General features: G+C 62.2%; 217 protein-coding genes, 7 tRNA genes, 5 rRNA genes and 1 other annotated feature (1 of these 230 cut by a window edge). Of the genes, 54 read left to right on the top strand and 175 right to left on the bottom strand.

The window, feature by feature from the left end:
* Positions 1-877, top strand: partial view of a M20 aminoacylase family protein gene (locus tag M1D44_RS01145; RefSeq protein WP_316854196.1) — the 3' portion only. Its footprint begins 314 nt before the window's first position; the window shows 877 of its 1,191 coding nt (coding positions 315-1,191); the start codon falls outside the window, past its left edge; its stop codon occupies positions 875-877.
* Positions 878-1,016: 139 nt separating this feature from the next.
* On the opposite strand, the gene rrf (M1D44_RS01140) is transcribed toward M1D44_RS01145, so the two are convergent.
* The 6 genes from rrf (M1D44_RS01140) to M1D44_RS01115 all read right to left on the bottom strand — a co-directional run bounded on the left by rrf (M1D44_RS01140) (position 1,017) and on the right by M1D44_RS01115 (position 7,571).
* Positions 1,017-1,129 (bottom strand): 5S ribosomal RNA (gene rrf / locus M1D44_RS01140).
* Positions 1,130-1,246: 117 nt separating this feature from the next.
* A 23S ribosomal RNA gene (locus tag M1D44_RS01135) occupies positions 1,247-4,125 on the bottom strand.
* Positions 4,126-4,395: 270 nt separating this feature from the next.
* A tRNA-Ala gene (locus tag M1D44_RS01130) sits at positions 4,396-4,471 on the bottom strand.
* Between the two features lie 36 nt (positions 4,472-4,507).
* Positions 4,508-4,584: transfer RNA gene (locus M1D44_RS01125), tRNA-Ile, on the bottom strand.
* A gap of 60 nt (positions 4,585-4,644) precedes the next feature.
* A 16S ribosomal RNA gene (locus M1D44_RS01120) occupies positions 4,645-6,182 on the bottom strand.
* The 16S, 23S and 5S rRNA genes sit together here with 2 tRNA genes alongside, the layout of an rRNA operon.
* Before the next feature lie 612 nt (positions 6,183-6,794).
* On the bottom strand, positions 6,795-7,571 hold the full coding sequence (locus M1D44_RS01115; protein ID WP_316854377.1) for an enoyl-CoA hydratase: 777 nt from the start codon (positions 7,569-7,571) through the stop codon (positions 6,795-6,797).
* Between the two features lie 83 nt (positions 7,572-7,654).
* On the opposite strand from M1D44_RS01115, the gene paaG reads away from it, so the two are divergent.
* The 3 genes from paaG (at position 7,655) to paaK (ending at position 10,297) form a co-directional block, all read left to right on the top strand.
* Positions 7,655-8,443, top strand: coding sequence for a 2-(1,2-epoxy-1,2-dihydrophenyl)acetyl-CoA isomerase PaaG (gene paaG, locus M1D44_RS01110; RefSeq protein WP_316854376.1), 789 nt, complete (start codon positions 7,655-7,657; stop codon positions 8,441-8,443).
* Between the two features lie 10 nt (positions 8,444-8,453).
* On the top strand, positions 8,454-8,915 hold the full coding sequence (gene paaI, locus M1D44_RS01105; RefSeq protein WP_316854375.1) for a hydroxyphenylacetyl-CoA thioesterase PaaI: 462 nt from the start codon (positions 8,454-8,456) through the stop codon (positions 8,913-8,915).
* A gap of 77 nt (positions 8,916-8,992) precedes the next feature.
* The gene (paaK, locus tag M1D44_RS01100; protein WP_112183533.1) at positions 8,993-10,297 is read left to right on the top strand and encodes a phenylacetate--CoA ligase PaaK; all 1,305 of its coding nucleotides are present in this window, start codon (positions 8,993-8,995) and stop codon (positions 10,295-10,297) included.
* 9 nt (positions 10,298-10,306) lie between these two features.
* On the opposite strand, the gene mltA is transcribed toward paaK, so the two are convergent.
* Positions 10,307-11,461, bottom strand: a complete 1,155-nt coding sequence (gene mltA / locus M1D44_RS01095; protein WP_316684593.1) for a murein transglycosylase A — start codon at positions 11,459-11,461, stop codon at positions 10,307-10,309.
* 74 nt (positions 11,462-11,535) lie between these two features.
* On the opposite strand from mltA, the gene M1D44_RS01090 reads away from it, so the two are divergent.
* A complete protein-coding gene (locus tag M1D44_RS01090) occupies positions 11,536-11,769 on the top strand; it encodes a hypothetical protein (RefSeq protein ID WP_024977768.1) in 234 nt (77 codons plus the stop codon).
* 7 nt (positions 11,770-11,776) lie between these two features.
* On the opposite strand, the gene apaG is transcribed toward M1D44_RS01090, so the two are convergent.
* Positions 11,777-12,151 (bottom strand): Co2+/Mg2+ efflux protein ApaG, encoded by a 375-nt coding sequence (apaG, locus tag M1D44_RS01085; RefSeq protein ID WP_024977769.1) that lies wholly within the window; start codon positions 12,149-12,151, stop codon positions 11,777-11,779.
* Positions 12,152-12,282: 131 nt separating this feature from the next.
* Between apaG and rpe the strand changes: the two genes are divergently transcribed.
* The 9 genes from rpe to M1D44_RS01040 all read left to right on the top strand — a co-directional run bounded on the left by rpe (position 12,283) and on the right by M1D44_RS01040 (position 19,994).
* Complete coding sequence (rpe, locus tag M1D44_RS01080) at positions 12,283-13,008, top strand: ribulose-phosphate 3-epimerase (protein WP_024977770.1); 726 nt, start codon at positions 12,283-12,285, stop codon at positions 13,006-13,008.
* Entirely contained in the window at positions 13,005-13,736 is a 732-nt protein-coding gene (locus M1D44_RS01075; RefSeq protein ID WP_316854374.1) for a phosphoglycolate phosphatase, read from the top strand. Before rpe ends, M1D44_RS01075 begins: the two co-directional genes overlap by 4 nt.
* A 401-nt stretch (positions 13,737-14,137) precedes the next feature.
* Positions 14,138-15,670, top strand: coding sequence for an anthranilate synthase component I (gene trpE / locus M1D44_RS01070; protein WP_024977772.1), 1,533 nt, complete (start codon positions 14,138-14,140; stop codon positions 15,668-15,670).
* 16 nt (positions 15,671-15,686) lie between these two features.
* A complete protein-coding gene (locus M1D44_RS01065) occupies positions 15,687-16,256 on the top strand; it encodes an aminodeoxychorismate/anthranilate synthase component II (protein ID WP_024977773.1) in 570 nt (189 codons plus the stop codon).
* Positions 16,253-16,687: a lysozyme inhibitor LprI family protein gene (locus M1D44_RS01060; RefSeq protein ID WP_428984243.1), complete on the top strand. Its 435-nt coding sequence runs from the start codon at positions 16,253-16,255 to the stop codon at positions 16,685-16,687. Before M1D44_RS01065 ends, M1D44_RS01060 begins: the two co-directional genes overlap by 4 nt.
* A 13-nt stretch (positions 16,688-16,700) precedes the next feature.
* Complete coding sequence (trpD, locus tag M1D44_RS01055) at positions 16,701-17,738, top strand: anthranilate phosphoribosyltransferase (protein WP_024977775.1); 1,038 nt, start codon at positions 16,701-16,703, stop codon at positions 17,736-17,738.
* A gap of 1 nt (position 17,739) precedes the next feature.
* The gene (gene trpC, locus M1D44_RS01050) at positions 17,740-18,543 is read left to right on the top strand and encodes an indole-3-glycerol phosphate synthase TrpC (RefSeq protein ID WP_316684589.1); all 804 of its coding nucleotides are present in this window, start codon (positions 17,740-17,742) and stop codon (positions 18,541-18,543) included.
* Between the two features lie 3 nt (positions 18,544-18,546).
* Entirely contained in the window at positions 18,547-19,206 is a 660-nt protein-coding gene (locus tag M1D44_RS01045) for a CYTH domain-containing protein (RefSeq protein ID WP_316854373.1), read from the top strand.
* Positions 19,203-19,994 (top strand): uracil-DNA glycosylase, encoded by a 792-nt coding sequence (locus tag M1D44_RS01040; RefSeq protein WP_316854372.1) that lies wholly within the window; start codon positions 19,203-19,205, stop codon positions 19,992-19,994. The genes M1D44_RS01045 and M1D44_RS01040 overlap by 4 nt, the downstream gene beginning before the upstream one ends.
* Before the next feature lie 12 nt (positions 19,995-20,006).
* Here the strand turns inward: M1D44_RS01040 and M1D44_RS01035 are convergent, their stop codons facing one another.
* From M1D44_RS01035 to M1D44_RS01010, 6 genes are all read right to left on the bottom strand, one after another.
* Positions 20,007-22,223, bottom strand: coding sequence for an FUSC family protein (locus M1D44_RS01035; RefSeq protein ID WP_112183518.1), 2,217 nt, complete (start codon positions 22,221-22,223; stop codon positions 20,007-20,009).
* An 18-nt stretch (positions 22,224-22,241) separates the two neighbouring features.
* Complete coding sequence (locus M1D44_RS01030) at positions 22,242-24,098, bottom strand: M61 family metallopeptidase (RefSeq protein WP_316854379.1); 1,857 nt, start codon at positions 24,096-24,098, stop codon at positions 22,242-22,244.
* 67 nt (positions 24,099-24,165) lie between these two features.
* Positions 24,166-25,182, bottom strand: coding sequence for an acrylyl-CoA reductase (NADPH) (gene acuI / locus M1D44_RS01025; RefSeq protein WP_316684587.1), 1,017 nt, complete (start codon positions 25,180-25,182; stop codon positions 24,166-24,168).
* 78 nt (positions 25,183-25,260) lie between these two features.
* On the bottom strand, positions 25,261-26,007 hold the full coding sequence (locus M1D44_RS01020) for a DsbC family protein (RefSeq protein ID WP_024977782.1): 747 nt from the start codon (positions 26,005-26,007) through the stop codon (positions 25,261-25,263).
* A gap of 46 nt (positions 26,008-26,053) precedes the next feature.
* Positions 26,054-27,349, bottom strand: coding sequence for a UbiH/UbiF family hydroxylase (locus M1D44_RS01015; protein WP_316684586.1), 1,296 nt, complete (start codon positions 27,347-27,349; stop codon positions 26,054-26,056).
* 140 nt (positions 27,350-27,489) lie between these two features.
* A complete protein-coding gene (locus M1D44_RS01010; protein ID WP_316684598.1) occupies positions 27,490-27,846 on the bottom strand; it encodes a hypothetical protein in 357 nt (118 codons plus the stop codon).
* Between M1D44_RS01010 and M1D44_RS01005 the strand changes: the two genes are divergently transcribed.
* The 3 genes from M1D44_RS01005 to M1D44_RS00995 are packed head-to-tail and all read left to right on the top strand — an operon-like array spanning position 27,791 to position 28,952.
* Positions 27,791-28,105, top strand: coding sequence for a hypothetical protein (locus M1D44_RS01005; protein WP_316854378.1), 315 nt, complete (start codon positions 27,791-27,793; stop codon positions 28,103-28,105). The genes M1D44_RS01010 and M1D44_RS01005 overlap by 56 nt on opposite strands.
* A 10-nt stretch (positions 28,106-28,115) precedes the next feature.
* Positions 28,116-28,454 carry a hypothetical protein gene (locus M1D44_RS01000; RefSeq protein ID WP_024977785.1) on the top strand — a complete coding sequence of 113 codons (339 nt, stop codon included), beginning with the start codon at positions 28,116-28,118 and terminating at the stop codon, positions 28,452-28,454.
* Positions 28,455-28,478: 24 nt separating this feature from the next.
* Positions 28,479-28,952 carry a lytic transglycosylase domain-containing protein gene (locus M1D44_RS00995; RefSeq protein WP_316854370.1) on the top strand — a complete coding sequence of 158 codons (474 nt, stop codon included), beginning with the start codon at positions 28,479-28,481 and terminating at the stop codon, positions 28,950-28,952.
* A 31-nt stretch (positions 28,953-28,983) separates the two neighbouring features.
* Here M1D44_RS00995 and M1D44_RS00990 read toward each other — a convergent pair whose 3' ends face one another.
* Positions 28,984-29,361: a flagellar protein FliT gene (locus tag M1D44_RS00990; protein WP_316684585.1), complete on the bottom strand. Its 378-nt coding sequence runs from the start codon at positions 29,359-29,361 to the stop codon at positions 28,984-28,986.
* Between the two features lie 412 nt (positions 29,362-29,773).
* Here M1D44_RS00990 and M1D44_RS00985 point away from each other — a divergent pair, with 412 nt between their 5' ends.
* From M1D44_RS00985 to M1D44_RS00965, 5 genes are all read left to right on the top strand, one after another.
* A complete protein-coding gene (locus M1D44_RS00985) occupies positions 29,774-30,667 on the top strand; it encodes a DMT family transporter (protein ID WP_112183505.1) in 894 nt (297 codons plus the stop codon).
* Between the two features lie 118 nt (positions 30,668-30,785).
* Positions 30,786-31,880 carry a redox-regulated ATPase YchF gene (gene ychF / locus M1D44_RS00980; protein ID WP_024977789.1) on the top strand — a complete coding sequence of 365 codons (1,095 nt, stop codon included), beginning with the start codon at positions 30,786-30,788 and terminating at the stop codon, positions 31,878-31,880.
* Between the two features lie 339 nt (positions 31,881-32,219).
* Positions 32,220-34,508 carry an ATP-binding protein gene (locus M1D44_RS00975; RefSeq protein ID WP_439004691.1) on the top strand — a complete coding sequence of 763 codons (2,289 nt, stop codon included), beginning with the start codon at positions 32,220-32,222 and terminating at the stop codon, positions 34,506-34,508.
* A gap of 26 nt (positions 34,509-34,534) precedes the next feature.
* Complete coding sequence (locus M1D44_RS00970; RefSeq protein WP_024972795.1) at positions 34,535-35,002, top strand: response regulator; 468 nt, start codon at positions 34,535-34,537, stop codon at positions 35,000-35,002.
* Between the two features lie 26 nt (positions 35,003-35,028).
* The gene (locus tag M1D44_RS00965; protein WP_316854368.1) at positions 35,029-36,987 is read left to right on the top strand and encodes a hybrid sensor histidine kinase/response regulator; all 1,959 of its coding nucleotides are present in this window, start codon (positions 35,029-35,031) and stop codon (positions 36,985-36,987) included.
* Between the two features lie 31 nt (positions 36,988-37,018).
* Here M1D44_RS00965 and M1D44_RS00960 read toward each other — a convergent pair whose 3' ends face one another.
* Positions 37,019-37,261, bottom strand: coding sequence for a GlsB/YeaQ/YmgE family stress response membrane protein (locus M1D44_RS00960; RefSeq protein ID WP_316854367.1), 243 nt, complete (start codon positions 37,259-37,261; stop codon positions 37,019-37,021).
* Between the two features lie 222 nt (positions 37,262-37,483).
* Here M1D44_RS00960 and hemA point away from each other — a divergent pair, with 222 nt between their 5' ends.
* The 6 genes from hemA (at position 37,484) to M1D44_RS00930 (ending at position 42,556) form a co-directional block, all read left to right on the top strand.
* Entirely contained in the window at positions 37,484-38,791 is a 1,308-nt protein-coding gene (gene hemA / locus M1D44_RS00955) for a glutamyl-tRNA reductase (RefSeq protein WP_316854366.1), read from the top strand.
* Positions 38,792-38,899: 108 nt separating this feature from the next.
* Positions 38,900-39,982: a peptide chain release factor 1 gene (prfA, locus tag M1D44_RS00950; protein ID WP_012436504.1), complete on the top strand. Its 1,083-nt coding sequence runs from the start codon at positions 38,900-38,902 to the stop codon at positions 39,980-39,982.
* 182 nt (positions 39,983-40,164) lie between these two features.
* Complete coding sequence (locus tag M1D44_RS00945; RefSeq protein WP_024977794.1) at positions 40,165-40,533, top strand: hypothetical protein; 369 nt, start codon at positions 40,165-40,167, stop codon at positions 40,531-40,533.
* Positions 40,534-40,630: 97 nt separating this feature from the next.
* Positions 40,631-41,533, top strand: coding sequence for a peptide chain release factor N(5)-glutamine methyltransferase (gene prmC, locus M1D44_RS00940; RefSeq protein WP_316854365.1), 903 nt, complete (start codon positions 40,631-40,633; stop codon positions 41,531-41,533).
* 68 nt (positions 41,534-41,601) lie between these two features.
* Positions 41,602-41,913 carry a Grx4 family monothiol glutaredoxin gene (gene grxD, locus M1D44_RS00935; RefSeq protein WP_024977796.1) on the top strand — a complete coding sequence of 104 codons (312 nt, stop codon included), beginning with the start codon at positions 41,602-41,604 and terminating at the stop codon, positions 41,911-41,913.
* 19 nt (positions 41,914-41,932) lie between these two features.
* The gene (locus M1D44_RS00930; protein ID WP_316854364.1) at positions 41,933-42,556 is read left to right on the top strand and encodes a UbiX family flavin prenyltransferase; all 624 of its coding nucleotides are present in this window, start codon (positions 41,933-41,935) and stop codon (positions 42,554-42,556) included.
* A gap of 22 nt (positions 42,557-42,578) precedes the next feature.
* Here M1D44_RS00930 and M1D44_RS00925 read toward each other — a convergent pair whose 3' ends face one another.
* Together M1D44_RS00925 and M1D44_RS00920 are read right to left on the bottom strand one after the other, a co-directional pair.
* Complete coding sequence (locus tag M1D44_RS00925) at positions 42,579-42,749, bottom strand: hypothetical protein (protein ID WP_024977798.1); 171 nt, start codon at positions 42,747-42,749, stop codon at positions 42,579-42,581.
* 121 nt (positions 42,750-42,870) lie between these two features.
* Positions 42,871-43,611: a hypothetical protein gene (locus M1D44_RS00920; protein WP_024977799.1), complete on the bottom strand. Its 741-nt coding sequence runs from the start codon at positions 43,609-43,611 to the stop codon at positions 42,871-42,873.
* Positions 43,612-43,944: 333 nt separating this feature from the next.
* On the opposite strand from M1D44_RS00920, the gene M1D44_RS00915 reads away from it, so the two are divergent.
* From M1D44_RS00915 to M1D44_RS00895, 5 genes are all read left to right on the top strand, one after another.
* Positions 43,945-45,507, top strand: coding sequence for a glucan biosynthesis protein G (locus M1D44_RS00915; RefSeq protein ID WP_024977800.1), 1,563 nt, complete (start codon positions 43,945-43,947; stop codon positions 45,505-45,507).
* Positions 45,480-48,068, top strand: a complete 2,589-nt coding sequence (mdoH, locus tag M1D44_RS00910; protein ID WP_316854363.1) for a glucans biosynthesis glucosyltransferase MdoH — start codon at positions 45,480-45,482, stop codon at positions 48,066-48,068. Before M1D44_RS00915 ends, mdoH begins: the two co-directional genes overlap by 28 nt.
* Positions 48,069-48,257: 189 nt before the next feature.
* The gene (locus tag M1D44_RS00905) at positions 48,258-48,566 is read left to right on the top strand and encodes a hypothetical protein (RefSeq protein WP_024977802.1); all 309 of its coding nucleotides are present in this window, start codon (positions 48,258-48,260) and stop codon (positions 48,564-48,566) included.
* A 176-nt stretch (positions 48,567-48,742) separates the two neighbouring features.
* Positions 48,743-49,231: an aminoacyl-tRNA deacylase gene (locus M1D44_RS00900; protein ID WP_024977803.1), complete on the top strand. Its 489-nt coding sequence runs from the start codon at positions 48,743-48,745 to the stop codon at positions 49,229-49,231.
* Positions 49,232-49,241: 10 nt separating this feature from the next.
* Positions 49,242-49,475: a CDGSH iron-sulfur domain-containing protein gene (locus M1D44_RS00895; protein WP_024977804.1), complete on the top strand. Its 234-nt coding sequence runs from the start codon at positions 49,242-49,244 to the stop codon at positions 49,473-49,475.
* A 36-nt stretch (positions 49,476-49,511) separates the two neighbouring features.
* Here the strand turns inward: M1D44_RS00895 and ettA are convergent, their stop codons facing one another.
* From ettA to M1D44_RS00855, 8 genes are all read right to left on the bottom strand, one after another.
* Positions 49,512-51,179, bottom strand: a complete 1,668-nt coding sequence (gene ettA / locus M1D44_RS00890; protein WP_024977805.1) for an energy-dependent translational throttle protein EttA — start codon at positions 51,177-51,179, stop codon at positions 49,512-49,514.
* 150 nt (positions 51,180-51,329) lie between these two features.
* Positions 51,330-51,698 carry a cytochrome o ubiquinol oxidase subunit IV gene (locus tag M1D44_RS00885; RefSeq protein ID WP_024977806.1) on the bottom strand — a complete coding sequence of 123 codons (369 nt, stop codon included), beginning with the start codon at positions 51,696-51,698 and terminating at the stop codon, positions 51,330-51,332.
* Positions 51,699-52,340 carry a cytochrome o ubiquinol oxidase subunit III gene (cyoC, locus tag M1D44_RS00880; protein ID WP_024977807.1) on the bottom strand — a complete coding sequence of 214 codons (642 nt, stop codon included), beginning with the start codon at positions 52,338-52,340 and terminating at the stop codon, positions 51,699-51,701.
* A gap of 3 nt (positions 52,341-52,343) precedes the next feature.
* The gene (cyoB, locus tag M1D44_RS00875; RefSeq protein ID WP_024977808.1) at positions 52,344-54,323 is read right to left on the bottom strand and encodes a cytochrome o ubiquinol oxidase subunit I; all 1,980 of its coding nucleotides are present in this window, start codon (positions 54,321-54,323) and stop codon (positions 52,344-52,346) included.
* A 9-nt stretch (positions 54,324-54,332) separates the two neighbouring features.
* Positions 54,333-55,319, bottom strand: coding sequence for a ubiquinol oxidase subunit II (gene cyoA, locus M1D44_RS00870; protein WP_080693692.1), 987 nt, complete (start codon positions 55,317-55,319; stop codon positions 54,333-54,335).
* Between the two features lie 629 nt (positions 55,320-55,948).
* On the bottom strand, positions 55,949-57,592 hold the full coding sequence (locus tag M1D44_RS00865; RefSeq protein WP_316854362.1) for an Nramp family divalent metal transporter: 1,644 nt from the start codon (positions 57,590-57,592) through the stop codon (positions 55,949-55,951).
* A gap of 30 nt (positions 57,593-57,622) precedes the next feature.
* The gene (locus tag M1D44_RS00860) at positions 57,623-57,829 is read right to left on the bottom strand and encodes a hypothetical protein (protein WP_316854361.1); all 207 of its coding nucleotides are present in this window, start codon (positions 57,827-57,829) and stop codon (positions 57,623-57,625) included.
* Positions 57,830-58,049: 220 nt separating this feature from the next.
* Complete coding sequence (locus M1D44_RS00855) at positions 58,050-59,462, bottom strand: carbohydrate porin (RefSeq protein WP_439004692.1); 1,413 nt, start codon at positions 59,460-59,462, stop codon at positions 58,050-58,052.
* Between the two features lie 573 nt (positions 59,463-60,035).
* Between M1D44_RS00855 and M1D44_RS00850 the strand changes: the two genes are divergently transcribed.
* The gene (locus M1D44_RS00850; RefSeq protein ID WP_428984679.1) at positions 60,036-60,260 is read left to right on the top strand and encodes a hypothetical protein; all 225 of its coding nucleotides are present in this window, start codon (positions 60,036-60,038) and stop codon (positions 60,258-60,260) included.
* Between the two features lie 292 nt (positions 60,261-60,552).
* Here M1D44_RS00850 and M1D44_RS00845 read toward each other — a convergent pair whose 3' ends face one another.
* The 17 genes from M1D44_RS00845 to M1D44_RS00765 all read right to left on the bottom strand — a co-directional run bounded on the left by M1D44_RS00845 (position 60,553) and on the right by M1D44_RS00765 (position 82,341).
* On the bottom strand, positions 60,553-62,238 hold the full coding sequence (locus M1D44_RS00845) for a hypothetical protein (protein WP_439004693.1): 1,686 nt from the start codon (positions 62,236-62,238) through the stop codon (positions 60,553-60,555).
* Positions 62,235-62,477 carry a hypothetical protein gene (locus tag M1D44_RS00840; protein ID WP_439004694.1) on the bottom strand — a complete coding sequence of 81 codons (243 nt, stop codon included), beginning with the start codon at positions 62,475-62,477 and terminating at the stop codon, positions 62,235-62,237. The genes M1D44_RS00845 and M1D44_RS00840 overlap by 4 nt, the downstream gene beginning before the upstream one ends.
* A gap of 36 nt (positions 62,478-62,513) precedes the next feature.
* Positions 62,514-63,479, bottom strand: coding sequence for a PD-(D/E)XK motif protein (locus M1D44_RS00835; RefSeq protein WP_439004695.1), 966 nt, complete (start codon positions 63,477-63,479; stop codon positions 62,514-62,516).
* A complete protein-coding gene (locus tag M1D44_RS00830; RefSeq protein WP_439004696.1) occupies positions 63,479-65,740 on the bottom strand; it encodes a Z1 domain-containing protein in 2,262 nt (753 codons plus the stop codon). The genes M1D44_RS00835 and M1D44_RS00830 overlap by 1 nt, the downstream gene beginning before the upstream one ends.
* A complete protein-coding gene (locus tag M1D44_RS00825) occupies positions 65,682-67,280 on the bottom strand; it encodes an ATP-binding protein (RefSeq protein ID WP_439004697.1) in 1,599 nt (532 codons plus the stop codon). Before M1D44_RS00825 ends, M1D44_RS00830 begins: the two co-directional genes overlap by 59 nt.
* A gap of 59 nt (positions 67,281-67,339) precedes the next feature.
* Positions 67,340-68,689 carry a DNA (cytosine-5-)-methyltransferase gene (gene dcm, locus M1D44_RS00820; protein ID WP_439004698.1) on the bottom strand — a complete coding sequence of 450 codons (1,350 nt, stop codon included), beginning with the start codon at positions 68,687-68,689 and terminating at the stop codon, positions 67,340-67,342.
* 274 nt (positions 68,690-68,963) lie between these two features.
* Positions 68,964-70,319 (bottom strand): hypothetical protein, encoded by a 1,356-nt coding sequence (locus M1D44_RS00815; RefSeq protein WP_439004736.1) that lies wholly within the window; start codon positions 70,317-70,319, stop codon positions 68,964-68,966.
* Between the two features lie 300 nt (positions 70,320-70,619).
* Positions 70,620-71,708, bottom strand: a complete 1,089-nt coding sequence (locus M1D44_RS00810) for a PoNe immunity protein domain-containing protein (protein ID WP_439004700.1) — start codon at positions 71,706-71,708, stop codon at positions 70,620-70,622.
* Positions 71,709-71,724: 16 nt separating this feature from the next.
* Entirely contained in the window at positions 71,725-73,455 is a 1,731-nt protein-coding gene (locus M1D44_RS00805; RefSeq protein WP_439004701.1) for a hypothetical protein, read from the bottom strand.
* Positions 73,452-76,265, bottom strand: a complete 2,814-nt coding sequence (locus M1D44_RS00800) for a type VI secretion system Vgr family protein (RefSeq protein ID WP_439004702.1) — start codon at positions 76,263-76,265, stop codon at positions 73,452-73,454. The genes M1D44_RS00805 and M1D44_RS00800 overlap by 4 nt, the downstream gene beginning before the upstream one ends.
* Positions 76,266-77,033: 768 nt before the next feature.
* Positions 77,034-77,204 (bottom strand): hypothetical protein, encoded by a 171-nt coding sequence (locus M1D44_RS00795; RefSeq protein WP_439004703.1) that lies wholly within the window; start codon positions 77,202-77,204, stop codon positions 77,034-77,036.
* Positions 77,205-77,219: 15 nt separating this feature from the next.
* A complete protein-coding gene (locus M1D44_RS00790) occupies positions 77,220-77,606 on the bottom strand; it encodes a hypothetical protein (RefSeq protein WP_439004704.1) in 387 nt (128 codons plus the stop codon).
* A 65-nt stretch (positions 77,607-77,671) separates the two neighbouring features.
* Entirely contained in the window at positions 77,672-77,992 is a 321-nt protein-coding gene (locus M1D44_RS00785) for a hypothetical protein (protein WP_439004705.1), read from the bottom strand.
* 79 nt (positions 77,993-78,071) lie between these two features.
* Positions 78,072-78,290, bottom strand: coding sequence for a hypothetical protein (locus M1D44_RS00780; RefSeq protein WP_439004706.1), 219 nt, complete (start codon positions 78,288-78,290; stop codon positions 78,072-78,074).
* 526 nt (positions 78,291-78,816) lie between these two features.
* The gene (locus tag M1D44_RS00775; protein WP_439004707.1) at positions 78,817-79,950 is read right to left on the bottom strand and encodes a toxin-antitoxin system YwqK family antitoxin; all 1,134 of its coding nucleotides are present in this window, start codon (positions 79,948-79,950) and stop codon (positions 78,817-78,819) included.
* A gap of 90 nt (positions 79,951-80,040) precedes the next feature.
* Positions 80,041-81,717, bottom strand: a complete 1,677-nt coding sequence (locus tag M1D44_RS00770) for a hypothetical protein (protein WP_439004708.1) — start codon at positions 81,715-81,717, stop codon at positions 80,041-80,043.
* A gap of 246 nt (positions 81,718-81,963) precedes the next feature.
* Complete coding sequence (locus M1D44_RS00765; RefSeq protein ID WP_439004709.1) at positions 81,964-82,341, bottom strand: hypothetical protein; 378 nt, start codon at positions 82,339-82,341, stop codon at positions 81,964-81,966.
* Between the two features lie 66 nt (positions 82,342-82,407).
* On the opposite strand from M1D44_RS00765, the gene M1D44_RS00760 reads away from it, so the two are divergent.
* Positions 82,408-82,665 carry a helix-turn-helix domain-containing protein gene (locus M1D44_RS00760; RefSeq protein WP_439004710.1) on the top strand — a complete coding sequence of 86 codons (258 nt, stop codon included), beginning with the start codon at positions 82,408-82,410 and terminating at the stop codon, positions 82,663-82,665.
* A 3-nt stretch (positions 82,666-82,668) separates the two neighbouring features.
* On the opposite strand, the gene M1D44_RS00755 is transcribed toward M1D44_RS00760, so the two are convergent.
* A complete protein-coding gene (locus M1D44_RS00755) occupies positions 82,669-82,800 on the bottom strand; it encodes a hypothetical protein (RefSeq protein WP_461241610.1) in 132 nt (43 codons plus the stop codon).
* Between the two features lie 429 nt (positions 82,801-83,229).
* A complete protein-coding gene (locus M1D44_RS00750) occupies positions 83,230-83,958 on the bottom strand; it encodes a glycine zipper 2TM domain-containing protein (protein ID WP_439004712.1) in 729 nt (242 codons plus the stop codon).
* A 391-nt stretch (positions 83,959-84,349) separates the two neighbouring features.
* Between M1D44_RS00750 and M1D44_RS00745 the strand changes: the two genes are divergently transcribed.
* A complete protein-coding gene (locus M1D44_RS00745) occupies positions 84,350-84,949 on the top strand; it encodes a DUF4145 domain-containing protein (RefSeq protein ID WP_439004713.1) in 600 nt (199 codons plus the stop codon).
* A 215-nt stretch (positions 84,950-85,164) separates the two neighbouring features.
* Here M1D44_RS00745 and M1D44_RS00740 read toward each other — a convergent pair whose 3' ends face one another.
* From M1D44_RS00740 to M1D44_RS00715, 6 genes are all read right to left on the bottom strand, one after another.
* Entirely contained in the window at positions 85,165-85,410 is a 246-nt protein-coding gene (locus tag M1D44_RS00740) for a hypothetical protein (RefSeq protein ID WP_439004714.1), read from the bottom strand.
* A gap of 61 nt (positions 85,411-85,471) precedes the next feature.
* Positions 85,472-86,458, bottom strand: coding sequence for a hypothetical protein (locus M1D44_RS00735; protein ID WP_439004715.1), 987 nt, complete (start codon positions 86,456-86,458; stop codon positions 85,472-85,474).
* The gene (locus tag M1D44_RS00730) at positions 86,455-87,378 is read right to left on the bottom strand and encodes a recombination directionality factor (protein WP_439004716.1); all 924 of its coding nucleotides are present in this window, start codon (positions 87,376-87,378) and stop codon (positions 86,455-86,457) included. Before M1D44_RS00730 ends, M1D44_RS00735 begins: the two co-directional genes overlap by 4 nt.
* A 13-nt stretch (positions 87,379-87,391) precedes the next feature.
* Complete coding sequence (locus M1D44_RS00725) at positions 87,392-88,390, bottom strand: YqaJ viral recombinase family nuclease (protein WP_439004717.1); 999 nt, start codon at positions 88,388-88,390, stop codon at positions 87,392-87,394.
* A gap of 79 nt (positions 88,391-88,469) precedes the next feature.
* A complete protein-coding gene (locus tag M1D44_RS00720; RefSeq protein ID WP_439004718.1) occupies positions 88,470-89,441 on the bottom strand; it encodes a DUF932 domain-containing protein in 972 nt (323 codons plus the stop codon).
* Between the two features lie 89 nt (positions 89,442-89,530).
* The gene (locus M1D44_RS00715) at positions 89,531-89,998 is read right to left on the bottom strand and encodes a hypothetical protein (protein ID WP_439004719.1); all 468 of its coding nucleotides are present in this window, start codon (positions 89,996-89,998) and stop codon (positions 89,531-89,533) included.
* Between the two features lie 385 nt (positions 89,999-90,383).
* On the opposite strand from M1D44_RS00715, the gene M1D44_RS00710 reads away from it, so the two are divergent.
* The 4 genes from M1D44_RS00710 to M1D44_RS00695 all read left to right on the top strand — a co-directional run bounded on the left by M1D44_RS00710 (position 90,384) and on the right by M1D44_RS00695 (position 93,436).
* Positions 90,384-91,618, top strand: a protein-coding gene (locus tag M1D44_RS00710) for an IS3 family transposase (RefSeq protein ID WP_439004720.1) whose coding sequence is annotated in 2 segments (ribosomal slippage) — positions 90,384-90,666 and positions 90,666-91,618 — 1,236 coding nt in all. Because the reading frame shifts where the segments join, the coding sequence is not laid out codon by codon here.
* Positions 90,662-90,778, top strand: a sequence feature (AL1L pseudoknot). (Overlaps the previous gene by 117 nt.)
* A gap of 187 nt (positions 91,619-91,805) precedes the next feature.
* Positions 91,806-92,216, top strand: a complete 411-nt coding sequence (locus tag M1D44_RS00705) for an HU family DNA-binding protein (protein WP_439004721.1) — start codon at positions 91,806-91,808, stop codon at positions 92,214-92,216.
* A gap of 363 nt (positions 92,217-92,579) precedes the next feature.
* On the top strand, positions 92,580-93,098 hold the full coding sequence (locus M1D44_RS00700; RefSeq protein ID WP_439004722.1) for a hypothetical protein: 519 nt from the start codon (positions 92,580-92,582) through the stop codon (positions 93,096-93,098).
* A 50-nt stretch (positions 93,099-93,148) separates the two neighbouring features.
* On the top strand, positions 93,149-93,436 hold the full coding sequence (locus tag M1D44_RS00695) for an H-NS histone family protein (protein ID WP_439004723.1): 288 nt from the start codon (positions 93,149-93,151) through the stop codon (positions 93,434-93,436).
* Between the two features lie 125 nt (positions 93,437-93,561).
* Here M1D44_RS00695 and M1D44_RS00690 read toward each other — a convergent pair whose 3' ends face one another.
* The 17 genes from M1D44_RS00690 to petA form a co-directional block, all read right to left on the bottom strand.
* Entirely contained in the window at positions 93,562-93,936 is a 375-nt protein-coding gene (locus tag M1D44_RS00690; protein ID WP_439004724.1) for a PHA-granule associated protein 4, read from the bottom strand.
* An 81-nt stretch (positions 93,937-94,017) separates the two neighbouring features.
* Entirely contained in the window at positions 94,018-94,635 is a 618-nt protein-coding gene (locus tag M1D44_RS00685; RefSeq protein WP_439004725.1) for a hypothetical protein, read from the bottom strand.
* Between the two features lie 520 nt (positions 94,636-95,155).
* Entirely contained in the window at positions 95,156-95,548 is a 393-nt protein-coding gene (locus M1D44_RS00680) for a hypothetical protein (RefSeq protein ID WP_439004726.1), read from the bottom strand.
* Between the two features lie 150 nt (positions 95,549-95,698).
* Positions 95,699-96,418, bottom strand: coding sequence for a hypothetical protein (locus M1D44_RS00675; protein WP_439004727.1), 720 nt, complete (start codon positions 96,416-96,418; stop codon positions 95,699-95,701).
* An 86-nt stretch (positions 96,419-96,504) separates the two neighbouring features.
* Complete coding sequence (locus tag M1D44_RS00670) at positions 96,505-97,683, bottom strand: hypothetical protein (protein WP_439004728.1); 1,179 nt, start codon at positions 97,681-97,683, stop codon at positions 96,505-96,507.
* 706 nt (positions 97,684-98,389) lie between these two features.
* Positions 98,390-99,547 (bottom strand): YagK/YfjJ domain-containing protein, encoded by a 1,158-nt coding sequence (locus M1D44_RS00665; protein ID WP_439004729.1) that lies wholly within the window; start codon positions 99,545-99,547, stop codon positions 98,390-98,392.
* 10 nt (positions 99,548-99,557) lie between these two features.
* Entirely contained in the window at positions 99,558-100,727 is a 1,170-nt protein-coding gene (locus M1D44_RS00660; RefSeq protein WP_461241609.1) for a hypothetical protein, read from the bottom strand.
* A gap of 121 nt (positions 100,728-100,848) precedes the next feature.
* Entirely contained in the window at positions 100,849-102,603 is a 1,755-nt protein-coding gene (locus tag M1D44_RS00655; RefSeq protein WP_439004730.1) for a DUF3987 domain-containing protein, read from the bottom strand.
* A 139-nt stretch (positions 102,604-102,742) separates the two neighbouring features.
* Complete coding sequence (locus tag M1D44_RS00650; RefSeq protein WP_439004731.1) at positions 102,743-102,955, bottom strand: helix-turn-helix transcriptional regulator; 213 nt, start codon at positions 102,953-102,955, stop codon at positions 102,743-102,745.
* 420 nt (positions 102,956-103,375) lie between these two features.
* On the bottom strand, positions 103,376-104,323 hold the full coding sequence (locus M1D44_RS00645; RefSeq protein ID WP_439004732.1) for a hypothetical protein: 948 nt from the start codon (positions 104,321-104,323) through the stop codon (positions 103,376-103,378).
* 126 nt (positions 104,324-104,449) lie between these two features.
* On the bottom strand, positions 104,450-105,664 hold the full coding sequence (locus tag M1D44_RS00640; RefSeq protein ID WP_439004733.1) for a tyrosine-type recombinase/integrase: 1,215 nt from the start codon (positions 105,662-105,664) through the stop codon (positions 104,450-104,452).
* A gap of 191 nt (positions 105,665-105,855) precedes the next feature.
* Positions 105,856-105,931, bottom strand: a tRNA-Thr gene (locus M1D44_RS00635).
* Between the two features lie 29 nt (positions 105,932-105,960).
* Positions 105,961-106,458 (bottom strand): ClpXP protease specificity-enhancing factor, encoded by a 498-nt coding sequence (locus M1D44_RS00630; protein WP_024977814.1) that lies wholly within the window; start codon positions 106,456-106,458, stop codon positions 105,961-105,963.
* A 70-nt stretch (positions 106,459-106,528) separates the two neighbouring features.
* Positions 106,529-107,140 (bottom strand): glutathione S-transferase N-terminal domain-containing protein, encoded by a 612-nt coding sequence (locus tag M1D44_RS00625; protein ID WP_004634649.1) that lies wholly within the window; start codon positions 107,138-107,140, stop codon positions 106,529-106,531.
* A 150-nt stretch (positions 107,141-107,290) separates the two neighbouring features.
* Positions 107,291-108,034, bottom strand: coding sequence for a cytochrome c1 (locus tag M1D44_RS00620; protein WP_024977815.1), 744 nt, complete (start codon positions 108,032-108,034; stop codon positions 107,291-107,293).
* 37 nt (positions 108,035-108,071) lie between these two features.
* A complete protein-coding gene (locus M1D44_RS00615) occupies positions 108,072-109,475 on the bottom strand; it encodes a cytochrome b (protein ID WP_024977816.1) in 1,404 nt (467 codons plus the stop codon).
* Positions 109,475-110,083: a ubiquinol-cytochrome c reductase iron-sulfur subunit gene (gene petA, locus M1D44_RS00610; protein WP_024977817.1), complete on the bottom strand. Its 609-nt coding sequence runs from the start codon at positions 110,081-110,083 to the stop codon at positions 109,475-109,477. Before petA ends, M1D44_RS00615 begins: the two co-directional genes overlap by 1 nt.
* Before the next feature lie 245 nt (positions 110,084-110,328).
* On the opposite strand from petA, the gene mscL reads away from it, so the two are divergent.
* Positions 110,329-110,757, top strand: coding sequence for a large conductance mechanosensitive channel protein MscL (gene mscL, locus M1D44_RS00605; protein ID WP_024977818.1), 429 nt, complete (start codon positions 110,329-110,331; stop codon positions 110,755-110,757).
* A 12-nt stretch (positions 110,758-110,769) separates the two neighbouring features.
* On the opposite strand, the gene M1D44_RS00600 is transcribed toward mscL, so the two are convergent.
* Positions 110,770-111,516 carry a Nif3-like dinuclear metal center hexameric protein gene (locus tag M1D44_RS00600; protein WP_112183477.1) on the bottom strand — a complete coding sequence of 249 codons (747 nt, stop codon included), beginning with the start codon at positions 111,514-111,516 and terminating at the stop codon, positions 110,770-110,772.
* A gap of 19 nt (positions 111,517-111,535) precedes the next feature.
* Here M1D44_RS00600 and M1D44_RS00595 point away from each other — a divergent pair, with 19 nt between their 5' ends.
* Positions 111,536-112,750 (top strand): Do family serine endopeptidase, encoded by a 1,215-nt coding sequence (locus tag M1D44_RS00595; RefSeq protein ID WP_024977820.1) that lies wholly within the window; start codon positions 111,536-111,538, stop codon positions 112,748-112,750.
* A 430-nt stretch (positions 112,751-113,180) separates the two neighbouring features.
* Here M1D44_RS00595 and M1D44_RS00590 read toward each other — a convergent pair whose 3' ends face one another.
* Entirely contained in the window at positions 113,181-114,287 is a 1,107-nt protein-coding gene (locus M1D44_RS00590; RefSeq protein ID WP_024977821.1) for a porin, read from the bottom strand.
* A gap of 333 nt (positions 114,288-114,620) precedes the next feature.
* The gene (locus M1D44_RS00585) at positions 114,621-115,760 is read right to left on the bottom strand and encodes an extracellular solute-binding protein (RefSeq protein WP_024977822.1); all 1,140 of its coding nucleotides are present in this window, start codon (positions 115,758-115,760) and stop codon (positions 114,621-114,623) included.
* Between the two features lie 107 nt (positions 115,761-115,867).
* Between M1D44_RS00585 and M1D44_RS00580 the strand changes: the two genes are divergently transcribed.
* The 5 genes from M1D44_RS00580 to M1D44_RS00560 all read left to right on the top strand — a co-directional run bounded on the left by M1D44_RS00580 (position 115,868) and on the right by M1D44_RS00560 (position 122,301).
* The gene (locus M1D44_RS00580; protein ID WP_112183473.1) at positions 115,868-116,569 is read left to right on the top strand and encodes a response regulator; all 702 of its coding nucleotides are present in this window, start codon (positions 115,868-115,870) and stop codon (positions 116,567-116,569) included.
* Positions 116,566-118,095 (top strand): sensor histidine kinase, encoded by a 1,530-nt coding sequence (locus M1D44_RS00575; RefSeq protein WP_112183471.1) that lies wholly within the window; start codon positions 116,566-116,568, stop codon positions 118,093-118,095. Before M1D44_RS00580 ends, M1D44_RS00575 begins: the two co-directional genes overlap by 4 nt.
* A gap of 122 nt (positions 118,096-118,217) precedes the next feature.
* Positions 118,218-119,324 (top strand): ABC transporter substrate-binding protein, encoded by a 1,107-nt coding sequence (locus tag M1D44_RS00570; RefSeq protein WP_024977825.1) that lies wholly within the window; start codon positions 118,218-118,220, stop codon positions 119,322-119,324.
* An 87-nt stretch (positions 119,325-119,411) separates the two neighbouring features.
* Positions 119,412-121,223, top strand: a complete 1,812-nt coding sequence (locus tag M1D44_RS00565) for an ABC transporter permease (RefSeq protein ID WP_024977826.1) — start codon at positions 119,412-119,414, stop codon at positions 121,221-121,223.
* On the top strand, positions 121,216-122,301 hold the full coding sequence (locus tag M1D44_RS00560; RefSeq protein WP_316854357.1) for an ABC transporter ATP-binding protein: 1,086 nt from the start codon (positions 121,216-121,218) through the stop codon (positions 122,299-122,301). The genes M1D44_RS00565 and M1D44_RS00560 overlap by 8 nt, the downstream gene beginning before the upstream one ends.
* Before the next feature lie 85 nt (positions 122,302-122,386).
* Here the strand turns inward: M1D44_RS00560 and tatC are convergent, their stop codons facing one another.
* From tatC to M1D44_RS00420, 28 genes are all read right to left on the bottom strand, one after another.
* Complete coding sequence (tatC, locus tag M1D44_RS00555; RefSeq protein WP_316854356.1) at positions 122,387-123,190, bottom strand: twin-arginine translocase subunit TatC; 804 nt, start codon at positions 123,188-123,190, stop codon at positions 122,387-122,389.
* A 61-nt stretch (positions 123,191-123,251) separates the two neighbouring features.
* Entirely contained in the window at positions 123,252-123,764 is a 513-nt protein-coding gene (tatB, locus tag M1D44_RS00550; RefSeq protein ID WP_024977829.1) for a Sec-independent protein translocase protein TatB, read from the bottom strand.
* Between the two features lie 20 nt (positions 123,765-123,784).
* Entirely contained in the window at positions 123,785-124,042 is a 258-nt protein-coding gene (gene tatA / locus M1D44_RS00545) for a Sec-independent protein translocase subunit TatA (protein WP_009241947.1), read from the bottom strand.
* 62 nt (positions 124,043-124,104) lie between these two features.
* A complete protein-coding gene (locus M1D44_RS00540; RefSeq protein WP_024977830.1) occupies positions 124,105-124,479 on the bottom strand; it encodes a DUF4870 family protein in 375 nt (124 codons plus the stop codon).
* A gap of 31 nt (positions 124,480-124,510) precedes the next feature.
* Positions 124,511-124,885 carry a phosphoribosyl-ATP diphosphatase gene (locus M1D44_RS00535; protein ID WP_024977831.1) on the bottom strand — a complete coding sequence of 125 codons (375 nt, stop codon included), beginning with the start codon at positions 124,883-124,885 and terminating at the stop codon, positions 124,511-124,513.
* Positions 124,878-125,300 (bottom strand): phosphoribosyl-AMP cyclohydrolase, encoded by a 423-nt coding sequence (gene hisI, locus M1D44_RS00530; RefSeq protein WP_024977832.1) that lies wholly within the window; start codon positions 125,298-125,300, stop codon positions 124,878-124,880. The genes M1D44_RS00535 and hisI overlap by 8 nt, the downstream gene beginning before the upstream one ends.
* Positions 125,297-126,073: an imidazole glycerol phosphate synthase subunit HisF gene (hisF, locus tag M1D44_RS00525; protein WP_037032054.1), complete on the bottom strand. Its 777-nt coding sequence runs from the start codon at positions 126,071-126,073 to the stop codon at positions 125,297-125,299. The genes hisI and hisF overlap by 4 nt, the downstream gene beginning before the upstream one ends.
* 47 nt (positions 126,074-126,120) lie before the next feature.
* Complete coding sequence (hisA, locus tag M1D44_RS00520; RefSeq protein WP_024977834.1) at positions 126,121-126,864, bottom strand: 1-(5-phosphoribosyl)-5-[(5-phosphoribosylamino)methylideneamino]imidazole-4-carboxamide isomerase; 744 nt, start codon at positions 126,862-126,864, stop codon at positions 126,121-126,123.
* 76 nt (positions 126,865-126,940) lie between these two features.
* Positions 126,941-127,594 carry an imidazole glycerol phosphate synthase subunit HisH gene (hisH, locus tag M1D44_RS00515; RefSeq protein WP_024977835.1) on the bottom strand — a complete coding sequence of 218 codons (654 nt, stop codon included), beginning with the start codon at positions 127,592-127,594 and terminating at the stop codon, positions 126,941-126,943.
* Between the two features lie 8 nt (positions 127,595-127,602).
* Complete coding sequence (locus M1D44_RS00510; protein ID WP_024977836.1) at positions 127,603-128,226, bottom strand: MarC family protein; 624 nt, start codon at positions 128,224-128,226, stop codon at positions 127,603-127,605.
* Positions 128,227-128,281: 55 nt separating this feature from the next.
* Positions 128,282-128,872 (bottom strand): imidazoleglycerol-phosphate dehydratase HisB, encoded by a 591-nt coding sequence (gene hisB, locus M1D44_RS00505; protein WP_024977837.1) that lies wholly within the window; start codon positions 128,870-128,872, stop codon positions 128,282-128,284.
* A complete protein-coding gene (hisC, locus tag M1D44_RS00500; protein WP_316854355.1) occupies positions 128,869-129,993 on the bottom strand; it encodes a histidinol-phosphate transaminase in 1,125 nt (374 codons plus the stop codon). The genes hisB and hisC overlap by 4 nt, the downstream gene beginning before the upstream one ends.
* A gap of 16 nt (positions 129,994-130,009) precedes the next feature.
* Complete coding sequence (gene hisD, locus M1D44_RS00495; protein ID WP_316854354.1) at positions 130,010-131,338, bottom strand: histidinol dehydrogenase; 1,329 nt, start codon at positions 131,336-131,338, stop codon at positions 130,010-130,012.
* Positions 131,335-132,024, bottom strand: a complete 690-nt coding sequence (hisG, locus tag M1D44_RS00490; protein WP_316684571.1) for an ATP phosphoribosyltransferase — start codon at positions 132,022-132,024, stop codon at positions 131,335-131,337. Before hisG ends, hisD begins: the two co-directional genes overlap by 4 nt.
* A gap of 19 nt (positions 132,025-132,043) precedes the next feature.
* The gene (gene murA / locus M1D44_RS00485) at positions 132,044-133,309 is read right to left on the bottom strand and encodes a UDP-N-acetylglucosamine 1-carboxyvinyltransferase (RefSeq protein WP_112183461.1); all 1,266 of its coding nucleotides are present in this window, start codon (positions 133,307-133,309) and stop codon (positions 132,044-132,046) included.
* A gap of 98 nt (positions 133,310-133,407) precedes the next feature.
* The gene (locus tag M1D44_RS00480; protein ID WP_024542178.1) at positions 133,408-133,644 is read right to left on the bottom strand and encodes a BolA family protein; all 237 of its coding nucleotides are present in this window, start codon (positions 133,642-133,644) and stop codon (positions 133,408-133,410) included.
* A 174-nt stretch (positions 133,645-133,818) separates the two neighbouring features.
* Positions 133,819-134,607 (bottom strand): ABC transporter permease, encoded by a 789-nt coding sequence (locus M1D44_RS00475; protein WP_316684570.1) that lies wholly within the window; start codon positions 134,605-134,607, stop codon positions 133,819-133,821.
* Positions 134,604-135,569, bottom strand: a complete 966-nt coding sequence (locus M1D44_RS00470; RefSeq protein WP_316684569.1) for an ABC transporter ATP-binding protein — start codon at positions 135,567-135,569, stop codon at positions 134,604-134,606. The genes M1D44_RS00475 and M1D44_RS00470 overlap by 4 nt, the downstream gene beginning before the upstream one ends.
* A 250-nt stretch (positions 135,570-135,819) precedes the next feature.
* The gene (locus tag M1D44_RS00465; RefSeq protein WP_024977844.1) at positions 135,820-136,131 is read right to left on the bottom strand and encodes an STAS domain-containing protein; all 312 of its coding nucleotides are present in this window, start codon (positions 136,129-136,131) and stop codon (positions 135,820-135,822) included.
* 74 nt (positions 136,132-136,205) lie between these two features.
* The gene (locus M1D44_RS00460) at positions 136,206-136,841 is read right to left on the bottom strand and encodes an MlaC/ttg2D family ABC transporter substrate-binding protein (protein ID WP_024977845.1); all 636 of its coding nucleotides are present in this window, start codon (positions 136,839-136,841) and stop codon (positions 136,206-136,208) included.
* Between the two features lie 152 nt (positions 136,842-136,993).
* Complete coding sequence (locus tag M1D44_RS00455; protein WP_112183455.1) at positions 136,994-137,797, bottom strand: MlaA family lipoprotein; 804 nt, start codon at positions 137,795-137,797, stop codon at positions 136,994-136,996.
* A 3-nt stretch (positions 137,798-137,800) separates the two neighbouring features.
* Positions 137,801-138,322, bottom strand: a complete 522-nt coding sequence (mlaD, locus tag M1D44_RS00450; protein WP_024977847.1) for an outer membrane lipid asymmetry maintenance protein MlaD — start codon at positions 138,320-138,322, stop codon at positions 137,801-137,803.
* 37 nt (positions 138,323-138,359) lie between these two features.
* Complete coding sequence (gene mlaE / locus M1D44_RS00445) at positions 138,360-139,127, bottom strand: lipid asymmetry maintenance ABC transporter permease subunit MlaE (RefSeq protein WP_112183451.1); 768 nt, start codon at positions 139,125-139,127, stop codon at positions 138,360-138,362.
* Positions 139,124-139,957, bottom strand: coding sequence for an ABC transporter ATP-binding protein (locus M1D44_RS00440; RefSeq protein WP_024977849.1), 834 nt, complete (start codon positions 139,955-139,957; stop codon positions 139,124-139,126). The genes mlaE and M1D44_RS00440 overlap by 4 nt, the downstream gene beginning before the upstream one ends.
* A gap of 268 nt (positions 139,958-140,225) precedes the next feature.
* Positions 140,226-141,275 (bottom strand): Bug family tripartite tricarboxylate transporter substrate binding protein, encoded by a 1,050-nt coding sequence (locus M1D44_RS00435; RefSeq protein ID WP_428984677.1) that lies wholly within the window; start codon positions 141,273-141,275, stop codon positions 140,226-140,228.
* A 179-nt stretch (positions 141,276-141,454) separates the two neighbouring features.
* Positions 141,455-142,918: a glutamate synthase subunit beta gene (locus tag M1D44_RS00430; RefSeq protein ID WP_024977851.1), complete on the bottom strand. Its 1,464-nt coding sequence runs from the start codon at positions 142,916-142,918 to the stop codon at positions 141,455-141,457.
* 141 nt (positions 142,919-143,059) lie between these two features.
* On the bottom strand, positions 143,060-147,772 hold the full coding sequence (locus M1D44_RS00425; RefSeq protein WP_316684567.1) for a glutamate synthase-related protein: 4,713 nt from the start codon (positions 147,770-147,772) through the stop codon (positions 143,060-143,062).
* A 264-nt stretch (positions 147,773-148,036) separates the two neighbouring features.
* Positions 148,037-148,762: a transposase gene (locus M1D44_RS00420; RefSeq protein ID WP_316854337.1), complete on the bottom strand. Its 726-nt coding sequence runs from the start codon at positions 148,760-148,762 to the stop codon at positions 148,037-148,039.
* Between the two features lie 249 nt (positions 148,763-149,011).
* Between M1D44_RS00420 and M1D44_RS00415 the strand changes: the two genes are divergently transcribed.
* A complete protein-coding gene (locus M1D44_RS00415) occupies positions 149,012-149,686 on the top strand; it encodes an OmpW/AlkL family protein (protein WP_024977854.1) in 675 nt (224 codons plus the stop codon).
* A 219-nt stretch (positions 149,687-149,905) separates the two neighbouring features.
* On the opposite strand, the gene M1D44_RS00410 is transcribed toward M1D44_RS00415, so the two are convergent.
* The 8 genes from M1D44_RS00410 to pilM form a co-directional block, all read right to left on the bottom strand.
* A complete protein-coding gene (locus M1D44_RS00410) occupies positions 149,906-151,072 on the bottom strand; it encodes a deoxyguanosinetriphosphate triphosphohydrolase (protein ID WP_112183447.1) in 1,167 nt (388 codons plus the stop codon).
* 19 nt (positions 151,073-151,091) lie between these two features.
* Positions 151,092-152,198, bottom strand: a complete 1,107-nt coding sequence (aroB, locus tag M1D44_RS00405) for a 3-dehydroquinate synthase (protein WP_316854338.1) — start codon at positions 152,196-152,198, stop codon at positions 151,092-151,094.
* On the bottom strand, positions 152,195-152,767 hold the full coding sequence (locus M1D44_RS00400; protein WP_204360012.1) for a shikimate kinase: 573 nt from the start codon (positions 152,765-152,767) through the stop codon (positions 152,195-152,197). Before M1D44_RS00400 ends, aroB begins: the two co-directional genes overlap by 4 nt.
* A gap of 138 nt (positions 152,768-152,905) precedes the next feature.
* Entirely contained in the window at positions 152,906-155,065 is a 2,160-nt protein-coding gene (gene pilQ / locus M1D44_RS00395) for a temperature dependent type IV pilus secretin PilQ (protein ID WP_316684594.1), read from the bottom strand.
* 2 nt (positions 155,066-155,067) lie between these two features.
* The gene (locus tag M1D44_RS00390; RefSeq protein ID WP_024977859.1) at positions 155,068-155,613 is read right to left on the bottom strand and encodes a pilus assembly protein PilP; all 546 of its coding nucleotides are present in this window, start codon (positions 155,611-155,613) and stop codon (positions 155,068-155,070) included.
* Positions 155,610-156,269, bottom strand: a complete 660-nt coding sequence (locus tag M1D44_RS00385) for a type IV pilus inner membrane component PilO (protein ID WP_024977860.1) — start codon at positions 156,267-156,269, stop codon at positions 155,610-155,612. The genes M1D44_RS00390 and M1D44_RS00385 overlap by 4 nt, the downstream gene beginning before the upstream one ends.
* Positions 156,270-156,271: 2 nt before the next feature.
* Positions 156,272-156,904, bottom strand: coding sequence for a PilN domain-containing protein (locus M1D44_RS00380; protein ID WP_024977861.1), 633 nt, complete (start codon positions 156,902-156,904; stop codon positions 156,272-156,274).
* A gap of 10 nt (positions 156,905-156,914) precedes the next feature.
* Entirely contained in the window at positions 156,915-157,985 is a 1,071-nt protein-coding gene (gene pilM, locus M1D44_RS00375; RefSeq protein WP_024977862.1) for a type IV pilus biogenesis protein PilM, read from the bottom strand.
* A gap of 452 nt (positions 157,986-158,437) precedes the next feature.
* Between pilM and M1D44_RS00370 the strand changes: the two genes are divergently transcribed.
* Positions 158,438-160,852: a penicillin-binding protein 1A gene (locus M1D44_RS00370; protein WP_024977863.1), complete on the top strand. Its 2,415-nt coding sequence runs from the start codon at positions 158,438-158,440 to the stop codon at positions 160,850-160,852.
* A gap of 67 nt (positions 160,853-160,919) precedes the next feature.
* On the opposite strand, the gene cyaY is transcribed toward M1D44_RS00370, so the two are convergent.
* Positions 160,920-161,264 carry an iron donor protein CyaY gene (gene cyaY / locus M1D44_RS00365; RefSeq protein ID WP_024977864.1) on the bottom strand — a complete coding sequence of 115 codons (345 nt, stop codon included), beginning with the start codon at positions 161,262-161,264 and terminating at the stop codon, positions 160,920-160,922.
* A 138-nt stretch (positions 161,265-161,402) separates the two neighbouring features.
* On the opposite strand from cyaY, the gene lptM reads away from it, so the two are divergent.
* Together lptM and lysA are read left to right on the top strand one after the other, a co-directional pair.
* Positions 161,403-161,636: an LPS translocon maturation chaperone LptM gene (gene lptM, locus M1D44_RS00360; protein WP_004634541.1), complete on the top strand. Its 234-nt coding sequence runs from the start codon at positions 161,403-161,405 to the stop codon at positions 161,634-161,636.
* A 65-nt stretch (positions 161,637-161,701) separates the two neighbouring features.
* Positions 161,702-162,961 carry a diaminopimelate decarboxylase gene (lysA, locus tag M1D44_RS00355; RefSeq protein ID WP_316854340.1) on the top strand — a complete coding sequence of 420 codons (1,260 nt, stop codon included), beginning with the start codon at positions 161,702-161,704 and terminating at the stop codon, positions 162,959-162,961.
* A 62-nt stretch (positions 162,962-163,023) separates the two neighbouring features.
* On the opposite strand, the gene msrQ is transcribed toward lysA, so the two are convergent.
* The 8 genes from msrQ to M1D44_RS00315 all read right to left on the bottom strand — a co-directional run bounded on the left by msrQ (position 163,024) and on the right by M1D44_RS00315 (position 170,970).
* A complete protein-coding gene (msrQ, locus tag M1D44_RS00350; protein ID WP_316854341.1) occupies positions 163,024-163,680 on the bottom strand; it encodes a protein-methionine-sulfoxide reductase heme-binding subunit MsrQ in 657 nt (218 codons plus the stop codon).
* 7 nt (positions 163,681-163,687) lie between these two features.
* Positions 163,688-164,683 (bottom strand): protein-methionine-sulfoxide reductase catalytic subunit MsrP, encoded by a 996-nt coding sequence (msrP, locus tag M1D44_RS00345; RefSeq protein WP_316854342.1) that lies wholly within the window; start codon positions 164,681-164,683, stop codon positions 163,688-163,690.
* Positions 164,684-164,776: 93 nt separating this feature from the next.
* Positions 164,777-165,637 carry an anti-sigma factor family protein gene (locus M1D44_RS00340; protein ID WP_316854343.1) on the bottom strand — a complete coding sequence of 287 codons (861 nt, stop codon included), beginning with the start codon at positions 165,635-165,637 and terminating at the stop codon, positions 164,777-164,779.
* An 8-nt stretch (positions 165,638-165,645) separates the two neighbouring features.
* Positions 165,646-166,218, bottom strand: a complete 573-nt coding sequence (locus M1D44_RS00335; protein ID WP_316854344.1) for an RNA polymerase sigma factor — start codon at positions 166,216-166,218, stop codon at positions 165,646-165,648.
* A gap of 25 nt (positions 166,219-166,243) precedes the next feature.
* Entirely contained in the window at positions 166,244-166,690 is a 447-nt protein-coding gene (locus M1D44_RS00330) for a COG4315 family predicted lipoprotein (protein WP_439004734.1), read from the bottom strand.
* A gap of 108 nt (positions 166,691-166,798) precedes the next feature.
* Positions 166,799-167,986 (bottom strand): c-type cytochrome biogenesis protein CcsB, encoded by a 1,188-nt coding sequence (gene ccsB / locus M1D44_RS00325; protein WP_024977871.1) that lies wholly within the window; start codon positions 167,984-167,986, stop codon positions 166,799-166,801.
* 7 nt (positions 167,987-167,993) lie between these two features.
* Entirely contained in the window at positions 167,994-170,198 is a 2,205-nt protein-coding gene (locus M1D44_RS00320) for a cytochrome c biogenesis protein ResB (protein ID WP_316854346.1), read from the bottom strand.
* Between the two features lie 112 nt (positions 170,199-170,310).
* Complete coding sequence (locus tag M1D44_RS00315; RefSeq protein ID WP_024977873.1) at positions 170,311-170,970, bottom strand: c-type cytochrome; 660 nt, start codon at positions 170,968-170,970, stop codon at positions 170,311-170,313.
* A 256-nt stretch (positions 170,971-171,226) separates the two neighbouring features.
* Here M1D44_RS00315 and yihA point away from each other — a divergent pair, with 256 nt between their 5' ends.
* Positions 171,227-171,928 (top strand): ribosome biogenesis GTP-binding protein YihA/YsxC, encoded by a 702-nt coding sequence (yihA, locus tag M1D44_RS00310; protein ID WP_024977874.1) that lies wholly within the window; start codon positions 171,227-171,229, stop codon positions 171,926-171,928.
* A gap of 150 nt (positions 171,929-172,078) precedes the next feature.
* The gene (gene hemB, locus M1D44_RS00305) at positions 172,079-173,074 is read left to right on the top strand and encodes a porphobilinogen synthase (RefSeq protein ID WP_024977875.1); all 996 of its coding nucleotides are present in this window, start codon (positions 172,079-172,081) and stop codon (positions 173,072-173,074) included.
* Here the strand turns inward: hemB and dsbD are convergent, their stop codons facing one another.
* The 36 genes from dsbD to M1D44_RS00125 all read right to left on the bottom strand — a co-directional run bounded on the left by dsbD (position 173,075) and on the right by M1D44_RS00125 (position 196,564).
* Complete coding sequence (gene dsbD / locus M1D44_RS00300) at positions 173,075-174,907, bottom strand: protein-disulfide reductase DsbD (protein ID WP_316854347.1); 1,833 nt, start codon at positions 174,905-174,907, stop codon at positions 173,075-173,077.
* Positions 174,908-174,925: 18 nt separating this feature from the next.
* Positions 174,926-175,264 carry a divalent-cation tolerance protein CutA gene (gene cutA / locus M1D44_RS00295; RefSeq protein WP_024977877.1) on the bottom strand — a complete coding sequence of 113 codons (339 nt, stop codon included), beginning with the start codon at positions 175,262-175,264 and terminating at the stop codon, positions 174,926-174,928.
* Between the two features lie 158 nt (positions 175,265-175,422).
* Positions 175,423-175,821, bottom strand: coding sequence for a 50S ribosomal protein L17 (gene rplQ / locus M1D44_RS00290; RefSeq protein ID WP_024977878.1), 399 nt, complete (start codon positions 175,819-175,821; stop codon positions 175,423-175,425).
* A gap of 154 nt (positions 175,822-175,975) precedes the next feature.
* Positions 175,976-176,956, bottom strand: a complete 981-nt coding sequence (locus M1D44_RS00285; RefSeq protein ID WP_004634508.1) for a DNA-directed RNA polymerase subunit alpha — start codon at positions 176,954-176,956, stop codon at positions 175,976-175,978.
* A 238-nt stretch (positions 176,957-177,194) separates the two neighbouring features.
* Positions 177,195-177,818 carry a 30S ribosomal protein S4 gene (gene rpsD, locus M1D44_RS00280; RefSeq protein ID WP_024977879.1) on the bottom strand — a complete coding sequence of 208 codons (624 nt, stop codon included), beginning with the start codon at positions 177,816-177,818 and terminating at the stop codon, positions 177,195-177,197.
* 203 nt (positions 177,819-178,021) lie between these two features.
* Positions 178,022-178,423 (bottom strand): 30S ribosomal protein S11, encoded by a 402-nt coding sequence (gene rpsK / locus M1D44_RS00275; protein ID WP_003264143.1) that lies wholly within the window; start codon positions 178,421-178,423, stop codon positions 178,022-178,024.
* A gap of 24 nt (positions 178,424-178,447) precedes the next feature.
* Positions 178,448-178,813: a 30S ribosomal protein S13 gene (gene rpsM, locus M1D44_RS00270; protein ID WP_004634501.1), complete on the bottom strand. Its 366-nt coding sequence runs from the start codon at positions 178,811-178,813 to the stop codon at positions 178,448-178,450.
* A gap of 21 nt (positions 178,814-178,834) precedes the next feature.
* Positions 178,835-178,951 (bottom strand): 50S ribosomal protein L36, encoded by a 117-nt coding sequence (gene rpmJ, locus M1D44_RS00265; RefSeq protein WP_003264141.1) that lies wholly within the window; start codon positions 178,949-178,951, stop codon positions 178,835-178,837.
* A gap of 30 nt (positions 178,952-178,981) precedes the next feature.
* Positions 178,982-179,200, bottom strand: coding sequence for a translation initiation factor IF-1 (gene infA, locus M1D44_RS00260; protein ID WP_003264140.1), 219 nt, complete (start codon positions 179,198-179,200; stop codon positions 178,982-178,984).
* Positions 179,201-179,226: 26 nt separating this feature from the next.
* Positions 179,227-180,549 (bottom strand): preprotein translocase subunit SecY, encoded by a 1,323-nt coding sequence (gene secY / locus M1D44_RS00255; RefSeq protein WP_009277656.1) that lies wholly within the window; start codon positions 180,547-180,549, stop codon positions 179,227-179,229.
* A gap of 57 nt (positions 180,550-180,606) precedes the next feature.
* Positions 180,607-181,038, bottom strand: coding sequence for a 50S ribosomal protein L15 (gene rplO / locus M1D44_RS00250; protein WP_024977880.1), 432 nt, complete (start codon positions 181,036-181,038; stop codon positions 180,607-180,609).
* A gap of 18 nt (positions 181,039-181,056) precedes the next feature.
* Positions 181,057-181,239, bottom strand: a complete 183-nt coding sequence (rpmD, locus tag M1D44_RS00245) for a 50S ribosomal protein L30 (protein ID WP_003264137.1) — start codon at positions 181,237-181,239, stop codon at positions 181,057-181,059.
* A gap of 22 nt (positions 181,240-181,261) precedes the next feature.
* The gene (gene rpsE / locus M1D44_RS00240) at positions 181,262-181,780 is read right to left on the bottom strand and encodes a 30S ribosomal protein S5 (RefSeq protein ID WP_004634493.1); all 519 of its coding nucleotides are present in this window, start codon (positions 181,778-181,780) and stop codon (positions 181,262-181,264) included.
* Positions 181,781-181,801: 21 nt separating this feature from the next.
* The gene (gene rplR, locus M1D44_RS00235) at positions 181,802-182,158 is read right to left on the bottom strand and encodes a 50S ribosomal protein L18 (RefSeq protein WP_004634492.1); all 357 of its coding nucleotides are present in this window, start codon (positions 182,156-182,158) and stop codon (positions 181,802-181,804) included.
* An 11-nt stretch (positions 182,159-182,169) separates the two neighbouring features.
* Positions 182,170-182,703, bottom strand: coding sequence for a 50S ribosomal protein L6 (gene rplF, locus M1D44_RS00230; protein ID WP_024977881.1), 534 nt, complete (start codon positions 182,701-182,703; stop codon positions 182,170-182,172).
* A 12-nt stretch (positions 182,704-182,715) separates the two neighbouring features.
* Positions 182,716-183,111: a 30S ribosomal protein S8 gene (gene rpsH, locus M1D44_RS00225; protein WP_004634489.1), complete on the bottom strand. Its 396-nt coding sequence runs from the start codon at positions 183,109-183,111 to the stop codon at positions 182,716-182,718.
* 27 nt (positions 183,112-183,138) lie between these two features.
* Positions 183,139-183,444 (bottom strand): 30S ribosomal protein S14, encoded by a 306-nt coding sequence (rpsN, locus tag M1D44_RS00220; protein WP_004634486.1) that lies wholly within the window; start codon positions 183,442-183,444, stop codon positions 183,139-183,141.
* Between the two features lie 9 nt (positions 183,445-183,453).
* Positions 183,454-183,996, bottom strand: coding sequence for a 50S ribosomal protein L5 (rplE, locus tag M1D44_RS00215; protein ID WP_009241894.1), 543 nt, complete (start codon positions 183,994-183,996; stop codon positions 183,454-183,456).
* 26 nt (positions 183,997-184,022) lie between these two features.
* Complete coding sequence (rplX, locus tag M1D44_RS00210; protein ID WP_009241893.1) at positions 184,023-184,331, bottom strand: 50S ribosomal protein L24; 309 nt, start codon at positions 184,329-184,331, stop codon at positions 184,023-184,025.
* An 11-nt stretch (positions 184,332-184,342) separates the two neighbouring features.
* Positions 184,343-184,711 (bottom strand): 50S ribosomal protein L14, encoded by a 369-nt coding sequence (gene rplN, locus M1D44_RS00205; protein ID WP_003264129.1) that lies wholly within the window; start codon positions 184,709-184,711, stop codon positions 184,343-184,345.
* Between the two features lie 267 nt (positions 184,712-184,978).
* Positions 184,979-185,248: a 30S ribosomal protein S17 gene (rpsQ, locus tag M1D44_RS00200; protein WP_004634482.1), complete on the bottom strand. Its 270-nt coding sequence runs from the start codon at positions 185,246-185,248 to the stop codon at positions 184,979-184,981.
* The gene (rpmC, locus tag M1D44_RS00195; protein ID WP_004634481.1) at positions 185,245-185,439 is read right to left on the bottom strand and encodes a 50S ribosomal protein L29; all 195 of its coding nucleotides are present in this window, start codon (positions 185,437-185,439) and stop codon (positions 185,245-185,247) included. Before rpmC ends, rpsQ begins: the two co-directional genes overlap by 4 nt.
* Positions 185,440-185,451: 12 nt before the next feature.
* Positions 185,452-185,868, bottom strand: a complete 417-nt coding sequence (gene rplP, locus M1D44_RS00190) for a 50S ribosomal protein L16 (protein ID WP_003264123.1) — start codon at positions 185,866-185,868, stop codon at positions 185,452-185,454.
* A gap of 2 nt (positions 185,869-185,870) precedes the next feature.
* On the bottom strand, positions 185,871-186,659 hold the full coding sequence (rpsC, locus tag M1D44_RS00185) for a 30S ribosomal protein S3 (RefSeq protein WP_316854348.1): 789 nt from the start codon (positions 186,657-186,659) through the stop codon (positions 185,871-185,873).
* Between the two features lie 9 nt (positions 186,660-186,668).
* Positions 186,669-186,998, bottom strand: coding sequence for a 50S ribosomal protein L22 (gene rplV, locus M1D44_RS00180; protein WP_004634479.1), 330 nt, complete (start codon positions 186,996-186,998; stop codon positions 186,669-186,671).
* Positions 186,999-187,007: 9 nt separating this feature from the next.
* Positions 187,008-187,283 (bottom strand): 30S ribosomal protein S19, encoded by a 276-nt coding sequence (rpsS, locus tag M1D44_RS00175; RefSeq protein ID WP_004634478.1) that lies wholly within the window; start codon positions 187,281-187,283, stop codon positions 187,008-187,010.
* Between the two features lie 21 nt (positions 187,284-187,304).
* On the bottom strand, positions 187,305-188,135 hold the full coding sequence (gene rplB / locus M1D44_RS00170) for a 50S ribosomal protein L2 (protein ID WP_004634477.1): 831 nt from the start codon (positions 188,133-188,135) through the stop codon (positions 187,305-187,307).
* A 2-nt stretch (positions 188,136-188,137) separates the two neighbouring features.
* On the bottom strand, positions 188,138-188,452 hold the full coding sequence (rplW, locus tag M1D44_RS00165) for a 50S ribosomal protein L23 (protein WP_004634476.1): 315 nt from the start codon (positions 188,450-188,452) through the stop codon (positions 188,138-188,140).
* Positions 188,449-189,069: a 50S ribosomal protein L4 gene (gene rplD, locus M1D44_RS00160; RefSeq protein WP_024977882.1), complete on the bottom strand. Its 621-nt coding sequence runs from the start codon at positions 189,067-189,069 to the stop codon at positions 188,449-188,451. The genes rplW and rplD overlap by 4 nt, the downstream gene beginning before the upstream one ends.
* 11 nt (positions 189,070-189,080) lie before the next feature.
* Positions 189,081-189,734, bottom strand: coding sequence for a 50S ribosomal protein L3 (gene rplC, locus M1D44_RS00155; protein WP_024977883.1), 654 nt, complete (start codon positions 189,732-189,734; stop codon positions 189,081-189,083).
* Positions 189,735-190,020: 286 nt separating this feature from the next.
* Complete coding sequence (rpsJ, locus tag M1D44_RS00150) at positions 190,021-190,332, bottom strand: 30S ribosomal protein S10 (protein WP_004634473.1); 312 nt, start codon at positions 190,330-190,332, stop codon at positions 190,021-190,023.
* A gap of 106 nt (positions 190,333-190,438) precedes the next feature.
* Complete coding sequence (gene tuf / locus M1D44_RS00145; protein WP_024977884.1) at positions 190,439-191,647, bottom strand: elongation factor Tu; 1,209 nt, start codon at positions 191,645-191,647, stop codon at positions 190,439-190,441.
* Positions 191,648-191,730: 83 nt separating this feature from the next.
* A complete protein-coding gene (gene fusA / locus M1D44_RS00140) occupies positions 191,731-193,857 on the bottom strand; it encodes an elongation factor G (protein ID WP_024977885.1) in 2,127 nt (708 codons plus the stop codon).
* Positions 193,858-193,971: 114 nt separating this feature from the next.
* Complete coding sequence (gene rpsG / locus M1D44_RS00135) at positions 193,972-194,442, bottom strand: 30S ribosomal protein S7 (protein ID WP_004634470.1); 471 nt, start codon at positions 194,440-194,442, stop codon at positions 193,972-193,974.
* A 186-nt stretch (positions 194,443-194,628) separates the two neighbouring features.
* Entirely contained in the window at positions 194,629-195,006 is a 378-nt protein-coding gene (gene rpsL, locus M1D44_RS00130; protein WP_003265519.1) for a 30S ribosomal protein S12, read from the bottom strand.
* A 298-nt stretch (positions 195,007-195,304) separates the two neighbouring features.
* Entirely contained in the window at positions 195,305-196,564 is a 1,260-nt protein-coding gene (locus M1D44_RS00125; protein ID WP_112186828.1) for an MFS transporter, read from the bottom strand.
* A 99-nt stretch (positions 196,565-196,663) separates the two neighbouring features.
* On the opposite strand from M1D44_RS00125, the gene M1D44_RS00120 reads away from it, so the two are divergent.
* Positions 196,664-197,584: a LysR family transcriptional regulator gene (locus tag M1D44_RS00120; RefSeq protein ID WP_024977887.1), complete on the top strand. Its 921-nt coding sequence runs from the start codon at positions 196,664-196,666 to the stop codon at positions 197,582-197,584.
* Here M1D44_RS00120 and recQ read toward each other — a convergent pair.
* From recQ to M1D44_RS00005, 23 genes are all read right to left on the bottom strand, one after another.
* Complete coding sequence (recQ, locus tag M1D44_RS00115; protein WP_112186826.1) at positions 197,581-199,494, bottom strand: DNA helicase RecQ; 1,914 nt, start codon at positions 199,492-199,494, stop codon at positions 197,581-197,583. The genes M1D44_RS00120 and recQ overlap by 4 nt on opposite strands.
* A 112-nt stretch (positions 199,495-199,606) precedes the next feature.
* A complete protein-coding gene (locus M1D44_RS00110; protein ID WP_024977889.1) occupies positions 199,607-200,197 on the bottom strand; it encodes a class I SAM-dependent methyltransferase in 591 nt (196 codons plus the stop codon).
* A 22-nt stretch (positions 200,198-200,219) separates the two neighbouring features.
* Positions 200,220-201,062, bottom strand: coding sequence for a YfaP family protein (locus M1D44_RS00105; protein ID WP_316854349.1), 843 nt, complete (start codon positions 201,060-201,062; stop codon positions 200,220-200,222).
* A 10-nt stretch (positions 201,063-201,072) separates the two neighbouring features.
* A complete protein-coding gene (locus M1D44_RS00100; RefSeq protein WP_239498028.1) occupies positions 201,073-201,864 on the bottom strand; it encodes a YfaP family protein in 792 nt (263 codons plus the stop codon).
* 8 nt (positions 201,865-201,872) lie between these two features.
* Positions 201,873-203,603: a DUF2300 domain-containing protein gene (locus M1D44_RS00095; protein WP_316854350.1), complete on the bottom strand. Its 1,731-nt coding sequence runs from the start codon at positions 203,601-203,603 to the stop codon at positions 201,873-201,875.
* 7 nt (positions 203,604-203,610) lie between these two features.
* Positions 203,611-208,395 (bottom strand): alpha-2-macroglobulin family protein, encoded by a 4,785-nt coding sequence (locus tag M1D44_RS00090; RefSeq protein WP_316854351.1) that lies wholly within the window; start codon positions 208,393-208,395, stop codon positions 203,611-203,613.
* A gap of 8 nt (positions 208,396-208,403) precedes the next feature.
* Positions 208,404-209,108: a DUF1175 domain-containing protein gene (locus tag M1D44_RS00085; RefSeq protein ID WP_024977894.1), complete on the bottom strand. Its 705-nt coding sequence runs from the start codon at positions 209,106-209,108 to the stop codon at positions 208,404-208,406.
* Positions 209,105-210,958, bottom strand: a complete 1,854-nt coding sequence (locus tag M1D44_RS00080) for a DUF2138 domain-containing protein (RefSeq protein WP_316854352.1) — start codon at positions 210,956-210,958, stop codon at positions 209,105-209,107. Before M1D44_RS00080 ends, M1D44_RS00085 begins: the two co-directional genes overlap by 4 nt.
* Positions 210,959-211,219: 261 nt before the next feature.
* Positions 211,220-215,449 (bottom strand): DNA-directed RNA polymerase subunit beta', encoded by a 4,230-nt coding sequence (gene rpoC, locus M1D44_RS00075; protein ID WP_024977896.1) that lies wholly within the window; start codon positions 215,447-215,449, stop codon positions 211,220-211,222.
* A 127-nt stretch (positions 215,450-215,576) separates the two neighbouring features.
* On the bottom strand, positions 215,577-219,683 hold the full coding sequence (gene rpoB / locus M1D44_RS00070; protein ID WP_024977897.1) for a DNA-directed RNA polymerase subunit beta: 4,107 nt from the start codon (positions 219,681-219,683) through the stop codon (positions 215,577-215,579).
* 450 nt (positions 219,684-220,133) lie between these two features.
* A complete protein-coding gene (gene rplL, locus M1D44_RS00065) occupies positions 220,134-220,508 on the bottom strand; it encodes a 50S ribosomal protein L7/L12 (protein ID WP_004634456.1) in 375 nt (124 codons plus the stop codon).
* A 63-nt stretch (positions 220,509-220,571) separates the two neighbouring features.
* Entirely contained in the window at positions 220,572-221,078 is a 507-nt protein-coding gene (gene rplJ, locus M1D44_RS00060) for a 50S ribosomal protein L10 (protein WP_004634455.1), read from the bottom strand.
* Positions 221,079-221,454: 376 nt separating this feature from the next.
* Positions 221,455-222,150: a 50S ribosomal protein L1 gene (gene rplA / locus M1D44_RS00055; RefSeq protein WP_045202996.1), complete on the bottom strand. Its 696-nt coding sequence runs from the start codon at positions 222,148-222,150 to the stop codon at positions 221,455-221,457.
* 2 nt (positions 222,151-222,152) lie between these two features.
* Positions 222,153-222,584, bottom strand: a complete 432-nt coding sequence (gene rplK / locus M1D44_RS00050) for a 50S ribosomal protein L11 (RefSeq protein ID WP_004634453.1) — start codon at positions 222,582-222,584, stop codon at positions 222,153-222,155.
* 175 nt (positions 222,585-222,759) lie between these two features.
* Positions 222,760-223,344: a transcription termination/antitermination protein NusG gene (nusG, locus tag M1D44_RS00045; RefSeq protein WP_024977900.1), complete on the bottom strand. Its 585-nt coding sequence runs from the start codon at positions 223,342-223,344 to the stop codon at positions 222,760-222,762.
* 12 nt (positions 223,345-223,356) lie between these two features.
* The gene (gene secE, locus M1D44_RS00040; protein WP_024977901.1) at positions 223,357-223,737 is read right to left on the bottom strand and encodes a preprotein translocase subunit SecE; all 381 of its coding nucleotides are present in this window, start codon (positions 223,735-223,737) and stop codon (positions 223,357-223,359) included.
* 59 nt (positions 223,738-223,796) lie between these two features.
* A tRNA-Trp gene (locus M1D44_RS00035) sits at positions 223,797-223,872 on the bottom strand.
* 89 nt (positions 223,873-223,961) lie between these two features.
* On the bottom strand, positions 223,962-225,152 hold the full coding sequence (gene tuf / locus M1D44_RS00030) for an elongation factor Tu (RefSeq protein WP_004634449.1): 1,191 nt from the start codon (positions 225,150-225,152) through the stop codon (positions 223,962-223,964).
* 43 nt (positions 225,153-225,195) lie between these two features.
* Positions 225,196-225,270: transfer RNA gene (locus M1D44_RS00025), tRNA-Thr, on the bottom strand.
* A gap of 19 nt (positions 225,271-225,289) precedes the next feature.
* Positions 225,290-225,363, bottom strand: a tRNA-Gly gene (locus tag M1D44_RS00020).
* 56 nt (positions 225,364-225,419) lie between these two features.
* A tRNA-Tyr gene (locus M1D44_RS00015) sits at positions 225,420-225,505 on the bottom strand.
* 561 nt (positions 225,506-226,066) lie between these two features.
* Positions 226,067-226,179 (bottom strand): 5S ribosomal RNA (gene rrf, locus M1D44_RS00010).
* A gap of 117 nt (positions 226,180-226,296) precedes the next feature.
* Positions 226,297-228,991 (bottom strand): 23S ribosomal RNA (locus M1D44_RS00005).

Genomic DNA, 228,991 nt, shown 5'->3' with positions numbered 1-228,991 from the left:
CACGGCAATGCTGCTCGGCGCTGCACATTACCTGTCCAAGCACCGCAATTTCAGCGGCACCGCAAACCTGATCTTCCAACCCGCCGAAGAAGGCGGCGGCGGCGCACGCGAGATGATCAAGGACGGCCTGTTCGATCGCTTCCCGTGCGACGCCGTCTTTGGCTTGCACAACTGGCCGGGCGTGCCGGTCGGCGCATTCGGCACACGCGCCGGCGCGCTAATGGCATCGAGCAACGAGTTCCGCATCACGATCAAGGGAAAGGGCGCGCACGCCGCGCTACCGCACAACGGCAACGATCCGGTGTTTGTCGGGGCTCAGGTGGTATCGGCACTGCAAGGCATCATCACGCGCAACAAGCGCCCGATCGACACCGCAGTCCTCTCCGTCACACAGTTCCATGCCGGTGACGCGACCAACATCATTCCGAACGAAGCTTGGATAGGCGGCACGGTACGCACCTTCTCCACCGAAGTCCTCGACTTGATCGAGCGCCGCATGGAAGAAGTCTCTAGGGGCATCGCCGCCGCATACGATTGCACGATCGACTTCGTCTTCCACCGCAACTACCCCCCGACTGTGAACACGGAAAATGAAACGCAGTTTGCGGCGGCTGTGATGCGAGAGCTGGTGGGCGCAGATAACGTGGAAGCCAATATCGATCCGACCATGGGCGCCGAAGATTTCTCGTTCATGCTGATCGAGAAGCCTGGCTGCTTCGCCTTCATTGGCAACGGCGACGGCGACCACCGCGAGCAAGGCCACGGTCTGGGCCCGTGTATGCTGCACAATCCAAGCTACGACTTCAATGACGAGTTGCTGCCGCTGGGCGCGACATATTGGGTTCGCCTAGTCGAGAAATTCTTGGCACGTAACTAATAAGCCCGCTGGGGTGACCGAAAAAGCCTCCGTTCGGAGGCTTTTTGCTTTGGGGTGAAGCTGGTACGAAAGAAGCGGATGGGCCGCGCAAAGGCAAACACCCCAGCTCTAAGGTAGAGCTGGGGTGTTGTATGGGAGAGCCTGGCGATGACCTACTTTCACACGGGAATCCGCACTATCATCGGCGCGGAGTCGTTTCACGGTCCTGTTCGGGATGGGAAGGGGTGGTACCGACTCGCTATGGTCACCAGGCTATGACTTGTCGTCACGTTGACGAGGTCAACGGGACCAATATGGGAATGTAGATTTTGGGTTGTGAGTTGTGTGTATCAGGCACAAGGCGGACCCAGCCGGAAACATACCGGTTATAGGATCAAGCCGCACGGGCAATTAGTACTGGTTAGCTGAACGCATTACTGCGCTTCCACACCCAGCCTATCAACGTCCTGGTCTCGAACGACCCTTCAGGGAGATCAAGTCTCCAGGGAATCCTCATCTTCAGGCAAGTTTCCCGCTTAGATGCTTTCAGCGGTTATCTCTTCCGTACATAGCTACCCTGCGATGCCTCTGGCGAGACAACAGGTACACCAGCGGTACGTCCACTCCGGTCCTCTCGTACTAGGAGCAGCCCCCGTCAAGATTCCAACGCCCACGGCAGATAGGGACCAAACTGTCTCACGACGTTTTAAACCCAGCTCACGTACCTCTTTAAATGGCGAACAGCCATACCCTTGGGACCGGCTACAGCCCCAGGATGAGATGAGCCGACATCGAGGTGCCAAACACCGCCGTCGATATGAACTCTTGGGCGGTATCAGCCTGTTATCCCCAGAGTACCTTTTATCCGTTGAGCGATGGCCCTTCCATACAGAACCACCGGATCACTATGTCCTGCTTTCGCACCTGCTCGACTTGTCGGTCTCGCAGTTAAGCACGCTTTTGCCATTGCACTTTAGGTACGATGTCCGACCGTACCAAGCGTACCTTCGAACTCCTCCGTTACACTTTGGGAGGAGACCGCCCCAGTCAAACTGCCTACCATGCACTGTCCCCGACCCGGATTCACGGGCCAAGGTTAGAACCTCAAACAAACCAGGGTGGTATTTCAAGGTCGGCTCCACCGAAACTAGCGTCCCGGTTTCAAAGCCTCCCACCTATCCTACACAGATCGGTTCAAAGTCCAATGCAAAGCTACAGTAAAGGTTCATGGGGTCTTTCCGTCTAGCCGCGGGGAGATTGCATCATCACAAACACTTCAACTTCGCTGAGTCTCGGGAGGAGACAGTGTGGCCATCGTTACGCCATTCGTGCAGGTCGGAACTTACCCGACAAGGAATTTCGCTACCTTAGGACCGTTATAGTTACGGCCGCCGTTTACCGGGACTTCAATCAAGAGCTTGCACCCCATCATTTAATCTTCCGGCACCGGGCAGGCGTCACACCCTATACGTCCACTTTCGTGTTTGCAGAGTGCTGTGTTTTTATTAAACAGTCGCAGCCACCATTTTATTGCAACCCCTTCGTCCTTCTGGCGCGAGCCAGTCAAACTACAAGGGCGTACCTTATCCCGAAGTTACGGTACCAATTTGCCGAGTTCCTTCTCCCGAGTTCTCTCAAGCGCCTTAGAATACTCATCTCGCCCACCTGTGTCGGTTTGCGGTACGGTCTCGTATGACTGAAGCTTAGAGGCTTTTCTTGGAACCACTTCCAATTGCTTCGCGACCTAAAGTCGCTCGCCCCACACCCTTGAATCACGCACCCGGATTTGCCTAAGTGCCATCTCCAATGTAGGGACCGGGACATCCAACACCCGGACAACCTTCCGCGATCCGTCCCCCCATCGCATCATACGACGGTGCAGGAATATTAACCTGCTTCCCATCAGCTACGCATCTCTGCCTCGCCTTAGGGGCCGACTCACCCTACGCCGATGAACGTTGCGTAGGAAACCTTGGGCTTACGGCGAGGGGGCCTTTCACCCCCTTTATCGCTACTCATGTCAGCATTCGCACTTCTGATACCTCCAGCATCCTTTACAAGACACCTTCACAGGCTTACAGAACGCTCTCCTACCATGCACTTACGTGCATCCGCAGCTTCGGTATATTGCTTAGCCCCGTTACATCTTCCGCGCAGGACGACTCGATCAGTGAGCTATTACGCTTTCTTTAAAGGGTGGCTGCTTCTAAGCCAACCTCCTGACTGTTTTAGCCTTCCCACTTCGTTTCCCACTTAGCAATATTTAGGGACCTTAGCTGGCGGTCTGGGTTGTTTCCCTCTTGACACCGGACGTTAGCACCCGATGTCTGTCTCCCGTGATTGCACTCTTCGGTATTCGGAGTTTGCTATGGCGGGGTAATCAGCAATAGACCCCCCAACCATGACAGTGCTCTACCCCCGAAGGTGAGACACGAGGCACTACCTAAATAGTTTTCGGAGAGAACCAGCTATTTCCAAGTTTGTTTAGCCTTTCACCCCTATCCACAGCTCATCCCCTAACTTTTCAACGTTAGTGGGTTCGGTCCTCCAGTACGTGTTACCGCACCTTCAACCTGGCCATGGATAGATCACTTGGTTTCGGGTCTACACCCAGCGACTGAACGCCCTATTCGGACTCGCTTTCGCTACGCCTTCCCTAATCGGTTAAGCTTGCCACTGAATGTAAGTCGCTGACCCATTATACAAAAGGTACGCCGTCACCCGTTTCCAGGCTCCGACTGTTTGTATGCATGCGGTTTCAGGATCTATTTCACTCCCCTCCCGGGGTTCTTTTCGCCTTTCCCTCACGGTACTGGTTCACTATCGGTCGATTACGAGTATTTAGCCTTGGAGGATGGTCCCCCCATCTTCAGACAGGATTTCACGTGTCCCGCCCTACTTGTCGTACACCTAGTTCCACAATACTGTTTTCGCATACGGGGCTATCACCCACTATGGCCGGACTTTCCATTCCGCTTTGCTAACAATACTGCTAAAGAGTACAAGGCTGATCCCATTTCGCTCGCCACTACTTTGGGAATCTCGGTTGATTTCTGTTCCTGCAGCTACTTAGATGTTTCAGTTCACTGCGTTCGCTTCCCTTGCCTATGTATTCAGCAAGGGATGACCCATTCGGGCCGGGTTTCCCCATTCGGATATCTGCGGATCAAAGCTTGTTTGCCAGCTCCCCGCAGCTTTTCGCAGGCTACTACGTCCTTCATCGCCTGTAATCGCCAAGGCATCCACCACATGCACTTATTCGCTTGACCCTATAACGAGTATGTCTCGATATAGGCTGAGTTCTCGCGTTGTGCCGTATTCCAAGACAATCTTTCGATTGCTCTGGTAATACTGGTTGATACAATCACAACCCAGTGTCGCGTTTTGAATGTGCGTCTCATCAACGCACCGCGACACCTTTACTACATTCCATATTGTTAAAGAACAGCCGAGTTATCACTCGTCTTGGCTAAGCCAAACGCAAACACCGCATTCATCGACTTCTCTGTCGATGCTTGCGTTTGGCAACCAAAAGGTATTGGTGGAGGATGACGGGATCGAACCGACGACCCCCTGCTTGCAAAGCAGGTGCTCTCCCAGCTGAGCTAATCCCCCAGTCACGGCAGAGAACAACTTCCACCGTCCGTAACTTGGTGGGTCTGGTAGGACTTGAACCTACGACCCCCGCCTTATCAAGACGGTGCTCTAACCACCTGAGCTACAGACCCTTGGCTGTAACATCAAACAAACCGATAAGTGTGGACGCCTAACGTCGGATGCACGCTCTTAAAGGAGGTGATCCAGCCGCACCTTCCGATACGGCTACCTTGTTACGACTTCACCCCAGTCATGAACCCTACCGTGGTAATCGCCCTCCTTGCGGTTAGGCTAACTACTTCTGGTAAAGCCCACTCCCATGGTGTGACGGGCGGTGTGTACAAGACCCGGGAACGTATTCACCGCGGCATGCTGATCCGCGATTACTAGCGATTCCAGCTTCACGTAGTCGAGTTGCAGACTACGATCCGGACTACGATGCATTTTCTGGGATTAGCTCCACCTCGCGGCTTGGCAACCCTCTGTATGCACCATTGTATGACGTGTGAAGCCCTACCCATAAGGGCCATGAGGACTTGACGTCATCCCCACCTTCCTCCGGTTTGTCACCGGCAGTCTCTCTAGAGTGCCCTTTCGTAGCAACTAGAGACAAGGGTTGCGCTCGTTGCGGGACTTAACCCAACATCTCACGACACGAGCTGACGACAGCCATGCAGCACCTGTGTCCACTTTCTCTTTCGAGCACCTAATGCATCTCTGCTTCGTTAGTGGCATGTCAAGGGTAGGTAAGGTTTTTCGCGTTGCATCGAATTAATCCACATCATCCACCGCTTGTGCGGGTCCCCGTCAATTCCTTTGAGTTTTAATCTTGCGACCGTACTCCCCAGGCGGTCAACTTCACGCGTTAGCTACGTTACTAAGGAAATGAATCCCCAACAACTAGTTGACATCGTTTAGGGCGTGGACTACCAGGGTATCTAATCCTGTTTGCTCCCCACGCTTTCGTGCATGAGCGTCAGTGTTATCCCAGGGGGCTGCCTTCGCCATCGGTATTCCTCCACATCTCTACGCATTTCACTGCTACACGTGGAATTCTACCCCCCTCTGACACACTCTAGCCGTGCAGTCACCAATGCAATTCCCAAGTTAAGCTCGGGGATTTCACATCGGTCTTGCACAACCGCCTGCGCACGCTTTACGCCCAGTAATTCCGATTAACGCTTGGACCCTACGTATTACCGCGGCTGCTGGCACGTAGTTAGCCGGTCCTTATTCTTCCGGTACCGTCATCGACCCCAGGTATTAACCAGAGCCATTTCTTTCCGGACAAAAGTGCTTTACAACCCGAAGGCCTTCTTCACACACGCGGCATTGCTGGATCAGGCTTTCGCCCATTGTCCAAAATTCCCCACTGCTGCCTCCCGTAGGAGTCTGGGCCGTGTCTCAGTCCCAGTGTGGCTGATCGTCCTCTCAGACCAGCTACTGATCGTCGCCTTGGTGGGCCTTTACCCCACCAACTAGCTAATCAGACATCGGCCGCTCCTATAGCATGAGGCCTTGCGGTCCCCCACTTTCACCCTCAGGTCGTATGCGGTATTAGCTAATCTTTCGACTAGTTATCCCCCACTACAGGGCACGTTCCGATGTATTACTCACCCGTTCGCCACTCGCCATCAATCTAGCAAGCTAGATCATGCTGCCGTTCGACTTGCATGTGTAAGGCATGCCGCCAGCGTTCAATCTGAGCCAGGATCAAACTCTTCAGTTCAATCTGCTGTTTTTCGCTCTTTACGAGCGGTCGCTCACTCTCAGAATCTGACTTGAACTTTCGTTCAAACCTTACTTCTGTGCGAGCACTTCATTACTTGTTAGCTAGCGGATCGAAATCCGCCGCATCCAGTATTAAGCGCCCACACTTATCGGCTGTTTGCTTGTTAAAGAACTTCGCGATCAACTTTGTTCACCGCGTCGCTGCGTTGTCTGCAGCAGAGAAACGAGATTATGCAGAGCTTTTTCGTCGCTGTCAACAACTCGTCGAAGAATTTTTATCATCAACTCGCCACCAACCACTCCTGAATTTCCAGCCAATCGCCAACCACACAATCGACCGCAAACTCGCCCCACTCCTGCTTCTCCACCACCCAACTCCACCGCCTCAACCTGCGTTTCGGCGCTGTGTTTTGCAGCGAGGGGCGAACTATAGGCGGGTTCCTGGAGGTTGGCAACACCTTTGTCATTACGGGTTGATGACGAGTTCGTGAAGAATCGCCGCCAGCCCCGTCTGCGCCTAGGATTGCGGCCGCAAAGCACGCGCAAACGAGGCCGTGAATACTCGAGGTTGTTACTCGGGTATTCCCGAGATCACTCCGCTAAGCACTGCTTATTGGTGCTTGAACGCCGGTGCGCGCTTCTCGACGAAGGCGCGCATGCCCTCTTTCTGGTCTTCCGTGGCGAATGTGGAGTGGAACAGGCGGCGCTCAAGATGTACGCCTTCGCTGAGCGAGGTCTCGTAGGCCGCGTTGATCGACTCTTTGATCATCATGACCGTGGGCAGCGAGAACCCGGCAATGGTTTCTGCGGCTTGGATGGCTTCGTCGAGCAGCTTGTCTGCGGGGATGACGCGGGAGACCAAGCCGGCGCGCTCAGCTTCTTCAGCGCCCATCATGCGGGCGGTCAAGCAAAGATCCATGGCCTTGGCCTTGGAGACGGCGCGCGGCAGGCGCTGCGTGCCGCCGGCGCCGGGCATGGTGCCGAGCTTGATTTCTGGCTGGCCGAACTTGGCGGTGTCGGCGGCAAGGATGATGTCGCACATCATGGCCAGTTCACAGCCGCCGCCCAGCGCGTAGCCGGCCACTGCGGCAATCACCGGCTTGCGGATGCGGCGGATGGTTTCCCAGTTGCGCGTGATGTATTCGTTCTTATAGACCGTGGCGAAGTCGTATGCAGCCATGGCGCCAATATCCGCGCCCGCGGCGAACGCCTTTTCACTGCCGGTGATGACGATGGCACCGATGTTGGCATCGGCATCGAAGGTGAGCAGCGCGGCGCCAAGCTCATCCATGAGCGCATCGTTGAGGGCATTGAGCGCCTTCGGGCGATTGAGCGTAATAAGACCGACGCGACCGCGCGTTTCAACCAGAATGTTTTCGTAGGACATGGAAGCTCCAGTTGGAATGGATGTAATATTAGCCGACCAACCGGTCGGTTAATCAATAAACCGATGACCGAGGAGGAGACAAGATGACTAGCCCGACCATTCTGCTTGACTGGCATGAACGCGTGGCAACCATCACGCTAAACCGGCCCGATCAGCTCAACAGCTTCACGGCCGGCATGCACCAGGAACTGCGCGACGCGCTGGACAAGGTGGAGCGCCAGCGGGCCCGCGCGCTGATCCTGACCGGAGCGGGGCGCGGTTTCTGCGCGGGGCAGGATATCTCCGAACTCAATGTCACGCCCGGTCAGATGACCGACCTGGGTCAGCTCATCGACGAACAATTCAACCCGCTGGTGCGCCGACTGCGTGCCATGCCCCTGCCAGTGATTGCCGCTGTGAACGGCGTGGCCGCGGGCGCGGGCGCGAATCTGGCGCTGGCCTGCGACATCGTGATGGCTGCCGAGAATGCGTGCTTCCTACAAGCCTTCGTGAAAATCGGGCTGTTGCCGGATTCGGGCGGGACGTGGTTCCTGCCGCAACGCATCGGTGTGGCGCGGGCGATGGGGCTGGCGATGCTTGGCGAGAAGCTGGACGCAAAGACAGCGCTCGCCTGGGGCCTGATCTGGGGCGTTTATCACGATGCCAAGATCCTGATGACCGAAGTGAATTGCATGGCCGACCACTTGGCCAAGCAGCCGACGCGGGCGCTGGCCGCCATCAAGCGTGCGATGCATGCGGCGCCCACCCAGTCGCTCGACGCCCAGTTGGATCTGGAACGCGACCTGCAGCGCGAACTCGGCAACTCTCATGATTACGCTGAGGGCGTCGACGCTTTCCTCAACAAGCGCGTGGCGCATTTCACCGGCGAATAGAGGAATCTGCATGACCGAGACCACCCTCCACGATGCGCAGGTCCTGGCCGAGGCCGCCTGCAAGAGCATGTTTGACGCCGATGCCTGCACCCGCTGGCTTGGCATGCACGTGGAGGCGGTCGGGCCCGGCTATGCCCGCTTATCCATGACCGTGCGGCCGGAATTCCTGAATGGCCATCGCACGTGTCATGGCGGACTGATCTTCACGCTGGCCGATTCTGCCTTCGCGTTTGCCTGCAACAGCCACAATCACAACACGGTGGCGGCTGGGTGCAGCGTCGAATTTCTGCGGCCGGCGCATGGCGGCGATGTGCTCGTCGCCGAGGCAACCGAGCAGGTTTTGTCCGGCCGGCATGGCGTGTACGACGTTCGTGTCTCCAACCAAGCCGGTGAGGTGGTCGCCATGTTTCGCGGCAAGTCCGCACAGATTCGCGGCCACGTCATTCCCGTCTCCGACAGCAGCGAGGCCTAGCCGCACCATCGTTATAAAGATCCGAGATCGCGCCACCACAAGAGGACGCCGCACGACGGCATCCCGAGGAGACCCGCATGCGCCCCCGCTCGACCGACCTGCCGCTCGATCCAATCGAGACCGCCAGCCGTGACGCCATCCAGGCGTTGCAGCTTGAACGCCTGAAGCGCAGCTTGGCGCACGCGTATGAGAACGTGCCGGCCTACCGGGCCAAATTCGACGCGGCGGGCGTGCATCCGTCGGATTTGCGGTCGCTTGCCGATCTGGCGAGGTTTCCATTCACGACCAAGGCGGATTTGCGCGACAACTATCCGTTCGGCATGTTTGCGGTGCCACAGGATCGGATTGCGCGTATCCACGCGTCGTCGGGCACGACGGGCAAACCCACGGTCGTCGGCTACACGCTGGCGGATATCGATACGTGGGCCGGGTTGGTGGCGCGCTCGATTCGGGCGGCGGGAGCACGGCGCGGCGACAAGGTCCACGTGAGCTACGGCTACGGGCTTTTCACCGGCGGCTTAGGCGCGCATTACGGCGTGGAGCGCGCTGGGCTGACGGCCATCCCATTCGGTGGGGGGCAGACCGAGCGGCAAGTGCAGTTGATCGTCGATTTTCAGCCGCAGATCATCATGGTCACGCCCAGCTATATGCTGGCAATTGCTGACGAGTTCGAGCGGCAAGGCATGGACCCGGCCACGTCCAGCCTGCAGATCGGCATCTTCGGTGCCGAGCCATGGACGCCCGAGATGCGCAGCGCCATCGAAGCGCGCATGGGGCTTTCAGCGGTCGATATCTATGGCCTATCGGAAGTGATGGGGCCAGGCGTGGCCAGCGAATGCGCCGAGACCAAGGACGGCCCAACCATCTGGGAAGACCACTTTTATCCGGAGATCATCGATCCGGACACGGGCGAGGTGCTGCCTGACGGCGAGTTCGGCGAACTGGTGTTCACCTCGCTGACCAAGGAAGCGATGCCCGTGGTGCGCTATCGCACCCGCGATCTGACGCGTCTATTGCCGGGCACGGCGCGTCCGGGCTTCCGTCGCATGGAGAAAATCACCGGCCGCTGCGACGACATGATGATCGTGCGCGGCGTGAACGTGTTCCCCTCGCAGATCGAGGAATTGATCCTGAAGCACGCGGCGCTGTCCCCGCACTATCAATGCGTGCTCGGCAAGGAAGGACCGCTGGATACGCTGACGGTGCGGATCGAGGCGGCGCTGGGTGCGCCGGCTGACGCAGCCCAATCGGCGGGCCGCCAACTGGCGCACGACATCAAATCGTTGATTGGCGTGACAGCGGCGATCGAGACGTTGGCCAGCGGCGGGATCGAGCGCTCGGTCGGCAAGGCGCGCCGCGTGGTGGACTTGCGACGGGGTTAGTCCCTCTCTTTAGCGGGCGGCGACGCCGACGCTGCCACCCTTCGGCACGAGCACCCAAAGGCGGCCCGCCTGCTTCATGCGCCCGGCCAGGTCGCCCGCGGCATCGCCATGGCCGAAGTAGTAATCGGCACGGACGGCGCCGCGAATGGCTGAACCCACGTCCTGCGCAAAAACGAGTTTCTGGATGGGATCGGTCGACAGCGGCTTGGTGGTCGACAGAAACACCGGGGAGCCCAGCGGAATGTAAGTCGGATCTACTGCAATCGAACGCTCGTCGGTGAGTGGCACGCCGAGCTTGCCGATCGGGCCGCCCGTGTTGCCCGGCGTCTCTGCAAAGAACACGTAGCGCGGGTTGATGTTGAGCATCTCCTCGACGCGGCCCGGATTGGCGCGTGCCCAGGCCTTGATTCCCTGCATGGTCGCCTGCACCGGTGTGATTTCACCCATGTCGAGCAGCCAACGCGCGAACGAGCGGAACGGCTGGTTGTTGGTCCCGCCCACGCCAAGGCGCATGATGCCGCCCTCTTCCAACTGAACCTGGCCCGAACCCTGGATCTGCAGGAACGCTGCTTCGACCGGGTCGTCCACCCAGACAATCTCTTGACCCTGGAGCGCCGGACTGCGGATCAATTGCGCGCGGGCCGGCAGGGTCTTGCCGCGCCACGCAGCGGGCATGCGGTACAGCGGCGTCTGATAGGCCCCGTGGCGGGTGCGCGAGCCGCGCAGCAGCGGTTCGTAGTAGCCGGTGATGAGGCCACTGTCGGTGCCGTCGTCCTTCACGACCCGATACGGCGTGAAGTTGTCTTCAAAGAAAACGCGCATGGCAATCGGATCGCCGGCATCCACCATCAGGCCGGCCGTGCACACACGCGACCAATCGGCGCGACGCTTCATTGCCTGGCAGTTCGATTGCAGTGCGGGCCAGGCGGAGGCGAGGTCATCGACAGTCCAGCCGGACACATCAGCCCAGGTGGCGGGAGCCAGATGGCCGCCGAGCGTGCCGGTGGGCGCCTGCGGCGCTTCGACGCGCGGCGGCGGCCCGCTCGTGCAAGCTGCCAGCATTGCGGCGACCAGTGCCGCGGCCAGGGAACCCATCCGCGCAGCCCATCGGCGGTGCAGGGAGTTGCCGGCTCGTGTCAATGCGTCCAAGGTTGCTGCTGTCATGCGTGTTCCATCCTGTCCGGTGCGGCCCCGGGCTTGGCTACAATGCCTCGCACCCGAGCTTCCCGCCGTCGACCATGAGCGAATTCTTTGAAAACCATCCGATGATGCTGTTCGGCCTGGAGGCCGGCGTGGCGCTGTTCCTGCTGATCTTCATCGTGATCTGGACGATGTCGGGCGCCAAGAAGCATCCGCGCCCACTGCGTGCGCCGCCCGAACACCCGTCGCGCCATAGCGATGCCGCCAAGCCTTCGGAATCGACCGCCGCCGCCCCGAAAGATTCGCAAGCGGCCAAATCCGACGCGCCCTGATTCCCGATCAGTGCAGCATGCGCGGCATCACCAGCGCAAATTCGGGGATGGGCGCCTCGAAGCGGTGACCGTCTTCAGCCACGCAGAAGTATTCTCCGCGCATCGTGCCCACGGGTGTCTTGATGGTCGCCCAGCTCGTGTATTCGAAAGACTCGCCCGGCGGCAGCAGCGGCTGGTGGCCAACCACGCCCAGGCCGTTCACTTCCTGCACCTGCTCGTCGGCGTCGGTGATCACCCAGTGGCGGGAAATGAGCTGGCTCGGCACGTCACCGGTGTTGCGGATGGTGATGGTGTAGGCGAAGGCGTAGCTGCCCTGTTCCGGCTCGGATTGCTCCGGCAGATAGCGCGTCCGGACCTGGACGGTGAATTCGTAGCTCGGCATGTCGATCCACAATCAGAATTGGCGCCCATTGTGCGGCATGGCTGTGGCAGCGGCAAGGCGCTGGCAGACGGCCGATCCGGCTAAAATGGCGGCCTCCTTTGCGCATCTGCGCGCCTTATCCGTCTCCCATCATGTCCGCAGCCATCGATCCGTCCGGTTTCCGCATTGCCCCGTCCATCCTGTCCGCCGACTTCGCCCGCCTTGGCGAAGAAGTGCGCCGCGTGCTCGAATCGGGCGCCGACTGGATCCATTTCGACGTGATGGACAACCACTACGTGCCGAACCTGACCGTCGGGCCGCTGGTCTGCGAGGCAATTCGCCCGCACGCGCAAAAGGACGGCAAGCCGGTGCCGATCGACGTGCACCTGATGGTCAGCCCGGTCGATCGCATCATCCCGGACTTTGCCAAGGCCGGCGCTGACCTGATCACGTTTCACCCGGAAGCTTCGGAGCACATCGACCGTTCGCTGGCGCTGATCCGCGACAACGGCTGCAAGGCTGGCCTGGTCTTCAACCCGGCCACGCCGCTGCACTATCTGGATCATGTGATGGATCGCCTGGACATGGTGCTCATCATGTCGGTCAACCCGGGCTTTGGCGGCCAATCGTTCATTCCGGAAGCGCTGAACAAGCTGCGCACCGTTCGTCAGAAGCTCGACGCATACCAAGACAAGACCGGCCGCAAGATCCTGCTTGAGATTGACGGTGGCGTGAAGGCAGACAACATCGCCGAGATTGCCAAAGCCGGCGCCGACACCTTCGTCGCGGGTTCGGCGGTGTTCGGCAAGCCGGATGCAGATGGCGGCTACCGTGGCACCGTGGGTGCGCTGCGCCAAGCGCTGGCCCCCCTGGCATGACGACGGGCGTGCTACCCGCCGGCGCTGTTCGCGCTGTCATCATCGACCTGGACGGGACGATGGTGGACACCGCGGGCGACTTCCACGCCGCCATCAATGCGATGTTGGAGGCGCTTGGCGCCACGCCGGACATGCCGACCGAGGAAGTCGTCGGCTACGTCGGCAAGGGCTCGGAAAACCTCGTGCGGCGCGTGCTCGATGCGCGCTTGCCACCGGCTCAGGCCAACAGCCGCTTTGCGGAAGGGCTAGAGGCGTACCAGCGCGCCTACATCGCCATCAATGGTCAACACGTGAACGTCTATGAAGGCGTGCGCGAAGGGCTGGCTGCACTGCGCGACATGGGCATCGCTCTCGCGTGCGTGACGAACAAGCCACACGATTTCACGCAGCCGCTTCTGGCGCAGCTCGGTCTGAACACGTATTTCGACCTCGTCTACCCGGGTGACGCCTTCCAGTATCGCAAGCCCGATCCGTACCCCATGCTGCGGGTGGCGGAGGCGTTTGGCGTGACCCCGACTGAAATCGTGGCCATTGGTGACTCGGAAAACGACGCTCGCGCGGCCCGCGCGGCCGGCATGCGCGTGCTGGCGGTGCCGTATGGCTACAACCACGGCCAGCCTATACAGCACGCAGGAGCCGATGCTATAGTCGACACACTTTTTGCGGCAGCTGAGTTGATCCGGCCCTATGCAGAGCCACACAATACCGTCTCTGCCGCTTCCAACTGACGATCCATGTTCCTGAATCGCAAACGCGTCGACGCTGGTGGTGACCGGGGGGCCTGGCCCTGGCGGCCCTGGCACGCCCTCGTCCGGGCGTAAGCGTTTGCACGGCTGCTGATCGTTCTTCCTCGGTTTCGGCACTCTGGCGCGTCACGAGCGCGCCGCCCAAACCACCCCCGCATCTCCTGCCCCAAACGCTGACCGCCCGCCGGTCTTCCGCTGGCCCGCTTTCGGCTGCGGACGACCCTTGCAGGATCGCACGGTCGCTTTTACGACGTTCGCGCGTTCCCATCCCTGATGTTCTGCTAACGTTCCGACGGCATCATTGACGCTCTTGCGTTTGCCGTGGAGCGAACGCATGCCGGTGGGTGCGCAACCGCCCGCCTGGCGAATCGACCTGACCGCTCATGACCGAACTCGAATTCAAATCGCTGGCCGACCAGGGCTACAACCGCATTCCGCTGATTGCCGAGGCTCTGGCCGACCTGGAGACGCCGCTGTCGCTGTATCTGAAGCTGGCGCAATCACACGACCGCGGTACGCATACGTTCCTGCTGGAATCGGTGGTGGGCGGCGAGCGCTTTGGGCGTTACTCCTTCATCGGCCTGCACGCGCACACGCTGCTGCGCGTCAAGGGCAACCACACCGAGGTGGTGACCGACGGCAAGGTGGTGGAAACGCACGACGGCAATCCGCTGGACTTCATCGCCGCGTTCGAGCGCCGCCAGAAAGTGGCGCTGCGCCCGGGCCTACCCCGCTTCTGCGGCGGCCTGGCTGGTTATTTCGGCTACGACGCCGTGCGCTTCATCGAGCCGCGCCTGGCCGAAACCGCCCCGCCCGATGATCTGCAATTGCCCGACATCCAGCTCATGCTGTGCGAAGAGCTGGCCGTGATCGACAACCTGTCGGGCAAGCTCTACCTCATCGTCTACGCCGATCCGTCCAAGCCCGAGGCCTATTCACGCGCCAAGCAGCGCCTGCGCGCGTTGCGCACGAAGCTGCACCAGCCGGTGGATGTGCCGGTGACGTCGCCGTCGGTGCGCACCGACACCATTCGCGAGTTCGACAAGGCCGACTACATCACCGCCGTGCTCAAGGCCAAGGAATACATCGCCGCCGGCGACATGATGCAGGTGCAGATCGGCCAACGCCTGGTCAAGCCGTTCCGCGACGCACCGCTGTCGCTGTACCGCGCGCTGCGCTCGCTGAACCCGTCGCCGTACATGTACTTCTACAACTTCGGCGACATGCAGATCGTCGGGGCATCGCCGGAGATCCTGGTGCGCCAGGAAGAACGTCGTGTGCCGGCTGCTGAAAACAACGGCAACGGCGCCGACGAATCCGCCCGCATCGTCACCATCCGCCCGCTGGCCGGCACGCGCCCGCGCGGCAGCACGCCCGAGCGCGATGCGGAACTCGCCACCGAGCTCCTCAACGACCCGAAGGAAATCGCCGAGCACGTCATGCTGATCGACCTGGCGCGCAACGACATCGGCCGCATTGCCGAAATCGGCTCCGTCAAGGTGACGGACCAGATGGTCATCGAGAAGTATTCGCACGTGCAGCACATCGTCAGTTCCGTCGAGGGCCGCCTGAAGCCCGGCATGACCAACATGGACGTGCTGCGCGCGACCTTCCCGGCCGGCACACTCTCGGGTGCACCCAAAGTGCGGGCGATGGAGATCATCGACGAGCTGGAGCCGGTCAAGCGCGGCATCTACGGCGGCGCGGTGGGCTATCTCTCGTTCTCGGGTGAGATGGATCTGGCTATCGCCATTCGCACCGGCATCATCAAGGACGGCAATCTCTACGTGCAGGCCGCCGCCGGCGTGGTGGCCGATTCGGACCCGGATGCCGAATGGAGGGAAACCGAACACAAGGCGCGCGCCGTGCTGCGTGCCGCCGAGCAAGTGCAAGACGGCCTCGACGCCGATTTCTGAGGTCAAGGAGAACACCATGCTGCTGATGCTCGACAACTACGACTCCTTTACCTACAACATCGTCCAGTACTTTGGCGAACTCGGCCAGGACGTGCGCACGTTCCGCAACGACGAGATCACGATCGAAGAGATCGAAAAGCTGAACCCCGAGCGCATCTGCCTGTCGCCCGGCCCGTGCACGCCGACGGAAGCCGGCATCCTGGTTCCAGCCCTCAAGCACTTTGCAGGGCGCGTGCCCATCCTGGGCGTATGCCTGGGGCACCAGGCCATCGCAGATGCGTTTGGCGGACGAGTCATCCGCGCACAGAAGGTGATGCACGGCAAGGTCAGCACCATCGAAAACACCGGCGTGGGCGTGTTCGCCAACCTACCGAGGCATTTCAAGGTGACGCGCTATCACTCGCTGGCGATCGAGCGCGAAACGCTGCCGGACTGCCTGGAAATCACCGCCTGGACGGAAGACGGTGAAATCATGGGCGTGCGCCACAAGACGCTGCCCGTCGAAGGTGTGCAATTCCACCCGGAATCGATCCTGTCTGAACACGGCCATGCACTGCTTGGCAATTTCCTGAAGGAACGCGTCTGATGCGCCGCGCGTGCGCGGTCGTGGCCGCATTGATGGCAAGCCTGCCGGCAATGGCCAGTACGCTGGAAGCCTGCCGCGCGGCCCAGTCTGAAGCCGGCGGCGTCGCTCAATGCGTGCAAGGCGCACGCAAGGCAGCGCTGGCCGAACTGGCGACCGCGGAGTCCGCCCGCCGCAACGACCTGCGCGCACGCATGAACCTGCGCGGCGGCATTGATCGGGGCGCCGCCATGGCCTTTGACCGCACCGTGCGCGCACACCAACTCTATCGACAGGCCGAATGCGACCTGGAACGCCGCTTGGCTCGCAACACGCCCGATGCCGACCTGGCCGAAGCCGCGTGCGAGGCCGACCTGTCGCGTGAGCGCATCGGCGCCTTGCGCGACGTCGCACAGCCGGCCACCCCGGCTGCGGCTCCGGCAGCGCCCAACTGAATACGGAACGATCATGTCCATCACCCCGCAAGAAGCGCTCGTTCGCTGTATCGAGCACCGCGAAATCTTCCACGACGAGATGCTGCATCTGATGCGGCTCATCATGCGCGGCGAGATGTCGCCAGTCATGGCGGCCGCCCTCACCATGGGGCTGCGCGTCAAAAAAGAGACCATCGGCGAAATCGCGGCCGCTGCCACCGTCATGCGCGAATTCGCCACCAAGGTCGATGTGCCCGCTGAGGTGTCCGATCACTTCGTCGACATCGTCGGCACGGGCGGCGACGGCGCCAACACTTTCAACATCTCGACCGCCTCGATGTTCGTGGCGGCGGCGGCTGGCGCACGCATCGCCAAGCATGGCGGGCGCGGCGTCAGCTCCAAGTCCGGCAGCGCCGATGTGCTCGAAGCGCTGGGCGTCAACATCATGCTCACGCCCGAGCAGGTGGCCGAATCGATCGAGACGGCAGGCATCGGTTTCATGTTTGCGCCCAATCACCACCCCGCCATGAAGAACGTCGCCCCCATCCGCAAGGAACTGGGCGTGCGCACGATCTTCAACATCCTCGGGCCTCTGACCAACCCGGCCGGCGCGCCGAACATCCTGATGGGCGTGTTCCACCCGGATTTGGTCGGCATTCAGGTGCGTGTGATGCAGCGCCTGGGCGCGAAACACGCCGTGGTCGTCTACGGCAAGGACGGCATGGACGAGGTATCGCTGGGTGCCGCCACGCTCGTCGGGGAACTCAAGGACGGCGTGGTGACCGAATACGAAATCCATCCCGAGGACTACGGCATGCAGATGGTCTCCAACCGCAGCCTGAAAGTGGCCGATGCGGAGGAGTCCAAAGCCATGCTGATCGACGCGCTGGAAAACAAGCCCGGCACCCCGCGCGAAATCGTGTCGCTCAACGCGGGTGCAGCGCTGTACGCAGCCAACATCGCCGGCTCGATCGGCGATGGCATGAAGCTGGCGCGCGAGGCGATCGCCTCGGGCGCAGCGCGTGCCAAGCTCGACGAGCTCGTGCGCGTCACCAACCAGTTCAAAGCCTGATATGTCCGACATCCTGCAGAAAATCCTGGCCGTGAAGGCCGAAGAAGTGGCCGCCGCGCGCAAGCACCGTGACCTCACGAGTGTGCGCGCAGAGGCCGAGGCCAACCGCACGGACAGCGCCCTCGGCCCCCGCGGCTTTGCCAAGGCGATGCGCGAGAAGATCGCCGCCGGCCACGCCGCCGTCATCGCCGAGGTGAAAAAGGCGTCACCGTCCAAGGGCGTACTGCGCCCGGACTTCCAGCCCGCCGACATCGCCCGCAGCTATGCCGAGCACGGCGCCGCCTGCCTGTCGGTGCTGACCGACGAGCAATTCTTCCAGGGCCACGCCGACTATCTGCGCGAAGCCCGCGCCGCCTGCGCGCTGCCCGCACTGCGCAAGGACTTCCTGGTCGATCTGTACCAGGTGTACGAGGCGCGCTCGTGGGGCGCAGATTGCATCCTGCTGATCGTTGCTGCGCTGGATCAGGGCCTGATGGTCGAACTCGAAGCGTGCGCGCTCGAACTCGGCCTGGACGTGCTGGTGGAAGTGCACGACGGCCATGAGCTGGACCGCGCGCTGCGCCTGCAAACGCCGCTGGTGGGCGTGAACAACCGCAACCTGCGCACGTTCGAAACCTCGCTCGACACCACGCTCGACCTGCTCAAGCACATGCCGGACGATCGCATCGTCGTGACGGAATCCGGCATCCTCACGCCGGACGACGTGCGCAAGATGCGCGCCGCCGCCGTCAACGCGTTCCTCGTCGGCGAAGCCTTCATGCGCGCCGAAGACCCGGGCGCCGAACTCGCCCGCCTGTTTGCCTGATCGATGGCCCGCGAGATTGAACTGAAGCTGGCCGTATCGGCCGGCGCGCACGACACCCTGGTCGGGTGGCTGGACGCCCATGCGCAGGCGGCCGGCTCGGTGGAATTGGGAAACGTCTACTACGACACGGCCGACCAGGCGCTGGCACGCAACCGTGCCGCGCTGCGCGTGCGCCGTCAGGGCAGCCAATGGCTGCAAACGCTGAAGACCGCAGCAGTGAGTACGTCCGGTTTGAGCGCCCGCCACGAATGGGAGGTGCCGCTACAGAACGATGCGCTGTCCGTCGATGCCTTCGTCGCCAACAACGCCGCTGAGGCTGCTGATTATGTTCGGCCACACGCGGCTGCGCTCGCCCCGCTGTTCCGCACCGATTTCACGCGCCGCCTGTGGCATGTGCGTGCCGAGGGCGGCGAGATCGAGATTGCACTGGACGCCGGCGCCATCCTCATCCCCGGCACGCAAGCACGCGAGCCGATCGACGAACTCGAACTGGAGTGGAAGCCGACAGCCGGCAGCGCGCTCAGCGAAGACGCAATTGCCGAGCGACTACGTGCCTGGACCGAGACGCTGCACGCCGCTGTGACCGGACTCATGCCGCTGGACATCAGCAAGGCGCAACGCGGCTACCAGTTGCGCGCAAAAACCATCGGAGGCCAAGCGTGACGCGACGCGCCGATCCGGCGCAAGCCGCCCTCTTCGACGAACCCGCAGCAGACACGACCGCCGTGAGTTTCACCCCGCTGGCCCAGCAGTTCGACGCCCTGCCCGCCGATTGGAAGGCGCTCCTCACGCCTTGCATCGCGCAGACCAACTGGCCAGAGTTGTGCGCCTTTGTTGATGGCGAGCGGGCGGCGGGCAAGCCGATTTTTCCGACGGATGTCTTCCGCGCGTTGCACCTGACATCGGTGGACGATGTGCGCGTCGTCATCCTCGGTCAGGATCCGTATCACGGCACGGGCACCGTCGATGGCCGCGAGATTCCGCAGGCGCATGGACTGGCGTTTTCGGTGCCGGCCGGCGTGCGCGTGCCGCCGAGCCTGCGCAACATCTACAAGGAAATCGAAGCCGAATTCGGCGGGAAGCTTCCCAACACTTCGGGCAACCTGGAGGGCTGGTCACGGCAAGGTGTGCTGTTGCTCAACACCGTCCTCACCGTTGAACAAGGCCAAGCCGCCAGCCACGCCAAGCGCGGCTGGGAACGCATCACCGATTGCCTGCTGGAGCAGCTCGCGCGCGTCGGCCACAAGCGCGTGTTCATGCTGTGGGGCAGCCACGCGCAAGCCAAGCGCGCGCTGCTGTCGGACGGGCATCTGGTACTGGAGGCGCCGCACCCGTCGCCGCTATCAGCGCATCGCGGGTTTCTGGGGTGCGGGCATTTCAAGACGGCCAATGATTGGCTAGCGGCGCAAGACCAGCCAGCAATTGATTGGTTGAAGCCGCAGGTGGACTGAGGTGCGGGCCGTCTAATCCCTCGACGCCCGCAGTGCCCGCCCCAGCGCTCCACAACGCAGCGCGATCTTGGCCGTGTCGGCCCGCAGCGCCTGCAGGCGCCGCTCCAGCAAGTGCATCGCCGATAGCGAATCCGATTCTGCTGCCGCATCAACCATGCGGGAACGGGCGGATTTATCGGCGAAATCCGCAGCGCCCAATTCTTGCGTATCGCGCGGACGCACGCCCCAACCGCCTTCATGCACAGCCTGGTCGAAACGCTCCTTGGCGCGCGCCAGGCTTTCGAGCGCGGCCTCTGCCGTTTGCTCGACCAGCGCGCGGGTGTCGGCCTCGTCCAGTTCCTGCGCGCGCTGACGCATCAAGATGCGCACCGCCGCCACATGGGCGGCCACCAGGTAGTTCTGAACGATGAAGCGGTTCAGGTTGTCGACGGCGCGGTGGCGGCTCTTGGGCTCGTCCAGCATGCGCGCAAAGGCTGAGATCAGCCCCGTGAGCGATTCCATGTACTGCTTGCGCTGCACACGATAGGCAAAGTCATCCTTGAGCGTGCCGAGCAGCAGCTCGCGCGCGGCTTCAATAAAGCGCCGGTTGGTGCGCAGCACGTCGTCCACCAGCTTGGGCAGGTTGCGATATTCCCAGGCTGGCAGCACATAGCTGAAGGCGGTGGCGATGGCGGCCCCGATCAGCGTATCGACCAGCCGTTCACCAATGGCGCCCTTGCTGCCCGGCAGCAGCAGGTTGATCTGGATAAGCACCTGCACGCACGCCGCAATGGCCGTGTAGCGGTAGCGCACGGTGACGAACGCCGCGCTGGCCGCTGTCGACAGGTACAGCACGCCCATCAGGATCCACGTCGAATGGGTGAAGCGCAGAATCACGGCCGCGATCACGCAGCCGATGAGCGTGCCGAGCACACGATCGAAATTGCGCTGGCGCGTCATGCTAAACGTCGGCTTGAGGATCACGACAATGGTCAGCAACACCCAGTAGCCGTGCGACGCATAAGGCAGGTGGTCGGCAATCCACAACCCGGCGGCCACCGCCATCGAGATGCGCAGCGCAAAGCGCAACACCGGAGACCGCCACGTCAGTTCTTCCAGCACCAGCCGCAGTTCGTATTTCTGGCGTGTGAGGAACGGCGTCATGTCCGGGCGCAGCAGCACCTGCGACGGTTCGACCTGCGTGTCGGTGGCGGCATGCAACTGCGCCATCAGGCGGATCGCGCCGCGCACCGTGGCCACCGATTCCTCCAGCGCAGCGATGGCTTCGATGGGCACACCATGGTGGTTTCGCTGTAGATCAAGCAGCGCAGCCTCGATGGCGGCCATCTCGTAGTCGTACGACATCGGCGTGGGCGATGGCCGATCACGCCCGACGGCATAGGCGACGCCTTCGATGTCCAGGCGCATGCGCTCGATCAGCTCGCGCAGCAGACGCAGCACCTCGGCATCGGCCAGCCATTGGCGCAGCACGGTGTAATCGGTGTTGGACGACAGCAGGTACTCATAAATGTCGAGCATCCGCATGTGGATCTGCACGAGGCGCCCGTCGCTGGAGGTACGGTTATCGCGGAAGACAAAATCGCGTGCCACCTGCTGCTTGTCGGCCACCGAAATCTGCTGGCGCACGAGCGCATTGAACTGCTCGTCGAAATCCTTGGATGCGTCGTAAAAGCCGGCTTTGCATTCCACGTACACGGCCAGTTCGTACAGGCATTCGGCCAGCACCTGCTCTTTGATGCGCCGCCGCTGGCCCCATGCCACCGCCATCGCAAAGGCCATGTAGCCGATGGCGCCGAGGAAGAACTGCAGGGTGTGTTCCACCGCTTCGCGGAAAGCGAATTCTTCGGTAAAGGTGAGCGTCATGACGAACAGCGCCGCAAACTGCAGCGGCATCGTCTTGTTGCCGTACGCCACCATGAGCCCCGCCAGGAAGCTCACCACCACGATCACCACCGGCAGGATCGCGTACGGCGTCACCACCGCCACGAGAAAGGTGACGGCGGTCGTCAGCAGCACGCACGCCATCATCTCGTTGAACTTGTGCCGCAGCGGGCTGGGCAAATCCATGAGGCTCGTGCACAGCGCGCCGATCGACACCACCATCGCGCCCTGCAAGTCCATCACCAGCAGTGCGAGCAGCGTCAGGCCGATCACGCCCGTGGCAGTGCGGATGCCGCGCGAGACGTAATGGCTGTAGAGAAAGGTGCGTGGATCGTGGACGTAATCCATCGGAGCAGGCGGCGCGCGTCAGGCCGACTTGCCGCGCGCCACCTTGCGCGCTGCCGCCCGCTTGCCCAGCCACGCCGAACGCAGCGGCGAAGGCTCGGTGGCCAGCGCCAGCGTGAACTGCGGCGTGGTATCGGCGGCGAGCGTCACGTTCAGCGTCATCAGTTCGTCGCGGCGGAACACGTGTACCGGCACGGTATCGCCGGCGCGATGGCGCGTGAGCGTCTTGTCGAGCTGGCCCGCCGGCACACGCAGGCCGTCCACTGCAACGATCAGATCGCCGGCGGACAAACCACCGCGCTGCGCCGGGCTGCCGTCGAAGACCTGCTGCAGCTTGACGAAGCCGTTCTCGGCGGCGGTCTTGACGCCCAGCGCGAGCGCCGTATCGGCGGCCTTGCGCGTGGCGCTCACGCCCATCGCCTTGAAGAGCGCGGGCAGCGGCGGGTCCTCACGGCCTTCGCTCAACTGGCGCACCAGCGTGCGCAGGCGTACACCGGTGGTTTCTTCCATCAGGCTGATCAGTCCGGCTTCGGTCACGCCGCGCTGCGTGTGACCGGCGGCATAGAAATCGCGGCCGTACGTCACCCACAGGGCGCGCATCACGTCGTCGAGCGAACGTTCGCCGTGGGTCTGCGTGCGGATCGTGAGGTCGAGCGCCAGCGCCACCAGGGAGCCCTTGGTGTAGTAGCTGACGATGGCGTTGGGTGCGTTTTCGTCCTGGCGGTAGTACTTCGTCCACGCATCGAACGAGCTTTCGGCCACGCTCTGCTTCAGGCGGCCGCTGCCGCGCAGCACGCCATTCCACGTCTTGCCGAGCATCTCCAGATACTGCGCTTCAGAGATCAGGCCCGAGCGCACCAGCATCAGGTCGTCGTAGTAGCTGGTGAACCCTTCAAACAGCCACAGCAGCGGTGTGTGGACCTCGCGGTCGAGCGCGTATGGCACGAAGGTGGCCGGCTTGATGCGCTTGACGTTCCAGGTGTGGAAATACTCGTGGCTGACAAGGCCAAGGAAGGTGCGATAGCCCTCGGTGGTCTCATCGCGGCCGGTCACGGGCAGGTCGTTGCGCGCGCACATCAATGCGGTGCTGGCGCGATGTTCCAGGCCGCCGTAGCCGTCGGTGGTAACCATCGTCATGAAGACGTAGCGGCGGTTGCTGTCGAGGAACGGCGCCGTAGCGGTGTGCGGCTCGAACAGGCGGATCTGCGCTTCGCAGATGCGCTTGAAGTCGCGGGCAATGCGTTCCAGATCGAGATTCGGCACGCGGCCGGTAAAGACGGCGTCGTGCTGCGCGCCGCAGGCCTCGAACGACACCAGCTCGAACGTGCCCATCTCGACCGGGTGGTCGATCAGTTCGTCGTAGTCCGCCGCTTCGTACCAGCCGAAGCCGTAGCGCTTGGCGCCAGCCTTGCCCTGGACGCGGCCAGTGGCCTCGCGCAGCGCGGTGGCCACGCGCCAGCCCCGGTAGCCGTCTCCGGCGGGCGGCTGGATATCGACCAGGCAACGCTGGTCATCCGCGCCTTCCACACGCAGGAATACCGACGTGCCGTTGAAGAAGCCGTGCGTGGCGTCCAGATGCGCGGCGCGCACTGACAAGTCCCACGCATAGACGTCGTATGAAACCGTCAGCGGCCCGCTGCACGGGGCGGCCCACCACGTGTGCTTGTCAACCTTGGTCAGGCGCACCGGCCTGTCAGCCGACGATGCCTCGATCCGCACGATGTTGCGTGCGAACTCGCGGATCATGTAGCTGCCCGGAATCCACGCCGGCAGCGAAAAGCGCTGGCCTTGGCTGTCAGGCGCGTCAACCGTGACGGTGACGGTGAAAACGTGCGCCTCGGGCGCGGCGGGGGCGATGGTGTAGCGGATCGGCTTCATGGCGGACATTGTAGCGTTGCCGTCCCATGCTGCCGAAGGCAAATCGTCCGCAAACCGGCCTGCCAGCCTATCGGTTGACGTCGACCACGACGCGCCCACGCATCTTGCCGGCCATGATGTCGTGTGCAGCGTCAATGGCCTCCGAGAGCGACACTTCGCGCGTGATGGCAGCCAGGCGATCGGGCAGCAGATCGGCGGCCAGGCGCTGCCACGCGGTCTGGCGCAACGCACGCGGTGCCATCACGCTGTCGATCCCGTACAGCGTTACGCCGCGGAGGATGAACGGCGCGACGGTCGCCGGAAAATCCATTCCCTGCGCAAGCCCGCACGCCGTGACGACACCGCCGTAGCGCACTTGTGCGCACGCGTTGACCAGCGTGTGCGAGCCTACCGAATCGACCACCGCGGCCCAGCGCTCCTTCTGCAGTGGCTTGCCAGGGGCGGAAAGCTCGGCGCGGTCGATCACTTCTGCTGCACCCAGCGCCTGCAGGAAATCGGCCTCGCTCGTCTTGCCGGTGGACGCCACCACGCGGTAACCCAGTTTGCCGAGCAGCGCGATGGCGATCGAGCCCACGCCGCCCGACGCGCCGGTCACCAGCACCTCGCCGTCGCCCGGTTTCACGCCGGCGCGCTCCAGCGCCAGCACGGACAGCATCGCCGTGTAGCCTGCCGTGCCGATCGCCATGGCCTGCCGCGCATCAAGCCCCGCCGGCAATGCCACCAGCCAATCGCCGGAAAGCCGCGCCCGCTGCGCAAGGCAACCCCAGTGCGCCTCGCCGACGCCCCAGCCGTTGAGCACGACCGAATCGCCCGTCCTCCAGTCCGGGTGCGAGGAATCGAGCACCACTCCCGCGCCGTCGATACCGGCCACCATTGGCCATTTGCGCACGACGGGGCCCTTACCGGTGATGGCCAGGCCGTCCTTGTAATTGATGGTCGACCAGTCCACGCGAATCAGCACGTCGCCAGCGGTCACGTCGTTGGCAAGCGCTTCGGGCGTGGACAACGCCGCGTCATCGAGGTCGACGATGTGGGCCAGCGGCCCGCCATCCTGCTTTTCCAGCATCAGCGCGCGAAACGACATGCCAAGTCTCCGAGGGTGAGGTGAATGCAAGCGCCCAAAGAAAAAGCGCCGGATCTACCGGCGCTTCCTTCGTGCGAATTAAGACTTCTTGAGCGCGGCGAACTTGCGCTCCAGCGTGGCCGCATCGATCAGGCCAGGGGCACGGGTGCCATCCGGGAAGATGATGGCCGGCGTGCCGGTCACGTTGAGCTGCTGGCCAAGCTTCAGGTTGGCTTCGAGCGGTGTGTCGCAGGTACCGGCGCCGCCCGGGGCGGTCTTGGCGGTCATCCAGTCGCGCCAGGCCTTGGCGCGGTCAGCCGAACACCAGATCTGCTTGGCCTTGGTGTTCGAGTCTTCCGACAGGATCGGGAACAGGAAGGTGTAGACCGTGATGTTGTCGACCTGCGTGAGCATCTGCTCCAGCTTGTGGCAGTAAGGGCAGTTCGGATCGGAGAACACGGCGATCTTGCGTGCGCCGTTGCCCTTGACCCATTTCACAGCGCGGTCCAGCGGCAAGTCGGACCACTTCACGCGATTCAGCTCAGCCAGGTGCTCTTGCGTGAGGTTGGTAGCGGTCTGCGTATCAAGCAGGTCGCCGTTGAGCACGTAGCGGCCGGTGGCGTCGCTGTAGACGACCTGGCTGCCGAGGTTGATTTCGTACAGGCCAGCCAGCGGCGACTTGGTGACGCTTTTGATCTCCACGTTCGGGCCCAGGGCCTTCTGTACCGTGGCCTTGACCTTGTCCAATGCGGGCTCGGCAGCACCGGCGCTCAACACATAGCCCGCGCCAATGGCTGCCACGGCCACCGCAGAGGCGATGGCCGCCACCCGAATACGAAACGACATAACGACTCCTGGAACCCCGAAAAACCACAAACCCACTGAGACTGTCTCAGCCGAGTGCGTGCTTGATCAACAAGCGTTTGATAAATGGTGTCATACCCACCATGCGCATCCCCGCGTTGCGTACCGTACGGGGCAGCGCGCCCGGCAGGGCGAACAGTTTGTGCAGACCATCGGTGGCGGCCGTGAGCGAAAGCAGGTCTTCGCGGCGGGCGCGCTCGTAACGGCGCAGCAACCTCAGATCGCCATGATCGCGCATGGTTTCACGTTCCGCCATCACCCGGCCAATTTCGGACACATCCCTAAGCCCGAGGTTCATGCCCTGCCCGGCCAGCGGATGAATCACATGGGCTGCATCGCCCACCAGCGCCACACGCGGCGCGACCGCCCGGCTGGCGTGTTGCAGCACGAGCGGGAAGCCCTGCGCAGGCGTGATGTTCGATAGGCGTCCAAAGCGTGCGGCGATGGCGCCACCGGCCGCGGCTTCCACGGCGCGGCACAGCGCCTCCGGCGACAGCGCGAGCAGCTCGCGGGCGTGGTCTTCGCTGGCGGACCACACCATCGACACGCGCCGATCTGGCAACGGCAGCATCGCGAGGATCTCGCCGCGCAACGGGGCGGTGTCATCCGCCGCGGCGGCCTGCTCGGCGGATGCACCGAGGAACCATTGCCACGCGGTGTCCTGATGCCAGCGCTCGGCCTGGAAGTTGGCGACCACGCCAAGCTGCCGATACGGCTTCGCTTCAGCCTGGATGCCGGCCTGCTGGCGCACCCACGAATTCTTGCCGTCGGCGCCGATCACGCATTCCGCGCGGATCGTCTGCCCGTCGGCCAGCGTCAGCCGCACGGCATCGGCTTCCATTTCGAAGCCGGTGGCGGCGTGCGGGAAGGTCTGCACCGTGTGGGCGAAGCGCAGTGCGGTTTCCAGTGCGCGCTCGACCAGCGACGATTCAGCAATCCACGCCAGTTGCGGCGTGCCGGCTGCGTAGGCGGAAAAATGCAGGTCGGGGTGGGCGTGCTCGCCGCGTGCGGCAGCGTCGTCGCCGAAGATCCGCATGTCGTGCACAGGCTGCACGCGCGTCATGTCGAGCGCCGGCCAGATGCGCAACTGCTCCAGCAGCGCCTGGGAGCTGGACGAGAACGCGTAGACACGCGCATCCCAGGCATCCGGCCCCGACGGTGCGGAGGCTGGCGCGGGCGGCGCGATATGCGCAATGCGCAAGCCGATCTGCGCCAGCCGCAGCGCACAGGCGCGCCCGACGATGCCGCCGCCCACCACGGCCAAGTGGTAAGGCGCTGCCTCTTTGGGCGCAGCCTTGGAAGAGGAAAACGCGGGTGTATTCATGGTGCGCCGATTATAGCGGCGGGGGGTGTTCCAGCCTTGTGGCCGCGCAAAAGTGTCACGGCCGACACTTTGCGCCGTGGCATCCCGGCTCGGTGTTTACGCGCACCACCGGTCTGGCAAGACGTTCGCATCACCCCCGCCTATTGCAGCGTACCGCGCATATTCATCGGCTTGATATGGCGTTTGCGCCGCATATGTGCCAAACACGTCGCCTGCACACAAACCCGCAATGTGATGCCGTTTTCACCTTGGATCGACCCCTCAAGCCATCCATCGGGATGGACGATAAAAGCCGGGTAATTCGACGTTTTGACGGGCGCGGCCGGCCGATACAGTGCGGGTCCGATCCACGCATTCCTCATCGCCATGTGGACTTTTTCCGAACGCTCCGCCGCATCGCTGAGGCTGGCCGCGCTGCTGGCACTGGCCGGCTGCGCGCAAATGCCTGCCCAGACGCCGCCCCCGGTGGCCCGCACCGCGCCCACGGGCGAAGTCATGACCTTCGCCATCCCGCCCGATGCACTGGGCGCGCATGACCCGCAACTGACCGCCGTGCTGACCAAGGCCGGCGCGTTGGCCGCAGCGCAGAAACGCCCGGCGACGATCCAGGTAGCCGCGCTGGCGCAGGATTTCCGTTATCTGAACCAGGCGCTGTGGAACGGCGTGCCCGCGCAGCGCGCCGGCTACGTCCGCCTGGAAAACCTGACCGTCAGCGCCAGCCAGCCCTACAGCGTGACGATCCGCACGCAGGATTAAGAGGACCGTCATGCGTATGCACCATCTGCTTTTCCCGCTCACCGTTGGCCTGTTGGCGATACCGGCCGCATCGACCCTTGCCGCACCGCCCGACGCATTGATGCCGGCGACGGCCGCAGCGCCCGACCGCGTCTATCCGCCCCTGCCCTCGCTGGCGATGCTACCGCCCGGCGGCGGTGCCGAAATCGAAGCCGCGCCCGCCGTACACACGCGCGGCGGCAAGCGCAAGGTTGTGACCACGCAGTGGCGCAAGGCGACCGAGCCGGTGCCGCGCATGGTGGTGTCGGAGGCATCGCATACGTATCTGGCCGGTATCGAGCGGCAGCTTGAAGTGGCCCTGCAGAAGTAACCAACGATCGCCGTCGGAGCCGTCATGCCCCTCGCCCGCCCTCTTCGCTTGAACTGCAGCCGCCTTGGCGCGGCGCTTGTGCTGGCCGCCTCCAGCGTTGCTGCGCACGCCGCCTCGGGCGATTGCTTCGAGCAGGCCGGCGCCTATCAGGGCGTCAACCCGACGGTGCTGCGCGCGATCGTGTGGTTTGAATCGAAGGGCGATGCGGGCGCTGTCCACCGCAACGCCGATGGCTCGGTCGACATCGGCCAGGCGCAGATCAACTCGATCCACTTCAGTACGCTGGCCCGCTACGGCGTGCCGCGCCGTGCGCTGACCGACGCCTGCGTCAACGTGTTCGTGGCGGCATGGCTGCTCAAGCAAAAGATGGTTCGCCATGGAAACACGTGGCGGGCCATCGGCGCGTATCACTCGGAAACGCCTCTCCACCGCGATGCCTATGCGCGCAGCATCCAGCGGGTGCTGATGTCGTGGGGAGAATTGCGGGCCGACCGCTGAATCGGGTCCGGCCTCCGAACCGCTCTGCCGCTCAGTAATACGAGACGGCGGCGTACGCCTGACGTGCGCCAATGGCACGGCGCTCGCCGCTCACCAAGCGCATCAGTTCATCCTGACGCGGGCAGACCAGCGCACGCACACGGGCGTCGTTGGCCAGAATGCGCATCATCAGGTCGCGCTTGCGTTGCGCTTCTTCGTGCGACAAGGCCGGGCGCAGGCCGTGGCCCAGGCGCTCCATGTGGGCCGCGCATTCGCGCTCAAGCAAGCTCACTTCGTCCCAATCGCCGCGTTCGGCAGCATCCACCATGTCTTCGGACAGGCTCGCGATGGCCTCGTAGCAGGCAAACAGGCCGGCGCTGTCGGAAACCGTATGGATCGGGCGGGCGGCGGTGGCGACGGTCCAGGACATGCTGTGCTCCAGAATCAAACGTGTTGTTTGCGGGAAGCCAGTGCAATAGGCATGCCCGGCGGGCCGCAGCCGTCTCCAGCTCGCGCGGAAACGGCGCTCAAGCCTTTGCCGGCCTGGCCTCGCAGGATACGGAGGGCATCTGGTGGCAGGCATCGCGGGCCCGAAAAGCCGCCGCCTCAAGCGAAGTTGTTACGTTTCTGGAACGTAACGCGTAACAGGGCCCGTAACGCCGTCACCCCGCTCGCCCATGCAGCCGGGAGGCGCCTTGTCTGACCGAAGGCGCCTTCTAGAATGAGGACATCGCGCCGCTCCCGCGCGGTCTGTCGCCCGAAGAATTGGACACGTGAATCACGTCGACATTCCCTGGCCAGGCATCTCTGGCGCGCCGATTGCCCATCGCATGAGAACTCACATGGACCAGACGAACGACGGGCACCCCGCCCTGCGCACGGTACTGCTCACCAGCATCACCATGGTGGCGTTCGCGTCGAACTCGTTGCTGTGCCGGCTGGCGTTGCAGCACGCTGCCATCGACGCGGCGAGCTTTTCCAGCATCCGGTTGGTGTCGGGCGCCGTCGTGCTGGCCGTCCTTGCGCGGGCGAGCGCGGGGCGGGCGCCGCCAGCGCGTGCTGATTGGGCTGCCGCGACGATGTTGTTCCTCTACGTCGCGTTCTTCTCGTTTGCGTATCTGACGCTGAGCGCAGGCACCGGCGCGCTGATTCTGTTTGGCGCGGTGCAGCTCACCATGCTGGCGGCTGGCCTGCGTGCCGGCGAACGGTTCGAGGCCCTTGGTTGGGCGGGTTTTGCGCTGGCGGCAGGTGGGCTCGTCTATCTCGTATCGCCCGGCGTGACAGCGCCGACGCCGCTGGGTGCCGCGTTGATGACGGTGGCGGGCATCGCCTGGGGCGTGTATTCCCTGCGCGGGCGCGGGCTCGACAATCCGCTGGCTGCCACTGCCGGCAACTTCCTGCGCGCCGCGCCCATGGCGCTTGCGCTGAGCCTGTTGCTGTATGGCCGCGCACACGCCAGCCCGGCCGGTATCCTGCTCGCGCTCGCCTCCGGCGCGCTCACTTCGGGCATCGGCTATGTGATCTGGTACGCCGCGCTCAAAGGGCTGTCGGCGATCCGTGCGGCGGCGGTGCAACTGTCGGTGCCGCCCATTGCGGCGTTCGGCGCGGTGCTGTTCCTGGCGGAGCCGCTGACACCGCGTCTGGCTGCCGCCTCCGCCGCCATCCTCGGCGGCATTGCCCTGGTGCTGGCCAGCCGCACGCAGCGCAAGCGCGCCGAAGCGGCATCCCAGGGCTAGACGCCATCCGGAGCGGTTACAATCACGCCTTTCCGTGAACGACGCGCACAGCCCGGATTCCGCTGTGCTGCCGCCTCCCCCGCGTCACGCAACCCCTTGATTTAGAGCCTTTTTCACCATGAGCCTCCAATGCGGCATCGTTGGTCTGCCGAACGTCGGCAAGTCGACCCTGTTCAATGCCCTGACCAAAGCCGGCATCGCTGCCGAGAACTACCCGTTCTGCACGATCGAGCCCAACGTAGGCGTGGTGGAAGTGCCGGACGTCCGCCTGCAAGCGCTGGCCGACATCGTCAAGCCCGAGCGGGTGCTGCCGGCGGTGGTCGAGTTCGTCGACATTGCGGGCCTGGTGGCGGGCGCCTCCAAGGGTGAAGGCCTGGGCAACCAGTTCCTGGCCAACATCCGCGAGACAGATGCCATCACGCACGTGGTGCGCTGTTTCGAAGATGAAAACGTGATCCACGTCGCAGGCAAGGTCGACCCGATCGCCGACATCGAGGTCATCAACACCGAACTGGCCCTCGCTGACCTGGCCACGGTTGAAAAGGCACTGCAGCGCTACACCAAGGCCGCCAAGTCGGGCAACGACAAGGAAGCCGCCAAGCTGGTCGCGGTGCTGGAAAAAGCACAGAAGGTGCTGGACGAAGCCAAACCCGTGCGTGGCCTGAACCTGACCGACGACGAGTGGGCAACCATCAAGCCGCTGTGCCTGATTACCGCCAAGCCGACCATGTACGTCGCCAACGTGCGCGAAGACGGCTTCGAGAACAACCCGCACCTGGACGCCGTGCGCAACTACGCCGCGCAGACGAATTCGCCGGTGGTGGCCGTCTGCGCTGCCATCGAAGCCGAAATCGCGGATCTGGATGACGCTGACAAGGCTGAATTCCTGGCCGACATCGGCATGGACGAACCCGGCCTGAACCGCGTGATCCGCGCGGCCTTCAAGTTGCTCGGCCTGCAAACCTACTTCACCGCCGGCGTGAAGGAAGTGCGCGCCTGGACGATCCACATCGGCGACACGGCCCCGCGCGCCGCTGCGGCCATCCACACCGACTTCGAACGCGGCTTCATCCGCGCCCAGACGATTTCGTACGATGATTTCATCCAGTTCAAGGGTGAACAAGGCGCCAAGGAAGCTGGCAAGATGCGCGCCGAAGGCAAGGAATACATCGTCAAGGACGGCGATGTGCTGCACTTCCTGTTCAACGTCTGATCAGCACAAGCACAACGAAAAAGCCCCGCAGTAATTGCGGGGCTTTTTTCATGGGGACGCGAGTATGCAAGCCTGGGTAACAGGCCCGCCCGGGTACCGTCCAGCCTTGTAACGTTGAGGCGGCCCAGCATCACTTTTTTACATGCGGGAAGGACCGATGACGCGGCTTCAGTGCTCCACCGGGCGCATCGTCATGCCGTTTTCGCGTGTCGGGCACGTCGCTTGCGTAGCGCACAGCGGATACGCTGAACCCCGGCAGGCCGCTTCCGCCCGGGGCAGCCCGCCGCCCCCGCCAGGCATTCAGCCAAGGCCTTCGGGGCGGCGCACTCGCCCAACGCCATGAGTTCGCAATCGCCTCCGCCCTTGTCCGTAGTTGACGACATCGACGCCTCGCCCGGCATCGGCAGCCACGCTGCCATCCAGTCGCGCGGGGTGTTGCTGTGCCTGTCCGAACCCGATTTACGCATCCACCAGGCGAGTGAAAACCTGCAGGCCGCGCTGGGTACGCCACTGGCCACTGCGCTGCAGGCCCCCGTCGACCGTGTGATCAGCACCGCCGGCCGCAAGTTGCTGGAGCGCGCCCTGGGCACACACAGCATCGACGGCCAACCGCTGTATATCGGCACGCTGCAGACGCCGCACGGCCACGCGCTCGACGCGGTGATGCACCGGCACAAGCGCACTCTGATCTTGGAGCTGGAACCCGCGGTGCATGCGGCCGACGGCGCGTTTGCATCAATGTACCCGCTGGTGCGCACCTTCATCGCCAGCCTGCAAGCCGTCGGCACGGTCGATGCGCTGACGGACCTCGCCGCCCGCGAAGTCCGCCGCCTTACCCGCTTTGGCCGCGTCACGATCTACCGCATTGACCGCGATGGCTCCTTGCAGGCACTGGCCGAAGCGCGCGACAAGGCCTATGACACGCTGGTGGGCACGCACCTGTCGGACGCCGGCATGACGCCCGAACTGCGCAGCCTGTATAGCCACAACCCCTTGCGGCTCGTGGCAGACGTCGACGACACGCCGGTGGGGCTGGTGCCCCCGCTGCATCCGTCCACGGGGCGCACGACTGATCTGACGTACGCTGCCTTGCGCGCGGCGTCCGAGGCGCAGCGCGAAACCATGCGCCGCATGGGCGCGAAGGCCTCGCTCACGCTGGCGCTTACGGTGCGCGGGAACCTGTGGGGCTTGATCGCATGCCACCATGCGACGCCCTGTTCGTTGTCGTTTGAAGTGCGCACGGCATGTGAACACCTCGCACAGATTCTGTCGCTGCAGATCGAAGCGAAGGAAGACCGCGCCGAGATCGCCCACCGGCTGGAACTGCGACGCATCCTGGTGCGCCTGCTGGCCGCGATGGCCGATCGCGACCATTTCCACGAAGGCCTGATCGAACATCCCGCCGATCTGCTGCGCTTTGCCTCGGCCAGCGGCGCCGCCATCGTGCGCCAGGGCGAGTGCGTGCGCATCGGTGCCGCGCCTGACGAAGACAGCATCGTGCGCCTGACCGAATGGCTGGCCAATGAGCACCCCGGCGAGGTCTTCCACACCGACCGCCTGGCCACCACCTATCCGGACGGCGCCGCGCTGCGGCCCCAGGCCAGCGGCGTGCTGGCCGTGCAGGTTTCGCAACTGCATCGCCACTACGTGCTGTGGTTCCGCCCAGAAACTCCCCACACCGTACGCTGGGCGGGGGACGCACCGGACCAGGCCACCGACCACGCAACCGGGCACATGCTCGGTCGCACGCGCCATTGGCAAGAGCAGATCGCGCACACCTCACGCCCGTGGCGCACGAGCGAAGTGGAAACCGCCGCGGAGTTCCGCTACGCCGTGCTCAACATCGTGCTGCGCCGCGCTGAAGAAGCCGCCGAATTGACGAGTGAGCTGCGCCGCGCCAATCACGAGCTGGAAGCGTTCTCGTATTCCGTTTCACATGACTTGCGCGCCCCGCTGCGACACATTGCCGGCTATGCCGAACTGCTCGACGAGATGGAGGGTGAGCACGTCTCGGCGCGCGGGCGGCACTTTCTGCAGACGATCTCGGAGTCGTCGCGCTTTGCGGGCAAGCTGGTCGACGATCTGCTCACCTTCTCGCAGATGGGCCGGGGCGCGCTTCACCTGACCGATGTCGACCTCGCCCAGCTCGTGCGCGGCGTCGTGCGGGACCTGACGTTAGACCAGGGGCGCCGCCATATCGAGTGGAACATCGCCGCGTTGCCCGTGGTGCGCGCCGACCCGGCATTCCTGCAGCTGGCGATGCGCAATCTGCTCTCCAACGCCATCAAATACACGCGTGACCGTGATCCGGCACGCATCCATATCGACGCCGAACAGACCGACGCAGAAACCATCGTGCGCATTGCCGACAACGGCGTGGGTTTCTCGATGGAATACGTGGCCAAGCTGTTCGGCGTGTTCCAGCGGCTGCATCGCATGGACGAGTTCGAGGGCACCGGCATCGGCCTGGCCAATGTGCGGCGCATCATCGATCGCCATGGCGGCCGCACCTGGGCCGAGGGCGAGCTTGACCGCGGCGCGACGTTCTACTTCGCGCTGCCGCGCACGCCCGACCCGCAGGTGGCATCCGGGGCGGGCCAGCGCACACCCATGACTCGCGATGCCTGATCGTTCTTTCCACGTTCATTGTCACCATGCTCAAACCCATCCTGCTCGTCGAAGACAACCCAAACGACCTCGAGCTGACCTTGCTGGCGTTGGAACGCAGCCAGCTTGCCAACGATGTGGTCGTCACCCGAGACGGCGCTGAAGCGCTGGATTACCTGCACGCGCGCAATCTTTACGCGCAACGCGTACCGGGCAACCCGGCCGTGGTGCTGCTCGACTTGAAGCTGCCGAAGGTCGACGGCCTGGAAGTGCTGGCCGAGATTCGCGCCACGCCCGCGCTCAAGAGCCTGCCGGTGGTCATGCTCACCTCGTCGCGCGAAGAAACCGACCTGCTGCGCAGCTACGAGCTGGGCGTCAACGCCTATGTGGTCAAACCGGTGGAGTTCCGTGCGTTTGTCGATGCGATTGCCGACCTGGGCGTGTTCTGGGCGGTGCTCAACGAACCGCCGCCCGGCTCCACCCGGGCGCGCCGCACGTTGCTGCCGGCGAGCTAGCCGCCCCATCCGGAGCATTCGCCCCCATGCCCAATCTGCAACTGCTGCTAGTCGAAGACAATCCGCTCGACGCAGAACTGACGCGCGCACGGCTGGAAACCGCCAACCTACAGGCCGACACCACGCTGGTCGACAACGAGTCCGACTTCATCGCCCAGCTCAGCACACGGACCTTCGACGCCATCCTGGCCGACTACATGCTGCCGCAGTTCACGGGTGCGGAAGCGCTCGACATTGCGCGTCGCATGGCGCCGCAAACGCCGTTCATCTTCGTATCGGGTGCGCTGGGCGAAGAGCACGCGGTGGACATGCTCAAGCGCGGCGCCACCGATTACGTCATCAAGCAGCGCCTGCAGCGCCTGCCCGTGGTGCTGTTGCGCGCGCTGGCCGAAGCCGCCGAACGCCGCCAGCGCATCGCTGCCGAAGCCGCCCTGCGGGAAGCGGAAACGCACTTTCGCCTGCTGATCAACGCGCTCAAGGAGCACGCTGTGCTCTCGCTAGACCCGCAGGGCATCGTGCGCACCTGGAACGCGGCGTCGCGCAGCATTCTCGGCTATGCGCGCGAGGACATCCTCGGCAAGTCGGCCGAGATTCTGTATCCGCAGGCTGCGCGCGAGGCCGGTGAATTCCAGCGCAAGCTCGAACGCGCGCGCCGCGAAGGCAGCCTCACCGACGACCGCTGGATGCTGCGCAAGGACGGCACGCCGTTCTACGCATCGAGCGTGGTCACCGCCATCCACAACGAGACCGGGCAACTGGTCGGCTTCTCCAAGATCATCCGCGACTCCACGGAAGAGCGCATCGCGGCCGACGCCCTGCGCCGTGCAAAGGAAGAAGCCGAGACCGCCAATCACGCCAAGGACCACTTCCTGGCCGTGCTCTCGCACGAACTGCGCACGCCACTCACGCCAATCCTGACCGCCGTGCACCTGCTGGAACTGCGCCAGGATTTGCCGGCGTATGTAGTCGCACAGCTGGAAGTCGTGCGCCGAAATGCCGAGCTGGAAGCGCGCCTGATCGACGACCTGCTCGACATCACCGGCATTGCACGCGGCAAGCTGGCGGTGAGCTTTGCGCTGGTCGATTTGTATCCGCTGCTGGAGAGCACGCTGGAGATGTCGCGCAACGACATGCAGGCCAAGCGGCTGTCGCTCAAGACGCGCTTCGAGGCGGGCCGCAGCCGGCTGTATGCCGACGGCGCACGCATCCAGCAGGTGATCTGGAACCTGGTACGCAACGCCGTCAAGTTCACGCCAGAAGGCGGCGCCATTGAGGTGCGCGTCTGGAACCCGTCGCCCGCCACCGTGGCCGCGGCGGTGAAGGACAACGGCATCGGCATTGAGCTCGACGCACTGCCGCGTATCTTCTCGGCGTTCGAGCAGGCCGATGCATCGATCACGCAGCGCTTTGGCGGGCTGGGCCTAGGCCTGGCGATTGCCTACGCGCTGGTGCAGAAGCATGAAGGCTCGCTGATTGCCGAGAGCGCCGGCCGCCACGAGGGTGCCACATTCACGCTCACTCTGCCCCTGGCCACCGAGATGGTGCAGCTCGAGACACCGCCCTCGCCGCCCTCGCCACGCGCCCAACCGACGCGCGGCCTGCACGTACTGCTGGTGGAAGACAACGCCGATACAGCCGAAGCCATGTCGCAGATGCTGGAAATCCTCGGCCACAGCGTCGCCGTAGCCAATGGCGCCCGCACGGCCATGCAAGCCGCTGAATCTGGCACGTTCGATCTGCTGATCAGCGATATTGGCCTGCCAGACGGCAGCGGCCTGGACGTGGTGCGAGTTTTTGCCGAGCGGCAAGCCGCACCGTCGATTGCGATTACGGGCTACGGCATGGAAGAAGACATCGCCCGCTGCCGCGACGCGGGCTTTACGGATCACCTGACCAAACCCGTGGACTTCAAGCGGCTGGAAACGCTGATGGCCGGCTATCTGGCCGCGCGCGATGCGCGCACTGCCGGCGTGGGCGCGGGCTGAACCGCGCCAGAACGCCGCAGGACACTCGCCCCTAGCGGCGCAACAGGCCCCACGCGGCGGGCAGCAGCATGGCGCCCACTACGGCGGCCGTCCAGGCCATGATCTGCCCATCGGCATAGAGGTGGGCGAACTGGCCGCTGTAGTAACCGAACAACGCACCAATCCCGCCCGTCACCAGCGCAGCCAACCACCCCAGGCGTTTGCCTGCGGGATGCAGCCAATGCGCCGCGACGCCCACCGCCAGCCCGATCCACAGCGGCCCGATCCACCCCATGCCTGTTCTCCGTATTGCCCTTGAGCGATTCAACTGGACGCGTACCTTAGCGCAGGACGCTGCAGAAGGCCACGCTGACCCACCGCGCGGCGCGTGACGAATAACCGACATTCATTCACACACACCACCAGATTTGACCTGGGTCCTGCTCATCCGGGGGCCGGGCGTTATAATCCAGAGTGCTCAAAATTCGTGCCGTCCCCATTTAACCGGCCGCCCCACATGCAGTTGCTGACGCTCGGAATCAACCACCACACTGCGCCGCTTTCCCTGCGCGAGAAGGTGGCGTTTCCGCTCGAGCAGCTCAAGCCCGCGCTGGGCACGCTGCGCCAGCACCTGCCGCACCTCAGAAGCACGGCCGAAGCTGCCATCCTTTCCACCTGTAATCGCACTGAAATCTACTGCGCCACCGACGGCAACTTGCCCGAGCAGACCGCGCACGAGCATGCGATTCGCTGGCTGGCACAGCACCACAACATCGATCCCGGCGAACTCGCGCCCCATGTGTATTCGCTCGGGCAATCGCTCGCGGTGCGCCACGCGTTTCGCGTGGCCAGCGGGCTCGATTCCATGGTGCTGGGTGAGACGCAGATCCTCGGCCAGATGAAAGACGCCGTGCGCACCGCCACCGAAGCGGGCGCCCTGGGCACGTACCTGAATCAGCTATTCCAGCGCACCTTTGCGGTGGCCAAGGAAGTGCGCGGCACGACAGAGATCGGCGCGCATTCCGTGTCGATGGCCGCTGCCGCTGTACGCCTGGCGCAACGCATCTTCGAATCGATCGCCGATCAGCGCGTATTGTTCATCGGCGCCGGTGAGATGATCGAGCTGTGCGCCACGCACTTCGCCGCGCAGACGCCACGCGAGGTGGTGATCGCCAACCGCACGCTGGAACGCGGCGAGAAGCTCGCCGAATCGCTGTCGAACCAGGGCCTGAACGCCCGCGCCGTGCGCCTGGCCGAACTGCCGACCAAGCTCGCTGAGTTCGACATCGTTGTTTCGTGCACCGCCAGCACGCTGCCCATCATCGGCCTGGGAGCCGTGGAGCGCGCCATCAAGCAGCGCCGCCACCGCCCGATGTTCATGGTCGACCTGGCCGTGCCGCGTGACATCGAACCCGAAGTCGCGCGTCTGTCCGACGTATTCCTCTACACCGTGGACGACCTGGGCGCCATCGTGCGCGAAGGCAACGCGCTGCGGCAGGCCGCCGTGGCGCAGGCCGAAGCCATCATCGACACGCGCGTGCTGAACTTCATGCACTGGCTCGATGCGCGCAGCGTGGTGCCCATCATCCGCGATCTGCATACGCAGGCCGAAACGCTGCGCCAGGGTGAACTGGAACGCGCCCAGCGCATGCTTGCGCGCGGCGATGATCCGGCGCTGGTGCTCGAAGCGCTGTCGCAAGCGCTGACCAAGAAATTCCTCCACGGCCCGACGCATGCGCTCAACCACACGCAGGGCGAAGGCCGCGAACAGCTCATCGACCTGCTGCCGGCGTTGTTCCGCCAGTCCAGCCACTCCGAGCGCTAGCGGCCAGCGCATCACACGCGCGCCGCATGTTTTCACTCCGGCACGCAACTTCTGGCGCGGTATCATGCGCCGCCTTCGCTTCCAGCGTTTCCCACCGCGACTGCCCGAATGAAGCCCAGCATGCTGTCCAAGCTCGACCAACTGGCCGAGCGCATCGTCGAAATCAACGCGCTGCTCGCGCGTGAAGACGCCACCGCCAACCTCGACCAATACCGCAAGCTCACGCGCGAGCACGCCGAGCTGGAGCCCGTGGTCGCACAATTTGCCGCGTGGAAGCAGGCCGAGGAAGACATCGCCACCGCGCAGGAACTGGCGGCCGATCCGGACATGAAGGCGTTTGCCGAAGACGAACTCCGCGCCGCGCGTGAGCGCATGGAATCCCTCGAAGGCGAACTGCAACGCCTGCTGCTGCCCAAAGACCCGAACGACCATCGCAACATCTTCGTGGAAATCCGCGCCGGGACGGGCGGCGATGAATCCGCACTCTTTGCCGGCGACTTGCTGCGCATGTACACGCGCTACGCCGAACGGCAGCGCTGGCAAGTCGAGATCGTGAGCGAATCGCCATCAGACCTTGGCGGCTACAAGGAAGTGATTGCGCGGCTGGTGGGCGAAGGCGCGTACTCGCGCCTGAAGTTCGAATCTGGCGGCCACCGCGTGCAGCGCGTGCCGGCCACCGAGGCGCAGGGGCGCATCCATACGTCGGCCTGCACCGTGGCGGTCATGCCGGAAGCCGATGCGCTGGCCGACATCCAGATCAACCCGGCGGATTTGCGCATCGATACATTCCGCGCATCCGGCGCGGGCGGCCAGCACATCAACAAGACGGATTCCGCCGTGCGCATTACCCACTTGCCAACCGGTCTGGTGGTGGAATGCCAGGATGACCGCAGCCAGCACCGCAACAAAGACCGCGCCATGCAAGTCCTGGCTGCGCGCCTGAAGGATCGCCAGGAGCGCGAAGCGCAAGCCAAGGAAGCCAGCGCCCGCAAGAGCCTGATCGGCTCGGGCGATCGCTCCGACCGCATCCGCACGTACAACTTCCCGCAAGGCCGCGTGACCGATCACCGCATCAACCTGACGCTGTACAAGATCGACGCGATCATGGACGGCGACATCGACGAACTTGTGGGCGCATTGGCGGCTGAGCATCAGGCGGAACAACTCGCAGCGCTGGGCGAAGACGCCTGATCGCCCAATCGTTAAAAAAGCGCGCTCTCCGTAACATCCGCTTGCGTTTGATACAGCTTTGCGCGATGGCGCGCCGGCCTCGCGTTCCTATAATCGATCTCGATCACGCCGAGTGCATCGCCGGTCGCATCCGGCAAGCACTCACCAACAAGCGCGGCAACATCACGATTAGGAGAATCGCAATGCGTACCCAACTGCTGGCCATCACTGTCGCCACCTCCCTCGCACTCGGTCTGGCCGCCTGCGGCAAGAAAGACGACGCCACCGACCAAGCCGCCAAGAGCGCGATGGAGCAATCGAAGGACGCCGCCAAACAGGCGCTCGACAACGCCGGCACCGCCGTGAGCAAGGCCGCCGACGCCGCCAAGGTGGAACTTTCACAAGCGGCGTCGGATGCGCAGGTCTCTGCATCGGGCGCGCTGGCCCAGGCCAAGGATGCCGCCAAAACCGCGGCCGACAAGACGGCCGATGCCGCCAAGGTTGCAGCCGACAAAACCGCTGACGCCACAAAGGAAGCGGCCAACAAGGTCAAGGACGCGACCAAGCAATAAACGCTGCTTAACCGCACCGACCCGCTCGCGGGCCCGCGCCACTTCGGCCGGGCCCGTGTTATTTTGTGCGCCCGATCTTCGCTGCTGGCCTGTTGCCGTGTCGTCTGCTCCCGTCATTTCGCCCGAAACCCTGGCTCGCGTGTCCGACGCGCTGGCAGTGCTGTCAGGCGCCGGCTTGCCTGCGCTGGAAGCACGGATGCTGGTCTCGCACGTGACGGGCCTGTCGCGCGTGCAACTCATCACGCAAGACACCTGCGCCATCGACGTAGCCGCGCGCACGCGGATCAGCGAACTCGCCACACGCCGGCTGGCTGGCGAGCCGATGGCCTATCTGCTGGGCGAACGTGAATTCTTCGGCCGCACGTTCAAGGTGACGCCAGCCGTGCTGATTCCGCGGCCCGATACCGAATTGCTGGTCGAACAGGCGCTGGACCGTCTGGAAGAACACGATGCGCCGGCCGTGCTCGACATGGGCACGGGCAGCGGCATCATCGCCATCACGATTGCGCTGGCACGGCGCGACGCGCGCGTATGGGCCACCGATGCCTCCGCCGACGCGCTGGCCGTGGCGATCGACAACGCCGAAGCGCTGGGTGCCACGAACGTCCGGCCTGCGCTGGGCGACTGGTATGGCGCGCTGGCCGAAGCCGATGCGCCGGCCGCCTTCGACTTGATCGCCAGCAACCCGCCCTACATCGCCGCCACCGACGCGCACCTCGACCAGGGCGACCTGCGCTTCGAGCCCGCCAGCGCCCTCACTGACCACGATGACGGCCTGCGCCACCTGCGCAGCATCATCGCAGGGGCGCCTGCGCGGCTCGTCTCCGGGGGATGGCTGCTGGTCGAACACGGCTACGACCAGAGCGAACCCGTGCGTGCACTGTTGAGCGGCGCGGGCTTCGCCAACGTCTTCACGGCGCAAGACCTGGCCGGCCACGACCGCTGTAGCGGCGGGCAATGGCTGGATCAAAACGCCGGTGCGCGTTCCTCGCTAAAATAGACAGGTTTTCCAATGTGGATGTCAGCTCGGACACCCAGCTGCCGCCCCTCACCAAATCGAGTCTCCCCATGAGCACCACACACGAAAAGATCGACCAGATCGTCAAAGGCCACCCCGTCGTCCTCTTCATGAAGGGCACGGCGCAATTCCCGATGTGCGGCTTCTCGGGTCGCGCCATCCAGATCCTGAAGGCCTGCGGCGTAGACCGGCCGCACACCGTCAACGTGCTGGAAGACGATGAAATCCGCCAGGGCATCAAGGACTACGCCAACTGGCCGACCATTCCGCAGCTCTACGTCAAGGGCGAATTCATCGGCGGTTCGGACATCATGATGGAGATGTACCAGAGCGGCGAACTGCAGCCGCTGCTGGCTGCTTGAGCTCCGTTCTCGTTTCAGCGTGACCTCAACCCTGAACGCAGCGACCCAAACGCCACCTGTGCGCCGCATCATCGTGGCCATCACGGGGGCGTCGGGGGCAATCTACGGTGTGCGGCTGCTGCAGGTTCTGCAGGGCCTGCGTGAATCAGCGGGGGTGGAATCGCACCTGCTGATGTCGCCCGCAGGGCTGATGAACGTGCAGCACGAGCTGCACATGGCACGCGAAGAAGTAGAAGCGCTGGCGCTCGTCGTGCATAACGTGCGCGATATCGGGGCGACCATTGCCAGCGGCTCGTTTGCGGCGGAAGCGATGGTGGTGGCGCCCTGCTCGATGAAGACGCTGGCGGCCGTTGCGCACGGCCTGTCGGACAACCTCATTGCCCGCGCGGCCGACGTCACGCTCAAAGAGCGTCGCCGCCTCATTCTGATGGTGCGCGAAACGCCGTTGAATCTGGCGCACCTGCGCAACATGACGGCCGTTACAGAGATGGGCGGAATCGTGTTCCCGCCCGTGCCGGGCTTCTACCAGCGCCCCAAGACGATCGACGACTTGGTCGACCACACGGTCGGGCGCGTGCTGGACCTGCTTGGCTTGCCGCAGACGTTGGCGCCGGGCTGGCCGGGCTGGCGTTCAACGGACTAGACGCAGATCAGCCAACTGCCGATCAGCGGTGGCGGTAATTGAAGTACACCGACGGTCCACCCCAATAACCGCCGTAATAGGCCGGATAAGCCGGTGCGACATAGACCGGCGCAGGGGCCACGGCCACCGGTGCCGGATACACCGCACAACCCCCAAGCGTCGCGGCCAACAAGGCCAGAGCCACGATTTTCATGATTAGCGTCCTTCGGCCCCGCTAGTGGAGCCATGTGGACGTTATAAGCCGAGGCGAGCGACGCCGGCGTCATGCGGGTGTAAGCGGTGTAACCGAAAACTACGAACGTGTGTCCGTAAGCTCACTGCTTAGGCGTCGGTTTGCCTGGAGAGGGCTTGGCCGTCGCGGCGGGTGCCGAAGCCGCCACACCGGACGCAGCAGCCGGCTTGGGCGCATTCGGATCGACTTCCGCACGCATCTGGTCCATGACCGCCCCGGCACGCGGCGCCCAAAGGAATTCCACCGTGCCGTTCTGCGGCTCTTCGGGAATCGCGTACATCGTGATGATGGTCTGATGGCCTGCCCAGCGTGCACGCAGCGAATCGACCGTTTTGCCAGACTTGAGCTTGAGTGGCGCCTTGCCTTCCTGCGCGGGCTTGCCGTAGCGATCGGACAGGGCCTGGAAGACGCGCTGCTCGGTATCGACGCCGCGCGTCGGCACGAACATGCCGGCGATGTTGCCATCCTGGTCAATCAGGAGCACAGCCTGCGGCCCATCCATCAACTCGGGGCGCGATGCCTGAGGCACGCCCAGCGAGCGCGTGCGGCCATGCGATTCAAGCGCGTCGGAGCAATATTCGGCGACATCCTTGCCGCCATTCGCGCGTACGTCTTCGCACGAGGGCAGCTTGCGCAGCGGCTTGCCGAGCGGGAAGGCATCGAGCAGCACCGCTACGTCGCCGGGATCGCGCACTGCCTTAGCTGGTGCTGCAGCCTTGGGAGCCGCCTTGGCTGCAGGTGCGGCAAACGCCCCAGGCGCGAGCAACGAGGTCGAAAAGGCAAGCGCGGCGGTTGCCGTGGCGCGTCGCGTCCAGCAGGTCATGCGAACTCCATGGAGGAAAGAGCCGAGAGTGTGCCACGCGGGAATCGCGGCACACAGGAAAGCGTTCTGACTGCCGGCCGGCGGTGCGCGTTCCCCTCAACCGAACGGCTGACCCACCACAGACCGCCTGATTACACGCCATTTGACGCGGATATCGGCCCGATGCGGCGAGAAACATTATCAAAATGTTGCCGGTTTTGATCTCGGAAAGGTACGGCGGGTAAAATCTTGGCGGCACAGACGAATGACCGGCAGGACCGAAGCGTCACGTTCCTCGGCCCGCCGCATAGACGCGATCTCATTTTGAACATTCCCTCCGCTGTTTCCTCCCGCATGCCGGGGGCCGCTCGCGCGGCACGCACCCGTTCGGTAGCCGGCTATGCGCGGCTGGCCGTGGGCCTGCTGGCGCTGGCTTCGGCGCATGCTGCGCTGGCCTTCGGTTTCAACGATGTGGCCGTACGCGCCAAGCAACTGGCCTCCAAGCCGTACCAGGCGCCCGCCGACACCCTGCCCCGAGAACTACGCGAACTGCGCTACGACCAGTACCGCGAAATTCGCTTCAAGTCCGACCAGGCGTACTGGCGCCGCGACAAGCTGCCGTTCGAACTCGGCTTCTTCCACGAGGGTTCGTACTACGACCAGCCTGTGAAGATCAACGAAGTGTCGCCCGCCGGCGTGCGCGAAATCCGCTTCGATCCGCGCCTGTTCGACTACGGCCCGGTCAAGCTCGACCCGAAGCAGTTGCAGAAGCTCGGCTTCGCCGGCTTCCGCGTGCATTACCCGATGAACACGCCCAAGTACAAGGACGAGGTCATCGTGTTTCTGGGCGCGTCGTACTTCCGCGGCATCGGCAAGGGGCAGGTCTACGGCCTCTCCGCGCGCGGGCTGGCCATCGACACCGCACTCAATTCGGGCGAAGAATTTCCCCGCTTCACCGATTTCTGGATCGAACGCCCTGCCGCCAACGCGAAAGAGCTGACGATCTACGCGCTGCTCAACTCGCGCCGCGCCACGGGTGCCTACCGCTTTGTCATCAAGCCGGGCAGCGACACGGCGGTCGACGTCAAGGCACAGCTGTACATGCGCGAGAACGTGAGCAAGCTGGCCATCGCCCCGCTCACCAGCATGTTCTTCTTTGGCGAGAACCAACCGGCGCCGGCGCTGGATTTCCGCCCCGAAGTGCATGACTCCGACGGCCTGTCGGTGCTTTCCGGCACAGGTGAATGGATCTGGCGTCCGCTGACGAACCCCAAGCGCCTGCTGGTCAGCTCGTTCGGGACGACCAATCCGGGCGGCTTCGGCCTGATGCAGCGTGACCGCGCGTTCTCCAGCTACCAGGAAATCGGCGACCGCTATGAACTGCGCCCGAGCGCGTGGGTCGAGCCTGTCGGCAAATGGGGTGCGGGCCGCGTGGAGCTGGTGCAGATTCCGACGCCAGACGAGACGAACGACAACGTGGTCGCCTACTGGGTGCCCGAAAACCCACCCAAGCCGCATCAGCCGTTCAATCTCGAATACCGCCTGCTGTGGCAGAAAGACGCCGACAAGAAACCGGCGCTGGCATGGGTTACGCAGACGCGCCGCTCGCACGGCTGGACAACCAAGCGCCCCGACGAGCGCAAGCCCGACGATACGATCGCTTTCGTGGTCGACTTTGAAGGCCCCGCGCTGGCGAAGCTCGCGCCGAATGCACCGGTTGAGCCGGTGTTCTCGGCAGATGCCAACGGCAAGATCGAATCGATCTTCGGCCAACCCAACACCGCGACCGGCGGCTGGCGCGTGACCGTGCGCCTCAAGCGGGTCGACGACGATAAACCCGTCGAAATGCGCGGCTACCTGCGCAGCGGCGGCACCGGACTCTCTGAGACGTGGAGCTACCTGTTACCTCCGGGCTGAACGTGACGACAGCCCAGACTGGCGGTGCCGCTGGCACTGCCCCCTCCACCAGCCCTGCCACAGCGCAGTCTGTGGCCGACCATTACCTTGAAGCGCTGCCGCTGGCGGCCGACGCGCGTGCTGCGCTGCTGCGCAACGCGAACATCACGGCCGGCGACGACGATGCGGCAGCGCTCGCCAAGCTGCATCACGCACTGGCCAGGCTGGACCCGGCGCAGACGACCTCCCTCGACGCCGATGCGCCGGCCTACGCTTCTGTAGGCTCGCGTCTGGATGCTGCCTATGGCGCCACGCGCGCCGATGCCACGTCGACGGAGCCCTCTGCCGAGCCCGCGCCGCCGCTTGAGCACGACAGCCAAGGCCGCATCCACCTGGATACCGGGCCTACGCCTGCGCGTCGCTCGATGGTGCCGTGGCCATGGGTGCTGGGGCCGATCTGGCGCACCCGCAAGGCCATCGACCGTTGGATGCACGGCGGCAAGAAGCCGGTGCCGTACGAAGCGCCCGACTCGCCGGACCCGAAGGGCATCTGGCGCTTCGTCGGCTCGCGCCGCCGCCTGACGCTGCTGGCGCTGATGATCGCGCAGACCGTCGCTGCCACGTGGGCGATGAGCACGGTGCTGCCGTACCACGGCGCCGACTGGCTCGAGGCCATCATCATCGTGCTGTTTGCGGTGCTGTTCTGTTGGGTGTCGGCGGGTTTCTGGACAGCCATCACCGGCTTCCTGCTGCTGGCCTTCCACGGCGACCGGTTCGTCATCTCGCGCCGCGCCACGCCCGACGCCACGATTCCCGACGATGCGCGCACGGCCATCGTCATGCCGATCTGCAATGAAGATGTGCAGCGCGTGTTCGCGGGGCTGCGCGCGACGTACGAATCGTTGCAGCGCACGGGGCATCTGGAGCACTTCGACTTCTTCGTGCTATCGGACTCCGGCGACCCGGATATCCGCACCGCAGAAGCCGATGCGTGGCTGCATATCTGCCGCGCGCTCGATGGTTTCGGCCGCATCTTCTACCGTTGGCGCCGCCACCGCGTGAAGCGCAAGAGCGGCAACATCGACGATTTCTGTCGGCGCTGGGGCGGCAAATACCGCTACATGATCGTGCTCGACGCCGACAGCGTGATGAGCGGCGATTGCCTGACGCGCCTCGTGCAGTTGATGGAAGGTGCGCCTAGCGCGGGCATCATCCAGACCGCCCCACGCGCCGCCGGCCGCGACACGCTGTACGCGCGTATCCAGCAGTTCGCCACGCGCGTGTACGGGCCGCTGTTCACCGCCGGCCTGCACTACTGGCAGCTCGGCGAATCGCACTACTGGGGTCACAACGCCATCATCCGGCTGGACCCGTTCATCAAGCACTGTGCGCTGGCGCCGATTCCGGGCAAGGGTTCGCTTTCGGGCGAGATCATGTCGCACGACTTTGTCGAAGCCGCGCTGATGCGCCGCGCCGGCTGGGCCGTGTGGATCGCCTACGACCTGGACGGCAGCTACGAAGAAATGCCGCCCAACCTGCTCGACGAGCTGGGCCGCGACCGCCGCTGGTGCCACGGCAACCTGATGAACTTCCGCCTGTTCGGCGCGCCAGGCTTCCACCGTGTGCACCGCGCGGTGTTCATCACCGGGGTGATGGCCTATCTGTCGGCGCCACTGTGGTTCCTGTTCCTGATCCTGTCGACGGCCCTGCTGGCCAAGCACACGCTGATCGCGCCGGAGTACTTCACGCAGCCGCGCCAGCTCTTCCCGATCTGGCCGGAGTGGCATCCGGAAAAAGCAGCCGCGCTGTTTTCCGCCACCGCCACCGTGCTGTTCCTGCCGAAGATTTTGAGCGTGCTGGTGCTGTGGGCGCAGGGGCCGAAGCGCTTTGGCGGGGCGATCCACCTGGCGTTGTCGATGGCGATTGAGGCGGCGTTCTCGGTGCTGGCCGCGCCGGTGCGCATGCTGTTCCACACGCGCTTCGTGACGGCCGCGTTCCTCGGCTGGAAGGTGCACTGGAAGTCGCCGCCGCGTGAGGACGCGCAAACCCATTGGGGCGACGCCGTACGCCGCCATGGCCTGCACACCGTGATCGGCATCGTCTGGGCTGCGATCGTGTATTGGCTGAACCCGAGCTTCCTGTGGTGGCTTTCGCCAGTCGTGGGCGCGCTGATCGTGTCGATTCCGCTGTCGGTGTTCTCCAGCCGCGTGAGCCTGGGCCGCCGCATGCGGCGCCTGCGCCTGTTCATGATCCCCGAGGAAGTGCGCCCGCCGCGCGAACTCCGCGCCACGCGCAAGCACCTGCGCAATGCGCCCCCGATGCCGGACTTCCGCCAAGCCGTGGTCGACCCCGTCACCAACGCGCTGATGTGCGCGATTGGCACCGCGCGCTTTCCGCACGACCGGCGCCTGATTGCTGTGCGGGAGACACATGTGCGTCACGCACTGGAAGTCGGTCCCGACAAGCTCACGGGCAAGCAGAAGCTGGTGTTGCTGTCGGATCCGTTCGCGCTGTCAGCGCTGCACCTGGCGGTGTGGTCGTCACCTGAACAGCGAACGGCCTGGGAGCCTGCACAGGGCTGAACAAGCCGCCTCACGTGAAATACCGCGCCCCACCAGTGTCTTGCCGGTGGGGCGTTTTACTTCCCGTTACATCCGTAGGATTTGCGTATCACCTGAAGCGCCCGGCGGTTCATAGAATGGCATAACGAACTTGATACACGAAGTCGACGGCACATCAGCCCCGGCCTCGCAACCGTAAGGAGAAGCATCATGAAACGCACACTGCTCGCATTCGTTCTGGGCGGCGCCGCGCTGTGCGCCTCGACGGCGGCGTTGGCCCATGTGGACGTCGGCGTGTCGATCGGCGTGCCTGCGCCGGTGTACGTGGCCCCGGCCCCTGTCTATGCACCGCCGCCCGTGGTGTATCGCCCTGCCCCGGTGTATGCCCCCGCTCCGGTCGTCTATGGCGGCTACTACCGCGACCGCGACGACTGGCGTGAGCGCGAATGGCGCCGTCACGAGTGGCGCGAACGCGAATGGCACCACGATCACGGGTGGCACCGCGGCTGGGACCGCTAACGCCTGACGCCTGATGCCTGACGCGAACAGGAAGCCACATCGGCACACGGGCCGCTCGCACGAGCGGCCCGTTACTTTTGTACGCTCGACTGCCTGCGCAATCCGCAAACCGACCTATGCTGACGTAGCGGCCACTGCAATCCCGCCACCGGTCGCACAGCACACGGGAGGACGCCATGTCGATCTCCAGCACCCTCGACGGCTGCCTGCGCAGCAAGGGCTGCCTGTACGAGGTGATTCGTCATCCGCATACCCACACGAGCACTGAAACCGCGCAATCTGCGCATGTCCCGGGCGACCGTCTGGCCAAGACGCTGCTGCTCGAAGACAAGCTTGGCTATGTCGCGGCCGTGTTGCCATCCACGTATCACCTGCATCTGTCCGAGCTACAAAAGGAATCGGGCCGCTTGGACCTTACGCTGGCCGATGAATCGGAGTTGCGCGAAGTCTTCCGGGACTGCGATGCAGGGGCCGTTCCGCCCGTGGGCATGGCCTACGGCATGCCGACCTACATCGACAGCAGCCTGATGACCCACGGCGACGTCTACTTTGAAGCTGGCGACCACGAAAACGTCGTGCATATGGACATGGACCAGTTCATGGCCTTGATGCGCGACGCCAAGCCCGCTCATTTCGCGTATCGCATGCAGGGCATCCTCTTCTGAGGAGACGGCCATGGCCGACGACGTTGTCATCACGGTCCGCAACAACGGGCCGTATCACATCAAGGGAAGCTTCCGGATCGTCACCCAGGGCGGACGCGAATTACCGGTGGAGGAAGGGCAGGCATGGCTGTGCCGCTGCGGGCACTCGTTGAATAAACCGTTCTGTGACGGCTCGCACAAGCGCGTCGAGTTTGACAGCAACCTCGACGCGCCTGCGCCGGTTGAGGCAGACCGGTCACCGTAAGCGGGAACGCGGGCCGAAAGACCCGCGCGTCCCCGCTTAGCGCGTAACGGGCTTGTAGCGGATACGCTTGGGCTTCGCACCCTCCTCGCCCAGACGCTTCTTCTTGTCGGCTTCGTATTCCTGGTAGTTGCCCGGGAAGAATTCGACGTGCGAATCGCCTTCGAAGGCGATGATGTGCGTGGCGATGCGATCGAGGAACCAGCGATCGTGCGAAATCACCATCACGCAGCCGGCGAATTCGAGCAGCGCATCTTCCAGCGCGCGCAGCGTTTCCACATCGAGGTCGTTCGAAGGTTCATCCAGCAGCAGCACGTTGCCGCCCGAGATGAGCGTCTTGGCCAGATGCAGGCGTCCACGCTCGCCGCCCGACAGCGTGCCGACGTGCTTCTGCTGATCCCCACCCTTGAAGTTGAAGCGGCCGATATAGGCGCGCGATGGCGTCTCATACCGACCCACCGTCAGGATGTCGGACCCGTTCGAAATCTCTTCGAAGACGGTCTTGTCTGCGGACAGCGCGTCGCGGCTCTGGTCAACGTAAGCCAGCTTGACCGTCGGACCGATCTTGATGGTGCCCGAATCCGGTTGCTCCTTGCCCGTGATCATGCGGAACAGCGTCGACTTGCCGGCGCCGTTCGGGCCAATGATGCCGACGATCGCGCCCGGCGGAATCGTAAAGCTCAGGTTGTCGATCAGCAGGCGATCGCCATAGCTCTTGCTGACGTTGGTGAATTCGATCACTTCATTGCCCAGACGCTCGCCGGCCGGGATGAAGATTTCCTGCGTTTCGTTGCGCTTCTGGTATTCCTGGCTGTTCAACTCGTCAAAGCGAGCCAGACGCGCCTTCGACTTGGCCTGACGGCCCTTCGGGTTCTGGCGCACCCATTCCAGTTCTTTCTTCAGCGCCTTCTGGCGGGCCGATTCGCTCGACTCCTCCTGCTTCAGGCGCGTCTCTTTCTGATCGAGCCACGAGCTGTAATTGCCCTTCCAGGGGATACCGTGGCCGCGGTCGAGTTCGAGAATCCACTCGGCGGCGTTATCGAGGAAGTAGCGGTCGTGCGTCACGGCCACCACGGTGCCCGGGAAGCGCGTGAGGAACTGTTCAAGCCAGTCCACCGATTCGGCATCCAGGTGGTTGGTCGGCTCGTCGAGCAGCAGCATGTCGGGGCGCGACAGCAGCAGCTTGCACAGCGCGACACGACGCTTTTCACCGCCCGAGAGGTGCTCGATCTTGGCGTCCCACGGCGGCAGGCGCAGTGCATCGGCGGCAATTTCCAACTGCAATTCCACGTTGTCACCGGCACCAGCGGCGATGATGGCTTCCAGGCGTGCCTGTTCTTCGGCCAGCTTGTCGAAGTCGGCGCCTTCCTCGGCATACGCTGCGTAGATCGCTTCGAGTTGCTTTTGCGCATCCATCACTTCGCCCAGGCCGCTTTCAACCTCTTCACGCACGGTCTTGGCGGGATCGAGCTGCGGCTCCTGCGGCAGATAACCGATGTTCAGGTTGGGCATCGGCGTGGCTTCGCCCTCGATATCCTTGTCGAGGCCGGCCATGATCTTGAGCACGGTCGACTTGCCCGAGCCGTTCAGACCCAGCACGCCGATCTTGGCGCCCGGGAAAAACGACAGCGAGATGTCCTTGAGGATCTGGCGCTTGGGCGGAACGATCTTGCCCACGCGGTTCATGGTGAAAACGTACTGTGACATGGCGGAATTGCGGGGGGAAACGCAGAAATGGGGAACCCGGCGAGTTTAACAAAGCCGGGGCATGGCAAACCCAAGGCTCAAGGCCGCACGAGCAAAAGAAAAAGGCGCCCACCAGGGGCGCCCTTCCGATGCATCGGAGGCCAGGCCTCGTTACATCGTCATCATGTTGGCGTTCATGTTATGCATGACCCACAGCGAGCCGACAATGACGATCGCCAGGATCAGCAGCGTGAACAGGAAGGCCATCACGTTCCAGCGCTGGGCGGACGAGCCGTCCAGGTGCAGGAAATAGATCAGGTGCACGACGATCTGCACAACCGCCAGGGCCATCACCGTCACCAGCACCGTCTGGTGCGAGTAGCCGCCGTCCATCACCATCTTGAACGGAATGGCCGTCAGGATCACCGCCAGCACGAATCCGATCAGGTAGCCCTTGACGGTGGCATGGCCGGCGCCGCCCGCTGCATGGCCGTGGGCATCATCGTGGGCAATGCCCGTCGAAACGTTGGTCTGTTCCATTTACATCGCTCCCAGCAGATACACGACGGTAAACACGCCGATCCACACCACGTCCAAGAAGTGCCAGAACAGGCTCAGGCACGACAGGCGGGTCGATTGGGTCGGGGTCAGCCCTTTGCGGCTGATCTGCCACATCAGGACGATGATCCACAGCATGCCGCTCGCCACGTGCAGGCCGTGCGTACCGACCAGCAGGAAGAACGACGACAGGAACGCGCTGCGGCTCGGGCCCGCGCCTTCTGCAATCAGGTGGTGGAACTCGTTGATTTCCATGCCGACGAACGCGGCGCCCAGCAGCAAGGTGATGCCCAGCCACAGCATCACTTGGTCCTTGCGGCCGTTCTGCAGGCTGATCATCACCATGCCGTAGGTGATGGACGACACCAGCAGGATGCCGGTTTCGATTGCCACATACGACAGATCGAAGAGTTCCTTGCCCGTCGGGCCGCCCGCCGTCGCACCGCGCAGGACGCAGAACGTGGCAAACAGCGACGCGAAGATGATCAAGTCGCTCATCAGGTACACCCAGAAGCCGAAGACCTTGGTGTCTGCGGCATCGTGGTGGTGCGCATGGTCATGCGCGTGGTCGTGGCCCTGCGCGTGACCGTGCGCGGCGTGACCGTCTAGAACATTGGAAGCCATGGTTTAAGCCTGCGAACCGATACGTTGGAAGTAGGCCGACTCGGTCTCGTGAACCTCGTGGGCGGGCACGTAGTAATCGATGTCGTCGTTGTTGCTGCGGAGGATGAAGCTGCCGATCATGCCGACCAGACCCAGCACGGCCATCCACCAGATGTGCCAGATCAGCGCGAAGCCCATCACGATCGAGAACATGCCAATGAAGAAGCCGGCGCCGGTGTTCTTCGGCATGTGGATCTTTTCGTAGCTCGGCGCGACCTGCGTCAGCACTTCACCGCGCGCCTTCATGTCTGCAAAGGCGTCGATGTCATGGATGACCGGCACGCGGGCGAAGTTGTAGTGCGCCGGCGGCGACGACGTCGCCCACTCCAGCGTACGGCCACCCCACGGGTCGCCCGTCAGATCGGCCAGCGCATGACGATTGCGGACGCTCACGAAGATCTGGATGAGCTGCGAAGCGATACCGCAGGCGATGATCGCGGCGCCGATCACGGCGACGATCAGCCACGGTTGCCATGCCGGATTGTCGGTATGGTTCAGACGACGCGTCATGCCCATGAAGCCCAGCACGTACAGCGGCATGAACGCGGTGTAGAAACCCACGAACCAGCACCAGAAAGCGCGCTTGCCCCACTTCTCGTCCAGCTTGAAGCCGAAGGCCTTCGGGAACCAGTACGTGATACCAGCCAGGTAACCGAACACCACGCCACCGATGATGGTGTTGTGGAAGTGAGCGATCAGGAACAGGCTGTTGTGCAGCAGGAAGTCAGCGCCTGGCACGGCCAGCAGCACGCCGGTCATGCCGCCGATCACGAAGGTGATCATGAAGCCGATCGTCCACAGCATCATCGAGTTCAGCTCGACGCGGCCGCGGTACATCGTGAACAGCCAGTTGAAGATCTTCACACCCGTCGGGATCGAGATGATCATCGTCGCGATACCGAAGAACGCGTTGACGTTCGCACCCGAGCCCATGGTGAAGAAGTGGTGCAGCCACACCAGGAACGACAGCACGGTGATGCCGGCGGTCGCCCACACCATCGACGTGTAGCCGAAGAGCTTCTTGCGCGAGAACGTCGAGACGATTTCCGAGAACATGCCGAAGGCCGGCAGGATCAGGATGTACACCTCGGGGTGGCCCCAGATCCAGATCAGGTTCACGTACAGCATGGCGTTACCGCCGCCACCGTTCGTGAAGAAGTGCATGTCCAGGTAGCGGTCGGCACCCAGCAGCGCCAGCGCCACGGTCAGCACCGGGAAGGCGGCCACGATCAGGATGTTGGCGCACAGGGCAGTCCAGGTGAAGATCGGCATGCGCATCAGCGTCATGCCCGGCGCGCGCATCTTGAAGATGGTCGCGACGAAGTTCACGCCGGTCAGCAATGTCCCGAGGCCCGATATCTGCAATGCCCAGATGTAGTAGTCGACCCCCACGCCCGGGCTGTACGCCAGCTCCGACAGCGGCGGGTATGCCAGCCAACCGGTGCGAGCGAATTCACCCACGCCCAGCGACACGTTGATCAGCACCACACCTGCGGCAGCCAGCCAGAACGACAGCGTGTTCAGGAACGGGAATGCCACGTCGCGCGCGCCAATCTGCAGCGGCACGATCAGGTTGATCAAGCCCGTCATCAGCGGCATGGCCATGAAGAAAATCATGATCACGCCGTGCGCGGTGAAGATCTGGTCGTAGTGCTCAGGCGGCAGATAGCCGGCACCGCCGCCCGAGGCGACCGCCAGTTGCGAGCGCATCATGATGGCGTCGGCAAAGCCGCGCAGCAGCATCACGATGGCCAGAATGCAGTACATCACGCCGATCTTCTTGTGATCGACCGAGGTGATCCACTCATTCCAGAGGTAGGTCCACTTCTTGAGATAGGTGATCAGGCCGAACACGCCCGCGCCACCCAACAGAATGGCCGACACCGTCACGACCACGATGGGCTCGTGCAGCGGAATGGCCTCCAGACTCAACTTGCCAAACATCGTCAACTCCTAGGAATTCTTGGCCGCGCTCTTGGGCGCAGGCAGGGCGGACTGCACCGGCAGCGGACGCGTTGCCGCCTCAGCCGTGGCCGTCGTGCAGTTGGCGCCTTCGAGCGCCTCGTCGAGCGTCAGGACCTTGTCCCCTTCGCCCATCTTGTCCATGTATTTGTGCAGGATGCTGTGATACAGCGTCGGGTCGACCGAGGCGTACGCCGCCGGCGGCACCTTCTCGCTCGGCTTGGACAGCTCGGCGTAGCCTTCCTTGGTCAGGTTCTGCGACGACTCACGAACCTGCTTGACCCAGGCGTCGAACTCTTCGTTCGTCATGGCCGTGGCCTTGAACTTCATGCCAGTGAAGCCCGAGCCGCTGTAGTTCGACGACATGCCGTCAAACACACCGGTCTCATTGGCGATCAGGTGCAGCTTGGTCTGCATGCCCGCCATGGCGTACACCTGGCTGCCGAGCTGCGGGATGAAGAACGCGTTCATCACCGTGTCGGACGTGATCTTGAAGTTGATCGGGGTGTTGGCCGGGAACGCGAGCTGATTGACCGTCGCGATCTTCAGTTCCGGATAGATGAACAGCCACTTCCAGTCGAGCGAAACAGCCTCGACCGTGATGGGCTTCACATCCGATTCGATCGGCTTGTACGGATCGAGCGCGTGCGTGGACTTGTAGGTGATCACGCCCAGCACGATGATGATCAGGCAGGGGATCAGCCACACCACAGCCTCGATGGCGTTGGAGTGCGACCAGTCCGGCTCGTAGCGGGCCTTGGTGTTGGACGCGCGGTACTTCCACGCAAACACCAGCGTCAGCACGATCACGGGGATGACCACCAGCAGCATCAGGCCGGTCGCCACTAGGATCAGCGTCTTTTCTTCAGCCGCAATCATCCCCTTCGGGTCCAGGACCGTCAGGTTGCAACCCGCCAGCAGGAGCGGGAGGCTTGCGGCGAGGAGCCGCTTCATATGTGGAACGAGTGTGTTCTTCATGTCTTGCACAATTGCGCCGGCGATGCTTCCGGACATCACGGGAGCCCAGCAGCCCAGACAGCGGCCACAGGCGGAAAAACGCGGGAAATGAGAAAAGATCGAACTACCGGCACCCCGAATACGCCTGGGTGCAGCAGCGGATCTTCGATCACATCGGGCGCCGGTCAGGGAGAAGCTGAACCCAACGCCCTCAGTTGGCGAGGCGGGCTTCGCTCATGTCGGGCACGGGCGAAGTCGAGCGCCGCCGCGTCGCACAAAGCGGCGGACGACAGATCGGGGGCGTTAAAGGTCGGAGCAGGCACTACGTCATGCGCCCGTTGGGGGAGCGCGGTTGGGAGTGGAATGCGGGCGCGATCTTACCGCCAGATGGCGCTCCGGATCGTGCTATGTGCTCAGGCAAATAGAAAACGGCGTCGATTGACAAGTGATGCCCTCGCCGTACGGCTAGGGTTTACGTGGCTTTGCGGGTAAGCAAATCGAAAGTGCATGTTGTTGCACTGCGACAATCAGCCACAGTGGTGCGCACCCGACGTTGCCCCCAGATGTGCGCCCAAATACGGGATCAATGATGAGAACACTTCGCATCTGGGAGGGCCACCGAAGTGACCTTCTCATCCCTCGAGACTGCGTCACTGGCTGATTAGCCCAGCGATCCGCACCAGCACCAGCCCCGCCGCCACTGCAAGGTAACCGCGCAGCACGAACATCCACGTGCGCTTGAGTGGCGTCCAGCGCGCGGGCGTGAGTTGCTCGAGCGGGGGCATCGTCCAGTGGTCACGATCCAGCACGCTCACGCGCTGCGGATGATGCGGCCGATGGGTACGTCGCTCGATACGCCATAGCACGAGCGACATCACCACCGCGATCAGGGTGCCGCCGATCAGGATGGCGCCAATCTCGAATTCGCCAATGCCCGGGAACAGCACCGCGGCAGTAAGGATGACCGACAACATCACCAGCACAGCCACCACACCGCCGGTGAAGATGTTCATCGCGCGGCCGTTCGTCCACGGGCCCAGCACGGCCTTGTCGTTGCATAACAGCAGCAGGAACACTGTCGCACTCGGCAACAGCACCCCGGCCAGGGATTGCACGGCATTGGTCAGCAAACCGAGCGGCACGCCTGGCGTCAACACCAGCCCTGCTGCCAGCAAAGTCAGCCCAAAGTACACGGCGTAGAAGCCCTTGGCCTCCGTCGGCTTGCGATGCAGCGAATGCCGTACGGCAAACACATCGCCAATCGCATACGCGGTCGACAACGACACCGCGCACGCGCCGATGATGCTGGCGTCCAGCAGCGCAATCGCGAACAGCACGCCGGCCCAGCGGCCCGAGTGGCGCTCCAGGCCGTGCGCCGTGCCGAGCGCATCGGTGTAGTTGCCGAACTCGGGCGTGCCGTGGAAGGCCTGGGCACTGAAAGCGATCATCGCCACCGCCCCAGCAATCACGAGGACGATGCCGAGCCACAGATCGGCGCGTTCGTAGCGGATGAAACGCGCGGTGATGCGCTTGTCGATCACGTAGCTTTGCTGGAAGAACAACTGCCACGGCGCCACGGTCGTCCCCACGATGGCAATGATCAGCAACATCACCTCGGCCAGCGGTGCACCCGCTGGCAGCGCCGGTACGAAGAAATCGCGCGCCACCTGCCCCATGGGCGGATGCACCATCACGAACACCGGGATGAGCGTGAGGCTGCCCGCCACCAGCACCAGCGCAAAACGCTCGAAGCGGCGGAAATCTCCGGTGGACGCGGCCAGCATTACCAACGCCGCCGCCGCGCACACACCCCAGTGTCGCGGGATGCCGAGGTACTCGAGCGCCAAACTAATGCCAATGAACTCCGTCACGAGCGTCAGCGCGTTCACCAGGAACAGATCGATGACGGAGAAACTGCCCCAGAACTTGCCGAAGCGCGCAAAGATCAACCGCGCATGGCCAACGCGCGTGACGGCGCCCAGCCGCAGCACCATCTCCTGGTTCACGTACAGCACCGGAATGAGCAGTAATAGCGTCCACAGAAGCGTGGTGCCGTAGTTCTGCCCGGCTTGCGTGTATGTGCCGAAGGCGCCGGCGTCGTTGTCGCCGACCATCACGATCAGACCAGGCCCGAGGATGGCGAGCAGCGTGCGCAAGCGCGCGCGCCAGCTATTGCGGGCGCCCGTATCGTGGTGCGCGATGGTGCCGAGCGCACCGCGAATGTCGCCCACATGGGCATCGTCTAGCGCGGCCTGACGTGGTGGTGCGTCGATGCCCGAAGCGAATTGGGTCATGTCGACCTCCGTTTGTGTGGTGTTGTTGGATTACCAGTACGTGCGCGACAGGCGCACAGCCGCTGCGGCGTAACCGTGGTTGGAAAGTGGCTGGCCGCCGTCACCTGCCCGGCGATTGGAGGCCACCGGTACGGCGTCGGTGCGCTCAGGTGCAGCAGCGCGTGGCTGCACGAACACCGAGCTGAACGGCAGTGCGATCGCCGAGAAACGACGGGCGGGAACATTGAATTTGCGCATGACACACTCCTGGCCGCGTGCACATACGTACGCCACGCAGCGATCGCCACGCGGGACACGCGCGGCGGCATAGTCGGAACGATCAAGGAGCGATGCAGACACCGCTGCCTTGCCGGGGCGGCAAGTCAGCAGCAGGGAACAACCGTGCGGCGGACTCGCCTAGCAGAAAAAAGACGTTCGGTAAGGTCGACTCGGACTGTCCATATGGGTCCTCCTACGGTTAGAACTCGGCGTGGACACGCACGCCCACAAACTTCGCCGGACCGCGATCGCGGTTGTAGCCCGGGTTCTGAATGAGCTGGAAATCCGGGCTGATCGCCAGGGCCTTGGTTATCTGCAAGCTGTAGAACAGTTCCAGCACGCGCTCGGGGCCATAGTTCAAGCCGCCATCGCCAAGGAACGCGCCGCTGCCGCCCGCGGCCAGATAGGCGCGGTGATCCGGCCCCAGCATATTCACCGCGACGGCCACGCCCAGCACATCGCTCGTACGTTGCCAAGCGGCGCCCTTGAGCAATCCGCCAAACGAGACGCTCCGGCCGACTTCGGTAAAGGCGTACGTTTCGGTCTTGTCGTCGGACCAGTTCAGGCGTGCGAACAGGCCGAGGTTGTCGCCGGCTTTCTGTTCGAACGAGACGCCAACGCCCAGCTTTGCGTGCGCCTTGCGCACCAGCCCGACATCGGGCGCTGCACCAATGACCGCGCCCAGCGCCATCGCATCGTCAAACCGGCCCATGCGCGCCTGGTTGCGCCAACCGAGCAACCGCGCCGTGCCTTCCTGACCGAACAGCGTGTAGCGCTTCTCCAGCTCGAGGATGTCGCCGTAGTGCTTGAGGAAACGCGTGTCGAGTGGCAAACCGTTCGATTGCTCCGGCTGCAGGAAACGGCCGGCGCGCACGGCCCAACCGTTCTCGCTATCGATGTACTCAAGCGCCACGCCCCAGTTGTAGCCACGCGCATCGGCGGGGTAGTCGAACGACGGATGCGCCATGAACGACCAGTTCAAGAACTGCGTGCGCGGGTCTTGCGCATAGGACACCGCATCGAACACATCGGGCACGGCAAAGTTGCCGGCAGTCAGCACCACGCGGCGCTTGTCGACGACGTTGGCGAACTGGTTGAAATCGGCGTCGACCTTTTCCGTGCCGCCATCCAGACCCCACGTCTGGCGCAGGAAAGCGCGAGCACGATACAGCGTGGGATTCGTCCCGGCCGTCTTGGCCAGCTCCCCGTTGGGCAAGCCGCCAAGGCCATGCAGCTCAGAAAACGCCACGCCCTGCGCGACCTCCGGGTTGAAATGGAACTCGGCGCCCTTCCACAAGCGCATGCCTAGGTCGAGCGTGGCCGTGAAGGAATAGCTTTTGGCGCGCGCGGCGCCGAGGCTGTTACCGCCGCTGTACGCAGCGTCGAATGCAGGTTTGCGTTGCCACACATAGGTGGTTTGGCCATGGAAACCGAAACGGTCATCCAGTTCGCCGCTGGCGATACGTGGGACGTCATCCGCTGAAGCGGGTACACCCGCCGCATGCGCCATCGACATCACCGACACAACGGCCGCTGCGCCCATCAGCACACGAACCCAAACCAGCGGACGCACCGCCACCCAAACGTACTCCAGCGTCGAAAGAAACAGCATGAGACCTCCCCCGCCCGTTTCTCTGACAGGCGTAGGCGAACGCCGGCCACGCCGCATCATGGCGCGCGCAAACGCACGCAGCCACGCGGCTGTGCCGGATACAACAATCGAATTCAGGAAGTGACTTGCGCAGAGAACCTACGCAAGCGCCACCACCCGCCGTGCAATACGGCTAGGCAGTGGTGAGGCGCGAAGAGGGTGCGCCGAGACTGTCTAGCCGTTCAATGTGCGATCGAGGATCGACTAGAACAACTGTCCATGGAGATGCACTCCGTAGCTATGACGGGGCGCAGAGTAACAAAGTCTCGTTGACGGCGGCAAGCGTTTTCTTGGAGGTGTCGCGAAGCCCATTGCACGGCGGCAACAACCCGATGTGCGGCGCCTCGCAAGTCGGTATCGGTACACTGCAGTCACGATCGAGCGCATCACGTGAGGGTGCTCGCCACAGCGATATCAGACGGAGGTTGTATGACGCGCTTAGCAATGCTGCTCACCACGATTGCCGCAATGGCAGGCATGGCCGGTTGCTCGACGGCAGGCTTAGAACACACCAAGAATGCGGGGGAACCCAAGATGGCCGAGCACACATCGCCTGCCTCCACGTGCCAGACAGCCGCCAGTTCCGATGACGCCTTGATCGGCAAATCCGAACAAGAGGCCACCGCCTTGCTCAGCGGCTGCCTCTGGCGCATCAGCGAGCGCGACGGCAAAGCCCTGCCCGGCACGATGGACTACCGAGAAGAGCGCCGCAATCTGGGCATTCAGGGCGGCAAGGTAATCTGGGTGCGGCGCGGTTGAAGCTCGCAAAGTTGAACGGGCCACCGGACAAAAGAAAACGGCCTCCGCAAGGGAGACCGTTTTCGTGATGCTGGTGCGGCTGCAGGAATGCAATTTATCCCACACATCCTTGATGCACAAGGATTTTCAGAATAGCCCGGCTCTTACATGCCCCCAAATGTGCCCCCAATTTTCGGGAATACTTTGGTTCGATTGCCCACCCGACTTCAACGCCCCAATGGAACCGAGCGCTGCTCACGGCAACACCAGACTGCCAGACAAGACTGTAGCGTGCTGCACCGCGCCGCAAAGACTATGAGCTCATCGAATGCATGCGCGTCGGATTGACGAGCATCAGGATGTCGCCGAGCGGAATGAAAAACGATTCCGGTTCCACCTCGGCTGTCACCCTTTCGACCGATTTTCCAAGCGAAGCTACGAATTCGTCGGCTGAATCGCCAGGCCACCGGGTTCGCTCGCGTAGGAAGTTGCCCCAGTCACACCAGACAGCCCGAGAATCATGGCCATTTGCGGACGTGAAGTGGACATGGTACCTCCCCAGCACGGCGAGGTGAATGGAGAGAGAGGCATCGGTATTGATCGCGAGACGCTCCTTCAAGCCGCTGCCTCCAGCCGCCTCCATCCAGCCCACGACATCAGCGATCCACTTGTTGCTGTCATCAACCAGGCTACTCGCATTGTTTCGACGCACTTTGTCGTCACCCATGAAGGGCTGCTGCCACTTGAGCTGGAAAAGGATGACGCTATTGCAGCTAGTATCGTACGCGACGAAATCAATGTCGGTGATCGTCTTACCATCCCGCTTCAGCTTGACACCATCAAGGCAGTGCCAGCGGGGCGCAGGGAACTGTGCTCGCAGTTCGGCAACCCATCTGCCTTCTCGTCGATTTGCCGCATCAAACCAGTCCTTCTCATATCGCCTGCGCAGCTCTGCCCAGAGAAATAGAAATGGATTGAGTTCCAGACCGTACATCGGGAGCGCCACCAAATGCTGGCTCGTCCTGACTGCCGGAGCGAGCGCTTGTGCTCCACGTTCCAGATGGTCCTTGGCGTTTGCAGGGCTCAACGTCAGGTGGTCCAAAAGTTCCGACACTTCTTGCCGGGAGGCATCGAGAAAATTGGCTACCCCTCCGATCAGCTCTTCGTGAAGCGCCCCGCCCGTCAAGAGATTCCTGACCCCAATGCGTGGATCGTCCGCATTCAGCAGTCCGGCATAGCAAAGCCTCTGCTGCGACATGGCTGAGAGCGCTTCGAGAACAGCCACATATGTCGAATAGGCACGCCCTCCAAAGCGGTCGTCATCTGCCAGCATATCCCTGAAAGACATCCTTCTCAGATACAGGACAGCCCATTCCTTGAAGTAGTCATCGACGCCATCAAAAAGTAGTTCTTCAGGCGACGGACTACCGCGAAGATAGTCGGTCAGACGGGGAAGCATTTCCATGTGGCGAAGTTCCAAAGCAGCCTCCTTGGGACGATCCTCCGCTACCGTCATATCACTGAGCCAGTTCAGCCCTTGAAACCCAACCTGTTCCCGATAGGCTGTGTTGTCTTGTATCGACAGGACAAGCAGCGTCATTCCCTTCAATTTGCGCTTGTCGACCTCACCTTTTAGCGCTCCCGAACGCAGCAAAGTCAGTTGCTTCTCAGCCATCGTCAAGCAGCCCATCCGCCACAGAAACTCATCCGTCTGCGCCGCAGTCGCAGCATTGGATGTGAAGAGTCTGGACGCATCCGCTTTCAACTCGGACGGCAGGACTCGCTTCAAGGCTGCATTGATCGAGTATTTGCGGATGCTCTCCATCCGTAGTCCTGATTCGTCCAATTCCTTCAGTTCCGGAATCAGCTCTCGACAAAAGGCGTAATCGAGGGCACGCAGAGTTTCGAAGGTCAACGCCTCCGAAGGTCTCTCATAGCCGCGTAGGACATACCGTTCGTCCTTGATGGCATCTTGGAGAAGGTGTACCGGGTCTTTCATACCGGAGAAACGATCTTCAAGGACACCAATGCGAACTGATGCTCTTCCAGCATCTGCGGGATATTCTCTCCAGAAAGCGGTAGCCCTGCCTCCATGTTCCTCTCCATGGCAAATCCCGTCAGGTTTGCGCTGGCGATGAAGTAAGTGTGTCGATCAGCGACCGCCACCTCGGCATGTACTCGTCCATCAGAGAAAATTTCGCCTTGATCCCGCCACGTACAAAGGCCAGCATTGGGCACGAGGGCCTTCAGTCGCCTGAACTATGACCGCAACTGCTACGCGAACAGCGCGTCGAGAACGCTTCTCGCACTTCCAGTCAGCGAGGACGTCACGGTCGACAGATCAACTCGAAATCGCACTGCGGTGATGCGCGGGTCGCTCGGTTGTTGGAGTGCAGGAACATCGCCCATGGCATAGATCGTGAGACTACGGGCAGCATACGACGTGTCGAAGGTACGATCCAGCCGCTCCGAGAAGTCATTTCCGAGAGCGGCGGCGATGTTTTCCCACAGCTTTTGACGCAGGTCCGGCTCGCTCGAGATGCTGGCCTCAATCTCGTTGCCCAGGTCGACAACGCCAACACCGCCGCTTTGGGCTTGAAGCAAAACTGAGGCGACGTACCCTGCCCCACCTAATGGCGACCGCAACTGCTCCAGCGCGAATTCGTGCTGACGCAACTCACTGGCCGCCGCCTTCACTTCGAGGCATCCCGAGGGCCAGGAAAAGTCGAAGCGCTCGAACTGGTCCGCGTGCCACGAGCGCAGAGCCTGGGCTACGTTCCCGCTCTTGGCAATCACGAATAGTTCGGCCCACAGGCCAGTCACCTCGCGACTACTCGGACGACTGAGCGCGCGAAATAAGTCCAGCAGCGACTGCACGCAGCGTTGCAGGTCCAAAGTGCCAGCCCCGAACGGCAACTGCTCAACAGCCGCTGCAAGACAGCGGATGAACACTTCATGGAGTTCGGGAACACCGGCGTCGCAGGAAATGACCGCGAACTGGTCCTCAACCGCACTGCCCGCCGCTGTCACTCGACACGTATTGTGGAACTGAACGGAAACATGCTTGAGTTCGATGGCGGGCGAATAGCTCGCAGGACTCGAGTCCTGCAGCAGAAAGACCGGCCCCCCGTCGCTTGCTTTGGTTAGAAAATCAAAACGGGAGCCCGTCAGTCGTACCGCTGAAAAATCGACGGCCGACACTGCATGCGGAAGACCTGCAAACGCTTGGTAAAGATCCATCACTTGCGCTTCTCGACGACCAAGTCCTTTCGAAGGCCTGCGGGGACGTGCAACGCAAACCAAGCTACGTTTTTCACGTCTGCACTCGTTTCGTCACGTTGAACCGTACCGAGGTTAAATCTGCGCAACTGCAGCGTGATACGGCCAGACAAGCAGTAGTCGCGATCATTCAGCGTGCCTGCACTTTGACTGAAGTATTGGTTGATAGGTGCGAACCGGTTCTTGCCGTCCTTGATACCGCGCCCCGCGACGCGTGTGCGGTAGCCCGTCGTAAGCCTGTTCATCAGGAACACGTCGACCTCCAAGCTTGGATGCTTGGCACGCAACTGCGCCAACGCAATCACCATGGCGTTATGCTCTTCGGCATCGTGCGGCTCCTTGACCTCGACTTCAATCATGAAGTCCTTCAGCACATCGGCCAGCGGGATGCCCTCAATGACATCATGAGGTGAGGCCACGGCCCTCTTGATAACAGCAGACGCGTTTTGGCGCTTCGATACCTTTTCCCACTTTGCAACCACACTGTTCAAGAGCTTGCGGTTCTTTTCTGCGGCATCATCATCTCGCTGCAGCACTTGTGGAACAAACCAGCCGTTCACAGGAATTCGGCGCACTCCCAAACCAACCACGTTTGCCCTGGTGGGCTTGAGTGCGGCGGTCAAGATGAAATCGCGCTTCCAGTCCTTGAGCGGCTTGCCACGATTCTTAGCCAACGCCTCTCGAACAAACTCTTCGTGCTCCACGTACTCCCTGAAGGCATTCTGTACGGAGTTCTGTACGAAGACCCGGCATAGGCCCAGGTACTTGGACTTATAGCCAAAGAAGCGCGCACGCTGCTGCAGCGTGTCGGCAGCGGGCGACGTTCCCAAGGGCCTAGGCATGTACGTCACGCACAGACCCTCGACGGTGTATCCCCGGTCTAGCTTTGCTCCCCCAACCAGAATCCAGTATGGAGTCTGCTTCCAGTCAACCTTCTTCTCCGCATCAGGTGTGCCGTTGACCTCGACCACATTGAGTTCGTGGAACACCTCCTCAACCATCTCAGAAATCAAATCAGGAAGGGGCTTGATGTCCGGGTAGGTCTTGGCAAGCGATGCGTACTCGACTGCAAACAGGTCGGCGGCTGCCTTCGGGTTGGTCTCATGGTAATTCTCGACCATGCTACGTAGGCCTTTACGAGCCTTCTCGACCCAGGCCTTGTATACCTTGTGAGATGACGTCGCAATGGCGGGATGAACCATCATCGAGCGATTGCGGTCCTTTCCCTTCATCCCCTTTTCACGGGTCAGCGAGTGCTGCGCAGCCACCAGCAGGAAGTAGCGAAGTGCTTTCAGCAAACTCTTGGGCGGACTTGATACTACGTTCTTCGGAGTTGGGACCTCCCGCACAGGGATGTCGGCGATGAGGTCTGGGGTGCCGAGAAAGAATGCCTTGCCGCCGGTGTAGGCATCGCCTGGCGTCACTAGTTCCGCGAAGTCCGGATTGAGGAAATCGGACTGAGCCAATAGCAGATTCGCTTGAGGCGTCGCCGTGTACTGCAGGTACGAGTGGTGCGGCAAAGCGGCACGGAGCTTGATGATCTTCTTGTAGGTCGTGCTCATCTCCGTGATGGCTGCCAGACCTGCTTTAATGCGCGCCGCTTTGGTGTTCAGGCTGGCCTGATCACTCTCGTCGTCTATGATCAGCGCAGGCACACCGACAAGGTCAATGCCTTTAAGCACCTCGGCCAGCTTCTCGAGGTGCCCGTCATGTTTGAGAACTGTGACGAGCAGTGACTTCTTTGCTGGCTTCTTCTTCCAGGCACCGACTTTGCTCTCAATCTGCCCTTTGGCTGCCTTAGTCGGGTTGGACAGGTGGTACCAGTGGTCACCGCCGTCGTCGATGCCGAGGTCCTTTTTCAACCGATCTTCCGACTGGTCGCGCAAATTGTTCTTCGTGCCTGCCAACACGATGACCAGACCATACCCGTTATCCCGCGCTAGCGCGATGACCGTCTCAAACGACATCGTTTTGCCGCTTTGTACATACCCGACCACTAGGCCAGTCTCCGGCGTGCCCACCTCAGAAGGAGGGAGGCAGCGGCCAAGAATTCGTTGCGCTTCGTGCAACACAGAGTCCGGGCCGACCGTCAAGTCCGTGTAGCTCGGACCATTCGGGTCCTTTGACTTGCTTTCGAGGAATTCTCGCGTGAAGTCGCGCTGTTCAGGCACCCAGCGGAGGGGCGGCTTGATGGCTTTGAGTATCTTGATGGAGGCGGTCATCGCTATTCAGCGCAGCGCGAATCAAGACGCCACGCATCAGATAATTGAATTGGTATAGAACGGCCTCAGGGGCCTCCCCTGTGACGTCTTCTGCTAACACCAGCGAAAGGCAAACCGCTGTAGCGATTCGGAGGAACAGTTCGACGTTCTCGTTGTTGGCTCCGAGAAACTCGCTCGAGAAAGGGTGGGACAGTGCAAGTTCAACGACCAGCCGACGAGTGTCGTCAATATCCCCAGGCAGCGGGTCTTGTTTGGCCAGCGAAACCCAGTCCTCGCGCGCTGGATCAACAGACGTGCGAATGGTGATAACCCAGTCCCAATTCCCGTCGTTGACACACACGGTTCGCTCAGATGCTTGCAACGTGCTAGGTGCAAGCATCTGAGGCAGAGGGAGGGCTTCGGTCGGGTTGGACTTGGCATCCACAAGCAACGGGGCCACGTCCTTCTCGATGTAGTCCGCCACCGCGGCAGTGGCCGCAGCGGCCCGCGCCTCGATGCTCTTCTTTGACGGCAGCGCCCGGTAGTTCTCCGCCTGTGCCAGCAGGTCCAGAGGGGCCACCTCCAACTGCGCCTTAAGATACTCAAGGAAGACGTCTTCGTACTCTTCCCACCGGAAGCCGTCTTTTGTGTGACTAACCTCGAAGCCTTCGACGTGCAACTCGCCAAAGAGACGCTGGTACGGATAGCTGTTGGTCTGCTTGAAGATGAAGCTAGGGCGGTAGGTCTCGTCGTAGCTGCCTTCGATGAGGCGGTCACGCCGGAACAGTGCGAAGCCGGCGAAAGGCGTCGAGCCTGTCTCACGCAACGCCGCAAAACCGGTCACGCGCTGCCCTTTGCCGAAATCTAGTGCGATGTCCTTCCGCCACTCGACAGGGTTGGCGTCAGCCCCCTGAGCAGGCACTCCGGGCGCGATGTACTTCGGCGCATTGAGAATGGGGACTGGGGCGTAGGCCAACGGCTCATTGTTGAACCTCAGCGTCATCCGACCATCTCTGAGGAACACGCGGTAGATGCTCGCCAGATGGTCCTTGATTTTCCCAATCGTGCGGCCTTGTGGGACGTGATGCAGACCGCGCAGGGTGACCACGGTATAGTGAGCCGATGGACTACCGACGTCGCGAGCCTCGGTGTTCAGGCTCTCAATCTTGTTGTCGACGATGTGGCGAATATCGAAATGAATCGTTCGCTCAAGCGCCTCACCGATGGCCTTGGTCCGAACGCTCCACTTTTCAGCAAACCAGCAGGCCGCACTCTTCATGCCCATGCCGAACTCCGACAAACCAGTGCGGTCCGTTGGCACTTGAGCAGCTCGGAAGGCTCGCGGGAAATCTGCCGTGGAGATGCCGGCAGCATTGTCGGACACGACAATGATTCCGGGACCATTGGCGTCAATGCGAACATCCACCTCAAGGCGGAAGTTGGGGCCGTTGATAGCCTCTAGAGCTTCGCGGTTGGCCAAGTAACTCTGCAGCGCGTTGTCGATGAATTCCGCGATAGCAAACCAGGCCTTGTAGTTCAGGTGCCGGAGCACCGAAAGCATCGTGACCTCGGGCCGAATCTCAATCGGTCCCGTGAACTGAGAGTCTGGCGCCGATCTCATCAGGCAGCGACGGCTTCGGATTGGCAGCGGGTGTCGCCGACTTTAGGCTGTGGCTGAACAGCTAGCAGCGCCCGCGCCACCTTCTCTACAACGCTGGAATTCACGGCGTTACCCAATGCTGCGAAGGCCTGGCTGGCGCTCTTGGGAAGCTCCTTGAGCCCATGGAGACTTTGCAGGCGTGCGCATTCAAGCGGCGTCATGTACCGCTTCTGCCAACCGATGATGGGCACCTGCGTGTCCGTCATCGCAATCAGACTCGGAGCGGTGGTACGCCGCTTGACGCGCACACCAGACGCACGAAACTGGATAACGTAGTCCCAGATGTTTCGCTTGCCACCTTTGATGTTCCATTCGAACTTCTGCAGACTCGAGGGGAACTTCAGAATCTTGGGCAACCAGGGGTCAATCCACGACTTGTTGTCTTCGTAGAACTGGCGGTTCTGCCGAATGAAGTTCTGCTTCCACTTTGGGAAGATCAAGTCCGCTGTTCTGGCGTGACTGGGCAAAGCTCCCCACCGCCCGTCAAGTGATTTCAAGGTACCAACCTTGATACCGTGGCTGCCCTTAAAACCCTTCAGGCCATCTACGCCGTAGAACTCCTTCAGCGCATACGGTGTGGTCGTCTCGTATGGGTAGGTAGCCCCCCACTCCATCGACCATAGAGGAAACGACGGCAACTCTACATCCTTCGGGCAAGCCTTCAGAAACTCATTCCAGACTTCTAGGCACTCCTTAACCTGTGCCGAGAGTTGCTTCGCGTCGGAGGGCTTGTCGTCGAGCACGGTGTCAATGTTGGTTTCAGCGCTACTGGTCTCGGGCCACACGAAGCCGTCAAGCGACAGTAAAGAACCCACGATATACACACGCTCACGAATCTGCGGAATGCCAAAATGATGAGGCGACAGCCGCTCCGCACGAATGTTGTAGCCAAGACCGCCTTCGCCAGTGCCCAGAATTTTCTGGATTTCCTCCCAAGTGCGACCCTCGTCATGCTTGAGCAAGTTCGGCACGTTCTCGAGGATAAAGAATGTCGGCTTCTTCTCGTTCAAAATCGCGGCAACGTTGAAGAACAGATTACCCTGCTCCGTGCACTCGAAGCCAAGCTGCTCACCTGCCTTGGAAAAGGGTTGACAAGGAAAACCAGCCGTAAGGACGTCATGGTCCGGAATATCCAAGGGGGGAACTTGGGTGATATCGCCCGCTGGCTTGAGCCCGTGGTTTTTTTCGTAGAGTTCGCGCAGATGCTCTTTCCACTCGGCGGCGAATACACATCGGCCGCCCATGCGAGCGAGCGCTAGGTGAAAGCCACCCAGCCCGGCAAAGAGGTCAACAAATCGGAAAGATTGCATGTCCGGCGCGTGTCGCTATTGGTTCTTCGTGTTGCGAGGACACATAAATGTCGCCTCGTTCGCTCGCCCCAATGAACTGCCGTTCTGCGCCCACCCGGGCATCGAACTAGGCAGAGGGAACTCTTCTTTTGTGCAAATACGGTATTTTAGACGATCCAATCACCAAGCAATGCCTAAGTAACCTTGCCAATAGCCGCAGGTTTCCACAAATGGGGTTTGCCATGAGAAGCGTTCTGCAACCCGTTCACGTGCTTGCTGGCATTTGCGCGCCTCTTCAGAGCCCCAACCGATCCGGCCGCACGATCGTCGGACCAACAAACGCCAGCTTGCGCAGCGACGAATGCGGCCCATGCGGCTGCATCTTGAAATGTGGTCGCCGCCAGTGTCCGCGCACCTCTCGATGCGGCCCATCGCTCGGCACGGCAGACGACAACTCCATGTCCAGAATTGCCGGCCCGACAATATGCCGGTCGTACAGTTGTTCAATTTCGGCCAGTCGTTCGGCGCGCCTGCGCTTGCCCAGCCCGCTGAAACTTCTCGGAGAGTCTGTATAGGCGCGGTCATATACCACCTGCGCATCCCGCACAGTCAAGTACAGCAACATCTTGATCGCATAGTCGAGCACCTGCATCCAATATTCGCGGGCATTCTGCGCATTGGATTCGGCGTCTATCCGACCTTCCTGCGGAACGATTTCCTCCAATAATGACCGGATCGTCCGCTGAGGATCGGCCAACGAAAGCTGCAACACGTTCGCCGAACGGTGTGCGCGCTGCAGATGGTGCGTCCACGCCATGAAGCTCAACCATCCGTGCCGCTGTCCCTCCGTTCCTTGTTCGTGGCGGACGATGGTGATCGCCTCAATCCCTCCGTCATGGTCCCACCACGAGGGGTCGGGAATGATGCACAGCGCGTTTGTTGGCAGTTGGATCAACCCGACTGGTACATCGTCTGCGATGTAGCTTGCATCCAACAGGCGATGCATCGCGGGTGTCGGTTCGTAAAGCGCCCCGTCACTTGCGCTGAACGCCTGCCAAGCAACACTGCGCATCGCGTGCCACACTCCCGATGTGTCGGTGATGGTGGAAAGCGGCCTTCCTGCCCAGGTTCGTATGTATGTCTCGAACTTCTCAAGGAGGTGCGCAATCTCCTCCGTCACCAACAGCCGCGAGAACTCCGTTCCCGAGTGACCAGCAGCCTGCCTGACCTGTTTCCACGCCTCCATAGCACCGCTTGCGCGATACCTGACGGGAATAGGAAGCCTCGCGTAGACGTCATCCTCGCTTCGGATGCTTTTCTCGATCGCTGATTTCAGCAAGGCGAGCACGTTGTCGTGCGGACCCGGGATGGGTTCGATCAGGGGACTGTGCTTGAACCGCTTCGCAAACGACGAGACGAAGGCCTCCTCGTAGCGAACATCGATCCGCATCACACCTTCGGGCAGGATATGCAGGCCGTCACGGCCGCACGCTATCTGTACGCCGTGCGAGACAGACATGCGGAGTCCTGCTGACACCGCAGGCGAGGTCAACCAGTCGACCAATTGAGGGCGAAACAGCGCCCACAACTTGTCGACAATCAGTTCGGCGGCATCATGGTCGGCCGAATCGGCGCTGCCGGTGGCGATCACCAATGTGATACCTGGCACGATGCCGGAACACCGAACCGGCTGCCCATGAAGAACTAGCGAACCGATTGCCGCCGTCCGAAAGATTGTTTCGGTGCTCAGGTGAGCACCGCCCGCCAATCGCGCACGCCCACCCTCTTCTATCCGAACCCCGCCGCCATCCCGCGCACGCCTTGGCATGGCCACGCTAGCCTGGACGGGCGGATCTACACATCGGATGTTCGTCTCCATGCCTCTTTTTCGGGATCTAGTTGCCTGTGTCTTTCCCTCGCCCGCAGTACGCCTCTCCCTCAAAGGGCAACGCTACAACTTCGTATCAGACTGATCGATATCCCATTGCCAGATGGTGCTACCGTAGTCGGAAGCGACCGCCGGCATGACTTCGCCTTGCTTGAAGTGACGACGACTGTTGGTCTTGGCAGGGGTCAACCACCAGCCGGCTTGTGGGCAGGTCTGGCCGGCTTCGCAGCGCAGGTGACTGAGGGCATAGCCATCCAGGCCCAGCGGTATATCGAAGTCGCTAGTGACGCGATCCTCTTCACGCAACTTCCTGCCGTAGGCGACGAGGTCCTTCGGGTAGACCATGTGGTCAATGGTGCTGTCGTCGAGTCCTAGCAGGAAGCAGGTGGCAGCAGCCTCAAAAGCCCAGTAGCCGTAATAGAACGCCTCGTCCTCCTGAATCTTCTTGTGAGCGTCGTACCACCGCGCGCCATCCTGGTAGCGATACCACTGCTTCAGGTAGGACTGAACCTGAGGAATCGCAGCGTCCCGACTCTCTTGGAAGTAGGCTTCGACCAGGGTTGCGTAAGGCTCCTCAAACAGGACCTCCTCTATGTCCTCCTGAGGATCATTGACGTAGTCAAGGATTAGCTGCTCATACAGAGCGTCCCGATGGCGATTGCTAGCCATGGCGGCGATGATGCGTTTGGTTGATCGACCGTCGCGGATCAGAATGGCGATGCTGATCAACTGCAGCGCTTTCTCATACTCAACTATGTTGTCGAAGTCGACGGCACAAACCGTCAAGTCGGTATCGCCCTGCTCCTTGAACTTCTCTTTGAGGAAAAGGCGGTAAGGAACATTGAGCTCGTTCCAACGAACGAATTCGTCGACGATTGATGCGAATTGGCCGGCGAGCGTGTCGATGTCCTTGCCTGCCGTGTACTCAAGCATCCACAAGTAAAACTTCTCCTTGAAGACGGCACCCTGCGCATCGACCAGGTAGTAGGGGTCGAGGTCTCCCCGACGTACGCCTTTGATGCATACATCAATGCCCTCCTGGAGACGGGCATGGACGTTGCGGTACAGGGCGTCATAAAGGAACTTCTGACGGCGCTTGGTGTGAAGATCCTCCGGCTCAGGAAGGAAGGAGGGCGTGTTGTGTCTTGCCATGGATATATGCCAACAGTTACTTAGCGCGTTGGGTGCGAGGCTTTCTTTCCGCAGGTTTTGGCTGACCGCTCACGACGCGTATTTTCTTGGCTTGCTCATACATCATGGTGAGTTCGTCAAGTTCGGCGTAAGTGAACTGATCAGAAAGACCGTGCGCGGGGCGGTGCTTGTCATGCAAGCTCAAATTGTAATAATCGCCACCCGTGAGTGCGATGGCCCCGACGTCGATGCTCACAGCCACGTGCTCCGCTGCACCATCCGCCATGCCCTTTTTCAACACGCCGCCTGGTTTAGGTGTGTAGTCTTTCGGAGGGCTGGTGCTAGGTATCGCGAAGACAACGTACACAAAGCGGTTCTTCGCGTTTCCATCGATCATTGCCGGCAACGTGCTCTCGCGTAGCCACTGCATCGACATCTGCAAGCCCTTCTTTGGCTGCGACAACATGCACCACAACGCGTATTGTCGTTCTGTCAGGTTTGGCGGTGGCTGGAGCTTGGACGATTTTTTGCCATCGGCACGCTCCCGCCAGCTATCAGTTGCCATCCCGAACAGCGCCCCAGCAGACTCGGAAGCCTTCGCCTCAACGAAGTGGAAGACGTTGTTGTCCAGTGACCAAACACCGTCCACGCCATTCTGATTGATACGAACAAGGTGTTCCGGCACCAATTCTGTTGGTGTAGCGTGCTTGTTTTGCTCCGTTACCAATCGCTTGGTGCCTTTCCACTGAGCCCCGGCATGCTTCCCCTCCACCTTTCCATGCGGCCATGCGTCCGGCGCATGCAGGTTCATGTGGTGGTAGTGCGCCATATGCTCGCCGATGAGCCCCTTGTACCGATTGCCGATCGCCTTCCACGATGCACGTGTCACGCGGCTAGCAGTGGTCTGCGGCCCACCACCGGGTTCGACCTGCTGGCGTTTGGTATCCTGCTCATCCTTGTGCTTCGCCTGCTGTTTCTCGGCCGGCGGCGACGTCCGATTGGCTGGTGTCTGCTCCCTGGCAGACGGGTGGGACGATTCTGTCGACCTGCTTGGACGACTCGGTTCATGGCCAGCATGTGCGCCCGCGCTTCTGCTACCGGAAGTGGCCGACGCCGCAGCGACCGCCATTTGGGCGACGCGGTAACCATCTTCGCCGATGAGGTCGGTGACGAACTCCTGCAACGCCTGAATGCCTTGCTGAATGCCCGTATGCAACGGCCCCCGGATCGTCTGGAGGCCCGGACGCAGGTCACGTGCGAGCCCTTGCAGGGAATCCGGTAGCCACCAGTGGGGCTGCTCCAGTTCTCCCAGTAGTTGGTCGCAGCCCATCAGCGCATTGTCCATCTGCTGGATCGCGACTTGGGTGTTGCCGGCCCAATCCAGCGTCCGGATGAAGGTGATGGCTTTGCCTTTAGCCTTGCCAAGCATTCCGCTCACAAAAGCCTCGCCGCGCAGAGCCCCTTTCAGCAGTTTGCGCCCTTTCCACAGCGGCTTGACGATCGTCTTGAAGAGGCTGCCCAGTTCAGGAATACACCCGAAGGCCGCTAGGGCCAAATCAACCCAATCGTCTTTGCCGCAGTTTCGGGCACCCTTGCGCGAGATGCGGTAGATCATCCCGGACATATCGCGCACGTTCAGCACCTGCTGGGCGACCGGGATCAGGGAAATCACACCACCCACGATCATTGCGGCGTTGCTGGGCTCTTCCTCAAAGTCGCCTAACACCAAGTCCTCGCAGAACTTGGTGATATCGTCGATCAGACTCATTGTGAGAGATCCTCCGCTGCACGTGTATCGCCGGCGGCAATGCGCGACTGCCGCTCCACCTCGATTTGCCGCTTGGCTTCAGGCTGGGCTTTCTTGTATTCGTCGGACGTCTCCAGAGGCGGAGCTTTCCAGGGGCGTTCGTCTTCGCCAAACTCTACGTAGTACGGCAGGTTTGGCGTGCCCTCTTCACGGGCAAAGCCATGCTTGTCGAGTTTGCCTTCCCGGACGGTGTTGTCGCTGAACACGATCTTGTACGGCGCACCTTGCACCGGCTCAAGGTCGTCGTATTGATAGTTGAGTTCGACGGCATTGGAAAGCGTAACGCTTCCGACCGGTAGCGCCGGCAACGCGGCAGCCTGCCCACCCGGCCCAACAAGCGGATGCCCTGCCCCCTTTACTGACAACAACCCCGACGTCTCAAACGTAATAGCGTTGCCTTCCAGGCGAATCATCGAATCCCCGCCATGCAGCACGATGTTCTGCTGCGCGAGGATCTCGACCGAATCGGTGGAAGACGTCACTGTGACGGCCTTGTCGGCCAGCACAGCCAGTGCATCGGTATGGGCCTGGATCGACACCGGGCCACCTTCGGCAATGGCACGAATGCCGTTGCGTTGGGCGAACAGGCTAATCCCCTTTGCAGCGGCCGCAGCCACCACGTTGCCCGCCGCCAGATGCCAGTCCGCCTGCGCGGTGCCGTGCAGGTGCCGGCCCGCGTAGATAGTCGTGGTGGCCTGCGAAGCCAGTGCGATGCTTGAGGGTGACTCCGCCACCAGCCAAGGCTGGCCGAAGCGCTCAACCGGCGCCTGGTTCGGCTGGGTCGCATCCTGGCCGTTGACATTGCTTTCGTAACGACCGTCCTGCGCCGGGTCCAGCGCCTGAGTGAGCGAATCAAACACTTCGTTGGCTGCCAGTGGTAGCGCCTGCTGGCTGGAGGCCGCATCGGACAGACGCCGCGCAGTCTTCTGCGCTGCCGTGAGCTGGCCGCGCGCCTCGTGCGCGTCGAGCACAGTGCCAGCCGCCTGAGGCCGTGCCGTGGTCGACAACAGCAGCCCGCCGCCGGCGCGTACCACGGCCCAGGCATCGGTACGCAGCTCCGCGCCGGCGCCGCGCCAGCTTCCGCGCTCGCCACCGGTCGCACCGTGTGACATCACATAGCCTAGGCTGAGTTGGCTGTTGGCAGTGGAGCTGGCCAGCCGCGTGCGCAACTGGCCCGGATGATCGTCGACCACCCACTGGTTGTAGCCATCGCCTCCCAAGCCCTGCGAGTGCCAGCCGGACAAGGCTTGGCCGAGCGGCGCGTCGGCAGCAGGCCAGGGCAACGCATCCTGCTCACTATGGAGCTGCATGGCGGCGATCGGCCTATCTATATCGCCGTCGAGGAATGAGAGCAGTACCTGTGTGCCCGCGCGTGGCAAGTGGTTCGCACCCCAATTGGGGCCAGCGCTCGAAGTGGCAACGCGCACCCAGGCGGTAACTTGGGTGTGGTCACTACTGTCGGGGTCACGAAAAGCGCTCGCGTCCGGTGCACGCAACCATGGGAAGCGAACGAGCACGCGGTGATCGCGGTCGGTGGTGAGCGGTGCGCCATCGTTGGCAACCACCACTGCGGCCTGGCCTTCAGGCGCTGTCGGGCGCTTGCGGTATGCCGACACGATTGGTGCATCAGCCGGCACGGCAACAAATCGGTTGCGATAGCTGCCGGACTCAATGGACGTGGTGCCAAGCAACCGTGCGATGTCAGCGCCCAGGTTGTTGGCCGCCTCGTGCTCGACCTGCAGCGCGACAAACGCGCTGTGATGGCTATCGAAATGCTGCATGAGCGTAAAGCGCTCGCCGGCGCCCAACTGGCGCACGCTACCCTGGCCCTGGTAGCGCAAATAGCCCCCCTCATGCGCCTGCATACGCAGACGCGCAGCGCGATCGGCGCCTTGTGCATCCTTAAATCGATACGGACCGGAAGCCTCGAAGCTCTCCAACGTCGGCAGCTCGCCGCCCGGGTCTTTGGCGGTCGCCTGAGCTGAGGTGGCTGCCAGCGCCTTGTAGTCCCAACCCGCCAAGGTCACGGCATTAGTGCCAACGGTATGGGTCTGCGAGAAGCGCTCGATGGCGTCTTCCTGCTCGGTGGCGTCCACCCGGTGGAAACGGATCTCCGACTGCGCGCACGCGGGTCGTTCGGCATCGTTGTCGAAGATGACCAGACAGTGCCGCGATTGCGTAGCCTTCCCGTCCCCAGATTGGGCCTCGCCCTGCTGATGCTCAAAGCGGTAAGACAAGCCCTCTTCGGCCAGCAGACGTTCGATGAACGCGAAATCGGTTTCGCGGTACTGGGAGCAGGAAGAGCGCTTGGCGCACGGCTGGTTCACGGCCAGGCGGTAATGCGCCAGCGGGTAGTCGGCCAACACATCTTCAATGATCTCTAGCGCCGTCTTGTCCTGGAAGACGAAGCAATCGCTGCGGGTGCGCAAGCGGTCAAACCACGAACCGACTGTCAGCCGATAGCGCGCGAGGCCGCCATCACCTCCGAGCGCTGCGCAGGCCACCACATAGCCGTGCCATGCGCGCCGGTTGCCGTCGGGCAACATCAACCGCAGCGTGATTTCGTCGGCCGCCAGCTTGCCGGTGTCGAGATGAGCTGCAGGGCTCAAGCAGTCGATGTGCAAAGCAAACGGTGCAGACACTGCTTCTTTGGCAGTGAAGCGCTCCACGACCAAGTTATCCGTGGTCAGTGCAGTCTCGATGGTGATCTGGCGCGTATGCTGGCCAAGCAGGCCTGATAGCGCCGACAAGGCAGATTCGGGCAAGTACATCGCTGTAGGACTGTGGCGTTATCGGGGTGTGGGCGGCACGGCAGCGCCCAGCGGCGCTCCAACCAGTGCAGCCGATCGCATTGCGCACCGGCTGCGATACCGCAGGTTCATGAATTCAGGCACGGAGACCACGCTTTCCCCCAACGATGTCGAGTGCCGAGCCATGCATTCCGTTGGCCGGCTAAAAATGTGCGCGGGGATATTAGAGAATTACGGTGCTGCGCACCTCCCTACAAGGAGGGTTTCTCGTTTCGCATTATTTACATCTGCATTAAGCGAGAGCAGGCAAATATCCCCGACGCTACATGCTAGCGCGAGCCGGATACGTCTTCAGTTATGGTTTATTAATGCCCGACTCTGCGAGGAATTCAGTGCTATAGCGAAAATCGCCGAGCCCCATTTGGGTGGAATTCAGCCGTGCCGCGCTGCGACGTGATTTGCCTCATCCGCCGGATTGTCGTAGATCGTTCACATGACGACGAAGGGAGGGACATTCTTGGAACAATCTAGTGTTACGACGTGACACATCGCGGCTCTCTGTCATTTTTCGGTCGAGCCGTCTCATTCTCGGCCGCCAATCTCACCGCGCCGAAGTCCCTGAGAATGGCATCCACTTTCTGGCAAATTTGAGCCGCTGTCGCCGCCATCACTTGGCGCTTGCTCGCTCATCACCGTCAGCAGGCGCTCCAACGGCCCGTGTATCAAGAGCTCTTCGCGGCCGGCATTTTCTTAGCTACCGTGGATAGCACCAGTAACAGAGAACTATCACTACGCTTTCTCGATGTTGATCTGATAGTCGAAGGTTGCGCCGCCTGCTGCACGTCGTGCCTCTGCAAGCGCATCAGCAGCAGCTCGTTCAAGGTCCCCCTCGATGGAAACTGAGTACACATTCGAGAACAAGCCGACACCGTTGCGCGTTACCGTAACTTTGATTTGCATGATGATGCTCTCCGCTTACTTCCTGTTGACGAACTGGACGTAGTAGTTTGGGTGAACCCACCCCAGCGTATCCGGGCGGTGAAACCAAGTCTTGGTTTTTCCATCGCTCATTGCCATCGCGCCGCCGTACCCACTTGCCACTGGCTTGAAATCATCAGCTTCGATGCGAAGACATTGCGGCTCATCACCGGCCCTCATGCCGTTGCAGAGTTCTTGGGCGATCTTTGGAGTCACAGTCACGCCCTTCCTCTGCATATCCTGCAAGGCATTCCAAAAATCGAAAGCGAGGACAGGAGACCTACAGACGTATAGATGCTTGCGGGTGGCATCGTCGGCGTTTGCCGTGGTCGAAATACTGGGGGCAAACAGTGCAGCGCACACGACTCGAATCCAAGCTTTCATATAGCTACCCCTCCCCAAGCCGGTCGGTAACGGAGCGCTAGCGCGCCAGATGTTTTTCTTGCGCGTTAGTGATTACCGTGCCCACCCTCCCAACCTCCCATGGGACCGGGACCAGGAGGACTGTCAGGTGGCGGATTTCCGCCCTCCTGAGTGGTCGGGTCGGTAGCACGATCAACCTTAGGCTCGATCACTAATGGTGACGTCTCATTTGGCTCGCTAAATTCCGGAAACCAGGCCAACGAATAGCGGGTAAACGGATAGCCGCTTTCGTCCTTGCCGGATGCCGCGTCGATCAACACCCAGCCCTCGGCGATCAGTTGATTGGCAGTCTGTTCGTCGTTCGCTCCACGAACCATTTTGGCTCGAGTCAAATCTACGTTTCGCATCACTACTCCGGTTCTTGTTCGCTGACATCCGGTCAGCATCGGGCGCCGTCCTAACTCGCTTTCTCGGCAATTTTTCCTGTCAAACGATCTTAATCGCCCCCCGTTTCACCAAGCTGTCGAAGTCGGCCTCTGTGAAGCCAGCGGTTGATTTGGTGAAGTCGGAGATATAGAAGCCGACACTCAGCCGCAGGCGGTTGCGGAGCTTCTTCTGTTCATCGCGCTCCGCCCTGCGGACCATCCGCAAGAGTTCACGGACACGCTCAGCTTCCGCAAGCGAAAAAATGCTCTTTCCCTTCATGCCGGCTCCTGTCGTGCTTTTTCCGTTGAAACTGGTGGCGACTGTTCGGGCGGAAACTCAATACTGTCTTACGAAAAAAAATCGATGGTCGCACCTGCAAGAGCGAGGATTCCCCCAACGATTGCCGCCTATTTCTACTGTTGTTCTGCCTTCGGCAGCTCGCTTCTCCAACCTCGGAATGTGCTCGAAATCGAGCCTGGTACGAAAGAGAAACGGCGAGTGCTTCTGTCCATCATAAACCGGCCTCCCTGGCGGGAACCCTCGGAAAATCTGACTACTTCTTACCCAATGTGCGTTAGTTCATTGGTGCAATGGCACTCGCGTGCAATCGGAACTAGACCGTAAGCGCGCCCGCCCGTCGCCGGGCCGTACGCACTCCTGAAATTCCTTCTTGAGGTCGCTATGGTCATCCAACTGCGAGGCGAGCAACTCGTGGGCAATGTAGAACAAAAAAAAATGAGGAAGACGCGAGGCTGCCAGCAGGCCAAAAGGCCTGCTGGCATCTGCGCTTGTATAGAGGGACGGCCTAGTTGGTGGGCTGGGCCGTCGTGGATGACGCTGCATCGGTCAGCCCGGCAAGTTCGGGCGCGATCTGCGTGGCTGCGGACGGTGCCGCAGCGCCCGCGTTCAGATTGGGATTTTCCTTGCAGGTGGCGCGCGCAACATCTTCACGAAGAATCATCACGTCTTGTGCGTCTTTGAGACTCCTATCGTTCATCATGTTTGCGATGCAATTCGATAGCGCCGGGCTGTCCGACACCATTGCACCGGCTTTGTAGTCGCGGTCATAGACCAGTCGACCGTCGGGGTCCCAAGCCTTCGCCGCTCCCATCAACTGGCCGTTGACGTACTGACCGTACTGCCTCGGCTTGCCGGTGTCGGGATAGAAAAGCTCTTCCACCCCGTCCTTTGCGCCTCGAACAAACTTCACGTGGTGAATCACCTGCTTGCCGTCCGGCGCGTACTCGAACAACTCGCCATCGAGTTGCCCGTTGGACCAGTTGGCGCGGAGAGTGCGGTTCCCGGTGTTTTCATCGAAGCCCTCCTCTTCCCCGTCAGGAACACCCTTGCTCCAATGCGCAACGCGAACCAGCTTGTGACTGCGTGGGCTGTAGATTTCCTGTTTGCCGTCCGGCTGCCCCTGCGCGAATGACACGCTGTTCAGGATGGTGCGGCCATCCTTTGCGTACAGCTTGAAGTCGCCATTGAGCTTGCCATCGCTAAACGATGTCTCGATCTCGGTGATGTCTGAATTGGGCAGCTTGCACACGACCTTGCCGTCACGCAAGCCGTCATGCGCTTGGAGGTCACACACCGCCTGATAGTTGATGGCACCGTTGTCTTTGACGGCCAGGAGAAAGGCGCGCTGGGCTTTGTCCAAGCCATCGGTGTCTTGAAAAATCTGGCCGTACGGAACGTTCGTCACCTTTCCTGAGAACGGGCTGTTGTCGTTGCCCGCGTAAATTTTTCCGTTGTTGATTTGGGCGTTGCGGAAGTCCAGTGGCTTGCCGCAACCCGTCATCAGCAGCGAGGCGGCAAGCGTGAACAGAACAACCGGATTGGTCAGGGTGCGTTTCATGATCTTGGAAAGTGGGAGATTCGGCGAGTCCCGACGCAATGACAGCGGGAGCGAATCAGGTGGAAACAGGAAGGACAGCAAGATCGCTTGGACCTCACTGCCGTTTGCGAGGGCGAAATACCGGTCAGTGCATCGTCTGCACCGACCGGCCTTGCTTCAAGAGAGGTGCCCTTACGGGTTCAGCGTGATACCAATGGCCTTGGCCGCCGCATGCATCGAAGCGGCGACAAGATCGGATTGCGCCGCGGTGAGCAGCTCGTAGGTTTGGGGTACAGACGCCGGGAACAGGTAGCCCATGGCCGCTTTGCCGGCGATGAGAGCCACAATCAGATTGCCACCGTTGGCGATAGCGCCCTTCACTGTCGGGTTGATATCCAGCGCCGCGGCTGACTTCGGCAGGTTGATCACCATCAGGTTGTTGTTACGCGGATAGATGCTCCACGTACCTTGAACCGGCAGCGACACCTTGCTGTAGTCGCAGCCCGACTTGCCGCTCGCTGCCAACTGCACCACGCCACCCGCTTGGATGCTCAACACAATGCAGGAGCGCGCCTGGACGTTGTACGACACGTCTGCGGACTTACCCACAACCTGCGAGACGTTCGTCAACGACACCAGCGCCGACGGATCACCCAGGGTCAGCACACCGGTGGACGGTGCATTGTCCGGTGTGACAAAGATGCCCGTGTTGTACACGTCAGCGCCGCTCACCCACTCCGGACCCCAGCCACCGGTAGTGACGATGGCCTGGTCGTTGGCGTGTTGGATGGTGGCGTAGACGGCCGTCGAACCCGGAGCAAAAACGCCTCCCATTGCCTGACGGATGGCGTTGGTCGGCGGCACGAGCAGTGCGCTGGACACCGGCTGATTGCTTGCGTCCACCTGCGACAGCGAGATCGTCACAGCGTCATTGGTCAGCAGGTCGGTGGCACTGATCTTGCCGCTGGACGAACTCACCGTGTAACCCGGATGCATCTGATCGCTGGAGAGGAATGCCGACAGCGTGCCGTCAGCCTTCATCACGTAGCCACCGGAAAGCGGCATCACGTACGACAGCGGGTTGCTGAGTCCAGCCCCCGTGATGTAGGAGTCGAATATGCCGACTGGCGCATTGACCCAGCCGCCTTGGTGCAATTGCTGCGGCACCGTGAGCGAGCCGCCGCTCAGGGTGTACGCGTTCCGTACCGGTACGCCGACTGCGTCTTGCAGACCATAGTGCGAGAACGGCGTACCGCCGCTGCCGAGATAGCCTTCAATCGCATAGAGCGGTTGAGCCAGTGCCGTAGCGGGATCAACAGGCGTGCCGTTGGCTGCCGCTTGCTGCGCGACCGACGAAGCCGTCACTGCCGCCGGAGAGCCGGTAGCGATCACGGCATTCAACACGTTGGCCGCAGTCGCGGGGGTCGTGCCGCCGTAGGCCTGCAGCACGCCGACCGTCTGCGAAGCGAGCGTTGCCACTGAAGTGTTGCCACCAGCGATGTAGTCGCCGTTGACATCTGCCCCGCCAGCCAGCGATTGGACGGCGGCCACGGCATCAGCCTGCGACTTGCCTGCCGCTATCTGCGCGACCACCATCGACGTGAGTGGGGTGATGTTCTGGTTGGCCCCCGCCACGATGGCCGACAGCAAGAAACCCTGCTGGAAGGTCGTGTTGGTCGTGGTGTCGACGTTACCAGCCTGGACGACGGCGAGCAGGTGCTTGCCGGTCATGTCTCCGGAAACGTCGAGGGTGTAGGCGCCGTTCACGTCCGTCACCGCTTCCGGCAGTGTCGGGTCGCAGGCACCGTGACCGTTGTCGAAGCAGACCGTCACACCGCTCAAGTAGCCGTCAATGGCGCGTCCCGTCAACTGCTGAGTCGTGGCAACCGGAGCGCTCGGGTTCGATGCCGAGGAACCGCTGTCACCACCACCTCCGCCACAAGCGGCTAGAACGGCAGACAGCGTAGCGCTTAACGCGAGCTTCAAAATCCCTAGGTTTTGATTGGTGTTCAATTTGGATACCCCCTTGCTGTGTTGTGCGAAGTGAATGCCCGTCTCGACAAGAAACCAGATGGGCATTCCTGCGGATGTGTATTGCGTGGCTTGATTGGCCCTTTACATGGAGTGGCCGGCATCCTCCTCGGTCGTTACATGCAGTGCGTCTGCGATTTCCGCGTCCAGCACAGCCAGGCACGCCCGGAAGATCGGCACACCCAGCACACCGCTGCGCTCCAGCGCGATCAGCCGTTTGCGACGCACGTGCGCGGGCTGGTTGGCATCGCCAACCAGCGCCCAGGCTGCGTCGATCAGTGCCTGCCGGGCGGCACGGCGCTGGAGCAGATAGGCCGCGCCAGCGACCGGCCCAATGCACGCGGATGCGAAGACCCAGCCCACAACGGGCAAACCAACGTGATTGGCCCGCAAGCGGCGCATGTCGAGGACGATGCCGAGCGCCGTTACAGCGACACCGGACAGCCAGACGATTTGAAACATGTGAATCTCCGTGAATATAGCGTATACGGATAGAGAATATCGCGTATGTGTATCTAGAATGTTTGCATGACCCATCCGATCCACGACCCTCGCTATCAGCGGATTGCGAAGCTGCTCACCGACCTGCGCAAGCAGCGCGGTTGGCTGCAGCAGGACGTTGCTGATCGGATCGGACGGCCACAAGCCTTTGTGTCCAAGGTTGAGAGCGGCGCTCGCCGCCTGGACGTGGTTGAACTGCTCGATTTCTTGCGGGTGCTGGAAGCTGACCCGCACACCTTCATCGATACCCTTCTGGATAAGCCGATGTCGGCGCTGCCACGCTGAGGGCTAGTAGTCCTCCGGCAGCAGGACGGTCGTCACCGACCGGTCCCATTCCGTCACGACGTACATCTTCTGCCCATTCCCCAGCAGGTAGCTGGACAGCACACGCTGGCCAGTGATGGCTGCGAGGTCGTTCAATGCGAGATCCTCGGTTGAAAGGTCACCCCAGTCGCCTCGGGCGTGGCGGTTCACCAGTTTGAAAATTGACACGTCGGCCGCCGCCAGGGCGGCAATGGCGGCAGGTGTCGCTACCAGTTGCCCGAGTGGCAAGCGTGGTGGAGGCAATGCGGGTAAGGATGGCTCTGTCACGGTGTGCTCCTGAAAAATAGACGAGCGCCGGCCTCCAGCGGAGCCGGATGCAGGGTCGTCGGGATTGGGGAAATGGAAAGAAGAGAAAGCCGGGTAAGAGACCCGGCTTTATGTCGGCAATGCCGTCACGTTAAGGGCATAAAAAAGGCCGCTCCGATTTACTGGAGCGGCCTCATTGCTTGTTTCTGACGCTGCGCTTAACTGAACCGCGTTCGACCCGAGGGCCGGTTTTATGCTGCCTGTGGCAGCGTGCGGCGATCAGCCTGCGGCCAGGCTGCCGTTTTCTACGTGCACGCGGTCCCCCACCTGGAAGCCGGGCGCGGCCTTATACGTGAAGGTGCGAGTAGCGCCGTTGTCCATGCGCACGCTGACGTTATAGGACGTGTCGCGGTGATAGTAATTTTCCGCTTCATGGCCTGCATAACCGCCACCCACCGCGCCGGCCACCGTCGCCAGCGTGCGGCCATTGCCCTTGCCGACCTGGTTGCCCAGCAAGCCACCCACCACAGCACCACCGATCATGCCCAGACCGGTTTCGTTGCCTTGCTGCGTGGCGATCGGCGTGATGGCGGTGACCTGACCAGCATACGGGTTGGCAGCCGGGTGCGGCTGCGCATAGTCGTTGCTCGACGAGGGGTTATGTTCCGCATACGACGGGGCCGGATGATGCACCGCGTGGTGTACCGCGCTCGGCTGCGCCGGATAGGTCGGGGCCGCTTGATTCGGCGCTGCCGTCTGGCCGGGAGCAGCAAGTGCCAGCGGTGCGGAGGCCGATTGCGCGGCGACGTTCGGGTTGGTGCTGCCCTGCATAGCCTTCGAGGTGGGCAATACGCCAGTCATGGCGGCCACCCCCGTTACGCTTGCGATGATCACCGCGACTGCGGCACCGGCCATTAGCGGATGCATGCGGCGCGACTGCGGCATCTGGCCCATCGACGTGCCGGTGTACTGTTGACCTTGGATGTTCGGTTGCTCGTCGTTCATCATCTTCTCCCTAGGCCGTTGAGGTGTTGGCCTTTCGATGGAGAAAGTGTGGTCGATCGATTGGTTGGATACCGTTTTAAATTGTGAGAATCTGTAGCGCGTTATTCCGTTTACAAATCAAAGGGTTGAGCGCCTTTCCCGCAAAGGGCGGAGGCAGGACGATGTTACAAATGGAGGGAGCAGCAGGCAATTCGCGTCTGCGCTGCGCACAAGAAACGATTCATCGCTGATTTCCTAGGAAGCGGTTCCGCTGCGCGTGGGTGTACAAGAGCGGCTCTCAGCTTGACACTCGCGGCCATCTTGCTTTTGATGCATGGCTGTGACTTTGCTAGGCTTCACAGGATGGTCTACGGTAGCCGTTATGCGCCGACATTAGGTATTTGAGGGAGAGCCAATGATCACCGAATGCCCATACTGCGACTCACGCGTCGACTGCGAAGAGAAGGGGCACGTAGACCTCGACCCTGAGCACACTGGCGTTCCCACGAAAGCGGTCCTTTTGCAATGCAAGGTCTGCGGGAGTCCGCTTTTCGGGATCGCAGAGATGATTCAGACTGGACCCACTGACTGGGAATGGGACTCTGCTGAACGTCGCTGGCCAGCGCCCGACAATGAAATCGACTGGTTAATTCCAGAGATTGCTCGCAACTCGTTAATCGAAGCGAAGATCTGCTTCAGGGCCAAGGCATATAGCGCCTGCGCGGTAATGTGTGGGCGAACAATCGAAGGGGTGTGCAAGCATCACGACCCAAAGACGAAGATGCTCGCTGCAGGCCTGAAGAAGCTCAAACAAGATGGTGTGATTGACGAACGCATTTTTCACTGGAGCGAAGCCCTCCGGGAACACCGCAATCTCGGCGCTCACGCCACGACGGAGAAAGTTAAAAAAGACGACGCCAAAGATCTCCTAGACTTTGCGATTGCGATCTGCGAGTACGTCTTCATCCTCAATGAAAAGTTTGCGCGCTTCCAGCAGCGGCAGGCGAAGGTTTGACGGACGGCGTGCAGCCGTCGGTGCGATTCGACGTTGAGCGTCTGATAACGGACACAGAATTTCGTGGCGCCGCTAACCACTGGGGGCCTTCGATCGCCCGGAAGCCGAGCGCTTTTGGACATCCTACCCCCGCAGATAGGCGACGAGCTACAAGAAAAGCCCCGAAGAGTGTCACGCCGATGATTCTCCCGATTGGTACAGCGTGGCAGAACATGTCAGTTCTGTCGAACGAAGTGGGCATCAAGCTTATCCTTAATCTCGCGCGCCACGCCCTGCCAGGCTTCGGCGCCGATCAGCAGATTGCCGTCAAACGCCTTGTGCAGTTCCTCGACGGGTGTGTTGGCGATCTTATCGGACCACTTGGAAAGCGCATCGATCACGAACATCTGCGCCAGGGGTCCGAAGCGCGAGAAGTCCATCAGCTCGCGGACGAATTCGATATTGGTTTTGGGTTTCGGCATAGCCTTGTCCCTATGTCGGGTAGATAAAAGAGAGCCGGGGCCGAAGCCCCGGCATATGACGTCAGGACGAGTCGAGCGCGGCGAGTTGGCGGCGCAGTACTGCCGCACGGGCCTGTGAGACACCCAGGAAACGCCGGATGTCAGCAACGGTCGGGCGGACCTGCCCGGCTGCAACAGCCTGGGCGAGCTGCGTCACGTTAGGATCGGGCTGCTCACCTGGCGGTAACGACGTGACTGGTTCGCTGATCGGCACGTGACTCTCCGCCTCCGCTTCGTGACTCCCGGACTCGGCCGCGTGACTCGCCATGACTGGTGGGTGGTTGACCGTGACCGCTGCCACAGTTGCCGGAACGGTTGGGACTGGCGACCGTGACCGCAGCGTGACCGTCCATAGCAGGCAGGCGACGCCTTCCAGTACAGCAGCGAAGGCCAGCCCCGACAGCAGATCGACGCGAGTAACGGTCGTGCCCAGTAACGCGGCGAGTCGTGCCGTGACTGGATCGGCTACCAGAGCGTCACGCCGCTCCGCCGCTCGAGCATCCGCTGACTGCCGACGCCTTATCTCTCCGGCTTCGGCATCCAGCGCTTCGAGCTTGGCAGTCAGCGTGACGCGACGGGCTTCCAGCGTCGTACAGTTGCCAGTACAGCGCTGTGCATTGGCAGTCGCCAGTCGTGCAGTGACGCCGGCCCGTTCCGCCATGACCGCCGTGAGACTACGACCGGCCGGCGCAGCCTCAGTCACGGCAACCGCAGTAGCCCGCAGTTCCCCTGCGTGGCGCTGGGCAAGCAGGAAGAAACTGGCATGACCGAAACAAGCTGTCGCCATGCAGGCCAGCCACAACATGCCGGCCACCGCACGCACCCGGTACGGCAAGTCCCGCACCAGGGCAGGCAACAGATGTGCGCTCGCCACCAGCACGACCCCGATGGACACCCACGTCAGCCGCTCGGCCAGCGATCCACCGCGCTGCCAGCCGACCAGGACCGACAGGCAGATTGCGGTGCCCGTTGCCCCGATCGACAGCGCCCAGCAGGACAACCGGATCATGCTGCCGTCCCACCCAGCGACGCCGCCCTGCGGTCCAGCTTGTCGCGCAGGGTCGGTGGCTTGGGTTCTCCGGTTGCCCCTGCTTCACCAGAATCAGTGTTGCTGTTGCCGGTCGTCGGGTCGGGAAAGAACTCTTCGGCGACGGCAGCGGCCTCCTCCGGGCTGTCCTCGAACGCGCCGTTGGCAAAGCCAGCCTTGGCGGCGGCGTCCAGAGCCGCCTGATCGAACCCTGCCGCCTTGCGGCGCGCATCCAACTCGCGTGCCTCTGCAATCGTGGCTTCTAGGGTGCTTCCTTCCCGAACCGCTAGATCGACGTAGTAGATCGCAGCCCTGTAGCTCTGCGTGGTCGATTTCCCCCTCAGCACTAGCCTGAGCGACAGGCACGCCAGCAGATTGCCGGACACGGCGCTGAAATACTGAAGCCGCGCAGCCAGCGTGCGGATCGAGTTAAAGCTCGTGGTTCTCAGCACGAACGACCCAAGCTCGTCGTCCGTGTCACCGATACTGACGTTGAGCCGACCGTATGGCTTGCAGCCGCCGGGGCCGCCGAACTGGCACCCTTCCGGTGACGGACAGGGCAGGATGGCAATCCCGCCTTCCTCCAGCCGCTTGCAGCGTTCGCCATTACCGACACAGACAGGCCGCCCGGTTTCCCGATCGAACAGCGTGTATTCGGCGCGCAGGTTCAGGTCGGGATTGTTGAATAGCAGACGTACCGGGATCGAGCGCAGCTTGCCCGGCGTAGCCTTGCGCAACGACTCATTGAGCGGATGCAGCACCCAGCCGTCCCTGTTCTGCACTTGGGTTGTCAGAGTGAATTGGTCGTCCTTTTCTGGCAGGCGCTTTCCGTTCTTCTCGACCACGCGGCCGATGCTGATGCGCCCGATGACAGGTGGGGTAATGGCGAGTCCTTTAAGCATTTTTGACTCCGATTCAGGGATACATGAGGAAGCGGCGCGAGCCGGCTTTGGGGATGGCGTATTGCCCGGCAAGCTCGGGGTGATCGGCGAGCAGCCGTTCTAGGTCAGTGCTGGTGCTGTCCCTGCTGCGCCGGAAGGTGACTTCGCCGGTATCGAACAGCGCCCGTGAGGCGTCACCCATGGCGTACTGGATCGTCTGCTTGAGCTTGGCCGCCGCCACTTCCAGCGCTTCGATCTGCTCGCGCACGGCAACCAGGTCGGCAAAGGTTGCCGATAGCTGCCGGTCGTCCGAGAAATCCACTGTGCCGCCGCTGTCCCTGGGGTACAGACAACGCAGTGCCCGATCGGCGGATTCGGAGCCGTCACCTGGCGGTGGGACATCCCGCTCGACATATCGCCAGAATTCGGCTTCCAGCAGAATCAGCCGCGCGATCAGCTCGTCGTCCCGCTCGATGCGGTACACCGCCAACTGCTGACCACACAGCAGCACAGCCACGTCGGCGGCGCGCTTGCCGGTGACAGCCAACTGGTGTTGGACCTGCAGTTGCACGTATTCCGGCACGCCGTCGTGCCAGTGGCGGGCGCCGAACTCGCCCGCCGTCTTGCACTCCAGGATGTGCACATCGGGCACGCCGACGACTTCCCGGTCCAGGTTCGCGAGCATGAACGGGATGGTGGGATGCCGCAGCACCGCATTGACCTTGCGCACGCGGCGCCCAGTCTGCTGCGTATAGGCAGCCGCCACGATGGGCTCCAGCAGCGTTCCCCAGTAAATCGGCTCCGTGGTGTCGTTGGGGTCGGGTTTCGGTAGCTCAGCATCCCGGCCGGTCTTCTCCAGCCAAAGTTCGAGCTGGCTCTTGTATGGATTCAAGCCAACTGCGGCAGCGGCGTCTGATCCGCCGATGCCGGTTCGACGGACGTCCAGCCAATCAGAGCGGGACAGCTCGGTCGTCTTGACCAGCTTCAACGCCGCGCGCCGGGGTCGGGGCCGGATTGGTTCGAGGGCACTCATACAGCCTCCAGAAAGAAACAAGGCCCGGTGAGCGAACTCGACCGGGCCGGAGGATTGAGAAAGGAAGGAGGGTGAACAGCTACACCACGAGCCGCAGTGCCTCGTCCCACGCGCGCGATTTCAGCGAGTTACCAGCGCCGAACCACGCGGCATCGCGTCGGTGATCGTCGCTGCGCGCCCGACGGTGGTGGTCCACGTACTCAGTGACAGCATTGAGCAAGCCGAACGCTGTGCCGGATGCCGAGGGCAATTGCGCACCCTTGCCGCGCCCGGCATAAAGCTGCTGGACGGCCTTGATCGCCCGTTCGTTGACTGCCACTGCGGCACGGTCGGACGGATTGGTGGTCGGGTAGGTCAGCACACGCCGGAAGAATGCTTCCGCAGCGGAATCAGTAACTTTGCGCTCTGCCAGTGCTTTTGTTCGCGTCATGAAGGCATCCCAGGACGAGACGGCGATACCGAGTTGGCGCTTGACAGCCTGGGCGTCGAACTGACTGCGGTGCGGAACCTTGACAGCACCGCTAGAACTGTCGCCAAGCGCAATTTGCAGGGTGTTGTTACAAACCACTCTGATCGACGTGAATTGCGCCGTTGTCGCCAACGTGCCATCGCAGGCAGTAGCGAGAAGCAAGTAGCCCCGCATCTCGTCCTTGGCTTTGAGTGTGCCGGAGTGCCCGGTCTTCGCGAGCGCCCAAAACTTGCGACCTTCCTTAAGCACGCCGGCCGTTTCCAGTTCGAAGCCGCCGACTTCGGTCAGGTCCCGGTAGAACTCCAGAATTTCGGACGGCTGCACAACTTGATACCGGGCCGATACAACGGCCAAAGGCATCCTCGAATCGCTGCGATAGAGGACTTTCTGCTCAGGAAACGCATGGATCGAGCCTAGGTTCTTGTGACCGGCGGCGACGTAACGCACTTCGGATTCTTCGATGCGCCAGTTCATGCCGGCGCGTTCGGCCCACACTTCGACGGGTTGATTGGGCGCGAGCTTGTTACCGAGGCCGTGCCACGGTTGCTGGCCTACATAGGCCATCGATTGCACGAGATGCATGTTGAGTCCTTGAGTTAAAAAAGGCATAGAGCCCGGCACATGGCCGGGCGATTGGGAAGCAAATCAGGGAAAAGAGAACGGAAGGCTGGTCAGCCCTGCCGGTTGGAGAAGAGCGCGCCGCAGGCTCGACAGCGCCAGTTGAGAAGGACGGTGTTGTCCAGGGTCTGTCCGAGTGCGGCGCCGGTAGCGCAGCCGGCGGCGGCGCCGGCCAGGCCAGCGATGATCGCGCCGGCGATGCCGCCGCACAGCGCGCCGAACGGACCGCCTAGCGAGCCTGCTGCTGCGCCGAGTTCGGCGCCAGAGAGCGAGGCCGCCGCAGCACTGGTGCCGCCTGCTGCCGCGCCGAGCGCACCACCGATGCGGCGAGCAAGATGGCGCGGCTCAGTCCGGAACGATTCACAGGCTGGGCAGGCTGCGCGCAATTCGCCCGTATCGGGCCGGTAGCGAGGCGGTTCAGGATCGTGGGGTGGATGTCTTGCGAATGCATCAGGCGGCGGGTGATGGTACGGCCATTCGTCATCATCGTCAGGCGGAAGCAGTGAACGATGATCACGCATGACACGTCGCCCCCCGTCGGACGCGGCTCACGTATTTGCAGAGGCAAATCGATACCAGCACGCCGCTTAGATAAGCGAGGGCGAACGCAATCAAATATTCGAGTGGAGAAATGGGCAGCATCACCGGACTCCGGAAATGGGGAACGCCTGTGCCAGGGTTAGCGCAGGCGGAGCAGTCGCACTAGCTCTTGCTCGGAGCGGGTGATATAGGGCTGATTTTCGATTGAATCTACTGCGGGGACTCTAAAGCTGGCCGCAACTCGAACGGGCCGACGCTAGGTCGCCTAGTGAACTGGACAGGAATAAATTGAGAGGAATGGCGCCCGCACCAATACTGAACCGCCCCGGGATTTGAGGAGGCTCCAACTCTTGAGAGAATGGAGCCATGAACAAGACGAACAAATTCTCACCCGAGGTGCGCGAGCGCGCGGTGCGCATGGTGCAAGAGCACCGAGGCGAGTATCCGTCGCTGTGGGCGGCGGTTGAATCTATCGCCCCCAAGATTGGTTGTGTGCCGCAAACGCTGCTGGACTGGGTCAAGCGCGACGAGGTCGACAGCGGGCAGCGCGAGGGCTTGAGCAGCAGCGAGCGCGAACGGCTCAAGGCGCTGGAGCGCGAGGTCAAGGAATTGCGCCGCGCCAACGAGATTCTCAAGACGGCCAGCGCGTTTTTTGCGCAGGCGGAGCTCGACCGCCGACTCAAGTCGTGAAGGCATACATCGACCGCTATCGCGATGCGTACGGGGTCGAGCCCATCTGCAAGGTCTTGCAGATTGCCCCGTCTTGCTACCGGCGCCACGCGGCGCGGCTTCGCAACCCAGCACTGCGCTGCCAACGTGCCCAACGCGACGACGCGCTCATCCCCGACATCGAGCGTGTCTGGCATGCCAACTGGCAGGTGTATGGCGCCGACAAGGTCTGGAAGCAGATGAATCGCGAGGGCATCCGTGTTGCGCGCTGCACAGTCGAGCGCTTGATGCAGCGTCAGGGGTTGCAAGGCGTGCGTCGTGGCAAGGTGGTACGCACCACGACACCGGACACCTCGGTGCCATGCCCATTGGACCGGGTCCAGCGAGTGTTCAAAGCCGAGCGGCCCAACCAACTGTGGGTGTCGGACTTCACCTATGTCTCGACCTGGCAGGGCTGGCTGTACGTGGCGTTCGTCATCGACGTGTTCGCGCGGCGTATCGTGGGTTGGCGCGTGAGCAGCACCATGCGTACCGACTTCGTGCTGGACGCCCTGGAGCAGGCGCTGTATGACCGCCAACCGGCCAACTCCGATGCCTTGGTTCACCATTCCGACAGGGGCTCGCAATACCTGTCCATTCGCTACACCGAGCGTCTGGCCGAGGCCGGCATCGAACCCTCGGTCGGCAGCCGTGGCGACAGCTATGACAACGCACTGGCCGAAACCATCAACGGGCTGTACAAGGCCGAATTGATTCATCGGCGAGCGCCCTGGAAGTCCAGGGAATCCGTCGAGCTGGCCACCCTGCAATGGGTGCACTGGTTCAACCACATCCGATTGCTTGAACCCATCGGGTACATCCCACCGGCTGAAGCTGAGGCAAACTACTGGCGGCAACTCGCCAGCGAGACCGCTGTAGCGGTCTCAACTTAAACCAACCGGCCTCCTCGAAAGCCGGGGCGGTTCAATACTGAGTTCATCGACTCAGCAAATGATGCGGGGCGGATGAGATAACTTTGGGGTGGCGCCAGATTTGCTCTATGCTTTCTGCCAGCAATGCAGCGTGCACACAGTACGCTGATGCTGGATGTGGTTCACTCACCTAGTACCAATTCCTCCTATGGCGACCAAAGCTAAGACCGCAGTAAAGAAGGCGACCCCGAAGAAAACCGCACCGGCAAAGAAGCCCGCCACTGCCGCGGTGTCCGCCAAACCGTTGAAGGACACCTTCACCAAGTCCAGTCTCGTAAGCCATCTGGCCGAACAGGCCCAGGTTGACGCCAAAGCGGTGAAATCGGTGCTGCTCCATCTGGAGAACACCATCGTCAGCGCTCTGCACAAGAAAGGCGCCGGCGAATTCACGCTGCCGGGTCTCTTCAAGGTGGTGTCGGTGAAAGTTCCGGCCACCAAGCGGCGTTTCGGCAAAAACCCGTTCACCGGGTTGGAGCAGTGGTTCGAGGCGAAACCGGCAACCGTGCGCGTGAAAGTTCGAGCGCTTAAGAAGGTCAAAGACGCAGCCCTGAACGGGTAACACATCACGAAGGAAAGGAGGCTACGGCCTCCTTTTTTTATGCTAATTCACGAACAATGTGGCCCTGCCGAGTTACGGGACGGTGTACTACACGGCCTTGCCGAACTCGCCACTGCCCTCAATACCGCAGCCGATCTGCTGACTCCGGCCGAGGCTCTCTCGATCTCGCAGGAACTACGCGCCGTTGTCCGCACGCTTTGGCGAGGCGAGCGCCATAGATCGTCGCGCCAGGCTGCTACGATATCTACTCAGGGAGATCTGCTTTTGTGAGTAAGACGTCTATGGGCCTTTGCGCGCGCCGCGCGCCTCTGATCCGACGCTGCTGATAATTGTTCTACCGCGCACAGGGGGCGAACGACTGGAATGCAGACGATCTATACGAACGAGCGTCTGCGCAGAGCGTTGTACTCCATATACACGGCGCAATTTCATGCTGTTCGATCCTACCCCGAAGGTTTCACCAAAGCCGACGCCACGCGGATGCTCACCAGCCTTATGGGGGCGCGCCCATGGTCCTGGCGGGTAGTCGGCGTCACCCCGGCAGCGCTCGATCTGTTCGCTGCAAATGACTTCAAGCGCCCGCCACACCAGCTACAGCGCGGGCACAAGCAGGACAGGTCCAGCACCGCGCAAGCGCTGTACTTCGACAGCGCCGAACCCATGACGTTGGTTCAGTTCTTTGAGTTCTTTCTTGAGCGAGATAAGACGGTCATCATGACCAACGAGGAAAATAAGCACAAACCGGATGGCGCATTTCCCGATTACATTGAAATTGATCCCATGCTCGGACTGTTTCCAAGTGGCACCTTGGTAGGCTGGCAGCACCGCAAACAGGAAATCATGTTTTTACGCGAACTCCATGCAGCACAGTCCCCAAGGTAGTCATGGGTGGGATATGCTGTTCCTCGCAGTACCAATAATCAAAGGAAACCATGGCCACCTATAAAGAACTACTCGCTCAGAAACAAAAGCTGGAAGAACAGCTTGAAAGTGCTCGCCTCAAAGAGCTTGAACAGGTCATTGCTCAGGTCAAACAGATTGTGGCCGACTATGAGCTGACGGCAGAAGACATTGGCTTGTCGGCGAAGGTCAAAGCGAAGGGTCGCCGCACCGTTGCCCCGAAATACCAAGACCCGAAGACCGGTGCTACCTGGACGGGTCGTGGTCGTGCCCCAGCATGGATTGCCGGAAAGAACTTTGATCGCTTTTTGATCGCGTAGCCCCGACAGATTCTGCACAGAGCCCGCTCCGGCGGGTTCAAAACGAACTCGGTAGGAAAGACGAAGGCTTATAACGCTATGCGCTGGAGCCGCAGGAGCTGAGCGCCGACTACGTTGAGCCAGAACTACTCGTCCCAGCGACCATCCACATCGCGCAGCAGGTGACCGGCAAGGATGTTGTCCCCCAGCGCAGTCGCCTTGGCCTCCAGCTTCGCCAAATCGGTTGCTGGTAAAGCATCCAAGTCGAATTGGCAGTACAGATTCCGTTCACGGAATGTCTGCTTGGGACGTGAAAGACCTGCAACCAATGCGGCTAGCGACCCAACAACGATGTTTTCCTGGCCGCGAAACTCCACGCGAACCCCCGTCTTCTGGCCCATGCGACCTAGCTCGACGGCATCCTGCCAGCCCGCTTCGTAGTCCAGTTCAACGACCGCGATTCCGTCCATGTTCAGCAGCCGCAGCGCTTCTTCTCGCGTACAGGCACGTGCTGTTGTCATCTTGTCCTCAGTTCAGGTCTACATGTAGCACGTAGATGCCAACACGCAGGCCCACGTTTTCTGCGAGATTTCCACCGACGACTAGAGGTGATCCAAGGTGCCGAGCAACTGCTGTTTGCGCTTATCCAAGTCATTCTGGGCCTCGGCCACCAGCTCTTTGCCGTCTTTGGGACTATCCCTGCCAAGATTCGCATCGACAAATTGGTCCTCATACACCACCCGCATGACCGCAAGATCCTGCATCGCACGGAAGAACAGCGAGTGCACGCCCGCCCCGAGGCGTAACTGTTGAGACTCAAGTTGGCGCCATAGGTCAGTGAGGTCCTGTTTGGCCTTTTTATTTTTTGTGTCGAACGCCTGTTTGTCGGATACCAGTTTGTCTTGATCGACGAGAACCTTGCGGTGAAATTCGTGGCTCTGTAACGCGGACTCTAGCTCAGACACGCTCTCTTGCAGCTTCATGAGCTTTGTCCAGGCTTCGTCGCTCGCCGTTCGTGTCGCCAGCGTCCTCGCCGCTCTTGCCGCGCTGTCACTTTTGTACTTCTCAAGCGCCATGTTCCCGGCAAAAGCAGCAATCGCAAGAAGGAGACCGACCATCCCCGCCAGAACGAACTTGTCGACCAGCAGGAGACGCCATTCGTGATCGCGCCGGCTTCGCTCAGCAAGCGCGTCAGATTCAGCCTTCTGAGCTGCGAGCATACGCACTCGTAAGCGCCGGCTGCGCGTCCTGTGTTGCACCTCGCCAGTTTTCGACGGCCCCAGTAGTTTTGTGTCCATGTCCACGATGTATCCCTCCTGATGTCTTCACGCTCATCGGCAGCGGCACCAACGCCGATCACCTGACGTAATTTTGAAGGGCCACAAAGCGACCAACAACCGCGAAAAAACGCCCAAGAAGGCCATCATTCATCTGTGGCCCTGAGATCAGCTCGCCCTGTGCAACGTCTCCACCCGATACCATGGCGAGTGGCCATCGTTTGCACGACACAAGGGGGGGGGGGAACGGGCATTTTTCCTGCATCACCCCTTACAAATCAAAGAGTTACGAGTTTTTTACTCTCCCGACAGGGGAGTCACGACTTCCGCCAGAAGAGTCCAGCGGCCGCAGAAAGTTGATCAACAACACGCCAGCGAGCGATGGTTCGCGGAAACTGCGTACGAAGATTGGGCGCGTCAGCGACCGCCTGCGCCCAAGCTCGGCGACACCTCCCGCGCCTCGCTAGTCCAGGTTGGCGCGCTTCAGTCCTGCCGGCAGGTATGCGGAGAATTGCTTCGGGGCGAGGCTAGAGATAACTTGGTCGCGCGCGCTCTTGCTGACGAACTCACCGGCCTCCGCCAACGCGTCTGCGAACTTCGTGTTTCCTTCAAGCGAACCGCGATGGTTGCCATACATCGCCAGCGCCGCCACAAAGGTCAACTCCGCACCATTCAGGCCGCCCAGGACGCCGGCGATCGCCTGAGCGTGTCCGCTGAACTCCTGTCGAGCCTTGACGTGGCTTTCCTCGGTACTGAGGTAGCTCAGCCCCCCTTGGGGAATCGCGGCTTGTCGTCCTTCGTCGATCGCGACGAGTTGGGCGATCTTTTGCCTGAGCGCGTCTGTCAGTAGTTCCATGGTTGCCCCGTGTTGTTTGAAAGGACAGCCGAAATGGTGACAAGAACAAACTTTTCAAGCACATGACGCCAGTCACAGTACCCTGCTGACGGAAGGGGACCCGTGACGAGTCATGACAAAGACTGTGGCCTCCAGCGGCACCGTTTGCGCCTATCGCCGCGTAACGATGATGCTAGTGCAGGGCACCATATCCCTTGTAGTGCCCTGAATGGGTTCGATGAGCCATGGTTTCTCCCATTTCTTCCCAATGTGGGACATCAGGTCGGCGTATTTATTGTTCGCTTTCTTAACGGCATTGAACATGGCGCGCCCGTCAGGACCGACGAGCCAGATCTCGATGATGCGCGAGTCGCCGGGGTCTCCACCAACGAAGACCTTCTCCACCTCCCACTCATGCTCGGTCGTACTGCCCCTCATCGGTCGCAGCTCGGCTTGGCCCTCAGGATAGTAGCGGTCACGATCATCCTTCCAGCGCCTCACCAGCCAAAGCGCATATTCATCTGGAAGAGCGCGTTTGATCGTTCCTCGGAACTTCTGTCCGTCTTGGTCAATGTAGGCACCATCGCTGTGGCTGGCAATGCGTACATCAAAATCCGCCGCTTTGGGAAGCACCGGGCCTTTTGAGGTGAGCGCGCTTCTGCGCTGTGCGATTTCGTTGCGCGCCAGAACTGTACGGAAGATGTACAGGCCGATACCCGTCAACACGAGCACCCCGCCAAGGATGATCATCGGTATCGGGCGGTCGGGATGGAAGCCCCCTATTACCGGAAGCTTGTCCGGCGTCCCGCATCCAAGAACAAAAACGACCACGCCGATAATCAGTAGCGTCACTTGTAGCGGCGCCTTGAGCAACCCTTTCAGAAAATCCATGCGTCACCCCCTAGCTTGATATTGGGGGCGATTTTACCGGTGCGCATCAGCAGGCATCCTCCGATGCCTCTCCAAATCGCTCTCGGTTACTGCCCCATCGTCAGGGTGCGCGACTTCGCTGTCGGCTTGACCCGTAGCATCTGCCCGTCGTCTTTCGTGAAATATCGGTCGATGTAGTCAAGCAGCTTCTGAACCTGCTCGGCGTTACCCTTGCGGATTGGATCGAGGGACCAAATCCCATCCTGCTTCAGCCCCGCCTTGTAGTCTTCCCCGTGGCAGTTGAACAGGATGCCCTGCCCGCCAGTCACGTGCTGCCACCGTTGAGTGGCGAGACCGATCAGCCGCTCAATGTCCTTCTCGTTGACCCTGGTCGCATCGAACAGGAAGAGCACGTGAAGGTGATAGGCGCGGTGGTCACTGCCCTGCTCCATCTTGCCGATGAAGCCAGCCAAATCATCGAATAGCTCCAGTGCAGGCCCGCTGGAGCGATCGAAGAACGCAGCCCTATCCCGCATGGCCTGACGTATGTCGATACGGCCACGCGTTTCCAGTCGCAACTCCCCACTAGGCAAGGCTGACGGCACCGATACCAACAGCCCCTCGTCATTCCGCTCCCAGCTGGTGCGCGCCAGCGCGTCGCTCTCCACCGCAGCTGATACGGCGTACAACTGGTCCCACCGAACAGGCAAAAGGTTAGGGCACTTCTTCACCACCCCCACCACATACTTCCAGGTCGCCCTGCTCTGGTGCCTCAGCCCAGCTTTCCAGTCCAACAGCTTCTTCCGCGTGTTTCTCGCTCTGGCCTGCTCACGCAGATAAGCGACGAACGCATTGAACCGTTCCGCCAGAATCGTCCCATCAGGGAAGAGAAAGTTGGGATCATCGCGGATTGCCTGGTCCACTGGGCTGAGCTGTATGGGAGCAAAGGAACGGTAGCAGTCGAAGAACAGCTGAAAATCAGGACTGTAAAAGCAGTCCGGCCAATACAGGTCCATGAACGCCCAGCACCACTGCAGGTAGTTACTCAGGTTTCTCTTACCTGCTTTCGTCTTTGTGTTCCTGACAGCCCATCGCCTAAAACCATCATCCCGAATCTCGTACGGTATCTGGTCAGCAGTCAACACGCTGTCCATGAACCAGACCAGCCACTGGTACAGGTCGCTGTACTCGCCAACGGACCAGCCTCTGAATTCGATCTCTTCGTTGAAGGAAGGATCGTGTACGACGTCGTCGAACAACGGTCCGACGTTTAGACCATCTCTCATTCTGAACTCCATTATCAGGACGCCAGTTGTCCTCTCAAGTCATTCAGATGGCAGGTATTTATTTACCTGCCAGATGATCTCGTTCTTATGATCATGCCCTATCTATGTTGTAGATATTGGTAATTATCAGAACAGACAATCTTAGTATAGGGAGACAGCAAACAGACCACAGCAGAAGCCTCCGCACAGCCTGCACCTCGAACACCAAAACGCCCACAGCCACATGGAATCCAGGGCAACGATCTGATCCAGAGTTGTCCCGAGTGTGAGCATGCTGCTCTGTTGTATCGATGGCGCCTGTAGCGTCGAAATACCACTGTGAAGGCGTGGCCCAGACGACTCACAGGCCGAAAACACACCCTACGAAATGTGCGATTTCGGCTCTAGAAAGCGGCTTTGCGGGAAGTTTCAAAATTTCGCGAATTGGAGCCAAGTGCATCGCCAACACAGCTCTGATTCGTGCCGCACGACCAACGCTCCAGCATGTGCAGCAGAACGTAACGCTGTGATCGGCGGGCAGCCCTGGGGAATTTTTACGCGGGCGGCATATGAACTGGGCGGAGACGATCGACTGCCGGAACGCGGGGCAGAAATGAAAACGGGACACGACGCCTGAGCATCGTGTCCCGCAGGTAAAGTCAGCCTTAGGGCTGCGAATTGGTACGACAGGGTCGAACGGGGGCTAACGCGGTTTGCTTGTTACCCTTCAGTTTCCCGGCATCAACGAATCCCAGGTGCGCGTACCCCGCTCGCGCTTGATGCGCAGCACCTGATCTTTGTGCGCGAGATAATGGATTACCGACTCGACAAAACTCTCGAACTTCTCAGGGTTCTCGTCCACGTCGATCATGCCCGTGCAAGCCCTCATGTGTTCTTTGTCGTTGAGGACAAGCGCTTCGCCAGCGTCTTTGGGCACGACTTTCTTCCACAGGTCCCTGACGTGCTCTTCATATTCGTGCGCACCCCGCACGTCATCACCGTCGAACAGGAAGACCCAGCGGAAATAGTGCCCCTTGGACTCCGCCCAGTCGAGCATCCAGATTGCACCGATCAACCCCTTCTTGGTCGCTGCCCGCCCGCGCAGACGGTTGACGAAGATGGCATGGTGATTCTTAGCCAGGTCAACTGACACTTTTCCGGCCCATTCAGGGAGATAGAAGGTGTCCTGGCAGATGACAAAGATGCGGCGACGCTTCGAAAAGCACTGATTCACGAGCTGCATCATTCGGTTGAAGTTCCGCGTAGACCGGAAGGTATTCGCGATCTCCTGCTTCTTGAGGCCACGCGCCAAGGCCTCAACTCGGATCATGTCGATCAGTTCGTTGAACTTCTGCCAGAGATACTGCTTGTTATCCGGTGTGCGGTTAGCCGGATGCGGTTCGAAGTACTGCGAACCGTACTGACCGAGTGCGTGACGCTCGTACACTTCGAAAAAGATCTGCACGCTCAACGGTACGCGATAGTCGTCAAGCGTTTGATCCATACCTGGTTGCAGCAACTTGGCACTCAGCACCTCAGTGTCGTAGTAGAAGCTGCCGAGCGGATTTTCCGTCAGTTTCAAAATGCGTCCATAGTCGTCCAACTGGCATTCGAACCCGGGATCATCCGATGCCAGCACAGCCGTCACAAAACGCCGAATAGAGATGACCCGAGCGCTGGCCCATGGCCACATCTGCGAAATATTCTTTTCGCCGTAATGCATGTCGTCGTCAATTCGCCGGATCAGCTCGGCGGAAGCCGCTGCTTTGTCCGTCAACGGGAGAACCCGGCGAACGTGAGCAAGGCTGTGCTTCACGTACGTCGCGTTCGGCGCGATGTGCGGCGACTGGATCAACTTGTTCAGATTAAGGGTGGTCATTTTCATGCTGCCCTCCTCAGCCATGCGCACTTCCAAAACGGGCGACATACAGCCGGTTCAGGCGGCCTGCTTTTGGCTGCCCACACTGGAGGAACTTGCGGATCGCCGCCTGCGTCGCCACCAGGCGCCCAGCCGCGACGGCCTTGCGGATCTCGTCGACAAGCTGGTCGTCGTCAGACTTGGCCGAACCGCCCTCGATTGCTGTGACCGTTTCCGTCCTCGTCACGACAGGCTCAGCAGCCGTCGCGACCACCTCTGGCGCAGCCACGACAATGGCTGGCGACTGCGCGACCGCGTTGCTGTTGTCGTACGCGACAACGGCACGCTGGCGAGTGCGCTGACTTTCTGTTGCCAACAGAAGCCAGCACACGACCGCTACGCCATCAAGCACGATCGTCGGCATGAAGGCCAGGATCAAATTCAGTCGCGCCTCGGTGGTACCCAGCAGCGACGAGAGGGACGACGCGACAGGGTTGACCCGACGGGCATCCCGCAAGGACTGGACCCTGTCCGCCTCGGCCTGCCAGCGGTCTTCCGCGGCTTCATTGCGCTTCGCCTCGCTTGCCTCGACATCAAGCGCGGCGAGTTGAGCCGACAGCGCGGCCTTGCGTGCCTGACGCGTCGTGCAAGCGCCTGCCGGGCACGGGGTCACACTGACAGCTGCCAGCATCGCACTGATCTTGGCGGCATCCTGGGCGATCACCGTGGGAGTGCGGCCCGATGCCTCCTTGGGAGCCGGGACGGCAACCACGGGAACCGCCATTGCGCGCTTGTCGCCTGCATTCAACTGCTCGACCAGAACGAAGGTGACCTGCCCCTCAATGACGAAAACTAGCAGTCCGATCCAGATTGCGGACAGCAGCACGCGCAGCCACACGCCCGCTTGGCGGATGAACATCGGCAGCAGGTGCAACGCCAACACGGCGACCACGCTCAGGGCGATCCACATGAACTGGGTCTGCTCGGTATCGCCGCGCAGCTGGCCGGCATAGGCCGCAATTGCGACCGAAATGGCCGTAGCGCTGGTGCCGAGCGCGCGCAGGACGAGCAGTTGCGCCGGGCGCAGGCCAACTACGGACGCCGACGAGGCATCCTTGGGCGCCGGCACCCAGGTGCTGGCGGATGGCGGAGTTTTGCAATTGTTCTTCACGACTTCATCCTTTTCTTGGCGCGCATGCCGCGCCACAACAACGTTCAGGGCGCACCTTGCCTCGCGCACGTCTGGTGACGGCTGCACGGGCGACTCGATGCGGAAAATGCGGAAAGGGCATAGACCCGCAGGCGGTGGCCTGCGGGTCTTTTGCTGCTTAGGCGGTGGTGCCTGTATGAGCGAAGCGGTGCGGGTCCAGGTCGAACACAGTGTCGAGACCATCCTGACGGACCTTGACCCACCCCCAATCGAGCAGCGCCTTCAGGGCAACGTCAACTCGCGCCCGCGTCAAACCGAAACGCTTCGCCTTGGCATGCAGATTGCTCAAGCGGATGGCAAAAGGAGTCTTTTCATCCTTGTCCTGCTGCTTAGCGACGTGACCGGACAATGCTTTACAGAGGGTCCGGGTGTCGACCATCCACTTAGGCTCCTCACGCACCAGTTCCAGGGAGCGTTCGAACTGCTCGATCAGGTACTCGCCAATGTCGGTTGCGTCCCCCATCGTGCCGACGGACAAGGGGCCCGTCTGGCCGCGCCACAAGTGGAGCAGACCTGCGATCGAGTAAAAGATCTCGCGCATGCGCATCAAGAGTGCGTCCAGCATCGGATGCAGGTCATTGGCGGTGCGGCGGATTTGCAGATTGCGGTGTTTGTCATTGACCCACGAGGCAGCCCCAGGCGACACCGCGATACCCTGCGGCGCAAAATCATTGGCCAGCATCAAGCGCACGTTCGCGATAGCCCGCTCCTTGAGCAACTTGTCGAACATCGCAAGGCAATCCGAATTCACTGGCCTTTTTGCGAGGCCGAATTCTGACTGTTGCTGGTCGACCACGATCAAGACGGCCGCCGCGAGCGCTGCCGCATCTTCCGCACCCATGGCCTTCACGTCGCGGGCGTATGCTGCAAGCGTGGCCGTTGCCATGAGGGTGAGCTGCACCCGGCCCGGAGGATGCGCCGACAGCAGTGCGCCACAGCACAGCTCCGTAAGCACGGTCCCGTGTTTTGCCAGCGTCTTGACAGACGACTCACCGGCATACAGCGCGAACGCGGTCGGCCAGCCCGAAGTGAGTGCTTTGCGCACAGCGGGGATGGGCATATTCCGGTAGACCTGCTTTGGCATCGCGGTCTCGGTCGCCGACATCTCCTCAGCCAGCAGCGCCTGCTGTTGCGCATTGAGATGGGCAACTTCCTCGTAAGCCCCCTTTAGCAGCAGCACCTGGCTTTCGACCGCCGCGCGCTTGTTTGACCAGCGGCGCCGATCGGTTTCGAAGCTGGACGGCGGCGTCTGGCTCAACGCGTTCAGCGCCTTGCGAAGCGTCTTGGCCAGTTCGATGTCACCGTCCATTTCAGCCTGGTCGATCGAGATTTCCAGATCGGCGCGACGCTGGTTCCACGAAATCAACTGCTGCAATTGATCCGGGTAGTCTTCCTGCTTCGGCTCACACGCATCGAGTTCGCGGAGTTGCGCCTGTCCAGCCTCCAGGCAAACCGCCTTGCGCGCAGCAATCTTGAGGGCGGCCTGGATCTGCTTGCGCTTTTCGGCGCGCAGCAGGCGGGCAGCCTTAGCGATCGCCTGACCCTCCATGGCCTCCGACGCCGTTTCGGTGTCGACCGTCATCAGCTGGTCGGCCTGCTCTTGCACCAGCATCTGGCCCGTAGCCACCGGCAAGACCGTGAGGGTGTCGAGCTTGATCGGGATGCGGTGACCATCCTCGTCAACGAGGTATGCGCCCTGACAAGCTACACCTAGCTTCTGCACGGTCAGCAGCATGCTCACTGCGTCGCCCCAGCTGTACTTCGCGCACAGCGCAGTAGCAACCTCCGACAGGTCCGCCCCGAGCGCGGCGATCGCCCGCTGAACACTTGTTTGAGGCACGCGGAAACCGCGAGTTTGTGTAATCGCGCTCATGCTAGGCCATCCCCAGCAGTGCCGCGTTTGTTAACGGTTTCCACACGGTGACGGTCCTGCAGTCGAGTAGTCCGCTTGGCCGCTTCGACGCCAGTCGTGGAGCCGTCAGGGGCATTGAGTTTTGCCATGATTTCCCCCGTTACGCTGCGGCGCGCGAGGCGATCCACGCGTCCACGTCCGATTCCAAAAAGCCGACCGAACGGGCCGTCAACTTGATCTTGGGGGGGAACGTGGGATCGCTAGACATCAAGACGTACAGAGTCGCGCGCGACAGGTTGGTGCGTTCGATCAGTTGCTTCATGCGCAGGATGCGCAGTGCACGCTTCAGTTGATCAGAGAGTGGGGGGGTCATGCCCTCACGTACTTGCGACGCGGGCATCGCCACCGTGGTTTGGCACAGTGGCTTTAGTGGAGTCTTCGACATTTTGATCCTCACCGTATTTTGCGCAAGCTGGGGATTCAGCCCCTAGCGCAGGTTCCCGGTACGTTCCGGTATGGTGAGGAGTGTCGTTTCCTGCCCCCCGTGGACGTCCACTGTCCACAGCGGACCTCCAGCAACCCCCTGATTCTAGGGGGCTTTTTGTCTGACAAAGTTCATCTGTCCACCTATGGACAACGTCAGACCGATCATTTTCAGCCTGAGGGGACGCCGGACGAGGCCGCGTGATGGAGCTCGATGGACGATCCAAATCCGCATTTGGATGACACCGCATAGCGGCTACATGGACGCTCGACCTGCGCCACGTGCAACGTGAGTCCGGAGTTTCTTGCTCTAGCGGTTTGAGGCAAATGGGAAGTGTGCAGACGGCCAAGTCCCTTTGCCATCGTTCTTCTTCGCCTCTTTCTTTATTCTTTTCGACTCGATCCCGAACATCTTTTCGCACTTTTTCACCAGTACGTAGACTCGGGATCTTGCAAGCGAATATTGGACGCGGGCAGCAGCGACGCCGTGCTCTTCGAAGAAATCAAAGAACTCCCTCAACTCCGTATCAGTCCACCTCTCATCCTTGGAGCGCTTGATAGACTCGGTGCTGGTACCTGGCATGTCGGCCGCAACGACATTTGGTGATTCTTGCATCTCCGACGGCTGTTTAGACGCATTGACTGCAGGCCTACACTGCTGCTCTTCGCCAGTCTCGATTCGAGCGTCCTTGACTACTACCGCATCAGTACCAAGGAAGTCGATCATCTCTTTCGTATCGAAGCCCAGACAGTCCAACCACTTGCGGTCTTCGGCGCAAAAGATCGGGGAATGAGCGCCCCCGCAGCCCAGCGTCAAGTCGTTCTTGCCGGACAGAATCTCATCGAGCTGTTGCCGGTTGTACGAAACGATGCGCTCTAGCATGGATACAGCTCGCTGCCGACCACCGACATCGAGACGGACTGGCTGGCCCGTCGCCATCCAGTTCCGCCATGCGGGACTGCGATCTCCATACTCCATCAGCTCCCAGTGCAACTGACCAGCCGCAGCCCAACGACGATAAATTCTCTCGAGCATCCCAGTCGGAGGTAGAAGATGCATAACGTGAGCCGCCCTCTCATCCTTGAGCAAGGCCACAACATATTCTTCGATCTGTTTCGCATCCTCTTCGGCGATCTCAACACTGTGGCGAGCAATCAAATTGATCACTTCTTCCAGCGTGATGTAGGAGTCCTTGGGTAAATTGTCCTCGTACAACGGCTCGGCTACACGTTGCACCTTCTGGCCATGCTGTGTCACGATAAATCCGCTTCCGCTAAAACCAATACCGCAAATTGCCGCTCTTCAACTAGGAACCGCCTTCTGGCCCCCGACTGTCAGCGGCACTGCCATTGTTCTCGAGCAATACACCGTCGTCCAGGGTACTCACCCCACTGCATTTATAGGGGTAATCACCGCACCGGCCTTCAGTTTGTCTAGGTAGTCAGCCCACTTTTGCATCATTGCCCTGCGCTCCTTGATGAACTTCGTACGGTTGTACGCCTTTCCGAGCGTGTCGGGCACGGCATGGGCAAGCTGATGCTCGATGACTTCAGGTTTTTGCTCCAACTCTTCATGAAGAATCGTGCGCGCCATGGCCCGAAATCCATGACCGGTGATTTCGGTCCGTGTGTCGTAGCCTAAGCGGCGTAGGGCCGCATTAACCGCAGCATCGCTCATAGGACGCTGAGCGGAACGTGCTCCAGGAAAGACGTAACGACCGTTGCCGGTCAACACATGCAGATCTAGCAGAATCCGAACGGCTTGCGTTGCGAGCGGAACCAGATGCTCGGTCTTGGTCTTCGTGACAAGGTATCGCCACTCGCCCTTATCAAGATCGAACTGAGCCCATTCGGCCTTACGCAGTTCGCCAGGCCTAGTGAACAACATGGGAGCAAGCTTGAGCGCGCACAGAACGGGGAACGTCCCAGAAAAGCCGTCGAATGCCCTCAGCATGGCACCAACCTTCTCTGGCTCCGTAATGGCAGCGAAGTGCGTCGTCTGCGCCGGCGGGATTGCATCGACGAGATCGCGAGCCGGGTCAAACTTGCAATAACCTTCCTTGATCCCATAGCGGAATGCCCGGCTGATCTCACCGCGGACCTTGTGTGCGGTAAAACGAGCACCACGGCTGTCGATCCGTTTAAGGACCGTCAAAACCTCTGGAGCATCGATTTCCGCTACCGGCCGTTTGCCAAGCCAAGGGAAAACATCCCTCTCGAATCGAGCCTTGGTCTTCGCCATCGACCCCGCCGTCACATACGGCTTGAGTTCGTCCATCCAGCCAAGCGCAACCGCCTCGAAAGAATTGGTCGCTGCCAGACGTGCCGCCCGCTTTTCAGCTTTCTTCGATTCACTAGGATCAATGTCGGCGGCGAGCTTCTTGCGCGCTTCGTCGCGCTTCTCGCGCGCAGCGGCCAACGAAACGTCCGGATAGACACCCAGCGCGAGTCGTTTCTCCTTGCCGGCGAAGCGGTATTTGAGGCGCCAGTACTTCCCGCCCGAGGGGGCAACCTCCAAGTACATGCCGCCGCCGTCGGCAAGGCGATACGGCTTTTCAAGGGGCGTCGCCTTACGGACGGCGATGTCGGTCAATGGCATAGGGCATCTCACAACCCAAGGGGGCATTTTTTCGGGGGGCACTTAGCAAGCGCCCAGATTCCCCCGGAAGTGCCCCCACATGCCCCCGGATTCAGACGGGCCACGCTGGACAACGCTGGAATAAAAAAACCCGTGAAGCCTTATGCTATCACGGGTTTCAAGACTTCCAAGGATGCCCTTGGATAAGTGTTTGGTGCCGGCTGCAGGACTCGAACCCGCCACCTGATGATTACAAATCAACTGCTCTACCAGATGAGCTAAGCCGGCAAAGAAACGCGATTCTAACCTAACACGCGTTACTTGACGACCTTTAGCGCAGGCTTTCCACCGATGCGCGGCACATTCGGTGGTGTCGGTTCGTCTTCCGGGCCGGTTTCCGCTTCGACAGGGACCGGCGCAGGCACCGACTCAGAGTCCACCGCGGCCAGCTTGGGCGGCGGATTGTTCTCGCGTTCGGTTGCAGCCTGCGTCGTCGGTGTACTGCGTTCCACCGGGAATGCCATACCCTGCCCGTTCTCGCGCGCATACACCGCAAGCACGTTTTCGATTGGCACCTCGATCTTGCGCGAGACGCCCGAGAAGCGTGCGTGGAACGTGATCCACTCATTGCCCATGTCGAGCTGGCTGGTAGCGTCAAAGCTCACGTTCAGCACGATCTCGTCGTTTTTGACGAACTCGCGTGGCACGTTGGTGCTGTTGTCGACGAAGACAGCGATGTACGGCGTGAAGCCGTTATCCGTGCACCATTCATAGATGGCACGGATCAGATAAGGCTTGGTGGATGTTTCCGACATGATGAAATCAGTGACCGTTGGGCGCGGTCCCGCGCAGGTTCAACCTGAGCGTGGCCCGACCCAGCGGCAATCAGCGGCGCATGACCTTTTCCGACGGCGTCAGCGCTTCAATATACGCCGGGCGACTGAAGATACGCTCAGCGTATTTCATCAGCGGAGCCGCATTCTTGGAGACTTCAATACCGTAGTGGTCCAGGCGCCACAGCAGCGGTGCAATCGCCACGTCCAGCATCGAGAACTCTTCGCCCAGCATGTACTTGTTCTTCAGGAAGATCGGAGCCAGCTGCGTAAGGCGGTCACGGATAGCCGCACGTGCCTTCTCGTGATTCTTCTCGGCGGCCTTGCCCTTTTCGTTCTCGAGCACGGAAACGTGCGTGAACAGTTCCTTCTCGAAGTTGAACAGGAACAGGCGGGCGCGGGCGCGCTGCACCGGATCGGCCGGCATCAGTTGCGGGTGCGGGAAGCGCTCGTCGATGTACTCGTTGATGATGTTCGACTCGTACAGAATCAGGTCGCGCTCAACCAGGATGGGCACCTGGCCGTACGGGTTCATCACCGCGATGTCTTCCGGCTTGTTGAAGAGATCGACGTCGCGAATCTCGAAATCCATGCCCTTTTCGAACAGGACGAGGCGGCAACGCTGCGAGAACGGGCAAGTGGTGCCCGAGTACAAGACCATCATGGTTGTAGTTCCTTGGCGCATGGGCCGGGGGCGGCCCTATGACGGTACAGCCGTGACGACAAATGACATCGCCACGGCACAAAAAGCGAAAAGGCAAAGGGCTAGAGCCAGTTCTCCACCGGCCTAGCCCTTGCCCGGAAAACACGGATTTTACTTGATGTCCTTCCAATAGGCCGCATTCAGGCGCCAGGCCAGCACGAAGAACACGCCAATGAACAACAATACCCAGACGCCGAGGCGCTTGCGCAGGTTGCCCGCGGGCTCAGCCATCCAGTCCAAATAGCTGACCAGATCGGCCACCGCCTGGTCATATTCGACCTTGTTCATCTTGCCTGGGACCGTCACTTCAAGGCCAACGAGCTTCTTCTCAGCCTCGCCGTGCTCGGACTTCACTTCGGCATACTTCGGCACTTGCTGGCCTTGCAGTTCCCACAGCACATGCGGCATGCCGACCTTGTCGAAGACCAGGTTGTTCCAGCCGGTCGGACGCGTGTCGTCACGGTAGAACGTGCGAAGGTAGGTGTAGAGCCAGTCGCTGCCGCGCGCCCGGGCAATCACCGATAGGTCTGGCGGTACGGCACCAAACCACTTCTTCGCGTCCTCGCGGTCCATGGCGATGTGCATCGTGTCGCCGACCTTGTCTGACGAGAACAGCAGGTTTTGCTTGATCTGCTCTTCACTCAAACCGATGTCGCGCAGGCGGTTGTAGCGCATCGCGCTGGCGCCGTGGCAGTTCAGGCAGTAGTTGACGAACAGCTTGGCGCCGCGCTGCAGCGCGGACGTGTCGCTGGACTGGTTGGGCGCCGGATCGAGCGGCACGCCGCCCTCATTGGCCATCACGGGCGCGGCAAACACGAGACCGGCCAAGGCGAAAATCGCAAGCAGCTTTTTCATTCTTGTGTCCTTCATGGGTCCTTGTGCTCGGCTCGAATCAGTGCGGCGTGAACGTGACGCGCTCAGGCACTGGCTTGAACGTCCCGATCTGGCTCCAGATCGGCATCGCGAGGAAGAACGCGAAGTACAGAATGGTGCCGATCTGCGAGATGATCGAACCGACCGGGCTTGGCGGCTGAATACCCAGGTAGCCCAGCACCGCAAAGGCGATCACGAAGAGGATCAGCAAAGTCTTGTGGAAGCCCGGGCGATAGCGGATCGACTTGACCGGCGAGTGGTCAAGCCACGGCAGGAAGAAGAAGATCACCACCGAACCGCCCATCACGACCACGCCCCAGAACTTCGCATCGATGAACTTGAAGCCCAGTGCCAGGATCACGGCCACAGCCACGGCCACCACTTTGACATTCATGCTCTTCGTACGAGCGAACAGCAGACCCAGCATGATCGCGATGAAGCCCCACAGCCACGGCAGGAAATCCGACGTGGTCGCGCGCAGCATCGAGTAGAACGGCGTGAAGTACCAGACCGGCGCAATGTGCAGCGGCGTCTTCAGCGAATCTGCCGGGATGAAGTTGTTGGCTTCCAGGAAGTAACCGCCCATTTCCGGCGCGAAGAACACGATCGCGCTGAAGATGAACAGGAAGACCGCCACACCGACGATGTCATGCACCGAGTAATACGGGTGGAACGGAATGCCATCGAGCGGAATGCCGCGCTCGTCCTTCTTGGCCTTGATCTCAACGCCGTCCGGGTTGTTCGAGCCCACTTCGTGCAGCGCGATGATGTGCGCCACCACCAAGCCCAGCAGCACCAGCGGCACCGCGATGACGTGGAATGAGAAGAAGCGGTTCAGCGTCGCGTCCGATACAACGTAGTCACCGCGAATCCACAGCGACAGGTCCGGGCCGATCAGCGGGATGGCGGAGAACAGGTTCACGATCACCTGCGCGCCCCAGTACGACATCTGGCCCCATGGCAGCAGATAGCCCATGAAGGCTTCGGCCATCAGGCACAGGAAGATCAGGCAGCCGAAGATCCAGACCAGCTCGCGCGGCTTACGGTACGAGCCGTACAGCATGCCGCGGAACATGTGCATATACACGACGATGAAGAACGCCGAAGCGCCGGTCGAGTGCATATAGCGCACCAGCCAGCCCCACGGCACCTCGCGCATGATGAACTCCACGCTTGCATAGGCAACGGGGATGCCAGCGGCGTTGAGCGTGCCGTCCGGCTTGTAGTTCATCACCAGGAAGATGCCCGTGACGATCTGGATCACCAGCACCAGCAGCGCCAGCGATCCGAAGAAATACCAGAAGTTGAAATTCTTCGGCGCGTAGTACTCCGACAGATGCGCCTTCCACAGCTCGGATGCCGGGAAGCGTGCATCGATCCAGCCCAGCAGCCCGGTTGTCTCCACCTTCTTCTCGGCCATGATCAAGCCTCTCCTTTCTCGTCTTTACCGATCACCAGCTTCGTGTCGGACAGGAACATGTACGGCGGAACGTCGAGGTTCTGCGGGGCGGGCTTGTTCTTGAACACGCGGCCAGCCAGGTCGAACGTTGAACCGTGACACGGGCAGACGAAGCCGGGGTCTCCGGCAAGCTGCACGTTGGCGCCCACGGGAAACGGACCAGACGGGGAGCAACCAAGATGCGAGCAGATGCCGACCACGACCAGCAGGTCTTTATGCTCGGCACGGGAGCGGGTTTCGTTCTTGCAGTAGTCCGGCGTCTTCATGGTGAAGGGCACGTCGGACTTGGGGTCGGCGACTTCGTTATCGGTCTTCTTGAGCGATTCCAGCATGTCGGGCGTGCGTTTGAGCAGCCAGACCGGCTTGCCGCGCCATTCCACCACCTTCATCTGGCCGGGGGCCAGGTCACTCACGTCGGCCTCTACGGGCGCGCCCGCTGCACGGGCTTTTTCAGATGGTGCGAATGTGCAAACGAAAGGGGCCGCAACCGCAACCCCTCCCACACCACCAGCCACGGACGTCGCAATCAATAGATTACGGCGACCCTTGTCCACGTTTTGCTGGTCACTCATTCAAGACCCCAGGATGAGAAATCAAGATAGATTCGCGTCAACCGAAAATTATACCCGAGCGTACCGAGCGAACGATAGCGGTCGCGGGGCGCAGCGGTTATAGATATAGTGAACACGCCGATCGCCCGCCAGCCCAATGCTGACAAGGCTTTGGCATGGCTCTTGCAGCCTCGCTTTCAACAATTCAGGTCAACCGTTCGTTAGCTTGACCGTTTGTCTCGAATCAAACAATCCGGAGAAAACCGATGGCACTGATGCAAGACTTCAAGAAATTCGCGATGCGCGGCAACGTGATCGACCTGGCAGTGGGGGTGATCATCGGTGCGGCGTTCGGCAAAATCGTCGATTCGCTCGTCAATGATCTGATCATGCCGCTGATCGGCCGCATCGTTGGCAAGCTGGATTTCTCGAACCTGTTCATCCAACTGGCAGAGGCGCCCGCGGGTGTGCCGCACACCCTGGCCGATCTGAAGAAGGCTGGCGTGCCGGTCTTCGCCTACGGCAACTTCATCACCGTGGCGGTCAATTTTCTGATTCTGGCGTTTATCGTGTTTCTGATGGTGCGCGCCATCACGCGCATGATCGACGCCAACCCGCCAGCAGCACCCGCTGAAACGCCGGAAAACATCCTGCTACTGCGCGAGATTCGCGACAGCCTGAAGACCAAGCCGTAATCGGACGTCGAATCACACCGGATTCGGGATATCGATGAAGGTGTGACGCACGCCGAAGCGCTCGGCCAGGTGATTGCCGAGCGCCCGAACGCCGCCACGCTCGGTGGCGTGGTGGCCCGCACCGATATAGGCAACACCCGATTCGCGCGCCAGATGCGTGGTCTGCTCCGACGCCTCACCGCTCAGATACACGTCCACACCGGCGGCCACGGCAGCATCAAACCAGCCTTGGGCACCCCCCGTGCACCAACCGATTGTGCGCACCGGACGACCCTCCTCGCCGATCACGAGGGGCGCCCGATTCAGCTTGGCCGACACCGTCTGCGCGAAAGCGCCCAGCGTGGTCACTTCGGCAAGCGTACCAATCCAGCCAAGTTCATCGTCGCCGAACCGGCCCTGGGGCGAGATGCCCAGCAACGCACCCAGCTGCGCGTTGTTGCCCAGTTCAGGATGCGCATCGAGCGGCAGGTGATACGCGAACAGGTTGAGATCGTGCGCCAGAAGTTGCTTCAGGCGCGCATGCTTCTGCCCCACGACACGGCCGTCCTCGCCCTTCCAGAAATAACCGTGATGCACGAGGACGGCGTCGGCACGGGCTTCGATGGCGACTTGGATCAGCGCCAGGCTGGCGGTCACCCCCGTCACGATATGCGTAATGGTGTCGCGCCCTTGTACCTGCAGACCATTGGGGCAATAGTCCCGAAAACGGGCCGCCTGTAACAGGTCGTTCAAGTACAATTCAAGTTCTTTTCGATCCATTTGGACTCAATTTCGCTCTATGTTGCGCCGCTTTTGGCTGTTTTTCGCGCAAGCCGTCACGGTCGTCCTGGCCGTCTGGTTTGTGATCGCCACGCTCAAGCCTGATTGGCTGCAGCGCGGCAAGGTGGCAGTGCAATCCGGCTCGCCAATTGTTGCGCTTAAGGAAGTCGCTCCGCTCGGCCACGGCGGCACCTCGAGCAACTCCTACGCGGAGGCCGCCAAGGTCGCCATGCCTGCGGTGGTCAACATCTTCAGTAGCAAGAACGCGCCGAAGCGCGGCAATAACCCGCAGGCCAGCGCAGATCCGTGGTTTCGCTTCTTCTTCGGAGACCGCGCCCCGGAACAACGCCAGGAACCCACGGCCAGTCTTGGCTCGGGCGTGATCGTCAGCTCGGAAGGCTACATTCTAACGAACCACCACGTGGTGGACGGCGCCGACGAGATCGAAGTCGCCCTGACCGACGGCCGCAAGGCCAACGCCAAGGTGGTCGGCTCCGATCCCGAAACCGACCTGGCCGTCCTCAAGATCAACCTGCCGAATCTGCCCGCCATCACGCTGGGCCGGCTGGAGAACGTGCGCGTCGGTGATGTGGTGCTTGCCATCGGCAACCCGTTCGGCGTGGGCCAGACGGTCACGATGGGCATTGTCTCTGCCTTGGGCCGCAGCCACCTGGGCATCAACACCTTCGAAAACTTTATCCAGACCGACGCTGCGATCAACCCAGGTAACTCAGGCGGCGCGCTGGTCGATGCCGACGGCAACCTCCTTGGGATCAACACGGCGATCTACTCGCGCTCAGGTGGCTCGCTAGGCATCGGCTTCGCGATTCCGGTATCGCTGGCCAAGCAGGTGATGGAATCCATTATCTCGACCGGTAGCGTGGTGCGCGGCTGGATCGGTGTTGAGCCGCAGGATGTGACGCCGGAAATTGCAGAGTCATTTGGCTTGTCGCGCAAGGATGGCGCGCTGATTGCCGCCGTGGTTCAAGGTGGCCCCGCAGACAAGGCGGGCCTGCGCCCGGGAGACATTCTCACCAGTGTCAACGGTGGGCCGATCCTGGATACGACGGCGCTGCTCAACAGCATCGCTCAGCTTCAACCGGGTGCGGAAGCCAAAGTAACGGTATCGCGCAAAGGCAAGGCGGTGGAACTGACTATCGTCGTCGGCAAGCGCCCGCCGCCGACGCGTCGCAACGTACCGATGCCCTCGCAGGACGACGAAGAACAACAGTAAGCGGCAGGTGTCGGAACACACTAACGGCGGCCATATGTGCCGCCGTTTTTTTATGCGCGCACGCTTGAGCATCAAGCCAGCACGTTGGTGGGCCGAGAGCCGCCTTGACGCCGCCGCGCCCGCTCAACGCAACGAGCGATCCGACGTACCAACCACTGCGCTGCTGCGTTGATACGAGTTGCCTTTGTTCCGCTCTGCTGCGCCCCCCCCCGGGGCGTATGCCGTCGCAAAGCAGCAGGCGAGACGCCCCGCTGTCGCTTGCCTGCACTCCTCCACCATCAACTGAAGCTTGCACACCAGCTAGGCCACCCTTGGCAGCGTTTCAGCCATGGAGGTGCACTGCGAATCGCTCGCACAAAGAAAAACGCCGATCCCTTTCGGAATCGGCGTTTAACCGTTTAATTCGATGCGCTCTTACGAGCGCGTCAAATTAGAACTTGTGACGCAGGCCGACGGTAGCGCCGAACTGGTTGTTGCTGTTGTTCGGGCCCGAGAACACTTGGTTGCCGCCCGTCAGCGTCGTGCCAGCGTAGCCAGTGTCGTTCAGACCCATCACGCCCAGACCCGAGCCGCCGCTGTTCTTAGCATAGGCCACGTTGAAGTAGGCGTCGGTGCGCTTCGACAGAGCGTAGTCGGTACCGACCACGAACAGCCACGGGTTGCCCGTACCGCTGTTCTTGAACTGTTGGTAGTAAGCCGTACCCGTCAGCGACAGAGCCGGAGTAGCTTGGTAACCCAGGCCAGCCCAGTACAGGTTCGAACGCAGGTTGCCGTTGCCAGCAACAGTTGCGTAGTTAGCCTTGTACCAACGGTAGCCAGCGTACAGCTTGGCCGGGCCGAAAGCGTACGTACCAGCGATCGTGGCGCGTTGTTCGCGGTTGTCGCTACCAACGGTCGTCGAGTTGGTCTGGTCGTACACTGCGCCGATACCCAGCGGGCCGCCAGCGTAGTTAGCACCCAGGCTCCACTCGCGGCCGGTCTTGTTGCTGCCAGCCACTTCGTTGCCGTTGTAGTTGAACGAGTACAGACCGGAGACGCTCAGGCCACCGAACGTGCCGACGTACTTGACGGCGTTGTCAGCACGACCAGCGAAGAACGCGTCTTGCGAGGCCAGCGAGTAACGCGTGGCGATTGCCATCGGGTCATACATCAGCGAGAAGTCGTACAGCAGGTTTTGCTGACGACCCAGGGTCAGTTGACCCCACTGGCCTTGCAGACCGACGTAGGCGTTACGACCGAACAGACGGCCACCTTGAGCCGACGTACCCGTGTCCAGGTTGAAGCCGCTTTCCAGGTTGAAGATACCCTTCAGGCCACCGCCCAGGTCTTCAACACCACGCAGGCCCCAACGCGAGCCCGACAGGCCGCCCGAATCCAGACCAAAACGCGAGCCGCTGCTGCCAGCGGTAGCGCCCGGCACCTTGTTTGCGTAGGTCAGACCAGCGTCGACCACGCCGTACAGGGTCACGGAGGATTGTGCATAGGCGCCACTGGCGGCCAGAGCTGCAACAGCAGCTGCAAACAGTTTCATCTTCATATCGACACTTTCCTTGTCAACTGATTGGGAAATCTTGACTGTCCTTATGGACGACGCAGATACCTCACGTCTGACCGCATTATGTGCCAGCGTTGACTGATTCCGGAAACCCTTTCTGGCTCTGGGCCGCGATTTGCGGCCAAGTTGTTGCTCATGGGCAACACGCGCCAAGCCTCGTGGAGAGGGGGGCGCGACCCGCTTTTTGCGCGGTGGCACAGGGGTTGGCGGGCGATTGTCACCCCCTTCCTGTGCAGCAAATTTGGCGGTCGGCGACAGCTCTGAATTGTCGCCTTCGCACCACGTTACGGCAATAAGTGCTTCTTTATTCTCTTTTTATCGACCGAGTGCGGCGTGCCATCGCTTTAAGAAATCGGCACGGCGGAGCTGATCTTGATGGGCGAGTAAACCCGGGCCGACGGGAATGGGTCGATGCGTGTTTCCAAGTTCGGCGAGCAGGCGCTTGGCGGTGAGCCCAGTCTCAACGTCCTGGCGCAGCGAAAACAAGAACGCGCGGTCTGCCATCACGCTCTGACCATCACGCGAGAGCATGAAGTCGAGCCAGAGGCGCGCGGCGTTCGGGCGGGCAGCACGCCGCGCGATGAAGGCAACGCGCGTAGCCACCAGCGTGTAGTCGGTCGGCATCTTGATGGCGAGCGCCGGGTTGCGATCGGCGTAGCGCGCGGCGTACGAGCCGATCACGTTGTAGGCGAGCAGGCTTTCGCCCGACGCGACGCGCTCCAGCATCGCGGCCGTGGTGATGTATAGATTGACGTTGACGCCACCTAATGCCTTGGCAACATCCCAGAACACCGGCGTGGTGCGCGCGTCTTCGGCGGCGAAGAGGAAGGCCGAGCCGGAGTGCTCGATGTCGTACGAGGCGACGCGACCGCGCAGCAAGTCACGATGGCCATTCAGAATGCGGGCGAAATCGGCATGGGTCGAAGGAATCAACTCCGCCGGCAGCTGGCGCGTGTTGTAGACGAAGACGACCGGCTCGTAGCTCGTCCCGTACGCCTCGTTCTTCCAGATGGCCCACGACGGCAGGTAGGGCCGTTCGGGCGATGCGTACGAGAGTGCGTGGCCGTCGTTCACCAGCTTGAACTGCTCGGGCATGGCCGAACTCCAGACCACATCGGCGCCCGGCGACTTGGCGGCGAATTCAGCGAGGAAGCGGCGGTAAATGTCGTCGCTGTTCTGCTCGCGGTAGTCGACGGTGATGCCGGGGTAGCGCGTTTCGAAGGCGCGGATAAGCGGGTACGCCGCTGAGAAATCCGTCGTGGAATACACCGTGACACGGCCTTCGCGGCGCGCGGCGTCGATCATCGCGCCGTAATCGCGCGGGTAGTACGAAGGCAGCTCCGGCGCCGGACGGGCCAGCCACTGCGCGTGCGCCCCGCGCGCGACGACGCCGCTTGCAGCCAGCAATGTGGCGGTCTGAAGCCAGCGGCGACGGGAATTGGGGATGGACGACATGCCGGTTGAAGCTCAACTGGAGCCGCATCAGATGGACGGTGTGATGGGGATGCGGGCGCCACGCATTATCATGAAAATGTAGCCAGAACGATATTGAGAGACACCCGATGCGGATTTTGCTGGTGGAGGATGAGGAAGAATTGGCCGCATGGCTGGCGCGCGCGCTGGCGCAAAGCGGCTTCGTGATCGAGCGCGCGGCCGATGGCGTCATCGCGGAAGCCTTCCTCGGCTCTGGAGAATTTGACGCGGTGGTGCTGGACCTGCGCTTGCCGCGCAAGGATGGCTTTGCCGTACTGGCCGACATGCGCGCGCGCGACGACCGCACGCCGGTATTGATCCTCACCGCACAGGGCGCGCTGGATGAACGCGTGCGCGGGCTCAATGCCGGCGCGGACGATTTCCTCACCAAGCCGTTCGCGTTGTCCGAGCTGGAAGCGCGGTTGATGGCGCTTATCCGCCGCAGCCGCGGCCGGGCGTTCCCGCGTCTGCGTTGCGGGCCGCTGGAGTTCGACACCGGACGCAAGGCATTCCTGCTGTCCGGCGAGCCACTGTCGCTCACGCCGCGTGAGCACGCCGCGCTGTCGGCGCTGCTGCACAAGACCGGCCAGCCGATCAGCAAGGTGCATCTGTTCGACAAGGTCTTCAACCTGGACAGCGATTCCAGCCCAGACGCAGTCGAGGTGGTTGTGCACCGCCTGCGCAAGAAGCTGGCGGGCATGGGCGTGCAGATCGTCACCGTACGCGGGCTAGGCTACATGCTTGAAGCCGGCGATGGTGAAGCGCCTACCGCCGGCGATAGCAGCGCATGATGCAGCGGCTCGCCTGGCTTCGGCTGCCGCGCAGCCTGAAACTCACGCTGCTCTGGTTGCTGCTGCCAGGGCTGGTGGGTGTGCTAGCCATCGACATCGTCTCGGCGTACCAGGCGCTGCGTAGCGCGACCGATCGCGCGTACGACCGCGCCCTGCTCGGCTCGGTGCGCGCCATCGAGAACGGCGTGACGATCGAGCGCGGGCAGGTCCAGGTCAACGTGCCGTATGTGGCGCTGTCCATGTTCGAATCGACCGCCCAGAGCAATGTCTATTACCGCGTCGCTTTCGAGCCCTTGCCCGGCAAGGCGCCTGAAGCGGCGCTGACGGGCTACGACGATCTGCCACTGCCCGTCACACGGCTGGAAAACGACAGCCCGCTCTTCTACGACGCGATGTACCACGACGAGCCCGTGCGCGTGGCCGCCGTGGCCAAGCCGCTGTATCAGCCCGGGCTGCCGGCGCGCATCGTCATTCAGGTGGCGGAAACCATCGAGACGCGGCGCGCGCTGCAACAGGCGGTGTGGCGCGGTACGCTGCTGCGCGATGCGGCGCTGGTGGCGGTGAGCGCCGCGCTGTTGTGGCTCGGCGTGACTGTCGCGCTGCGCCCGCTCAATCGCCTGGCACGCAGCATCGGCGTGCGCGCGTCGGATGACCTGCGGCCGCTCGACGCCACGGACGTGCCAGCCGAGGTGCGTCCGCTGGTCAACGCGATCAACCACCACATTCATCGCTACGCCGAACTTGCGGAGGCGCAAAGCCAGTTCCTTGCCGATGCGTCGCACCAGTTGCGCACGCCGCTGGCCGTGCTGCTCACGCAAGCCGAATACGCGCTGCGCGAAACCGACCCGGCACGCGTGCGCGAAAGCCTGTCCGCCATCATCGCGCGCCTGCAGTCAACGAACCGGCTGACCACGCAATTGCTCGCTCTTGCGCGCGCACGACATGCGGGACAGGATGCGCCGGCCGAAATCTTTGACTTTGGTGAATTGGCACGCGACGTGGTGGTCGACGCACTGCCGCTGGCGCGCGAAAAACAGCAGGACCTCGGGTGGGATGACGGCGGCCTCGCCATGACGCTGCCCGTCATCGGCTACCCTGCCTTCCTGCGCGAGGCGCTCTCCAACCTCGTGCACAACGCCATCCGCTACACGCCGGCCGGCGGACGCATCACCGTACGCGCCACTGCGGAAGGCGATGCCGCCTTGGTCTGCGTGGACGACACCGGGCCCGGCATGAACGCTGACGAGCGCGCACATGCGTTCCAGCGCTTCCGCCGTGCGCACGAGGGCGGAAGTCGCTCGGGTAAACCCAAAGTCGCGCCCAAAGACGCCCGCTATGCCGCCGAAGGTTCCGGCCTCGGTCTGGCCATCGCACGTGCCTATGCCGCGCGGAGCGGCGGGCAAATCGAGCTGGCAGACGGCGAGCCGAACGAGCACGGTGGCGTCGGTTTGTCGGCACGGATTCGCGTGCCGCTGGCGGCTGCGACAGCCCCCACCGAACATGCTGCGACGCAGCAGACGCAATGAAAGCGTGACGAAAGCGCGCGATTTCTATAATCCGCCGCACCTGGGGCCATCCGTCCGAGCTACACGCAGCAAGCCATAAGTAGCCGGCCCCATACCATCACAAGCAAACAGGAGACAAACCCATGCTTCGTGGACGCTTTACGCCTGCGCACGCCGCTCTCGCTTCGATCGCGGCTGCCGCACTGACCCTCAGCGCCGCCGCCTTCGCGCAAGTCCCGGCCGGCTACCCCGCCAGCTATGCAGATACCATCGCCGCCGCCAAGAAGGAAGGCAAGGTGGTGGTGTATGCGACGACCGACACCAAGGCTGCAGATCCGCTGATCAAGGATTTCGAGTCGCTCTACCCGGGTGTGAAGGTCGAGTACAACGACATGAACAGCAGCGAGCTGTACAACCGCTTCATCAGCGAGCAGGCTGCCGGTGGCGCCTCGGCTGACATGATGTGGAACTCGTCGATGGACTCGCAGCTCAAGCTCGCGCAGACCTACGCGATGAAGTACGACTCGCCGGAAGTGCCGAACCTGCCGAAGTGGGCAGTCCACAAGGGCATCGCCTATGGCACGACGTATGAGCCGGCCGTGTTCCTGTACAACAAGCGCCTGGTCAAGGATTCGGAAGTGCCGCAAACGCACGCCGATTTCGCCAAGCTAGTCGCCAGCCAACCCGAGCGCTTCAAGAACAAGGTCACGACGTACGACATCGAGAAGTCTGCCGTGGGCTTCATGATGGCGGCGCAAGACAATCTGGATTCGCCGCAGTACTTCGACTTCGTCAAGGCAGTGGGCCCGAACCTTGTGCTGCAGTCCTCCACCGGCACGATGATGGAGCGCGTGGCCTCGGGTGAAAACCTGGTGGCGTACAACATCCTCGGTTCGTACGCGATTGCGCGCGCCAAGAAGGATCCGTCGATCGGCATCGTCTATCCGAAGGACTACACGCTGGTGGTGTCGCGCGTGGCGATGATCGCCAAGAAGGCGAAGAACCCGAACGCGGCCAAGCTGTGGCTGGACTACATCCTGTCCAAGCGCGGCCAGGAAATCCTCGCCAACAAGTCGGATCTGCACTCGCTGCGTGAAGACGTGACGGGCGAAGCCACCGCCGCCGGCCTGAAGAAGATTCTCGGCAGCAGCATCAAGCCGATTCCGGTTGACGAATCCATCCTGGCGTTCCTGGAACCCAAGAAGCGCCTGGACTTCATCAAGCAATGGCGCACCGCCGCCGGCCGTTGATCTGATCCGCTGATCACCGGCACCCTTCTCATCTGACCGACCTGCCGGCGCCATCCGTATCTGGCGCCGGCTCCTCCTGGAGGCACCATGCGTTCTCTAGCGCAAGACCGTGCCGCCGCTCGCCAAGTCACCCTCAAGCGCTCGCCCTGGACGCGTGTGGGACAGGCTTTGCCGCGCGGCGTGGTCATTCTGCTTACCGCGCTGGCGATTTTCACGCCGCTGGCGCTGATCTTCTACCAGAGCTTTCTGTCCGCGCCGTTCTTCATGCCCGACGCGCTGGCGGGGCTGGATGCGTATCGCTTCATCTTTACGGATTCGGATTTCTGGCAGGCCTTTGAGAAATCCACCGCGCTCGCTTTCGGTCTGGCGGTGATCTCGGTACCGCTGGGCGGCATCCTGGCGTTCCTGATGGTGCGTTCGGACTTGCCCGGCCGCCGCGTTCTCGAACCGCTGCTGATGATTCCGGTGTTCGTCTCGCCGATGGTGCTGGCGTTCGGCTACGTGGTGTCCGCCGGCCCGGTAGGCTTCTACACTGTGTGGTTCAAGAGCGTGTTTGGCGGTGCACCGTGGAACGTGTATTCGTTCACAAGCATCATCATCATTGCCGGCCTGACGCACGTGCCTCACGTGTATCTGTATGTCTCGTCGGCGCTGCGCAGCCTCGGTTCGGACGTGGAAGAAGCCGCTCGTATCGCGGGGGCTTCGCCGCTGTCGGTGGCACTCAATGTGAGCCTGCCGATGGTGCGCCCTGCCCTGCTGTACGCAGCCGTGCTGGTGACATTCCTGGGCTTCGAGGTGTTCGGCCTGGTGCTCGTGCTGGGTGATCCGGAAGGCCACCTCGTGCTGGCGACCTATCTGTACAAGCTGACGAACAAGCTCGGCACGCCGGCATATCACCTGATGGCGGCCGTGGCGGTCTGCCTCGTGATGGTGACGTTCCCGCTGGTGCTGCTGCAACGCTACATGCTGAAGTCGGCCAACCGCTTCGTCACGGTCAAGGGCAAGGTCACGCGCAGCCGTCCGTTGCCGCTGGGCAACTGGCGCTGGCCGGCGTGGGCGGTTGTGGTGCTGTGGTTTTTCGTAACGGTGGTGGTGCCGCTCTCGGGTATCGCGCTGCGCGCCTTCGTGTCGAACTGGGGTGAAGGCGTGTCGCTGGTCGAGGCATTCTCGACCACGGCGTTCCAGCAGATCTTCGAGCAGCCCCAGTTCCTGCGTGCGATGGTCAACACGGTGCTGATCGGAGTGATCGGCGGCGCGCTGGCCGTGGGCTGCTACACGTGCATCGGCCTGGCCATGCACCGCAAGCCGGATGGCTGGACGCGCTTCCTCGATTACAGCGTGCTGGTGCCTCGTGCCATTCCGGGTCTCCTGGCTGGCCTGGCCTTCCTGTGGGTGTTCCTGTTCGTGCCCAACTGGATCGAGACCGGCCTGACCGACAGCGGCCTGCCATTCGCCAACTGGATCATCGAGAACATCGTGCCGAGCCTGCGCGACCTGCGAAGCACGATCTTCAGTGTATGGATCGCCTACACGGTGGTGTGGCTGGCCTATGGCCTGCGGTTGATCTCGGCCGCGTTGCTGCAAGTCGGTCCGGAGCTGGAAGAAGCCGCACGCTCGGTGGGCGCCACCCGTGCCCGCACCACGCGCGACGTGACCGTGCCGCTCACGCGCTACGGCCTGCTCGGCGCTTGGCTGCTGATCTTCCTGATTTTCGAGCGCGAGTATTCGACCGGTGTGTACCTGCTGTCGCCGGGCACCGAGACGATCGGCTCGATGCTGGTTTCCCTGTGGGCGGGCGGCGCCATCGATATCGTTGCCGCGCTGTCCTTCGTCAATATCGTGCTGGTGGCCGTCGGCCTCGGCATCGCACTGCGTTTCGGAGTGAAGCTCCATGATTGAACTCACTGTCAACGACCTGCACTTGCAATACGGCAACAACCCGGTTCTCAAGGGTGTTTCGATGCAGCTGCAGAAGGGCGAGGTCGTCTCGCTGCTGGGCCCGTCGGGTTCGGGCAAGACCACGCTGCTGCGTGCTGTCGCCGGCCTCGAGCAAGCGAGCCAGGGCACTGTCCAGATCGGCGATCGGGTCATGTTCGACGGCGCCAAGAAACTCGACGTGCCGGCCGAAGGGCGCAACCTGGGCCTGGTGTTCCAGTCGTACGCGCTGTGGCCGCACAAGACCGTGGCCGAGAACGTCGCCTATCCGCTCAAGCTGCGCAAGACACCTGCCACGCAGATCAAGGAACGCGTGCAAGCGGTGCTGCAGCAACTGGGCCTCGGCCATCTGGGCGAGCGTTTCCCGAGCCAGCTCTCCGGCGGCCAGCAGCAACGCGTGGCCATCGCCCGCGCGCTGGTCTACAACCCACCTGTGATCCTGCTCGACGAGCCGCTCTCGAACCTCGACGCCAAGCTGCGCGAAGAAGCCCGCGCCTTCCTGCGCGAGCTGATCGTGCGCCTGGGCCTTTCAGCCCTGATGGTCACGCACGACCAGAGCGAAGCGATGGCCATGTCCGATCGCATCCTACTGCTGAACAACGGCGTGATCGAACAGCAGGGCACGCCCGAGCAGATGTACGGCGCGCCCGAAACGCTCTTCACCGCCGAGTTCATGGGCAGCAACAACCGCATCAACGGCAAGATCGCCGAAGTGCGTGACGGCATGGCCCGCCTGGTGGACGAGACTGGCGGCTGGTCGCTGTGGGGTGTGGCGCGCGGTGATTTGAAGCCCGGTGCATCAGCGCACGGCGTGATCCGCCTCGAGCAGGTGCGCGTGGGCGTCGACAACGCCGACAACACCATCCACCTGCCGCTCGCAACGCGCATGTATCTGGGCGACCGCTGGGAATGCCTGTTCCGTGCCACCGACGACAGCGGTGCGACCGGCACAGGCCTGCGCGCCTACTCCGCCAGCGCCCCGAGCGACGGCAAGTACGCACTGACCTTCCCGCGCGAACAGTTTTGGCTGTACGCCGCTTAAGGCAACAGCCGTAACAGCGGATTCATCGGCAACAAAAAAGGCAGCCTCGGCTGCCTTTTTCTTTGGCTGATGCTGGGTCGGCCCGTCAGTCTTTTACCACCGGCAAGTGCTCTGGATTGTTCTCCGGAGCCGTGGTCTGACGGATAAAGATTGCCGCCAGGATCAGCCCCAGCTCATACAGCAGCCACAGCGGCACCGCCAGCAGCAACTGGGACATCACGTCAGGCGGCGTCACAACCGCAGCGATCACGAACGCACCCACCACCACGTACGGCCGCGCCTGCCGCAGCTTCTCCAGACTCACGATGCCAAAGCGCACGAGCACCATCACGACCACCGGCACCTCGAAGGTGATGCCGAAGGCGAGGAACGTGGTCATCGCAAAGCTCAGATACTTGTCGATGTCGGTCGACATCTCGGCGCCCAGCGGCGCGTTGTAGTGCGCCATCACCTTGAACACCGTTGGGAAGACCAGGAAATATGCAAATGCCACACCGCACAGGAACAGCACATAGGTGCTCACCACCAGCGGCATGATCATCCGCTTCTCGTGCGTATATAGCCCCGGCGCCACAAAGCGCCAGATTTGGTACAGCACCCAGGGCAGGGCGATGAGGAAGGCGGCCAGCAGCGTCACCTTCATCGGCACGAAGAACGAGCCGGTGACATCCGTCACGATCATGTGGCCATTCTTGGGCAACGCCTGGATCAGTGGTCGAGAGAACAGATTGAAGATATCCGGAGCCCAATAGACCAAGCCCAGAAAGACCAGCAGCACGCCGGCACCCGCCTTGACGATGCGCTCGCGCAGTTCGACCAGATGCGAGATGAAGGTTTCCTGCGCGCCGTCCTCGGGCGACTCTTGCGGATCGAGCGGAGCGGCACTCATGTCGGGTGGGAAAGAGGGAAGTCAGGACGCGGCACCGCAGACACGGCTCGCGCCCGGAAGATCATTCGAAGAAGGAGCGCGCACGCGACTGTGCGGCAACGATGGGCGGACGATGACGCTTGACGCGTGCCGCGCCCGATTGCGCCCACATGCGTACGCCCTGCTTCTGGCGGTACCACCTGGGCATCGAGAGCTGCTTGTTGCGCCAGCTGTTGCGGCCGTTGCGCGACTTGCCCGGTGCCGGGCGCCAGTCCGGGGCGGAGGTCGCCGTTTGCGCGGGATCACCAAGCGCCTCGTTCAGGCGTTCGTTGATCTCGGTCGTGTGCTTGCTGACCTCCTGGTGGATGGTCTGCTCGACATTGCGCGCGGCCTGCTCGAAGTCGGTGCGCATCTTGCGCAGCTCCTCAAGCTCGATTTCACGGCTGACCTCAGCCTTCACGTCGGCGATGTAGCGCTGTGCGCGGCCAAGCAAGGCGCCAGCGGTGCGCGCCACTTTGGGCAGACGCTCCGGCCCGATGACGACGAGCGCCACCATGCCAATCAGCGCCAGCTTGGAAATGCCGAGATCGATCATCGGTCAGCGCGCGTCGGTGTTCAGCCTTGCTTGGACTTGTCGCGCGCTTCGACGTCGATCGTCGTCGAATCGTGCAGCTCGCGCGGCGGCTGGCCGGCGGTCTGTTGCGGTTGTTGCGAACCCGCGGGCTTGTCTTCCTGCCCTTCGCGCATGCCGTCCTTGAAGCCCTTCACGGCGCTGCCCAGATCCGAACCGATGTTGCGCAGCTTCTTCGTGCCGAACACCATCATGATGATGACCAGCACGATCAGCCAGTGCCAAATGCTAAAGGAACCCATGTCCTACTCCCACGTAAATGCGGCTGGTGGCGTCGCAACGGTGGCGACGCCATTGGTTGATTTTACGGATTTGCGTACATCGGCTTGCTGTCATTCAGATACAGCCAACCTTTCACAATACGATACAGCATCCAGATGCCCAGAGCCCACAAGACGGCAAAGCCGATGAAGGCCACGGGAATGAGCAGCACGCCGATCACACCCCACAATACGCACCACCAGAACGAACGGATTTGCCAACGGAAGTGCGACTCATACAGCGTGCCCCGCACATCGTCGCGCTTAACATACCCGACGATGATGGCAATCAATGCAGTGATACCGCCGGTCAGCCAAAAAATGGCGTAGAGCGCATACAGAATATGCGTCAGACGACGCAGCCCTGCCAGGCGCTCCGCGTCGTCCGTCACCGCCACTGCTGCTCCGTATTTGTCCACGCTGCCCCCCTGCGACGATTCGTCACCGTAGTCAGTCACCCGCCGCGTCGCGCGCCTGCGACTTGCGCAGCGCCTTCTCTTCCAGGCCGGAAAGCCCTTCGCGGCGCGCCAGCTCACTGACGACGTCATCCGGCGTGAGGTTGAAGTGCGACAGCAACACCATGGTGTGGAACCACAGATCGGCCACTTCGTAGACGACCTTGCTGCGCGCCTCGTCGGTCATGCCTGCGGCGCGGGCATCCTTGGCGGCCATGACCGTCTCGGTGGCCTCTTCGCCGATCTTCTTGAGGATGGCATCGTCGCCCTTGTTGAACAGGCGGGCGATGTAGCTCTTTTCCGGGTCGCCGCCGTTGGCGAGCTTGCGGGATTCGAGCACCTCGCCCAGGCGGCGCAGGGTGTCACTCATGATTGTGGCCGGGCTTGCCGGCGTAGATATCGTCGGGGTCCTTGAGCACGGGCTCGACGGTATGCCAATCGCCGTCCTCCACATTGCCTTCGAACTTCTGGAAAAAGCACGCGTGGCGGCCAGTATGGCAGGCGATGCCGCCGATTTGTGTGACGCGGAGCAAGACTACGTCTTCGTCGCAGTCGAGGCGGATTTCGTGCACCTTCTGGATGTGGCCGGACTCCTCGCCCTTGTGCCACAGGCGCTTGCGCGAGCGCGACCAGAACACGGCCTCGCCGGTTTCCACGGTCTTCTGCAGTGCCTCACGGTTCATGAAGGCGAACATCAGGACGTCATTGCTGCCCTGCTCCTGCACGATCACCGGTACCAATCCGTTGTCGTCCCAGTGGACCTTGTTCAGCCACTTCTTGCTCATAGTCCGATCCGTACTGGAATGCCCTGCTCTGCCATGAATTGCTTGGCCTGGCCGACGGTGTATTCGCCGTAATGGAAGATGCTGGCGGCCAATACCGCATCGGCGTGACCTTGCTGGATGCCGTCTGCCAGATGCTGCAGGTTGCCGACGCCACCTGAGGCGATGACCGGCACCGGCACTGCGTCCGACACGGCGCGCGTGAGTTCCAGATCGAAGCCGGCCTTGGTGCCGTCCCGGTCCATGCTGGTGAGCAGGATTTCGCCCGCGCCACGCTGCGCCATTTCACGTGCCCATGCCACGGCGTCCAGGCCTGTGCCTTTGCGGCCGCCGTGCGTAAAGACTTCCCAGCGCGGTGCCTCGCCTTCGCCCGACACTTTCTTGGCGTCAATAGCCACGACAATGCACTGTGCGCCATGGCGGGCGCTGGCGTCCGAAACCAGCTGCGGATTCGACACCGCCGACGAGTTCATGCTGATCTTGTCCGCACCGGCATTGAGCAGCCGGCGGACGTCTTCCAACGCGCGCACACCGCCGCCCACCGTCAGCGGAATGAACACCTGCGAAGCCACCGCTTCGATGATGCCCAGCATCAGGTCACGCCCGTCCGACGTGGCCGTGATGTCGAGGAAGGTGATTTCGTCGGCGCCCTGCTCGTCGTAGCGGCGTGCGATTTCTACGGGGTCGCCCGCGTCGCGCAATTCGACGAAATTGACGCCCTTGACCACCCGGCCGTTGGTCACGTCCAGGCAGGGGATGATTCGTTTGGCTAGCATGATGAGTCGGGCGCCGGAGCGCCCGTTGTGCACGGCTGGATCAACGATCAGGCCGCGCCGAGTTTGTCCGCGAGGGCTTGCGCTTCCTTGAAGTTCAGGTCGCCGGAGTAGATCGCGCGACCACAGATCACGCCTTCCACGCCATATTCTTCGACCGCGCAAAGATGGTCGATGTCCTTCAGGTTCGACAGGCCGCCACTGGCAATGACCGGAATCTTCACCGACTGCGCCAGCTTGACGGTGGCATCGATGTTGATGCCCTGCAGCATGCCGTCGCGGCCGATATCGGTGTAGATGATGCCTTCGACGCCGTAGTCTTCGTACTTCTTGGCGAGGTCAGCGACTTCGTGGCCGGAGAGCTTGCTCCAGCCGTCGGTCGCCACCTTGCCGTCCTTGGCATCGAGCCCGACGATGATGTGACCACCGAACGCCGTGCATGCGTCCCGCAGAAAGCCCGGGTCCTTGACCGCCGCCGTGCCGATGATCACGTACGACAAGCCATCGTCGAGCCAGCGCTCGATGGTGCCCAGATCGCGGATGCCCCCGCCGAGTTGCACGGGAATCTCATCGCCCACCTCGGCGAGGATGGCCTTGACGGCCGCCTCGTTACGCGGCTTGCCCGCGAAAGCGCCATTCAGATCGACAAGGTGCAAGCGGCGCGCACCCTGCTCGACCCAATGCCGCGCCATGGCAGCAGGGTCTTCCGAGAATACGGTGGCTTGATCCATATCGCCTTGTTTGAGGCGCACACACTGACCGTCCTTCAGGTCGATGGCCGGGATGAGCAACATAAGCGTGACGACAGAGTTGAGGGGAAAAGATTAAAAAGGGCGAAAAATGGATTCGATTGCGACGCCACGGCGGGCATCACGGATTCCAGTGCACGAAGTTCCGGTAGATCTGCAGGCCCGCTTGCGCACTTTTTTCCGGGTGAAACTGTGTTGCAAAAATATTATCCCGGGCGATGGCGGAGGTAAACCGCACGCCGTATTCGGTCTCTCCGACCGATTCGTCGGCGTTGGCAGGCCGGGCGTAGTAGCTGTGCACGAAATAGAAGTAGCTCTGATCCGCCACACCTTCCCAGAGGGCGTGGGCACGACTCTGGTGCACGCGGTTCCAGCCCATCTGAGGCACTTTGTACCGTGAACCGTCCGGCTGCAACTGGCCGTCAAGGTCAAAGCGGACCACATCGCCTTTGATGAGGCCCAACCCTTCGGTGTACTGCTGCCCGAGGCGTGCCTCTGTGCTGCGCTCGAGCAGCATCTGCTCGCCCACGCATACGCCGAGCATCGGCTTGCTGCGCGATGCCTCCAGCACAGCGTCGCGCAGGCCGGACTGGTCGAACGCGGCCATGCAGTCGGGCATGGCGCCCTGCCCCGGCAGCACCACGCGGTCGGCCGAACGAATTTCATCCGCTTGCGCACTGATGCGCACATCGGCCTCTGGAGCAACGGCCATCAAGGCTTGCGCTACCGAGCGCAGATTGCCCATACCGTAATCGACGATTGCGATCTTAGTCATGACTTAACTTAGGCCCTAAGTACGGGCAACAGGGTTTTCAGCCCATCAACGATGAATTCCACGGCCAGCGCCGCCAGGATCAAACCCATCAACCGCGTACCGACGTTGATGCCGGTGCGACCGATCACACGGGCGATCGGCTCGGCCGCGCGCAACACGATCCAGACCACGGCCGCGATCGCAACACCGACCCCAGCCAGGAGAAACAAGTCCCACCAATGCTTGGTCTTGCCAGCGTAGACGATGACCGTGCTGATCGAGCCGGGGCCCGTGAGCAGCGGAATCGCCAGCGGCACAACCGCAATGCTGGCCTTGGCACCGGCCTCGTCCTCTTCTTCGGGCGTGGCCTTGGTGCGGCTGGTCTGCGCATTGAGCATGTTCAGCGCGATCATGATCATGATGATCCCGCCGCCGACCTGCAGCGAGCCCACCGAGAACCCGAAAAAGCTGATGATCTGCTCGCCAAGCAACGCAGACAGGCCAATCACGATCGCCACCGAAATCGACGCGACCTTGATGGTGCGGCGCTTTTCTTCATCCGTCTGGCTCTCGGTCAGGCTGATGAAGAACGGGATCGCCCCGATCGGGTTGATCAGCGCGAGCAGCGAGAAAAAGCTTTTTGTCAGATCCATCGGATCGGCGGCCGGTTTTGGAGTCGGGTAGGCGCGGCCAGGCCGACGCAGTGATTTACAGGGCGCCCTTGGTCGACGGAATCGTGCCGGCAGCGCGCGGGTCGATCTCCACAGCCATGCGCAGCGCGCGTCCAAAGGCCTTGAACACGGTCTCGATCTGGTGGTGTGCGTTGACGCCGCGCAGGTTGTCGATATGCAGCGTCACGCCAGCATGGTTGACGAACCCGCGGAAGAATTCGATGGACAGGTCCACGTCAAAATTGCCCACGCGTGCGCGCGTGAACGGCACGTGGAACTCCAGGCCCGGACGGCCGGAGAAGTCGATGACCACGCGCGACAGGGCTTCGTCCAGCGGCACGTAGCTGTGGCCGTAGCGCACGATGCCCTTCTTGTCGCCGATGGCTTTGGCGACGGCCTGGCCCAGTGTGATGCCGACGTCTTCCACGGTGTGATGATCGTCGATATGGGTGTCGCCGGTGGCCGAGACGTCCAGGTCGACCATGCCATGTCGGGCGATCTGGTCGAGCATGTGGTCGAGGAAGGGGACGCCGGTGTTCAGCGTTTGCTTGCCCGTGCCGTCCAAATCAAGGGCGACGCGGATCTGCGTTTCAGAGGTGTTGCGAGTGACCTCGACACGGCGGCTCATGGGGCTTCCTGCATCGATGCGGCAAAGGCATCGATAAATTGCGCGTTTTCTTCGGGATTGCTGACCGTCACGCGCAGACAGTTGGCCAGCAACGGGTGCATTTTACTGACGTTTTTAATCAGAATCCGCCGATTGAGCAGGCGCTCGAACAAAGCGGCGGCATCGGGCACGCGCAGCAGGATGAAATTTGCCGCGCTCGGGAACACTGTCACGCCCGGTTGGGCCGACAGCGCATCGATCAACTTGGTGCGCTCGGCGCGCAGGGTCGCTGCCTGGGCATCCAGTACATCCACGTGTTCGAGCATGAACTGGGCAGTCGCCTCGGTCAGCACATTCACGTTGTACGGCGGACGCACCTTGTCCAGCTCGGCGATCCACTTCGGGTGGCCGGCCACGTAGCCGAGGCGGATGCCGGCCAGGCCCAGCTTCGAGACCGTGCGCATCACCAGGAGGTGATCGAAATCGCGCAGGCGCGGCATCCAGCTATGTTGCGCGAACGGCTGGTAGGCCTCGTCGACCACCACCAGGCTTTGGCACACCGGGCCGCGAGCGGCGCGGATGATCGCATCCATGTCGGCCGCGTCGAACAGATTGCCGGTCGGGTTATTCGGATACGCCAGGTAGATGACGGCGGGCTGGTGCTCGGCCATGGCGGCCAGCATGGCTTCACGGTCGAGCGTCAGGTCCGCCTTGAGCGGCACGCCGACGAAGTTCAGGCCCAGCAACTGCGCCGACATCGCATACATCACGAAGCCCGGCACGGGCGCCAGCACGGTCGCACCGGGCTTGGCCGCGGCAATGGCGATCAGGCTGATGATCTCGTCCGAGCCGTTGCCCAGCAGCACCTCGGCGCCGGCCGGCACGTGCATCACCTGCTTGAGCTGCGCCTTGAGCGCGTCGGCGGTCGGCACCGGGTAGCGATTGAGCGCGACTTCGGCCAGGCGCTTGCCCAGCGCGTCGCGCAGCATCGCCGGCAGCGGATACGGATTCTCCATCGCGTCCAGCTTGACCATGCCGGTCGCGTCGGGCACGTGGTACGCACCCATGGCGCGAACGTCGTCGCGCACGATGCGGGCGAGCAGGTCATCCAGAGAGGCTTGGGCCGGAGCGGTGGCGGTCATCGTTGTGCGGCGAGTGTTATTCGGAGGCGGGGCGTTGCAGGCGATATTCAGCGCTGCGGGCATGCGCCTGCAGGCCTTCGCCGTAGGCCAGCTCGGCAGCAATCTCGCCCAGCATCTGCGCGCCGGCTTCGCTCACCTCGATCAGGCTGGAACGCTTGATGAAGTCGTACACGCCCAGTGGCGATGAGAAGCGCGCCGTGCGCGAGGTCGGCAACACGTGGTTCGGACCCGCGCAGTAATCGCCCAGCGATTCGCTGGTGTACTTGCCGAGGAAGATCGCGCCGGCGTGGCGGATGCGCTCGGCCCACTGGCGCGGGTTCTCTGCCGAAATCTCCAGATGTTCGGGCGCGATGTCGTTGGCGATGTCGCACGCCTCTTCCATGTCGCGTACTTTGACGAGCGCGCCACGGCCCGACAGCGATTCGGCAATCACGCTACGGCGCGGCATGTCTTCGAGCTGGCGGTTGATGCTGGCTTCCACCTGCGCGATGAACTCTACGTTCGGGCACAGCAGGATCGACTGGGCCAGTTCGTCGTGCTCGGCTTGCGAGAACAAGTCCATCGCCACCCAATCCGGATCGGTCGTGCCATCGCAGATGACGAGGATTTCCGACGGACCGGCAATCATGTCGATGCCAACCGTGCCGAACACGCGACGCTTGGCAGCGGCCACATAGGCGTTACCCGGGCCGACGATCTTGTCGACGGCGGGGACGGTGTCGGTGCCGTAAGCGAGCGCACCCACAGCCTGCGCGCCGCCGATGGTGAACACGCGGTCGACGCCGGCAATGCAAGCAGCAGCCAGCACCAGCTCATTGCGCACGCCACCCGGCGTGGGCACCACCATGATGATTTCCTTGACGCCGGCCACGCGAGCCGGAATCGCATTCATCAACACCGACGACGGGTATGCCGCCTTGCCGCCCGGCACGTAAATGCCCACGCGGTCGAGCGGCGTCACTTTCTGGCCGAGCACCGTGCCATCGGCTTCGGCGTATTCCCAGCTGTGCGTGCCGCACTCGATCTTCTGCTTCTCGTGATACGCGCGCACGCGGGCAGCAGCGGCTTCCAGTGCCGCGCGGCGCTTCGGCTCCAGGCCATCCAGCGCGGCTTGCAGGGTGGCTGGCGACAGTTCCAGCGCGGCCACGCTGTCGGCTTCGATGCGGTCGAAGCGGCGCGTGGCCTCCAGCACGGCGGCATCGCCGCGCGCCTTCACGTCGGCCAGGATCTGCGCGGCGGCGCGGTCGATGGCTTCGTCTTCGCTCGCCTCGAAAGCGAGCACCTGGCGCAGCTGCGCCGCGAATCCGGCTTCGGTCGAATCCAGCTTACGGATGGTCAGGCTCATGCGGCTTCCCCAACGCGCGCGTCCGTCGCGGAGGCGCGCTCGAAAGCGTCGAGGATGGGCGCCAGCCGGTCGCGCTTGAGTTTCAACGCAGCCTGGTTGACGACCAACCGGGAAGATATCTGCACGATCTCTTCCACCTCGACGAGGTTGTTCGCGCGCAGCGTGCCGCCCGTGCTGACCAGATCGACGATGGCGTCAGCCAGGCCCACCAGCGGGCCCAGCTCCATCGAGCCATACAGCTTGATCAGGTCGACGTGCACGCCCTTCTTGGCGAAGTGCTCGCGCGCGGTATTCAGATACTTCGTCGCCACCGACAGGCGCGCGCCCTGGCGCACCGCGTTGGCGTAATCGAAGCCCTTAGGCACCGCCACCGACATGCGGCAGCGGGCGATGTTCAGGTCGATGGGCGCATACAGGCCGGCCATGCCGTGCTCCATCAGCACGTCGCGGCCGGCTACGCCGAAGTCCGCCGCGCCGTATTGCACGTAGGTCGGCACGTCGGACGCACGCACGATGATCACGCGCAGCGCCGAATCCGACGTCGGCAGAATCAGCTTGCGCGAGGTTTCCGGATCTTCGGTCACCTCGATGCCGGCGGCCTTCAGCAGCGGCAGCGTCTCTTCAAAGATGCGCCCTTTGGACAGCGCCAGCGTGAGCTGGTTGGAGGCGGACTGGAATGCGTTCATGGCCGGCGGGTTCCTTACCTTACGCTTGAATGCGGCGGATCTTGGCGCCGACAGCGGACAGCTTGTCTTCGATGCGGTCGTAGCCGCGGTCGAGGTGATAGATGCGGTCGACCAGCGTCTCGCCCTGCGCGATCAAGCCGGCAATGACGAGGCTGGCCGAGGCGCGCAGATCGGTCGCCATGACGGTCGCACCCGACAATTGCTCGACGCCAGTCACCACCGCTGTCTTGCCATCGATGACGATATTGGCGCCCAGGCGGTTCAGTTCCTGCACGTGCATGAAGCGGTTTTCGAAGATGGTCTCCGTTACCGTGGCGGAACCTTCAGCAATGGCGTTGAGCATCATGAACTGCGCCTGCATGTCGGTGGGGAACGCCGGGTATTCCGACGTGCGGAAGCTCACTGCCTTGGGGCGGCCCGTCATCTGCACACGGATCCAATCGTCGCCTGTGGTGAGCGTCACGCCGGCTTCGCGCAGCTTGTCGAGCACGGCATCCAGAATGCCCGGCGGCACGCCGCGCAGCGTCACGTCGCCGCCGGCCGCAGCCACCGCACACAGGAACGTGCCGGCTTCGATGCGATCGGCAATCACCGTGTGCGCGGCGCCGTGCAGCGCTTCAACGCCCTGGATCACCAGGCGGTCGGTGCCGATGCCTTCGATGCGCGCGCCCATCTTCACGAGCAGGTTGGCCAGGTCGGTGACTTCGGGCTCGCGTGCTGCGTTTTCCAGCACGGTTTCGCCGTCGGCCAGCGCAGCGGCCATCAGCAGGTTTTCGGTGCCCGTGACCGTCACCATGTCAGTGACAATGCGCGCCCCACGCAGGCGCTTGGCGCCCTCAGGCAGCTTGGCTTCGATGTAGCCGTGCTCGATGACGATCTCGGCGCCCATCAGTTGCAGGCCCTTGATGTGCTGATCGACCGGACGCGCGCCGATGCCGCAACCGCCCGGCAGCGACACACGCGCATGGCCGAAACGCGCCAGCAGCGGGCCCAGCACCAGGATCGACGCACGCATGGTCTTCACCAGGTCGTACGAAGCTTCCGGCGTGTGGATGGTCGCGGCGTCGAGCGTGAGGTGGTGACCGTCGAGCGCACCTTCCACGCCCATCTGGCGCAGCAGTTTGAGCATCGTGCGCACGTCTTGCAGGTTCGGCACGTTGCTCAGCGCCAGCGGCTCGGCCGTCAGCAGCGCGGCACACATGATGGGCAGCGCAGCGTTCTTGGCGCCAGACACGCGGATTTCGCCCGACAACGGGCCATTGCCTTCGATCAGCAGTTTGTCCATGAGCGAGACGTCTCGTCGATCACTTTGAGAGGGGCGCTCAGCGAGCGCGAGGTCGGAATCGGTTGAAACGGTAACCGGGGTGGGATCAAGCTCGGCCATCAGGACTGCCACTCCGCCGGGGTGAGCGTCTTCATGGAAAGCGCGTGGATTTCCGCGCGCATCCGCTCACCCAGCGCTGCGTAGACGAGCTGGTGACGCTGGATCAACCGTTTGCCTTCAAATTGCGCGCTGACGATGGTGGCAAAAAAATGCTGGCCGTCGCCCTCCACTTCGAGGTGCTCGCACGGCAGGCCGGTTTCGATGTACTGCTTGACTTGTTCGGGTGTGGGCAACATAGCCGTCCCTTCTCCAAAAACGTTAGGGTGGTGCGTCGTTGTTGTTTTTAGAGACCGCCGCAAAATGAAGCGAAGCGGTTCAGACGGTTCAAGGCCGATGCAGACGCTACATGCAGTACGGCAAGGAGGCCCTGGGCCGTCGGAATCATTTTTCAGCGGTCTCTTATCGACGCATCAATGGCGCAGCTTGTAGCCCGTGCGCAGCATCTGCAGGGCTACTCCCCCCACCACGACCAGCGCGATCAGCATCACGCCGAGGCTCGTTGCCACCGGCACATCGGACACACCGAAGAAGCCGTAGCGGAAGCCGTCGATCATGTAGAAGAACGGGTTGGCGTGGGATACCGCCTGCCAAAACGGCGGCAGCGAATGAATCGAATAGAACACGCCCGCCAGGAAGGTGGCCGGCACGATCAAAAAGTTCTGGAACGCCGCCAGCTGGTCGAACTTTTCAGCCCAGATGCCCGCGATGAGCCCCAGCGTGCCCAGCACGCTCGCGCCCAGCACCGCAAACACGATGATCCACAAGGGCTGCGCGAAGTGCAGATGCGCAAACAAGGTCGTCACGACCAGCACGCCCGTACCCACAGCCAGACCGCGAATGACGGACGCGCACACGTACGCACCAAACATCTCCCAGTGCGACAGCGGCGGCAGCATGATGAACACCAGGTTGCCGGTGATCTTCGACTGGATGAGCGAAGACGAACTGTTTGCGAATGCGTTCTGCAGCACACTCATCATCACCAGACCGGGCACCAGGAAGGCGGTGTAGCTCAGCTGGTCGAACACCTTGACGCGATCTTCCAGCACGTGACCGAAGATCAGCAGATACAGAAGCGCGGTCAGGACCGGCGCGGCCACGGTCTGGAAGCTCACCTTCCAGAAGCGCAGCACCTCCTTGTAAAGCAGCGTGCGGAAACCGACCCAACGGCCCGGCAAGCTCTCGGGAATGGCGTTCATGCAGCGGGCTCCAGCGCAGAATCGGGAATGGCAGGCGTTTGAGGCCCGACCGGCAAGCCACCTTCGCGGCGCATGATCTGCACGAACACGTCTTCCAGATCAGCCTTGGCGACTTCCATGTCGTCGATCTCGCAGCCGGCGAGGCGGCACGTGGAGAGAATCTGTTCGACTTCGCCATAGCCCGACAGGCGCAAGCGCACACCGCGCTCGCCGTGGTTGCCCGGCAGGCGCAGGGCTTCCAGCGACGCGGGCAGCGCTCCCTTCGCAAAGCTCAGCACCAATTGCAGCCCGGCAAATTGCGAGAGCAGATTCGCCGTGCGATCGAGCGCCACCACTTCGCCAAACTTGAGCATGGCGATGCGGTCGCACAGAGATTCGGCTTCTTCCAGGTAGTGCGTGGTCAGCACGACGGTATGGCCTTCGCGGTTCAGCCGCGAGATGAATTTCCACAGCGTCTGGCGCAACTCGACGTCCACGCCGGCGGTCGGCTCGTCCAGCACGATCACGGGCGGGCGGTGTACCAGGGCCTGCGCCACCAGCACGCGGCGCTTCATGCCGCCCGACAGCGCGCGCATGTTGGCGTCTGCCTTACTGGTGAGGTCCAGGTTGGCCATGACCTCATCGATCCAGTCGTCGTTCTTGGTCAGGCCGAAATAGCCCGACTGCAGGCGCAGCGTCTCGCGCACCGTGAAAAACGGATCGAACACCAGTTCCTGCGGCACCACGCCGAGCTTGCGGCGTGCCATGCGGTAGTCGGAAACAACGTCGTGACCGAGCACACGTACGTGGCCGGAATCGGCACGATTCAGGCCCGCGAGGATGGAGATCAGCGTGGTCTTGCCCGCGCCGTTGGGGCCCAGCAGGCCGAAAAACTCGCCCTGCTCGACAGACAAGCTCACGCCCTTTAGCGCTTGCAACGACTTGTAGCGCTTGCGGACGTCAGCGATTTCGATGGCTTTCATGGCCGACAAAGTGAACTACTCTGCGCATCCCAGGGCCGTGGATCGACAAGACCGTGACGGCCGCGGATACCGCACACGGCGGCTGCAGAGCGACAAACCCAGAATTATAGGGGAACTGCACCAACTCACGGCGCCACAGCTAACGACGCCGAACCGCGAATGCCGAGGGCGCGCGCAACGCCCCGACCGGAGCGCGGCATCGCGATGATGGGTTCGGGGCAATCACCCCGCGCCCACACCGGACGCCGCCTCAATGTCGAGCGTGATGGTCGGCGGCAGGGGCCGGCGCGACGGCCAGCAGAGACTCCACGCCGTACAGCGTGGCGAGGTTGGACAGCGCTTGCGGAGCGCCTGCGATATCGAGCGCGATACCGGCATCCTGTGCGGTGCGCTGCCATGACAGCAGCACCGCCAGCGCAGACGAATCGACCTGCGACAAGCCGGCGCAATCGACGTGCAGTGCGGCAATGCCGGCTTCGCGCGCTTGGCCGAGCTGAGCCTCGCCCTCGCGCAGAACGCGCGGCGCTTCGCGGTGAGTCAGCGGGCCGGACAAGGTCAACATGGTGGAAATGGATGCGTCAGAAAAAGAAACAGCGGCCAGAGTTGACCGCTGTGTCGATTCTACCGGAAGGCTGCTTACTTTGCCGGAGCCTTCTCGAGCTGCGTGTTGCGCTCGTTCAGGAAGCTCACCAGGCCGGCCACGCCGCCCCGCTTGCTGATGACATCGGCAAACTGGTTCTTGTACGTTTCAGACAGCCACAGGCCGCTGATGTTGATGTCGTACACCTTCCAGCCACCGGCCGTCTTTTCCAGGCGGTAATCCAGGGCCACCGGCTCGCCGTTGTTGTTCACGGTCGAACGCACCACCACGTCGGTGTCATCCGCGGCCGCACGGAACGGCTTGTACGAAACGGTTTGGTTCTTCACGTTCGACAGCGCGCCGGCGTAAGTGCGGATCAGCAACGTTTTGAAGCTTTCCTGAATCTGCTGCTGTTGTTCCGGCGACGCCTGGTTCCAGAAGCGGCCCATGGCGATCTGCGTGGTGCGCTTGAAATCGGCGCGCGGCACGATCTTCTGGTCGACGAGCTGGTACACCTTGGTCATGTTTCCGCCACGCAGCTCCGGATCGCTCTTGATGGTGGTGAGCACGTCGTCCACAGCCGTCTTGACGGTGGCCTGTGCATCCGCTTCCTGAGCGTGGACCGGCGCGGCTGCCACGGCGGCCGTCAGCGTGAGACCGGCGAACAGGGAGCGGAGAAGCTTCTTCAACATATCGCGTCCTTATAGTGTGATTTTCGGGTCGCTTGCGGCACATTCGCCGCAATCTTGTTGGCGATTAGAACAGACCGCCCGCAGGCAAGTTCGTGCGGGCCGGCCAGTTTTACGCCTTGTCACCTTTGAGGCGACCTTGTTACGTGTACCGATCAGCGACGAAATACCGGCCAGTTGGGGGTGAAGCGCTGGTACGGCGAGACCGTGGCGTCACCGGTATCCGGCGATTTCTTGTTGTCCTGATCTTCCGGCAGGTTGCCGTCATAGATCAGGTAGCGGCGGCGCTGCAGATAGGCGTCGCGCAAGAAGGTGTATTTGTCGACAGCGGCCTGTTCGAGCACGTTGCTGGCCCCAAGCAGGTTCGCACGCACGTCGACCACGCGCAGGGCGGCCAGCGAGTAGGTGACTGCGCTGTCGTGCCAGTACGTGAGCGGATCCATCTGCCAGTCCACCAGGAACCCCACAGTGTCACGTGCGGTGCTCGGACCAAGCAACGGCCAGACGACGTACGGACCCGACGGCACACCCCATACACCCAGTGTCTGGCCGAAGTCTTCCTTGTGCTTGGGCAGGCCGGCGTCCGACGCGATGTCGATCAGCCCCCCCAGACCCAGCACCGTATTGATCGCCACACGCATGGTGTCTTCCAGCGCGGCCGTGCCCTTCAACTGCAGCAGGTTGTTGACGGCCGAATAGACATCGCCTGCATTCGAGAAGAAGTTCGACACCGCCGTGCGCGCCGGCGACGGCACCACATCGACATACGTTTGCGCAACCGGCTTCAGCACGCCCTTGTCGAGGTCCTCATTGATGCGGAAGACTTCGCGGTTGAACGGCTCGATCGGATCGGCCGGATTGGCATTCGGCCCGGTGGCACAGCCGGCCAGCAGCGAGGCGCCTGCAGCCACGGCCAGCGCAAAGCCGCGCAGCGCACGGATGGATGTTGTTGTTTTCATGGTTTATTTGCTCCCACTGCCCTCGGCCGGCTTGGCTCCGCCGGCACTGCCATTAGCGCTGCCGGCACCGGCATCCGCGGCCTTGCTGTAAAGGAACTGGCTGATCAGGTTTTCCAGCACCACCGCCGACTGCGTCATCGTGATCTTGCTGCCGCTGGCAAGCATGGCCGAGTCGCCGCCCGGTTCAATACCGATGTATTGCTCACCCAGCAGCCCCGAGGTCAGGACCTTGGCCGAACTGTCTTTCGGAAACTGATAACGCTGATCCATATCGAGCACGGCGATTGCCTGGTAGCTCTTGTCGTCGAAGAGGATCTGCGACACACGGCCGACCACCACACCCGAACTCTTGACCGGAGCCCGCACCTTCAAACCGCCGATATTGTCGAAGGCCGCTTTCACCTGGTAAGTCTTGGCAAACGAGAACGAGCTCATATTGCCCGCCTTGAGCGCCAGGAATAGCAGCGCAATGATGCCCACCAGAACGAATAGGCCGACCCAGAAATCGAGGACGCTTTTACGCATGATCTTTTCTCGTTGAACGCTAACGACAACCGGCGGCTCAGCTGAACATCAGTGCCGTGAGCACGAAATCCAGCGCCAGCACGGTGAGCGACGCGATCACCACCGTCCGGGTAGTCGCGCGCGAGACGCCTTCCGGCGTGGCCTTGGCCTCATAGCCCTGATACAGCGCAATGAAGGTGACCGCCACACCAAACACGACACTCTTGATGACGCCGTTAAGCACGTCGTCCATGACATCCACGCCGGCCTGCATCTGCGACCAGAACGCCCCAGGGTCCACGCCAATCAGCCCGACCCCGACGAAGTATCCGCCCAGAATACCCACCGCACTGAAAATCGCGGCCAGCAGCGGCATGGCAATGAAACCCGCCCAGAAGCGCGGCGCCAGCACGCGGGCTAGCGGATCGACGCCCATCATTTCCATGGCGATCAGTTGCTCGCCGGCTTTCATCAAGCCGATCTCGGCCGTGAGCGAGGTACCGGCACGACCGGCAAACAGCAGTGCCGTCACCACCGGCCCCAGTTCGCGCACCAGCGACAGCGCCACCAGCAGGCCCAGCGCCTGCTCGGAGCCGTATCGGTTAAGTGTGTTGTAACCCTGCAAGCCAAGCACGAAACCAACGAACAAGCCCGATACGGCAATGATGATGAACGAATCATTGCCGACGAAGCGCAGTTGCTCGATCACCAGGCGCGGGCGGCGAAGCACATCGCCGGAAGCGCCAATGAGCGAAATCAACGTGCGCGCGGCGTAGCCGAAGCGGCTGACCAGCACCAGGACAAAGCGGCCGATGGTAGAGATCACCGTGCGCCTCCGTTCTTGCCCAGACCGAAGTCATCGGCCAGGGGCGCCCCAGGATAGTGGAACGGCACAGGGCCGTCCGCCTCGCCACGCACGAACTGGCGCACGAACGGATCGGTCGACGCGGTGAGCTCAGCCGGCGTGCCCTGCGCGGCAATGCTACCGTTGGCGATGAAGTAGACGTAATCGGCGATGCGGAACGTCTCCTGCACGTCGTGCGAGACGATGATGCTGGTCGCGCCCAGCGCGTCGTTCAGCTTGCGGATGAGCGAGGCGGTCAGGCCCAGCGAGATCGGGTCCAGCCCGGCGAACGGCTCGTCGTAAAGGAGGAGCGACGGATCGAGCGCGATCGCCCGCGCCAATGCCACGCGCCGCGCCATACCGCCGGAAATCTCCGAGGGCATCAGGTCGCGCGCACCGCGCAGGCCGACGGCGTTGAGCTTCATCAGCACCAGATCGCGGATGAGCAGTTCGGGCAGTTCGGTATGTTCGCGCAGTGGAAATGCCACATTGTCGAACACGGACAGATCGGTAAACAGCGCTCCGAACTGGAACAGCATGCCCATCTGCCGGCGTGCCGCGTACAGTTCACGCTTGCCCATGGCGCCGATGTCCTGGCCGTGTACGCGGACTGTGCCGGCGGCAGCGGCCACTTGGCCGCCAATCAAGCGCAGAATCGTCGTCTTGCCGCAACCGGAGCCACCCATGACGGCCACCACGCTGCCCCTGGGCACGCGCATGCACAGGCCGGACAGAATGCGCCGCGCGCCTGGCTGATAGGCGAAATCGACCTGATCGAGTTCGACAACGGCGTTGGAAGGCTGGGTGGACACGGTAGAGATCGGTGCAGAGGGCTCGGCAGGTTGGCGGCTTCATGCTGCCGCATCTCGTTGTCTTGACTTCCGCGGGCTCGCCAAAAGAGGTGGCTTCGCGCGGCCCGCCATTATAGGTGGAAACCCGCGTAGCCCGTCAGTCACGCCTTGCTTACCGACAGTTAGTGTGGCTTGTTCGCCGCGCCGCGGGTTTTCGGCCCTTGCGGGTTGCTGAAAGTGGTGCGCCTGCGAAGTTGGGCTGGCGCTGCAGACCGGCAGTGGAAGTGGCCTATTCGCCGCTATCGAGCCGTAGATCGGCTTGGCGAATCACCCCCTGCCAGTGCGTGGCATCACGGCGCACGGCTTGGGCAAACGTGTCGGGGGCATCCCACTCCGGCTCGAAGCCGCCAGCACGCAACGTAGCGTGAACGTCACCTGAAGCGACGGCGCGACGCAGTTCGGCCGCCGCGCGTATCGACAGAAGCCGGGGGGTGCGCGCGGGCATGAAGGTGCCGATCCAGGCGCTGCGATCGAATCCGGCGAGACCGCCTTCGCGTAGCGTCGGCACGGCGGGCGCGAAGCGCGAGCGAGCTCCCCCCGTCACCCCGAGCAACCGTAGCTGGCCATTGGCAGCGGCTGCCGCCACGCTCGGATAGCAGGCGAAACATGCCGACATGCGTCCGGCCAGGATCTGTTGCACGAGCCCCGCTTCACCGCGAACGGCCACATGCGGCGCATGGAAAGCGTAGTCGCGCACAAACTGCTCGGCGACAAGGTGCGACCACGTGCCGACGATATCCGAGCCGCAATTGACCGTGACGGACTCGCCGCGCGCCTGCGCAAGCAGATCGGTGATGGAGTAGATCGGCAAGCGCGCATCGACAGCGAGAAACAGCGGCAGCGTGGCCACCATCGCTACCGGTTGGAAGTCACGCAGCGGGTCATACGACGCTGGTTCCAGCGCGGGCTGAGCGACGAACGTGGTCTGTTGAAGCAGCAACGTATGGCCATCAGATGGCGCGCGGGCAACGGCCTCACCGGCGGCCATGCCATTGGCTGCGGGGCGATTCTCGACGCCCACCTCGCGGCCGACCTGCTGTTGCAGTTGCGTCGCCAGTGCCCGGGCGAGCGCATCAAACGCACTGCCTTCCGCCGCCGGCACGACCAGACGCAGCGGTTGCGAGGGATACCCTTGCAGCAATGCATGCGCGGGCGACGTCAGCATTGCCGGCAGCACACCCAGCCACGCAAGCGCCCGCCGCCGCTGCCGGTCCGGCATATGCGGCACATCGGGCGCGTGGGACACATCAGCACGCACATTGCGGGCACGAGGTCGCATGAGGCAGGTTGGGATTGGGATCACGAGGAGATCTCATTCTAGAAATCCGCCCGTCCGCCCTGCACTCATGTAAACCATGTCGACGTAAACCATGAGGCATGACGCGCGCGCCAAAACACGTGCGTCACAAATAAAAAGGCCCGCCAAGGCGGGCCTGAGTCATCCGGTCAACCGCGTGGTCAGCGCGGCAGTTCCGAATGGCCCATGAGAAACGCGTCGACCGAGCGGGCGGCTTGGCGGCCTTCCCGGATGGCCCACACGACGAGCGACTGGCCGCGGCGCACATCACCGGCGGCGAACACCTTCGGCACGTTGGTGGCGTAGGCGTTGTCGCCTTCGGTGGCGGCACGCGCATTGTTGCGCGCATCCTTCGTCACGCCGAAGGCATCCAGCACGCCGCCGACCGGGTTCGTAAAGCCCATCGCCAGCAACACGAGATCGGCCTTGAGCGTGAACTCGCTGCCTGCAACTTCGGCCATCTTGCCGTCCTTCCACTCCAGGCGCACACCGGTGAGGCCCGTCACGCGGCCGTTTTCACCGATAAGCGCCTTGGTGGCAACCGACCAGTCGCGCTCGCAACCTTCGTCGTGCGACGACGACGTGCGCAGCTTGATCGGCCAGTACGGCCACACCAGCGGCTTGTTCTCTTCTTCGGGCGGACGCGGCAGCAGTTCGAACTGCGTGACCGACGCGGCGCCATGGCGGTTGGACGTGCCCACGCAGTCCGAGCCCGTGTCGCCACCGCCGATCACGATGACGTGCTTGCCATCGGCGCGGATCGGGTTCGGCGCATCGCCGGCCACTTCCTTGTTCTGCGGGATCAGGAATTCCAGCGCGTAATGCACGCCGTCCAGATCACGGCCCGGCACCGGCAGATCGCGCGGCACTTCCGAACCGCCCGTCAGCACGACGGCGTCGAATTGCTTAAGGATGTCGTCGGCAGAGATCATCTCCCGCGCGTCGTTGGTGATGCCAGCCGGAACCGTCTTGTCGCCCACCATCACGCCGGTGCGGAAGGTCACGCCCTCGGCTTCCATCTGTTGCATGCGGCGGTCGATCTGTGCCTTTTCCAGCTTGAAGTCGGGGATGCCGTAGCGCAGCAGGCCGCCAATGCGGTCGTTCTTTTCGAACAGCGTCACATCGTGACCGGCGCGCGCCAGTTGCTGCGCAGCTGCCATGCCCGCAGGGCCCGAGCCGACCACGGCCACGGTCTTGCCGGTCTTGTGCTTCGGCACTTGGGGCGCGACCCAGCCTTCTTTCCAGGCCTTGTCGATGATGGCGTGCTCGATCGACTTGATGCCCACCGGCAGTTCGTTGATGCCCAGCGTGCAAGCCGCTTCGCACGGCGCCGGGCAGATGCGGCCCGTGAACTCAGGGAAGTTGTTGGTCGAGTGCAGCACTTCAATCGCCGTCTTCCAGTCCTGGCGATACACCAGATCGTTGAAGTCCGGGATGATGTTGTTGACCGGGCAACCGTTGTTGCAGAACGGAATGCCGCAGTCCATGCAACGTGCGCCCTGGATCTTGGCTTCGTTGTCCGCCAGCGCGAACACGAACTCCTTGTAATGCTTCACGCGCGCTTCGGGCGCTTCGTATGCCTCGTTCTGGCGGGGAAATTCGAGAAAACCGGTCGCCTTGCCCATGGTGTCCTTCCTGACCCGATGCTGCTCTGCTGGCACAGTCGTGCTAGCCAGGCAGTCGGGCCTGTCTTGTGAGGTTGCGTTGTATTCGGTGGTGGCGAATGGCCGATCGCGCGGATCAACCATTCGCCGAGTCGAGGGGAATCAGGCTGCGATCTGTTCGCGGCCGGCTTCCTGTTCGCGCTCGTACATCTCGGCCAGGGCGCGCTTGTACTCGGTCGGGAAGACCTTGACGAAGCGGCGACGGGCGTTGTTCCAGTCGGCCAGCAGCTCCTTGGCACGCTCGGAACCGGTGTAGCGGAAGTGCTTTTCCACCAGCGCCTTGAGCAGGTGCTCGTCTAGCACGCGCTCGCCGTTCACCTTGTGCCAAGTCGCCGAGGTATGTGCCTTCTCCTGGTCAGCTGCCGACAGCACGGATTCCAGTGCGACCTGCGCCGTGTTGCAGCGCTTGTCGAACAGGCCGTCTTCGTCATAGACGTAGGCGACGCCGCCCGACATACCTGCCGCGAAGTTGCGGCCGGTGATGCCCAGCACGACGACGGTGCCACCGGTCATGTATTCGCAGCCGTGGTCGCCCGTGCCTTCCACCACCGTGGTGGCGCCGGAGTTGCGCACCGCGAAGCGCTCGCCGGCCACGCCGTTGAAGTACGCTTCACCGGCCAGCGCGCCGTACAGCACGGTGTTGCCGACGATGATGTTGTTGGTCGGCTCACCGCGGAACTCGTGCGGCGGACGCACGATCACGCGGCCGCCCGACAGGCCCTTGCCCACGTAGTCGTTACCGTCGCCCACCAGGTCCAGCGTCACACCGTGCGCCAGGAACGCACCGAACGACTGGCCGGCCGTGCCCTGCATCTGCACGTGGATCGAGTCATCAGGCAGACCTTCATGGCCGTAGCGCTTGGCCACTTCGCCCGAGAGCATCGCGCCCACGGTACGGTTGACGTTGCGCACCGGCTGGATGAACGACACGCGCTCGCCCTTTTCCAGCGCAGCCTTGGCCTTCTCGATGAGCTGGTGATCCAGCGCGCGGTCCAGGCCGTGGTCTTGCACGTCGACTTGGTAGCACGGCTCGCCTTCCTTCTTGGCCGGCTGATAGAAGATGCGCGCGAAGTCCAGACCGCGGGCCTTCCAGTGTTCGATGCCGGACTTCGTGTCGAGCAGATCCGCGCGGCCGATCAGTTCGTTGAACGTGCGGATGCCCAACTGCGCCATGATTTCGCGCACTTCTTCGGCCACGAAGAAGAAGTAATTCACCACATGCTCGGGCTTGCCCGAGAACTTCTTGCGCAGCACCGGATCCTGCGTCGCCACGCCCACCGGGCAGGTGTTCAGGTGGCACTTGCGCATCATGATGCAGCCCTCGACCACCAGCGGTGCAGTGGCGAAGCCGAACTCGTCCGCGCCCAGCAGCGCGCCGATTACCACGTCGCGGCCGGTCTTCATCTGGCCGTCGGCCTGCACGCGGATGCGGTTGCGCAGGCCATTGAGCATCAGCGTCTGCTGCGTCTCGGCCAGGCCCAGTTCCCACGGCGTGCCGGCGTGCTTGATCGACGACCACGGCGAAGCGCCGGTTCCGCCGTCATGGCCCGCGATCACCACGTGATCGGCCTTGGCCTTGGCGACACCTGCAGCCACAGTGCCCACGCCCACTTCCGACACCAGCTTGACCGACACGTCCGAACGCGGATTCACGTTCTTCAGGTCGTGGATAAGCTGCGCCAGATCCTCAATCGAGTAAATGTCATGGTGCGGCGGCGGCGAGATCAGGCCCACGCCCGGCACCGCATAACGCAGCTTGCCGATGTAGTCCGTCACCTTGTGGCCGGGCAGTTGGCCGCCTTCGCCAGGCTTGGCGCCCTGCGCCATCTTGATCTGGATCTGATCAGCCGAAGCCAGGTACTCCGCCGTCACGCCAAAACGGCCCGACGCCACCTGCTTGATCTTCGAGCGCAGCGAATCGCCTTCCTGCAGTTCCAGATCGCGCTCGACCACTTCGCGGCCGATCACGTCCGACAGCTTCGTGCCCTGCTTGATGGGAATGCCGCGCAGTTCATTGCGGTAACGGCGCTCGTCTTCGCCGCCTTCACCCGTGTTCGACTTACCGCCGATGCGGTTCATCGCCACGGCCAGCGTGGTGTGCGCTTCGGTCGAAATCGAACCCAGCGACATGGCGCCGGTAGCAAAGCGCTTGACGATCTCCTTGGCGGATTCCACTTCTTCCAGCGGGATCGCGCGTGCCGGGTCCACCTTGAACTCGAACAGACCGCGCAGCGTCATGTGGCGCTTGCTCTGATCGTTGATCAGGTTCGCGTATTCCTTGTACGTCTGGTACGAATTCGCGCGCGTCGCGTGCTGCAGCTTGGCGATCGAATCCGGGGTCCACATGTGCTCTTCGCCGCGGATGCGGTAGGCGTATTCGCCACCAGCGTCCAGCATGTTCGCCAGCACCGGTGCATCTCCAAAGGCGTCACGGTGCAAGCGCAGCGCTTCTTCGGCCACCTCGAAGATGCCGATGCCGCCCACGTTCGATGCGGTGCCGTGGAAGTACTTGTCGACCAGTTCACGCGACAGGCCGATTGCTTCGAAGATTTGCGCGCCCGTGTACGACATGTACGTCGAGATGCCCATCTTGGACATCACCTTGTGCAGGCCCTTGCCGATCGCCTTGGTGAAGTTGTAGATGGCTTTCTCGGCGGTCAGGCCCAGACCCGGCGCCAATTCGGCCAGCGTCTCCATCGCCAGATACGGATGCACGGCTTCTGCGCCGTAGCCGGCCAGCAGCGCGAAGTGGTGCACTTCGCGGGCCGAACCCGTTTCGACGACCAGACCGGTGCTCGTGCGCAAGCCCTTCTCCACCAGGTGATGGTGGATGGCGGACGTGGCCAGCAGCGCCGGAATGGCAGCCTGCTTCTCGTCGACCGCACGGTCCGACACGATCAGGATGTTGTAGCCCGACTTGACCGCGTCAACCGCCTCGGCGCACAGCGAGGCCAGGCGCGCCTCGATGCCTTCCTTGCCCCACGCCACCGGGTAGCAGATGTCCAGCTCGTAAGCCATGAACTTGCCGCCGGTGTAGTGCTCGATGTTCCGGATCTTCGCCATGTCCTTGAAGTCCAGCACGGGCTGGCTCACTTCAAGACGCATCGGCGGGTTGATGTTGTTCAGCTCAAGCAGGTTCGGCTTCGGCCCGATGAACGAGACAAGCGACATCACCACGTTTTCGCGGATCGGGTCGATCGGCGGGTTCGTGACCTGCGCGAACAGTTGCTTGAAATAGTTGTAAAGCGTCTTGTTCTTGGACGACAGCACGGCCAGCGGGCTGTCGTTACCCATGGAGCCTGCGGCCTCTTCGCCGTTGGCGGCCATCGGGGTCATCAGGAACTTGACGTCTTCCTGCGTGTAGGCGAAGGCCTGCTGGCGGTCCAGCAGCTTGGCGGCCGGCTTGGTCTCGGCGGCCACGTCTTCGGGCTTCGCGTCCAGCTCGTCGAGCTTGATGCGCACGGCATCGATCCAGCTCTTGTAGGGCTTGGCGTTGGCCAGGTTGTCCTTGAGTTCCTTGTCGTCGATGATGCGGCCCTGCTCCATGTCGATCAGGAACATCTTGCCCGGCTGCAGACGCCACTTCTTGACGATGCGCGACTCGGGAATCGGCAGCACGCCGGCCTCCGAGGCCATCACGACCATGTCGTCGTCGGTCACGTAATAGCGCGCCGGACGCAAGCCGTTACGGTCGAGCGTTGCGCCGATCTGGCGGCCGTCGGTAAAGCAGATGGCGGCGGGGCCGTCCCACGGCTCCATCATCGCGGCGTGGTATTCGTAGAAGGCGCGACGGTTGTCGTCCATCAGCGTGTGCTGTTCCCACGCTTCCGGAATCATCATCATCATCGCCTGGGCCAACGGGTAGCCGGCCATCGTCAGCAGTTCGAGGCAGTTGTCGAACGATGCGGTATCCGACTGGCCCGGATAGATCAGGGGCCACAGCTTCGGCAGATCATCGCCCAGCACCGGCGACGAGATGCCGCCCGTACGCGCGTTGATCCAGTTGACGTTGCCCTTGACGGTGTTGATTTCGCCGTTGTGCGCAACCATGCGGTACGGGTGCGCCAGCTCCCAGGCCGGGAACGTGTTGGTCGAGAAACGCTGGTGCACCAGCGCCAGCGCCGACACCGTACGCGGGTCTGCCAAGTCCTGGTAATAGCGGCCCACCTGTTCGCACAGCAGCAGGCCCTTGTAGACGATCGTGCGCGCCGACATCGACGGCACGAAGTATTCCTTACCGTGCTTGAGCTTGAGTGCCTGGATGGCGTGGCTGGCAGTCTTGCGGATCACGTACAGCTTCCGCTCCAGCGCGTCGGTGGTCATGATGTCGCGCCCGCGCCCGATGAAAATCTGGCGGATCACCGGCTCGGTCTTCTGGACCGTCGGCGACATCGGCATGGTCTTGTCGACCGGAACATCGCGCCAACCCAGCACGACCTGGCCTTCCAGACGCACGGTGCGCTCGAGTTCCTGTTCGCAGGCCAAGCGCGACGCGTGCTCCTTCGGCAGGAAGATCATACCGACGCCGTATTCGCCGGCCGGCGGCAGGTTGATGCCCTGCTTCGCCATTTCTTCACGGAAGAACTGGTCGGGAATCTGCAGCAGGATGCCCGCGCCGTCGCCCATCAGCGGATCAGCACCGACCGCGCCTCGGTGGTCGAGGTTATGCAGGATGCGCAAACCCTGCTGGACGATCTCGTGGCTCTTCTTGCCCTTGATGTGAGCGACGAAGCCGACGCCGCAAGCGTCATGTTCATTGGTCGGGTCGTACAGACCCTGGGCCGACGGTGCGGCGGGGAAGGAATGTTGTTCCACGGCGATCTTCCGAGGTTGTGGGTACTTCGCGCCGTCGTAGAAGGCCCTCGCGATCGTGCGGATGCGGTGGCAGACAAGCAATGGCGCGCCGCACCATGAATGCGGGGTGGAACGAATATAAAAGAGCAGCCTGTAACAGGCAAAAGTTTTTAAATGGGGTCGGAGTAAATTAATAAATGCACGACAACAGTGCGGGTTTATTAGTGGGGACAGATTAAATTCGAGCGCAGTGATGAGGCTGTGCGTGACGGCCCCGCCACCCTACTATTCAGTGCGCGCGCTGTCCTCCGCGCCCACTTCTGCGGGTTGGCGAGGCGGTCGCCCCTTCGGCAGGGGCGCAACGCGGCGGCCGCCGGCGCGCGCCAGTGTCGCGAGAAACGCCTCGTTTCCGAGTGGCCAGCCGCTGTGCACATGCTGGCGAATCTGCGCAAGCTGGTCTGAACCCAGACCTTCATGCCACAACGTTCGATAGCGCGATTGGCGTTCGAAAGGCGTGTTGCCAAGACGCCAGTAGCAATAGTGGTCACTCACCCACGGAATGGATTGAATACCCACATGATGCCGATACGTGCTCCATCGGTCGTCTTCCGGCGTGCTGACCAGGCCCGCGCGCACCGCGTTGGATTCCACATACAACAGTATCGGCAGCACCCATTCGGTCGGGTCCAGTACGGTCGAGCGGAAACGCCCTTCCCATAGCGTTCCGCTGCGATCAGCGGCGGCGTTGAAGTACCGCGTATAGCGCCGTCCGACCGCCTGCAGCGTGCGCGAAAGGCTGTCCGCCACCTTGGGCGTTCCCACCAGATGGACGTGATTCGGCATCAGCGAGAAACCATGGACGGCGAAGTCGTGCTCGCGTGCGGCCATGCGCAACGTATCGAGATAGAACGCGTAGTCGTCGTCGCCGCGAAAAACGATCTGGCGGTTGTTGCCGCGCTGCAACACGTGCACAGGGACATCGGTGGGACTGAGGCGAGGCAGGCGGGCCATGGAAAAGACATGCGGCGAAAAGCGCCATCGTAGCCCGAAGCCGACGAATCTGTCCCCACTTTTCAGTGGGCAAACGCTTGCATGCCGGTTGTCGTCGAGGGGCGACGGCAGAGTTTGCGTGCCGTCAAATCGGTGGCCCTACGCGCTATCGACGACAGGGAGAACTTGATCCCGAGCAAACCGGCCAAGCGACTTCCCCGCGAGACTGGCTCCCATCACATCACGAGACGACACGAGAGGGAGCGATTCATGGCTTTTCACCGCCTAGCCGCTGTTGCTGTAGCCGCCGGAATGCTTGCCGCCGGATTCAGCCAAACCGCCTTTGCGCAGAGCACGGATTTGGCGCCGGCCACCGGCAACTGGATGGTGCGTCTGCGCGCCGTCAATCTGACAGCCGCCAACAAATCCGACGCGGTGCCCGCACTGGCCATTCCGGCTGACGCCATTCAGATCAACAACAAGGTCCTGCCCGAGCTGGACATCTCGTACTTCTTTACGCCACACCTCGCGGCCGAACTGATCCTGACCTACCCGCAACAACAGGACGTCACGGTCATGCAAAGCGCGCTGGGCGGCCCGACCAAGATCGGCAGTTTCCGCCACTTGCCGCCCATCCTGACGATGCAGTACCACTTCACGCCCGAGTCGCGCTTCAAGCCGTACGTGGGCGCTGGCATCAACTACACGCGCATCTCGAATGTAAATCTGCAGGTGCCCGGCGTTGGTTCTCTGGACCTGAGCAAGAACAGCTTCGGCCCCGCGCTGCAGGTCGGCTTCGACTATCGCCTGACCGAACGCCTCTACTTCAACGTCGACCTGAAGAAGACCTGGATCAGCGCCGACGTGAAGATGGCCGGCCAGACCATCAGCAAGGTCAAGGTTGACCCATGGCTGCTGGGCGTCGGCCTGGGTTATCGCTTTTAAGGGAGGGCGATCAGCGAACTGACACTGTCCTGATCGCCTTTTACCGACGTGCCGCAGGGGCCGTCGACGGCGGGGGCGCTCGTCGGCGGTGGTTGGCGCGTTCGGCCCGGCATGCGTTGGGGCGGCCGGGCATTTTTTTTGGGCGTTTGATTTTGATCTGGTTTCAGATCGCTTGGGAGCCAGGCGATCGGATAGCGGCTCGACCGTTACTGCCGTTACTCAAACCGCATCCACGGCAAAGATGCGGCGATGCTCCTTGATGGCGTAACGATCCGTCATGCCAGCGATGTAATGCGCAATCCAGCGCGGCTGCTCTTCGGGGTTGGCTTTCGCCTGGTACTGCGGCGGCAGCAGGCGCGGGTCTTCCATGAAGACGCGGAACAGATCGTCGATGATGCGGCGCGCCTTCGCGGCCATGCGCATCACGAGGTAATGCCGATACAGGTTGTCAAACAGGAAGCGCTTGAGCGCGCGCGCCTCTTCACGCATCGGCTCGGAGAAGGCAACGAGCGCCGGCGCGGCACGCACATCATCGATACATTGCGGCGCAACGTCAGCAATGCCGGCACGCGTGGTACCGATCAGATCGACGATCAGCGCGTTGATGATGCGGCGAATGGTTTCGTTGATCAGGCGCCGGCCGCTGACATCCGGGAACGCGGCCTCGGCTTCACGCCGGTGGATAGCCCACAGCGGTACGCCTTCGAGTTGCTCCAGCGTAATCAGGCCGGAGCGCAGGCCATCGTCGATATCGTGGTTGTTGTACGCGACCTCATCAGCGAGATTGGCAAGCTGGGCTTCCAGCGAGGGCTGCTGACCTTCGAGAAAGCGCCGCCCCAGGTCACCAAGCGTGGCCGCGTTATTGCGCGAGCAATGTTTGAGAATGCCCTCGCGCGTCTCGAACGTGAGGTTCAGGCCATCGAAACCGCCGTAGCGCTCTTCCAGCCGATCGACCACCAACAAGCTCTGCAGGTTGTGTTCGAAGCCGCCATACGGCTTCATGCAGTCGTTGAGCGCGTCCTGCCCAGCGTGGCCGAATGGCGTGTGACCCAGATCGTGTGCCAGCGAAACCGCTTCGACCAGGTCTTCGTTCAGGCGCAGACTGCGCGCAATCGAACGACCAATCTGCGCGACCTCCAGGCTGTGCGTGAGCCGCGTCCGGAACAGGTCGCCCTCGTGGTTCACAAAGACTTGCGTCTTGTATTCGAGGCGCCGAAACGCGGTGCTGTGGATGATGCGATCGCGGTCACGCTGGAACTCGGTGCGCGAGGTGGAGGGCGGCTCGGCGTGCACGCGGCCGCGCGTCTGCGCTGAATGTGCGGCGTAAGGGGCGAGATGGCCTTCGAGGTCGAACGGCGCGGACGGCAAATCAAATCGGTCGTTCATCGGGCCATCTCGTCTTGCCTCAGGCGACGGGCGCTTCGGTCGGTGGTCGCAGCACGGCGTGCTGCAAGGTGGCGCGCAAGTCGGCATCGGGCACCGTAGTCACGAACGCCTGGCCCAGCTTGCGCAGCAACACGAATTTGATCTCGCCGGCTTCGGCCTTCTTGTCGACGCGCATCAGCTCGATGAAGCGATCGACGCCCAGGTCCGGTGCCACCACCGGCAGATCAGCCGCACGCGTGAGTGCAGTGATGCGGTTGCGCGTGTCGATATCGATAAAGCCCAGGCGATGCGACAGGTCCGCCGCCATCACCATGCCGCAGCCGACGGCTTCGCCGTGCAGCCATTCGCCGTAGCCCAGGCCAGCCTCGATGGCGTGGCCGAAGGTATGGCCGAAATTGAGCGTGGCACGCAGGCCGGTTTCGCGCTCGTCCTGCGCCACGACGGCCGCCTTGATGCGCACCGAGCCCCGCACGGCTTCGGACATCAGGTCGGCATCGCAATCGTTGAGACCCTTGATGTTCTGTTCGATCCAGGCGAAGTAATCGGCATCGGCGATTGCGCCGTGCTTGATGACCTCGGCCATGCCGGCAGCCAGCTCGCGCGCAGGCAACGTGCGTAGCGTATCGATGTCGGCCAGCACCACCTGCGGCTGGTGGAACGCGCCGATCATGTTCTTGCCCAGCGGGTGGTTGATACCCGTTTTGCCGCCCACCGAGGAATCGACCTGCGACAGCAGCGTCGTCGGTACCTGAATGAACGGCACACCGCGCATGTAGCAGGCCGCGGCAAAGCCGGTCATGTCGCCGATCACGCCGCCGCCCAGCGCGATCAGCGTGGTCTTGCGGTCTGCACCGGTCGTCAACAGCGCATCGAAGATCCGGTTGAGCGTGTCCCACTTCTTGAACGACTCGCCATCGGGCAGCACAACCGTGTCGACGGCCTTGCCAAGCGCGCGAATGGCTTCTTCGACCTTGGCCGCATACAGCGGCGCGACGGTCTCGTTGGTGACGATCACGGCACGCGCGCCGCGAATGTGGGGGGCGAACAACTCGGCCTTGGACAGCAACCCCGAGCCGATATGGATCGGATAGGCGCGATCGCCGAGGTCAACATCAACGGTAATCATGACTGAGGGGAGACTTGCGAGGAGGTGGAGGCGCCCGCAGGCGGCGCCACAATGCCGGCCACCTCGAGTTGCATCAGCACCATATTAACAAGCTGGGCGACGGTGGGCTTGCCCGTTTCGATGACAAAGTGCGCCACATCACGGTATAGCGGATCCCGGATCGCATGCAGTTCTTCAAGCTTGGCACGCGGGTTTTCGGTCTGCAGCAGTGGCCGGTTCTTGTCGTGCCGCGTGCGCAGGTACAGGTCATGCGGATTGGCGCGCAGGTAGATCACGGTCCCGCGCTCGCGCAGGAGCGCGCGATTCTCGGCACGCAGCACCGCACCGCCGCCCGTGGCGAGGACCACGCCATCGCGCGAGGTGAGTTCGTCGATCATGTGGGTTTCGCGATCGCGGAAACCCACTTCGCCCTCGTGCTCGAAAATGATCGGCACACGCACGCCGCAGCGCGCTTCGATCTCATGATCGGAGTCGAAGAACGGCAGATCGAGCCGACGCGCCACCGCCCGGCCGACCGTGGTCTTGCCCGCGCCCATCAAGCCGACGAAAAATACGTTGGAAACAGACAAAATCGCGTGAAATCAGGAATTTGAGCTTGATTGTAGTGGCATTTGGTCACCATCCCGCACAAACCCGGCAGCAGGACACAAAAAAGCCCGGCGCTCCACTCAGGAGGCCGGGCTTTCAGATCGCGATACCGCCGCCGATTACTTCAGCGACAGTTGATCGGACAGCACACGCGGCGTCAGGAAAACCAGCAGCTCGGTGCGGTTGTTGATCTTGCTCGTGCTCTTGAACAAGTTGCCCAGCACCGGAATATCGCCCAGCAACGGCACCTTGTTGATGTCGGTCCGCTCGTTCTGCGTGTAGATACCGCCGATCACGACCGTGCCGCCGTTCTCGACCAGCACCTGCGTCTGTACGTGTTTGGTGTCGATGGCAAAGCCGTTGGTGGTCTGGATACCCACGCTGTCCTTGTTGACGTCCACATCCAAGAAGATGTTGCCATCCGGTGTGATCTTGGGCGTCACTTCCAGCTTCAGGTTGGCCTTCTTGAACTGCACCGAAGTCGCACCGGAAGAGGTCGCCTGTTGGTACGGAATTTCAGTACCTTGCTCGATCAGCGCCTTGATGTTGTCTGCAGTGACCACGCGCGGGCTCGAGACGATCTTGCCGCGACCATCAGCTTCCAGCGCAGACAGCTCCAGCGCCAGGAAACGGCCGGCACCGGCATTGAACAGACTCACGGCCACGCTGGCTGCATTCACGCCGTTGATGCCGTTGGCGGGGAAGCTGATCGCCGGGCTGTTGTCCCACGTGGCGCCTTGCGTAACCGGCGACACCACGTTGGTGTAGGTGTTGCCGTAACCGGCGCCATTCGTCTTGGAGGCAAAGCCCAGCTTGGCACCCAGGTTGCGACTGAACGTGTCGTCCGCCTCAACAATGCGCGCCTCGATCATCACCTGACGAACCGGGATGTCGATCTTCTGGAGGAACGCCTGCACCTCTTCGAGCTTGCTCGGGATGTCGGAGACGAACAGTTGATTCGTACGCGTATCCGCCGTGAGCGAGCCACGCTTGGACAGAATCCGCGAAGTCGCGGCGCCACCGGCTGCACCGCCCGCACCACCTGCGGCACCAGCACCCAGCAGCATGTTGCGCACATCCCCAGCGTTCTGATAGTTCAGTCGGAACACTTGGCTGCGTAGCGGCTCCAGCTCGGTCACTTGCTGTTGCGACTCCAGCTCGGCCTTTTCCTTCGTGGCCAGTTCACCACGCGGGGCCACCCACAGCACGTTGCCGTTGCGACGCGACGCCAGGCCCTTCGAATCGAGCACGATCTGCAGTGCCTGATCCCACGGCACATCCTTCAGACGCAGCGAAAGGGTACCCGTCACGCTGTCGCTGGTCACGATGTTGAGATTCGTGAAGTCGGCGAAGACTTGCAGCAACGAACGCACATCGATGTTCTGGAAGTTCAGCGACAGCCGCTCACCACGGTAGCCCGGGCCGGAAATCAGCTTGTTCGGGTCTTCCTTCGTCGGGCGCACTTCCACCACGAACTGCGTGTCGGTCTGGTACGAGCTGTACTGCCAGTTGCCACGCGGCTCGATGATCAGACGTGCGCCAGTGCCGTTATCGGTGGCACGCATGGCCTGCACGGGCGTGCCGAAATCGCTCACGTCGTAGCGACGACGCAGCGACTGCGGCAGCGTCGCACCGACGAAGTCCACCACGAGGTTCTGGCCTTGCTGGGCGATGTTGATCGCCGAGTTGGCAGTCGACAGGTCGACCACCACGCGGCCGGCAAGATCCTCGCCGCGGCGGAAGTCAACGTTGCGCACCGCCGGGCGCTCGGCGCCTGCGACGGGTGTCGGGGCCGAGAAGGTCGGCGCTGCGACTGCCGCCGCCACCGGCGCAGCTTGCAGCGTCAGCACGTACTGGTTACCGCGCACTTCCGACTTGTACTGCGTCTGGCGCGACAGATCGAGCACGACGCGGGTACGGTCGCCGATCTGCACGACGTTCGCCGAACGCAGCAGCTTGCCGCCATATTGGTAATTGGCGCGGCCTTGCGCGAAGGTCGCCCCGAAGAAGTCGATGGCGATGCGCGCAGGCTGCTGCGTGCTGAACTCCACCGGCTTCTGCGTCGGCGCGCTCTTGAGCGTGACCGTCACCACGGTGGATTCACCGGCCGTGGCCTGCTCCACCTTTTCGATCGTGTTGCCGGAGACTGCCGCCGCAGGGGCTGCCTGCTGAGCGACGGCCTGACCAGCCAACATGAACATGCACAGCGAAAGCCATGCCACCGCGCCCCCCCGGGCCACTCGGGTTGCCTGCGACAGGCCGCCCTTCACAAGACGCATCGTCATTGCGCGCTCTCCTGAACTTTCAGGGTCGTCATTTTTTCTTTCCATTCGGTCGTGCCTTCGCGCACCAGCTCACGCAGGGTGAGTTCCTGGTCTCCGATGCGGACGATGCGACCATAGTTTTGTCCGATGTACTGCCCCACATGCACATGCTGCGTCTTGTCCCCGACAGACAGGACGGCTTCCGTCTCGCCATTGCGCTTCATCGTCCCGACCAGCTTGAAGGCTTCCAGCGGATAGTCTTCCAGCGGCTCGCGACGGCGATTCGGTTCCGGCGATTCGTTCTGCGCGCGCGAAAGCTCTGCCACCTTCTGCACGCTGAACGGATCAGTCTGCTTGGTGGTCGTGTATTCGCGCGGCGCGTAAGGCTTGGGCTCAGGCAGCGGCTGCACGGTCGTACTGACGCTCTGGCGCGCTTGCTGCATCCATTGCTGCAATTCATCGTCTTCGCTCGCGCCGCAGGCCGTCAGCACGACGGCCAGGCACAGGGGCGACAGACGCAGAACGTGCGACATGCGGCGACGGCTCATGGTGCGGCCCCTCATTTGGCGCCTCCCTTGGCAGCGGCATTCGCTTTGCGCTGAGCCGCTTGCTCATCCGCGTCGAGTGCCCGGTAGGCCTCAGCGCGCGTTTCCATCACCATGCCGCCATCCTTGGTACCCGTCAGCGAGATGTTCTGCAGCGTAACGATGCGTGACAGCGCCGCCACGTCGGCAGCAAACAGCGCCATGTCGTGATAGCGGCCATTCACCTTCACGGCGACCGGAATCTCAGCGTAATAAGGCTTGATCACGGCGGCAGCGGGGCGGAACAGGTCGAAGGTCAGGCCACGCGCGATACCGGCATGGTTAACGTCGGCCAGCAGCGCGTCCATTTCGGTTTTGTTGGGCAGTTGCAGCTCAAGCTTGGCGACACGCTGCTCCACCTCGGCCTTCTGCTTGCGCAGCGCTTCGAGGTTCACCACCTGTGCGAGCTTGCTTTGGTATGCCGACTTGAGGTTGTTCTGTTCGGTACGCTTGGCGTCCCGCTCGTCAAACTTGCCGCTCCAGTAGAACTGCCAACCCAATCCGATCACCAGCACGGCGGAGAGAATCATGAACAGGATGCGCGGCGCGATCGGCCACGTTTCCGGCTCATTCAGGTTCAGGCCACGGAACTGGCTGACCAGGTCTTCCAGCGAAATTTCGGTCGAGAGCGCCATGGTTATTTCCCCGCCGTGGCCGCGCCCGGCTTGGCCGGCGCTACCGGCTCGGCCTTCCATTGGAAGCGAATCGTGAAGTTGAACAGGCGGCGCTGTTCCTTCAGGTTGTTCGTCATGGTGGTGGCCACCGATTCACCCAGCTCGGCGTGATCCAGCCAGGGCACCGCACCAAGGTTACGCAGCAGGTCCGACACGCGTTCGTTGGACTGCGCCACACCCGATACGGTGTAACGCTCGCCATCCTGCTTGAGCGAGGTGAGATAGATGCCGTCCGGCACCTGGCGCACCAGTTCTTCGAGCAACTGCACCGGGCGGTTGCGCTGGTTCTGCAGGCTTTCCACCGCTTGCTGACGTTGCAGGAGGTCGTCGATGTCCTTCTTGAGGGTGTTGACCTCAGCGATCTGCTTGTCCATCTCCGCGTTTTTTTGCGTGAGGATGTCGTTGATGCGTTGCGCCTCTTCGGTCTGGTGATCGATCACCATGCCACCCAGGAACACCACCACAGCGCCCGCAACGGCAGCGCCGCCCAGGCTCATGAAGACTTTCTTGCGCTTACCGGCACGCCGCTCTGCGTGATACGGCAGCAGATTGACGTTCGGGAGCGCATTTACGGCATTCGCGCTTTCATTGGCCATCGTCGACTCCTTATTGCAGCCCGCGCAGGGCAAGACCCGCGCTGACGATGTAGGCCGGCAGATCGCGCTGCAAATAGCGCGCATTGACGTTCTTGGCCGCGCCCATGTTCGCGAACGGATTGGCCAGCGTCGTATTGATCTGCGTCTGTTGCTGGATTGCAGTCTGCACACCCAGCAGCGATGCGTGACCGCCCGAGAGCACGATCTCGTCCACGCGGCCGACGCTCGAGGTCGACAGGAAATTCTGGATCGCCTGACCGACTTCCATGGCCAGCGTCTCGAGCGAGGGCTTGAGCAGCTGGCTGCGGTATTCGTCGGGCAGCGTGTTCTTCCGCTTCTTCACCTCGGCCTTGAGTAGATCCAGGGAAAACAGACGCGAGATGCTTTGCGTGAGCTGGTCGCCCGAGCCGGACATCGGCTGGTCGTACAACTCCTTCCAGCCTTGATAGAACAGTGCGTGCGAGCGTGCACCGCCCAGGTGGAACATCGCCACGACGGGCATGTCGCGCGTCTCGGTTTCGGTGGCGTCCGGCTTGACGGCCAGCATGTGCGTCATGGCGCGCTGGATGGCGTTCTCTTCCACATCCATGACGATCGCTTTCAGACCGGCCATCTCGGCGGCAGTCACGCGCTCGGTCACGCGCTCGGAAACCGTTGCCGTGACGCGTACGCCAACCCCGCCTTCGGTTTCGGACGGGCCGATCACGACATAGTCGAAATTGACGTTCTGCGAGGGCGGAAACAGCCGATTGGCTTCGCTCTCGACCTGCACGAAGAGCTCGTCTTCGGTCAGGTTGTCGGGCAGGCTAACGGTTTGCGATTCCGTCAGGCTTGCAGGAATGGCAAGCACGGCTTCCTTACCGCGAATGCCGGCCTTGGCGATGGCACGCTTGAGCGCATTGCCCACCGCATCGATATTCACCAGATTGCCGTCGGCGACGGCACTGCGTTCAATCAGCTCGCTGGCGCATTTTTCGAGACGGAAATCCCCCTGCTTGCCGTTGGCGGATAACTCCACCACCTTGACGCTGGAAGACCCGATATCTATCCCGACGATATTGCGGCGCAGCAGGCCGGACAACAAACCCCGTCGCACAGAGACACCCCACCGTTTATAGTTTTTTGAACCCTGGCGCCCGTCGCAAATCCAACGTGCGCCATAGCCTGCTTAGATTTGCTGCTGGATTCTCACAAAATCCTTTAGAACAGGCAAACGCTCAGGCGGACCGCGATGCATTTCGCGCCAAGCCATTCGCAAAGCGTTGTCAAAACCCCACGGTCGGGGGATACCCCTTTCGTCTGACTTGATTTCCGCTCCGTCTACTTCTAACGGCGGATTCTTAGCCGCCTTGAATCAAGGCACGGCGGACGCACAATTTGCTCGCGCCGCGAGCATGACGCGGCGCACAAGTGCAGTCTCGTGCGCTGACGTGACACTGGTTACGTGCTGTTACGTCCGATGCCGCAGGCCCCTGGAAGCCTCGACGATATAATCGCCGCCACGCTGACTGACACCCCCGGTGCCCACCTGTAATGGCTACTGCCCAAACCACCCCAGCCTCGCCCAAGCCGCCTAAAGCCCGCCGCCCGCTGTGGGCGCGACTGCTTCTCTGGATGCTCGGCCTGTTCGTTGCCATGGGGGTCGTCGGAGCGCTGCTGCTGGGCTATGCCCTGCTCGTCGCCGCGCCCAACCTCCCGTCGCTCGACGCCATCACCGATTACCGCCCGAAGATCCCGCTGCGCGTGTACACCGCCGACAACGTCCTCATCGGCGAATTTGGTGAAGAGCGCCGCAGCTTCGTGCCGATCACGCAGATGCCCGACGTGATGAAGCGCGCGGTACTGGCCATCGAGGATGACCGTTTCTACGAGCACGGCGGCGTCGACTTCATCGGCGTGCTGCGCGCGGGCCTGGCGAACCTGCACGGCGGCCTGTCGCAAGGCGCGTCGACCATCACGATGCAGGTGGCGCGCAACTTCTTCCTGTCGAGCGAAAAGACGTACACGCGCAAGATCTACGAGATGCTGCTCTCGTACAAGATCGAGGCGAGCCTGACAAAGGATCAGATCCTTGAGCTGTACATGAACCAGATCTACCTGGGTCAGCGTGCGTACGGCTTTGCCAGCGCCGAGCAGATCTACTTCGGCAAGAACATCAAGGACATCACCCTGGCCGAAGCGGCCATGCTGGCCGGCCTGCCCAAGGCGCCGTCAGCGTACAACCCGGTGGTGAACCCGAAGCGCGCCAAGGTGCGCCAGGAGTACATCCTGCAGCGCATGCGCGACCTGCACTACATCACGCCGGAACAATACGATCAGGCGATCCACGAGCAATTGCCGGTGCGCGGCGAGGGTCATGAGTTCGACGTGCACGCCGAATACGTGGCCGAAATGGTGCGTCAGCTCATGTACGCGCAGTACCGCGAAGAAACCTACACGCGCGGCCTGAATGTCTACACCACGCTGCGCAAGGCCGACCAGGACGTCGCGTATCAGTCCGTGCGCCGCGGCATTCTCGACTACGAGCGCCGTCACGGCTATCGCGGCCCCGAAGCGTTCATCGATCTCCCCTCCGACGCAGAAGATCGCGAACAGGCCATCGACGACGCCTTGCTTGAACATCCGAACAGCGACGATCTGCAATCGGCCGTAGTGGTGAGCGTGACGCCCAAGCTGGTGCGCGCGACGATGCTGACCGGTGAGACGATCGACCTGGCGGGCGATGGCCTGCGCTTTGCACAGGCTGCCCTGTCGAACAATGCACAGCCGAAGATCAAGCTGCGCCCGGGCGCGGTGATCCGCGTGATTCAGGATACGAAAACGCAGAAGTGGTCGATCACGCAGTTGCCGGAAGTGGCATCCGGCTTCATCTCGCTGGACCCGCAGACGGGCGCGATCTACTCGATGGTCGGCGGCTTCGATTTCAACCGCAGCAAGTTCAACCACGTCACGCAGGCGTGGCGCCAGCCGGGTTCGAGCTTCAAGCCGTTCATCTATTCGGCGGCGGTGGACAAGGGTTTCTCGCCGTCTACGGTCATCAACGACGCGCCGCTCTCCATCCCGACCGGCGACACCGGCGGCCAGGTGTGGGAGCCGAAGAACTACGGCGGCGGCTATGACGGCCCGATGACGATGCGCCGCGCGCTGCAGAAGTCGAAGAACCTGGTGTCGGTGCGCATCCTGCGCGCGATTGGTACGCAGTACGCGCAGCAGTACATCACGCGCTTCGGGTTCGACGCCGATCGGCACCCGGCTTATTTGCCGATGGCGCTGGGCGCGGGTTCGGTGACAATGCTCCAGATGGCAAGCGGCTACTCGGTGTTCGCCAACGGCGGCTACCGCGTGAACCCGTACATCATCGATCGCGTGGTGGATGCGCGCGGCACCGTCGTGCAGCAGAGTCATCCGATGACCGCCGGCAAGGACGCCGTGCGCGTGATCGATCCGCGCAACGACTTCATCATGGATTCGCTGTTGCGCAGCGTGGTGTCGGGCGGCACGGGCTACCAGGCCAAGGTCAAGCTGGGCCGCAACGACATGGCCGGCAAGACCGGCACCACCAACGACTCGTTCGACGCCTGGTTCTGCGGCTATACACCCAAGGTGGTCGGCGTGGCCTGGATGGGCTACGACAACCCGCGCAGCCTGGGGGATCGCGAAACCGGTGGCGGCCTGGCCCTGCCGATCTGGATCAACTATATGAGCTACGCGCTCAAGGGTGAGCCCCAGACCGAGCGCCAGCCGCCTGAAGGCGTCGTGCAGATGGCCGGCGACTGGGCCTACGAGGAATACGCCAACGGTCAGGGCGTCGCTTCGGTGGGCCTGGGCGATGCCATGCCGGGAGCATCCTCACCGGCCGGCGACCAACCGCAGCAGCCTGGCGTCAACCTGGCGCCGACGCAGGAACAGGAGAAGCAGAAGATTCTCGACATGTTCCGAGGCAACTGAACTTCGCGCCAACGAAAAAGCCGCCCTTCGGGGCGGCTTTTCTTTTGGTCCGACGAGAACGTTGCGCTCAGTCGGCGGCCAATGTCACATCCACATCGCTTTGCTGGCTGACATAGCGTGACAGCGCGACGTACAGCTCTTCCTTGCTGCGCGTGTCAACCCAGCGGCCGTCGTCACTGCGGCGGAAGTGGAAACCGCCGGCACGCGCTGCCACCCACAGTTCCTGCATCGGCGCCTGGCTGTTAATGATGATCTTGGAGCCATCGTCGAATTCAAGCGTGAGCACGTTACCGGTACGGGTGACCTCGATGTCGGCATCGGCCTCCTCGGCGGCCGTTTCGACGATGCTTTCGATGCGGGTGAGTTCCGCTTCAGCCAGCGCTAGGAACTCCGATTCGCTCAGGGGGGGCATGCTACACTCCAAAATCTTGCGCGGACGTTGCGTGGCGGCCATTTGCGGCCCTTCCTGACCAGCAGGCGCCTCGTCCCATATGACTCCGATCGCCGCAAGGGTTACACCCCTGGGGCATCCTTTCTGCACCATCATCCGATGATACGAACCGCCGCCATTGTAGCCACTGTCGGCCTGACCCTGACGGTCGCAGGCCTATCCGGCTGCGGGATTCGCGGGCCGCTGTACATGCCCAAGGTGCCGCCAGCGCCAACCGCGCCGCAAACCACGGACCCCGGCATCGCCGGGCCGAACGCCGTGCCGCAGCCGCCGGTGCCGGGCGCCAAACCCGCAGCCGCCGATGCCGCCAGCGCGGTACCCGCGAACCGCTGATCCAGCCCCTTTCTACTCAACCGGCGCCGCCCCTATCTGGTGCGACGCCCAGAATGTTTCCACTCATGTCCGAGTCCCTGATTCGCCAGGAAGGCGCGCTGATGATCGAAGGCGTCGCGCTGGACGCGATTGCCGCGCAGTTCGGCACGCCCACCTACGTGTACTCGCGCGCCGCGCTCACCGCCAACTATCGCGCCTACGCCGCCGCCTGCGAAGGCCGCAACGCGCATGTGCAGTACGCCATGAAAGCCAACTCGAACCTGGCCGTGCTGCAGGTGTTCGCACAGCTTGGCGCAGGCTTTGACATCGTGTCCGCAGGCGAACTCAAGCGCGTGCTGGCCGCCGGTGCGCCGGCTGCGAAGGTGGTGTTCTCGGGCGTGGGCAAGAGCGCGGACGAAATGCGCTTCGCGCTGGAAGTCGGCGTGGCGTGCTTCAACGTGGAGTCGATTCCCGAACTGCACCGCCTGAACGACGTGGCCGCCTCGATGGGCAAGGTCGCGCCCGTGTCGCTGCGCATCAACCCGGACGTCGACGCCAAGACGCACCCGTACATCTCGACGGGCCTGAAAGGCAACAAGTTCGGCGTGGCGTTTGACGAAGTCCTGCCGACTTACCGCGCGGCCGCTGCAATGCCGAACCTGCGTATGGTCGGCATCGACTGCCATATCGGCTCGCAAATCACCGAGGTGTCGCCGTATCTGGATGCGCTGGACAAGGTGCTCGACGTGGTGACGCAGCTGGACGCCGAGGGCATCCGCTTGTCCCATATCGATGTGGGCGGTGGCCTGGGCATCACTTACACCGACGAGACGCCGCCGGACATCACCGCCTTCGCGCGCACGCTGCTCGACCGCGTCGAGCAACGCGGTTTTGGCGATCGCACCGTGCTGTTCGAGCCGGGCCGCTCGCTGGTCGGCAACGCGGGCCTGCTGCTCACGCGCGTCGAATACCTCAAGCCTGGCGCGAGCAAAAATTTCTGCATCGTCGATGCGGCGATGAATGACCTCGCCCGCCCGGCGATGTACGAGGCGTATCACCACATCGTGCCGGCGCGCGAAGGCCAGAGCGCACCCGTCGTCTACGACGTGGTGGGTCCGGTATGCGAATCCGGCGACTGGCTCGGCCGCGACCGTTCGCTGGCGGTGCAGCCGGGCGATGTGCTCGCGATCCTGTCGGCCGGCGCGTACGGCTTCACGATGAGTTCGAACTACAACACGCGCAATCGCGCGGCCGAAGTCATCGTCGATGGCGACAATGTGCACCTGGCACGCGAGCGGGAGTGCTTTGAAGACCTGATCCGCGGCGAGCATCTGTTTCCGGCGTAAGCCTGCACCGCAAGAAAAAAGCCGACGCACAGACGTCGGCTTTTTTATGGGCGAGATCCGGATCAATCCCGTGCAGGCATCGCCGCTCCAGCCATCGCACTGCGCGGCGAGCGCCACGCCCACCACACCCGCAACCCTAGCAGCACCGCCATCACTGCCGCGTAGATCGACACCTCGGCAAAGTCGTGCTTACCTGCCTTGTGCCACCAGTAGTGAAGGATACCCAGCACGCCGGTCACGTAGACAAGCCGGTGCAGCCACTGCCAACGCTTGCCGCCGAGCCTGCGCACCATCGCGTTGGTCGACGTGGCGGCCAGCGGAATCATCAGCACGAACGCCGCAAAACCAACAGTGATGAAAGGCCGCTTGACGATGTCCTTGAGCATCGACGCAGGGTCGAGTCCGCGATCAACCAGCAACCAAATCAGGAAGTGAATCGAGCCGTAGAAGAACGTGTACAGCCCAAGCATGCGGCGAAGCCGAATCAGCCAGTTCATGCCCGTGATCCGGCGCAGCGGCGTGATGGCCAGCGTGCAGCACAGCAGCACCAGCGTCCACGTACCGGTCGAGCGCGTGACGAACTCCAGGGGATTCGGCCCGAACTGATCGGTCGCGCCCAGGAAGACGATGCGCAGAAAGGGCACAAGCGCAACGACCCACACGATCGCCTTCACCACACGCAACTGCTTTGGCGGCAACATCGGCGGCAGCAGTGTCATGTCGGCCTCAGAAGTTCTTGCGCAGGTCCATGCCCGCGTAGAGCGGCGCGACCTGCTCGTAGCCGTTGAACATCAGCGTCTTGCGCTTGGGCGCGAACAGGCCGCCAAAGCCGCCTTTGTCCTCGCCGATGCGGCGTTCAGTGGCTTGGCTCCAGCGCGGATGATCCACGGTCGGGTTCACGTTGGAATAGAAGCCATATTCGTTGGCCGCAGCAAGGTTCCAGCTCGTTGGCGGCTGCTTGTCGACAAAGCGGATCTTGACGATGGACTTCGCACTCTTGAAGCCGTACTTCCACGGCACGATCACGCGCACGGGCGCACCGTTCTGGTTCGGCAGCACCTGGCCGTAGAGCCCGAAGGTGAGCAGCGCCAAGGGATGCATCGCCTCGTCCAGGCGCAGGCCTTCGCTATACGGCCACTCCAGCACGGGGCTGCTGATCCCGGGCATCTGCCGCTTGTCGGCCAGCGAGATGAACTGGATGTACTTGGCGCTGCCCTGGGGCTCCACCCGCTTGATCAACTCGGCCAGCGGAAAGCCCACCCAGGGAATCACCATCGACCAGCCCTCGACGCAACGCAGGCGGTAGACGCGCTCTTCCATCGGCGCGAGCTTCATCAGGTCGTCCAGGTCGTAGGTTTTCGGCGTCTTCACCAAACCTTCCACGCTGACTTGCCATGGGTGCGGGCGCAGCGTGCTGGCATAGCGCGCCGGGTCGGCCTTGTCGGTCCCGAACTCGTAGAAGTTGTTGTACGTGGTGACCTGGTCGTATGGGGTGGCTTTCTCCACGGTCGTGTACGCCGGATTCGGCTTGCCGGCCAACTTGGTCAGCGGCGGGTTGGCGGCGAAGGCCTCTCGCGACGCCCACGGCGCCAGCGTTGCGCCGGCGGCGCCCATGGCGGCAGCGGCCAAAAAACGGCGGCGCTGCTCGAAGATGTGCTGCGGTGTGATCTCGCCGGCGGGAATGTCGTCGCCACGCAGCCAGCGGTCTGTCTTGATCAACATGATTCGTGGTCCTCGTCGTGCGGGAACGGTGTCCCATGTGCGTTGGTCGTGCCCGCGCCGCCAACCTGACAAAGCGCGGGAAAAAAAATGGCGCTATTCCTGGCGGGGCGCTGGTCCGGTGAATTCGCTGTACTGCCGATAGACCACCTGGGCCACTTCCAGCAACTGCGCACGCACCAGCGGGCCGGCCACCGCAAACCCCAGACCGTGGTCCGCCCAATAAAACGCCATCGGTGGCGGGTGATCCACAGCAGGATGAATCGCCTGCAGCACGCGGTTGTCGGGGGCGAGCGTCTCCAGCCGGAACCCCGTATCGCGATTGTTCGGCATGCGCCCCAACTGTACGGAGATACGCGTACCGCCTGGCCCCTCATACATCAGCATGGCCGTAGGCGCATCAGCCACCACCGTCTGGCGCCCGCCGATGAGCCGGTAGCCGAGCGACGTCAGGTCGGGAACACGCAACTGCGCATCCAGGCGCCGCGACAACCATGTGACGAGATGCGCCTCTTCATCGGCCGGCACCTCCACCATGTGTTTCGACTCGGGAGAAAAGACGACGTGCGATACGAGCGCATCGTTGGCGAAACGCTGCATGGGCATGGTGTGCTCGACGGCACCTCGGCCAAGCCAACCGGCGCCCGAGCCAATGGCCAGGCACGCAACACCCAGCGCCACGACACTCCAGCCACGCACCGCGCCAAAGCCGCTGGCCGTGGGGCGACGTGCTGCCGCGAGGATCTCCGCCGGAATGCGGCGCTGCGGCACCGGTTCGTTGAGCAGCGGATCGAGCGCGTGGTGCAATTGCGCGTCCGTCTTGCGCCAGCCCGCGACCTCGGCCGCTGCGACCGGGTGCGCGGCAAGATAGGCCTCCACGGCAGCGCGTCGCGACGCGGGCAAGCGGCCGTCGGCATAGGCGTGGAGTTCGTCGATATGAATGGAATTGGAGGACATGGCGAGCCTCACTTCACGCGGTGCAGCGCTGCGCTGCTCCCGTCGCCAGATGCCGCCGATGCACGCGCCGCCTCGGGCGAACCGTCGAGCGCCACACGCATCCGCTCACGCGCCCGCGACAGCCGCGACATCACCGTGCCCACCGGCACGCCCAGCACGTCGGCGGCTTCCTTATAGGCGAACTGTTCCAGGCCGACGAGCAGCAATACCGCCCGCTGGTCTTCGGGCAGCGTCGCCAGCGCACGCAGCAGATCACGGCGTAAGCCGGGGTCTTCGTCGACGGGGATATCGGGGAGCGAGTCGCTCAGCTCGATCCGATCGGGCCGGCGCACGGCGTTCAGATGCAACCGATGCATGATGGTGAGCAGCCAGGCAAACAACCCGTCGCCCTCGCCCTGCGCGCCAATCTGCCCGATCGGCCCGAGCCTGGGCCGCAACTGGAACCGCCAGCGGTAACGCCAGGCGCGTTCCAGCGTGTCCTGGACAAGATCGTCGGCACGGCTGGCGTCCCGCATCAGGCCGCGCGCGTGTCGGCGCAGGCGTGGCGTAAGCGCGATCAGCCGGCTGGCCAGGTCGGACATATGGGCGCGAGCGAAGGCGGCGTGCTTACGGCTTGGCGATGTGCCACGCGTTCATGAAGCCGTCTCCGGTCTGGTCGCCCGGCATTTTGTCCTTGGTCCAGAGGTAAAGCGGCTTGCCGCGATAGGCCCACTGCTTCTTGCCATCGTCGCGCGTGATGATGGTGTAGTCGCCAGACGGCTTGTCGGCGTCATTGGCTGCCAGCGGCGGCCAGTTCTCAGCGCACTTGCCGTTGCAGGCGCTCTTGCCGGCCGTGGCGTCACGGTCAAACGTGTAAAGCGCCATGCCGTGCTGATCCGTAAGCGTGCCGTTGGTCACCTTGACGGCCGACGGCGTAGACGACGCGCCCATGCCCATGCCCATGCCCATGCCCATGCCGCCGCAGCCTGCCAAACCCAATGCGGCAAGCAGCGCGGCGCCGGCCAACGCGGCGCGCGGATTGAACAACTTCTGGGAAGCTGCAGACTGGCTCATCTTGTTCTCCTTGGATGGAGGGGCGCGCCGATCGCGCCCTCACTGAGCAGTAAACACGCTAGGCGCGTCTTTATTCCAGTCTGCGGAAAGTTTTTTGTGACTTACGACTTACAGTTCACCGTAGCTGTGCAGCCCCGAGAGGAACATGTTCACGCCCAGGAAGGCGAACGTCGTGACCAACAGGCCAATCAGCGCCCACCATGCCGCCATGCGACCACGCAAGCCCTTCATCAGGCGCATGTGCAGCCACGCAGCGTAGTTCAGCCAGACGATCAGCGCCCAGGTTTCCTTCGGGTCCCAGCTCCAATAGCCGCCCCAGGCGTCAGCCGCCCACAGCGCACCGAGAATCGTGGCGATGGTGAAGAACGCAAAGCCCACGGTAATGGCCTTGTACATCACGTCATCCAGCACTTCGAGCGACGGGAGGCGATCGGCCAGCACGCCGCGCTCCTTCAGCAGATAAGCCGCGCCCACCATAGCCGATAGCGCGAACGTGCCGTAACCGATGAAATTGGCCGGTACGTGGATCTTCATCCACCAGCTTTGCAGTGCCGGCACCAGCGGCTGGATCTCCTGCGCGCTGCGCGACACCGTGTACCACAGCAGAAAGCCGACCGCCGCCGACACCACCAGCATCACGAACGGCCCCAGCGCGCGCGTCTTGTAACGCTGCTCGTAGTACAGATAGAACAGCGACGTGATCAGCGTAAAGAGGATGAACACCTCGTACAGATTCGAGATGGGGATGTGGCCAATGTCTGCGCCCACCAGGTACGACTCATACCACCGCACCAGCATGCCGGTCAGGCCGAGCACCACGGCTGCCCAGCACAGCTTGCTGCCGATCGACCCACCCGCTTCCCAGCGCAGCAGAAAACCCGTCCAGAAAAACAGCGTGGACAGGAAGATCAGCGCACTCATCCACAGGATGGCCGACTGGCTGGCAAGGAAATACTTGAGGAAGAAGGCGTGCTCGGCGCGGGCGAGATCCGGGCCATTGGCGCCGGCGTATTGCGAGATACCGAACAACGACAACACGGCGATGCCAATCATCAGCACGCGCACCGGCTTCCACGTCCAGCCCAGCCATGCGAAGGCGGGCACGGCGGCGACGAGAATGCCCCGCTCGTAGCCATCCATGTAAGCGCCATAGCGGGAAAAGGCATAACCAGCGCCGGCCGCTAGCATTGCAGCAAATAGCCAGTCAAACCAGCCTAGGCGGCGGAAATACGATGGGCGTTGCAGCGCGCCCAGATCGGCGCTCGCCATGGTCGTTTGGGGATTGCTCGCTTCCATCACCGGCTCACTTCGTTGGTTTGGGGTCGACGCTCGCTGCACCGGCGGCATCGGGGGCGCCTGGGGCTCCTGCCGCGGCGCGGATATCGTGCTTGAGCCGCTCGAACTCGCGGTCAAAGTCGAGCGTACGGCGCATGGTCGACATGGCGGTCAGCACATGTGCGCCGGAGGCGCTTTCGTTGGCCTGACCGGATTGCGGTCGGATCCACAGCCACCAGCGGCGCTCTCGCACGTAGAACATCGAGAAAACGCCCAGCACTAGCAGCAACGACCCAAGATACACGATGTTTTTGCCCGGTGCACGTGTGAGCTGGAAGACGCTGGCTTGCACCTGCTGGAAGTCGGTCAACTGCAAATACACGGGTGCGCCGTAGAAGACATTGTCCGACAGCGCGTTGATGGCGCTCTGCAACCACTGGCTGCTGGCGGCATCCACAGTGGGTGCCGGTTGGCCGTCCTGCGCGCGGGCCAGTTGCCACAACTCCCACATGGAGCTGTTGATGATCTTCATCAGTACATCGGCGGCCTTCTCGCGCTCGCCTTCGGGCACCGATTTCTGCAGGAATGTAGCGACTGCGGCAAAACCGCCCTCTGCACCGGCGGCCCCATCCTTCACATCGGCAGCGCCAGCAAAGAGGTCGAGCGCGCGACGCGCACTTTCCATCAGCTGATTGCGCAGTTCCGCACGCTGCTCGCCAGGCATGGAGAGCAGCGCGAACCGGCGCGCCGCTTCGCCCCGCATCGCCGGATTTTGCAGCGCAGCGCGCAGGCGCATCCAGTCACGGACGGTGCCTTGTGCATCGGCAGGAATGCGCAGATAGCGGAACGGCTCGTCGGGCTGAGAGCGCATGCCGGCCAGGAATACCGATTGCCCGTCCAGCGTGACCGGCAGCATGTAATTGCTGAATTCGTGCGCTTGGCCGTTGGCGTCGCGCAGCTTGTACTGCACGGAAGGGCCGACGTTGCGCAGATCGCGGTCGCGCGTCATCTTGGTGACGTTGCCAAGCTCCGCGCGCAGACCATTTTCCGCCCCGCCCTTCTTGCCCACGCCGCGTGCGTCCTGCTTGCCCGAGGCGTCCGTCACGGTTTCGACATTCATCAGGCGGAAGTCGGAGAACTCGACCGTGTAGTCGCCCCCCTTGCCGGTGAGCTTCGAGCTCTCGCCCACGACGCCCGACATATCGAACGTCTTGGCGTTGTCGCCGTGCATCGGGAAGCCGGTCAGCTTGAGTTTCGAGCCGCCATCTTCGAAGCTCGACTGGTAGATCGCCACGCCGTCATACACGAAAGGCTTGTTCACCTCCACGCGCGCAGCGGTCTGCTTGCCGGTACGGCGGTCGGTCACGACGATGTCGCTGGCGAACAGCTTTGGCATGCCGGTCGAATAATGCTCAACAGTGAACTTCTTGAGCGTGATCATGAACGGCAAGTCTTGGATCAGCGCGCCGTCAGCGATGTTCAGGATCGCCGTGCTGACGCTCGAACCTTCCGGCACGAACGCGTTACCGCGGAAGCCCGGGTTCGACGCCGAGAGCCGATGCTCCGACCCGATGTCGCTGATGACCGCATTGCCTTTGATGGGCGACTTGCCGCCAAACCACATCTGCGCGCGGATCATCATGTCGCCGTCCAGCAACCCGCCGATACAGATCACGACGATGGCCGTGTGCGCCAGGATGTAGCCGATCTTGTTGCCCGCCCCCGCCTTTGCGGTAATCAGCGTCGCACCACCCTCGCGCGCGAATGCCTTGATGCGGAAACCACGGTTCTGCGCGAGCGCCGCCAGGCGTGCGGTCACGGTTGCGGTATCGGCGGGGGAATCAAATTCGTCGCGGTGATGGAACGCGCGCAGGCTGCCTTCGCGCACGTTCTCGCGCCAGGAGCGCATGTCGGCCAGCATCTTGGGGGCATTGCGCACGATGCACAGCGAGGTCGACACCACCAGGAACGCCAGGATCAGCAGAAACCACCAAGCGCTATAGACCGTGGGCAGCGTCAGCGAGCGGAACACATCGGCCCAGAAAGGCCCGAACTGGTTGACGTAGTTCGGGTACGGATCGTTCTGCTTGAGCACCGTGCCGATCACGCTGGCAATGGCGATCACCGTCAGCAGGCTGATGGCAAAGCGCATCGACGACAGCAGCTCGACCGTTTCGCGCAGCGCGCGGCGGCGGGAGCGAATCTGGACGCCGGAAGTGGAGACCGAAGACATGCGGGAAGACAACCTGTTCAGAAATGAAAACAGGGTGGCGATGCCAGGCGCATTGCCACCCTGTTCTTCTTGTTGATTGTGCGACCGTCACATGACGGCCAGGTGCGGCAGATTAGCGCAGGCCCGCAATGTAGTCGGCCACCGCCTTGATCTGCTGGGCCGTCATGCGACCCGCCAGATCGCGCATCTGTACGCTGTTCTTGCGGGTGCCGCTTTGGAACGCAACTAGTTGAGCTTCTGTGTATTCAGAGAATTGACCTGCGATACGCGGATACTGCGCCGGAATGCCGGCACCCGTCGGGCCGTGACAGCCTGCGCACGCTGCGATACCGCGCTTGGCGTCGCCGCCGCGATACAGCTTCTGGCCCAGCTCGATCGTGTCCTTGCTCTTGGCCGAACCAGGCTTCCAGGCCGCTTGCTTGCCCAGGTAGGCGCCAATATCCTTCATGTCCTGATCCGACAGCGCGCCGGCGTACAGCGACATGACCGGCTGGTTACGGTCGGTCTTGGCCTTGAAATCCTTGAGCTGCTTTTCGATGTATTCGGCGTGCTGGCCAGCCAGCTTCGGGTTGACGTTCATGGCGCTGTTGCCGCCGGCGCCGTGACAGCTGGCACACGCGGGCACGCCATTGGCGGGCACACCGTTGTTGAAGATCGTCTCGCCGCGCGCGGCGTCGCCCTTGGCGACTTTTTGCTCTTCGGCATGGGCTATGGAGAAGACCGATGCCAGGGACAGCGCTGCGACAGCAAAAACGTTCGCGATGCGGTTCATTCGCACACCTTGTTTAGATTGTTTTCGAATGCTGCGTGCGCCGCCCAATGCGGGACCCTGCGGCGCGGGGCGCCCCCTTCTCCTCGTGCCAGACCAGCGCATGAAAACGGACCGGCCCGGGCCTCGGGGCGGTCCTGCGACGGATCTGGTGGGGACGTCCGTAAACCGGCGTATTGTACAATAACACCTCTGCAATGCGACCTCGCGGCGCAGCAACCACGCAGTTCTGAACTGCAGTTTACAGGTACTGCCGCGCATGTCGCTCCTGCATCAAGCCCGTTTCTTCATCACCGTCAATCATCTGCGTGATTTACCGGCGACCGCCGTGCCGGAAGTTGCGTTTGCGGGCCGCTCCAACGCAGGCAAATCCACCGCGATCAACATCCTGTGCAATCAGAAGCGGCTGGCGTTTTCCAGTAAGACGCCCGGCCGCACGCAGCACATCAACTATTTCTCGGTGATGCCCGCCAAGGCGGAAGACCCACTCGGCTTCCTGGTCGACCTGCCCGGTTACGGCTATGCCGAAGCACCCGGCGAAACCAAATCGCACTGGGTTCACCTTTTGGGCGACTACGTCAAGGCACGCCAACAGCTCGCCGGCCTCGTCATCATGATGGACGCGCGCCGGCCGTTTACAGACCTCGATTGCCAGATGGTCGAGTGGTTCCTGCCGACAGGCAAGCCGATCCATGTGCTGCTCACGAAAGCGGACAAGCTGACCAACAACGACGCCTCGCGCGCGCTCATGGCGGCACGCAAGGTGCTGGCCGATTACCGCGCGCAGATCGACGGCGATGTGTCGCTCACGGTGCAGTTGTTCTCCAGCCTGAAGCGCCGCGGCATCGAAGAGGCGCAGCGAATTGTCGCAGGCTGGCTGTGCCTGCCGGAGGCGCTGGAACCGGAGCCGCACGCCGAGCAGGCAAAAAAAACCCCGTCGCCAAACACGCAACGGGGGTAACGACCCCATCGAGCCATCGATGGGAACCCGCGTCAGGGAGGAGCCGCGGGGGACGCTGCATCAGCGTCGCTGGCGCATTGTCCGTGCATAGGATGGATAATCGCGACAAAGGTTTCGAAACTTCACAGTGTGTTCTTAGGGTCTGCTGAAATGATCGCGAGCTTCCCCGACCATCGTCCGCGCCGCATGCGCCGCGACGATTTCTCCCGCCGCATGATGCGCGAATCGCGCCTCACTCCCGACGACCTGATCTACCCCGTCTTCATCCTCGAAGGCACCAATGTGCGACAGGCCGTGCCGTCGATGCCAGGTGTCGAGCGCGTGTCGATCGATGTATTGCTGAGCGTGGCCGAGCAGTGCGTGCAGCTTGGCGTTCCGGTGCTGGCGCTCTTCCCCGTTATCGAGCCCTCGCTCAAAACGCCGGATGGTATCGAGGCCACCAATGCCGATGGCTTGATCCCGCGCGCGGTAAAGGCGCTCAAGGCGCGCTTCCCTGAATTGGGCATCCTGACCGATGTGGCGCTCGATCCGTACACGAGCCATGGCCAGGACGGTGTGCTCGACGCCAACGGCTACGTGCTTAACGAAGAGACGGTGGATATCCTGATGCGCCAGGCCCTGGTGCAAGCCGAGGCGGGCGTGGACATCGTCGCGCCGTCGGACATGATGGACGGCCGCATCGGAGCGATTCGCCTGGCGCTGGAGAATGACGACCACATCCACACGCGCATCATGGCCTACGCGGCGAAGTACGCTTCGGCGTTCTACGGCCCGTTCCGTGATGCGGTGGGCTCGGCGGCCAATCTGGGCAAGAGCAACAAGATGACTTACCAGATGGACCCGGCCAACTCGGACGAAGCACTGCGCGAAGTGGCGCTCGACATCGCCGAAGGGGCCGACATGGTGATGGTCAAGCCCGGCATGCCATATCTCGACATCGTGCGCCGCGTGAAAGATGAGTTCCGCTTCCCGACCTACGTCTATCAGGTCAGCGGTGAATACGCGATGCTGAAAGCCGCCGCGCAGAACGGCTGGCTGGATCACGACAAGGTCGTGCTGGAATCGCTGCTGGCATTCAAGCGTGCCGGCGCGAACGGCATCCTGACGTATTTCGCGCTGGACGCCGCACGCCTGCTGCGCGCGTAATCAGGCCGTCGGCTTGACTGCCTGCGTCGCGCCGATCGCGCGGCGCAGGCTTTCCAGGAAGGTGTCGGCGCGCTCAAAGCCAACCACACGCGCCTTCAGCTCGCGACCCTGCGCATCGAAGAAGATCGTGCCGGGCGGACCGAATAGTCCAAAGCGCTTGAGCAGCGCTTGGTCATCAGCGTTGTTAGCCGTCACGTCAGCTTGCAGCAGCACCACATCGGCAAGCGCCTTGCGCACCCGCGCATCGGTAAAGGTCAGGCGCTCCATCTCTTTGCAGCTTACGCACCAGTCGGCGTAGAAATCGAGCATCACCGCACGACCCGATGCGCTCGCGTTGCGCACTTCGGCATCGAGTTCGGCGATGCTCTTCACGCGCTTGAATGTCACGCCGTGTGCTTCGGCTTGCGCGGACGTGCCCGCCGATGCGCGAATCAATCCGCTCAGCGGTTGCAGCGGATCGCGGCCCCCAGCGGCGACGCCAACCAGTTGCGCCGCACCCGCCAGCGCGAGCAGCACACCCGCGACCTTGCCCAAGCGCTGCACGTTGCCCGCGCCATCCGGCAGCGAATCGAATGTCCGCAGAAACACGGCCGCACCGATCAGCAACCCACCCCACGCGACCATCACCGCCCAGGCCGGCAACACCGGCTGCACGATCCACAGCGCCACAGCCAGCAGGATGAATCCGAACACCGCCTTGGTGACGATCAACCAGTGACCAGCGCGCGGTAGCAAGTTGCCCGCCCCCACACCTACGAGTACGAGCGGCACGCCCATGCCGACCGACATCGCAAACAACGCCATACCGCCGACCGCGGCGTTGCCGGTCTGCGCGATATAGGCCAGCGCGCCCGCCAATGCCGGCGTCACACACGGGGACACAATCAACGCCGACAGCGCACCCATCACGACGGCTCCCACAATCTCGCCGCCGCCATGCTTGCTGGAGGCTTTTGTCAGGTGATCGCGCCAAGCTGCCGGCAATTGCAGTTCATACAGCCCGAACATCGACAGCGACAGCGCCACCATCAAGACAGCAAACGCGCCCAGCACCCACACGTTTTGCAGCGCAGCTTGCAGGCCCTGCCCCGCCAAGCCGGCTGCCACACCCACGGCGGTATAGACGACTGCCATACCGAGCACGTAAGCGACCGACACGATGGCTGCGCGCGAACGCGTCGCGTGCTCGCCAACCACGATCGCCGACAGGATCGGCAGCATCGGCAGCACGCACGGCGTAAAGGTCAGCAGCAGCCCGAGTCCAAAAAACAACGCCGCAATCGCTCCCAGATTGCCGCTGCCGAGCGTGCTGGCGATGCGGCCGAGGGCGTCACCGGAGCTGGCGTCGCCACCGCCTGCGGAAGACGCGCCCGGCAACGAGGCGGCGGGCTCCACCAGGAAACGGCTCTTCATCGGCGGGTAGCACAGGCCCTGATCCGCACATCCTTGCGACGTGACGATCAACGTGAAAGGCGCTGTGGCGTTCTGCGCTTTCACTCGGAATGCAACGTCATGCCGATAGGTCTCTACGTCCTTGTTGAACGTCTCGTCAAACTTGACCTTGCCTGCCGGCATGTCAGGGGGTGTCAGCGTGACGGTCGCCGGGTCCGCCGCCACCGCGAAGCGTTCGCGGTACATGTAGTAGCCGTCGGCAATGGCGAACTTGACTTCGACAGTCTGGCCGTCGACCTGCGTGGCGGAGAAGCGGAATGCCTGCTCGGGTGGCAGGAAATCGTCAGCAGCATGCACGCGCATGGGCAGCGTCGCCACTGCGACGAACAGCATCACCAACTGCACTACACGTCGCACGGACACGAACGAAGAGAAGGTCATATCAACGGCAATCAAACATCAATTGGAAGGCAGGCACGTTTCGTCGGCCACCCACGCAAGATACGCCGGCAAGCCCGCAGCCACCGGCACAGCGATGATCTCAGGGACCTCGTACGGATGCGCCTTGCGTAGCGCGACTTCCAGCGCGGGGTAGGCTGCACGCGTTGTCTTGATCAGCAGCGGGATCTCGGCGGCGTGCTCGATCGCACCATTCCACCAGTACGCCGACGCGCAAACCGGCAAACGATTCACGCACGCTGCGGCTCTGGATTCCAGCACGGCCTTGGTTATGCGATCCGCACTGTCAGCGTCGGGCAGGTTTGTCAGCACCAGCAGCACTTCGGTTCCGTCAGACATAGATACTCCACGGTTGCGCGCCAACTGCTAGAGCACCGAAAGCGGACAACAAAAAAGCCAGGATACGAATCCTGGCTTCATTGTAATGCGCCCGACAGCACGCATTCTCTAGCTTGCCCGGCGCGACGCCATGTCGCACCGGCAAACCTAGGCTGACCTTACTCGGCAGCGCCGTCGACTTCCACAGCCTCGGCAACTTCCGGACGATCGAGCAGCTCGACCAGAGCCATCGGCGCATTGTCGCCCTGACGGAAGCCGAACTTCAGGATACGGGTGTAGCCGCCCGGACGGGTCGCGAAACGCGGGCCCAGTTCGTTGAACAGCTTGGTGACCATGTCGCGATCGCGCAGGCGGGCGAATGCCAGACGGCGGTTGGCTACGGTGTCCTTCTTGGCCAGCGTAATCAGCGGCTCAACAACCTTGCGCAGTTCCTTGGCCTTCGGCAGCGTGGTCTTGATCAGCTCGTGCTGCAGCAGCGAGTTGGACATGTTGCGCAGCATCGCGAGACGGTGCGACGAGGTGCGGTTCAGTTTCCGCAAACCATGACGGTGACGCATGATGATTCCTTCTTAAGAGTGTTTGACCAGCTCTTCTATCGCCGCCGCTCGTACAACGCTGCGTGGCGCGGGCCGGTAGCTTTAACAATAAGCCACCCAAACAGCGATGGCAGGAACACCGGCCGATGCTTGCGCACCGGCCGACAATTGCAACTTACTTCTCGAGACCTGCCGGCGGCCAGTTCTCGAGCTTCATGCCGAGCGTCAGGCCACGCGATGCGAGGACTTCCTTGATCTCGTTGAGCGACTTGCGACCCAGGTTCGGGGTCTTGAGCAGTTCGTTCTCGGTACGCTGAATCAGGTCGCCGATGTAATAGATGTTTTCGGCCTTCAGGCAGTTGGCCGAACGCACCGTCAGCTCCAGATCGTCGACCGGACGCAGCAGGATCGGATCGATCTGCGGCGCGCGGGCGGCGGCGGCCTCGGCGGCGCTCTCGGTACCTTCCAGCGCGGCGAACACCGACAGTTGATCAACCAGGATGCGAGCCGACTGGCGGATCGCTTCTTCCGGCGAGATCACGCCATTGGTCTCGATGTTCATCACCAGCTTGTCGAGATCGGTACGCTGCTCAACACGTGCAGACTCAACCGCATACGACACACGGCGCACCGGTGCGAACGAGGCGTCCAGCACGATGCGGCCGATAACCTTGCTCGACTCATCGCCGAACTTGCGCACGTTGCCCGGCACATAGCCGCGGCCTTGCTCGACCTTCAACTGCAGATCAAGCTTGCCGCCAGCCGACAGGTTGGCGATCACGTGACCAGGATTGATGATCTCGACATCATGCGGCAGCTCGATATCAGCGGCCGTCACCACACCTTCGCCTTCCTTGCGCAGCGACACCGTGACTTCATCACGGTTGTGCAGCTTGAACACCACGCCCTTCAGATTGAGCAGCAGGTTGACGACGTCTTCCTGCACGCCATCGATGGTGGAATATTCGTGGACGACCCCTGCGATCGTGACTTCTGTCGGGGCATAGCCGACCATCGACGACAGCAGCACGCGGCGCAGCGCGTTACCGAGCGTGTGGCCGTAGCCTCGCTCGAACGGTTCCATGACGACCTTCGCGTGATGATCGCCAAGCGGCTCAACCGCAATAATTTTGGGCTTCAGGAGTGCTGTTTGCATTAGGTTGTCCTATTTCAATACCCTCGGCTCGTTACACCGATAAGGCTGACGGATTGGACTGGAAAGGTTCCATCGCAGAACGTTGCGACGGAAGACGCACATGCCGCAATCGCGTTGCGGCACGTAACGATTCGGATTGGATCGGCACCTGAGTACTGTTGGCGCACGAACACAATGTCGTTGATGATGGGCGCCCCAAAAGGCGCACGAGCCCGCACCTGAGGTACGGGCGCCGTCATTAACGCGAATACAGTTCGACGATCAGGCTTTCGTTGATATCGCCAGCGATATCTGCGCGATCCGGGGCTTGCTTGAAGGTGCCTTCCATCTTCTTGGCGTCCACAGCAACCCAGATCGGGAAGCCAGTCTGCTCAGCCAGCGTCAGCGATTCGGCAATACGCACTTGCTTCTTCGACTTCTCGCGGATAGCAATCACGTCGCCCGACTTGACTTGAGCCGACGGCACGTTCAGAGCTTGACCGTTAACCAGGATCGCCTTGTGCGACACCAGCTGGCGCGCTTCAGCGCGGGTCGAGCCAAAGCCCATGCGGTAGACGACGTTGTCCAGGCGCGATTCCAGCAGTTGCAGCAGGGTTTCACCCGTGTTGCCCTTGCGGCGATCGGCTTCAGCGAAGTAACGGCGGAATTGACGCTCCAGCACGCCATAGATGCGCTTGACCTTCTGCTTTTCACGCAGTTGGTTGCCGTAGTCGGAGGTGCGAGCACCGGACGTGCGGCCGTGCTGACCAGGCTTGCTGTCCAGCTTGCACTTGTCGGCGAGCGAGCGGCGTGCGCTCTTCAGGAAAAGGTCAGTACCTTCGCGGCGAGACAGTTTCGCCTTGGGACCGGTATAGCGTGCCACGTTATGTTCCTTCGTTATCAGTCATCCGTGGCACACGGCCGCGGATGGTCCGCCTGCTCAGCCCTAGCAATAGGGCCGCAGCGAACAGTGGGCTTATGAAAAGACGAAACCCGCCTTCCGGAGAACCCGGAAGACAGGCAAGCGGGCAAGTATAGCACCCGCAGACCGACCTCACCAGCAACTGGCGCGGCCGGTCGAATCACTTAGATACGACGACGCTTCGGCGGACGGCAGCCGTTGTGCGGAACCGGCGTCACATCCTCGATCAACTGGATCTTGATACCCAGATTGTTCAGTGCACGCACAGCCGATTCACGACCCGGGCCCGGGCCCTTGATGCGCACTTCCAGGTTTTTAATGCCTTGGTCCTGCGCAACGCGACCAGCACTCTCAGCTGCCACCTGAGCGGCAAACGGCGTCGACTTACGCGAGCCCTTGAAGCCTTGGCCACCCGACGTCGCCCACGACAGAGCATTGCCCTGGCGGTCGGTGATCGTGATGATCGTGTTGTTGAACGACGCGTGAACGTGCGCGATGCCGTCGGCGACGTTCTTGCGAACCTTCTTGCGCGCGCGCTGGGCGGCGGTATTCGCTGCTTTTGCCATAGTTCTTATCCTTTACCCGACGGATTACTTCTTGAGCGCGACGCCGGCCTTGCGCGGACCCTTACGGGTACGGGCATTCGTGCGAGTACGCTGACCACGCATCGGCAGGCCCTTGCGATGGCGCACGCCACGGTAGCAGCCCAGATCCATCAGGCGCTTGATGTTCATCGTCGTCTCACGGCGCAGATCGCCTTCGACGAGGAACTTCTCAATTTCCTTACGCAGCGCGTCCTGGTCCGGATCCGTCAGGTCCTTGACCTTCTTATCGGTCGGGATGCCAGTAGCCTCGCAAATCTTCTGAGCGCGCGAGCGGCCGATACCGTAGATCGCCGTCAGGCCAATCACGGTATGTTTGTGGTTGGGGATGTTGACCCCTGCGATACGTGCCATTCGTCAATCCTCTTTGCGAAATTAGCCTTGGCGCTGCTTATGACGCGGGTCCGACGAGCAGATCACACGCACCACGCCCTTGCGCTTGATGATTTTGCAGTTGCGGCAAATGCGCTTAACAGAAGCCAGCACTTTCATGATTTTCCTCTTCCTTCAATTCCAGTCCGCTCACTTCGCCCGGAATACGATGCGCGCGCGGGACAGATCATACGGGGTCAATTCGACCGTCACCTTGTCCCCGGGCAAGATGCGGATGTAATGCATACGCATCTTGCCGGAAATATGGCCTAACACTACGTGGCCGTTCTCTAGCTTGACGCGAAACGTTGCGTTGGGGAGGTTTTCCAGCACCTCGCCCTGCATCTGGATCACGTCATCTTTAGCCATGTCCCTTCAGGTTCGTGCGATCACTCCTAGCGGAGTGTCAGGTTTCCCTTGAAATTCGCCTTCTTCATCAAAGACTCGTACTGCTGAGACATCACGTAGGACTGCACTTGCGCCATGAAGTCCATCGTGACAACTACGATGATCAACAGGGACGTCCCACCGAAGTAGAACGGCACGTTCCAGCGCAGCACCAAGAACTCCGGCAACAGACACACTAGCGTGATGTAGATAGCACCTGCCAGGGTCAAACGCACCAGAATCTTGTCGATATACCGCGTGGTTTGCTCGCCCGGACGGATGCCCGGAATGAACGCCCCACTCTTCTTCAGGTTATCCGCCACTTCCCGGCTGTTATAGACCAGCGCGGTGTAGAAGAAACAGAAGAAGATGATCGCCGCCGCATACAGCAGGATGTACACCGGCTGACCCGGCGACAGCGTTGCCGCTAGGTCCTTGACGACCCGTGCAACCGGATTCGTCGAGTTGCCAGCTGTAAACCAGCCCGCGATCGTGGCCGGGAACAGAATGATCGACGATGCAAAAATCGGCGGAATCACCCCAGCCATATTCAACTTCAGCGGCAGATGCGACGACTGTCCGCCATAAATCTTGTTACCAACCTGCCGCTTGGCGTAGTTGACGAGGATTTTGCGCTGGCCGCGTTCAATGAACACGACCACAAACGTCACCGCACCAATAATCGCCACCACCAGGATCGCGGAGAAAATCCCCATCGAGCCCGTACGCACCAGCTCGAACAAGCCGCCGATCGCGTTCGGGAGTCCTGCAGCAATTCCGCCAAAAATAATGATCGAGATACCGTTGCCCAGACCACGCTCGGTGATTTGCTCACCCAGCCACATCAGGAACATCGTGCCCGTCACCAGCGTAATCACTGCAGTGGCCCGGAACATCAGACCAGGATCCAGCACCAGACCCGGCTGCGCTTCGAGCGCCACTGCAATCCCCAGCGCCTGGAATGTTGCCAGGACGACCGTACCGTAGCGCGTGTACTGCGTAATCTTGCGCTGGCCGGCTTGGCCTTCCTTCTTCAACGATTCCAGCTGCGGCAGCACGATCGTCAGCAGTTGCATGATGATCGACGCCGAGATGTACGGCATGATCCCCAGCGCAAACACCGTGAAACGCGACAGCGCGCCGCCGGAGAACAGGTTGAACATCCCGAGGATGCCGCCCGACTGCCGTTGGAAAAGCTGCGCCAGTTGATCCGGATCGATACCCGGCACAGGAATGTGCGCGCCGATCCGGTACACCAGCAATGCCAGAACCAGGAACACCAGCCGACGGCGAAGATCGCCGTACTTGGCCGTGTTCTTGGCCTGGGCCATCACATTAGGTTTCGCCGTGGCCAAACGGATGCTCCGTCAGTGTGAAACAGCAGGCTATTAGGCCAGCGAGCCACCAGCCGCTTCGATTGCAGCTTTCGCTCCAGCCGTCGCGCCGATGCCCTTCAGGGTCACCTTCTTGTCGATTTCGCCCGACAGGATCACCTTGGCGCTCTTGACCATCTCGCCAACGAGGCCGGCTTGCTTGAGGGACAGCAGATCGATTTCTTCGATCGGCAAGCCCGCCAGGTCGCCCAGACGCACTTCAGCGGTGAATTCCTTGGTCAGCGAGGTGAAACCACGCTTGGGCAGACGACGATGCAGGGGCATCTGGCCGCCTTCGAAGCCGACCTTGTGGAAACCACCCGAACGCGACTTCTGACCCTTGTGACCACGACCAGCCGTCTTGCCCAGGCCCGAACCAATACCGCGACCAACGCGGCGCTTGGCGTGCTTGGAGCCGGCTGCCGGCTTCAGGTTATTCAGTTGCATGCTCTTCTCCGTCTTGCCTTAGCCGATGACCTTGACCAGGTAGGACACCTTGTTGATCATGCCGCGCACTGCGGGCGTGTCCTGCAATTCGGACACCGAGTTCATGCGGCGCAGGCCCAGGCCGCGCACCGTGGCGCGGTGGTCTTCGCGCGTACCGATCAGGCTGCGCACGAGTTGGACTTTCACGGTTTTCTGCGACATATCGTTCACCTATCCCTTCGGCTTAGCCGAGGATCTCTTCGACCGACTTGCCACGCTTGGCGGCAACTTCGGCCGGGGTGCTCATCTTGCGCAGGCCATCCAGCGTTGCGCGCACCATGTTGTAAGGATTGGTCGAACCGTGCGACTTGGTCACGATGTTCGTCACGCCCATCACTTCGAAGATGGCGCGCATCGGACCACCGGCGATCACGCCAGTACCGTCCTTCGCGGGCATCATCTGCACCTTTGCGGCGCCATGCTTGCCAACCACTTCGTGCTGCAGCGTACCGTTCTTCAGCGGGACCTTGACCATCTTGCGACGGGCTTCGTCCATTGCCTTCTGCACGGCCACGGGCACTTCCTTAGCCTTACCCTTGCCCATGCCGATACGGCCGTCGCCGTCGCCGACCACAGTCAGAGCAGCGAAACCGAGAATCCGGCCGCCCTTGACCACCTTGGTCACACGGTTGACCGCGATCATCTTCTCGCGAAGACCGTCGTCGCGTTCGTCCCCTTGGACCTTAGGTTGAATTTTTGCCATGACGATATCCTCTATGCCGGCTTAGAACTTCAGGCCAGCTTCGCGTGCCGCGTCGGCCAGAGCCTTCACGCGACCGTGATAACGGAAACCCGAGCGATCGAACGCCACGGCTTCGATGCCGGCAGCCTTCGCCTTCTCAGCGATACGCTTACCCACCAGGGTGGCAGCAGCGGTGTTGCCACCGTTGCCGTTCAGTTCCTTGCGGACTTCGGCTTCCGCAGTCGAGGCCGAAGCCAGGACCTTGGTGCCATCTTCCGAGAAGACCTGCGCATAAATGTGCAAGTTCGTACGGTGCACAGCCAGACGGGCGACGCTCAGTTCCGCAATTTTCAGGCGGGTCTGACGTGCACGGCGCAGACGCGAGTCATTTTTGTTCATGATGTGCACCCTTACTTCTTCTTGGTTTCCTTCAGGATCACACGCTCATCGGCGTAGCGTACACCCTTGCCCTTGTAGGGCTCCGGCGGACGATAACCACGCACTTCAGCGGCGACCTGACCAACTTTTTGCTTGTCCGAACCCTTGATGATGATCTCGGTCTGCGTCGGCGTTTCCGCCTTCACGCCTTCCGGCATCTCATGGATCACGTCGTGCGAGAAACCGAGTTGCAGTTTCAGAGCGGTGCCCTGAACCGATGCACGGTAACCCACACCGACCAGGTTCAGCTTGCGCTCGAAGCCCGTCGTCACACCCTTGACCATGTTGGCCGTCAGGGCGCGCATCGTACCTTGCAACGCATTGGCTTCACGCGACTCATCTGCCGGCGCGAACGTGATCGTGCCGTTGTCGGTGGTGACCTTGACCAGCGAGTGAATCGGCTGCGTCAGGCTGCCCAGCGGGCCCTTAACGGTCAGCAGACCACCAGCGAAATTGACTTCCGCGCCCTTGGGCAGCGCGATGGGAGCCTTACCTACGCGAGACATGGTTCCCCTCCCTTAGGCGACGTAGCAAATGACTTCGCCACCGACACCGGTTGCGCGGGCACGGCGGTCCGTCATCAGACCCTGCGGGGTCGAGATGATGGCGACACCCAGGCCGTTCATCACTTGCGGAATTTCATTACGGCCCTTGTACACACGCAGGCCAGGCTTCGAGACGCGCTCCAGGCGCTCGATGACCGGGCGGCCAGCGTAGTACTTCAGACCAATCGTCAGCGTGGACTTACCACCCTGCTCGGTCACGGCGAATTCGTCGATGTAGCCTTCGTCCTTCAGGACTTTGGCGATTGCCACCTTCAGCTTCGACGACGGCATGACCACCGACGCTTTTTCCACCGCTTGCGCGTTGCGGATACGCGTCAGCATATCGGCGATCGGATCGCTCATGCTCATACTGTTTCTCCTGTAGCCTGTGCGTGATTACCAGCTGGCTTTCGTCAGACCCGGGATCTCGCCCTTGAAGGCGATCTCGCGGAGCTTGTTACGCGCCAGGCCGAACTTACGGAACGTACCGCGGGGACGACCGGTGATCGAGCAGCGGTTGCGCTGACGAGTCGGATTTGCGTTGCGCGGCAGCGCTTGCAATTTCAGACGCGCTTCGTAGCGCTCTTCTTCCGACTTGCTTTGGTCGGCCACGATGGCTTCGAGAGCGGCGCGCTTCTCAGCGTACTTGGCCACGAGCTTGGCACGCTTCTTCTCGCGTTCGATCAGAGACAATTTAGCCACGGTAACCCCTTAATTACGGAACGGGAACTTGAACGCGTTGAGGAGCGCCTTCGCTTCCTCGTCGTTCTTCGCAGTCGTCGTGATGCTGATGTTCAGACCACGGAGTGCGTCGATCTTGTCGTATTCGATCTCGGGGAAAATGATCTGCTCTTTCACACCGATGTTGTAGTTGCCACGACCGTCGAACGCCTTGCCAGACACACCACGGAAGTCGCGCACGCGGGGCAGCGACACAGTGATGAAGCGATCTAGGAATTCGTACATACGTTGGCCACGCAGCGTGACCATCGTGCCGATCGGGTAACCCTGGCGAATCTTGAAGCCAGCGATAGCCTTGCGGGCCTTCGTCACGATGGGCTTCTGGCCAGCGATCTTGATCAGGTCGCCCGTGGCGTGCTCAATGACCTTCTTGTCATTGATGGCTTCGCCAAGACCCATGTTCAGGGTGATCTTGGTGATGCGCGGCACTTCCATCACGGACTTGTAGCCAAACTGTTTGATCAGCTCGGGCACAACCTTTTCTTTGTAAAACTCTTGCAGACGTGCAGTCATGCTCAACTCCTCTCTATTGCCCAGAATCAAGCGCCGACGGCAGCACCGGTGGTTTTCAGCACGCGCGTCTTCACGCCGCCTTCAACCTTGATGCCGACGCGCGACGGCTTGCCATTGGCATCCACGAGCGCAACGTTCGAAATATGGATGGGCATAACCTTGTCGACCACACCACCCGTTGTACCCAGCATCGGGTTCGGGCGCACGTGCTTCTTGGCAACGTTCACGCCTTCAACCGTCACATGCTCGGCGAGCACGGCCAGCACAGTACCTTGCTTGCCCTTGTCTTTACCGGTACGGACGATGACGCGATCGCCCTTGCGAATCTTGTTCATGCGGCCTCCGATTACAGCACTTCCGGCGCGAGCGACACGATCTTCATGAAGCGCTCGGTACGGAGTTCGCGAGTGACCGGCCCGAAAATGCGGGTGCCGATCGGCTCAAGCTTGGTGTTCAGCAGCACGGCGGCATTGCCGTCGAACTTGATGAGCGAGCCGTCAGGACGGCGCACGCCCTTGGCGGTACGCACCACCACGGCGTTGTAGATATCGCCCTTCTTCACGCGACCACGCGGGGCAGCATCCTTGACGCTGACCTTGATGATGTCGCCGACGCTGGCGTAGCGGCGCTTCGAACCGCCCAGCACCTTGATGCACATGACTTCACGCGCACCCGTGTTATCGGCCACTTCGAGCCGGCTTTCTGTCTGAATCATGGTGTTCTCGTCCCAACTTAATTCGCCAAACGCACAATGCGCAGAGGCGATCAGTCTTGGTCCCGCCGGCTGCTGGCATTGCGCCAACTGCGATTGGGTTGATCAACTTGAAGTCGGTAGCTGCCCGACGGCGATTGCCGCCTGGCCCATTCGCTTTTCCCCTCACCCGAGCCACCAGCAGATTTGCCGGTCACCCTCTCAAAGGGAAAGACCGAGACTATATCACATAATCTCGGCCTTGCAACAGCAAACTACTCCGCTGTTGTTTTAGATCACGCGTGCAGCTTCAAGCAGGCGCGACACCACCCACGACTTGGTGCGGGAGAGCGGACGCGATTCCGTGATCTCAACCTTGTCGCCTTCGTTGTACTGGTTGGCTTCGTCGTGCGCATGGTACTTCTTCGAGCGCACCACGTACTTGCCGTACAGCGGATGCTTGACGCGGTTTTCGATCAGGACCGTGACGGTCTTGTCCATCTTGTTGCTGACAACGCGACCGACGAGCGTGCGCTTCAGGGACGTTGCGGCTTCAGTCATTTCTGGTTCCCCTTCTGGCCCAGCACGGTGCGGACACGCGCAATGTCACGACGCACCTTCTTCAGCTGGCTGGTGTTCTGCAGCTGTTGCGTCGCTTTTTGCATGCGCAGGCCAAATTGGGCCTTCAGCAGCTCGGAGAGCTCCTGGTTCAGCCCGGCGACATCTTTGTCGCGCAGTTCGGATGCTTTCATGGTGTGTGCTCCTTACGTTCCGACCTGACGCACCACGAAGCTGGTCGCGATCGGCAACTTGGCAGCGGCCAGGCGAAATGCCTCGCGTGCCAGTTCTTCGCCAACGCCGTCCATTTCGTACAGCATCTTGCCCGGCTGAATTTCAGCCACGTAGTATTCCGGGTTGCCCTTACCGTTACCCATACGGACTTCGGCAGGCTTCTTCGAGATCGGCTTGTCCGGGAAAATCCGGATCCAAATGCGGCCGCCACGCTTGATGTGACGGGTCATCGCACGACGCGCCGACTCAATCTGACGCGCGGTCAGACGGCCACGGCCCATCGCCTTCAGACCGAATTCGCCGAACGAGACTGCGTTGCCGCGCGTCGCGATACCGGTGTTACGGCCCTTCTGCTCCTTGCGGTACTTCCTGCGCTTAGGTTGCAGCATGTTTATTCTCCAGTCTTGGCGTCGGCGCCACGACGGGCACCTGCACCAGCACCGCGGCGCTGACCGGCCGGGCGACCTTCGCCCTCACGGCGACGACCTTCCGGGCGACCCGGACGCTTGCGACGCTCTTCTTGCGGCTCTTCCACGACGGGTGCGTCGTTGCGACCAAGGTGGTCACCCTTGTACACCCACACCTTGACACCGATGATGCCGTAGGTGGTTTCCGCTTCGGAGAAGCCGTAGTCGATATCGGCGCGCAGCGTGTGCAGGGGCACACGGCCTTCGCGGTACCACTCGGTACGGGCGATTTCGATGCCGTTCAGACGGCCCGAGCTCATGATCTTGATGCCCTGGGCACCCAGACGCATCGCGTTCTGCATCGCGCGCTTCATTGCGCGACGGAACATGATGCGGCGCTCGAGCTGTTGCGTGATCGAATCTGCGATCAGCTGTGCATCGATTTCCGGCTTGCGGATTTCTTCGATGTTCACGTGCACGGGCACGCCCATGCGACGCTGCAGTTCAGCCTTCAGCAGCTCGATGTCCTCGCCCTTCTTGCCGATCACCACGCCCGGACGCGAGCTGTAAATGGTGATACGAGCATTCTTGGCCGGACGCTCGATGACCACGCGGCCCACCGACGCGTTCTTCAGCTTCTTCTTCAGAAACTCGCGAACCTCGATGTCTTCCTTGAGCATGCCGGCAAACTGGGTGTTGCTCGCGTACCAACGCGATGCCCAGTTACGGCTGACAGCCAGACGGAAGCCAGTCGGATGAATCTTCTGTCCCATCGTGACCCCTTAGTTGCCCAGCGTCACAGTGATGTGACAGGTTTGTTTCTCGATGCGGTTGCCACGGCCCTTCGCACGCGCCGTGAAGCGCTTGAGCGACGTGGCCTTGTCGATGTAGATCGACTTGACCTTCAGCTCGTCGATATCGGCGCCTTCATTGTGCTCGGCGTTCGCGATGGCGGACTCAACCACCTTCTTCACGATGCCAGCCGCCTTCTTCGGGCTGAACGTCAGCACGTTGAGCGCGCGCTCGATCGACAGGCCGCGAATCTGGTCAGCAACCAGGCGCGTCTTCTGTGCGGAGATACGGGCGCCGCGATGAATCGCTTTAACTTCCATGATTGCCCCTTATCGCTTCGCTTTCTTGTCGGCAGCGTGGCCCTTGAACGTACGCGTGAGCGCAAATTCGCCGAGCTTGTGGCCAACCATGTTTTCCGTGACATACACGGGCACGTGCTGACGACCGTTGTGAACGGCGATCGTCAAGCCGATGAAGTCCGGCAGAATGGTCGAACGACGCGACCAAGTCTTGATGGGCTTCTTGTCCTTCGTTTGCACCGCCGCCTCAACCTTCTTCAGCAGGTGGGCGTCAATGAAAGGACCCTTTTTTACGGAACGAGTCATATCTAAGCTCCTACCTACCGATTAACGCTTGTGACGGCGCTGAACGATCATGCTGTCAGTGCGCTTGTTACGACGGGTGCGGTAGCCCTTGGTCGGCGTGCCCCACGGGGACACCGGATCACGGCCAGCAGCAGTCTTACCTTCACCACCACCATGCGGGTGATCGACCGGGTTCATCACCACACCGCGAACGGTCGGGCGAATACCGCGCCAACGGGTTGCACCGGCCTTGCCAATCTGGCGCAGGCTGTGCTCTTCGTTGCCGACTTCACCGATGGTCGCGCGGCACTCGATGTGCACGCGGCGCACTTCACCCGAGCGCAGACGCACTTGAGCGTAGATGCCTTCGCGAGCCAGCAGTACAGCGGACGTGCCGGCCGAACGGGCAACTTGAGCACCCTTGCCCGGCAGGATTTCCACGCAGTGGATCGTCGTACCGACCGGAATGTTGCGGATCGGCAGGTTGTTACCGGCCTTGATCGGCGCTTCCGAGCCGTTAGCGATGGCTTGGCCAACCACAGCGCCCTTCGGGGCGATGATGTAGCGGCGCTCGCCGTCAGCGAACAACACGAGCGCGATGTTGGCGCTACGGTTCGGGTCGTATTCCAGGCGTTCGATCTTGGCCGGAATACCGTCCTTATCGTTACGCTTGAAATCGACGACGCGGTAGTGATGCTTGTGACCACCGCCCTTGTGACGGGTGGTGATGTGGCCGTTGTTGTTACGGCCCGACTTCTGGATTTGCTTTTCCAGCAGCGGAGCGTGCGGCGCGCCCTTGTGAAGGTCGGGGTTAACGACCTTCACCATCGAGCGGCGGCCCGGCGATGTCGGCTTGGTTTTGACGAGTGCCATGATTACTTGGCCTCCGCTTCAAAATTGATTTCCTGGCCCGGCTTCAGCGAAACATAGGCCTTCTTCACGTGGTCACGACGACCCATGAAGCGACCGAAGCGCTTTTGCTTGCCCTTCTGGTTCAGGATCTGGACAGACTCGACTTCGACCTTGAACAGCAGTTCGACAGCTGCCTTCACTTCGCCCTTGTTGGCGTCGCGAGCCACTTCGAACACGACCTGTTCGTTCTTCTCGGCCACCAGGGTTGCCTTTTCAGACACCACAGGCGCCAGCAGCACCTGCATCAGGCGATGGTCGTTCTTGGCAACTTGCGTCATTTCAGCAACTCCTCGATCTGCGCGACGGCTGCCTTGGTCACGAGCACCTTCTTGTAGTGCACGAGCGACAGCGGGTCGGCGTGACGCGGCTCAACCACGAGCACATGCGCCAGGTTGCGCGATGCCAGGAAGAGGTTTTCGTCCAGGTTATCGGTAATCACGAGCACCGAATCCAGGCCCATGGCGCGGAACTTGTCGGCCAGCAGCTTGGTTTTGGGCGCGTCGACAGACAGGCTGTCAACGACGTTGATGCGACCTTCACGGGCAAGCTGCGAATAAATCGAGCGCATGCCGGCGCGGTACATCTTCTTGTTGACCTTCTGCGAGAAGTTTTCTTCCGGGCTGTTCGGGAAGATACGACCACCCCCGCGCCACAGCGGGGAGGAGCTCATACCTGCACGGGCGCGGCCCGTACCCTTTTGACGCCACGGCTTCTTGGTCGTGTGCTTGACCTCTTCACGATCCTTCTGCTTACGGTCACCGCTGCGAGCGTTGGCCTGATAAGCGACGACGACTTGGTGAACGAGGGCTTCGTTGTAGTCGCGGCCGAACACTTCCGGCGAGGCAGCAACGCCAGCGCCGAGTTGACCGTTGTCCTGGAGCAGCTTCAGTTCCATGCGTTTGCTCCTTATGCCTTCTTGGCGCGGGCCTTCACGGCCGGCGTGACGATGACTTGACCGCCCTTGGCGCCCGGAATCGCACCCTTGACCAGCAGCAGCTTGCGCTCTGCGTCGATCTTGGCGATTTCCAGATTCTGAACGGTACGGGTGACGTCACCCATGTGACCAGTCATGCGCTTACCCGGGAACACGCGACCCGGATCCTGCGCCATACCGATCGAGCCAGGCACGTTGTGCGAGCGCGAGTTACCGTGCGAGGCGCGGCCCGACGAGAAGTGGTAACGCTTGATGGTACCGGCGTAGCCCTTACCAATCGTCACACCCTGGACGTCGATCTTCTGACCGACTTCGAAGAGGTCGACGCTGATGTTCGCGCCAGGCTGGAATTCAGCGGCACGAGCGGCATCCACTCGGAATTCTTTGATGACTTCGCCCGCTTCCACGCCGGCTTTGGCGAGATGACCCGCCAGCGGCTTGGTGACGCGGCTGGCGCGTCGGGTGCCGAAGGTGACTTGAACCGCGGTGTAACCGTCGGTCTCGTCCGTCTTGATTTGCGTCACGCGGTTGTCGCCGACCTCGAGCACGGTGACGGGAATCGAATCGCCGTCGTCCGTGAAAATACGGGTCATGCCAACCTTGCGACCTACAAGGCCAAGGCTCATGGTTTGCTCCATTCCCAGCTGCGATTGGCCGGGGCTGATTGATACTACGAATCTTGAACTGGACTGCGCCTAAAGAGACAGCGCGAGGCCAAAACGGCCAGCCCACTCCCCTGACTAAAGGGGTAGCCCTACAATATATCCCGGTTACGGACAACATGCAAGAGCGTTTGCGGAATGATGGTCCGGACATCGTGCGCAATGCAACATTCCGCGCCCAAAAGCAAAACGGCGAGCACTTAGCTCGCCGTTTGCCCGTTACCGGAGTGATCCGGCAGCGTTGTCTTGCTTATTGCAGCTTGATCTCGACGTCCACGCCAGCCGGCAGGTCCAGCTTCATCAGCGCGTCGACGGTCTTGTCCGTCGGATCGACGATGTCCATCAGGCGCTGGTGCGTACGGATCTCGAACTGGTCGCGGCTGGTCTTGTTGACGTGCGGCGAACGCAGAACGTCGAAACGCTGGATGCGGGTCGGCAGGGGCACCGGGCCCTTAACGATCGCGCCGGTGCGCTTGGCGGTTTCAACGATTTCAGCGGCCGACTGGTCGATCAGACGATAGTCGAAAGCCTTCAGGCGGATACGGATCTTCTGGTTCTGCATGATGTTTCCTTAAAGAGCATGGCGGCCGGGCCGCCTGTAGATTGAAAGAGCGATGCAACAGGCGATGCGCCGCCCCCTTACGAGGAACAGCGCATCGATCCGCCTTTTACTTCAGGATCTTGGCAACGACGCCAGCACCCACGGTACGGCCGCCTTCACGGATAGCGAAGCGCAGACCTTCTTCCATGGCGATCGGGGCGATCAGCTTGACGGTGATCGACACGTTGTCGCCCGGCATGACCATTTCCTTGCCTTCCGGCAGGGCGATCGAGCCAGTCACGTCCGTCGTACGGAAGTAGAACTGCGGACGGTAGTTGTTGAAGAACGGCGTGTGACGGCCACCTTCGTCCTTCGACAGGATGTAGACCTCGCCCGTGAATTCCGTGTGCGGCTTGATCGAGCCCGGCTTGGCCAGCACTTGGCCGCGCTGGACGTCTTCGCGCTTCGTACCGCGCAGCAGAATACCGACGTTGTCGCCAGCTTGACCTTGGTCGAGCAGCTTGCGGAACATTTCCACGCCCGTGCAGGTCGTCTTGTCGATCTTCGGCTTGTCGCCGTCCATGGCGATACCGACGATTTCGATTTCTTCGCCGACCTTGACGACGCCGCGCTCGATACGGCCGGTCACCACGGTGCCGCGACCCGAGATCGAGAACACGTCTTCCACCGGCATCAGGAACGTGCCGTCAACAGCGCGCTCCGGCGTCGGGATGTAGGTGTCCAGTGCGTCGGCCAGGTTCATGATGGCCACTTCGCCCAGTTCGCCCTTGTCGCCTTCCAGCGCCAGCTTGGCCGAACCCTTGATGATCGGGGTGTCGTCGCCCGGGAAGTCGTACTTCGACAGAAGTTCGCGCACTTCCATCTCGACCAGCTCCAGCAGCTCGGCGTCGTCCACCATGTCGCACTTGTTCAGGAAGACGATGATGTACGGCACACCAACCTGACGGGCCAGCAGGATGTGCTCACGCGTTTGCGGCATCGGGCCGTCAGCGGCCGAGCACACCAGGATGGCGCCGTCCATCTGGGCGGCACCGGTGATCATGTTCTTGACGTAGTCGGCGTGGCCCGGGCAGTCAACGTGCGCGTAGTGACGGTTAGCCGTTTCGTACTCGATGTGCGCGGTGTTGATCGTGATGCCGCGCGCCTTTTCTTCCGGCGCTGCGTCGATTTCGTCGTACTTCTTCGCGGTACCACCGAACTTGCTCGACAGCACGGTTGCGATCGCTGCGGTCAGCGTCGTCTTGCCGTGGTCAACGTGACCAATCGTACCAACGTTCACGTGCGGCTTGGTCCGCTCGAACTTTTCCTTTGCCATGTCAGCTCCTCAATTCGGAATCGGCTAATTACTAGATTTGGATGCGGGCGGCACGCACACGCGCGCCGCCCAAAACACGTGGATTACTTCGTACCCTTGGCAGCCATCACAGCTTCGGCGATGTTCTTCGGTGCCTCAGCGTATTGCTTGAATTCCATGGTGTACGTGGCGCGGCCTTGCGTCTGCGAGCGCAGCGACGTCGAATAACCGAACATTTCCGACAGCGGGACTTCGGCCTTGATGATCTTGCCGCCGCCCACCATGTCGTCCATGCCCTGCACGATGCCGCGGCGGGACGACAAGTCGCCCATCACGGTACCCGTGTAGTCTTCCGGCGTTTCCACTTCCACAGCCATCATCGGCTCGAGCAGAACCGGGGTGGCGCGGCGCATGGCTTCCTTGAAAGCCATCGAGCCGGCCATGCGGAACGCGTTTTCGTTCGAGTCCACGTCGTGGTACGAACCGAACGTCAGCGTGACCTTCACGTCCACCACCGGGAAGCCCGCCAGAATACCGGCCGGCAGCGTGTCGACGATACCCTTCTCCACCGCCGGGATGTATTCGCGAGGAATCACACCGCCCTTGATGGCGTCGACGAATTCGAAGTTCTTGCCAGCCTTCTTCGCCTCGTCATCCGCCGGTTCCAGCGTGATCACAGCGTGACCATACTGACCACGACCGCCGGACTGCTTGACGAACTTGCCTTCGACGTCTTCAACCTTCTTGCGGATGGTTTCGCGGTAGGCAACTTGCGGGGCGCCAATGTTGGCTTCCACGCCGAATTCGCGCTTCATGCGATCGACCAGAATTTCGAGGTGCAGCTCGCCCATACCCGAAATGATGGTCTGGCCCGATTCTTCATCGGTACGCACGCGGAACGACGGATCTTCAGCAGCCAGGCGGTTCAGGGCGATACCCATCTTTTCCTGGTCAGCCTTGGTCTTCGGCTCGACAGCCTGCGAAATCACCGGCTCCGGGAACACCATGCGCTCGAGAATGATCGGAGCGGTCGGATCGCACAGCGTGTCACCCGTGGTAGCGTCCTTCAAACCCACTGCAGCGGCGATGTCGCCTGCCAGCACTTCCTTGATTTCTTCGCGCTGGTTGGCGTGCATCTGCAGAATACGGCCCAGACGCTCCTTCTTCTGCTTCACCGGGTTGTACACGGTGTCGCCCGAGTTGATCTTGCCCGAGTAGACGCGGAAGAAGATCAGCTGACCAACGAACGGGTCGGTCATGATCTTGAACGCCAGCGCCGAGAACTTTTCGTTGTCGTCTGCCTTGCGCTCGAGCTTCTTCTCTTCGTCGTTTTCGTCAATGCCTTGAACCGGCGGAATGTCGACCGGCGACGGCAGGAAATCGATCACGGCGTCGAGCATGCGCTGCACGCCCTTGTTCTTGAACGCGGTGCCGCACAGCATCGGCTGGATTTCGCAGGCGATGGTACGGTCGCGCAGTGCCTTGACGATCTCAGCACGGGTCAGCTCTTCGCCGCCCAGGTACTTTTCCATCAGCTCTTCGCTGGCTTCAGCGGCCGACTCGACCATCTTCTCGCGCCACTCATTGCACGTGTCAACGAGTTCTGCAGGGATGTCGGTGTATTCGAACTTCACGCCTTGGCTGGCTTCGTCCCAAATGATCGCCTTCATTTCCAGCAGATCGACGACGCCTTGGAAACCATCTTCAGCGCCGATGGGCACCACGACGGGCACCGGGTTGGCCTTCAGACGGGTCTTCAGCTGGTCGTAGACCTTGAAGAAATTCGCGCCGGTACGGTCCATCTTGTTGACGAACGCCAGACGCGGCACCTTGTACTTGTTGGCCTGACGCCAGACGGTTTCCGACTGCGGCTGCACGCCACCCACTGCGCAGTACACCATGCACGCGCCGTCCAGCACACGCATGGAACGCTCCACCTCGATGGTGAAGTCCACGTGGCCCGGGGTGTCGATGATGTTGAAGCGGTGCTCGGGGTAGTTGCCGCCCATGCCCTTCCAGAAGGCGGTGGTAGCAGCAGACGTAATGGTGATGCCGCGCTCTTGCTCCTGCTCCATCCAGTCCATGGTGGCAGCGCCATCATGCACTTCACCGATCTTGTGGTTCACACCGGTATAGAACAGGATCCGCTCGGTCGTGGTGGTCTTGCCGGCGTCGATGTGAGCGGAAATACCGATGTTACGGTAGCGCTCAATGGGGGTCTTACGAGCCACGGTTAATCCTCAGATTCGTCAACGGGGCGCCGGCCCGTGGCCAAGCGCCCCTAATACAAATGGGCGAGATGTGCGCACACAGCCCGCCCAGCAACCAACAACGTCTCGCGTCGCTTAGAAGCGGAAGTGCGAGAACGCCTTGTTGGCTTCAGCCATGCGGTGCACTTCGTCGCGCTTCTTCATGGCGCCGCCGCGGCCTTCCGAGGCTTCGAGCAGCTCACCAGCCAGACGCAGGGCCATCGACTTCTCGCTGCGCTTCTTCGCAGCTTCCCGCAGCCAACGCATCGCCAATGCCAGACGACGCGACGGCCGGACTTCGACCGGCACCTGATAGTTGGCGCCACCAACACGACGGCTCTTCACTTCGACCACCGGCTTGATGTTGCCGATAGCCAGCGTGAACACCTCGATAGGCGCCTTGCCTGCTTTCTTCTCGATCTGGTCGAACGCACCGTAGACGATACGCTCAGCCACCGACTTCTTGCCGTCCAGCATCAGGACGTTCATGAACTTGGCGACTTCCACATTGCCGAACTTCGGGTCCGGCAGAATTTCCCGCTTGGGGACTTCACGACGACGTGGCATCTTCTTTCCTTCTCTGTTCAGTTGAGAACCGCTTCGGTTCTCCGGCCACCAACTAGCTTGTCTTCCAACAATCTGAGCCGGGTGACCACTTACTCGACGGTGCCAGTGCGGTCAAAAAACGCACCGTTGTACCGCCTGCTCATGACAAGACCGTGACCGCAAAAGCGGCGCGATCTCACGGACGACTTAGGCCGCCTTCGGACGCTTCGCGCCGTACTTCGAACGCGCTTGCTTACGATCCTTGACGCCTTGCAGGTCAAGGGAGCCGCGCACGATGTGGTAACGCACACCCGGCAAGTCCTTCACACGGCCGCCGCGGATCAGCACGACGCTGTGTTCTTGCAGGTTGTGGCCTTCACCGCCGATGTACGAAATGACTTCGAAACCGTTGGTCAGGCGCACCTTGGCGACCTTACGCAGTGCCGAGTTCGGCTTCTTCGGCGTCGTGGTGTACACGCGGGTGCACACGCCGCGACGCTGCGGGCAGTTCTCAAGTGCCGGGCTCTTGCTCTTCAGCTTTTCCGAGACGCGGGGCTTGCGAACCAGTTGATTGATGGTTGGCATTGTTCAATCCAGCTTGGTTTTTGAAAAATCGCCGGTTCACGTAACGTGAACGCCTCATTTGTGAGGCGGACGGCGCAATCGGGTTTTATGGAAGTGGCGAGCAGAACGCTCTGAAGGGAGGACCTGCGGGAACAGATCAAGACCAAAGAGCGCGAGCCCGTCTGGTTCAGATGTCTTGCACAGCGCTTTGCCGGGCATGGACGCGCGAAACCAGAAGCCAAAAACTCGAATCTGGCACTATAGCGGGCTGTCTTGCAAGCGTCAAGCGCGCCACCAGTCTGGCGACGCGTGAGGAAGGTCAGCAACGGCGCGGTGTGGCGCCAATGGCACGCGGCGCACTCGCCGGCCACACAAAGACGAGGGCAGCCGCCGCCACAAACGCGAGGGCGAGAACGGATACGCCGATCCATCCGCCACCCGCCCACGCCACGCCGGCCAGTCCACCGCCTGCGGCTGCACCAAAGAAGAACGCTCCGGTGTACAAACCATTCACGCGCCCGCGAATCTCCGGTGACAGCGTGTTGACCATGTAGCGGCCGAGCGCCTGGTCGCCGATGGCACCGAAGTCGAGCAGAAGCGCCGCGGCCACCAGCATCGTCAGCATGGCGGGGACGCTTAGGCCTGGCAGCAGGGCCGAAGCCAGCGCTAACAGCAAACCCGTCGCCGCACTGGCATGTGCGAGCAGCGTGCCCACGCGCACCAAGCCGCGATCCGCCAATCGTCCGGCAATCGGCGCGGCCACAACACCAGCCGCGCCGCACAGCGCGAAGATGCCGATGCCGTTTTGCGAAAGATGGAACGGCGCTGCCGCCAACCGCAGGGCCACAGCGGTCCAAAACAGCGTAAACGCCGCCATCAGCAAGGCCTGGGTGGCGGCGCGGCGGCGCAACAACGGTTCGCTACGCAGCAGACGACCGTACGAGCCCAGCAGCGCGCCGTACGACAGCGTGCGCGGTGGCACGAAGGTCGGCATCACGCGCGGCAGGAAGACGGCCAGCACGGCAATCGCCACCGCCGATGCGCCGTAGAACGCTCGCCAGCCCCACTGCGCCGCAATCAGGCTGGCCGCCGGGCGCGACAGCAGAATACCCAGGTTCAGGCCGATCATGATGTCGCCGAGCACGCGCCCGCGCCGGTGGTCGGCGGCCAGGCGGCCCGCCAGCGCAATCAGCATCTGAATGACAGTCGACGTGAGGCCGATGGCAAAGGCGGCGAGCATCAGCACCTGGCCACTGTGCGCGACGGTGGTCAGCGCCAGCGAAGCCACCGCGCCCCACAGCGTGCGCGAGGCGAGCGCGCGGTTGTCCTGCAGATCGGTCAGCGGCATCAGCAGCAACAGGCCAATGCCGTAGCCGATGAGCGTCGCGGTGACGAGCAGCCCGGTGGCGGCCGTGGTCCAGCCGATGCTCGCGGCGATCTCGGCAACGAGCGGCTGGATGCCGAACAGGTTGATGACGATGAGCCCGACGGCGGCGGCAAACAACGGTGTGGCACTGCGGGGCAGCCGGTCGGCGGCTGGCGGGTTGGAAACGGCAACGGCAGGAGCTTCGGTAGTCATGATGAACAGGACATAGGATCGGAGCACCCATCGTAGCCAGCCGATTCGCGCAGATTAAGGTAGCCTCTGGCGCAATATTGTTTCCACAGGCGCGCAAATATGGACCGACTCTCTGACGTGGCGATCTTCGTGCAGGTAGTGGAACGCGGCAGCTTGTCGGCGGCGGCGGATGCGATGGGTATGTCCCGCGGTGTGATCAGCAAGGCGCTGGCGCGACTGGAGGCTCGGTTGCAGACGCGCCTGCTGCAACGAACAACGCGGCGCCTGTCGCTCACCGAAGCGGGCGCGGCGTTCTTCGAGAAAAGCCGCGAGGGCCTGGCGCTCGTCGATGCGGCAGAGCAGGCCGTGACCGCCTTACGCGACGAGGCGCGCGGCACGCTGCGGGTGTCCGCGCCGGCCTCGTTTGCGGTGACATTGCTGGCGCCGCTGCTGGGCGCATTCCAGGCGCGCTACCCCGCCGTGCAGATCGATCTGGACATGAACGACCGCTACGCCGATCTTGTCGCTGGGCGCATCGACGTGGCGATCCGCATCGGCATGCTGGAGGATTCTTCGCTGGTGGCGCGGCGGCTGGCGAGTTGCGCGCACGCCATCTACGGGGCGCCGTCGTATTTTCGCGAGCGGGGCATTCCGCAATCGCCGGAGGATTTGCGCGACCACAACTGCCTCGTCTACGCCAACTACGACGGGCCGCACGACTGGGTGCTGACGGACGCCGCCGGCCAACGCCACATCGCCCATGTGAATGGTTCGATGCTGGCCAACAACAGCCTCGTGCTGCGAGAGGCGGCACGTTCAGGGTTGGGGGTATCGCTCGGGCCAGCGTATCTGGTGCGCGACGATATTGCGGCCGGCCGCTTGCAGGCGGTGCTGACGAACTACGCCGCGCGGGAGGTGCCGCTGCACGCCGTCTTCACGCAGCGTGTGCACCTGCTGCCGAAGGTACGGGCGTTTGTCGATTTTTTGGGTGACCACATCCGCAGCACCGGCGTGATGGGTCCATTGCCGCCGTCCGCTTAAGCCTGCTCGCGGCATTTCTCCAGCACGTCGAGCAGCGCCTGGCCGTAGCGGTCCAGCTTTGCCATGCCAATGCCCGGCAGCTCGCCGAGCGCCTCGCGCGAATCCGGATCGGTCTCGGCAATGCGCGCGAGTGTGGCGTCGTGGAAGATCACATAGGCGGGCACGCTGTGCTCACGCGCGGCCTGCGTCCGCCAGGCACGCAACGCCTGCCAGCGGACCTGCGCCTCCGAGGAAAGCTCGGCGGCCGGATCGGCGCGACGCTCCTTCTTCGTCGACGATGAGGACGAGCCACGCACCTTCTCGGCCTGACGTCGCAGGATCACCGACTGCGCGCCCTTGAGCACGGGGCGCGCCGCGTCGGTCAGGATCAGCGCGCCGTGGCCGCCGTGATCCACCGCGAACAAGCCCTGCGCGACCAACTGTCGGAACACGCCGCGCCACGCGGCTTCGGACAGATCGCTGCCGATGCCGAAGGTGGAGAGCGTCTCGTGGTGCCACTGTTTGATGCGCTCGGTCGCATTGCCGCGCAGGATATCGATGAGCTGGCCAGCGCCAAAGCTCACGCGACTGGCCTGCTGCACGCGGTATGCGCAGGACAGCGCCATCTGCGCCTCGCGCGTGGCGTCCCAGGTTTGCGGCGGAGTCAGGCACGTATCGCAGTTGCCGCACGGCTGGCTGCTTTCACCAAAGTACGCAAGCAGGGCCACACGGCGGCAGCTTGCGGCTTCGCACAGGCCGAGCAGCGCTTCGAGCTTGGCGGTTGATACGCGCTTGTGCGCATCGTCCGCATCAGACTCGTCGATCATGCGGCGCTGCTGCACCACGTCGGCCAGTCCATACGCCATCCACGCGTTGGCCGGCATGCCGTCGCGACCTGCGCGACCGGTTTCCTGGTAATAGCCTTCCAGGCTCTTGGGCAAATCCAGATGCGCAACGAAACGCACGTCGGGCTTGTCGATGCCCATGCCAAAGGCGATGGTCGCCACCATCACGACGCCCTCCTCCTTGCGGAAAATCGCCTGATGGCGGGCGCGCACTTCAGAGTCCATCCCGGCGTGATACGGCAGCGCGCGGATGCCCTGCTCGGCCAGCCACTGCGCGGTCTCCTCCACCTTCTTGCGCGACAGGCAGTAGACGATGCCGGCGTCGCAGGTGTCGCCATCCATGTGCTCGGCGCGGATGAAGCGCAGCAACTGCTGACGCGCGCTGTCCTTCTCGACGATGGTGTAGCGGATGTTCGGACGGTCGAAGCTGGAGAGGAAGACGCGCGCGTCCGTCAACGCCAGCCGCTCAACGATCTCGTCGCGCGTGACGGCATCGGCCGTGGCGGTGAGCGCAACGCGAGGCACGTGCGGGAAACGCTCGTGCAGCACCGAGAGCTGGATATACTCCGGCCGGAAATCGTGCCCCCATTGCGACACGCAGTGCGCTTCGTCGATGGCAAACAGGCCGATGCGCGATCGCTCAAGCAAGTCGAGGAAGCGCGGCGTCATCAACCGTTCGGGCGCGACGTAGACGAGATCCAGCCGCCCCGCAGCCAGGTCTCGCTCGACCTGGGCGGCCTCGGCGCCCGTCAGCGCGGAGTTGAGGTATGCAGCGCGCACGCCGGCCTCTTCCAACGCGGCCACCTGATCCTGCATCAGCGCGATCAGCGGCGAAACCACAATGCCTGCGCCCTGCCCGCGCCGGTGCCGCACGAGCGCCGGGATCTGATAGCAGAGCGATTTGCCGCCGCCGGTAGGCATCAGCACGAGGCAATCGCCGCCGTCCGCCACATGGGTGACGATTTCCGCCTGTGGGCCGCGGAAAGCGCTGTAGCCGAACACATCGTGCAGCACCGCATGCGTGGCGGCGGCGGTGTCTTCGGGCAGCGCCTGCAGCGCGTGGTCTATGGCGGGAGAGTCGTACATCGGGGCGGCGGGTGCGCGCGGTGTCACGCGCGGGCTGGGCGAAACCGCTATTGTGACAAACCCCGCCGAGGGGTGGTCAATCAGGACACTCGGATTGTGGGCAACGCTGCGGTTAAACCTTACGTGCAACGATGCGATGGATCGTCCGTCCCGACGACTGGCTGACAGCCGCCTCGTCAAAGACCAGTTCGGTGCCGGCCAGCGCCTGGCGCACGGGCGTCGCATCGAACGACGTGAACAGCCGGCCGCGCCCATCGCGCTGGTCGGCGTCCGGCGTGACGCGCCAGCTCAGGTACAGCGTGCCATCCGAGCGCAGCAACGACACCAGGCGCTCCACCGACGCGCCAATCTGCTCGGGCGGCAAATGCATGATGACGGTCTCGCAGAGGACGTTGTCGAACGCGCCTTCGGCAATACCGACCAACTCGGGCAGCAGCGCCTGCCGGAAAGACAGCCCTGGATACTGCTCGCGCGCCGCTTCCAGCAGCCCGGCGGACGCGTCGTAGCCGACGGCCGGATAACCGTTAGCGTTGAGCCACGCCACCTCGCGCCCTGCGCCACAGCCGATGTCGGCGGTGGCGCCGCCCGCCTTGAACTCGCGGCGCAGCAACGCGTACAGGTCTTCAGGCGCGGGCTGCTCGCGCCACTCCTGCGCGAAGGTCTCGGCTAGGGTGTCGTAGACGGCAACGGTCTGCGTATCCATGGCGACTCCGAAATCGTGTGGGCTACTTCATCGTGAAACTGCGTAACAGCGTCAGATCGCCGGCTTTGCGCATCGGCACGACAAACGTCTGCTGGCGCTCGGATGGCGTGTTCTCGTCGGTGATGATGGTGACGGTGGCGGTCGTGATCGCGCTGCGGTCATTGCCGCTGCCGTAGTAATTCACGTAGACGAGATACGTGCCGGGCACGGGGGCCGGGTTCGAATAGATCTCCGGACCATAGCCGGTCGTCACGTCCACGTCGAGCGCGCCGCCGTTTTCGACCACGCGGTTGCCGTACCACGCGTGCTGCCCATCGGGCGAAATGACGTGCAAGTCGAGATCGGTGCCGTCGGTGTCCCACGACAGGACCACGCGCAAACGCGGACGCTGCTTGCCGGAGTAGCTGTCGTAGAACTGCACGCGCTTGGCGTCGCCGCGCGCGCTGCGCACCTCGACGCTGTTGCTGCCCGCGCCAAATGCATACGGGCGCGAGAACGTACCGTCGGCCTCGATGCGCTGCGGCATGGCCACGCCGTTGACGATCAGCGTGCCCACCGACGAGCCATCGGCTCCGCGACGGCGGCGCGGCTTGCTTTCGTCCGCTGCTGCGGCAGTCTTCGGCTGATTGCGGATGCGCCCCGCAATGATCGACGCGATGCCCTGCCCTTGCGGCGTCGACACCGACACCGCCGGGTAATGCACGTCCTGCGTGTAGCGGGATTCGTCGCCCGCCGAATTGCGCCAGCCGTTGAGCGGCGCGGTGATCTCGATATTCCCGGCGTCGGTTTGCGCAAGCACGCCGCCGGCGGCCACAGACGCGGCAAGCGCGATGGCAACGGCAAGACGGAAAGTGGAAGGCATCATGTGCGTCACGTCAGAAGCGGATCGATTTCATCAGCGCCAGCTCGCCGATCTTGCGCAGCGGCACGCTGACAAACTCGCGCCGCTCGTTGGGCGTGTTCTCGTTATAGATCAGCGTCAGTTGCGCGGTGATGAGATCGCGATCGTGCGCCTTTTCGTCGAAGTTGTAGCCGCCGGCGTTGAAGTTGCCCCAGTAGTTCACATAGAACAACCACACGCCCGGACGCGGCGCGGCAGTCGAGAAAATCTCCGGCCCGGCACCGTCAACGCTGTCCACGTCGAGGCCGCCACCGTCGGACAGCAGCGGCTGCGCCCAGAACGCGTGATCGCCAATCGGCGAAATGACGTGCATGTCGACCTCGGCGCGCGGGTCGTCCCACGTGAGGATGGCGCGCAGCTTGGCCGACGTCTTGGTGGTGTCGGCCTCGTAAAACTGCAGGCGCTGGCGCGACTGGCCGTCGGGGCTCACGATTTCGACGCTGTTCGAGCCGGGGCCGAACGCCCAGGGGCGCGCGAAGCGGCCTTCGCCATCCCCATACAGCGGCATGGCGTTGCCGTTGACAACGAGCACCGGCGGGCGACGCTGCTTGCCAGCCGCGCGGATGCGCCCGGCGATGAGCGTGCGGTATTTTTGCGCACCACGGTCCACGGGCGGTTTCGGATACGCCGCGGTGTATTGCTCCAGCTCGTTGGTCAGCTTGCTGTTGCGCCAGCCGCCGATGGGTCCTTCCAGATCGGCCACAGGCTCAGCCAGCGCCGAAGCGGCCAGCAGCAGCACAGCGGCCCCCAGCGCCAAGCGCGTCATCCCACTCTTCACAGCAAACCCTCCCCTCGGATCAGGCGACGCGCCATCGCCTCGACAAACTGTTCGTCCTGCCCACGCGGGTGCCGCGCAAAGGCCAGATGCAAATATTCGTGCGTCAGCGCGATGCGGTCTTCCTCGGTGGCAAGCCGGTGCACGTAGAGCCGGTTGCGGCGCGCATCGGCGTACGGCCGGCCCTCTTGTACGACGCACACCGCGGGCAGCGGCGGTGTCTCATAACCGGGCTCGGCACTCAGGCGCGCGGACCAACGCAGTGCGTGCGCCTGCAGCCACTGCTGTGCGCCTGCCACCGGCGAACAATCCCCCGCCACCGGGCTCTGGAACGACGTGAGCGTTGCCTGCGGCCACCACTGCGCGAGGATGGCATCAAACCCCTGACCGCGCTGTGCGGCGGCACGCGCAGCGGTCCAGCTCATCTGGCCGCGCGCGCTGATGGTGCCGTGGTACTGCACGGACTGGCCGGTCAGGACCAGCGTGTCGGTAAATTCGGCGGCGTTGCGTGCAGCGGCCAGCGGCGGGCGCGGCAGCACGCGCTGCGTGCGCGAGCTGTCGGCGATGCGGTAGCAGCCCTTGTCGCGCGAGGCGTGCTGCACAAGGTAGCTGCGCGCCGCCACGGCCAACGCACGCGCGGCCTGTGGCTCGGCAAGTTCGCCTTCGCGCTCGACCACGCGCGCCACGTAATCGTTCATGCCCAGGCGGCCCGTGATGACCGGCGTGTTGTTCTGGCGTGCGAGCGTCAACTCGCCTTTGCTTTGGATTGGCAGGGTGTTGCCGTTGGCGAAGCGCACGGCGTAGCGGCCTTCGAGACGCCCGGGGGCAACCGGTTTGCCGCTGCCATCGCGCACCTCGCGAATCGGGTAACGCGCGAAGAAGTCCACCGCGACGCAGGCATCATCGTCGGGCACGGGCGTCTGCTCGATCAACGGCGTGAGGCGCGGTGCGGCGGCGGCCAGCACCTGGTTGCTCGACCCAGCGCCGCCCAACCAGACGGGCGTGCCATCGGCCAACCAGCCAGCCGCGCCGCCAATCGACGCGCCGGGGCGCTGCGGGTCTGGCATCGTCCACGTCTTGGCACGCAGCAGGCCGCCGAAATCCGATACCGTGCCCTCGCCGCGCCCGACGGTCAGCACGGAGACGAGCGTCTGCGCGGCAGTCTCGCGACCATCGGCCGGGACGGACCGCAACGCGGTGAGCAGATCGGCGACCGGCACGCGATGCGTCGGTTGCATGGCACGCAGGTCGCGCAGCCATGCGGGCGATCCGGCTTGCTGCCAGAAGCGGCGCCAATCCGCGCGATCCAGGCCCAGACGTGCGGGTTCGAAATAGCGTCCGCACGATTGGATGAGCGCGCGCTCACGGTCGATGCTGTTGCCGGCAGTGCAGCAGTAGACTTCCTCGGCGTCGTTGCCGTGGCACGTGTAGTCGGGCGTGTTGATGCGGCGAGAGACGAGGTAGCTGTAGACGAAGAGCTTCCAGACGCTGCCGAGCGACGTTTCGGCGTCGCGCGGCAACACGGTGGCTTGCGGCACGCCGCCGGCCGGGTCAGCGCTGAATTGCCAGAGCCTGGCTTCATCGCCTTGCAAAGCGGCATATCGCAGTTGCGGAAGGGGCTGGCCAACCGGCGCGGCGGTGGCGTGCCCAGCCTGCCCGGCAAGCGCGCAGGCGCTGGCAGCCCAGAACAGGCCGGTCAGCACACCACGCGCGAGCAGGCGGGAGCGCATCGCCAGATCACTCCACCTTGAACGGATAGCTAGCCGTCTTGCCGTCGCCCTGGAACGCCTTCGCTTCCGGCTGGTACATGCGGAAGTAGCGCACCGGCGGCAGCGCAAAGCGGCCCGGCAGCGAGAAGCGCACAAGCTGGCGCAGCACGGTCGGGCGCTCCAGCGCGGGCACCGGCTGGTTGTACGAGAGCTGACCCATTTCATACGCGGCCTTGCGCTCGAACGCCTGCGCGCCGTTGCCTTCGTTCGGCTCGCCCTTCAGGCCGTCGATCTGGATGCCCCAGGTGGTGGCTTCCACTTCGGCACCCGGCGGCAGCGGCACTTCGACCAGGCCGTAGCGGTACGTGCCTTGGCGCGGCGTCAGCACCACCTCGTCAACGTAGAGGGCGTTGCTGTCGAGCGTGTCGCCTGGCTTGACGGGCTTGGCGGTAAAGGCAATGCCGCTGCTGGTAGCGTCGGCAGCCGGCTGCTTGGGCGCCTTCGGATCGGCCTTGGCGGGCGCGCTGTCGATCGGCTCAAGACGGTACAACTTGCGCTCCACCGTGATCGGCAGCTTGGAGGCCTCGGCCGCGCGGCTGCGGTACGACACGACGGCCGATTGCGTGGTCACGTCGGTCGGAGCCGCCGTCAGGTCCAGCGCGGCGGGCACTTGCGCGCCGGTCCAGCGCCACGTCGGCACACCCACCGGCGAGCGCGTCGCCTGCCAGCCGCCGGCCGAAACGGCCGGCTGGACGGTGGCAGCGCTCGCGCCCTGCAGGCCGCCCAACCCCTTCTGCAGCCAGGCCAGCGCGACAGCGCGATCCATCGTCGGCATGGCGGCACTCGCGCGGGCCAGCAACGGCGCCGGGTCGGCAGCCGAGCGGCCACCGCCCATCAGCAACAGGCTCTGCACCAGCGGCGAGTTGTTGGCAGCGAGCGCGTTGCGTGCAGCAATGTCGGCGGAGACCAGCGCTTCCGGCACCGGCTGACCGATTTGGCGCATCAGTTGTGCCGTCAGCACCGTCGCAACCTGACGGCCACGCGTGGAATCCGGTGCCACGAAGATCAGGCTGTCGCCCCCTGCAGGATCGGCATCGGCCGGGGCTTTGGCCGCCTTGCCGCCACTAGGCGCAAGCTCGCTGGCCACCCCCGACAGCGGCGTTGCCACCGGCAGGCCCATCTCGTTGGCAAACCACAGCGCGAGCGCGCGATGCAGCAGCGGCTCGTTCTGACTGGTGCGCTTGTAGGCTTCGAGCACCTGCTTCCAGTTGTCTGCCGGCAGGCTGATGCCGACCGAGCGGCTGGCGAGCCAATCCGCGTAATACGCATACGACGTGATCAGCGCGCTGCTGGTCGTCAGCTCGCCCCACCAGCCGAAGGTGCCGTTGGTGCCGGCCAGCAGTGCCAGACGCTGGCGCTGCGTGCGCAGCAGCGCGTCGACGCCTTGCGTGCCTGCGGGGCCACCGTCACCCAGACGCGTGCCGGTGGCAGCCAGACTCTGCTGGGCAAGCGCCAGCGGGATCAAGCGGCTGGCGGTCTGCTCGGCGCAGCCGTACGGATACTCGATCAGGTCATCCGCCACGCGGGCGAACTGGCTGGCCGTGTTACCGACCACGCGCAGGCGCACGTCGCGCGCATCAGCCGGCAGCCCAAGCGGCAGGCGCGTGCCCTGCAACTGCGTGAGCGGGACGACGGTTTCACGGTCGGCCAGCCAACCCGTTGCATCCAGCTTGAGCGTGGTTTGCAGGCGGTCCGAAACCTTGTCGTCCTGCTTCAGCTCGGCATTCACGACACCCGCCTGCAGCGCCGTGACGGGCGCGCGCAGGTAATTGGCACCGCGCTTGAGCGTCACGCGCTGGTTGATGTTCAAGCCTGCGCCCGAGACGATCCAGTCGGCGGTGATGTCCTTGTCGGTCTGGTTGAAGGCGACCATGTCCAGACGCGGCTGATCGCTTTCGCGGAAGCGTTGCGGGCCGGTCCACTTCAGGTAGAGCGGCTTGTCGGAGCGGATGCTCGCGGTGCGCTGGCCGACGATGCCGTCCGATGCGCCCGTGGTGGACACCGCGCGCACGGTAATGCGCCAGCGCGCCAGCGAATCCGGCATCTTGAACGTCATGCGGGCACGGCCATCGGCGCCGGTCTGCAGGTTGGCGACCCAGGCGGCGGTGTCCTGTTCGTCGCGGCGGGGCCGCTCCAGCACCTTCACGCCGCGCTCGTTGTGGCGGCCATACGTGCCACCCGGTTTGCCCGGCAGCGAGGCGAGCGCCAGGTCATAGCTGATGAAGCTCTGGCTCGATGTGGTGCGCACGCTGTTGCGGCGCGGGTGATAGAAGAAGTCGACGATGCTGGGCGCCACTTCTGGCTGCAGCACGTAGATCATTTCGTCGACCACCGAGACGGTCAGGTTGGCCGGCACGGGCTTGCCCGCCAGCGCGCTGGTCAGGTCCAGCGTAACGGTCTCGCCCGGAGCGTAGACGGCCTTGTCGGCATGCACGTCCAAGTCCAGCGTCGGTTGCGTGACGACGATGCCGGCGTTCTGGAACACCATGTCGCCGTCGCGCACGTACAGCACCGAGAACGTCATGTTGGGCGCGAACTCAGCGCCGATTTTGATGCGCGCGCGGTATTGCGACGGCGTGACCTTCTGCAGGCTCAGCCATTCGCCGCCGCGCGTGAGCAACGCATGGCGCTCGACCTTGTCGCGCTCCAGCGTAAGCAACGCGTCGTCCACCGGTTGCGGGAACGTGATCAGCGCTTCGGCCGTGTCGCCAATCTGATAGCGGTCGCGGTCGAACACCATTTCGATGTTGCCCGGCACGGTCTGCACGCCATCGCCAGCCACCCAGTGGCTCGATGCGGCAAGCAGGTTGCCGGCAGCATCGCGCACCGACAGCGTGTACGAGCCCGGTTGGTCAAACTTGACCGGGAACGTGGCGTTGCCCTTGGCATCCGGCGCGAGCGTGCCTTCGGTGCGCGTGCGCGTTTCCAGGCGCACCAGATCCCACTTGGCGGGCGGGGCGCTTGCACCGCTTGTGCCACCGACAACCGGCATCGGCGTGAGCGTGAACGAGACGTTCTGCCCCGGCGTGGTGAAGTTCGACGTGGTCGACAGCTTGTACGGCGTGGCGCCACGTGCGATCAGCAATTCGCGCGTGACCTTCACGCGATACGCCGCACCGTCGTTGGCGAACACGGTCACGACGTAGCGGCTCGGCTCCTTGGCGGCGGGCAGTTCCAGCTTGGCGTTGCCGTCCCCATCGGTGGTCAGCTCCTGCTGTTCGAGCTTGACGGGGAACAGGCCCGCGTAACGCAGCTCGCCCTCCACCATCGTCACCTGTTGCGCGCGCAGGCTGACCGATACCTTGCCGTTCTTGACCGGCTTGCCATCCGGATAGCGCAGGCTGATCTTGCCCTTGACCGCTTCGCCCGTGCCGTAGCTCGCCTTGTCCAGCGACAGGTTCACGTCAAAGTGCGGCTTGATGTATTCGGCCACGCGGAAAGCGCCGCCATAGGTGCCGCCGTTGTAATCGAAGCGCAGTGAGTAGCCGCCGGCCGGTGCGTTGGACGGCAGCGTAAAGCGCGCGTCCGCCCCGGTCTCACCCGCCAGACGCGTGGTGGACGTGGCTACCGGCGCGCCATTCGGGTCGAGCACTTGCAGCTTGATGTCGCCGGCAGCCGGCACAGTCGATTCGGTCGCGTTCTTGAAGTTGCGGCCGATGAACTTGACGTTCACTTCGTCGCCCGGGCGATACAACGGACGATCAGTGAAGGCGTACAGCTTGGTGTTGTAGATCTCGCTGTCGTAATAGAAATTCTCGGAGATGAACACGCCGCCCGCGCGGTCGTTGCCGATCACGTAGCTGCGTTCGGGCGAGACGTGGCGCAGGTCGGCCGTGCCGTCCGCCTCGGTGGTGCCGGAGGCGAGCACGCCCACACCGTCGGTCCAGCTCACCGACGCGCCGGCAACGGGCTTACCGCTCTTGCGCTCGGCCGTCCACACCATCATCCCTTGCGAGGTGCCCTTGGTAACGGCCACGGTGTCCGACACGAACAGCAGCGTGTGCGCACGGTACGCGCCAATCACTGCTTCAACGATGTACAAACCCGCCGGCAGCTTGCCGACCGGAATCATCACGTTGCCGGCGTTCTGCGGCATCCATTCGCTGCTGCTGCCCTCGAGCTTTACGTCCTTGGGCGGTGCGATGGGCTTGGCATCCCAGATCGGGTAGCGGAAGCGGCCCAGCAATTCATAACCCTTGAGCGGTGCGTACTGCGGGTTGTTCGAGAAGCGCGTGGGCGCGGTCATCTGATCGCCCATGCTGAACTGCGGTGCGGTCTCCACGGCCTTGCTGCGCGTGGCGAACGACAGCACGCGTTGCCAGGCGCGGCGGGCTTGGCGCGTCCAGTTGTCCCACAAATAGGCGAGCGTGTTGGCCAGGCCTTCACCCGTGTAGTTGGCCTTGACGTCGATGCGGTGCAGGTTCTTCTGCGCCTTCAGAAATTCCAGCGGCTGCGGCACACGGTAGACGAGGATGTCGGCACCGCCGTAGCGGGACAGTTCGTCCTTGTACTCGCGGCCCGGCGCTTCAAGGCGGACCATCGCTTCCTGATCGGTGCCGTAGCTCGCATCAGACAACAGAAAGAATGGCTGCCCCTTGAACGGCTCATAGCCGCTGCCCGGCACGTCGGCGAGCGTGGGGTTGGGCTTCTCCGGCGCATCGGCCGCGTGCGCTGCCGGTACCGAAGCGACCAACGCCAGCACCGTCAGGCAGACGGTGGCAACGAGATTGAACGACAGCCAACGGTTGCGCATGAGTTTTTCTACCGTGTCAAAAAGGCCAGACGAAACACGCCGATGAAGTTGGGGTTGCCGCTCTGCGGCTGCCAGCGCGAGTCTTTCCATTGCATCAGTTCAGAGACCGGGACCGCGCGCAGGCCGTTGTCGGTGCGGGTGACGGTGCCGGTGTGGTAAGCGATGTAGCGATCCATCCAGATCATCAGATGCTGGTCGTCGCCTTGATCGAAGAAGAGCAGATCGCCTGGGAGCGCTTGGTTGACATCCTTTGCGATGAATCGGCTGTTCTGCTGGATGAGCCCTAGCGCCGAGACGTACGCTCCAGTACTGCCATCGAAGCGCGCCCACCGCTGCGTCAGCGTGCGCTGGGCAGGCGTGAGATTCAGTTCGGGTGGCAGGTGTCGCGCGGATTCCGCGTCGCGCATGCCGTTGGCGCGCAGCCACCGAGCGTCGTGTGTGCGTAGCGCCTCGCCAGCGGCGAAGCGCACAAGGCCGGCGCAGTCGCGATGCGTCCAGCGCGGCGTCGGGCCTTGTCGAAGCTGCTCGTTGACGATGCGAACGAACCACGCACGGAACACACTGGATTGATCCGGCGTCAGTGCATCGGCGTCCGCCGGCGCCGTGTCGGCCCAGCCCGACAACGCATGCACAGACGGAGCGAGCAGACAGGCGCCCGCCGCCGTCAACCAACGGCGGCGGTTCAGCGCGGCGGCCTGGGCGCGCAACGTCATTGCGTGCTTGTGTTGTCTTCGGAAGCCGCAGCCGCGGCCGCAGCGGTCGGCGCATCGGCCGACGGGGCTGACGCTGCAGCGGCGTCAGCCCGCGGCGGCGTGCCATCGCCACCAGCAGGCAGGCCGCGTCCGCCTGAGAGCCACGTCACCGGCACCCAGCCACGCGACGACGGCACACCGCCATCCAACGCCAGTGACACCGGCGCATACCGCGACAACGCCTTGAGCTTCGGAAACAGATGCGTCTGCGCAGCGTTCAGGAACACCGCTTCCTGGTCGGCCGGCAGCGCGGCACCGGCTTCGCGGCGGACGAGCGGCGCGAGCGATGCGGGCGTCATCGTCAGGACGATGCGGTCAGTCTTGTCCTTCGGCAAGCTATCCGCCACGGCCGGGAAGCGCTTGCCGAGCACCGCCAATGCGTCATCGACGAGGCGCGCATCCGGCGAGAACACCACCACGTCTCCCGCAATCGCCAGCGTGACGGGGAAGTAGCGATCCGAGGACAGCTGCGCGGCAAACGGAGCATCCGCCGATTGCGCCGTACCGTAGGACGCGCTCACCGGGCGCTGCCACAGCGTGGCGTTGGCGGGCCCCGGCTTCGTGGTCACCGGCAGGCGCTTGTACGGGCCGGACTTGTCGTCGGCCTGCGCCTTGGCTTCGTACGACCCAACGATCTGAGCGAACAGCGCTGCCAGGGCCGGCTTGACCGCCTCGGCCTGCGACGCCGACGACAGCTTCGCTACGAACAGCGGCGCGACCAGCGACGACTTGCCGTACCAGCACGCTGCAGCCGGGCCCGCAAACGCATCGCCAACGTGCGCGGCGGCTTCACTGATCTCCTTCGCGTCGCCGGCCACGGATCGCAGCAGCGTGCCGGCGGCCTTCCAGTCGACCGGCAGCGTGGCGCACGCGGCCGGATCAGACGGGAGCGCGCGCCACAGGCCTGCGTTGTCCCACTTGCCGGTCAGGCGGCTCGGGTCGACGAGTGCGGCACTCTGCCAGCCGTTGCCCCCGCCGTCCTTGCCCGAACCGAAGTCGAAGCGCAGCGCTTCAATGCCGGGAAAGTACTGCTGATAACCGAACGACAGATAGTTCGCGCTCACCACAACGTGATGGCCCGTCGGCTCCTGCGCGGGCAGCGCGTACGCCGTGCCCTGCACGTTGCGCCTGCCGGTATCGTCCGACAGCAGCGCCGCCAGCGCGCTCGCCTGCTTGGAAATCGGCTTGCCGTCCTTGTCCAGCAGGATGCCCGGTTCGGACAGCGCGATCAGCCGATCGCCCTTGCTGGCAATCAGGATCGAACGCGTGGCCGAGAGCCTGAGCGCGTACACCGGCGCGCCGGAATCGCCGAGCCCATCGGCGACTTTGCTGAGCTGCGCGTCGCTCGTAGCCACGGTGGCCACGGCTTCCAGCGCCTTGGCCAAGCCATTGCGCTGCATCGAGAGCACCCAGTAGCGCAGCTTGTCGTCCGGACCACGCCACAGCATCACGCGGGCGGGCTCGTCAAACACGTGCTTGAGCACCGTCTCGGCCAGGTCGAGCTTCTGCTCGTACGCCAGGCGGCGCAGCGCACCGGCGACCGAGAGGCGGTCTTCGTTGCCTTCGTAATAGGCGACGAAATCTTCGGTCAGCACATCGCGCAGCAGCGGCACGCGCAGCACGTCGCGCGGCAATTGCGACAGGCTTTGGCTGTCGATCAGGGCGTCGGGATATGTCAGGTCGAGCTGGACCTGGCGAGCGTGCAGCGCGCGTGTGCGACCAAACGGGTGCCAGACCATCTGCACCACCGCCGCACCGGCAACGACCAGGGCGACCGCACCAACGGCGATCTGCTTGCGTGTGAGCTTCATGGAGGAATCGTCGGCAAGACTGGAGGGGCCGGCGCTTTGCTGACACCTGTTCGGCTGGAGGGCGAGCAGATTGTAAAAAGTGCCGGTCTATAACCGCGAAATCATAGCGGTTGGCATGTTAAGGCGGGTTAACGTCTCAAGAAAATACGAATCGGGCGACGCCGGTGTTGTTTTTGGTGTCCGCACAAAGCGCCGGAGAAGAACGCGGGCAAAAAAAAGCCCGGCACATGGCCGGGCTTTGATGGTGTTGCTTGCGTTCGCTTACGCGTCGCCTTCTTGCTGGACGGCAGGCGTTTCGAAGATCGAAGCGGCTTCCTCTTCGGCAATCGCTGCAGCGCGGTCGCGGTCGGCCACTTCCTTCGCCTTGCGGGCGCGGTGGTAGGCCAGGCCGGTACCGGCCGGGATCAGACGGCCAACGATGACGTTTTCCTTCAGACCACGCAGGTCGTCGACCTTGCCCATGATGGCGGCTTCGGTCAGCACGCGCGTGGTTTCCTGGAACGAGGCTGCCGAGATGAAGCTGTCGGTCGACAACGATGCCTTCGTAATACCCAGCAGCAGGTTCTCGTAGGTCGCCGGACGCTTGCCCAGCGCGATCACCTTGTCGTTTTCGTCGAGCAGGTCCGAACGCTCCACCTGTTCACCCGGGATGAAGCGGGTGTCGCCGGTATCGACGATCTGCACGCGGCGCAGCATCTGACGAACAATCACTTCGATGTGCTTGTCGTTGATCTTCACACCTTGCAGACGGTACACGTCCTGCACTTCGTCGACGATGTAGGTCGCCAGTTCTTCCACGCCCTTCAGACGCAGGATGTCGTGCGGGTCAGCCGGGCCTTCAACGATCATTTCGCCCTTGTTGACCACTTGGCCGTCGTGCACCAGCACCTGCTTTTCCTTGGCGATCAGGAACTCGTGGGCATTGCCGTCGAGATCCGTAATCACCAGGCGCTGCTTGCCCTTGGTGTCCTTACCGAACGAAGTCGTACCGGTGACTTCCGCCAGCACGGCGGCGTCCTTCGGCGAACGGGCTTCGAACAGCTCGGCCACACGCGGCAGACCACCGGTAATGTCACGCGTCTTCTGCGATTCGGTCGGGATACGTGCGAGCACTTCACCCACGTGCACTTGCTGACCGTCCTTCACGGTGATCAGCGCGCCCACCTGGAAGCCGATGGTCACGGAGTGGTCCGTGCCCGGGATCTTCACTTCAGCGCCCGACGAGTCGAGCAGCTTCACCTGCGGACGGATGCCCTTGGTGGCAGCGGTACGACGCTTCGCATCGATGACCACCAGCGTCGACAGACCGGTCACTTCGTCCATCTGCTTGGCGACGGTCACGCCTTCTTCGACGTTCTCGAACTTGATGGTGCCCGAGTACTCCGAGATGATCGGACGCGTCAGCGGATCCCACGTGGCGAGCTGCGTGCCGGCCTTGATGGACTGACCATCCTTGACCAGCAGCGTTGCGCCGTACACGATCTTGTGGCGCTCACGCTCACGGCCGTGGTCGTCGGTGATCAGCGCTTCGCCCGAACGCGAGATGACGATCTGCTCGCCCTTCGCGTTGGTGACGTAACGCATGGTCGCCGTGAAACGCACGGTACCGGTTGCCTTCGCTTCCACGCTCGATGCCACTGCCGCACGCGATGCCGCACCACCGATGTGGAACGTACGCATCGTCAGCTGCGTGCCCGGCTCGCCGATCGACTGCGCAGCGATCACACCCACGGCTTCGCCCGAGTTCACCAGCACACCGCGGCCGAGGTCGCGACCGTAGCACTTGGCGCACAGGCCGTAGCGTGTATCGCAGGACAGCGGCGTGCGAACCTTCACTTCGTCCACGCCCAGCGCGTCGATCAGGTCCACCATGTCTTCGTCGAGCAGCGTGCCGGCTTCGATCGCGGTTTCCTGCGTTTCCGGGTTCACCACGTCGTTGACGACCACGCGGCCCAGGATACGGTCGCGCAGGGCTTCAATCACTTCACCGCCTTCGACCAGGGCCTTCATGGCCACGCCGTTGGAGGTGCCGCAATCGTCTTCCACCACCACCAGATCCTGCGTCACGTCGACCAGACGACGGGTCAGGTAACCCGAGTTCGCGGTCTTCAGTGCCGTATCAGCCAGACCCTTACGTGCACCGTGGGTCGAGATGAAGTACTGCAGAACGTTCAGGCCTTCGCGGAAGTTCGCGGTAATCGGCGTCTCGATAATCGAGCCGTCCGGCTTGGCCATCAGGCCACGCATACCTGCCAGCTGACGGATCTGCGCCGCGGAACCCCGTGCGCCCGAGTCGGCCATCATGTAGATGGAGTTGAACGACTCTTGCTTGACGGTGTTGCCGTTGCGGTCGATCACGTCTTCGGTCTGGAGCTGCTCCATCATCGCCTTGCCCACCTGGTCACCAGCGGCACCCCAGATGTCCACGACGTTGTTGTAACGCTCCTGGTCCGTCACCAGACCCGACATGTACTGCTTGTCGTATTCCTTCACCTTGGCGGCAGCCTCGGAGATGATCTTCTCCTTGGCCGGCGGCACCAGCATGTCGTCGATGGCGATCGAGATACCGGCGCGCGTTGCCAGGCGGAAGCCCGACTGCAGCAGCTTGTCAGCGAAGATCACGGTTTCGCGCAGACCGCACTTGCGGAACGCCGTGTTGATCAGGCGCGAGATTTCCTTCTTCTTCAGCGGCTTGTTCAGCACCGAGAACGGCAGACCCTTCGGCAGAATCTCCGACAGGATCGCGCGACCGACCGTGGTCGATTGCAGCGTGATCTTCGGCGCGAAGCGGGCGTCGCCGTCAGCTTCCGGGTTCACCAGGTCGTACTCGGTGATCCGCACGTTCACGCGCGAAGCCAGTTCGACTTCCTTGTTCTCGTAGGCGCGGATCACTTCCGAGATGTCGGCGAACGTCATGCCTTCACCGCGGCCGTTGATCTTGTCGCGGGTCGTGTAGTACAGACCCAGCACCACGTCTTGCGACGGCACGATCGACGGATCACCGTTGGCCGGGAACAGCACGTTGTTCGACGCCAGCATCAGCGTGCGCGCTTCCATCTGCGCTTCGAGCGACAGCGGAACGTGAACAGCCATCTGGTCACCGTCGAAGTCGGCGTTGAACGCCGCGCAGACCAGCGGGTGCAGCTGGATCGCCTTGCCTTCGATCAGCACCGGCTCGAACGCCTGGATACCCAGACGGTGCAGCGTCGGCGCGCGGTTCAGCATCACCGGGTGCTCGCGGATCACCTCTTCGAGGATGTCCCACACCACCGGCGTCTGGCTTTCCACTTCCTTCTTCGCCGCCTTGATCGTGGTGGCGATGCCCATCGTTTCCAGCTTGTGGAAGATGAAGGGCTTGAAGAGTTCGAGCGCCATCAGCTTGGGCAGGCCGCACTGGTGCAGCTTCAGCGTCGGGCCCACCACGATGACCGAACGGCCCGAGTAGTCCACGCGCTTGCCCAGCAGGTTCTGACGGAAACGGCCGCCCTTACCCTTGATCATTTCAGCCAGCGACTTCAGCGGACGCTTGTTGGCACCGGTCATCGCCTTGCCGCGACGGCCGTTGTCCAGCAGCGAGTCCACTGCTTCCTGCAGCATGCGCTTTTCGTTGCGCACGATGATTTCCGGCGCCTTCAGCTCAAGCAGACGCTTCAGACGGTTGTTCCGGTTGATCACGCGGCGATACAGGTCGTTCAGGTCCGACGTGGCGAAACGACCGCCATCCAGCGGCACCAGCGGACGCAGCTCGGGCGGCAGCACCGGCAGCACTTCGAGGATCATCCAGTCCGGCTTGATGCCCGAACGCTGGAATGCCTCGAGCACCTTCAGGCGCTTGGCGAACTTCTTGATCTTGGCTTCCGAGCCCGTGGCCTGCAGCTCAGCACGGATCGTCTCGATCTGCTTCTCGATGTCGATGCCGCGCAGCAGCTCGCGAATGCCTTCGGCGCCCATCATGGCGACGAATTCGCCTTCGCCGTACTCGTCGCACTTGGCCAGATAATCGTCTTCCGACATGATCTGGCTCTTCTTGAGCGCGGTCATGCCCGGCTCAACCACGACGAATGCTTCGAAGTACAGCACGCGCTCGATGTCGCGCAGCGTCATGTCGAGCACCATGCCCAGACGCGACGGCAGCGACTTCAGGAACCAGATGTGCGCGGTCGGCGCAGCCAGTTCAATGTGGCCCATGCGCTCACGGCGCACCTTGGCCAGCGTCACTTCAACGCCGCACTTCTCGCAGATCACGCCACGGTGCTTCAGGCGCTTGTACTTGCCGCACAGGCACTCGTAATCCTTGATCGGGCCGAAGATCTTGGCGCAGAACAGACCGTCACGCTCAGGCTTGAACGTACGGTAGTTGATGGTCTCGGGCTTCTTGACTTCGCCGAAGGACCACGAGCGGATTTTCTCAGGCGACGCGAGGCCGATCTTGATCGCGTCAAACTGCTCTTCTTGCTGTACCTGACGGAATAGGTCGAGCAATGCTTTCATTCCAAACTCCTTGAGTTTGAGGCTGGCGTCTTGGTGTGACCCAAAGTCGCCGACCCTAAATCTTCGTCAATGGCTGCTGTTACCAGGGCATGGCGATGCTGCCGCCACGCCCTCACCGCATCGGCGCTCAGTTGCGCTCGAGGTCGATGTCGATACCCAGCGAGCGGATTTCCTTCACCAGCACGTTGAACGATTCCGGCATGCCGGCATCGATCGAGTGCTCGCCCTTGACGATGTTCTCGTACACCTTGGTCCGGCCATTCACGTCATCCGACTTCACGGTCAGCATTTCCTGCAGCACGTAGGACGCGCCGTACGCTTCGAGTGCCCACACTTCCATTTCACCGAAACGCTGGCCACCGAACTGGGCCTTACCGCCCAGCGGCTGCTGCGTCACCAGCGAGTACGGACCGGTCGAACGCGCGTGCATCTTGTCGTCGACCAAGTGGTGCAGCTTCAGCATGTGCATCACGCCCAGCGTGACCGGACGCTCGAAGGCTTCACCGGTGCGACCGTCGAACAGCGTGACCTGTTGCTTGGAAGCCGTCAGGCCCTTCTCCTTCGCGATGTCTGCCGGATAGGCGAGGTCCAGCATGCGGCGGATTTCGTCCTCATGCGCACCATCGAACACCGGCGTCGCGAACGGCACGCCCTTCTTCAGGTTCTCGGCCAACTCGAGGATTTCAGCGTCCGACAGGCTGTCCAGATCTTCAACCTTGCCGCTCTCGTTGTAGATCTGACCCAGCAGCTTGCGGATCTCGGCAGCCTTGGCTTGCGCCTTGAGCATGTTGCCGATGCGCTCGCCCAGACCGCGTGCGGCCCAGCCCAGGTGGGTTTCGAGAATCTGACCCACGTTCATCCGTGAAGGCACGCCCAGCGGGTTCAGCACGATGTCAGCAGGTGTGCCGTCGGCCATGTAGGGCATGTCTTCGATCGGGGTGATCTTCGACACAACACCCTTGTTACCGTGACGGCCGGCCATCTTGTCGCCAGGCTGCAGGCGACGCTTCACGGCCAGGTACACCTTGACCATCTTGATCACGCCCGGCGGCAGTTCGTCGCCTTGCGTGAGCTTCTTGCGCTTCTCTTCGAACGCGAGGTCGAAGTCGTGGCGCTTCTGCTCGATGGCGACCTTCACGGCTTCCAGTTGCAGCGCGACTTCGTCTTCCGCCGGGCGGATGTCGAACCAGTGCCACTTGTCCAGATCGGCCAGATATTCCTTCGTGAGCGCGGTGCCCTTGGCCAGCTTCTTCGGGCCGCCGTTGGCAACCTTGCCCACCAGCAGACGCTCCAGACGCTGGAAGGCATCGCCTTCCACGATACGCAGCTGGTCGTTCAGGTCCAGGCGGTAGCGCTTCAGTTCTTCGTCGATGATCGACTGGGCGCGCTTGTCACGCACCACGCCTTCACGCGTGAAGACCTGCACGTCGATCACGGTACCGCTCATGCCCGAGGGCACGCGCAGCGAGGTGTCCTTCACGTCGGACGCCTTCTCACCGAAGATCGCACGCAGCAGCTTCTCTTCCGGCGTCAGCTGGGTCTCGCCCTTGGGCGTGACCTTGCCGACCATCACGTCGCCGGCTTCCACTTCTGCGCCGATGTACGTGATGCCCGATTCGTCCAGGCGAGCCAGTTGGGCTTCGGCCAGGTTCGAGATGTCGCGCGTGATTTCTTCCGGTCCGAGCTTGGTGTCGCGAGCTACGACCGACAGCTCCTCGATGTGGATCGAGGTGTAGCGGTCTTCAGCCACGATGCGCTCCGAGATCAGGATCGAATCCTCGAAGTTGTAGCCGTTCCAGGGCATGAACGCGACCAGCATGTTCTGGCCAAGCGCCAGCTCGCCCATGTCGGTCGAGGCGCCGTCAGCGATCACGTCGCCGCGGGCAACGACGTCGCCCACCTTGACCATCGGACGCTGGTTGATGTTCGTGTTCTGGTTCGAACGCGTGTACTTGATCAGGTTGTAGATGTCCACGCCGACTTCACCAGCGACGGCTTCGGCATCGTTCACGCGGATCACCACGCGGTTCGCATCAACGTAGTCGACCACGCCACCACGGGTTGCCTGCACGGCGGTACCCGAGTCCACTGCCACGGTGCGCTCGACGCCGGTACCCACCAGCGGCTTGTCTGCACGCAGGCAAGGCACGGCCTGACGCTGCATGTTTGCGCCCATCAGTGCACGGTTTGCATCATCGTGCTCGAGGAACGGCACCAGCGAAGCTGCAGCCGACACGATCTGCGACGGTGCCACGTCGATGTACTGCACGCGGTCCGGCGTGACCATACGGGTTTCACGCTCGCTACCTTCACGCGCGGAGACCAGTTCGTCGATCAGGTTGCCGTCCTTGTCCAGCGTCGCGTTGGCCTGCGCCACCACGTACTTGCCTTCCTCGATGGCCGACAGGTAATCCACCTGATCGGTCAGCTTGCCGTTTTCAACCTTGCGGTACGGCGTTTCGAGGAAGCCGTAGTCGTTCAGTTGTGCGTACAGCGCCAGCGAGTTGATCAGACCAATGTTCGGACCTTCCGGCGTTTCGATCGGGCAGACGCGGCCGTAGTGGGTCGGGTGCACGTCACGGACTTCAAAGCCCGCACGCTCGCGCGTCAGACCGCCCGGGCCCAGGGCCGAAATACGGCGCTTGTGCGTGACTTCCGACAGCGGGTTGGTCTGGTCCATGAACTGCGACAGCTGCGACGAACCGAAGAACTCGCGAATCGCCGACGAAATCGGCTTCGAGTTGATCAGGTCGTGCGGCATCAGGTTTTCCGTCTCGGCCTGGCCCAGACGTTCCTTCACGGCACGCTCAACACGCGACAGACCGGCGCGGAACTGGTTTTCCGCCAGTTCGCCGACGCAACGCACACGGCGATTGCCGAGGTGGTCGATATCGTCCACTTCGCCCTTGCCGTTACGCAGGTTCACCAGCAGCTTGATCGTGTCGAGGATGTCCTCGTCCGTCAGCACCATCGGGCCGGTACCAGCCGAACGGTTCAAGCGGCTGTTGACCTTCATGCGGCCAACGCGCGACAGGTCGTACGAGTCTTCGTTGTAGAACAGACGTTGGAACAGCGCTTCAACGGCGTCTTCGGTCGGCGGCTCGCCGGGGCGCATCATGCGGTAGATAGCGATACGCGCGGCGGTCTGGTCGGCCGTGTCATCCGTACGCAGCGTCGCCGACATGTACGGACCTTGATCGAGGTCGTTCGTGTACAGCGTCTGGATTTCCTTCACGTCGGCGTCGCGAAGCTTCTCGAGCACGCCTTCGGTCAGTTCGTCGTTAGCGTTGGCCAGGACTTCACCGGTATCCGGATCGACGATGTTCTTCGCCAGCACGCGGCCCAGCAGGTAGTCTTCCGGAACGCTGATCAGCTTGGTGCCGGCGGAATCCAGGTCACGGATGTGCTTGGCGTTGATGCGCTTGTCCTTCTCGACCACGACCTTGCCGTTCTTGTCGGAAATGTCGAAGCGAGCGACTTCGCCGCGCAGACGCTCGGGCACGAATTCCATCAGTGCGCCTTCGGTCTTGAGCGTGAAGTTGTCGAACACGAAGAAGTGCGCCAGGATCTGCTCCGGCGTCAGACCGATCGACTTCAGCAGGATCGTCACCGGCATCTTGCGGCGGCGGTCAACGCGGAAGTACAGGATGTCCTTCGGGTCGAATTCGAAATCGAGCCACGAGCCGCGGTACGGAATGATCCGCGCCGAGAACAGCAGCTTGCCCGAGCTGTGCGTCTTGCCCTTGTCGTGCTCGAAGAACACGCCCGGCGAACGGTGCAGCTGGGACACGATCACACGTTCCGTACCGTTGATCACGAACGAACCGGTGGAGGTCATGAGCGGAATTTCGCCCATGTAGACTTCCTGCTCCTTGATCTCCTTGACCTTGGTGGGATTCTCGCGGTCGTTGATGATCAAGCGCACTTTTGCGCGCAGCGCCGAGTGGAAGGTCAGACCACGCTGCTGACATTCCTTGACGTCAAACGGCGGGTTGGACAGGTGGTACGACACGAACTCCATGCGTGCCAGACCATTGTGCGACACGATGGGGAAAATGGCGTTGAACGCCGCTTGCAGACCTTCGCTCTTGCGTTGTGCAACAGGAGCGTTCTCCTGCAAGAACTGGGCATACGATTGAATCTGGGTGGCAAGCAGGAAGGGAACCTGATGAACCGTTGCGCGTTTCGCGAAACTCTTGCGAATACGCTTCTTCTCGGTAAAGCTGTACGCCATGGGATCTCCGAATCATCGCAAGTGCGCGCGACGGACTTAAGGCGATAAAGCACGCCTGACACTTGAGGTGTTCAGCGACTGGTGACGGGATTTGGCGGTTGGCCGCTACCAACCTCTGGCTGACGGTACTGCGCGCGCCACCCGCACATGGGCCCATGGAGCCCATGCTACGGACGGGGGAGTACCCGACCAAACTTGCCTTCTGCAGTCGGTTCAGAAGACAAACATCAGCGGACTGCGAACAGCCTAGTGTGCCACTGATGTTTGGCCTCTGCTGGCCTTGTCCTGGCCGGCTGCCGGAAAAACCCGGCAAAGAGACTTCAACAATACTTACAGCGTGATTGCGGAATCGCTCAACAATCGGCCCTACAAGCGCAAAAAGGCTGGCGCCGGGAAATATCCCTTTGCCAGCCTCTATCGCGTACCGAGTACGGCACGCGAGACCTGCACTTACTTGGCTTCGGCTTCCGCGCCGGCTTCCACCAGCTTCTTCACCAGCTCGTCGGCGGTCTTCTTGTCGACGCCTTCCTTCACGGGCTTCGGTGCGCCATCGACCAGGTCCTTGGCTTCCTTCAGGCCCAGACCGGTGATTTCACGCACGGCCTTGATGACGCCAACCTTGTTCGCGCCGGCGCTCTTCAGCGTCACGGTGAATTCGGTTTGCTCTTCAGCAGCAGCAGCGCCACCAGCAGCAGCCGGACCGGCCACGGCCACGGCAGCAGCCGACACGCCAAACTTCTCTTCGAACGCCTTGACCAGGTCGTTCAGTTCCATCACGGACATCGCGCCAACGGCTTCCAGGATGTCGTCTTTGGTGATTGCCATTTGAATAACTCCAGAATGTGATTCGGTATCGATCGTGCGATCTGTACGCGGTGCTGCAGCCTATTAGGCCGCTGCAGCCTCGCCTTCGCCTTGCTTGGCAGCCAGGGCACCCAGGGCGCGGGCAAAGCCCGACACCGGAGCCTGCATGACGAACAGCAGCTTGCTGAGCAGTTCTTCGCGGCTCGGAATCGTTGCCAGCGCCTTCACGGCGTCGACGTCGAGAACCTTGCCATCGTACGAACCGGCGCGCAGCACCAGCTTGTCATTGCCCTTGGCGAAATCGTTCAGCACCTTGGCCGGGGCCACTGCGTCTTCGGAAATACCGTAGATCAGCGGGCCAGTCAGTTGCTCGGCGAGTTCGGCAAACGGCGTGCCTTCAACAGCGCGGCGTGCCAGCGTGTTCTTCAGAACGCGCAGGTAGACGCCTTGCTGGCGCGCTTGCGCGCGCAGCTTGGTCAGATCGCCAACCGTGATACCGCGATATTCAGCAACGACGATGGTCGAGGCCTTGGCGACTTGCGCCGTTACCTCGGCCACGACGGCCTTCTTATCTTCGAGATTGAGTGCCACGGTTAAGCTCCAAAACGACTTCGGTTTCCGCAGTCACTGCGGTCACCTCGGTCAGTCCAAAAGTACGGCGTCCGATTGGCACAAATCACTTCGGCAATACCAAAGTCACTTATTCCCTTCGGGGGCGCCATCTGCGTTGGCCGAGCATCGCCGCCGTTTCCGGAGGGAGCCGCGATTAAGGCGTTGGCCCCAAGGAGCCCTTCACCGCCAACGGTCTTTGATAACCAGCGGCGTCGGCTTGCTCGCGCAAACGTCTACCACTGCCCAAAGTCTTGTCCCTCAAACTTCAAGGGTCCGCGTGGCCGGGGCCACGCGAGAGAAAACTGCTAACACCGGGATGGTTATCGGGCCACCCAGTGCGAATGATCGAGAGCGGTCAGGCAGCCAGGGTCGCCTGGTCAACGCGCACGCCCACGCCCATCGTCGACGAGACGGCGACCTTGCGCAGGTACACACCCTTGCTCGATGCCGGCTTGGCCTTGGTCAGTGCGTCCAGCAGTGCAGCCAAATTGCTCTTCAGCGCTGCCGGCTCGAACGAGCGGCGGCCGATGGTGGCGTGGATGATACCGGCCTTGTCGACACGGAATTGAACCTGACCAGCCTTGGCGTTCTTCACGGCCGTAGCAACGTCCGGCGTCACGGTGCCGACCTTCGGGTTCGGCATCAGGCCGCGCGGGCCGAGGATCTGACCCAGCGTACCGACCACGCGCATCGTGTCCGGCGAAGCGATCACGACGTCGAAGTCCATCTTGCCGGCCTTGATCTGCTCGGCGAGGTCTTCCATGCCGACGATCTCAGCGCCAGCAGCCTTGGCTTGCTCGGCCTTGTCGCCTTGGGCAAACACGGCCACACGCACCGACTTGCCAGTACCAGCAGGCAGCACCACCGAACCACGGACCACTTGGTCCGACTTCTTTGCATCAATGCCAAGTTGCACGGCCACGTCGATGGACTCATCAAACTTGGCGCTGGCGCATTCCTTGACGAGGCTCAGCGCTTCGTCGATCGGATAGAACTTGGTACGCTCGACCTTGGCCTTGTTAGCGGCCGTACGCTTCGAAATCTTTGCCATGATTACAGGCCCTCCACCGTGATACCCATCGAACGGGCGCTACCGGCGATCGTACGCACGGCGGCGTCCAGATCTGCAGCGGTAAGGTCAGCGTTCTTCGCCTTGGCAATTTCTTCTGCCTGAGCGCGAGTGATCTTGCCGACCTTGTCGGTATGCGGCTTGGCGGAACCCTTCTGGATACCGGCAGCCTTCTTGATGAGCACGGTCGCCGGCGGCGACTTCATCACGAAGGTGAAGCTCTTGTCGGCGAAAGCGGTGATCACCACCGGCACCGGCAAGCCCGGTTCCATACCTTGAGTCTGCGCGTTGAACGCCTTGCAGAACTCCATGATGTTCAGACCGCGCTGACCCAGGGCCGGGCCGACGGGCGGGGACGGATTTGCTTTACCAGCCGGAATTTGCAGCTTGATAAAGCCAATAATTTTCTTGGCCATCTTGACTCCAATCCGGATTGCCTAGCTCAAACGACCACGGCAATCCTGTTGAGTGGTAACGCATCGGCGCAGAGCCGACGCTCCTCTGTTGGCGCGGGCGGCTTCGCCACCGTTGCCCGCCAAGTCCAGTGGACCGGGCGAATGGCGCGGTGGCTTGCGCCACCACGCCGATTTTTTAAACCTTCTCGACCTGACCGAACTCGAGCTCGACGGGCGTCGCACGCCCGAAGATCGTCACGGAAACGCGCAGGCGCGATTTCTCGTAGTTCACTTCCTCGACGTTGCCGTTGAAATCGGTAAACGGGCCTTCCTTCACGCGCACCATTTCCCCCACTTCGAACAGCGTCTTGGGACGCGGCTTTTCGACCCCTTCCTGGATCTGGGCCATGATCTTGTCGACTTCGCTCTTGGAAATCGGCGAGGGGCGATTGCCCGTACCACCAATGAAACCAGTCACCTTGGAAGTGTTCTTCACCAAGTGCCAGGTCTCGTCGGTCATCTCCATTTCGACAAACACATAGCCGGGGAAAAGGCGGCGCTCCGTCACGGTCTTACGACCGCTCTTGCTCTCCATCACCTCTTCCGACGGCACCAGAATCTGGCCGAACAGATGTTGCAGGCCTTCGCGCTCGATGCGCTCCTGCAGCGCGCGTTGCACGCTTTTTTCCATGCCCGAATAGGCATGCACGACATACCAGCGCTTTTTCGAGGCCGGTGCGGACGAATCCGCGGACGTGTCGTTCGCTACGTTATCCGTCATGGCTTTACCCGATTATTTCCAGCCCAGCACGAGCGAGAAGATCACCCACTCGATGAGCTTGTCCGCAGACCACAGGAACAGGGCCATGATCACGACGAACGCAAACACCAGACCGGTCATCTGCCCGGCTTCCTTTCGCGTCGGCCACACCACTTTGCGAACTTCGCGGTACGACTCGCGCGCGAACTCGATGAAGCCCTGCCCAGGTGCGGACACCAGCGCAACGCCTGCGCCCAACACCAGCCCGCCGATCAGCGAGGCAGCACGGACATAGCTCGGCTGTTGCGCCAGCAGGTAAAAACCGATCACCCCAGCAACCAGCAGTAGGAACGCCAAGGCCAGCAACCATTTGCCGCTGGCGGTGTTGACGGTTTCGACGTTCGGATTGGCCATGTTTCCCAAACGAGACTAAGCCGCGTGGCGCGTTTTCCTGCGCGACGCGGCTGATGAATTGGCAGGGGCAGAGGGAATCGAACCCCCAACCTTCGGTTTTGGAGACCGACGCTCTGCCAGTTGAGCTATACCCCTAAAACAGCTTTGGGGTTGCCATTTCGGTCAACCCCACTCTGGCACTTCACGTGCGGCCGGTTGGCAGCCGCACGGAAGAGTTACAGCACTTACTCGATGATCTTAGCGACGACGCCGGCGCCGACGGTACGGCCGCCTTCACGGATAGCGAAGCGCAGACCTTCTTCCATGGCGATCGGGGCGATCAGCTTGACGGTGATCGACACGTTGTCGCCCGGCATGACCATTTCCTTGTCGGCCGGCAGCTCGATCGAGCCGGTCACGTCCGTCGTACGGAAATAGAACTGCGGACGGTAGTTGTTGAAGAACGGCGTGTGACGACCACCTTCGTCCTTAGACAGGATGTAGACCTCGCCCGTGAAGTGCGTGTGCGGCTTGATCGAACCCGGCTTGCACAGCACTTGCCCGCGCTCGACGTCTTCGCGCTTCGTACCACGCAGCAGAATACCGACGTTGTCGCCTGCCTGACCTTGGTCCAGCAACTTGCGGAACATTTCCACGCCCGTGCAGGTCGTCTTCTGCGTGGCCTTGATACCGACGATTTCCAGTTCTTCGCCGACCTTGACGACGCCGCGCTCGATACGGCCGGTCACCACGGTGCCGCGACCCGAGATCGAGAAAACGTCTTCCACCGGCATCAGGAACGTGCCGTCAACAGCGCGCTCCGGCGTCGGGATGTAGGTGTCCAGTGCGTCGGCCAGGTTCATGATGGCCACTTCGCCCAGTTCGCCCTTGTCGCCTTCCAGCGCCAGCTTGGCCGAACCCTTGATGATCGGGGTGTCGTCGCCCGGGAAGTCGTACTTCGACAGAAGTTCGCGCACTTCCATCTCGACCAGCTCCAGCAGCTCGGCGTCGTCCACCATGTCGCACTTGTTCAGGAACACGACGATGTACGGCACACCAACCTGGCGGGCCAGCAGGATGTGCTCACGCGTTTGCGGCATCGGGCCGTCAGCGGCCGAGCACACCAGGATGGCGCCGTCCATCTGGGCGGCACCGGTGATCATGTTCTTGACGTAGTCGGCGTGGCCCGGGCAGTCAACGTGCGCGTAGTGGCGGTTAGCCGTTTCGTACTCGACGTGCGCGGTGTTGATCGTGATGCCACGTGCCTTTTCTTCCGGCGCTGCATCGATCTGGTCGTATGCCTTGGCGGCACCACCAAACTTGGTCGCCAGCACGGTCGTGATCGCCGCGGTCAGCGTCGTCTTACCGTGGTCAACGTGACCAATCGTACCAACGTTCACGTGCGGCTTAGTCCGCTCGAACTTTTCCTTTGCCATGTCGCGACTCCTGTCTCGGTAGCGATTTGCGTTGGTGGATGCGTGGTGCCCATGGGCAGGATCGAACTGCCGACCTCTCCCTTACCAAGGGAGTGCTCTACCACTGAGCCACATGGGCAAAACTTACGAACAGTGAATGGAGCGGGTGAAGGGAATCGAACCCTCGTCGTAAGCTTGGAAGGCTTCTGCTCTACCATTGAGCTACACCCGCCCGGGCTACTTCTTCCCTTGCCGCCCGGCCTTGCGACCGAACTCACTGCTTAATTCTGGTGGAGAGGGTTGGATTCGAACCAACGTAGGCGTAAGCCAACAGATTTACAGTCTGCCCCCTTTAGCCACTCGGGCACCTCTCCGAAGAGAACTTGCGATTATGGGACCATCAGGGCACCCTGTCAAGCATTGCTTGATGAAATCGCGAGATTTCGAGCATTGATGCTCTCATCCTTATAGGGGGCAATTCAGATCGACGAGGGACTGGCGCCGCTATGCCACTCCAATGCTCGCACCAGGGCGCCGACGGAGAGGCTGGCGGAGCCTTCCTCGGAAGTCACAACCGCAGTCGACCGGTATAGCTAGGAAGATCGCGAACATCATTGCGAGTCGCTGGCCAGCAGCTATATCCACGCGACGCAGCGATGCCTGCGTATCCGCACAAAAGCCACGCACAGCCGGCCCACCGATTCTCCGTACCTCACCGCAGCGAGCGGACGGGCCCGGCTGACTCACGAAGCTAATCAGTCTTGCAGGGGATGCCGCGGACGTCTCCGTTGGGAGGCGTTTTGTTTTTGGGGAGAGGCGGAGGGGAGTGTTGCTGGGATCTGTCTGGCGGATCAATGCAGCAAGCCGGGTGCGAGCCGATCGCGCAAAGGCAAACACCCCAGCTCTAAGGTAGAGCTGGGGTGTTGTATGGGAGAGCCTGGCGATGACCTACTTTCACACGGGAATCCGCACTATCATCGGCGCGGAGTCGTTTCACGGTCCTGTTCGGGATGGGAAGGGGTGGTACCGACTCGCTATGGTCACCAGGCTATGACTTGTCGTCACGTTGACGAGGTCAACGGGACCAATATGGGAATGTAGATTTTGGGTTGTGAGTTGTGTGTATCAGGCACAAGGCGGACCCAGCCGGAAACATACCGGTTATAGGATCAAGCCGCACGGGCAATTAGTACTGGTTAGCTGAACGCATTACTGCGCTTCCACACCCAGCCTATCAACGTCCTGGTCTCGAACGACCCTTCAGGGAGATCAAGTCTCCAGGGAATCCTCATCTTCAGGCAAGTTTCCCGCTTAGATGCTTTCAGCGGTTATCTCTTCCGTACATAGCTACCCTGCGATGCCTCTGGCGAGACAACAGGTACACCAGCGGTACGTCCACTCCGGTCCTCTCGTACTAGGAGCAGCCCCCGTCAAGATTCCAACGCCCACGGCAGATAGGGACCAAACTGTCTCACGACGTTTTAAACCCAGCTCACGTACCTCTTTAAATGGCGAACAGCCATACCCTTGGGACCGGCTACAGCCCCAGGATGAGATGAGCCGACATCGAGGTGCCAAACACCGCCGTCGATATGAACTCTTGGGCGGTATCAGCCTGTTATCCCCAGAGTACCTTTTATCCGTTGAGCGATGGCCCTTCCATACAGAACCACCGGATCACTATGTCCTGCTTTCGCACCTGCTCGACTTGTCGGTCTCGCAGTTAAGCACGCTTTTGCCATTGCACTTTAGGTACGATGTCCGACCGTACCAAGCGTACCTTCGAACTCCTCCGTTACACTTTGGGAGGAGACCGCCCCAGTCAAACTGCCTACCATGCACTGTCCCCGACCCGGATTCACGGGCCAAGGTTAGAACCTCAAACAAACCAGGGTGGTATTTCAAGGTCGGCTCCACCGAAACTAGCGTCCCGGTTTCAAAGCCTCCCACCTATCCTACACAGATCGGTTCAAAGTCCAATGCAAAGCTACAGTAAAGGTTCATGGGGTCTTTCCGTCTAGCCGCGGGGAGATTGCATCATCACAAACACTTCAACTTCGCTGAGTCTCGGGAGGAGACAGTGTGGCCATCGTTACGCCATTCGTGCAGGTCGGAACTTACCCGACAAGGAATTTCGCTACCTTAGGACCGTTATAGTTACGGCCGCCGTTTACCGGGACTTCAATCAAGAGCTTGCACCCCATCATTTAATCTTCCGGCACCGGGCAGGCGTCACACCCTATACGTCCACTTTCGTGTTTGCAGAGTGCTGTGTTTTTATTAAACAGTCGCAGCCACCATTTTATTGCAACCCCTTCGTCCTTCTGGCGCGAGCCAGTCAAACTACAAGGGCGTACCTTATCCCGAAGTTACGGTACCAATTTGCCGAGTTCCTTCTCCCGAGTTCTCTCAAGCGCCTTAGAATACTCATCTCGCCCACCTGTGTCGGTTTGCGGTACGGTCTCGTATGACTGAAGCTTAGAGGCTTTTCTTGGAACCACTTCCAATTGCTTCGCGACCTAAAGTCGCTCGCCCCACACCCTTGAATCACGCACCCGGATTTGCCTAAGTGCCATCTCCAATGTAGGGACCGGGACATCCAACACCCGGACAACCTTCCGCGATCCGTCCCCCCATCGCATCATACGACGGTGCAGGAATATTAACCTGCTTCCCATCAGCTACGCATCTCTGCCTCGCCTTAGGGGCCGACTCACCCTACGCCGATGAACGTTGCGTAGGAAACCTTGGGCTTACGGCGAGGGGGCCTTTCACCCCCTTTATCGCTACTCATGTCAGCATTCGCACTTCTGATACCTCCAGCATCCTTTACAAGACACCTTCACAGGCTTACAGAACGCTCTCCTACCATGCACTTACGTGCATCCGCAGCTTCGGTATATTGCTTAGCCCCGTTACATCTTCCGCGCAGGACGACTCGATCAGTGAGCTATTACGCTTTCTTTAAAGGGTGGCTGCTTCTAAGCCAACCTCCTGACTGTTTTAGCCTTCCCACTTCGTTTCCCACTTAGCAATATTTAGGGACCTTAGCTGGCGGTCTGGGTTGTTTCCCTCTTGACACCGGACGTTAGCACCCGATGTCTGTCTCCCGTGATTGCACTCTTCGGTATTCGGAGTTTGCTATGGCGGGGTAATCAGCAATAGACCCCCCAACCATGACAGTGCTCTACCCCCGAAGGTGAGACACGAGGCACTACCTAAATAGTTTTCGGAGAGAACCAGCTATTTCCAAGTTTGTTTAGCCTTTCACCCCTATCCACAGCTCATCCCCTAACTTTTCAACGTTAGTGGGTTCGGTCCTCCAGTACGTGTTACCGCACCTTCAACCTGGCCATGGATAGATCACTTGGTTTCGGGTCTACACCCAGCGACTGAACGCCCTATTCGGACTCGCTTTCGCTACGCCTTCCCTAATCGGTTAAGCTTGCCACTGAATGTAAGTCGCTGACCCATTATACAAAAGGTACGCCGTCACCCGTTTCCAGGCTCCGACTGTTTGTATGCATGCGGTTTCAGGATCTATTTCACTCCCCTCCCGGGGTTCTTTTCGCCTTTCCCTCACGGTACTGGTTCACTATCGGTCGATTACGAGTATTTAGCCTTGGAGGATGGTCCCCCCATCTTCAGACAGGATTTCACGTGTCCCGCCCTACTTGTCGTACACCTAGTTCCACAATACTGTTTTCGCATACGGGGCTATCACCCACTATGGCCGGACTTTCCATTCCGCTTTGCTAACAATACTGCTAAAGAGTACAAGGCTGATCCCATTTCGCTCGCACTACTTGGGAATCTCGGTTGATTTCTGTTCCTGCAGCTACTTAGATGTTTCAGTTCAC

The organism is Ralstonia sp. SA306, assembly GCF_054792405.1.
This window is presented reverse-complemented; position numbering and strand designations above follow the sequence as displayed.

Coding starts and splice junctions, on each gene's coding strand:
- M1D44_RS00090 (WP_316854351.1), bottom strand. CDS start 208,395: ATGCGCAACCGTTGGCTGTCGTTCAATCTCGTTGCCACCGTCTGCCTG.
- M1D44_RS00800 (WP_439004702.1), bottom strand. CDS start 76,265: ATGTACTTGCCCGAATCTGCCTTGTCGGCGCTATCAGGCCTGCTTGGC.
- tatA (WP_009241947.1), bottom strand. CDS start 124,042: ATGGGTTCCTTTAGCATTTGGCACTGGCTGATCGTGCTGGTCATCATC.
- M1D44_RS00315 (WP_024977873.1), bottom strand. CDS start 170,970: ATGAACCGCATCGCGAACGTTTTTGCTGTCGCAGCGCTGTCCCTGGCA.
- M1D44_RS00695 (WP_439004723.1), top strand. CDS start 93,149: ATGGCCACCTATAAAGAACTACTCGCTCAGAAACAAAAGCTGGAAGAA.
- M1D44_RS00915 (WP_024977800.1), top strand. CDS start 43,945: ATGCCGGGGGCCGCTCGCGCGGCACGCACCCGTTCGGTAGCCGGCTAT.
- M1D44_RS00860 (WP_316854361.1), bottom strand. CDS start 57,829: ATGCGCAAATTCAATGTTCCCGCCCGTCGTTTCTCGGCGATCGCACTG.
- M1D44_RS00945 (WP_024977794.1), top strand. CDS start 40,165: ATGCGTACCCAACTGCTGGCCATCACTGTCGCCACCTCCCTCGCACTC.
- tatB (WP_024977829.1), bottom strand. CDS start 123,764: ATGATCGATCTCGGCATTTCCAAGCTGGCGCTGATTGGCATGGTGGCG.
- M1D44_RS00455 (WP_112183455.1), bottom strand. CDS start 137,797: ATGAAAACAACAACATCCATCCGTGCGCTGCGCGGCTTTGCGCTGGCC.
- rplD (WP_024977882.1), bottom strand. CDS start 189,069: ATGGAACTGAAGCTGCTCCAGGACAACGGTCAACTCGGCGCTGGCGTT.
- M1D44_RS00685 (WP_439004725.1), bottom strand. CDS start 94,635: ATGCTCGCAGCTCAGAAGGCTGAATCTGACGCGCTTGCTGAGCGAAGC.
- rpoB (WP_024977897.1), bottom strand. CDS start 219,683: ATGGCGTACAGCTTTACCGAGAAGAAGCGTATTCGCAAGAGTTTCGCG.
- hisF (WP_037032054.1), bottom strand. CDS start 126,073: ATGCTAGCCAAACGAATCATCCCCTGCCTGGACGTGACCAACGGCCGG.
- rplW (WP_004634476.1), bottom strand. CDS start 188,452: ATGACGCAAGTTGCCAAGAACGACCATCGCCTGATGCAGGTGCTGCTG.
- rpoC (WP_024977896.1), bottom strand. CDS start 215,449: ATGAAAGCATTGCTCGACCTATTCCGTCAGGTACAGCAAGAAGAGCAG.
- paaI (WP_316854375.1), top strand. CDS start 8,454: ATGACCGAGACCACCCTCCACGATGCGCAGGTCCTGGCCGAGGCCGCC.
- M1D44_RS00655 (WP_439004730.1), bottom strand. CDS start 102,603: ATGAGCGCGATTACACAAACTCGCGGTTTCCGCGTGCCTCAAACAAGT.
- M1D44_RS01005 (WP_316854378.1), top strand. CDS start 27,791: ATGCCTGCCCAGACGCCGCCCCCGGTGGCCCGCACCGCGCCCACGGGC.
- trpC (WP_316684589.1), top strand. CDS start 17,740: ATGTCCGACATCCTGCAGAAAATCCTGGCCGTGAAGGCCGAAGAAGTG.
- M1D44_RS01115 (WP_316854377.1), bottom strand. CDS start 7,571: ATGTCCTACGAAAACATTCTGGTTGAAACGCGCGGTCGCGTCGGTCTT.
- aroB (WP_316854338.1), bottom strand. CDS start 152,198: ATGATTACCGTTGATGTTGACCTCGGCGATCGCGCCTATCCGATCCAT.
- rplX (WP_009241893.1), bottom strand. CDS start 184,331: ATGAACAAGATTCGCAAGGGCGATCGCGTCATCGTCCGTACCGGTAAA.
- M1D44_RS00900 (WP_024977803.1), top strand. CDS start 48,743: ATGTCGATCTCCAGCACCCTCGACGGCTGCCTGCGCAGCAAGGGCTGC.
- M1D44_RS00575 (WP_112183471.1), top strand. CDS start 116,566: ATGATGCAGCGGCTCGCCTGGCTTCGGCTGCCGCGCAGCCTGAAACTC.
- rplK (WP_004634453.1), bottom strand. CDS start 222,584: ATGGCCAAGAAAATTATTGGCTTTATCAAGCTGCAAATTCCGGCTGGT.
- M1D44_RS00465 (WP_024977844.1), bottom strand. CDS start 136,131: ATGTTGACCTTGTCCGGCCCGCTGACTCACCGCGAAGCGCCGCGCGTT.
- rplV (WP_004634479.1), bottom strand. CDS start 186,998: ATGGAAGTTAAAGCGATTCATCGCGGCGCCCGTATCTCCGCACAGAAG.
- M1D44_RS00735 (WP_439004715.1), bottom strand. CDS start 86,458: ATGATCCGGTTGTCCTGCTGGGCGCTGTCGATCGGGGCAACGGGCACC.
- rpsH (WP_004634489.1), bottom strand. CDS start 183,111: ATGAGCATGAGCGATCCGATCGCCGATATGCTGACGCGTATCCGCAAC.
- rpsL (WP_003265519.1), bottom strand. CDS start 195,006: ATGCCAACCATCAATCAACTGGTTCGCAAGCCCCGCGTCTCGGAAAAG.
- cyoC (WP_024977807.1), bottom strand. CDS start 52,340: ATGGCTTCCAATGTTCTAGACGGTCACGCCGCGCACGGTCACGCGCAG.
- M1D44_RS00985 (WP_112183505.1), top strand. CDS start 29,774: ATGGACCAGACGAACGACGGGCACCCCGCCCTGCGCACGGTACTGCTC.
- M1D44_RS00785 (WP_439004705.1), bottom strand. CDS start 77,992: ATGCGAAACGTAGATTTGACTCGAGCCAAAATGGTTCGTGGAGCGAAC.
- M1D44_RS00120 (WP_024977887.1), top strand. CDS start 196,664: ATGGACCGACTCTCTGACGTGGCGATCTTCGTGCAGGTAGTGGAACGC.
- M1D44_RS00850 (WP_428984679.1), top strand. CDS start 60,036: ATGGCCGAGCACACATCGCCTGCCTCCACGTGCCAGACAGCCGCCAGT.
- M1D44_RS00740 (WP_439004714.1), bottom strand. CDS start 85,410: ATGCCGAAACCCAAAACCAATATCGAATTCGTCCGCGAGCTGATGGAC.
- rpsQ (WP_004634482.1), bottom strand. CDS start 185,248: ATGACTGAAGCCGCAACGTCCCTGAAGCGCACGCTCGTCGGTCGCGTT.
- M1D44_RS00320 (WP_316854346.1), bottom strand. CDS start 170,198: ATGTCTTCGGTCTCCACTTCCGGCGTCCAGATTCGCTCCCGCCGCCGC.
- M1D44_RS00460 (WP_024977845.1), bottom strand. CDS start 136,841: ATGTTGAAGAAGCTTCTCCGCTCCCTGTTCGCCGGTCTCACGCTGACG.
- M1D44_RS00855 (WP_439004692.1), bottom strand. CDS start 59,462: ATGCTGTTTCTTTCGACGCTGGAGTACGTTTGGGTGGCGGTGCGTCCG.
- M1D44_RS00825 (WP_439004697.1), bottom strand. CDS start 67,280: ATGCTTTCGGTGCTCCGGCACCTGAACTACAAGGCCTGGTTTGCTATC.
- cyoB (WP_024977808.1), bottom strand. CDS start 54,323: ATGTTTGGCAAGTTGAGTCTGGAGGCCATTCCGCTGCACGAGCCCATC.
- M1D44_RS00630 (WP_024977814.1), bottom strand. CDS start 106,458: ATGTCGGAAACATCCACCAAGCCTTATCTGATCCGTGCCATCTATGAA.
- M1D44_RS00865 (WP_316854362.1), bottom strand. CDS start 57,592: ATGACCCAATTCGCTTCGGGCATCGACGCACCACCACGTCAGGCCGCG.
- rplB (WP_004634477.1), bottom strand. CDS start 188,135: ATGGCACTCGTCAAAACCAAGCCGACATCGCCGGGCCGCCGCTCGATG.
- rpsJ (WP_004634473.1), bottom strand. CDS start 190,332: ATGCAGAACCAGAAGATCCGTATCCGCCTGAAGGCTTTCGACTATCGT.
- M1D44_RS00640 (WP_439004733.1), bottom strand. CDS start 105,664: ATGCCATTGACCGACATCGCCGTCCGTAAGGCGACGCCCCTTGAAAAG.
- M1D44_RS00410 (WP_112183447.1), bottom strand. CDS start 151,072: ATGAACGACCGATTTGATTTGCCGTCCGCGCCGTTCGACCTCGAAGGC.
- M1D44_RS01065 (WP_024977773.1), top strand. CDS start 15,687: ATGCTGCTGATGCTCGACAACTACGACTCCTTTACCTACAACATCGTC.
- M1D44_RS00620 (WP_024977815.1), bottom strand. CDS start 108,034: ATGAAAAAGCTGCTTGCGATTTTCGCCTTGGCCGGTCTCGTGTTTGCC.
- msrQ (WP_316854341.1), bottom strand. CDS start 163,680: ATGACACTGCTGCCGCCGATGTTGCCGCCAAAGCAGTTGCGTGTGGTG.
- M1D44_RS00765 (WP_439004709.1), bottom strand. CDS start 82,341: ATGTTTCAAATCGTCTGGCTGTCCGGTGTCGCTGTAACGGCGCTCGGC.
- rpsC (WP_316854348.1), bottom strand. CDS start 186,659: ATGGGACAGAAGATTCATCCGACTGGCTTCCGTCTGGCTGTCAGCCGT.
- M1D44_RS00690 (WP_439004724.1), bottom strand. CDS start 93,936: ATGACAACAGCACGTGCCTGTACGCGAGAAGAAGCGCTGCGGCTGCTG.
- cyoA (WP_080693692.1), bottom strand. CDS start 55,319: ATGAAGAACACACTCGTTCCACATATGAAGCGGCTCCTCGCCGCAAGC.
- petA (WP_024977817.1), bottom strand. CDS start 110,083: ATGAGTGACCAGCAAAACGTGGACAAGGGTCGCCGTAATCTATTGATT.
- M1D44_RS00790 (WP_439004704.1), bottom strand. CDS start 77,606: ATGAAAGCTTGGATTCGAGTCGTGTGCGCTGCACTGTTTGCCCCCAGT.
- tuf (WP_024977884.1), bottom strand. CDS start 191,647: ATGGCAAAGGAAAAGTTCGAGCGGACCAAGCCGCACGTGAACGTTGGT.
- M1D44_RS01035 (WP_112183518.1), bottom strand. CDS start 22,223: ATGGATTACGTCCACGATCCACGCACCTTTCTCTACAGCCATTACGTC.
- trpD (WP_024977775.1), top strand. CDS start 16,701: ATGTCCATCACCCCGCAAGAAGCGCTCGTTCGCTGTATCGAGCACCGC.
- M1D44_RS00390 (WP_024977859.1), bottom strand. CDS start 155,613: ATGAGGGGCCGCACCATGAGCCGTCGCCGCATGTCGCACGTTCTGCGT.
- secY (WP_009277656.1), bottom strand. CDS start 180,549: ATGGCCCAGGCCAAGAACACGGCCAAGTACGGCGATCTTCGCCGTCGG.
- M1D44_RS00100 (WP_239498028.1), bottom strand. CDS start 201,864: ATGACGCGCTTGGCGCTGGGGGCCGCTGTGCTGCTGCTGGCCGCTTCG.
- rplF (WP_024977881.1), bottom strand. CDS start 182,703: ATGTCTCGCGTAGGTAAGGCTCCCATCGCGCTGCCCAAGGGCGCGGAA.
- M1D44_RS00835 (WP_439004695.1), bottom strand. CDS start 63,479: ATGGATCTTTACCAAGCGTTTGCAGGTCTTCCGCATGCAGTGTCGGCC.
- M1D44_RS00795 (WP_439004703.1), bottom strand. CDS start 77,204: ATGCAAATCAAAGTTACGGTAACGCGCAACGGTGTCGGCTTGTTCTCG.
- M1D44_RS00600 (WP_112183477.1), bottom strand. CDS start 111,516: ATGGATCGAAAAGAACTTGAATTGTACTTGAACGACCTGTTACAGGCG.
- M1D44_RS00570 (WP_024977825.1), top strand. CDS start 118,218: ATGCTTCGTGGACGCTTTACGCCTGCGCACGCCGCTCTCGCTTCGATC.
- M1D44_RS00595 (WP_024977820.1), top strand. CDS start 111,536: ATGTTGCGCCGCTTTTGGCTGTTTTTCGCGCAAGCCGTCACGGTCGTC.
- M1D44_RS00975 (WP_439004691.1), top strand. CDS start 32,220: ATGAGTTCGCAATCGCCTCCGCCCTTGTCCGTAGTTGACGACATCGAC.
- M1D44_RS01000 (WP_024977785.1), top strand. CDS start 28,116: ATGCGTATGCACCATCTGCTTTTCCCGCTCACCGTTGGCCTGTTGGCG.
- M1D44_RS01020 (WP_024977782.1), bottom strand. CDS start 26,007: ATGTCGTTTCGTATTCGGGTGGCGGCCATCGCCTCTGCGGTGGCCGTG.
- M1D44_RS00675 (WP_439004727.1), bottom strand. CDS start 96,418: ATGGATTTTCTGAAAGGGTTGCTCAAGGCGCCGCTACAAGTGACGCTA.
- ettA (WP_024977805.1), bottom strand. CDS start 51,179: ATGTCACAGTACGTTTTCACCATGAACCGCGTGGGCAAGATCGTTCCG.
- rpsS (WP_004634478.1), bottom strand. CDS start 187,283: ATGACTCGTTCCGTAAAAAAGGGTCCTTTCATTGACGCCCACCTGCTG.
- hisD (WP_316854354.1), bottom strand. CDS start 131,338: ATGAGCCTGACCATCCGTAAGCTGGATTCGACCGAAGCCGGATTCGCG.
- M1D44_RS00750 (WP_439004712.1), bottom strand. CDS start 83,958: ATGATGAACGACGAGCAACCGAACATCCAAGGTCAACAGTACACCGGC.
- M1D44_RS00510 (WP_024977836.1), bottom strand. CDS start 128,226: ATGGATCTGACAAAAAGCTTTTTCTCGCTGCTCGCGCTGATCAACCCG.
- hemA (WP_316854366.1), top strand. CDS start 37,484: ATGCAGTTGCTGACGCTCGGAATCAACCACCACACTGCGCCGCTTTCC.
- M1D44_RS01075 (WP_316854374.1), top strand. CDS start 13,005: ATGACGACGGGCGTGCTACCCGCCGGCGCTGTTCGCGCTGTCATCATC.
- M1D44_RS00720 (WP_439004718.1), bottom strand. CDS start 89,441: ATGCATCTCGTGCAATCGATGGCCTATGTAGGCCAGCAACCGTGGCAC.
- M1D44_RS00370 (WP_024977863.1), top strand. CDS start 158,438: ATGGCTACTGCCCAAACCACCCCAGCCTCGCCCAAGCCGCCTAAAGCC.
- yihA (WP_024977874.1), top strand. CDS start 171,227: ATGTCGCTCCTGCATCAAGCCCGTTTCTTCATCACCGTCAATCATCTG.
- M1D44_RS00970 (WP_024972795.1), top strand. CDS start 34,535: ATGCTCAAACCCATCCTGCTCGTCGAAGACAACCCAAACGACCTCGAG.
- M1D44_RS00340 (WP_316854343.1), bottom strand. CDS start 165,637: ATGTCCTCCAATTCCATTCATATCGACGAACTCCACGCCTATGCCGAC.
- tuf (WP_004634449.1), bottom strand. CDS start 225,152: ATGGCAAAGGAAAAGTTCGAGCGGACTAAGCCGCACGTGAACGTTGGT.
- M1D44_RS00960 (WP_316854367.1), bottom strand. CDS start 37,261: ATGGGGTGGATCGGGCCGCTGTGGATCGGGCTGGCGGTGGGCGTCGCG.
- dcm (WP_439004698.1), bottom strand. CDS start 68,689: ATGCAATCTTTCCGATTTGTTGACCTCTTTGCCGGGCTGGGTGGCTTT.
- murA (WP_112183461.1), bottom strand. CDS start 133,309: ATGGACAAACTGCTGATCGAAGGCAATGGCCCGTTGTCGGGCGAAATC.
- M1D44_RS00625 (WP_004634649.1), bottom strand. CDS start 107,140: ATGATGGTCTTGTACTCGGGCACCACTTGCCCGTTCTCGCAGCGTTGC.
- lysA (WP_316854340.1), top strand. CDS start 161,702: ATGTCCGAGTCCCTGATTCGCCAGGAAGGCGCGCTGATGATCGAAGGC.
- trpE (WP_024977772.1), top strand. CDS start 14,138: ATGACCGAACTCGAATTCAAATCGCTGGCCGACCAGGGCTACAACCGC.
- M1D44_RS00895 (WP_024977804.1), top strand. CDS start 49,242: ATGGCCGACGACGTTGTCATCACGGTCCGCAACAACGGGCCGTATCAC.
- M1D44_RS00565 (WP_024977826.1), top strand. CDS start 119,412: ATGCGTTCTCTAGCGCAAGACCGTGCCGCCGCTCGCCAAGTCACCCTC.
- hisB (WP_024977837.1), bottom strand. CDS start 128,872: ATGAGCCGCCGTGTCGAGGTCACTCGCAACACCTCTGAAACGCAGATC.
- grxD (WP_024977796.1), top strand. CDS start 41,602: ATGAGCACCACACACGAAAAGATCGACCAGATCGTCAAAGGCCACCCC.
- M1D44_RS00885 (WP_024977806.1), bottom strand. CDS start 51,698: ATGGAACAGACCAACGTTTCGACGGGCATTGCCCACGATGATGCCCAC.
- M1D44_RS00480 (WP_024542178.1), bottom strand. CDS start 133,644: ATGTTGCCCACACCCGAACAAGTCAAGCAGTACATCGAAACCGGCCTG.
- M1D44_RS00670 (WP_439004728.1), bottom strand. CDS start 97,683: ATGAGAGATGGTCTAAACGTCGGACCGTTGTTCGACGACGTCGTACAC.
- M1D44_RS00730 (WP_439004716.1), bottom strand. CDS start 87,378: ATGCTTAAAGGACTCGCCATTACCCCACCTGTCATCGGGCGCATCAGC.
- M1D44_RS00830 (WP_439004696.1), bottom strand. CDS start 65,740: ATGACCGCCTCCATCAAGATACTCAAAGCCATCAAGCCGCCCCTCCGC.
- rplL (WP_004634456.1), bottom strand. CDS start 220,508: ATGGCAATCACCAAAGACGACATCCTGGAAGCCGTTGGCGCGATGTCC.
- M1D44_RS00585 (WP_024977822.1), bottom strand. CDS start 115,760: ATGTCGTCCATCCCCAATTCCCGTCGCCGCTGGCTTCAGACCGCCACA.
- M1D44_RS01010 (WP_316684598.1), bottom strand. CDS start 27,846: ATGACTTCGCCCGTGGGCGCGGTGCGGGCCACCGGGGGCGGCGTCTGG.
- M1D44_RS00080 (WP_316854352.1), bottom strand. CDS start 210,958: ATGAAGCTCACACGCAAGCAGATCGCCGTTGGTGCGGTCGCCCTGGTC.
- rpsM (WP_004634501.1), bottom strand. CDS start 178,813: ATGGCACGTATCGCAGGGGTCAACATCCCCAACCACAAACATACCGTG.
- M1D44_RS00705 (WP_439004721.1), top strand. CDS start 91,806: ATGGCGACCAAAGCTAAGACCGCAGTAAAGAAGGCGACCCCGAAGAAA.
- ychF (WP_024977789.1), top strand. CDS start 30,786: ATGAGCCTCCAATGCGGCATCGTTGGTCTGCCGAACGTCGGCAAGTCG.
- acuI (WP_316684587.1), bottom strand. CDS start 25,182: ATGTCGTTTCGCGCGCTGATGCTGGAAAAGCAGGATGGCGGGCCGCTG.
- M1D44_RS00560 (WP_316854357.1), top strand. CDS start 121,216: ATGATTGAACTCACTGTCAACGACCTGCACTTGCAATACGGCAACAAC.
- M1D44_RS00665 (WP_439004729.1), bottom strand. CDS start 99,547: ATGAAAATGACCACCCTTAATCTGAACAAGTTGATCCAGTCGCCGCAC.
- hisG (WP_316684571.1), bottom strand. CDS start 132,024: ATGAACGCATTCCAGTCCGCCTCCAACCAGCTCACGCTGGCGCTGTCC.
- rplA (WP_045202996.1), bottom strand. CDS start 222,150: ATGGCAAAGATTTCGAAGCGTACGGCCGCTAACAAGGCCAAGGTCGAG.
- M1D44_RS00475 (WP_316684570.1), bottom strand. CDS start 134,607: ATGAACGCCATTCCCGAGAGCTTGCCGGGCCGTTGGGTCGGTTTCCGC.
- rpmD (WP_003264137.1), bottom strand. CDS start 181,239: ATGTCGCAGAAAACCGTGAAAGTCCAACTCGTGCGCAGCCTGATCGGT.
- cyaY (WP_024977864.1), bottom strand. CDS start 161,264: ATGCCCCCCCTGAGCGAATCGGAGTTCCTAGCGCTGGCTGAAGCGGAA.
- M1D44_RS00285 (WP_004634508.1), bottom strand. CDS start 176,956: ATGCAAACAGCACTCCTGAAGCCCAAAATTATTGCGGTTGAGCCGCTT.
- M1D44_RS00745 (WP_439004713.1), top strand. CDS start 84,350: ATGATCACCGAATGCCCATACTGCGACTCACGCGTCGACTGCGAAGAG.
- M1D44_RS00680 (WP_439004726.1), bottom strand. CDS start 95,548: ATGGAACTACTGACAGACGCGCTCAGGCAAAAGATCGCCCAACTCGTC.
- infA (WP_003264140.1), bottom strand. CDS start 179,200: ATGGCTAAAGATGACGTGATCCAGATGCAGGGCGAGGTGCTGGAAAAC.
- rpmC (WP_004634481.1), bottom strand. CDS start 185,439: ATGAAAGCATCCGAACTGCGCGACAAAGATGTCGCCGGGCTGAACCAG.
- M1D44_RS00590 (WP_024977821.1), bottom strand. CDS start 114,287: ATGAAGATGAAACTGTTTGCAGCTGCTGTTGCAGCTCTGGCCGCCAGT.
- M1D44_RS00125 (WP_112186828.1), bottom strand. CDS start 196,564: ATGACTACCGAAGCTCCTGCCGTTGCCGTTTCCAACCCGCCAGCCGCC.
- M1D44_RS00105 (WP_316854349.1), bottom strand. CDS start 201,062: ATGATGCCTTCCACTTTCCGTCTTGCCGTTGCCATCGCGCTTGCCGCG.
- mlaD (WP_024977847.1), bottom strand. CDS start 138,322: ATGCGTAAAAGCGTCCTCGATTTCTGGGTCGGCCTATTCGTTCTGGTG.
- M1D44_RS00990 (WP_316684585.1), bottom strand. CDS start 29,361: ATGTCCTGGACCGTCGCCACCGCCGCCCGCCCGATCCATACGGTTTCC.
- msrP (WP_316854342.1), bottom strand. CDS start 164,683: ATGTTGATCAAGACAGACCGCTGGCTGCGTGGCGACGACATTCCCGCC.
- M1D44_RS00700 (WP_439004722.1), top strand. CDS start 92,580: ATGCAGACGATCTATACGAACGAGCGTCTGCGCAGAGCGTTGTACTCC.
- mscL (WP_024977818.1), top strand. CDS start 110,329: ATGGCACTGATGCAAGACTTCAAGAAATTCGCGATGCGCGGCAACGTG.
- M1D44_RS00380 (WP_024977861.1), bottom strand. CDS start 156,904: ATGGCCAATGAAAGCGCGAATGCCGTAAATGCGCTCCCGAACGTCAAT.
- hisI (WP_024977832.1), bottom strand. CDS start 125,300: ATGAGCAAGAAGTGGCTGAACAAGGTCCACTGGGACGACAACGGATTG.
- M1D44_RS00385 (WP_024977860.1), bottom strand. CDS start 156,269: ATGGCGCTCTCGACCGAAATTTCGCTGGAAGACCTGGTCAGCCAGTTC.
- M1D44_RS01090 (WP_024977768.1), top strand. CDS start 11,536: ATGAGCGAATTCTTTGAAAACCATCCGATGATGCTGTTCGGCCTGGAG.
- M1D44_RS00780 (WP_439004706.1), bottom strand. CDS start 78,290: ATGAAGGGAAAGAGCATTTTTTCGCTTGCGGAAGCTGAGCGTGTCCGT.
- M1D44_RS01015 (WP_316684586.1), bottom strand. CDS start 27,349: ATGAATACACCCGCGTTTTCCTCTTCCAAGGCTGCGCCCAAAGAGGCA.
- M1D44_RS00095 (WP_316854350.1), bottom strand. CDS start 203,603: ATGCGCTCCCGCCTGCTCGCGCGTGGTGTGCTGACCGGCCTGTTCTGG.
- secE (WP_024977901.1), bottom strand. CDS start 223,737: ATGGCCAATCCGAACGTCGAAACCGTCAACACCGCCAGCGGCAAATGG.
- rplC (WP_024977883.1), bottom strand. CDS start 189,734: ATGAGCCTTGGCCTTGTAGGTCGCAAGGTTGGCATGACCCGTATTTTC.
- rplE (WP_009241894.1), bottom strand. CDS start 183,996: ATGACTGCACGTCTGCAAGAGTTTTACAAAGAAAAGGTTGTGCCCGAG.
- M1D44_RS00845 (WP_439004693.1), bottom strand. CDS start 62,238: ATGAAAGACCCGGTACACCTTCTCCAAGATGCCATCAAGGACGAACGG.
- M1D44_RS00905 (WP_024977802.1), top strand. CDS start 48,258: ATGAAACGCACACTGCTCGCATTCGTTCTGGGCGGCGCCGCGCTGTGC.
- rplO (WP_024977880.1), bottom strand. CDS start 181,038: ATGCAACTGAATAACCTGAAGCCGGCAGCCGGCTCCAAGCACGCCAAG.
- rpsE (WP_004634493.1), bottom strand. CDS start 181,780: ATGGCAAAAATTCAACCTAAGGTCCAAGGGGACGAACGCGACGACGGT.
- rplQ (WP_024977878.1), bottom strand. CDS start 175,821: ATGCGTCACCGTCATGGTTTGCGGAAACTGAACCGCACCTCGTCGCAC.
- M1D44_RS00420 (WP_316854337.1), bottom strand. CDS start 148,762: ATGGCCCGCCTGCCTCGCCTCAGTCCCACCGATGTCCCTGTGCACGTG.
- M1D44_RS00580 (WP_112183473.1), top strand. CDS start 115,868: ATGCGGATTTTGCTGGTGGAGGATGAGGAAGAATTGGCCGCATGGCTG.
- M1D44_RS00760 (WP_439004710.1), top strand. CDS start 82,408: ATGACCCATCCGATCCACGACCCTCGCTATCAGCGGATTGCGAAGCTG.
- dsbD (WP_316854347.1), bottom strand. CDS start 174,907: ATGACCTTCTCTTCGTTCGTGTCCGTGCGACGTGTAGTGCAGTTGGTG.
- M1D44_RS00415 (WP_024977854.1), top strand. CDS start 149,012: ATGGCTTTTCACCGCCTAGCCGCTGTTGCTGTAGCCGCCGGAATGCTT.
- M1D44_RS00470 (WP_316684569.1), bottom strand. CDS start 135,569: ATGAAAGCCATCGAAATCGCTGACGTCCGCAAGCGCTACAAGTCGTTG.
- M1D44_RS00965 (WP_316854368.1), top strand. CDS start 35,029: ATGCCCAATCTGCAACTGCTGCTAGTCGAAGACAATCCGCTCGACGCA.
- M1D44_RS00810 (WP_439004700.1), bottom strand. CDS start 71,708: ATGGCAAGACACAACACGCCCTCCTTCCTTCCTGAGCCGGAGGATCTT.
- M1D44_RS00920 (WP_024977799.1), bottom strand. CDS start 43,611: ATGACCTGCTGGACGCGACGCGCCACGGCAACCGCCGCGCTTGCCTTT.
- M1D44_RS01030 (WP_316854379.1), bottom strand. CDS start 24,098: ATGAAGCCGATCCGCTACACCATCGCCCCCGCCGCGCCCGAGGCGCAC.
- M1D44_RS00925 (WP_024977798.1), bottom strand. CDS start 42,749: ATGAAAATCGTGGCTCTGGCCTTGTTGGCCGCGACGCTTGGGGGTTGT.
- lptM (WP_004634541.1), top strand. CDS start 161,403: ATGATACGAACCGCCGCCATTGTAGCCACTGTCGGCCTGACCCTGACG.
- M1D44_RS00430 (WP_024977851.1), bottom strand. CDS start 142,918: ATGGGCAAGGCGACCGGTTTTCTCGAATTTCCCCGCCAGAACGAGGCA.
- M1D44_RS00330 (WP_439004734.1), bottom strand. CDS start 166,690: ATGAGCCAGTCTGCAGCTTCCCAGAAGTTGTTCAATCCGCGCGCCGCG.
- M1D44_RS00725 (WP_439004717.1), bottom strand. CDS start 88,390: ATGAGTGCCCTCGAACCAATCCGGCCCCGACCCCGGCGCGCGGCGTTG.
- hisH (WP_024977835.1), bottom strand. CDS start 127,594: ATGACTAAGATCGCAATCGTCGATTACGGTATGGGCAATCTGCGCTCG.
- rplN (WP_003264129.1), bottom strand. CDS start 184,711: ATGATTCAGACAGAAAGCCGGCTCGAAGTGGCCGATAACACGGGTGCG.
- rpmJ (WP_003264141.1), bottom strand. CDS start 178,951: ATGAAAGTGCTGGCTTCTGTTAAGCGCATTTGCCGCAACTGCAAAATC.
- paaK (WP_112183533.1), top strand. CDS start 8,993: ATGCGCCCCCGCTCGACCGACCTGCCGCTCGATCCAATCGAGACCGCC.
- nusG (WP_024977900.1), bottom strand. CDS start 223,344: ATGACGGATAACGTAGCGAACGACACGTCCGCGGATTCGTCCGCACCG.
- hemB (WP_024977875.1), top strand. CDS start 172,079: ATGATCGCGAGCTTCCCCGACCATCGTCCGCGCCGCATGCGCCGCGAC.
- M1D44_RS00435 (WP_428984677.1), bottom strand. CDS start 141,275: ATGCGACCTCGTGCCCGCAATGTGCGTGCTGATGTGTCCCACGCGCCC.
- M1D44_RS00995 (WP_316854370.1), top strand. CDS start 28,479: ATGCCCCTCGCCCGCCCTCTTCGCTTGAACTGCAGCCGCCTTGGCGCG.
- M1D44_RS00715 (WP_439004719.1), bottom strand. CDS start 89,998: ATGCGTGATCATCGTTCACTGCTTCCGCCTGACGATGATGACGAATGG.
- tatC (WP_316854356.1), bottom strand. CDS start 123,190: ATGAGTGCCGCTCCGCTCGATCCGCAAGAGTCGCCCGAGGACGGCGCG.
- rpsK (WP_003264143.1), bottom strand. CDS start 178,423: ATGGCAAAAGCAGCGAATACCGCCGCCCAGCGCGCGCGCAAGAAGGTT.
- M1D44_RS00535 (WP_024977831.1), bottom strand. CDS start 124,885: ATGAGTGACACCCTGCGCCGCCTGGGCGAGGTGCTCGAATCCCGCAAG.
- hisA (WP_024977834.1), bottom strand. CDS start 126,864: ATGTTGCTCATCCCGGCCATCGACCTGAAGGACGGTCAGTGTGTGCGC.
- pilQ (WP_316684594.1), bottom strand. CDS start 155,065: ATGCGTCTTGTGAAGGGCGGCCTGTCGCAGGCAACCCGAGTGGCCCGG.
- mltA (WP_316684593.1), bottom strand. CDS start 11,461: ATGACAGCAGCAACCTTGGACGCATTGACACGAGCCGGCAACTCCCTG.
- prfA (WP_012436504.1), top strand. CDS start 38,900: ATGAAGCCCAGCATGCTGTCCAAGCTCGACCAACTGGCCGAGCGCATC.
- cutA (WP_024977877.1), bottom strand. CDS start 175,264: ATGTCTGACGGAACCGAAGTGCTGCTGGTGCTGACAAACCTGCCCGAC.
- M1D44_RS00650 (WP_439004731.1), bottom strand. CDS start 102,955: ATGACCCCCCCACTCTCTGATCAACTGAAGCGTGCACTGCGCATCCTG.
- recQ (WP_112186826.1), bottom strand. CDS start 199,494: ATGTACGACTCTCCCGCCATAGACCACGCGCTGCAGGCGCTGCCCGAA.
- rplR (WP_004634492.1), bottom strand. CDS start 182,158: ATGAACAAAAATGACTCGCGTCTGCGCCGTGCACGTCAGACCCGCCTG.
- paaG (WP_316854376.1), top strand. CDS start 7,655: ATGACTAGCCCGACCATTCTGCTTGACTGGCATGAACGCGTGGCAACC.
- M1D44_RS00335 (WP_316854344.1), bottom strand. CDS start 166,218: ATGTCCGACCTGGCCAGCCGGCTGATCGCGCTTACGCCACGCCTGCGC.
- M1D44_RS00110 (WP_024977889.1), bottom strand. CDS start 200,197: ATGGATACGCAGACCGTTGCCGTCTACGACACCCTAGCCGAGACCTTC.
- hisC (WP_316854355.1), bottom strand. CDS start 129,993: ATGACCGCCACCGCTCCGGCCCAAGCCTCTCTGGATGACCTGCTCGCC.
- rpe (WP_024977770.1), top strand. CDS start 12,283: ATGTCCGCAGCCATCGATCCGTCCGGTTTCCGCATTGCCCCGTCCATC.
- rpsG (WP_004634470.1), bottom strand. CDS start 194,442: ATGCCACGTCGTCGTGAAGTCCCCAAGCGGGAAATTCTGCCGGACCCG.
- rplP (WP_003264123.1), bottom strand. CDS start 185,868: ATGCTGCAACCTAAGCGCAGGAAGTACCGCAAGGAGCAGAAGGGCCGT.
- M1D44_RS00805 (WP_439004701.1), bottom strand. CDS start 73,455: ATGAGTCTGATCGACGATATCACCAAGTTCTGCGAGGACTTGGTGTTA.
- M1D44_RS01045 (WP_316854373.1), top strand. CDS start 18,547: ATGGCCCGCGAGATTGAACTGAAGCTGGCCGTATCGGCCGGCGCGCAC.
- M1D44_RS00085 (WP_024977894.1), bottom strand. CDS start 209,108: ATGACGTTGCGCGCCCAGGCCGCCGCGCTGAACCGCCGCCGTTGGTTG.
- apaG (WP_024977769.1), bottom strand. CDS start 12,151: ATGCCGAGCTACGAATTCACCGTCCAGGTCCGGACGCGCTATCTGCCG.
- ccsB (WP_024977871.1), bottom strand. CDS start 167,986: ATGGAAGCGAGCAATCCCCAAACGACCATGGCGAGCGCCGATCTGGGC.